Annotated in this window: 220 protein-coding genes, 1 tRNA gene and 4 pseudogenes (1 of these 225 cut by a window edge); 100 read left to right on the top strand and 125 right to left on the bottom strand. The window is 71.7% G+C overall.

Annotated features, from left to right (window positions below; translation table 11 throughout):
* The 6 genes from ACH4RG_RS33780 to ACH4RG_RS33755 form a co-directional block, all read left to right on the top strand.
* Positions 1-291: the 3' end of a phosphatidylglycerol lysyltransferase domain-containing protein gene (locus ACH4RG_RS33780; protein WP_397925150.1), read on the top strand. 1,542 nt of this gene lie to the left of the window's left edge; 291 of the gene's 1,833 nt are visible here — the last part of the coding sequence; its start codon lies off the left edge, out of view; it ends in the stop codon at positions 289-291.
* Between the two features lie 92 nt (positions 292-383).
* Positions 384-1,181, top strand: coding sequence for a dihydropteroate synthase (gene folP / locus ACH4RG_RS33775; protein WP_397925242.1), 798 nt, complete (start codon positions 384-386; stop codon positions 1,179-1,181).
* Complete coding sequence (locus ACH4RG_RS33770; RefSeq protein ID WP_397925148.1) at positions 1,178-1,651, top strand: nuclear transport factor 2 family protein; 474 nt, start codon at positions 1,178-1,180, stop codon at positions 1,649-1,651. The genes folP and ACH4RG_RS33770 overlap by 4 nt, the downstream gene beginning before the upstream one ends.
* Positions 1,652-1,839: 188 nt before the next feature.
* Positions 1,840-2,199, top strand: a complete 360-nt coding sequence (folB, locus tag ACH4RG_RS33765; RefSeq protein ID WP_018959729.1) for a dihydroneopterin aldolase — start codon at positions 1,840-1,842, stop codon at positions 2,197-2,199.
* Positions 2,196-2,807 (top strand): 2-amino-4-hydroxy-6-hydroxymethyldihydropteridine diphosphokinase, encoded by a 612-nt coding sequence (folK, locus tag ACH4RG_RS33760; RefSeq protein ID WP_398162415.1) that lies wholly within the window; start codon positions 2,196-2,198, stop codon positions 2,805-2,807. The genes folB and folK overlap by 4 nt, the downstream gene beginning before the upstream one ends.
* Positions 2,808-2,953: 146 nt before the next feature.
* Positions 2,954-3,442, top strand: a complete 489-nt coding sequence (locus ACH4RG_RS33755; protein WP_361331180.1) for a DUF3180 domain-containing protein — start codon at positions 2,954-2,956, stop codon at positions 3,440-3,442.
* Positions 3,443-3,507: 65 nt separating this feature from the next.
* Here the strand turns inward: ACH4RG_RS33755 and folE are convergent, their stop codons facing one another.
* From folE to dacB, 6 genes are all read right to left on the bottom strand, one after another.
* A complete protein-coding gene (gene folE, locus ACH4RG_RS33750) occupies positions 3,508-4,113 on the bottom strand; it encodes a GTP cyclohydrolase I FolE (RefSeq protein WP_018959732.1) in 606 nt (201 codons plus the stop codon).
* Positions 4,114-4,274: 161 nt separating this feature from the next.
* Positions 4,275-6,332, bottom strand: coding sequence for an ATP-dependent zinc metalloprotease FtsH (gene ftsH, locus ACH4RG_RS33745; RefSeq protein ID WP_397931307.1), 2,058 nt, complete (start codon positions 6,330-6,332; stop codon positions 4,275-4,277).
* 182 nt (positions 6,333-6,514) lie between these two features.
* Positions 6,515-7,054: a hypoxanthine phosphoribosyltransferase gene (gene hpt, locus ACH4RG_RS33740; protein WP_032752963.1), complete on the bottom strand. Its 540-nt coding sequence runs from the start codon at positions 7,052-7,054 to the stop codon at positions 6,515-6,517.
* A 97-nt stretch (positions 7,055-7,151) separates the two neighbouring features.
* Complete coding sequence (tilS, locus tag ACH4RG_RS33735; protein ID WP_397925142.1) at positions 7,152-8,264, bottom strand: tRNA lysidine(34) synthetase TilS; 1,113 nt, start codon at positions 8,262-8,264, stop codon at positions 7,152-7,154.
* 187 nt (positions 8,265-8,451) lie between these two features.
* The gene (locus ACH4RG_RS33730; protein ID WP_397925140.1) at positions 8,452-9,588 is read right to left on the bottom strand and encodes a zinc-dependent metalloprotease; all 1,137 of its coding nucleotides are present in this window, start codon (positions 9,586-9,588) and stop codon (positions 8,452-8,454) included.
* Positions 9,589-9,698: 110 nt separating this feature from the next.
* Positions 9,699-11,180 (bottom strand): D-alanyl-D-alanine carboxypeptidase/D-alanyl-D-alanine-endopeptidase, encoded by a 1,482-nt coding sequence (gene dacB / locus ACH4RG_RS33725; RefSeq protein ID WP_397931304.1) that lies wholly within the window; start codon positions 11,178-11,180, stop codon positions 9,699-9,701.
* 113 nt (positions 11,181-11,293) lie between these two features.
* Between dacB and ACH4RG_RS33720 the strand changes: the two genes are divergently transcribed.
* Both ACH4RG_RS33720 and ACH4RG_RS33715 read left to right on the top strand, forming a co-directional pair.
* The gene (locus ACH4RG_RS33720; RefSeq protein ID WP_018959738.1) at positions 11,294-11,788 is read left to right on the top strand and encodes an inorganic diphosphatase; all 495 of its coding nucleotides are present in this window, start codon (positions 11,294-11,296) and stop codon (positions 11,786-11,788) included.
* Positions 11,789-11,977: 189 nt separating this feature from the next.
* Positions 11,978-13,681, top strand: coding sequence for a threonine/serine exporter ThrE family protein (locus ACH4RG_RS33715; RefSeq protein ID WP_397925136.1), 1,704 nt, complete (start codon positions 11,978-11,980; stop codon positions 13,679-13,681).
* 146 nt (positions 13,682-13,827) lie between these two features.
* Here the strand turns inward: ACH4RG_RS33715 and ACH4RG_RS33710 are convergent, their stop codons facing one another.
* Complete coding sequence (locus ACH4RG_RS33710; RefSeq protein WP_397925135.1) at positions 13,828-14,553, bottom strand: DedA family protein; 726 nt, start codon at positions 14,551-14,553, stop codon at positions 13,828-13,830.
* A gap of 150 nt (positions 14,554-14,703) precedes the next feature.
* Here ACH4RG_RS33710 and ACH4RG_RS33705 point away from each other — a divergent pair, with 150 nt between their 5' ends.
* From ACH4RG_RS33705 to ACH4RG_RS33690, 4 genes and pseudogenes are all read left to right on the top strand, one after another.
* Positions 14,704-15,069, top strand: a complete 366-nt coding sequence (locus tag ACH4RG_RS33705) for a YbjQ family protein (RefSeq protein WP_012380348.1) — start codon at positions 14,704-14,706, stop codon at positions 15,067-15,069.
* Between the two features lie 20 nt (positions 15,070-15,089).
* Positions 15,090-15,547: pseudogene (locus ACH4RG_RS33700) on the top strand (ion channel protein); the annotation flags it as partial.
* Positions 15,548-15,682: 135 nt separating this feature from the next.
* Entirely contained in the window at positions 15,683-16,306 is a 624-nt protein-coding gene (gene wrbA / locus ACH4RG_RS33695; protein WP_397925133.1) for an NAD(P)H:quinone oxidoreductase, read from the top strand.
* Between the two features lie 60 nt (positions 16,307-16,366).
* Positions 16,367-17,794, top strand: coding sequence for a glutamate decarboxylase (locus ACH4RG_RS33690; protein ID WP_397931301.1), 1,428 nt, complete (start codon positions 16,367-16,369; stop codon positions 17,792-17,794).
* A 6-nt stretch (positions 17,795-17,800) separates the two neighbouring features.
* On the opposite strand, the gene ACH4RG_RS33685 is transcribed toward ACH4RG_RS33690, so the two are convergent.
* The 4 genes from ACH4RG_RS33685 to ACH4RG_RS33670 all read right to left on the bottom strand — a co-directional run bounded on the left by ACH4RG_RS33685 (position 17,801) and on the right by ACH4RG_RS33670 (position 21,674).
* On the bottom strand, positions 17,801-18,628 hold the full coding sequence (locus tag ACH4RG_RS33685) for an ABC transporter permease (RefSeq protein ID WP_397931298.1): 828 nt from the start codon (positions 18,626-18,628) through the stop codon (positions 17,801-17,803).
* A complete protein-coding gene (locus ACH4RG_RS33680) occupies positions 18,625-19,608 on the bottom strand; it encodes an ATP-binding cassette domain-containing protein (RefSeq protein WP_397925128.1) in 984 nt (327 codons plus the stop codon). The genes ACH4RG_RS33685 and ACH4RG_RS33680 overlap by 4 nt, the downstream gene beginning before the upstream one ends.
* A gap of 77 nt (positions 19,609-19,685) precedes the next feature.
* Positions 19,686-20,327, bottom strand: a complete 642-nt coding sequence (locus tag ACH4RG_RS33675) for a PadR family transcriptional regulator (RefSeq protein ID WP_397925126.1) — start codon at positions 20,325-20,327, stop codon at positions 19,686-19,688.
* A 24-nt stretch (positions 20,328-20,351) separates the two neighbouring features.
* The gene (locus ACH4RG_RS33670; RefSeq protein WP_397931295.1) at positions 20,352-21,674 is read right to left on the bottom strand and encodes an MFS transporter; all 1,323 of its coding nucleotides are present in this window, start codon (positions 21,672-21,674) and stop codon (positions 20,352-20,354) included.
* A 64-nt stretch (positions 21,675-21,738) separates the two neighbouring features.
* On the opposite strand from ACH4RG_RS33670, the gene ACH4RG_RS33665 reads away from it, so the two are divergent.
* Entirely contained in the window at positions 21,739-22,740 is a 1,002-nt protein-coding gene (locus ACH4RG_RS33665; protein WP_397925240.1) for a GlxA family transcriptional regulator, read from the top strand.
* Between the two features lie 58 nt (positions 22,741-22,798).
* Here ACH4RG_RS33665 and ACH4RG_RS33660 read toward each other — a convergent pair whose 3' ends face one another.
* Positions 22,799-24,256 carry an aldehyde dehydrogenase family protein gene (locus ACH4RG_RS33660; RefSeq protein ID WP_397925122.1) on the bottom strand — a complete coding sequence of 486 codons (1,458 nt, stop codon included), beginning with the start codon at positions 24,254-24,256 and terminating at the stop codon, positions 22,799-22,801.
* 58 nt (positions 24,257-24,314) lie between these two features.
* The gene (locus ACH4RG_RS33655; RefSeq protein ID WP_397925120.1) at positions 24,315-25,178 is read right to left on the bottom strand and encodes a helix-turn-helix domain-containing protein; all 864 of its coding nucleotides are present in this window, start codon (positions 25,176-25,178) and stop codon (positions 24,315-24,317) included.
* A 357-nt stretch (positions 25,179-25,535) separates the two neighbouring features.
* On the opposite strand from ACH4RG_RS33655, the gene ACH4RG_RS33650 reads away from it, so the two are divergent.
* Positions 25,536-26,042 (top strand): ATP-binding protein, encoded by a 507-nt coding sequence (locus ACH4RG_RS33650; protein ID WP_397925118.1) that lies wholly within the window; start codon positions 25,536-25,538, stop codon positions 26,040-26,042.
* 37 nt (positions 26,043-26,079) lie between these two features.
* Here ACH4RG_RS33650 and ACH4RG_RS33645 read toward each other — a convergent pair whose 3' ends face one another.
* Complete coding sequence (locus ACH4RG_RS33645) at positions 26,080-26,322, bottom strand: DUF397 domain-containing protein (protein WP_032789017.1); 243 nt, start codon at positions 26,320-26,322, stop codon at positions 26,080-26,082.
* Between the two features lie 255 nt (positions 26,323-26,577).
* On the opposite strand from ACH4RG_RS33645, the gene ACH4RG_RS33640 reads away from it, so the two are divergent.
* Positions 26,578-27,096 (top strand): hypothetical protein, encoded by a 519-nt coding sequence (locus ACH4RG_RS33640; RefSeq protein WP_397931292.1) that lies wholly within the window; start codon positions 26,578-26,580, stop codon positions 27,094-27,096.
* A gap of 32 nt (positions 27,097-27,128) precedes the next feature.
* Here ACH4RG_RS33640 and ACH4RG_RS33635 read toward each other — a convergent pair whose 3' ends face one another.
* Positions 27,129-29,255: an FUSC family protein gene (locus ACH4RG_RS33635; protein ID WP_397931289.1), complete on the bottom strand. Its 2,127-nt coding sequence runs from the start codon at positions 29,253-29,255 to the stop codon at positions 27,129-27,131.
* A 38-nt stretch (positions 29,256-29,293) separates the two neighbouring features.
* Entirely contained in the window at positions 29,294-30,466 is a 1,173-nt protein-coding gene (locus tag ACH4RG_RS33630; protein WP_398540705.1) for a DUF2786 domain-containing protein, read from the bottom strand.
* A gap of 204 nt (positions 30,467-30,670) precedes the next feature.
* On the opposite strand from ACH4RG_RS33630, the gene ACH4RG_RS33625 reads away from it, so the two are divergent.
* A complete protein-coding gene (locus tag ACH4RG_RS33625; protein WP_398162425.1) occupies positions 30,671-32,347 on the top strand; it encodes a bifunctional 3'-5' exonuclease/DNA polymerase in 1,677 nt (558 codons plus the stop codon).
* Positions 32,348-32,647: 300 nt separating this feature from the next.
* Here ACH4RG_RS33625 and ACH4RG_RS33620 read toward each other — a convergent pair whose 3' ends face one another.
* Positions 32,648-33,511 carry a carbohydrate-binding protein gene (locus tag ACH4RG_RS33620; protein WP_397925108.1) on the bottom strand — a complete coding sequence of 288 codons (864 nt, stop codon included), beginning with the start codon at positions 33,509-33,511 and terminating at the stop codon, positions 32,648-32,650.
* 135 nt (positions 33,512-33,646) lie between these two features.
* Complete coding sequence (locus tag ACH4RG_RS33615; RefSeq protein ID WP_397925106.1) at positions 33,647-35,026, bottom strand: alpha-lytic protease prodomain-containing protein; 1,380 nt, start codon at positions 35,024-35,026, stop codon at positions 33,647-33,649.
* A gap of 252 nt (positions 35,027-35,278) precedes the next feature.
* Between ACH4RG_RS33615 and ACH4RG_RS33610 the strand changes: the two genes are divergently transcribed.
* Entirely contained in the window at positions 35,279-35,959 is a 681-nt protein-coding gene (locus ACH4RG_RS33610) for a phosphotransferase (RefSeq protein WP_397925104.1), read from the top strand.
* 122 nt (positions 35,960-36,081) lie between these two features.
* On the opposite strand, the gene ACH4RG_RS33605 is transcribed toward ACH4RG_RS33610, so the two are convergent.
* A complete protein-coding gene (locus ACH4RG_RS33605) occupies positions 36,082-36,363 on the bottom strand; it encodes a DUF3263 domain-containing protein (RefSeq protein ID WP_397925102.1) in 282 nt (93 codons plus the stop codon).
* 44 nt (positions 36,364-36,407) lie between these two features.
* Entirely contained in the window at positions 36,408-37,685 is a 1,278-nt protein-coding gene (locus ACH4RG_RS33600) for an extracellular solute-binding protein (RefSeq protein ID WP_397925100.1), read from the bottom strand.
* A 433-nt stretch (positions 37,686-38,118) separates the two neighbouring features.
* On the opposite strand from ACH4RG_RS33600, the gene ACH4RG_RS33595 reads away from it, so the two are divergent.
* The 3 genes from ACH4RG_RS33595 to ACH4RG_RS33585 all read left to right on the top strand — a co-directional run bounded on the left by ACH4RG_RS33595 (position 38,119) and on the right by ACH4RG_RS33585 (position 41,241).
* A complete protein-coding gene (locus ACH4RG_RS33595) occupies positions 38,119-39,009 on the top strand; it encodes an ROK family protein (RefSeq protein ID WP_397925238.1) in 891 nt (296 codons plus the stop codon).
* On the top strand, positions 39,009-40,166 hold the full coding sequence (gene nagA, locus ACH4RG_RS33590) for an N-acetylglucosamine-6-phosphate deacetylase (protein WP_397925098.1): 1,158 nt from the start codon (positions 39,009-39,011) through the stop codon (positions 40,164-40,166). Before ACH4RG_RS33595 ends, nagA begins: the two co-directional genes overlap by 1 nt.
* Before the next feature lie 148 nt (positions 40,167-40,314).
* Positions 40,315-41,241 (top strand): 1-phosphofructokinase family hexose kinase, encoded by a 927-nt coding sequence (locus ACH4RG_RS33585; RefSeq protein ID WP_397925096.1) that lies wholly within the window; start codon positions 40,315-40,317, stop codon positions 41,239-41,241.
* A 34-nt stretch (positions 41,242-41,275) separates the two neighbouring features.
* On the opposite strand, the gene ACH4RG_RS33580 is transcribed toward ACH4RG_RS33585, so the two are convergent.
* Complete coding sequence (locus tag ACH4RG_RS33580; protein WP_398540704.1) at positions 41,276-42,289, bottom strand: carbohydrate-binding protein; 1,014 nt, start codon at positions 42,287-42,289, stop codon at positions 41,276-41,278.
* Positions 42,290-42,433: 144 nt separating this feature from the next.
* A complete protein-coding gene (gene cdgB / locus ACH4RG_RS33575) occupies positions 42,434-44,089 on the bottom strand; it encodes a diguanylate cyclase CdgB (RefSeq protein ID WP_398540703.1) in 1,656 nt (551 codons plus the stop codon).
* A 428-nt stretch (positions 44,090-44,517) separates the two neighbouring features.
* Between cdgB and ACH4RG_RS33570 the strand changes: the two genes are divergently transcribed.
* Positions 44,518-45,024: a flavin reductase family protein gene (locus ACH4RG_RS33570; protein ID WP_397925090.1), complete on the top strand. Its 507-nt coding sequence runs from the start codon at positions 44,518-44,520 to the stop codon at positions 45,022-45,024.
* Between the two features lie 53 nt (positions 45,025-45,077).
* Here the strand turns inward: ACH4RG_RS33570 and arfB are convergent, their stop codons facing one another.
* Positions 45,078-45,512, bottom strand: a complete 435-nt coding sequence (gene arfB / locus ACH4RG_RS33565; RefSeq protein WP_397931281.1) for an alternative ribosome rescue aminoacyl-tRNA hydrolase ArfB — start codon at positions 45,510-45,512, stop codon at positions 45,078-45,080.
* A gap of 238 nt (positions 45,513-45,750) precedes the next feature.
* On the opposite strand from arfB, the gene ACH4RG_RS33560 reads away from it, so the two are divergent.
* A complete protein-coding gene (locus tag ACH4RG_RS33560; protein ID WP_018959769.1) occupies positions 45,751-46,326 on the top strand; it encodes a TerD family protein in 576 nt (191 codons plus the stop codon).
* A gap of 273 nt (positions 46,327-46,599) precedes the next feature.
* Here ACH4RG_RS33560 and ACH4RG_RS33555 read toward each other — a convergent pair whose 3' ends face one another.
* From ACH4RG_RS33555 to ACH4RG_RS33540, 4 genes are all read right to left on the bottom strand, one after another.
* Complete coding sequence (locus ACH4RG_RS33555) at positions 46,600-48,015, bottom strand: M1 family metallopeptidase (protein WP_398540702.1); 1,416 nt, start codon at positions 48,013-48,015, stop codon at positions 46,600-46,602.
* Between the two features lie 137 nt (positions 48,016-48,152).
* Complete coding sequence (locus ACH4RG_RS33550; RefSeq protein ID WP_398540701.1) at positions 48,153-49,334, bottom strand: YncE family protein; 1,182 nt, start codon at positions 49,332-49,334, stop codon at positions 48,153-48,155.
* Positions 49,331-49,927, bottom strand: coding sequence for an ankyrin repeat domain-containing protein (locus ACH4RG_RS33545; RefSeq protein ID WP_397931274.1), 597 nt, complete (start codon positions 49,925-49,927; stop codon positions 49,331-49,333). The genes ACH4RG_RS33550 and ACH4RG_RS33545 overlap by 4 nt, the downstream gene beginning before the upstream one ends.
* A gap of 50 nt (positions 49,928-49,977) precedes the next feature.
* Positions 49,978-50,535: a heme-binding protein gene (locus tag ACH4RG_RS33540; RefSeq protein WP_397925080.1), complete on the bottom strand. Its 558-nt coding sequence runs from the start codon at positions 50,533-50,535 to the stop codon at positions 49,978-49,980.
* Positions 50,536-50,808: 273 nt separating this feature from the next.
* On the opposite strand from ACH4RG_RS33540, the gene ACH4RG_RS33535 reads away from it, so the two are divergent.
* The 4 genes from ACH4RG_RS33535 (at position 50,809) to ACH4RG_RS33520 (ending at position 55,069) form a co-directional block, all read left to right on the top strand.
* The gene (locus ACH4RG_RS33535; RefSeq protein WP_398540700.1) at positions 50,809-52,326 is read left to right on the top strand and encodes a sensor histidine kinase; all 1,518 of its coding nucleotides are present in this window, start codon (positions 50,809-50,811) and stop codon (positions 52,324-52,326) included.
* The gene (locus ACH4RG_RS33530; protein WP_397931270.1) at positions 52,323-52,967 is read left to right on the top strand and encodes a response regulator; all 645 of its coding nucleotides are present in this window, start codon (positions 52,323-52,325) and stop codon (positions 52,965-52,967) included. Before ACH4RG_RS33535 ends, ACH4RG_RS33530 begins: the two co-directional genes overlap by 4 nt.
* A 159-nt stretch (positions 52,968-53,126) precedes the next feature.
* On the top strand, positions 53,127-53,954 hold the full coding sequence (locus ACH4RG_RS33525) for a helix-turn-helix domain-containing protein (protein WP_398540699.1): 828 nt from the start codon (positions 53,127-53,129) through the stop codon (positions 53,952-53,954).
* 56 nt (positions 53,955-54,010) lie between these two features.
* Complete coding sequence (locus ACH4RG_RS33520) at positions 54,011-55,069, top strand: methyltransferase (RefSeq protein ID WP_397931266.1); 1,059 nt, start codon at positions 54,011-54,013, stop codon at positions 55,067-55,069.
* Positions 55,070-55,147: 78 nt separating this feature from the next.
* Here the strand turns inward: ACH4RG_RS33520 and ACH4RG_RS33515 are convergent, their stop codons facing one another.
* Positions 55,148-56,032: a hypothetical protein gene (locus ACH4RG_RS33515; protein ID WP_397925070.1), complete on the bottom strand. Its 885-nt coding sequence runs from the start codon at positions 56,030-56,032 to the stop codon at positions 55,148-55,150.
* Positions 56,033-56,134: 102 nt separating this feature from the next.
* Here ACH4RG_RS33515 and ACH4RG_RS33510 point away from each other — a divergent pair, with 102 nt between their 5' ends.
* On the top strand, positions 56,135-56,632 hold the full coding sequence (locus ACH4RG_RS33510) for a hypothetical protein (RefSeq protein ID WP_397925068.1): 498 nt from the start codon (positions 56,135-56,137) through the stop codon (positions 56,630-56,632).
* Between the two features lie 24 nt (positions 56,633-56,656).
* On the opposite strand, the gene ACH4RG_RS33505 is transcribed toward ACH4RG_RS33510, so the two are convergent.
* Positions 56,657-57,385, bottom strand: coding sequence for a pentapeptide repeat-containing protein (locus ACH4RG_RS33505; RefSeq protein ID WP_398162439.1), 729 nt, complete (start codon positions 57,383-57,385; stop codon positions 56,657-56,659).
* Between the two features lie 101 nt (positions 57,386-57,486).
* Here ACH4RG_RS33505 and ACH4RG_RS33500 point away from each other — a divergent pair, with 101 nt between their 5' ends.
* Both ACH4RG_RS33500 and ACH4RG_RS33495 read left to right on the top strand, forming a co-directional pair.
* Positions 57,487-58,689, top strand: coding sequence for an NAD(P)-binding protein (locus ACH4RG_RS33500; RefSeq protein WP_398540698.1), 1,203 nt, complete (start codon positions 57,487-57,489; stop codon positions 58,687-58,689).
* A gap of 156 nt (positions 58,690-58,845) precedes the next feature.
* Positions 58,846-59,091 (top strand): annotated as a pseudogene (locus ACH4RG_RS33495) (oxidoreductase); the annotation flags it as partial.
* On the opposite strand, the gene ACH4RG_RS33490 reads toward ACH4RG_RS33495, so the two are convergent.
* A complete protein-coding gene (locus tag ACH4RG_RS33490; protein ID WP_397925062.1) occupies positions 59,092-59,583 on the bottom strand; it encodes a GNAT family N-acetyltransferase in 492 nt (163 codons plus the stop codon).
* A 138-nt stretch (positions 59,584-59,721) separates the two neighbouring features.
* The gene (locus tag ACH4RG_RS33485; protein WP_397925060.1) at positions 59,722-60,687 is read right to left on the bottom strand and encodes an aminoglycoside phosphotransferase family protein; all 966 of its coding nucleotides are present in this window, start codon (positions 60,685-60,687) and stop codon (positions 59,722-59,724) included.
* An 84-nt stretch (positions 60,688-60,771) separates the two neighbouring features.
* Here ACH4RG_RS33485 and ACH4RG_RS33480 point away from each other — a divergent pair, with 84 nt between their 5' ends.
* Positions 60,772-62,172 carry an NAD(P)/FAD-dependent oxidoreductase gene (locus ACH4RG_RS33480; RefSeq protein ID WP_397925058.1) on the top strand — a complete coding sequence of 467 codons (1,401 nt, stop codon included), beginning with the start codon at positions 60,772-60,774 and terminating at the stop codon, positions 62,170-62,172.
* A 28-nt stretch (positions 62,173-62,200) separates the two neighbouring features.
* Here the strand turns inward: ACH4RG_RS33480 and ACH4RG_RS33475 are convergent, their stop codons facing one another.
* Positions 62,201-62,647 carry a MarR family transcriptional regulator gene (locus tag ACH4RG_RS33475; protein ID WP_217229009.1) on the bottom strand — a complete coding sequence of 149 codons (447 nt, stop codon included), beginning with the start codon at positions 62,645-62,647 and terminating at the stop codon, positions 62,201-62,203.
* Positions 62,648-62,869: 222 nt separating this feature from the next.
* On the opposite strand from ACH4RG_RS33475, the gene ACH4RG_RS33470 reads away from it, so the two are divergent.
* Entirely contained in the window at positions 62,870-64,339 is a 1,470-nt protein-coding gene (locus tag ACH4RG_RS33470; RefSeq protein WP_397925056.1) for an MFS transporter, read from the top strand.
* A 149-nt stretch (positions 64,340-64,488) separates the two neighbouring features.
* Here ACH4RG_RS33470 and ACH4RG_RS33465 read toward each other — a convergent pair whose 3' ends face one another.
* The 7 genes from ACH4RG_RS33465 to ACH4RG_RS33435 all read right to left on the bottom strand — a co-directional run bounded on the left by ACH4RG_RS33465 (position 64,489) and on the right by ACH4RG_RS33435 (position 72,319).
* Positions 64,489-66,165, bottom strand: a complete 1,677-nt coding sequence (locus ACH4RG_RS33465; protein ID WP_398162445.1) for an FAD-dependent oxidoreductase — start codon at positions 66,163-66,165, stop codon at positions 64,489-64,491.
* Positions 66,166-66,174: 9 nt separating this feature from the next.
* On the bottom strand, positions 66,175-67,089 hold the full coding sequence (locus ACH4RG_RS33460; RefSeq protein ID WP_397925052.1) for a diiron oxygenase: 915 nt from the start codon (positions 67,087-67,089) through the stop codon (positions 66,175-66,177).
* A gap of 300 nt (positions 67,090-67,389) precedes the next feature.
* The gene (locus ACH4RG_RS33455) at positions 67,390-68,721 is read right to left on the bottom strand and encodes a cytochrome P450 (RefSeq protein ID WP_398540697.1); all 1,332 of its coding nucleotides are present in this window, start codon (positions 68,719-68,721) and stop codon (positions 67,390-67,392) included.
* Between the two features lie 72 nt (positions 68,722-68,793).
* Positions 68,794-69,585: an ABC transporter permease gene (locus ACH4RG_RS33450; RefSeq protein WP_397931243.1), complete on the bottom strand. Its 792-nt coding sequence runs from the start codon at positions 69,583-69,585 to the stop codon at positions 68,794-68,796.
* Positions 69,582-70,592: an ATP-binding cassette domain-containing protein gene (locus tag ACH4RG_RS33445; protein WP_398540716.1), complete on the bottom strand. Its 1,011-nt coding sequence runs from the start codon at positions 70,590-70,592 to the stop codon at positions 69,582-69,584. Before ACH4RG_RS33445 ends, ACH4RG_RS33450 begins: the two co-directional genes overlap by 4 nt.
* A gap of 152 nt (positions 70,593-70,744) precedes the next feature.
* Entirely contained in the window at positions 70,745-71,635 is an 891-nt protein-coding gene (locus tag ACH4RG_RS33440; RefSeq protein WP_397931241.1) for a DUF4097 family beta strand repeat-containing protein, read from the bottom strand.
* A gap of 153 nt (positions 71,636-71,788) precedes the next feature.
* Entirely contained in the window at positions 71,789-72,319 is a 531-nt protein-coding gene (locus ACH4RG_RS33435) for a toxin-antitoxin system HicB family antitoxin (protein WP_397925044.1), read from the bottom strand.
* Positions 72,320-72,519: 200 nt separating this feature from the next.
* On the opposite strand from ACH4RG_RS33435, the pseudogene ACH4RG_RS33430 reads away from it, so the two are divergent.
* Positions 72,520-72,909: pseudogene (locus tag ACH4RG_RS33430) on the top strand (hypothetical protein); the annotation flags it as partial.
* Positions 72,910-72,961: 52 nt separating this feature from the next.
* On the opposite strand, the gene ACH4RG_RS33425 reads toward ACH4RG_RS33430, so the two are convergent.
* Together ACH4RG_RS33425 and ACH4RG_RS33420 are read right to left on the bottom strand one after the other, a co-directional pair.
* The gene (locus tag ACH4RG_RS33425) at positions 72,962-73,573 is read right to left on the bottom strand and encodes a hypothetical protein (RefSeq protein ID WP_397931364.1); all 612 of its coding nucleotides are present in this window, start codon (positions 73,571-73,573) and stop codon (positions 72,962-72,964) included.
* 141 nt (positions 73,574-73,714) lie between these two features.
* Positions 73,715-73,788, bottom strand: a tRNA-Thr gene (locus tag ACH4RG_RS33420).
* A gap of 178 nt (positions 73,789-73,966) precedes the next feature.
* On the opposite strand from ACH4RG_RS33420, the gene ACH4RG_RS33415 reads away from it, so the two are divergent.
* From ACH4RG_RS33415 to ACH4RG_RS33405, 3 genes are all read left to right on the top strand, one after another.
* Positions 73,967-75,103 (top strand): ABC transporter ATP-binding protein, encoded by a 1,137-nt coding sequence (locus ACH4RG_RS33415; RefSeq protein WP_018959798.1) that lies wholly within the window; start codon positions 73,967-73,969, stop codon positions 75,101-75,103.
* A gap of 226 nt (positions 75,104-75,329) precedes the next feature.
* Positions 75,330-75,743 (top strand): hypothetical protein, encoded by a 414-nt coding sequence (locus ACH4RG_RS33410; RefSeq protein ID WP_397925042.1) that lies wholly within the window; start codon positions 75,330-75,332, stop codon positions 75,741-75,743.
* Between the two features lie 73 nt (positions 75,744-75,816).
* Entirely contained in the window at positions 75,817-76,533 is a 717-nt protein-coding gene (locus ACH4RG_RS33405) for an NDP-sugar synthase (protein ID WP_397925040.1), read from the top strand.
* A gap of 85 nt (positions 76,534-76,618) precedes the next feature.
* Here the strand turns inward: ACH4RG_RS33405 and ACH4RG_RS33400 are convergent, their stop codons facing one another.
* The 11 genes from ACH4RG_RS33400 to ACH4RG_RS33350 form a co-directional block, all read right to left on the bottom strand.
* Entirely contained in the window at positions 76,619-78,250 is a 1,632-nt protein-coding gene (locus ACH4RG_RS33400) for a DoxX family membrane protein (RefSeq protein ID WP_398162451.1), read from the bottom strand.
* Positions 78,251-78,488: 238 nt separating this feature from the next.
* On the bottom strand, positions 78,489-79,445 hold the full coding sequence (rlmB, locus tag ACH4RG_RS33395) for a 23S rRNA (guanosine(2251)-2'-O)-methyltransferase RlmB (protein WP_097867448.1): 957 nt from the start codon (positions 79,443-79,445) through the stop codon (positions 78,489-78,491).
* 98 nt (positions 79,446-79,543) lie between these two features.
* Positions 79,544-80,944 carry a cysteine--tRNA ligase gene (gene cysS, locus ACH4RG_RS33390; RefSeq protein ID WP_397931230.1) on the bottom strand — a complete coding sequence of 467 codons (1,401 nt, stop codon included), beginning with the start codon at positions 80,942-80,944 and terminating at the stop codon, positions 79,544-79,546.
* A 131-nt stretch (positions 80,945-81,075) separates the two neighbouring features.
* Positions 81,076-81,480 carry a PPOX class F420-dependent oxidoreductase gene (locus ACH4RG_RS33385; protein ID WP_397925034.1) on the bottom strand — a complete coding sequence of 135 codons (405 nt, stop codon included), beginning with the start codon at positions 81,478-81,480 and terminating at the stop codon, positions 81,076-81,078.
* Positions 81,481-81,529: 49 nt separating this feature from the next.
* Entirely contained in the window at positions 81,530-83,005 is a 1,476-nt protein-coding gene (locus ACH4RG_RS33380) for an MFS transporter (protein WP_397931227.1), read from the bottom strand.
* Complete coding sequence (locus ACH4RG_RS33375) at positions 83,002-84,723, bottom strand: ABC transporter permease subunit (protein ID WP_397931224.1); 1,722 nt, start codon at positions 84,721-84,723, stop codon at positions 83,002-83,004. The genes ACH4RG_RS33380 and ACH4RG_RS33375 overlap by 4 nt, the downstream gene beginning before the upstream one ends.
* Positions 84,724-84,732: 9 nt before the next feature.
* The gene (locus tag ACH4RG_RS33370) at positions 84,733-86,265 is read right to left on the bottom strand and encodes an ABC transporter substrate-binding protein (protein ID WP_398162455.1); all 1,533 of its coding nucleotides are present in this window, start codon (positions 86,263-86,265) and stop codon (positions 84,733-84,735) included.
* Between the two features lie 31 nt (positions 86,266-86,296).
* Positions 86,297-86,950, bottom strand: coding sequence for a GNAT family N-acetyltransferase (locus ACH4RG_RS33365; protein ID WP_397925234.1), 654 nt, complete (start codon positions 86,948-86,950; stop codon positions 86,297-86,299).
* Positions 86,951-87,067: 117 nt separating this feature from the next.
* Entirely contained in the window at positions 87,068-87,658 is a 591-nt protein-coding gene (ispF, locus tag ACH4RG_RS33360) for a 2-C-methyl-D-erythritol 2,4-cyclodiphosphate synthase (protein WP_397925026.1), read from the bottom strand.
* Entirely contained in the window at positions 87,648-88,415 is a 768-nt protein-coding gene (gene ispD / locus ACH4RG_RS33355) for a 2-C-methyl-D-erythritol 4-phosphate cytidylyltransferase (RefSeq protein ID WP_397925024.1), read from the bottom strand. Before ispD ends, ispF begins: the two co-directional genes overlap by 11 nt.
* A 366-nt stretch (positions 88,416-88,781) precedes the next feature.
* Positions 88,782-89,264 (bottom strand): CarD family transcriptional regulator, encoded by a 483-nt coding sequence (locus ACH4RG_RS33350; protein ID WP_003953493.1) that lies wholly within the window; start codon positions 89,262-89,264, stop codon positions 88,782-88,784.
* Between the two features lie 786 nt (positions 89,265-90,050).
* Here ACH4RG_RS33350 and ACH4RG_RS33345 point away from each other — a divergent pair.
* Complete coding sequence (locus ACH4RG_RS33345; protein ID WP_397931218.1) at positions 90,051-90,779, top strand: DUF461 domain-containing protein; 729 nt, start codon at positions 90,051-90,053, stop codon at positions 90,777-90,779.
* A gap of 121 nt (positions 90,780-90,900) precedes the next feature.
* Here the strand turns inward: ACH4RG_RS33345 and ACH4RG_RS33340 are convergent, their stop codons facing one another.
* Both ACH4RG_RS33340 and ACH4RG_RS33335 read right to left on the bottom strand, forming a co-directional pair.
* Positions 90,901-91,581: a response regulator transcription factor gene (locus tag ACH4RG_RS33340; RefSeq protein ID WP_003968183.1), complete on the bottom strand. Its 681-nt coding sequence runs from the start codon at positions 91,579-91,581 to the stop codon at positions 90,901-90,903.
* Positions 91,578-92,840, bottom strand: a complete 1,263-nt coding sequence (locus tag ACH4RG_RS33335; RefSeq protein WP_397925021.1) for a sensor histidine kinase — start codon at positions 92,838-92,840, stop codon at positions 91,578-91,580. The genes ACH4RG_RS33340 and ACH4RG_RS33335 overlap by 4 nt, the downstream gene beginning before the upstream one ends.
* A 199-nt stretch (positions 92,841-93,039) precedes the next feature.
* Here ACH4RG_RS33335 and phoU point away from each other — a divergent pair, with 199 nt between their 5' ends.
* Complete coding sequence (phoU, locus tag ACH4RG_RS33330) at positions 93,040-93,717, top strand: phosphate signaling complex protein PhoU (RefSeq protein WP_018959812.1); 678 nt, start codon at positions 93,040-93,042, stop codon at positions 93,715-93,717.
* Positions 93,718-93,979: 262 nt separating this feature from the next.
* Positions 93,980-94,129: a hypothetical protein gene (locus tag ACH4RG_RS33325; protein WP_265600841.1), complete on the top strand. Its 150-nt coding sequence runs from the start codon at positions 93,980-93,982 to the stop codon at positions 94,127-94,129.
* Positions 94,130-94,208: 79 nt separating this feature from the next.
* On the opposite strand, the gene ACH4RG_RS33320 is transcribed toward ACH4RG_RS33325, so the two are convergent.
* Positions 94,209-95,537 carry an MDR family MFS transporter gene (locus tag ACH4RG_RS33320; RefSeq protein ID WP_397925232.1) on the bottom strand — a complete coding sequence of 443 codons (1,329 nt, stop codon included), beginning with the start codon at positions 95,535-95,537 and terminating at the stop codon, positions 94,209-94,211.
* Positions 95,538-95,743: 206 nt separating this feature from the next.
* On the opposite strand from ACH4RG_RS33320, the gene ACH4RG_RS33315 reads away from it, so the two are divergent.
* Positions 95,744-96,505, top strand: coding sequence for a phosphoglyceromutase (locus ACH4RG_RS33315; protein ID WP_050356805.1), 762 nt, complete (start codon positions 95,744-95,746; stop codon positions 96,503-96,505).
* 78 nt (positions 96,506-96,583) lie between these two features.
* On the opposite strand, the gene ACH4RG_RS33310 is transcribed toward ACH4RG_RS33315, so the two are convergent.
* From ACH4RG_RS33310 to ACH4RG_RS33245, 14 genes are all read right to left on the bottom strand, one after another.
* A complete protein-coding gene (locus tag ACH4RG_RS33310) occupies positions 96,584-97,822 on the bottom strand; it encodes a tyrosine-type recombinase/integrase (protein ID WP_398540696.1) in 1,239 nt (412 codons plus the stop codon).
* A gap of 75 nt (positions 97,823-97,897) precedes the next feature.
* Positions 97,898-98,143: a helix-turn-helix transcriptional regulator gene (locus ACH4RG_RS33305; protein WP_398540695.1), complete on the bottom strand. Its 246-nt coding sequence runs from the start codon at positions 98,141-98,143 to the stop codon at positions 97,898-97,900.
* 461 nt (positions 98,144-98,604) lie between these two features.
* Positions 98,605-100,077 carry an ATP-binding protein gene (locus tag ACH4RG_RS33300; RefSeq protein ID WP_398540694.1) on the bottom strand — a complete coding sequence of 491 codons (1,473 nt, stop codon included), beginning with the start codon at positions 100,075-100,077 and terminating at the stop codon, positions 98,605-98,607.
* A gap of 1 nt (position 100,078) precedes the next feature.
* On the bottom strand, positions 100,079-100,909 hold the full coding sequence (locus ACH4RG_RS33295; RefSeq protein WP_398540693.1) for a DNA primase: 831 nt from the start codon (positions 100,907-100,909) through the stop codon (positions 100,079-100,081).
* Entirely contained in the window at positions 100,906-101,097 is a 192-nt protein-coding gene (locus tag ACH4RG_RS33290) for a hypothetical protein (RefSeq protein WP_398540692.1), read from the bottom strand. The genes ACH4RG_RS33295 and ACH4RG_RS33290 overlap by 4 nt, the downstream gene beginning before the upstream one ends.
* A 297-nt stretch (positions 101,098-101,394) precedes the next feature.
* On the bottom strand, positions 101,395-103,551 hold the full coding sequence (locus ACH4RG_RS33285; protein WP_398540691.1) for an FtsK/SpoIIIE domain-containing protein: 2,157 nt from the start codon (positions 103,549-103,551) through the stop codon (positions 101,395-101,397).
* 86 nt (positions 103,552-103,637) lie between these two features.
* Positions 103,638-103,961, bottom strand: a complete 324-nt coding sequence (locus ACH4RG_RS33280) for a hypothetical protein (protein WP_398540690.1) — start codon at positions 103,959-103,961, stop codon at positions 103,638-103,640.
* 80 nt (positions 103,962-104,041) lie between these two features.
* The gene (locus tag ACH4RG_RS33275; RefSeq protein ID WP_398540689.1) at positions 104,042-104,230 is read right to left on the bottom strand and encodes a hypothetical protein; all 189 of its coding nucleotides are present in this window, start codon (positions 104,228-104,230) and stop codon (positions 104,042-104,044) included.
* Between the two features lie 17 nt (positions 104,231-104,247).
* Positions 104,248-104,607, bottom strand: coding sequence for a DUF6251 family protein (locus ACH4RG_RS33270; RefSeq protein WP_398540688.1), 360 nt, complete (start codon positions 104,605-104,607; stop codon positions 104,248-104,250).
* Positions 104,604-104,942, bottom strand: a complete 339-nt coding sequence (locus ACH4RG_RS33265) for an RRQRL motif-containing zinc-binding protein (RefSeq protein ID WP_398540687.1) — start codon at positions 104,940-104,942, stop codon at positions 104,604-104,606. The genes ACH4RG_RS33270 and ACH4RG_RS33265 overlap by 4 nt, the downstream gene beginning before the upstream one ends.
* Complete coding sequence (locus ACH4RG_RS33260) at positions 104,942-105,811, bottom strand: protein spdB (RefSeq protein WP_398540686.1); 870 nt, start codon at positions 105,809-105,811, stop codon at positions 104,942-104,944. The genes ACH4RG_RS33265 and ACH4RG_RS33260 overlap by 1 nt, the downstream gene beginning before the upstream one ends.
* Complete coding sequence (locus ACH4RG_RS33255) at positions 105,808-106,233, bottom strand: hypothetical protein (RefSeq protein ID WP_398540685.1); 426 nt, start codon at positions 106,231-106,233, stop codon at positions 105,808-105,810. Before ACH4RG_RS33255 ends, ACH4RG_RS33260 begins: the two co-directional genes overlap by 4 nt.
* Positions 106,233-106,502: a DUF6284 family protein gene (locus ACH4RG_RS33250; protein ID WP_398540684.1), complete on the bottom strand. Its 270-nt coding sequence runs from the start codon at positions 106,500-106,502 to the stop codon at positions 106,233-106,235. The genes ACH4RG_RS33255 and ACH4RG_RS33250 overlap by 1 nt, the downstream gene beginning before the upstream one ends.
* Positions 106,503-106,593: 91 nt before the next feature.
* Positions 106,594-107,040, bottom strand: coding sequence for a protein kilB (locus ACH4RG_RS33245; protein WP_398540683.1), 447 nt, complete (start codon positions 107,038-107,040; stop codon positions 106,594-106,596).
* A gap of 423 nt (positions 107,041-107,463) precedes the next feature.
* Between ACH4RG_RS33245 and ACH4RG_RS33240 the strand changes: the two genes are divergently transcribed.
* The 3 genes from ACH4RG_RS33240 (at position 107,464) to ACH4RG_RS33230 (ending at position 111,092) form a co-directional block, all read left to right on the top strand.
* Positions 107,464-108,246 (top strand): GntR family transcriptional regulator, encoded by a 783-nt coding sequence (locus ACH4RG_RS33240; RefSeq protein ID WP_398540682.1) that lies wholly within the window; start codon positions 107,464-107,466, stop codon positions 108,244-108,246.
* Positions 108,243-108,764 carry a GNAT family N-acetyltransferase gene (locus ACH4RG_RS33235; protein WP_398540681.1) on the top strand — a complete coding sequence of 174 codons (522 nt, stop codon included), beginning with the start codon at positions 108,243-108,245 and terminating at the stop codon, positions 108,762-108,764. Before ACH4RG_RS33240 ends, ACH4RG_RS33235 begins: the two co-directional genes overlap by 4 nt.
* Positions 108,765-109,316: 552 nt before the next feature.
* Positions 109,317-111,092: a DUF262 domain-containing protein gene (locus ACH4RG_RS33230; RefSeq protein ID WP_398540680.1), complete on the top strand. Its 1,776-nt coding sequence runs from the start codon at positions 109,317-109,319 to the stop codon at positions 111,090-111,092.
* Positions 111,093-111,417: 325 nt separating this feature from the next.
* Here the strand turns inward: ACH4RG_RS33230 and ACH4RG_RS33225 are convergent, their stop codons facing one another.
* On the bottom strand, positions 111,418-112,170 hold the full coding sequence (locus tag ACH4RG_RS33225) for a class I SAM-dependent DNA methyltransferase (RefSeq protein WP_397931215.1): 753 nt from the start codon (positions 112,168-112,170) through the stop codon (positions 111,418-111,420).
* Positions 112,171-112,481: 311 nt separating this feature from the next.
* On the opposite strand from ACH4RG_RS33225, the gene ACH4RG_RS33220 reads away from it, so the two are divergent.
* The 3 genes from ACH4RG_RS33220 to ACH4RG_RS33210 all read left to right on the top strand — a co-directional run bounded on the left by ACH4RG_RS33220 (position 112,482) and on the right by ACH4RG_RS33210 (position 113,555).
* On the top strand, positions 112,482-112,871 hold the full coding sequence (locus ACH4RG_RS33220) for a hypothetical protein (RefSeq protein WP_397925017.1): 390 nt from the start codon (positions 112,482-112,484) through the stop codon (positions 112,869-112,871).
* Positions 112,872-113,067: 196 nt separating this feature from the next.
* Positions 113,068-113,316 carry a hypothetical protein gene (locus ACH4RG_RS33215; RefSeq protein ID WP_003968171.1) on the top strand — a complete coding sequence of 83 codons (249 nt, stop codon included), beginning with the start codon at positions 113,068-113,070 and terminating at the stop codon, positions 113,314-113,316.
* Positions 113,313-113,555 carry a hypothetical protein gene (locus ACH4RG_RS33210; protein ID WP_018959818.1) on the top strand — a complete coding sequence of 81 codons (243 nt, stop codon included), beginning with the start codon at positions 113,313-113,315 and terminating at the stop codon, positions 113,553-113,555. Before ACH4RG_RS33215 ends, ACH4RG_RS33210 begins: the two co-directional genes overlap by 4 nt.
* Before the next feature lie 52 nt (positions 113,556-113,607).
* On the opposite strand, the gene ACH4RG_RS33205 is transcribed toward ACH4RG_RS33210, so the two are convergent.
* Positions 113,608-114,417, bottom strand: a complete 810-nt coding sequence (locus tag ACH4RG_RS33205) for a hypothetical protein (RefSeq protein WP_397925013.1) — start codon at positions 114,415-114,417, stop codon at positions 113,608-113,610.
* 239 nt (positions 114,418-114,656) lie between these two features.
* Between ACH4RG_RS33205 and ACH4RG_RS33200 the strand changes: the two are divergent.
* Positions 114,657-115,346: pseudogene (locus ACH4RG_RS33200) on the top strand (phosphotransferase family protein); the annotation flags it as partial.
* A 73-nt stretch (positions 115,347-115,419) separates the two neighbouring features.
* Here the strand turns inward: ACH4RG_RS33200 and ACH4RG_RS33195 are convergent.
* Positions 115,420-115,932 (bottom strand): YbjN domain-containing protein, encoded by a 513-nt coding sequence (locus ACH4RG_RS33195; protein ID WP_397925011.1) that lies wholly within the window; start codon positions 115,930-115,932, stop codon positions 115,420-115,422.
* A 42-nt stretch (positions 115,933-115,974) separates the two neighbouring features.
* Positions 115,975-117,327 (bottom strand): D-inositol-3-phosphate glycosyltransferase, encoded by a 1,353-nt coding sequence (mshA, locus tag ACH4RG_RS33190; RefSeq protein WP_397925009.1) that lies wholly within the window; start codon positions 117,325-117,327, stop codon positions 115,975-115,977.
* 190 nt (positions 117,328-117,517) lie between these two features.
* On the opposite strand from mshA, the gene ACH4RG_RS33185 reads away from it, so the two are divergent.
* From ACH4RG_RS33185 to ACH4RG_RS33175, 3 genes are all read left to right on the top strand, one after another.
* Positions 117,518-118,303 carry a class I SAM-dependent methyltransferase gene (locus ACH4RG_RS33185; protein ID WP_397925007.1) on the top strand — a complete coding sequence of 262 codons (786 nt, stop codon included), beginning with the start codon at positions 117,518-117,520 and terminating at the stop codon, positions 118,301-118,303.
* Between the two features lie 326 nt (positions 118,304-118,629).
* On the top strand, positions 118,630-119,712 hold the full coding sequence (locus ACH4RG_RS33180; RefSeq protein ID WP_397925005.1) for an NlpC/P60 family protein: 1,083 nt from the start codon (positions 118,630-118,632) through the stop codon (positions 119,710-119,712).
* Positions 119,713-120,026: 314 nt separating this feature from the next.
* Positions 120,027-121,454, top strand: a complete 1,428-nt coding sequence (locus tag ACH4RG_RS33175) for a PP2C family protein-serine/threonine phosphatase (protein WP_398540679.1) — start codon at positions 120,027-120,029, stop codon at positions 121,452-121,454.
* On the opposite strand, the gene ACH4RG_RS33170 is transcribed toward ACH4RG_RS33175, so the two are convergent.
* From ACH4RG_RS33170 to ACH4RG_RS33155, 4 genes are all read right to left on the bottom strand, one after another.
* The gene (locus ACH4RG_RS33170; RefSeq protein WP_018959825.1) at positions 121,436-121,774 is read right to left on the bottom strand and encodes a DUF2516 family protein; all 339 of its coding nucleotides are present in this window, start codon (positions 121,772-121,774) and stop codon (positions 121,436-121,438) included. The genes ACH4RG_RS33175 and ACH4RG_RS33170 overlap by 19 nt on opposite strands.
* Before the next feature lie 146 nt (positions 121,775-121,920).
* Positions 121,921-122,580, bottom strand: coding sequence for a hypothetical protein (locus tag ACH4RG_RS33165; RefSeq protein WP_397925001.1), 660 nt, complete (start codon positions 122,578-122,580; stop codon positions 121,921-121,923).
* Between the two features lie 35 nt (positions 122,581-122,615).
* Positions 122,616-123,113, bottom strand: a complete 498-nt coding sequence (locus ACH4RG_RS33160; protein ID WP_397924999.1) for a helix-turn-helix domain-containing protein — start codon at positions 123,111-123,113, stop codon at positions 122,616-122,618.
* 196 nt (positions 123,114-123,309) lie between these two features.
* On the bottom strand, positions 123,310-124,035 hold the full coding sequence (locus tag ACH4RG_RS33155; protein ID WP_397931356.1) for a class I SAM-dependent methyltransferase: 726 nt from the start codon (positions 124,033-124,035) through the stop codon (positions 123,310-123,312).
* Between the two features lie 409 nt (positions 124,036-124,444).
* Here ACH4RG_RS33155 and ACH4RG_RS33150 point away from each other — a divergent pair, with 409 nt between their 5' ends.
* The 5 genes from ACH4RG_RS33150 to ACH4RG_RS33130 all read left to right on the top strand — a co-directional run bounded on the left by ACH4RG_RS33150 (position 124,445) and on the right by ACH4RG_RS33130 (position 129,230).
* On the top strand, positions 124,445-125,242 hold the full coding sequence (locus ACH4RG_RS33150) for a hypothetical protein (RefSeq protein WP_397924997.1): 798 nt from the start codon (positions 124,445-124,447) through the stop codon (positions 125,240-125,242).
* Positions 125,243-125,390: 148 nt separating this feature from the next.
* Complete coding sequence (locus tag ACH4RG_RS33145) at positions 125,391-126,245, top strand: alpha/beta fold hydrolase (protein ID WP_397924995.1); 855 nt, start codon at positions 125,391-125,393, stop codon at positions 126,243-126,245.
* Positions 126,246-126,527: 282 nt separating this feature from the next.
* The gene (locus tag ACH4RG_RS33140) at positions 126,528-127,529 is read left to right on the top strand and encodes a peptidoglycan-binding protein (RefSeq protein WP_398540715.1); all 1,002 of its coding nucleotides are present in this window, start codon (positions 126,528-126,530) and stop codon (positions 127,527-127,529) included.
* A gap of 166 nt (positions 127,530-127,695) precedes the next feature.
* Positions 127,696-128,433 (top strand): HAD-IA family hydrolase, encoded by a 738-nt coding sequence (locus tag ACH4RG_RS33135; protein WP_398540678.1) that lies wholly within the window; start codon positions 127,696-127,698, stop codon positions 128,431-128,433.
* Positions 128,430-129,230: a phosphotransferase gene (locus ACH4RG_RS33130; RefSeq protein WP_397924991.1), complete on the top strand. Its 801-nt coding sequence runs from the start codon at positions 128,430-128,432 to the stop codon at positions 129,228-129,230. Before ACH4RG_RS33135 ends, ACH4RG_RS33130 begins: the two co-directional genes overlap by 4 nt.
* Positions 129,231-129,286: 56 nt before the next feature.
* On the opposite strand, the gene ACH4RG_RS33125 is transcribed toward ACH4RG_RS33130, so the two are convergent.
* Together ACH4RG_RS33125 and ACH4RG_RS33120 are read right to left on the bottom strand one after the other, a co-directional pair.
* Positions 129,287-129,994: a TetR family transcriptional regulator gene (locus ACH4RG_RS33125; RefSeq protein ID WP_397931198.1), complete on the bottom strand. Its 708-nt coding sequence runs from the start codon at positions 129,992-129,994 to the stop codon at positions 129,287-129,289.
* A gap of 19 nt (positions 129,995-130,013) precedes the next feature.
* The gene (locus ACH4RG_RS33120; RefSeq protein ID WP_398540677.1) at positions 130,014-130,856 is read right to left on the bottom strand and encodes a TetR/AcrR family transcriptional regulator; all 843 of its coding nucleotides are present in this window, start codon (positions 130,854-130,856) and stop codon (positions 130,014-130,016) included.
* 177 nt (positions 130,857-131,033) lie between these two features.
* Here ACH4RG_RS33120 and ACH4RG_RS33115 point away from each other — a divergent pair, with 177 nt between their 5' ends.
* Both ACH4RG_RS33115 and ACH4RG_RS33110 read left to right on the top strand, forming a co-directional pair.
* Positions 131,034-132,083 carry an ATP-binding cassette domain-containing protein gene (locus ACH4RG_RS33115; protein ID WP_398540676.1) on the top strand — a complete coding sequence of 350 codons (1,050 nt, stop codon included), beginning with the start codon at positions 131,034-131,036 and terminating at the stop codon, positions 132,081-132,083.
* Complete coding sequence (locus ACH4RG_RS33110; protein ID WP_397931191.1) at positions 132,076-132,918, top strand: ABC transporter permease; 843 nt, start codon at positions 132,076-132,078, stop codon at positions 132,916-132,918. The genes ACH4RG_RS33115 and ACH4RG_RS33110 overlap by 8 nt, the downstream gene beginning before the upstream one ends.
* A gap of 72 nt (positions 132,919-132,990) precedes the next feature.
* Here ACH4RG_RS33110 and ACH4RG_RS33105 read toward each other — a convergent pair whose 3' ends face one another.
* The 3 genes from ACH4RG_RS33105 to ACH4RG_RS33095 are packed head-to-tail and all read right to left on the bottom strand — an operon-like array spanning position 132,991 to position 135,962.
* Positions 132,991-134,244, bottom strand: coding sequence for a GNAT family N-acetyltransferase (locus ACH4RG_RS33105; protein WP_398540675.1), 1,254 nt, complete (start codon positions 134,242-134,244; stop codon positions 132,991-132,993).
* A gap of 24 nt (positions 134,245-134,268) precedes the next feature.
* A complete protein-coding gene (locus tag ACH4RG_RS33100; RefSeq protein WP_397924980.1) occupies positions 134,269-135,255 on the bottom strand; it encodes an asparaginase in 987 nt (328 codons plus the stop codon).
* A 50-nt stretch (positions 135,256-135,305) separates the two neighbouring features.
* Complete coding sequence (locus tag ACH4RG_RS33095; protein WP_397924978.1) at positions 135,306-135,962, bottom strand: ABC transporter substrate-binding protein; 657 nt, start codon at positions 135,960-135,962, stop codon at positions 135,306-135,308.
* Between the two features lie 115 nt (positions 135,963-136,077).
* Between ACH4RG_RS33095 and dtd the strand changes: the two genes are divergently transcribed.
* Positions 136,078-136,527, top strand: coding sequence for a D-aminoacyl-tRNA deacylase (gene dtd, locus ACH4RG_RS33090; protein ID WP_397924976.1), 450 nt, complete (start codon positions 136,078-136,080; stop codon positions 136,525-136,527).
* Positions 136,528-136,574: 47 nt separating this feature from the next.
* Here dtd and ACH4RG_RS33085 read toward each other — a convergent pair whose 3' ends face one another.
* The 6 genes from ACH4RG_RS33085 to ACH4RG_RS33060 all read right to left on the bottom strand — a co-directional run bounded on the left by ACH4RG_RS33085 (position 136,575) and on the right by ACH4RG_RS33060 (position 141,733).
* Positions 136,575-137,540 (bottom strand): YgfZ/GcvT domain-containing protein, encoded by a 966-nt coding sequence (locus tag ACH4RG_RS33085; RefSeq protein WP_397931181.1) that lies wholly within the window; start codon positions 137,538-137,540, stop codon positions 136,575-136,577.
* Positions 137,541-137,549: 9 nt separating this feature from the next.
* Positions 137,550-138,098 carry a Fur family transcriptional regulator gene (locus ACH4RG_RS33080; RefSeq protein WP_397924972.1) on the bottom strand — a complete coding sequence of 183 codons (549 nt, stop codon included), beginning with the start codon at positions 138,096-138,098 and terminating at the stop codon, positions 137,550-137,552.
* Between the two features lie 102 nt (positions 138,099-138,200).
* Positions 138,201-138,773 carry an FABP family protein gene (locus ACH4RG_RS33075; protein WP_007446360.1) on the bottom strand — a complete coding sequence of 191 codons (573 nt, stop codon included), beginning with the start codon at positions 138,771-138,773 and terminating at the stop codon, positions 138,201-138,203.
* 280 nt (positions 138,774-139,053) lie between these two features.
* Positions 139,054-139,926 (bottom strand): hypothetical protein, encoded by an 873-nt coding sequence (locus tag ACH4RG_RS33070; protein WP_398540674.1) that lies wholly within the window; start codon positions 139,924-139,926, stop codon positions 139,054-139,056.
* Complete coding sequence (locus ACH4RG_RS33065) at positions 139,923-140,882, bottom strand: hypothetical protein (protein ID WP_398540673.1); 960 nt, start codon at positions 140,880-140,882, stop codon at positions 139,923-139,925. The genes ACH4RG_RS33070 and ACH4RG_RS33065 overlap by 4 nt, the downstream gene beginning before the upstream one ends.
* Positions 140,879-141,733: a hypothetical protein gene (locus ACH4RG_RS33060; RefSeq protein WP_398540672.1), complete on the bottom strand. Its 855-nt coding sequence runs from the start codon at positions 141,731-141,733 to the stop codon at positions 140,879-140,881. The genes ACH4RG_RS33065 and ACH4RG_RS33060 overlap by 4 nt, the downstream gene beginning before the upstream one ends.
* A gap of 105 nt (positions 141,734-141,838) precedes the next feature.
* Here ACH4RG_RS33060 and ACH4RG_RS33055 point away from each other — a divergent pair, with 105 nt between their 5' ends.
* Positions 141,839-142,201 carry a DsrE family protein gene (locus ACH4RG_RS33055; protein WP_012380275.1) on the top strand — a complete coding sequence of 121 codons (363 nt, stop codon included), beginning with the start codon at positions 141,839-141,841 and terminating at the stop codon, positions 142,199-142,201.
* A gap of 70 nt (positions 142,202-142,271) precedes the next feature.
* Here the strand turns inward: ACH4RG_RS33055 and ACH4RG_RS33050 are convergent, their stop codons facing one another.
* The 8 genes from ACH4RG_RS33050 to ACH4RG_RS33015 form a co-directional block, all read right to left on the bottom strand.
* Positions 142,272-142,529 (bottom strand): DUF3099 domain-containing protein, encoded by a 258-nt coding sequence (locus ACH4RG_RS33050; RefSeq protein WP_397924965.1) that lies wholly within the window; start codon positions 142,527-142,529, stop codon positions 142,272-142,274.
* Between the two features lie 162 nt (positions 142,530-142,691).
* Complete coding sequence (locus ACH4RG_RS33045; protein ID WP_003968135.1) at positions 142,692-142,979, bottom strand: DUF1416 domain-containing protein; 288 nt, start codon at positions 142,977-142,979, stop codon at positions 142,692-142,694.
* Positions 142,980-143,030: 51 nt separating this feature from the next.
* Entirely contained in the window at positions 143,031-143,870 is an 840-nt protein-coding gene (locus ACH4RG_RS33040; RefSeq protein ID WP_215110756.1) for a sulfurtransferase, read from the bottom strand.
* A gap of 165 nt (positions 143,871-144,035) precedes the next feature.
* Positions 144,036-144,116 carry a putative leader peptide gene (locus tag ACH4RG_RS33035; protein WP_350310325.1) on the bottom strand — a complete coding sequence of 27 codons (81 nt, stop codon included), beginning with the start codon at positions 144,114-144,116 and terminating at the stop codon, positions 144,036-144,038.
* A 305-nt stretch (positions 144,117-144,421) separates the two neighbouring features.
* The gene (locus ACH4RG_RS33030) at positions 144,422-145,111 is read right to left on the bottom strand and encodes a DUF2993 domain-containing protein (protein ID WP_397931171.1); all 690 of its coding nucleotides are present in this window, start codon (positions 145,109-145,111) and stop codon (positions 144,422-144,424) included.
* A 144-nt stretch (positions 145,112-145,255) separates the two neighbouring features.
* A complete protein-coding gene (locus tag ACH4RG_RS33025; RefSeq protein WP_398540671.1) occupies positions 145,256-146,767 on the bottom strand; it encodes a hypothetical protein in 1,512 nt (503 codons plus the stop codon).
* A 10-nt stretch (positions 146,768-146,777) separates the two neighbouring features.
* A complete protein-coding gene (locus tag ACH4RG_RS33020; protein WP_397924959.1) occupies positions 146,778-147,032 on the bottom strand; it encodes a MoaD/ThiS family protein in 255 nt (84 codons plus the stop codon).
* 59 nt (positions 147,033-147,091) lie between these two features.
* Positions 147,092-148,009: an alpha/beta hydrolase gene (locus ACH4RG_RS33015; protein WP_398540670.1), complete on the bottom strand. Its 918-nt coding sequence runs from the start codon at positions 148,007-148,009 to the stop codon at positions 147,092-147,094.
* A gap of 283 nt (positions 148,010-148,292) precedes the next feature.
* Here ACH4RG_RS33015 and ACH4RG_RS33010 point away from each other — a divergent pair, with 283 nt between their 5' ends.
* From ACH4RG_RS33010 to ACH4RG_RS32990, 5 genes are all read left to right on the top strand, one after another.
* On the top strand, positions 148,293-149,099 hold the full coding sequence (locus ACH4RG_RS33010; protein ID WP_397924955.1) for a winged helix-turn-helix domain-containing protein: 807 nt from the start codon (positions 148,293-148,295) through the stop codon (positions 149,097-149,099).
* A 24-nt stretch (positions 149,100-149,123) separates the two neighbouring features.
* On the top strand, positions 149,124-150,164 hold the full coding sequence (locus ACH4RG_RS33005; RefSeq protein WP_215110868.1) for a LacI family DNA-binding transcriptional regulator: 1,041 nt from the start codon (positions 149,124-149,126) through the stop codon (positions 150,162-150,164).
* Positions 150,165-150,292: 128 nt separating this feature from the next.
* Positions 150,293-151,336, top strand: a complete 1,044-nt coding sequence (locus ACH4RG_RS33000; RefSeq protein WP_397924953.1) for a S1C family serine protease — start codon at positions 150,293-150,295, stop codon at positions 151,334-151,336.
* A 76-nt stretch (positions 151,337-151,412) separates the two neighbouring features.
* On the top strand, positions 151,413-152,147 hold the full coding sequence (locus ACH4RG_RS32995; protein ID WP_397924951.1) for a response regulator transcription factor: 735 nt from the start codon (positions 151,413-151,415) through the stop codon (positions 152,145-152,147).
* Between the two features lie 137 nt (positions 152,148-152,284).
* The gene (locus tag ACH4RG_RS32990) at positions 152,285-153,643 is read left to right on the top strand and encodes an ATP-binding protein (protein ID WP_397925224.1); all 1,359 of its coding nucleotides are present in this window, start codon (positions 152,285-152,287) and stop codon (positions 153,641-153,643) included.
* Positions 153,644-153,665: 22 nt separating this feature from the next.
* On the opposite strand, the gene ACH4RG_RS32985 is transcribed toward ACH4RG_RS32990, so the two are convergent.
* Positions 153,666-154,601 (bottom strand): phosphatidylinositol-specific phospholipase C domain-containing protein, encoded by a 936-nt coding sequence (locus tag ACH4RG_RS32985; RefSeq protein ID WP_397924949.1) that lies wholly within the window; start codon positions 154,599-154,601, stop codon positions 153,666-153,668.
* A gap of 176 nt (positions 154,602-154,777) precedes the next feature.
* Entirely contained in the window at positions 154,778-155,854 is a 1,077-nt protein-coding gene (locus tag ACH4RG_RS32980) for an alkene reductase (RefSeq protein ID WP_398540669.1), read from the bottom strand.
* A gap of 133 nt (positions 155,855-155,987) precedes the next feature.
* Between ACH4RG_RS32980 and ACH4RG_RS32975 the strand changes: the two genes are divergently transcribed.
* Together ACH4RG_RS32975 and ACH4RG_RS32970 are read left to right on the top strand one after the other, a co-directional pair.
* A complete protein-coding gene (locus tag ACH4RG_RS32975) occupies positions 155,988-156,398 on the top strand; it encodes a MerR family transcriptional regulator (RefSeq protein ID WP_398540668.1) in 411 nt (136 codons plus the stop codon).
* 220 nt (positions 156,399-156,618) lie between these two features.
* Positions 156,619-157,314 (top strand): fascin domain-containing protein, encoded by a 696-nt coding sequence (locus ACH4RG_RS32970; protein WP_398540667.1) that lies wholly within the window; start codon positions 156,619-156,621, stop codon positions 157,312-157,314.
* A 102-nt stretch (positions 157,315-157,416) separates the two neighbouring features.
* Here the strand turns inward: ACH4RG_RS32970 and ACH4RG_RS32965 are convergent, their stop codons facing one another.
* Complete coding sequence (locus ACH4RG_RS32965) at positions 157,417-158,055, bottom strand: maleylpyruvate isomerase family mycothiol-dependent enzyme (RefSeq protein ID WP_398540666.1); 639 nt, start codon at positions 158,053-158,055, stop codon at positions 157,417-157,419.
* A gap of 267 nt (positions 158,056-158,322) precedes the next feature.
* On the opposite strand from ACH4RG_RS32965, the gene ACH4RG_RS32960 reads away from it, so the two are divergent.
* Positions 158,323-158,802, top strand: a complete 480-nt coding sequence (locus tag ACH4RG_RS32960; RefSeq protein ID WP_398540665.1) for a spore-associated protein A — start codon at positions 158,323-158,325, stop codon at positions 158,800-158,802.
* An 81-nt stretch (positions 158,803-158,883) separates the two neighbouring features.
* Here ACH4RG_RS32960 and ACH4RG_RS32955 read toward each other — a convergent pair whose 3' ends face one another.
* The 3 genes from ACH4RG_RS32955 to ACH4RG_RS32945 all read right to left on the bottom strand — a co-directional run bounded on the left by ACH4RG_RS32955 (position 158,884) and on the right by ACH4RG_RS32945 (position 160,633).
* Positions 158,884-159,288 (bottom strand): hypothetical protein, encoded by a 405-nt coding sequence (locus ACH4RG_RS32955; RefSeq protein WP_397931162.1) that lies wholly within the window; start codon positions 159,286-159,288, stop codon positions 158,884-158,886.
* 285 nt (positions 159,289-159,573) lie between these two features.
* Positions 159,574-159,771: a DUF397 domain-containing protein gene (locus ACH4RG_RS32950; RefSeq protein WP_397746932.1), complete on the bottom strand. Its 198-nt coding sequence runs from the start codon at positions 159,769-159,771 to the stop codon at positions 159,574-159,576.
* Between the two features lie 10 nt (positions 159,772-159,781).
* Positions 159,782-160,633, bottom strand: a complete 852-nt coding sequence (locus ACH4RG_RS32945) for a helix-turn-helix domain-containing protein (protein ID WP_397924937.1) — start codon at positions 160,631-160,633, stop codon at positions 159,782-159,784.
* 247 nt (positions 160,634-160,880) lie between these two features.
* On the opposite strand from ACH4RG_RS32945, the gene ACH4RG_RS32940 reads away from it, so the two are divergent.
* Positions 160,881-161,333, top strand: a complete 453-nt coding sequence (locus ACH4RG_RS32940) for an ATP-binding protein (RefSeq protein ID WP_398540664.1) — start codon at positions 160,881-160,883, stop codon at positions 161,331-161,333.
* 586 nt (positions 161,334-161,919) lie between these two features.
* Here ACH4RG_RS32940 and ACH4RG_RS32935 read toward each other — a convergent pair.
* The 3 genes from ACH4RG_RS32935 to ACH4RG_RS32925 all read right to left on the bottom strand — a co-directional run bounded on the left by ACH4RG_RS32935 (position 161,920) and on the right by ACH4RG_RS32925 (position 164,476).
* Positions 161,920-162,498 carry a hypothetical protein gene (locus ACH4RG_RS32935; RefSeq protein ID WP_397931160.1) on the bottom strand — a complete coding sequence of 193 codons (579 nt, stop codon included), beginning with the start codon at positions 162,496-162,498 and terminating at the stop codon, positions 161,920-161,922.
* Positions 162,495-163,664, bottom strand: coding sequence for a hypothetical protein (locus ACH4RG_RS32930; protein WP_398540663.1), 1,170 nt, complete (start codon positions 163,662-163,664; stop codon positions 162,495-162,497). Before ACH4RG_RS32930 ends, ACH4RG_RS32935 begins: the two co-directional genes overlap by 4 nt.
* A gap of 62 nt (positions 163,665-163,726) precedes the next feature.
* On the bottom strand, positions 163,727-164,476 hold the full coding sequence (locus ACH4RG_RS32925; protein ID WP_397924929.1) for an ATP-binding cassette domain-containing protein: 750 nt from the start codon (positions 164,474-164,476) through the stop codon (positions 163,727-163,729).
* A gap of 873 nt (positions 164,477-165,349) precedes the next feature.
* On the opposite strand from ACH4RG_RS32925, the gene ACH4RG_RS32920 reads away from it, so the two are divergent.
* Positions 165,350-166,396 carry a hypothetical protein gene (locus tag ACH4RG_RS32920; RefSeq protein WP_398540662.1) on the top strand — a complete coding sequence of 349 codons (1,047 nt, stop codon included), beginning with the start codon at positions 165,350-165,352 and terminating at the stop codon, positions 166,394-166,396.
* A gap of 258 nt (positions 166,397-166,654) precedes the next feature.
* Positions 166,655-167,974, top strand: a complete 1,320-nt coding sequence (locus ACH4RG_RS32915; RefSeq protein WP_397924925.1) for an LPXTG cell wall anchor domain-containing protein — start codon at positions 166,655-166,657, stop codon at positions 167,972-167,974.
* 114 nt (positions 167,975-168,088) lie between these two features.
* On the opposite strand, the gene ACH4RG_RS32910 is transcribed toward ACH4RG_RS32915, so the two are convergent.
* Both ACH4RG_RS32910 and ACH4RG_RS32905 read right to left on the bottom strand, forming a co-directional pair.
* Entirely contained in the window at positions 168,089-168,811 is a 723-nt protein-coding gene (locus tag ACH4RG_RS32910; protein WP_397924923.1) for an ABC transporter ATP-binding protein, read from the bottom strand.
* Between the two features lie 2 nt (positions 168,812-168,813).
* Positions 168,814-170,238, bottom strand: a complete 1,425-nt coding sequence (locus ACH4RG_RS32905; RefSeq protein WP_398540661.1) for an ABC transporter permease — start codon at positions 170,236-170,238, stop codon at positions 168,814-168,816.
* A 295-nt stretch (positions 170,239-170,533) separates the two neighbouring features.
* Between ACH4RG_RS32905 and ACH4RG_RS32900 the strand changes: the two genes are divergently transcribed.
* Together ACH4RG_RS32900 and ACH4RG_RS32895 are read left to right on the top strand one after the other, a co-directional pair.
* A complete protein-coding gene (locus tag ACH4RG_RS32900) occupies positions 170,534-171,199 on the top strand; it encodes a response regulator transcription factor (protein WP_018959884.1) in 666 nt (221 codons plus the stop codon).
* Complete coding sequence (locus ACH4RG_RS32895) at positions 171,196-172,527, top strand: sensor histidine kinase (protein ID WP_397924919.1); 1,332 nt, start codon at positions 171,196-171,198, stop codon at positions 172,525-172,527. Before ACH4RG_RS32900 ends, ACH4RG_RS32895 begins: the two co-directional genes overlap by 4 nt.
* 78 nt (positions 172,528-172,605) lie before the next feature.
* On the opposite strand, the gene ACH4RG_RS32890 is transcribed toward ACH4RG_RS32895, so the two are convergent.
* Positions 172,606-173,601 carry a GlxA family transcriptional regulator gene (locus tag ACH4RG_RS32890; RefSeq protein WP_397924917.1) on the bottom strand — a complete coding sequence of 332 codons (996 nt, stop codon included), beginning with the start codon at positions 173,599-173,601 and terminating at the stop codon, positions 172,606-172,608.
* A gap of 239 nt (positions 173,602-173,840) precedes the next feature.
* Between ACH4RG_RS32890 and ACH4RG_RS32885 the strand changes: the two genes are divergently transcribed.
* The 5 genes from ACH4RG_RS32885 to ACH4RG_RS32865 all read left to right on the top strand — a co-directional run bounded on the left by ACH4RG_RS32885 (position 173,841) and on the right by ACH4RG_RS32865 (position 176,943).
* Positions 173,841-174,425, top strand: a complete 585-nt coding sequence (locus tag ACH4RG_RS32885; protein ID WP_397924915.1) for an isochorismatase family protein — start codon at positions 173,841-173,843, stop codon at positions 174,423-174,425.
* A 94-nt stretch (positions 174,426-174,519) separates the two neighbouring features.
* Complete coding sequence (locus tag ACH4RG_RS32880; RefSeq protein ID WP_398540660.1) at positions 174,520-175,023, top strand: GNAT family N-acetyltransferase; 504 nt, start codon at positions 174,520-174,522, stop codon at positions 175,021-175,023.
* 126 nt (positions 175,024-175,149) lie between these two features.
* Positions 175,150-175,668, top strand: coding sequence for a SigE family RNA polymerase sigma factor (locus tag ACH4RG_RS32875; protein ID WP_397924911.1), 519 nt, complete (start codon positions 175,150-175,152; stop codon positions 175,666-175,668).
* A complete protein-coding gene (locus ACH4RG_RS32870) occupies positions 175,661-176,257 on the top strand; it encodes a hypothetical protein (protein ID WP_398163626.1) in 597 nt (198 codons plus the stop codon). Before ACH4RG_RS32875 ends, ACH4RG_RS32870 begins: the two co-directional genes overlap by 8 nt.
* A 134-nt stretch (positions 176,258-176,391) precedes the next feature.
* Positions 176,392-176,943 (top strand): hypothetical protein, encoded by a 552-nt coding sequence (locus ACH4RG_RS32865; RefSeq protein ID WP_397924907.1) that lies wholly within the window; start codon positions 176,392-176,394, stop codon positions 176,941-176,943.
* Between the two features lie 616 nt (positions 176,944-177,559).
* Here the strand turns inward: ACH4RG_RS32865 and ACH4RG_RS32860 are convergent.
* Entirely contained in the window at positions 177,560-177,727 is a 168-nt protein-coding gene (locus tag ACH4RG_RS32860) for a hypothetical protein (protein WP_398540659.1), read from the bottom strand.
* Positions 177,728-177,944: 217 nt separating this feature from the next.
* Here ACH4RG_RS32860 and ACH4RG_RS32855 point away from each other — a divergent pair, with 217 nt between their 5' ends.
* Positions 177,945-178,286 carry a hypothetical protein gene (locus ACH4RG_RS32855; protein WP_397924903.1) on the top strand — a complete coding sequence of 114 codons (342 nt, stop codon included), beginning with the start codon at positions 177,945-177,947 and terminating at the stop codon, positions 178,284-178,286.
* A gap of 41 nt (positions 178,287-178,327) precedes the next feature.
* On the opposite strand, the gene ACH4RG_RS32850 is transcribed toward ACH4RG_RS32855, so the two are convergent.
* From ACH4RG_RS32850 to ACH4RG_RS32840, 3 genes are all read right to left on the bottom strand, one after another.
* Positions 178,328-178,945, bottom strand: coding sequence for a TetR/AcrR family transcriptional regulator (locus ACH4RG_RS32850; RefSeq protein ID WP_397924901.1), 618 nt, complete (start codon positions 178,943-178,945; stop codon positions 178,328-178,330).
* Between the two features lie 78 nt (positions 178,946-179,023).
* On the bottom strand, positions 179,024-180,703 hold the full coding sequence (locus ACH4RG_RS32845; protein ID WP_397931143.1) for an ATP-binding cassette domain-containing protein: 1,680 nt from the start codon (positions 180,701-180,703) through the stop codon (positions 179,024-179,026).
* 168 nt (positions 180,704-180,871) lie between these two features.
* The gene (locus tag ACH4RG_RS32840) at positions 180,872-182,677 is read right to left on the bottom strand and encodes a bifunctional metallophosphatase/5'-nucleotidase (protein WP_397924897.1); all 1,806 of its coding nucleotides are present in this window, start codon (positions 182,675-182,677) and stop codon (positions 180,872-180,874) included.
* Positions 182,678-182,956: 279 nt separating this feature from the next.
* Here ACH4RG_RS32840 and mshD point away from each other — a divergent pair, with 279 nt between their 5' ends.
* The 11 genes from mshD (at position 182,957) to pstB (ending at position 195,132) form a co-directional block, all read left to right on the top strand.
* The gene (gene mshD, locus ACH4RG_RS32835) at positions 182,957-183,880 is read left to right on the top strand and encodes a mycothiol synthase (RefSeq protein ID WP_397924895.1); all 924 of its coding nucleotides are present in this window, start codon (positions 182,957-182,959) and stop codon (positions 183,878-183,880) included.
* A 96-nt stretch (positions 183,881-183,976) separates the two neighbouring features.
* Positions 183,977-184,414 (top strand): GntR family transcriptional regulator, encoded by a 438-nt coding sequence (locus ACH4RG_RS32830; protein WP_397924893.1) that lies wholly within the window; start codon positions 183,977-183,979, stop codon positions 184,412-184,414.
* Positions 184,411-185,328 carry an ABC transporter ATP-binding protein gene (locus tag ACH4RG_RS32825; protein ID WP_398540658.1) on the top strand — a complete coding sequence of 306 codons (918 nt, stop codon included), beginning with the start codon at positions 184,411-184,413 and terminating at the stop codon, positions 185,326-185,328. Before ACH4RG_RS32830 ends, ACH4RG_RS32825 begins: the two co-directional genes overlap by 4 nt.
* A complete protein-coding gene (locus ACH4RG_RS32820; protein ID WP_397924890.1) occupies positions 185,325-186,335 on the top strand; it encodes an ABC transporter permease in 1,011 nt (336 codons plus the stop codon). Before ACH4RG_RS32825 ends, ACH4RG_RS32820 begins: the two co-directional genes overlap by 4 nt.
* A 392-nt stretch (positions 186,336-186,727) precedes the next feature.
* Positions 186,728-188,977, top strand: a complete 2,250-nt coding sequence (locus ACH4RG_RS32815; RefSeq protein WP_397924888.1) for an RNA degradosome polyphosphate kinase — start codon at positions 186,728-186,730, stop codon at positions 188,975-188,977.
* Positions 188,964-190,160 (top strand): CHAD domain-containing protein, encoded by a 1,197-nt coding sequence (locus ACH4RG_RS32810; protein WP_397924886.1) that lies wholly within the window; start codon positions 188,964-188,966, stop codon positions 190,158-190,160. The genes ACH4RG_RS32815 and ACH4RG_RS32810 overlap by 14 nt, the downstream gene beginning before the upstream one ends.
* Positions 190,157-190,606, top strand: coding sequence for an NUDIX hydrolase (locus ACH4RG_RS32805; protein ID WP_397924884.1), 450 nt, complete (start codon positions 190,157-190,159; stop codon positions 190,604-190,606). The genes ACH4RG_RS32810 and ACH4RG_RS32805 overlap by 4 nt, the downstream gene beginning before the upstream one ends.
* A 302-nt stretch (positions 190,607-190,908) precedes the next feature.
* A complete protein-coding gene (gene pstS, locus ACH4RG_RS32800) occupies positions 190,909-192,045 on the top strand; it encodes a phosphate ABC transporter substrate-binding protein PstS (protein WP_397924882.1) in 1,137 nt (378 codons plus the stop codon).
* A gap of 199 nt (positions 192,046-192,244) precedes the next feature.
* Positions 192,245-193,237 carry a phosphate ABC transporter permease subunit PstC gene (gene pstC / locus ACH4RG_RS32795; protein ID WP_397924880.1) on the top strand — a complete coding sequence of 331 codons (993 nt, stop codon included), beginning with the start codon at positions 192,245-192,247 and terminating at the stop codon, positions 193,235-193,237.
* On the top strand, positions 193,234-194,316 hold the full coding sequence (gene pstA, locus ACH4RG_RS32790) for a phosphate ABC transporter permease PstA (protein ID WP_397924878.1): 1,083 nt from the start codon (positions 193,234-193,236) through the stop codon (positions 194,314-194,316). The genes pstC and pstA overlap by 4 nt, the downstream gene beginning before the upstream one ends.
* Before the next feature lie 39 nt (positions 194,317-194,355).
* Positions 194,356-195,132 (top strand): phosphate ABC transporter ATP-binding protein PstB, encoded by a 777-nt coding sequence (gene pstB / locus ACH4RG_RS32785; protein ID WP_397924876.1) that lies wholly within the window; start codon positions 194,356-194,358, stop codon positions 195,130-195,132.
* A gap of 189 nt (positions 195,133-195,321) precedes the next feature.
* Here pstB and ACH4RG_RS32780 read toward each other — a convergent pair whose 3' ends face one another.
* Together ACH4RG_RS32780 and ACH4RG_RS32775 are read right to left on the bottom strand one after the other, a co-directional pair.
* On the bottom strand, positions 195,322-196,320 hold the full coding sequence (locus tag ACH4RG_RS32780; protein WP_397924874.1) for an anion permease: 999 nt from the start codon (positions 196,318-196,320) through the stop codon (positions 195,322-195,324).
* 5 nt (positions 196,321-196,325) lie between these two features.
* Positions 196,326-196,946, bottom strand: a complete 621-nt coding sequence (locus tag ACH4RG_RS32775) for a DUF47 domain-containing protein (protein WP_026290881.1) — start codon at positions 196,944-196,946, stop codon at positions 196,326-196,328.
* 321 nt (positions 196,947-197,267) lie between these two features.
* On the opposite strand from ACH4RG_RS32775, the gene ACH4RG_RS32770 reads away from it, so the two are divergent.
* The gene (locus ACH4RG_RS32770) at positions 197,268-197,651 is read left to right on the top strand and encodes a metal-sensitive transcriptional regulator (protein ID WP_274344578.1); all 384 of its coding nucleotides are present in this window, start codon (positions 197,268-197,270) and stop codon (positions 197,649-197,651) included.
* 42 nt (positions 197,652-197,693) lie between these two features.
* On the opposite strand, the gene ACH4RG_RS32765 is transcribed toward ACH4RG_RS32770, so the two are convergent.
* The 3 genes from ACH4RG_RS32765 to ACH4RG_RS32755 form a co-directional block, all read right to left on the bottom strand.
* The gene (locus ACH4RG_RS32765; protein ID WP_397924872.1) at positions 197,694-197,888 is read right to left on the bottom strand and encodes a hypothetical protein; all 195 of its coding nucleotides are present in this window, start codon (positions 197,886-197,888) and stop codon (positions 197,694-197,696) included.
* 217 nt (positions 197,889-198,105) lie between these two features.
* Positions 198,106-198,966: a hypothetical protein gene (locus tag ACH4RG_RS32760; protein WP_397924871.1), complete on the bottom strand. Its 861-nt coding sequence runs from the start codon at positions 198,964-198,966 to the stop codon at positions 198,106-198,108.
* Positions 198,967-199,041: 75 nt separating this feature from the next.
* Entirely contained in the window at positions 199,042-199,173 is a 132-nt protein-coding gene (locus ACH4RG_RS32755) for a hypothetical protein (protein ID WP_398540657.1), read from the bottom strand.
* An 87-nt stretch (positions 199,174-199,260) separates the two neighbouring features.
* Between ACH4RG_RS32755 and ACH4RG_RS32750 the strand changes: the two genes are divergently transcribed.
* Positions 199,261-199,458, top strand: coding sequence for a hypothetical protein (locus ACH4RG_RS32750; protein WP_397925222.1), 198 nt, complete (start codon positions 199,261-199,263; stop codon positions 199,456-199,458).
* Between the two features lie 232 nt (positions 199,459-199,690).
* Here ACH4RG_RS32750 and ACH4RG_RS32745 read toward each other — a convergent pair whose 3' ends face one another.
* The 7 genes from ACH4RG_RS32745 to ACH4RG_RS32715 form a co-directional block, all read right to left on the bottom strand.
* Positions 199,691-200,422: a phosphatase PAP2 family protein gene (locus tag ACH4RG_RS32745; RefSeq protein ID WP_397924868.1), complete on the bottom strand. Its 732-nt coding sequence runs from the start codon at positions 200,420-200,422 to the stop codon at positions 199,691-199,693.
* Between the two features lie 410 nt (positions 200,423-200,832).
* Entirely contained in the window at positions 200,833-201,828 is a 996-nt protein-coding gene (locus ACH4RG_RS32740) for an NlpC/P60 family protein (RefSeq protein ID WP_397925220.1), read from the bottom strand.
* A gap of 258 nt (positions 201,829-202,086) precedes the next feature.
* Positions 202,087-202,671: a hypothetical protein gene (locus ACH4RG_RS32735; RefSeq protein ID WP_397924866.1), complete on the bottom strand. Its 585-nt coding sequence runs from the start codon at positions 202,669-202,671 to the stop codon at positions 202,087-202,089.
* On the bottom strand, positions 202,668-205,064 hold the full coding sequence (locus ACH4RG_RS32730) for an alpha/beta hydrolase (protein WP_398540656.1): 2,397 nt from the start codon (positions 205,062-205,064) through the stop codon (positions 202,668-202,670). Before ACH4RG_RS32730 ends, ACH4RG_RS32735 begins: the two co-directional genes overlap by 4 nt.
* Before the next feature lie 230 nt (positions 205,065-205,294).
* Entirely contained in the window at positions 205,295-205,771 is a 477-nt protein-coding gene (locus ACH4RG_RS32725) for a hypothetical protein (protein WP_398540714.1), read from the bottom strand.
* An 80-nt stretch (positions 205,772-205,851) separates the two neighbouring features.
* Entirely contained in the window at positions 205,852-207,666 is a 1,815-nt protein-coding gene (locus ACH4RG_RS32720) for an alpha/beta hydrolase (protein WP_398540655.1), read from the bottom strand.
* Entirely contained in the window at positions 207,663-208,166 is a 504-nt protein-coding gene (locus tag ACH4RG_RS32715) for a hypothetical protein (RefSeq protein WP_398540654.1), read from the bottom strand. The genes ACH4RG_RS32720 and ACH4RG_RS32715 overlap by 4 nt, the downstream gene beginning before the upstream one ends.
* A gap of 683 nt (positions 208,167-208,849) precedes the next feature.
* On the opposite strand from ACH4RG_RS32715, the gene ACH4RG_RS32710 reads away from it, so the two are divergent.
* From ACH4RG_RS32710 to ACH4RG_RS32685, 6 genes are all read left to right on the top strand, one after another.
* Positions 208,850-209,158, top strand: coding sequence for a hypothetical protein (locus tag ACH4RG_RS32710; RefSeq protein WP_003968086.1), 309 nt, complete (start codon positions 208,850-208,852; stop codon positions 209,156-209,158).
* A gap of 196 nt (positions 209,159-209,354) precedes the next feature.
* Entirely contained in the window at positions 209,355-210,224 is an 870-nt protein-coding gene (locus ACH4RG_RS32705) for a hypothetical protein (RefSeq protein WP_397924860.1), read from the top strand.
* Positions 210,225-210,234: 10 nt separating this feature from the next.
* Positions 210,235-211,581 carry a hypothetical protein gene (locus ACH4RG_RS32700; RefSeq protein WP_397924858.1) on the top strand — a complete coding sequence of 449 codons (1,347 nt, stop codon included), beginning with the start codon at positions 210,235-210,237 and terminating at the stop codon, positions 211,579-211,581.
* Complete coding sequence (locus ACH4RG_RS32695) at positions 211,578-213,128, top strand: SCO6880 family protein (RefSeq protein ID WP_397924856.1); 1,551 nt, start codon at positions 211,578-211,580, stop codon at positions 213,126-213,128. Before ACH4RG_RS32700 ends, ACH4RG_RS32695 begins: the two co-directional genes overlap by 4 nt.
* Before the next feature lie 150 nt (positions 213,129-213,278).
* Positions 213,279-214,697 carry an ATP-binding protein gene (locus tag ACH4RG_RS32690; RefSeq protein WP_397924854.1) on the top strand — a complete coding sequence of 473 codons (1,419 nt, stop codon included), beginning with the start codon at positions 213,279-213,281 and terminating at the stop codon, positions 214,695-214,697.
* A 1-nt stretch (position 214,698) separates the two neighbouring features.
* Positions 214,699-216,372: a TraM recognition domain-containing protein gene (locus ACH4RG_RS32685; protein ID WP_398540653.1), complete on the top strand. Its 1,674-nt coding sequence runs from the start codon at positions 214,699-214,701 to the stop codon at positions 216,370-216,372.
* Positions 216,373-216,427: 55 nt separating this feature from the next.
* Here the strand turns inward: ACH4RG_RS32685 and ACH4RG_RS32680 are convergent, their stop codons facing one another.
* Positions 216,428-216,988, bottom strand: a complete 561-nt coding sequence (locus tag ACH4RG_RS32680; RefSeq protein ID WP_397924850.1) for a GNAT family N-acetyltransferase — start codon at positions 216,986-216,988, stop codon at positions 216,428-216,430.
* A gap of 216 nt (positions 216,989-217,204) precedes the next feature.
* On the opposite strand from ACH4RG_RS32680, the gene ACH4RG_RS32675 reads away from it, so the two are divergent.
* Genes ACH4RG_RS32675 through ACH4RG_RS32660 form a run of 4 tightly spaced genes read left to right on the top strand, consistent with a single transcriptional unit; the run spans position 217,205 to position 221,024 of the window.
* Positions 217,205-218,179 carry an ABC transporter ATP-binding protein gene (locus ACH4RG_RS32675; protein ID WP_398540652.1) on the top strand — a complete coding sequence of 325 codons (975 nt, stop codon included), beginning with the start codon at positions 217,205-217,207 and terminating at the stop codon, positions 218,177-218,179.
* On the top strand, positions 218,176-219,012 hold the full coding sequence (locus tag ACH4RG_RS32670; RefSeq protein WP_398540651.1) for an ABC transporter permease: 837 nt from the start codon (positions 218,176-218,178) through the stop codon (positions 219,010-219,012). Before ACH4RG_RS32675 ends, ACH4RG_RS32670 begins: the two co-directional genes overlap by 4 nt.
* An 18-nt stretch (positions 219,013-219,030) precedes the next feature.
* Positions 219,031-220,362 carry a sensor histidine kinase gene (locus ACH4RG_RS32665; RefSeq protein WP_397924844.1) on the top strand — a complete coding sequence of 444 codons (1,332 nt, stop codon included), beginning with the start codon at positions 219,031-219,033 and terminating at the stop codon, positions 220,360-220,362.
* Complete coding sequence (locus tag ACH4RG_RS32660) at positions 220,359-221,024, top strand: response regulator (protein WP_398540650.1); 666 nt, start codon at positions 220,359-220,361, stop codon at positions 221,022-221,024. Before ACH4RG_RS32665 ends, ACH4RG_RS32660 begins: the two co-directional genes overlap by 4 nt.
* The last annotated feature ends 140 nt before the right edge of the window (positions 221,025-221,164 follow it).

Here is a 221,164-nt window from a genome sequence, read left to right as displayed (position 1 = left end):
CTCGGCGCGGGACCGGTCCTGCGCTGCTGGCGGGGGCTGCTGATCTTCCTCTCCCGCTGGTTCCAGATCGAGTCGCTGTACAGGTTCAACGCCAAGTTCAAGCCCCGCTGGGAGCCCCGCTTCGTGGTCTTCCGCACCAGCCGCGACCTGCCCCGCATCGGGATCGCGGCAATGCGGGCGGAGGGCTTCGTGCACCTCTCGCTGCCCCGCCCGTTCCGCCCCCGCCGCCCACGCCCGTGCGGCCACGCCCGGCGCACGCCCCCGGAGCAGCACGAGGTGAGCGCGGCGTAGCGACGTCGTACGGGGCCTAGTCTGGTGGTATGAGTACGACACGCACGCGGGGCACGGTCCGAGGGCTGCCGGAGTGGGACCGCTGCGCGGTCATGGGCGTCGTCAACGTGACGCCCGACTCCTTCTCCGACGGCGGCCGCTGGTTCGACACCGCGGCCGCGGTCAAGCACGGCCTGCACCTGGTGTCCGAGGGCGCGGACCTGGTGGACGTGGGCGGTGAGTCGACCCGTCCCGGCGCCAGCCGGGTGGACGAGGCCGAGGAGCTGCGCCGGGTCGTGCCCGTGGTGCGGGGGCTGGCCTCCGAGGGCGTCCCCGTCTCCGTGGACACCATGCGCGCCCGCGTCGCCGAGCAGGCCGTCGCCGCCGGGGCCGCCCTGGTCAACGACGTCAGCGGCGGCCTCGCCGACCCGGACATGATCCCGGTCGTGGCGGCCGCCGACGTCCCGTTCGTCGTGATGCACTGGCGCGGCTTCAGCGAGTCGATGAACAGCCGCGCGGTGTACGAGGACGTGGTCGCCGAGGTCCTCGACGAGCTGCGGCAGCGGCTGGACGCGGTGATCGCGGGCGGCGTCGCCCCCGAGCGCGTCGTGATCGACCCCGGCCTCGGCTTCGCGAAGGACGCCGCCCACGACCTGTCGCTCGTCGCGCACCTGGCCGGCCTGCACACGCTGGGCCGCCCGCTGCTGGTGGCCGCCTCCCGCAAACGCTTCCTCGGACACGTCCTGGCCGGGCCCGGCTCGGCCCCGCCGCCCGCCCGCGAGCGCGACGCGGCGACCGCGGCCGTCTCCGCGCTGTCCGCGTCGGCCGGAGCCTGGGCGGTCCGGGTCCACGAGGTACGGGCCACCGCCGACGCCGTCCGCGTCGCCCGCGCGGTCGAGGGAGCCGCGTGAACGAGGAACACGCACGGGCCGCCGCCGACATCGCGGAGGTCGAGGCCGCCAACACGGCCTTCTACGAGGCGCTGGAACGCGGCGACCACGACGAGCTCTCCGCCCGGTGGCTGCCGGGCGAGGACCTCACCGTCTCGTGCGTCCACCCCGGCTGGCCGGTGCTCACGGGCCGCGGCGACGTACTGCGCAGCTACGCCCTGATCATGGCGAACACCGAGTACATCCAGTTCTTCCTCACCGACGTCAACATCGCGATGACCGAGGACACCGCCCTGGTGACCTGCACCGAGAACATCCTCAGCGGCGGCCCCGCCGAGGAGGGCAACGCGCTGGGCCCGCTCGTGGGCCAGCTGGTCGTCGCCACGAACGTGTTCCGGCGCACCGCCGACGGCTGGAAACTCTGGTCCCACCACGGGTCGCCGGTGCTGACCGAATCCGATGAGGACGACGACGAGGAAACACCCTCCTGAATGGGTACGGGGCCCGTAGGGGTTGGAACCGGTGACCACCGGGTATGGGCGGCTACCAGCCCGGAGGCGCTGTCCACGGCCCCCACGGGCGAGCACTGTCGGTGCTCGCAGGTAGATTCGAAAGAAGGCACCTCGTCGCCCGCACGCGGCCGGGTGCCTCTCGACCAACGACAGCAGGAGTGATTCGCGTGGATCGTGTCGCGCTGCGCGGCCTCAAGGCCCGTGGGCACCACGGTGTCTTCCCCCGGGAACGGGAAGAGGGCCAGACCTTCATCGTCGACCTGGTGCTCGGCCTCGACACCCGCCCCGCGGCAGCCACCGACGACCTGGCCCGCACCGTGCACTACGGCGTGGTGGCCGAGGAGGTCGTCGACGTGGTGACCGGCGAACCGGTCGATCTGATCGAGACGCTCGCCGAACGCATCGCCCAGCAGTGCCTGAAGCACGAAGGCGTCCAGGAGGTCGAGGTCGTGGTGCACAAGCCGGACGCACCGATCACCGTCCCCTTCGACGACGTGACCATCACCATCATCCGGAGCCGAGCATGACTGCATTTTCCACCGAAGGGCAGAGCGACCCGACCGTACAGCCGGTTCCGACCGCCGTCGTCCGGCAGGTGGACGCCGCCGACGTCACGCTCTCCAACCCCAAGATGGCCGTGATCTCCCTCGGCTCCAACCTGGGCAACCGGCTGGAGACCCTCCAGGGGGCCGTGGACGCCCTGGAGGACACCCCGGGCCTCCGGGTGAAGGCCGTCTCCCCGGTGTACGAGACGGAGCCCTGGGGCGTCGAGGCGGATTCCCAGCCCTCGTACTTCAACGCCGTCATCCTCGTGAAGACGACGCTGCCCCCCGCCTCCCTGCTGGAGCGCGGCCAGGCCGTCGAGGAGGCCTTCGACCGGGTCCGCGAGGAGCGCTGGGGTCCGCGCACCATCGACGTCGACATCGTGGCGTACGCCGACGTCCTCTCCGACGACCCGGTGCTCACGCTCCCCCACCCGCGCGCCCGCGAGCGGGCCTTCGTCCTCGCCCCCTGGCACGACATCGATCCCGAGGCCCAGCTGCCCGGTGCCGGCCCGGTGGCCCAGCTCCTCGCCGAGGTCGGCCGCGACAGCGTCCTGCCCCGCGCCGATCTGGAACTGCGCCTGCCGGAGTAATCGTTAGGGTCTGTCGTTCGGATCAGGCCGGACCCCGCGAGCCCGGCATGCCCGGCATGCTCCAAACGACAGGCCCTAAGCTCGACGGACGGTGGTCCGGCGCACGGCCGGACCCGACACAGGCGGCGCGAAAGGCGGCTCACTCGGTGAAGCAACTACGGCTCGGGGTACTGGCGGGCCTCTTCGCCGCCGCCGGCGTCCTCTCCTGGGGCGGGGCCCGCCTCTGGGACTCCCTCGGCACCCTGCCGAGCGTCCCGCTGGCCGCGTCGATCGTGCTCGCCGTGATCGCGGCGATCCTCCTCGCGACCGCCCTCTCCACCCGCACCCGCCTCCGCGCCCAGCGCGAGCGCCGCCCCGGCGCCAAGGGAGTCGAGCCCCTGTTCGCGGCCCGCGCGGTCGTCTTCGGCCAGGCGAGCGCCCTGGTCGCCGCCCTCGTCGCCGGAATGTACGGCGGCACCGGCGTCTTCCTCCTGAGCTACCTCGACATCCCGCCCCGCCGCGACCAGGCCATCTACGCGGGCGCGGCGGTGGTGGCCGGCATCGCGGTCATCGCGGCCGCGCTCTTCCTGGAACGCGTCTGCCGCCTCCCGGAGGACGGCAACGACCACGACGGCACGGGCGCGGCGGCCGCGTAGACGGATACGGGCGCGGCAGCCGCTCCACGCGGCTGCCGCGCCCGTGCCGCGCGTTCGGGAGGGCGTCAGCGCGCCATGATGAGGCTCATCGCCTCGGCTCGGGTCGCGGGGTCCCTGAGCTGGCCGCGGACCGCGGAGGTGAGGGTCTTCGCCCCGGGCTTGCGGATACCGCGCATGGACATGCACATGTGCTCGCACTCGATGACGACGATGACTCCGCGCGGCTCCAGGATCGACATGAGGGACTCGGCGATCTGCGTCGTCAGCCTCTCCTGGACCTGCGGGCGCCGGGCGTAGACGTCGACCAGCCGGGCCAGCTTCGACAGGCCGGTGATCTTGCCGGTGGAGGCGGGGATGTAGCCGACGTGCGCGACGCCCCTGAAGGGCACCAGATGATGTTCACAGGTGCTGAACACCTCGATGTCCTTGACCAGCACCATCTCGTCGTGGCCCAGGTCGAACGTGGTCGTCAGCACGTCCTCGGGCTGCTGGTACAGGCCCGCGAATATCTCCTTGTACGCCCGCGCCACCCTCCCCGGCGTCTCCCGCAGGCCCTCACGGTCCGGGTCCTCTCCGACGGCGATCAGCAGTTCGCGTACGGCCGCCTCGGCCCGCTTCTCGTCGAATTCGCCGATCGAACCCTGGCCGTCCAGCGTCACCGGGTCGGTCATCTGTGCCTCGTTCCTCTGTGCTGTCCCGCGCGGGTTCGCGCTCAGACCTCGCAGGCATACGGAAAGCCGCGCCCCCACAGGCTAAAACCTGGGGGACGCGGCATCCATTCCGGGACCGGGTCGGCCCCCGTGACGGGGGTCTCACCGGAGTCGGTCCGGGATCAGCTCTCGGGACGCTCCTCGGGGATCGCCTCGGTGGACGGGGCGATGTCCTTCGTCAGGTCCGTCGGGGCGATCTCCGGCGGGGTGGCCGAACCGTTGGCGACCGATGCGCCGTTGGTGAGGGCCAGCTCCTTGGGAGAGAGCACCGGGGGCCGCGTCGACGGGGTGCGTCGGGCGGATCCGGTCCATGCCGGTCGGGCGGGGCGCCGGACGAGCGGGGCGAAGATCTCCGCGATCTCGTCCTTGCCCAGCGTCTCCTTCTCCAGCAGTTCGAGCACCAGGGCATCGAGGATGTCGCGGTTCTCGACGAGGATCTCCCACGCGTCGTTGTGGGCGGTCTCGATGAGCTTCTTGACCTCCTCGTCGACCAGTGCCGCGACCTCTTCCGAGTAGTCGCGCTGGTGGCCCATCTCGCGGCCCAGGAAGGGCTCCGAGTTGTCGCCGCCGAACTTGATCGCGCCGAGGCGCTCCGTCATGCCGTACTGCGTGACCATCGCGCGGGCCGTCGCCGTGGCCTTCTCGATGTCGTTCGCGGCACCGGTCGTCGGGTCGTGGAAGACCAGCTCCTCGGCCGCACGTCCGCCCAGCATGTACGCCAGCTGGTCGAGCATCTCGTTGCGGGTCGTGGAGTACTTGTCCTCCTCCGGGAGCACCATCGTGTAACCGAGGGCGCGACCGCGGGAGAGGATCGTGATCTTGTGGACCGGGTCCGACTGGGGGGAGGCCGCCGCGACCAGGGCGTGTCCGCCCTCGTGGTACGCGGTGATCTTCTTCTCCTTCTCGGACATGATCCGGGTCCGCTTCTGCGGGCCCGCCACGACGCGGTCGATGGCCTCGTCGAGGCTCTCGTTGTCGATGAGCTTCTTGTTGCCGCGCGCCGTCAGGAGCGCGGCCTCGTTGAGCACGTTCGACAGGTCGGCGCCGGTGAAGCCGGGCGTGCGTCGCGCGACGGCGCCGAGGTCGACGCCCTCCGCCACGGGCTTGCCCTTCTGGTGCACCTTGAGGATCTCCAGGCGGCCCTGCATGTCCGGGCGGTCGACCGCGATCTGCCGGTCGAAGCGTCCGGGGCGCAGCAGCGCCGGGTCGAGGATGTCCGGGCGGTTCGTGGCGGCGATCAGGATGACGCCGCCCTTCACGTCGAACCCGTCCATCTCGACGAGCAGCTGGTTGAGCGTCTGCTCGCGCTCGTCGTGACCGCCGCCCATGCCGGCGCCGCGGTGGCGGCCGACGGCGTCGATCTCGTCGACGAAGACGATCGCCGGGGCGTTCGCCTTGGCCTGCTCGAAGAGGTCGCGCACCCGGGAGGCGCCGACGCCGACGAACATCTCGACGAAGTCGGACCCGGAGATCGAGTAGAACGGCACGCCCGCTTCGCCGGCGACGGCGCGTGCGAGCAGCGTCTTGCCCGTACCGGGCGGCCCGTAGAGCAGGACGCCCTTGGGGATCTTGGCGCCGACGGCCTGGAACTTGGCCGGCTCCTGGAGGAACTCCTTGATCTCGTGGAGTTCCTCGACCGCCTCGTCGGATCCCGCCACATCGGAGAAGGTCGTCTTGGGGGTGTCCTTGGTGATCAGCTTGGCCTTGGACTTGCCGAACTGCATGACCTTGGATCCGCCGCCCTGCATCTGATTCATCAGAAACAGGAAGACGACCACGATGAGGACGAAGGGCAGCAGCGAGAGGAGAATCGAGACGAACGGGGACTGCTTCGACGGCGAGACGGTGTAACCCTTCTCGATGTCACCGTCCTCGAACTTCTGCTGCAGCGTGTCGGCGAGCTCGACGCCCTGGTTGCCGATGTAGCTCGCCTGGAACTTGCTGCCGGACTCGCCTTCGAGCTTCTGGCCCTTCTTCAGCTCGATCTTGAGGATTTGTTCGTCACCGGTGGTCAGCTTGGCCTGCTCCACCTGGTTCTTGCTGATCGCCTGGACCACCTTGCCGGTGTCCACCGTCTTGTGGCCGCCGGACGAGCCGACGACCTGCATCAACACGACCACGGCGAGGACGGCCAGCACGATCCACATGACGGGCCCACGGAAGTATCGCTTCACGTCCATCCATACGGAGCGAAGATGCCCCGTCCCTCCTGCCCGTAGGTAAATGCTGCTGTTTGAAAAGACTGTTCTTCGGACGGTACCCCAGCATCGTCACCCGCGACTGCCGGGTACGACGGAGAAACCTGCTTTCGCAGCTTCAACGGCCCGAGGGCGGCGAGGGTTCCCCAGCGGGTCGGCCGGGGTCAGCCGCCGTAGACGTGCGGGGCGAGCGTGCCGACGAAGGGCAGGTTGCGGTACTTCTCCGCGTAGTCCAGCCCGTAGCCGACGACGAACTCGTTGGGGATGTCGAAACCGATCCACTTCACATCGATCGCGACCTTTGCGGCATCCGGCTTGCGCAGCAGGGTGCAGACCTCCAGCGAGGCCGGTTCCCGGGAGCCCAGGTTGGACAGCAGCCAGGACAGCGTCAGACCGGAGTCGATGATGTCCTCGACGATCAGGACGTGCTTGCCCTTGATGTCGGTGTCGAGGTCCTTGAGGATCCGGACGACGCCGGAGGACTGGGTGCCGGCCCCGTACGAGGAGACGGCCATCCAGTCCATCGTGACGGGGGTGGACAGCGCGCGCGCCAGGTCCGCCATGACCATCACCGCGCCCTTGAGGACGCCGACGATCAGCAGGTCCTTGCCCGCGTACTCCGCGTCGATCTCCGCGGCCAGCTCGACGAGCTTCGCGTCGATCTCTTCCTTGGTGAGGAGCACCGACTGAAGGTCGGTGCCCATGTCCTTCTCGTTCACCCACGTCTCTTTCTCTGCCTGCCGGCCCGGGAAAGCGCCCGGGCCGGGCCGGCTGTTCGCCTGCACTTCAGCCGCTCGCGCGTCAGCTCTGCCGAATGACCAGTCTGCCACCCTGCCGCATCGCCTCGACGCGGCCGGGCAGGTTGATGGCCCGCTGGCCGCGCCAGCCGGTGATCAGGCGGTCGACTTCTTCGAGGTGCCGGGCGAAGAGGGAGCCGGCGGGCGCCCCGGCCTCGATCAGCGCGCGGCGCAGCACCCGGCGGCGTACCGCGGGCGGCAGGACGTAGAGCTTGACGCACTCCAGGCGGCCGGTCTCGTCGCGTACGGACAGCTCGGCCTCGGCGGCCCAGGTGTCCAGGGCGTCGGCGTCGTCGCGGGAGAGCTGGGCGGTGCGGGCGAGGGCTTCGACGACGCCTTTGCCGAGCGCCTTCTCCAGCGCGGGCAGGCCTTCGTGGCGGAGCCGGGAGCGGGTGTAGGCGGGGTCGATGTTGTGCGGGTCGTCCCAGACGGGCAGGGACTGGACCATGCAGGCCTTGCGGACGGCCTGCCGGTCGAGCTGGAGGAAGGGGCGGCGGTAGCGGCCGGCGGGCCCGGAGGCGGCGGCCATGCCGGAGAGTGAGCGGATGCCGGAGCCGCGGGCGAGGCCGAGGAGGACCGTCTCGGCCTGGTCGTCGCGGGTGTGGCCGAGCAGGACGGCGGCGGCGCCGTGGCGTTCGGCGGCGGCGTCCAGCGCGGCGTAGCGGGCGTCGCGGGCGGCGGCCTCGGGGCCGCCCTCGCGTCCGACGTGCACGGCGACGGCCTCGACGGGGTCGAGGTCCATGGCGGTGAGCCGGGTGACGACCTCGGCGGCGCGGAGGCCGGACCCGGGCTGGAGGTTGTGGTCGACCGTGATGCCGCCGGCCCGGACGGCGAGTTTGCGGGCCTCGAACGCGAGGGCGGAGGCGAGCGCCATGGAGTCGGCGCCGCCGGAGCAGGCGACGAGGACGAGCGGGGTGTCGGGCCGGTCGGGGAGTGCTGTGCGGGGGGTGCCCGCGGCGCCGGCTTCGGCATAGCGGGAGCGGGCGGCGTGCGCGGGGCGCCTCGCCGCGTCGGCGGGCCGGTCGTGGTCGGCGTGCCGGTGGAATTCGGTGAGTACGTCGTGGAGTACGCGGCGGACCGCCAGGCGTATCGCCGCGACCGCAGGATGGGGACCCATGTCCGGTGCCCTTCGTGGAGATTCGGGAGGAGCGTCGAGCGCCGGAACGCGTGAGTCCCGTCACTCAGAGTGCGTCGATGGTGACAGAGGCAAGCTGTTCATCGAGCATTGCACGCCTTCCCATGCCCCTATGGTCCCTCGGATGGGTGATTGGAGGTCCAATTTGGGTCCGCAGGCTGCCTGATGGTCAGGATTCGGCCTTACGGTGCACCCGCGCCACCCAGTCGGCGGGCTTGGCGATCTCGGCCTTGGTCGGGAGGGTGTTCGGTGAGGTCCAGACGCGGTTGAAGCCGTCCATGCCGACCTCTTCGACGACCGATCGTACGAACTTCTCGCCGTCCTTGTACTGCCGGAGTTTGGCGTCGAGACCGAGGAGCTTGCGCAGGGCCTGGTCGAGGCGGCCGGCGCCCTGGGCGCGGCGCTGCTGGAACTTCTCGCGGATCTCGGAGACGGAGCCCACGACCTCGGGGCCCACGCCGTCCATCACGAAGTCCGCGTGCCCTTCGAGGAGGGACATGACGGCGGTGAGGCGGCCGAGCACTTCACGCTGGGCGGGGGTCTGGACGATGTCGACGAGGCTCCGGCCGTGGCTCTCGCCCTGTTCGCCCTCGGGGCGTCCGGCGCCGGAGAGGGACTGGGCGGCCTCGCGGAGGCGTTCCAGGAAGGTCATCGGGTCGACGTCGGTCTCGTCGAGGAACGTCTGGATCTCGCCCTGAAGGTGGTCGCGGAGCCAGGGCACGCCGGTGAACTGGGTGCGGTGGGTCTCCTCGTGGAGGGCGACCCAGAGCCGGAAGTCGTGCGGGTCGACGTCCAGCTCGCGTTCGACGTGGACGATGTTGGGGGCGACGAGGAGCAGCCGGCCGCCGCCGTCGGCGGAGGCGGGCAGGTCCCTGGTGGCCGGGGCGAACGTCTCGTACTGGCCGAGGACCCGGGAGGCGAGGAACGAGAGCAGCATGCCCAGCTCGACGCCGGTGACCTTGCCGCCGACCATGCCGACGACGGCGCCGCCGGGGCCGCCGGAGCGGCGGCTCTCCATCTTGGCGAGCAGAGGGCGCAGCAGTTCGCGGAAGCCGGCGACGTTGGCCTTGATCCAGCCGGCCCGGTCGACGACGAGGACGGGGGTGTCCTCGGGTTCGGTCCCCTCGGGGATCATCCGGGTGAAGAGCCGGACGTGTTCCTCCGAGGCCTGGGCATGCCGCCGCAGCTCCGCGACGACGGCGCGGGCCTCCTCGCGGCTGATGTCGGGGCCGGGCCGGACCAGTCGGGTCGCGGTCGCCACCGCGAGATTCCAGTCGACCATCTGGGCACCACCGATGCTCGTCATGCGTCAACCGTACGTGAGCCCGTCGCCCGGTGGTGGGGTCTTCGGGGCGTCCTGCCGGTCGGGCCGGGCTCGCGGGGTCCGGTGCCGCACCGCTCCTCGGGTGCTGCGGCCTACTCGGCCGCCGGGCGGGCGAGTGCGGTGGCCAGGGCGTCGAGGGCGGGTTCGGCCTCGGTCGCGGAGCGGCTGCCGGAGGCGAGGAAGGCGAAGGCGAGCAGACGGCCCCGGGGGTCGACGACGGTTCCGGCGAGGGAGTTGACGCCGCTGAGAGTGCCGGTCTTGGCGCGGATCAGGCCGGTGCCCTCGGAGCCGTCCCCGTAGCGGCCGCCGAGGGTGCCGCTGAATCCGGCGATCGGAAGGCCGGTGAGGACCGGGCGCAGTCCGGGGCGCTCGGGGTCGGCGGCGCGGGCGAGGAGGGCGGTGAGGAGGGCGGGGGTGACCCGGTCGTCGCGGTCGAGTCCGCTGCCGTCGGCGAGGTGGGCCCCGGTCACCGGGACTCCCAGCTTCCTCAGTTCGTTGGTGACGGCTCGGCGTGCTCCGGCGAAGTCGGCGCTCTCGCCCTTGGCGATGGCGGTCTGCCGGGCGAGTGCCTCGGCGATGTCGTTGTCGCTGTTGGTGAGAGTGCGCTCGACGAGTGCGGCGAGCGGGGCCGAGTGGTGGGTGGCGACGGTGCGTGCCCCGTCGGCGGGGCGGGCCTCGCGGGGGGCGCCGGTGACCTCGACGCCGGCCTTCGCCAGCTGTGCGGCGAAGGCGCGTGCGGCGTCGCCGGCGGGGTCGTCGGTGCGCTTGGCGGGGCCGCGGTCCGTGTCGTTCAGGCGGCCCTCGTTGACCATGAGGGCGGTGACGGGGGCGATGTTCTCGTTGGGGCTGATCGGGTGGAGCACGGGTCCGGTGTAGCGGGAGATGTCGTACGTGAGGCGCACCGGGCCCGCTGGGTCCTCGGCCTCGCCCCCGCCGTCCCCACCGCCCTCGCGGAGGGCCTTCGCGGCGTCGGCGGCCATCGAGCGCAGGGCCGCCTCGCTCAGCGTGGGGTCGCCGCCGCCGATGAGGGTGAGGGTGCGGGCGTCGCGCGAGAGCGCGGCGGTGGTGGCGATGCGGTGGTCGGGTCCCAGGACGGAGAGCGCGGCGGTGGTGGTGGCGATCTTGATGGTGGAGGCCGGGGTCATCGGGGCGGTGGCGCCGGTTCCGTACAGCTGCTCGCCGGTGGCGGTGTCGATGACGGACGCGGTGACCCTGTCGCCGAGTTCGGGCGCGCCGATGAGCGGGGCGAGGGTGTCGCGGAGCGCGGTGGCGTCCCTCGGGGCGTCGTGGGTGGTGGTGCCGAGGGCCGGGAGGACGGCCGGGGCGCTGGGGGCCGGGCGGGGGCCGTCGGGTGTCGGGCGGCCGTGATGTGCGCCACCTGTTCGGTCCGCGGTGACTGCCAGTGCCCGCTCGGCCTTACGCTGACCGTTGTCCCAGGGGCCGGCGGCGAGGACGGCGCCGGCGGCGACGACCAGGCCGAGCGTTGCGGAGCCTGCGATGACCTGCCAGGTGTACGACCCGTTGTGTCTGTTCTTCAGGACCTTCAGCCTGCCCCACGGGTCCGACGGGCGCATCGACGGTCTTTCCACCGGCTCGGCCACCGTTGACCAGCCCCTTTCGCGAGCACTCTTCTGCGTGGGGGACACTTAATCACCAGTCGTATGTGTTGATCATGGAGGAGCCACCCGTGGAGTTCGACGTCACCATCGAGATCCCGAAGGGTTCGCGGAACAAGTACGAGGTGGACCACGAGACCGGTCGGATCCGCCTGGACCGTCGACTCTTCACCTCGACCAGCTACCCGGCCGACTACGGCTTCGTCGAGAACACCCTCGGCGAGGACGGCGACCCGCTGGACGCGCTGGTCATTCTGGACGAGCCGACCTTCCCCGGTTGCCTCATCAAGTGCCGCGCCATCGGCATGTTCCGGATGACCGACGAGGCGGGCGGCGACGACAAGCTGCTCTGCGTCCCGGCGTCCGACCCGCGGGTGGAGCACCTGCGCGACATCCACCACGTGTCGGAGTTCGACCGCCTGGAGATCCAGCACTTCTTCGAGGTCTACAAGGACCTGGAGCCGGGCAAGTCCGTCGAGGGCGCCGACTGGGTCGGCCGTACCGAGGCGGAGGCCGAGATCGAGGCCTCGTACAAGCGTCTTGAGGCCCAGGGCGGCGCGCACTGACGTCCCTCTTCCGGTTCCGTTTGCGAGCCGGACGGCCGTCCCGGAACGGGCGGTACACCTTCACGGGTGTACCGCCCGTTTCGCTGTCCGCACTTCCGCGCGTGCGGGGCCCATGCCGGTGGCCATACTGGGCAGACGTGCGACGGGACAGACACCCAGGGATGTGCGGTCGAGGAGGAACGAGGTCGAGTGGTGGCGGAATCGGGCGGTCCTGAGGACCAGAAGCCCCAGTCCGACGAGGCGCGGAGCGCTTTCGCCCCGCCCGCGGGGACGAGTCATCCGGCGTCGCCGCCCGAGGAGGACCATCCGACGTCGGAGTTCGCGCTGCCGACCGGTGTGCACCAGGAACAGGGCGGTCCGGCCGGTTCGGGCGGCGGCTCCGGGAGCGGTACGAACTCCGACACGCTGAGTTCCGCTTTCACCCCGCCGAGCACGTACAAGGCCCAGCAGTCGCCGCCCGCGTTCACCCCGGCGCAGGGCATTCCGATGGTCAGGCTGACCAAGGAGGCGCCCTGGCAGGACCGGATGCGCACGATGCTGCGGATGCCGGTGACCGAGCGCCCGGCCGCCGAGTCCATCCAGCGCACGGACGACGACACGGGGCCCGCGGTGCCGCGCGTGCTCGACCTGACGCTGCGTATCGGGGAGCTGCTGCTGGCGGGCGGCGAGGGTGCCGAGGACGTCGAGGCGGCGATGTTCGCGGTGACCCGGTCCTACGGTCTCGACCGCAGCGAGCCGACGGTCACGTTCACGCTGCTGTCCATCTCGCACCAGCCGTCGCTGGTCGACGACCCGGTGACGGCGAGCCGTACGGTACGCCGCCGGGGCACCGACTACACCCGTCTGGCGGCCGTGTTCCGGCTGGTCGACGACATCACCAGCACGGACACCGAGATCTCGCTGGAGGAGGCCTACCGACGGCTCGCGGAGATCCGCCGTAACCGCCACCCGTATCCGGGCTGGGTGCTGACGGCGGCCGCCGGGCTGCTGGCCGGTTCGGCCTCCGTGCTGGTCGGCGGCGGGTTCCTGGTGTTCGTCGTGGCGGCGGCGGGCGCGATGCTCGGCGACCGTCTCGCGTGGCTGTGCGCCGGGCGCGGGCTGCCGGAGTTCTACCAGTTCACGGTGGCCGCGATGCCGCCCGCCGCGATGGGGGTGGCACTGACGCTGACCCATTCGACGGACATCCGGCCGTCCGCGGTGATCACCGGTGGGCTGTTCGCGCTGCTGCCGGGGCGGGCGCTGGTGGCGGGGGTGCAGGACGGGCTCACCGGCTACTACATCACCGCGTCGGCCCGCCTGCTGGAGGTCATGTACTTCTTCATCGGGATCGTCGCGGGCGTGCTGATCATCCTGTACCTGGGGGTGCAGCTGGGGGCCCAGCTCAACCCCGAGGCCGAGTTCATTCCCAACGACCGTCCGGCGCTTCAGATCCTGGTGTCGATGACGCTGAGCCTGGCCTTCGCGGTGCTGCTCCAGCAGGAGCGCTCCACCGTGCTGGCGGTCACCCTCAACGGGGGCGTGGCCTGGATCGTCTTCGGGGCCATGGCCCGGACCGGAGGCATCTCGCCGGTCGCGGCGACGGCGGTGGCCGCCGGTCTGGTGGGGCTGTTCGGCCAGTTGTTCTCGCGCTACCGGTTCACTTCCTCGCTGCCGTACATCACGGCGGCCATCGGGCCGCTGCTGCCCGGTTCGGCGACGTACTTCGGTCTGCTGGGCGTGGCGCAGAACGAGGTGAACCGGGGCCTGACCTCGCTGTCGACGGCGGTCGCGACGGCGCTGGCCATCGCGATCGGGGTGAACCTCGGAAGTGAGATCTCGCGGCTGTTCATGGGGGTGCCGGGCGCGGTCGGCGGGGCGAGCCGACGGGCGGCGAAGCGGACCCGGGGGTTCTGAGCGCGCGGACGCGCCCGGCCCGTGCGGCCCCCGACGCGGCCGCGCCACCCCTACCGCGCGGCCGTGTCCGTGCCCGTACGACGAAGGCGCCCCTCCCCGGACCTGCGGGGAGGGGCGCCTTCGGTGCGTGCGTACGCGGCGCGGGGTCAGCGCTTGGCGTGCCGACCGCGCTGGCCGGTGGAGGGGCCGTTGCCGCTCGCCGGGGGGAGGCCGGAGCCGTCGCCCGCCCGTGCCTCGGCCGCGGCCGCCTTCTTGCCCTGGCTGCGGGCCCGCAGCACCTCGACCACGATCGGCACCACGGAGATGAGCACGATCAGGATGAGGATCATCTCGATGTGCTCGTGCACGAAGTCGATCTTGCCGAGCATCGCGCCGAGCACGGTGACGCCGACGCCCCAGAGGATCGCGCCGACGATGTTGTACGTGATGAAGGAGCGGTAGTTCATCCGGCTGACGCCCGCGATGATCGGCGTGAAGGTGCGCACGATGGGCACGAAGCGCGCCAGGACCAGGGACTTCGGGCCGTGTTTCTCGAAGAACTCGTGGGCCTTCTCCACGTTCTCCTGCTTGAAGAGGCGGGAGTCGGGGCGCTTGAAGAGGGCGGGGCCGACCTTGCGGCCGAAGAGATAGCCCACCTGGTCGCCGACGATCGCGGCGACGGCGACCAGCGTGCAGACGAGCCAGAGCGGATACTTCAGCTGGCCCGTGGTCACCAGCAGCCCCGTGGTGAACAGCAGCGAGTCGCCGGGCAGGAAGAACCCGATCAGGAGGCCGGACTCGGCGAAGACGATGAGGAGCAGGCCGGGGAGCCCGAACGTGTTGAGCAGATAGTCCGGGTCCAGCCAGCTCGGTCCGAGCGCAAGCGTATTCAAGGGTCCGGGCTCCAGGATGGTGTGCGATGGCGGCTCTGTGGCTGCCCCAAGCTATCAACGCCCGACCGGTGCCCTTGGTTCCAGTGGCGCACAGCGGGAATACCCATCGTGCCGAGCGGCCCGAAGCTGATCACAGGAGGTGCCACAAACATGGGCATTGAGGAATTCGGCGGCGGTCAGGCCGCCCAGGCGGACGTACTGGTCGTCACCACGAACGACGTACCCGGATATCAGGTGACGCAGGTCATCGGCGAGGTCTTCGGACTGACCGTGCGGTCGCGCCATCTCGGCAGCCAGATCGGCGCCGGGCTGAAGTCGATGATCGGCGGCGAGCTGAAAGGGCTGACCAAGACGCTGGTCGAGACGCGCAACCAGGCGATGGAACGGCTCGTGGAGCAGGCCAGGGCCCGGGGCGCGAACGCGGTCCTGATGATGCGCTTCGACGTCACGGAGGCGGCGGACGTCGGCACGGAGGTCTGCGCGTACGGGACGGCGGCGGTGATCAGCAAGGTGTGACGGGTCCGGAGCGCGGGTGCGGGCCGGGCGCGGACCGGCTGTCCGCCCCGCTCGCGGCCGGTACGGCGCGGGGCGCTGCCCCTGTCGTTGATCACGCACCCCGGCATCGAGCCGTCCCTCCCGGCGTACGCGGGACCGCGCCGGGACGATCTGCTCTCCGCCCTGGCGATCGCTCAGCGGGCGCGTTCCTCGGCCTGCTCGCGGTGTACGCCTTCCCGGTGGCCCGCCGGGGAGGCGTTCACGGCACTGCGGCGCCCGGTGGCCGCCTGACGCTGGGCGGTCTGGTGCCCCGGGGCTGCCCGGCACGCCGGGCGGCCGCCTCGCCCCCTCCCAGGGGCTCGACGAGGTGATGGCGCTCGCCGGGGCCCCGGACGGCTGGTCGGCCGGGGAGTGCGCGGGGACGGCGGTGGTGAGGACGGCCCCCCTCGTGAGCGCGGCGGCCTGCGGCCTCCGGGGCGGCCGGATCTTCCCGGCGGTCTTGCGTCGAAGAGGCGGGGCCCGGGTCACGGAGAAGGCCCCGTCCGACGCGCCGGACGCGGGGAACCTCCGTATCGTCTGCTTCGTGAACTTTTGAGCCATCTTGTATCGATCCTGCTTCGACGGAGGTCCTCGCATGCCCACACCCGTCAACGTCGCCGTCGTCTACTACTCCTCCACCGGCACCGTCGCCGCGATCGCGAAGGCCATCGCCGGGGACGCGGAGCGGGCCGGGGCGCAGGTGCGGCTGCGCCGGGCGGCCGAGCTCGCCCCGCAGGCCGCCATCGACTCCAACCCGGCGTGGGCCGAGAACGTGCGGGCGACCACGGACGTCCCCGAGGTCTCGCAGGACGACATGGCGTGGGCGGACGCGGTGATCTTCGGTTCGCCGACCCGGTACGGGAACGTCACCGCCCAGCTGAAGCAGTTCATCGACACGCTCGGCGGGATGTGGCAGGCGGGGCAGCTCGCCGACAAGGTCTACAGCGGCTTCACCTCCAGCTCCACCACCCACGGCGGCCAGGAGTCCACGCTGCTCGCGCTCTACAACACGATCCACCACTTCGGCGGCATCCTCGTCGCCCCCGGGTACACCGACCCCTCGAAGTTCGTGGACGGCAACCCGTACGGCACCTCCCACGTCTCCGGGCAGGGCGACATCCCGGTCGGCGAGCAGACCCTGACCGCCGCCCGGGTGCAGGCCGAGCGGGTCGTGAAGTTCACCCGGGCGATCAAGGCGGGCCTGGCCGCCGAGAGCTGACCCCGTGCCGAGAGCCGACCCCGCGCCCCGACCGCCACGGCCGAGAGAAGGGCCTCCACCATGCCGCTCCACCGCGGTGCCCACCCGGAACGGGACGAGCCCTCCGAGGAGCGGCGCAGGCTCGCCCTGAACCCGTTCTTCGGCGAGGCCGACCCGACGGCCGCGATGAACACCGCGCCGCCCCGGCACCGGCTGCCCGACGGGCCGTTGCCGCCGTCGACGGCGTACCGGCTGGTCCACGACGAGCTGATGCTCGACGGCAACTCCCGGCTCAACCTGGCCACGTTCGTCACCACGTGGATGGAGCCGCAGGCCGGCGTCCTGATGGGTGAGTGCCGGGACAAGAACATGATCGACAAGGACGAGTACCCCCGCACCGCCGAGTTGGAGCGGCGCTGCGTGGCGATGCTCGCCGACCTGTGGAACGCGCCCGACGCGAGGGCGGCCGTGGGGTGTTCGACCACCGGGTCGAGCGAGGCGTGCATGCTCGCGGGGCTCGCCCTCAAGCGGCGCTGGGCGAAGCGGAACGCCGACCGCTATCCCGCGACGGCCCGGCCCAATCTGGTGATGGGCGTCAACGTGCAGGTCTGCTGGGAGAAGTTCTGCGATTTCTGGGAGGTGGAGGCCCGGCTCGTCCCGATGGAGGGCGAGCGGTTCCATCTCGCCCCGGGGGCCGCCGCCGAGCTGTGCGACGAGAACACCATCGGGGTCGTCTGCGTCCTCGGCTCCACCTTCGACGGGTCCTACGAGCCGATCGCCGAGCTGTGCGCGGCCCTGGACGCCCTCCAGGGGCGGACCGGCCTCGACGTCCCGGTCCATGTGGACGGGGCGTCCGGCGCGATGGTGGCGCCCTTCCTCGACCCGGACCTGGTGTGGGATTTCCGGCTGCCGAGGGTGGCGTCGATCAACACCTCGGGCCACAAGTACGGCCTCGTCTACCCGGGGGTCGGCTGGGCGCTGTGGCGGACGGCGGACGCGCTGCCCGAGGAGCTGGTCCTCCGGGTCAACTACCTCGGCGGCGACATGCCGACGTTCGCGCTGAACTTCTCCCGGCCCGGGGCGCAGGTGGTCGCGCAGTACTACACGTTCCTGCGCCTCGGGCACGAGGGCTACCGCGCGGTCCAGCAGGCCTCCCGGGACGTGGCGTGCGGGCTGGCCCGCGCGGTGGAGGAGCTGGGCGACTTCCGCCTCCTCACCCGGGGCGACGAGCTGCCGGTGTTCGCCTTCACGACCAACGCGGACGTCCACGCGTACGACGTGTTCGACGTGTCCCGCCGGCTGCGGGAGCGCGGCTGGCTGGTGCCCGCGTACGCCTTCCCCGCCAACCGGCAGGACCTCTCGGTGCTGCGGGTGGTGTGCCGCAACGGGTTCTCCTCGGACCTGGCCGCACTGCTGATCGAGGACCTGAAGCAACTGCTTCGCGAACTCCGGTCCCAGAAGCACCCGTTGAGCCATGACCGGGTGTCCGCGACGGCCTTCCACCACTGAACGCGGCTACCTGCCGAGGCGCGAGAACTTTGCCACCGCCAGCGGGAAGAACACGGCGATGATGGCCACCGGGCAGAGCACGGCCAGCAGTTGGGCGTGCTCGGCCGCCCAGGATCCGGTCGCGCCGCCCGGGTTGCCGAACAACTCCCGTACGGCGGTGGCCGTGGCGGACATCGGGTTCCACTCGACCACCGTGCCCAGCCAGCCCGGCATCGACTTGGGGGTGGCGAAGACGTTGGAGAGGAAGCCGACCGGCCAGATGAGGATCTGGACCGCCGCGACCATCTCCGGCCGCCCCGCCACCATGGCCAGCAGGATGCCGACCCAGAGCATCGCGAACCGCAGCAGGAGCAGCAGCCCGAACGCCGCGAGCGCGGCGGCGGCCCCGTGGTGCCAGCGCCAGCCGACGGCGTAACCGACCCCGGTCATCACCGCGAGCGCGGCCGTCGACTGGAGCATGTCCGCGGCGCTGCGGCCGACCAGGACGGCGCCGGGGACCATCGGCATCGAGCGGAAGCGGTCGATGACGCCCTTGCCGAGGTCCTGGGTGACCGCGAGCATCGTGCTCTCCAGGCCGAAGGCCATGGTCAGCGCGAGCATTCCGGGGACCAGGAACTCCGTGGGGTCGCCGTCCACGCCCCGGCCGCCGCCGACCAGATAGGTGAACATCAGCAGCAGCATCACCGGGAAGACCAGGTTGACCAGGACCGCGACGGGCTGGCGGGCCCAGTGCGCCAGTTCGCGGCGGGTCATCGTCCAGGAGTCGGCCAGCGCCCAGCCGAGCCGGGAGCTCACCCCTCCCGGTCCTGGCGCCGTCGTCGTCGCCGCGCTCATGCCGCCACCTCCGCCTTCTCGGTCTTCTCCGCCTTCTCGTCACGCCGTTCGCCTGCGGGCTGTCCGGTCAGTGACAGGAACACCTCGTCCAGGGTGGGGCGGCGCACCGCGATGTCCTCCGCCTCGATACCCGCCTCCTCCAGCACCCGCACCGTCCGGGCCAGGGCCGCCATCCGGTCCGGGGCGGGCGCGCCGATGCGCCGCCGGTCGGCGTCCAGCACCAGGTCCGCGCCGCCGAGCAGGGCGCCCGCCTCCACCAGCCGGGACGCGTCGCGCAGGACGATGTCGATCCGGTCGCCGCCGACGAGGGCCTTCAGCTCGTCGGGGGTGCCCTCGGCGACCGCCCGGCCGCCGTCGATCAGCGAGATCCGGTCGGCCAGTTGGTCCGCCTCCTCCAGATACTGCGTGGTCAGCAGCACCGTGGTGCCGCCGCCGACCAGGGACCGCACCGCGTCCCACACCTCGGCCCGGCCGCGCGGGTCGAGTCCGGTCGTCGGCTCGTCCAGGAACAACACGTCCGGGTCGGTGATGAGCGACGCGGCCAGGTCGAGGCGCCTGCGCATGCCGCCGCTGTACTGCATGACGGCCTTGCGCCCGGTGTCCGCGAGGCCGAACCGCTCCAGCAGCTCGTCCGCCCGGCTGCCCGCCCGGCGTGCGCCCAGGTGGTACAGCCGTCCGAACATCTCCAGGTTCTGCCGTCCGCCGAGCTGCTCGTCCACCGCCGCGTGCTGGCCGAGCAGCCCGATCCTGCGCCGCACCTCGCCCGCCCGTTCGGTGACGTCGAGGCCGGCCACGGTCACCCGGCCCGCGTCGTGGCGCAGCAGCGTGGACATGATCCGTACGGCGGTGGTCTTGCCCGCCCCGTTGGGGCCGAGCACTCCGTGCACGGTGCCGCTGCCGACGGCCAGGTCCAGTCCGCCCAGGGCGCTCTTCTCCCCGTACCGCTTGTGCACACCGTCCATGACGATCGCTTCGGTCACGTTTCCCGCACCCTTCTGTAGTCAAATTTGACTAGGGGGTCGAAGGTAAACCCGGATTCCTCATTCGTCAAACTTGATTAGTCGTGGTCCCCGGGGTGGGGAACCCCGGTGGCGTAGGGGTTGTCCTCGTCATCGGCGAGCAGACCGACGAACGGGTCGCCCTCCCCGGCGAAGGTGTAGGCGCCGCCCTCGATGCGGGCGATCAGGCCCCGGGTCCACTCCGCGCCGGTGTCGGCCGAGTGCACCCAGAGGTTCATGATCTCGCCGATGTGGCCGAGGGATTCGGGGCCCTCCTCGGGGGTGTAGTACTCGGTGACCGACCTGCGCCACTCCTCGATGCCCTCGATCCGCTCCTTGAGCAGCGCGACCGCCTCCGCCCGGGGCAGGTCGACGATGAAACCGATGGCCGCCGAGAGGACGTCCATGTTCTGGTCGTAGGAGCGGATGGCGTCACGCAGCAGTCGGCGGCACTCCGCCAGCCCCTCGTCCGTGAGCTCGTACTCGGTGCGCGGCGGGCCGCCCGCGGTGGACGGGGCCGTCTCGTGCGCGAGGAGCAGTCCCTGCTTCGCCATCTGCTTCAGGGCGTGGTAGATCGACCCGGGCTTGGCGTTGGACCACTCGTGCGCGCCCCAGTACTCCAGGTCGTTGCGGACCTGATAGCCGTGTGCGCGGCCGTGCATACGGACGGCGCCGAGGACCAGCAGTCGGATCGCGGACATGACACCCAACACCCATCTTCCTATTCAACTTTGACTAGGGTAGCCCGCCCGCTTGCGTTCGTCCGGTCGGTGTGCCCTCACGCGTACGGCCGGGGCCAGCAGCGCGGCCACGAGGCAGCAGGCCGCCAGCGCGGCCCACACCACGTCGTACGTGCCGAAGACGTCCCGTGCGGTGGCTCCGAGGAACGCCGAGGCGCCCGCCCCCAGCTGGTGGACTGCGTTCGTCCAGCCGAAGACCACGGGGCCGTCGTCCCCGTACACCCGGCGGGCCAGCTCGATGACGGGCGGCACGGTCGCGACGTCGACGAGTCCGTAGACCGCCACGAACAGGAGCATCGGGACCGTGACCGTCGAGGTGAACACCAGGGGCAGCACGAGCAGGGTGAGCGCGCGGACGGCGAAGCAGACGGTCAGCAGCCGGCGCGGGTCGAACCGGTCGGTCAGCCAGCCGGCCGTCAGCGCGCCGAGGGCGGAGAAGACCCCGACGAGGGACAGCAGCGAGGCCGCCGCCGTGGCCCGCATGCCGTGATCGTGCGCGGCGGGCGCCCAGTTGGACCACATGATGCCGTTGGTGGAGGCCCCGCAGAGGGCGAACATCCCGGCCAGCAACCAGAACGGGCCGGTGCGCGCCGCACGCAGCAAGACCCTCAGGGCCCGCCCGGCCGCTCCGGGAACCGGGGGCGGGCGGGGGACGAACTCCGTCGCCCCGTACGGCTTGACGCCCGCGTCCGCCGGGTGGTCGCGCAGCAGCGGGAACACCAGGGCGGCGACCGCCAGGGCCACCAGTGCCAGCGTCACCACCGGCGGACGCCAGCCGAAGCGGCCGACGGACCAGGCCAGCAGGGGCAGGAAGAGCAGCTGGCCCAGGTGGCTGGAGGAGCTGAGCGCACCGGTCACCAGGCCGCGCCGCCGGTCGAACCAGCGGGCGGTGAGCCCGGCGGCGAACGTCATGGTCAGGCAGCCGCTGCCGAGGCCGATCAGCACGCCCCAGTACGCGACCAGCTGCCACGGCCGCGTCATGACGCCGGTGAGCAGCGCCCCCGCCGAGACCAGCAGCAGCGCGCCCATGACCACGCGGCGGGCCCCGAAGCGGTCCATCAGCGCCGCCGCGAACGGGGCGGTGAGGCCGAACAGCACCATGTTCACCGAGGCGGCGAGCGCGATCTGCACGCGCTCCCAGGCGTACTCCTCGTGCAGGGGCGTCATCAGCAGGCCCGGCACGGTGGTGAACGCCCCGGCCGTGACGATGGCCGCGCCCGCGACGGCGGCCATCAGCCAGGCGCGGTGGATCCGGGAGGGCCGGCGGGAGGGCGGGGGGTACGGGGATACCGAGGTCGGAGGGGCCATGGCTCCAGCGTCGCGAGCGGGGCCCGCCCTCACGAGTGTCCAGATGGACCGGGTGCGCAAGGATATGGCCATGACGGTCTTCACCCACCCCGGGCGGCACCGCGTCGCCGTGCTCGCCCGCGAGGTCCTGCTCCCCATCGAGCTGGGCATCGTCCACCAGCTCTTCGGCCAGGCCAGACAGGGGGCCTCGGCGGACGGTGAGCCGCTGTACGAGGTCGCCACCTGCTCCCTGTCGCCCGGGGACGTGCGCACGGACGGCGACTTCACCGTGGCCGTCCCGCACGGCCCCGAGGCGCTGGCCGAGGCCGACACGGTGATCGTCCTGTCCTCGTACGAGGACTACGTCCAGGAGACGCCGGCACTCCCGGCCCCACTGGCGGAGGCCTTCGCGCTAATCCGGCCCGGCGTCCGGGTGGCCTCGATCTGCACCGGAGCCTTCGTGCTGGCCTCGGCCGGACTGCTCGACGGGCACCGGGCGACGACCCACTGGCGGTACACGGAGCTGTTCGCCCGGCTCTTCCCCCGGGTCGCGCTGGACCCGGACGTGCTCTACACCGACGGGGGGACCGTGCTGACCTCGGCGGGCTGCGCCTCGGGGATCGACCTGTGCCTGCACATGATCCGACGCGACCACGGGAGCGCCGTCGCGAACGACGTGGCCCGGCGCACGGTCGTGCCGCCCCACCGCGAGGGCGGGCAGGTCCAGTACATCCGCCGGCCGGTGCCCGGGCGGTCGGCTCCGGGGACCTCGGACGCCCGTGCGTGGGCGCTGCGCCGGCTCCAGGACCCGATCACGCTGGGGCAGCTGGCGGCCAGGGAGTCGATGAGCGTCCGGCACTTCACCCGGCGGTTCCGGGACGAGGTCGGCCTGACGCCCATGAACTGGCTGACCCGGCAACGTATCGAACTGGCCCGGGAGTTGCTGGAGGAGTCGGACGTGCCCGTCGAGCAGGTGGCCGCCCGCGCCGGGCTCGGCACCGCGGCCAACCTGCGCCACCACTTCCACGCGGCGCTCGGCGTCTCGCCGAGCTCCTACCGCACCACGTTCCGGGGGCCGGGGAACTGAGGGAGGCGGCAGCCTCCGTCAGTAAGCGGCAGCCCCCGTCAGAAGGCGGCAGCCCCCGTCAGAACGGGAAGACCGAGCGGCCGTGCTGGATCGACATCCACCGCTGGGTGGTGAACGCCTCGACCACCGCCTCGCCGTTCAGCCGGCCCACCCCGGACGTCTTCTCGCCGCCGAACGCGACCAGCGGATCGTCCTGCACCGTGGAGTCGTTGACGTGGAACATCCCGCTGGCGATCCGCTGCGCGAACTTCACCCCGCGCTCCGCGTCCCGGGTGTGCACCGCGCCGCTGAGCCCGTACGGGCTCTCGTTGACGATCCGCACGGCCTCCTCCTCGCCGTCGAACGTCATCAGCAGAGCCACCGGGCCGAGGATCTCCTGCCGAAGCAACGGGGAGCCCTCCGCGAGGTCGGTCAGGACGGTCGGGCCGACGACGTTGCCGACGGTCCGGCCGCGCACGAGCGCCGTCGCGCCGTCCGCGACCGCCCGGGCCACCAGGGCGTCCAGCGCGTCGGCCTGGAAGGCGTTGATGACGGGCCCGATCCGGGTCTCCGGGTCCCTCGGGTCCCCGGTCTTCAGGGCGGCCACCTCGGCGGTGAACCGTTCGGTGAACTCCGCCGCCACCGACCGGTCCACCAGGATCCGGTTGGCCGCCATGCTGACCTGCCCCTGGTGCAGGAAACGGCTGAAGACGGCCGCCCGGACCGCGTAGTCGACGTCGGCGTCCTCCAGCACCACCAGGGCGCTGTTCCCGCTCAGTTCGAGGATGGTTCGCTTGAAGGCGCCCGCCGCGGTGGCGGCGATGTGCCGGCCGACCCGGTCCGATCCGGTGAACGAGATCACCTTGGGCACGGGGTGCTCGATGAACGCGTCGCCGATCTCGGCGCTGTCGGTGATCACCACGTTGAGCAGCCCGGCCGGCAGCCCGGCGTCCTCGAAGATCCTCGCTATCAGACCGCCGCCCACGACGGGCGCGTTCTGATGGGGCTTCACGACGACCGCGTTGCCGAGCGCCAGGGCGGGGGCCACGGACTTCATCGTCACCAGGAAGGGGAAGTTGAAGGCGCTGATGACGCCCACGACGCCGACGGGCAGCCGGTAGAGCCGGTTCTCCCTGCCGTCCCCCACGGCGGGCAGCAGCCGCCCGGTGGGCCGCAGCGCCTGGCGGATCGCCTCGCGCAGGAACTCGGTCGCACCCCGGACCTCGTACTCAGCCCGCAGCCGGGTGCCGCCCAGTTCGTCGATGATCGCCTCGACGATCTCGTCCGCGCGCTCACCGGTGACGCGGAGCGCGCGTTCGAGGACGGCGCGGCGCTCGTAGGGATTGACGGCGGCCCATTCCCGCTGGGCGCGCTCGGCGGCCCGGTAGGCCCGGTCGACCTCCAGCGCGGTGGCCACGGTGACGGCGGCGAGTTTCTCACCGTTGTAGGGATTGAAATCGATGATGTCCCACGAGCCGCTACCGGTCAGCCACTCGCCGTCGATGTACTGGTGGGCCAGTTCATGGAAGAAGGACATGCAATCCCTTACTGCAGGCGTTCGCAGACTCCTGATGCGACGTCATCGTACTGAGAAATTACGCCAGTTGGAGTAGACCGCGCAGAAGATCCCGGCTGTCTTCCGGCGTGGGGCTGTCCTGGGCGAGACCCGCCATGGCCTTTTCGTACTGCGCGACTTCCTCGGGCTTGTCCAGATAGAGCGCGCTCGTCAGCTGCTCCAAATAGACAATGTCCGACAGATCGGATTCCGGGAAGCGCAGCATCGTGAACGATCCGCTCTCACCGGCATGACCGCCGTGACTGAAGGGCATGACTTGCAGCGTGATGTTCGACTGCTCCGACATATCGACCAGATGCCGCAATTGGGCGCGCATGACGTCGCGTTCGCCGTAAGGACGGCGCAGCGCCGCCTCGTCGAGAACGGCGTGGAACGTCGGGGCGCGCTCCGACACGAGGGCCTTCTGGCGCTCCAGCCGCAGGGCCACCCGGCGGTCGACCTCGGCGGGCGATGCTCCGCGCATTCCGCGCGAGACGACGGCGTGGGCATACGCCTCGGTCTGCAACAGCCCGTGCACGAACTGCACTTCATAGACACGGATGAGGGAGGCGGCGCCCTCCAGGCCGATGTACGTCTGGAACCAGCCGGGCAGCACGTCTCCGTAACTGTGCCACCAACCGGCCACGTTGGCCTCACGGGCCAGACCGAGGAGGGAGTCGCGCTCCGCCTCGTCCGCGACTCCGTAGAGCGTGAGCAGGTCCTCGACGTCCCTGGCCTTGAAGCTCACCCGTCCCAACTCCATGCGGCTGATCTTCGATTCGGAGGCCCGGATCGAGTAGCCGGCCGCCTCACGGGTGATTCCGCGCGACTCCCGCAGTCTCCTGAGCTGAGAGCCCAGGAGGATGCGCCGCACCACCGATCCACTCGACTCGCCTGCCGACACTGGCCCGACCCTCCCCATCGCTTCCCCTGGCATCCGGAGCCCCCCAACCCCGACTGCCGGATTCTGCCACCAAAACGCTTCAGCCCGTACTCATTCGATTACGGAAATGGGAAGACGTTTAGGAAGCACCCGAAACTGACCCCGGGAAGAAATACCCCGGAACCACCACGGTATCGGGCAGGTCCGGCGCGTGCACGTGCATCTGCCCTTGCATCTGCCCTGCGCATTCGGAACCATGGTCCTCGCGCACCTGCGTGCTCGTGTTGTGCCGCTGTACCCCCCGCAGTACCGCTACAGGCAGTGCCGCTACAGCCGCGAATCCCGGGAGTGCCTCGTATGGGGACGAATGGATCGACGATGCTCGAGCCGTTACGGCAGGGGCTTCCCCCCACCGACCCCTCAGGGGTTGCCGGATCGGCGTCCTGTGCTCTGCCCGCGCGTTACGAAGCGGTCGGCGGGGCACGGAAGTTCACCCGGTCGACGCTGGAGCGATGGGAGCTGGGCGACCGTTTCGACGACGTCGCCCTGGTGGTGTCCGAACTCGTCACCAACGCCCTGCGCCACGCGCTGCCCGGCGATCCGCCCCGGGAATTCCAGGACCCTCCGGTGCGACTGCATCTGATGCGCTGGACCTCGCGGCTGGTGTGCGCCGTGCGCGACCCCAGCCGGGAGAGCCCGGTGGCGGGCGAGGCGGCGGATTCGGCCGAATCCGGCCGCGGACTCTTCCTGGTGGAATGCGTCAGCGACAGCTGGGGCTGGCACCCCTCTCCCGTACAGCTCGGAGAGCTGCCTTCGGGCCCGCTGTACGGCAAGGTCGTCTGGGCCCTTTTCCGGCTTCAGGAGAACGCGCAGCCGGGTTCGTGACTACCCCGGTCCGGCCCGTCACGGGCCGGGCCGGGCGTCAGGCGCCGGCGGCGAGGTGGTCGAACTCGCCGTCCTTGACGCCGAGCAGCAGCGCCTCGATCTCCGCGGGCGTATAGACGAGGGCGGGCCCGTCGGGATGGCGGGAGTTCCGCATCGCCACATTCCCTCCGGGCAGCCGCGCGAACTCCACGCAGGATCCCTGGGAGTTGCTGTGCCTGCTCTTCTGCCAGACGACTCCGCGAAGCTCTGTGGCCGCCATGCCGTTGTACACGTCGTGCACAGGACGCTCCCCGAGTTGCAAGGTGCAAGTGTCAACTAGCTCGGATCATAGCTCTGTTCATTTGCCAATGCATGAGCAGATGCACGTGCACGCGGGGTGTTCCTTTGATTACAGGCCTTTCCGCCCCGGCCGCGCCCTCCGGGAAGAGAGACGAACGGCACGCCTAATTCGCTCCCGTTCACGGGAGTTGATCGCTGCGGACCTTGGTAACGTGGCGCGGTCTTTCGACCGGAGAACAGCAAGGGGGAACTCCACGTGATCAGGTCTCTACGCACCGGCGCCGTCGCGGTCGCCGCGCTGGCCGCCGCACTGACGCTGACCGCTTGCGGCGGCGACGGGGCGAGCAAGGATGCCGACGCGGACTCCGCGGCGAGCGCGACGCCCGGGAACGGCGACGGCAACGGCTCCGGGGAGTCCGCCGGCAGCGGCGCCGTGGACGTGGCGGCGCTGGAGGGCACCTGGGTGGGGCTGACGGACGCGAAGAACGTCACGGTGTCCATCAGCGCCCGCAAGGTCGCCCTGGTCGCCGATCAGTCCGTGTGCCAGGGCGATGTGAAGGACATGGGCGGCGAACCCATGCTGGCGCTGAAGTGCACCGGCGGCTCCACCGACCGCACGATGGGCGCGATCGACTCCGTGGACGGCACGAAGCTGGTCCTCTCGTGGGACGGCGGCGTCAAGGACACCCTCGCCAAGGCCGACCCGGGCAAGCTGCCGAGCGGCATGCCCTCGCTCCCCGGCCTCGGCGACCTGCCCGAGATCCCCACGCCGTGACATCCCCCGCGACCTGACGCCGGCCGGGCCGCTCAGCCCTCGGCCAGCGTGCTGCTGACCCGGGTGGAGCCGCCCCGCTCCTCCAGGGCCCGGGTGAACTCCTCCAGCGCGTCCAGGAGCAGCGCCGCGCCCCGGCGCACGACCGGGTCGCCGATCGGGGTCGTCCCGTCGTCCGTCGGGGTGGGCATGTCCCAGTGGGCCACCGCGTCCACCACCGGCTGCCAGTCGGGCAGCCGCCGCTCCCGTACCGCCTTGGCGCCCTTGTCGGTGGCCCGGCGCAACGCCTCGGCCAGCTGGGCGGCGCCCGGCACCGGGTCGGCCGACCGGGTCGGCAGATGGGCCTCCAGCACCATCGCGGACCGGCCGAGCTGGGCCAGCGCGTGCTGGGCGTCGGTCGCGGCGGCCCGGGAGATGCCCCGGTGGCGTACGGGTTCGTGCTGGGCGGTCGCCAGCGCCTCCTGCCACGCCACACGCGCCTCCCGGGTGGCGATCAGGGCCTCCCGGACGTCCTCGGCGTCCCGGGAGGCGGGGTCCGCGTACCGGTCGACGACCGTGGCCGCGTACCGTCCGTCCGCCACCAGCCACTCGGCCAGCCGGTCGCGCAGCCGCGGGGTCTCCCAGGCCGGGTAGACGGCGTACGAGATCATCGCCAGGAGTCCGCCGACGAGCGTCAGGACGATGCGCTCGGTGACGGTCTGGGACCAGTCGTCGCCGGCCAAGCCGAGCAGGAAGACGACGTACGCGGCGACGCAGACCTGGCCGACCGCGTAGCCGGTGCGCATCAGCAGGTACATCAGCCAGGCGCAGACCACCGCGAGGAGCGCGGAGAGCCGGGCGTCGGGACTGGTGGTCTGCACGACGGCGGTGGCGAGCCCGACGCCGACCAGGGTGCCGCCGAAGCGTCCCGCCGCGCGGGCGTACGTCTGCGAGAACTCCGGCCGCATCACCATGACGGCGGTCATCGGGGCCCAGTAGCCGTGGCCGAGCGGCACGGCCTCGCCGACGAAGTACCCGGAGACGGCGACCACCGCGACCCGGATGGCGTGACGCATGATCGGCGAGCCGTGGTGCAGCTCGCGGCGCATCGAGACCAGCACCACCGGGACCAGCTCCAGCAGCGTGGGCCGGCGCCGGGTGTCCGGGGCGAGGCCGGAGGGGACCCCGCTGTCGGTCCCCGTGCCCTCCGCGATCTCCAGGACGTCGTCGAGCAGGGCCGCGAGCCGGTCGGCGGCGCGGCGGGCGGGGCCGACGAGGATCACCTCGTTGTCGGGGGTCTTCAGGACGCCCAGATCCGTGGCGGAGAGATGGACGGGCTCGCCGTGCCGGACGGCCCGCGCGGCGGCGTCCAGGACCGATCCCGCCGCGCCCAGCAGCTCGTTCACCCAGAGTCGCTCGAGACCGTCGCCGGGCACCCCCATCGCCGGGTCCGCGAGCGAGGCGAGCACCGGGCGCAGCCGCTCGGCGACCCCCCGGGCCCCGTGCAGTTCGGCGGGGCGGCGGCGGGCCTCCCGCGGGGTGACGGCGGCGGCGCTGCGGGCGGTCATCAGGGGCAGCGGGTCGAAGGCGGCGACCGGGTCGAGCCGCAGGCGGCGGGCGTAGTCGGCCTCGGCGGCCAGGGCGTCGGCGAGCGCGTCGCGCTGGGCGCCCCATCTGCGGACCGGGAAGAGGACGATGAGGGCCGCCTGCACGACCCCGCCGACGGCGATCATCCCGGCGTGGGCTGCGGCGTCCACGACCGAGGTGGGCAGGGTGATCGTCACCAGCATGATCGCGACGTTGGACGCGGCGATGATGCCGCCCGTGGGGCCCGCCGCCCAGGCCAGTCCGGCGAGGAAGGTCCAGGCGCCGAGGAGGCACAGGAAGAGCACGACGTGCGCGCCGCTGACGTAGCCGACGAACGTCGACACGGCGAGGCTGGCACCGGAGACGAGGGCGAGGACGGGACGGGGCCGCCAACTGCGCTGGAAGGTGGCGAGGGCCGCCTGGAACGCGCCGAACGCCGAGCTCGCCGCGATCTCCGGCCCGAACAGCACCAGGCTGACCCCGACGACGAGGGCGAGACCGGCCGCACCGCGCAGGGCGATGAGGGGTTCCAGCCTCTGCCGCTCGATCTCCAGCCCCGAGCGGGCGGTCTCCTTAAGCGCCCGGAGCCAGCTCATGGGCCGAGCCTAGCCGCGTAATCCAGGACAAGCTCGACTTAGGACATGATTTCGCCATCGGGTCGGTGGGGCGCACCGCCCGTGTGGGCCCGGTCGGCGGCCTCGGTGCCGTGCGTCCAGCCGTCCAGGTCGGTGACGCCGCGGACCCGGGATGTCGTGGTCCTCGGGAACATCCGCCCGGCGGTTTCGGTGACCGCGACGTCCCGGGCGGCCAGCACCGGCAGCAGCTCGTCGGCCAGGACCGCGTCGGCGCCGTCCGCCGCCGCGGTGACGCGCTCCGCGCCGTCGGCGAGCCGGCGGCCGAGCCGCTGGGCGTACCCCATCAGGAACGCCTGCCGGAAGGTCTTGGTCCGCTTGCGTCCCCCGGCGCGCTGTCCGGCCTCCGCCCGGGTCATCGCGGCCGTCCCCTGGACCAGCAGGGAGGTGAACAGCAGCTCGACGGCCTCCAGGTCCGGCTCGAAGCCGACGACCGTGGTGAAGCCGAGATCGTCGTTCCACACGGCCCGGCAGCGGTTCGCGGAGGCGACGGCGTCGAGCAGGATCGCCTTGGCGCTCTCGTACGGGGGCTCCACCCCGATCCGGCAGGCGCCCGGCGTCTCGCGGCTGTGCGTCCGGGCGGCGAGGAGGGCCTCGTCGATGCTGTGCCGGGCCATCAGCTCCTGCGCCTTGGTGGTCAGCGCCTCGGCCTCCTCCGGGAAGCCGGTCGCCTCCGCCTTCGCCAGCAGCGCCCGGATCCGGGTGAGCATGCGGGGCTCGTCGGCGGCGGGCGGCCGGTGCAGGTGACCGGCGGCGGCGCCGGGCGCGGGGCCCACGGGCTCGATGGCGGGCAGCCGCAGCAGCAGCCGGTACAGCTCCAGCAGGTCACCCGCGTAACGGAACCGGTCGGGGCGGTTGCGCGGTACGGGGGCGGGCAGCTCGTCGAGCTGCTGCCGCCAGCGGGGCGGCAGCTCCGCGTACCGGGCGGTCTCGGCGGCGATCAGGGTCGCGGCCAGCGCCGCCCGCCGCTCGTCCAGCCCGTGGCGGACGAACCGGACCAGGTCGGCCGGGTGCCAGCCCCGGTCCCACGCCCGGCGCACGAACTCCTCGCCGCGCCGGTGCGCCTCCGCGTCGGCCTCCGGGGCGGCGGCGAGCAGGGAGGCCCCGGTGTCGAGGGCGGCGTCGCCCTCCGCGTAGAGGGCCGCCGCGCACGCCCGGTCGATCACCGATTCCATCCGGCCAAGGGTAGGCGTACGGCCCGCACGGCCGTACGCCTGACCCGGCAGGCGGCCGCCTCCGCCCCCGCCGCCCGCTGCCTGTTACGGCCCCCGCACGGCCCTGTTACGGAAGCAACGGAAGCGGGAGCCGTCCCGCCCCCCGGCGGCCCGGCGCGCCCCGCCTCCGGGGCACTGTCAGTGGCGGGTGCCAGACTCGCGCCCATGACCGAACGGTGGGCGGTGGCGGCTGCGGACGGGGGCGGGGCGCTGCTCGCGCCGCTGGCCCGGGACGGCACGCCCGCCGGGCCGGTCCTCGCCGAGCCCGACCTCGTCGCGGCGGTCCGCTCCCGGCCCGACGTGGTGCGCTGGGTGTGGCGGTCGACCGCCGGGATCTACCCCCGCCTGCTGGCCGCCGGGGTCCGGGTCGAGCGGTGCTACGACATCGAGTGCGCCGAGCTGCTGTTGCTCGGGCACGCCGGGCGGCTCGGCGAGCCGCGTTCCGCCGCCGCCGCGCTGGCCAGGCTGGACAACGCGCCGGTGCCGCCGGACCCGCCCGCCCGGTCCGCCGAGCCGGGCGCGCAGTCCTCCCTCTTCGAGCCGCCGTCGGGCCCCGGGGTGCCGTTCGAGGGGCTGCTGCGGGTCTACGCGGACCAGCTGCGCCGTCACGACGCGGCGGAGCACCCGGACCGGATGCGCCTGCTGACCGCGTCGGAGTCGGCGGGGATGCTCGTGGCCGCCGAGATGCGCCGGGCCGGGCTGCCCTGGCGCGCCGACGTCCACCGGGAGCTGCTGAACGGGCTGCTGGGCGAGCGGTACGCGGGCGGCGGCGAGCCCCGCAGGCTCGCCGAGCTGGCGGACGAGGTGTCGGCGGCGTTCGGGCGGCGGGTCCGCCCCGACCTGCCGGCCGATGTGGTGAAGGCGTTCGCGCGGGCGGGCATCCCGGTGAAGTCGACCCGGCGGTGGGAGCTGGAGGAGCTGGACCATCCGGCGGTCGAGCCGCTGATCGCGTACAAGAAGCTGTACCGGATCTGGACGGCGCACGGCTGGTCCTGGCTCCAGGACTGGGTGCGCGAGGGCCGCTTCCGCCCGGAGTACCAACCGGGCGGCACGGTCAGCGGCCGCTGGACGACGAACGGCGGCGGGGCCCTCCAGATCCCCAAGGTGATCCGGCAGGCCGTCGTCGCCGACGAGGGGTGGCGGCTCGTCGTCGCGGACGCCGACCAGATGGAGCCCCGGGTGCTGGCGGCGATCTCCCGCGACCCGGGCCTGATGGAGGTGGCCGGTCATGACGGCGACCTCTACAAGGCCCTGTCCGACCGGGCGTTCTCCGGCGACCGCGACCACGCCAAGCTGGCACTGCTCGGCGCGATCTACGGCCAGACGTCCGGGGACGGACTGAAGAACCTGGCCGCCCTGCGCCGCCGCTTCCCGCTCGCCGTCGCCTATGTCGACGACGCGGCGCGGGCGGGCGAGGAGGGGCGGGTGGTACGGACCTGGCTGGGCCGGACCAGCCCGCCGGTCGCGCCGGCGGGGCAGGACGAGGAGGCGGGCCTTCCCCAGGAGGGCCCCGAGGGCCACGGGGCCGCGCCGGACGGCGGTCCGGCGCGGGCCCGGGGGCGCTTCACCCGTAATTTCGTGGTGCAGGGCAGCGCGGCCGACTGGGCGCTGCTGCTGCTGGCCGCGCTCCGCCGGACGCTCCATGAGCAGGGGCTGCGGGCGCAGTTGGTGTTCTTCCAGCACGACGAGGTGATCGTGCACTGCCCGGCCGGGGAGAGCGCCGCCGTCGCGGAGGCGATCCGCGCGGCGGGCGAGCTGGCCGGGCGGACCGCCTTCGGTCGGACGCCGGTGCGGTTCCCCTTCACGACGGCGGTGGTGGAGCGGTATGCGGACGCCAATTGACGCCCCGTGGCGTGACCGGGGCGTGCCCCGCGTCGCGGACCCGGTCACGATACGCCGGACACCCCTGACCGGCGTCGGCGACGTCCCGCATGTCGCGCTGCACATGGAACGCTGCACATTGGTCTGCACGAGGGACCGGCCGACGCGGCGGGGGCGGGCAAAGGTTTCGGACGATCCGCGAAAAGCCCTCCGGGCCCGGGGGCCGGGCCGGACTGCGCGGGAGAACGCGAGAAGCGCCCCGCTCACGCGCCGGACGGCGTGAACGGGGCGCGGGCGGTGGTGCGCTCGCTGTGTCCTCGTCTACCCGCGTTCCCACAACGCGGGGACGTTCGGCGGCTCCCAGCCCGACATGGCCTGGTGCGCCTGCAGACAGCGGTAGGCGACCCCGCCGTACGTCACGCGGTCACCCGCGCGGTAGGAGGTGCCGGACGACCAGGTGCCGCCCGGCGGATCGGTGGGCGGATCGGTGGGCGGATCGGTCGGGCCGGGCGTCTGGGCGACGTCCAGCACGAAGTCGAAGGTGCCCTGCCGCCCGTTCCCGACAGTGCGGACGTTCATCAGCAGCTCGGGATCGAACAGCGCGTCGGTGTTGTTGCGCGGCTCGTTCGGGAAGTACAGCTGGGTGGTGAGGATGCGCCCGCCGGGCGCCTGCGCCTTCACGTGGATGTGCCGGGTACGGCCCGGGTAGAGGCCCGCCACGATGGTGGTGAGGCTGAACGACCCGTCCGCGCCGGTGAACTGATGCCCTCGGAAGGCGAACCGGGCCATGTCGTAGGACCCGTTGGTGTCGGCCTGCCAGAAGTCGAGCAGCGCCCCGGCGATGGGACGGCAGGCCCGGCCGAAGACGTAGCCGCTCACGGTGAGCGGTACGCCGGGGGTGCTCGGGGTCACCAGGCTGGTGCGGCGCGGCGAGTTGGGCTTGAAGTACGGCCCCTCCATCTGCGGAGGCGTCGTGTCGTCGCCGTCGTCGCACTCCGGGGTCGGGGCCAGCGGCCCGTTCCCGGACGATGCGGCGTCCCGGGCGAGCGCGACGCCCCCTCCGGCGAGCAGGGGCGCGGCGCTCGCGACGAACGCGGCCTTCAGGAGACCTTTGCGGCTGATCCGCCGCCGGCCCCCGGACGTCTCGTCGGACGCGTTGGGCTCATGGGGGGTTGTGTTGTCCATTTGTGGGGTCATGACGGTTTCCTCGGAGTCCTCGGGGTTCCTCGGCGCGGGGAGGCGGGAGGCGGGAGGTTCAGGAGGTTCGGTGGTGCCGGACCGGTCCCGGGGTGGTCGGACCCGGGACCGGTTCCGGGGTGGTCAGACCCGCTGCCAGAGCGCCGGGACGGCCGCGGGGGTCCAGCCGGGCTGGGCCGTGTGTCCCTGGAGGCAGCGGTAGGTGGCTCCGCCGTACGTCACCGTGGCGCCGGCGGCGTACGCGGTGCCGGCCGCCCAGGTGCCGCCCGGCGGGTCGGTGGGCGGGTCGGTCGGCGGGTCGGTCGGCGGGTCCGTCGGCCCGCCGCTGGTGACCAGGGTCAGCCCGTACGTCTGGAGCAGCGGGTTGATGGGCTGGAAGTACGTCGTACCGCCGGAGGAGCAGTTGCCCGAGCCGCCGGAGGTGACGCCCTGCGCCTGGCTGCCGGAGATGTAGGAGCCGCCGGAGTCGCCCGGTTCGGCGCAGACGCTGGTGCGGGTCACCCCGGAGATGGTGCCCTCCGGGTAGGTGACGCTGGTGTTCAGCTGCTGGATGGTGCCGCAGTGCCAGCCCGTGGTGGAGCCGGAGCGGCAGACCGAGGCGCCGACGACGGACGCGGTGGAGCCGGCGACGGTGACGTCGCCCCGCCCGTAGCCGTTCACCAGCGGACGCGGCGTCCAGTTGGCGTTGGTGGCGACCCAGGCCATGTCCCGGCCCGGGAAGGTCGACCCCTGGAAGGAACCCTGGGCCTGCTGGTTGACGCCGTTGGTGGTGGTGCCGACGCGGCCGCAGTGGCCGGCGGTGGCGAAGCCGTTCTGGGTGCCGCGCTTCACCGAGAAGCCGACGGAACAGCGGCCGGAGCCGTTCATGTAGTACGCGTCGCCACCCCGGATGTCGGCGAGGGCGCGGGGCTGTTCGGCGGACCTGGCGACGGTGACGAGGCCGCTGTCGACCCCGGCCGCCTTGAGGAACGCCTGTCCTGCGGCGGTGCTGGCGGCGTTGACGACGACCCGGTTGGTCTCGACGTCGACGTACCAGACCGGCACGTTCTTGGGCGCCTTGTTCAGCGCGGCCTTGTCGAGGGTCTTCTTGACGGCTTCGAGCCGGTCCAGGCTGTGGCCGACGACCTCGGCGCGCGCTCCGGCGTCGGTGATCCGGGCGGCCTCGGAGGCGTCGGTGGTGGCGACGGTCAGGGTCGCCTTCGCCCCGCTGACCCGGGCTCCGGCGAAGCTGGCGCCGAGGGAGTTCTCCAGCCCGGCGGCGACGGCGGCGGCGCGGTACTCGTTGGCTATCCGGCTGCGGGCGGCGTCCGCGTCGAGGCCGAGGTCGCGCTCCAGGGCGGCCAGCATGCCGGGTGACAGGCTGTCGGCGGAGACCGGCGGGGCGGCGGTGGCCGCGGGGTCGGCGGACGCCACGCCGGTCAGTCCGGCGAGGGCGAGCGCACCCACGGCCACCGTGGCGGTGCCGGCGGCGAGGGCGCGTCTGCGGAGCGTGGTTCTCTCCACGTCACTCTCCTTGGTTCTGGGGGTGTCCGGATCCGGTGGGGGTTGGTCCGGACCAGGGAATTGCCGAAACCGTAGCGGCGGCGACACCCGGCGCAGGAGATCCCGTTCACCCCCCTCCCTCCGCGTTATGGGGCCACGCGGCGCGCGCTTCGGCCCACCCGGCGGGCGGGTACGGCGCCGATTTCGCGGCCCTGCCGGGCGAAGCCGGATCGCGTCTCCCTTTCGGCGGGGCGCCCGGGTAGGTTCGGCCCCATGCACACAGGCCAACTTCTGGGCTCGGGACGCACCGCCGACGTGTACGCACTCGACGGCTCCTGGGTCCTTCTCCGTTACCGGGACCGCACCGACATCACGGAGCAGCTGGCCGTGATGAGTTACGTCGGCGCCTTCGGCTTCCCGGTGCCGCGCATCGGTCCGCCCGCCGAAGGGGCCCGCCCCACGGACCTGGTGCTCCAGCGGCTGACCGGCCCGACCCTGGCCGAGGCCCTGCGGGCGGGGCGATTGGGGGCGGCCGAGGCGGGGGCGCTGCTCGCCCGGCTGCTGCGCGAGCTCCACGCCATACCGCCCCGGGTCTCGGCCGACCCGGAGGACTGCGTGCTCCACCTGGATCTGCGTCCGGAGAACGTGATGCTGACGGAGGGGGGCGCGGTGGTGATCGACTGGTCCACAGCGGCGGAGGGCCCGCCCGGCCTCGACCGGGCGATGTCGGCGCTGGCCCTGGCCCGGATCGCCGTCGACCCGGAGTTCCCCGGCGGGGCGGCCGTCCGGCCCGTGCTGACGGCGCTCCTGGCGGAACTCTCCGACGACGGCGGCGCGTCGGCCGCCGATCTGTCCCTCGCCCGCGCCCGCCAGCGGGCGAACCCGCATCTGACCAACCCCGAACGGGCCCGCCTGGACCGGGCGGTGGACCTGGTGCTGGGCTGCGCCCCGTAAGGTCCGGGCGCCCCCGGCGGAATCCGGCGCCTGCGGAGGGATGCAAGCGCCTCCGGGGGATTCCAGCCCTTCCGGCGCTTGAGGATCGGGGGCCGGGGGCCGGGCCCCCGATCAGCCCGGGGTCAGCGCCGCCCGCGCTTCGCGTCGCGCACGCGCCGCAGCCGGTTCACCGTGACCGGGTCCTCGCGCAGCGCCCGCGCGTCGTCGATCAGCGCGTTCAGCAGCTGGTAGTAACGGACCGGCGAGATTCCGAGCTCTTCACGGATCGCCCGCTCCTTCGCCCCGGGCCCCGCCCAGGGCCGCCGCTCCAGGGCCAGGAGCGCCCGGTCCCGTGCGGACAGTCCGCCGGCGTCGGGGGCGGGCTCGGCCCGGGGGGCGCGGTGCTCGTGGTCGGGGGCGGTCATGTCGACCAACCTAACGCCCACCCCCGACACCGCGGCCGCGGCCGCTACTCGGCGGCCTCCGCCTGTGACGCCTCGGTGGCGAGCTCACCGAGGATGCTCTCGGGGTTACTGCCCGGCGCGACCGCACTGCCGATCTTCTTCTTGATCCCGTCGCTGACCGTGGCCCAGGACGTCTTGCTGTAGGGGATGAGCGTCGAGTTCGGCAGGGCCGCCAGGAACGGGCGCAGTTTCTTGTGCTTCTTGTCGGTCTCCATCGCGGCGGAGGCGCTGCCGGTCACCGGGAGCAGGTCGTAACTCTCGGCGAACTCCAGCACGTTCTCGTCGGAGTAGGCGTAGTCGAGGAACTTGCCTATCTCCTGGCGGTGGCCGTTCTCCTTGAAGCCCATCATCCAGTCGGCCACGCCCATGGAGCCCTTGGTCGGGCCGTCGAAGCCGGGCAGCGGCACCATGCCGACCTTGATGCCCTTGGCCTCGGCCTTGTCCATCAGGGTGGGGTGGCCGTTGAGCATGCCGACATCGCCGTCGGCGAACGCCTCGAAGGCCTTCGCCCGGTCCAGCTTGCTCGGCTCGACCGGTCCGGTGAGGCCCTCGCCGACGAGGTTGTCCCGCAGCCAGCGGAACGTGGCGACGTTCTGGGCCGAGTCGAGGTCGTACGCGCCGACGTCGTCCGTGTAGCCGCCGCCACCGCTGAGAAGCCACATCAGGGTCTCGGCCTGGGCCTCCTCCTGGCCGAGCGGCAGAGCGAAGGGGTAGTCCACGCCCTTCGCCTTGAGCGCGGCGGCGTCGCTCCGGATGTCGTCCCAGGTCTCGGGGGCGCCCAGATCCGCCTGGTCGAAGAGCTTCTCGTTGTAGAAGAGCAGCCGGGTACTGGCGACGAAGGGCAGGCCGTACAGCGTGCCGTCGATCTTGCCCGCGTCGGCGAGCCGCGGCAGGAAGTTCGCCGTGGTGCGGATCGCGAGCGTCTCGTCGGCGGTGTAGAGCTTGCCCGCCTTGGCGTAGTCCGCGTACGCGCCGATCTGAGCGATGTCCGGGGCGTTGCCGGCCTTGACCATCGCGGCGACCTCGCGGTCGACGTCCTTCCAGTGGAGAACGGTGACGTCGACCTTGATGCCGGGGTGCTCCTTCTCGAAGCCCGCCGCGACTCCGCTCCAGTACTTCTCGGAGCTGTTCTCCGGGCTGGTGCCGTAGTCGGCGGCGACCAGCTTGAGCGTGACGTCGCCCTTGCCGCCGTCACCGCCGCAGCCCGCCAACGTCGCCGTCATTGCCAACGCGGCCACCGCCGCGGTCAGACCCACAAAGCGCCGCTGCACTGCCTCGCCCATCCTCGTTGATCACCTGGCTCACGGACGGCGCGCACGGCACCGGCCCCCGGCCTCCGTTCGGCCGCGGCAGCGCCGCCCCTGTCCTGGGCGCCGTCCGGATGAACTGCGATTTTCCCCCATTGGCGACGCGGAGGTCTACACCACCGGCGTATCGCTTCGGCAACGTATACGGGGCTCGGCGGCCACAACTGGCGTACGCGTACTGGCAGTCGGGGGCCTTGGCCCGTATCTTGGTCCAGACCTTTGGGCCGATTCCCCCCGGTCCGGGTTGCCCATGAGTGACTTTCCGGTAGAAAAAGACCGGTCTTCACTCCTTCATCATTTTGTATGGGTGCGCAACAAACCTCGCTAGTGGACTAGACCTTTTGGGGGTCGACGGGCGAAACTGTCTCCCGTGAGACATGTCATCGCCCTCGATGTGGGCGGCACCGGAATGAAGGCCGCACTGGTCGGGACCGACGGCACCCTCCTCCACGAGGCGCGGCGAGCCACCGGCCGGGAGCGCGGCGCCGACGCGGTCGTCGAGACCATCCTCGGGTTCGCGGCGGACCTGCGGGCCCACGGCGAGGAGCACCTCGGCGAGAGCGCCGTCGCCGCCGGGGTCGCCGTGCCCGGCATCGTCGACGCCGAGAAGGGCATCGCGGTGTACTCCGCGAACCTGGGCTGGCGCGACGTACCGCTGCGCGCCCTCCTGGGCGAGCGCCTCGGCGTCCCCGTCGCCCTCGGCCACGACGTCCGCACCGGCGGGCTCGCCGAGGGCCGGATCGGGGCCGGGCGGGGCGCGGACCGCTTCCTCTTCGTCCCGCTGGGCACCGGGATCGCCGGGGCCATCGGCATCGCGGGGACCATCGAGGCGGGCGCCCACGGGGACGCGGGCGAGATCGGCCACATCGTGGTCCGCCCGGACGGCCCCGACTGCAGCTGCGGCCAGCGCGGCTGTCTGGAGACGCTGGCCTCGGCCGCCGCCGTGACCCGGGCCTGGGCCGCCGCCTCCGGGGACCCCGGGGCGGACGCCGCGGACTGCGCGAAGGCCGTCGAGGCCGGCGACCCCGCGGCGGTCCGGGTCTGGCAGAACGCGGTCGACGCGCTCGCCGCCGGCCTCGTCACCGCGCTCACCCTCCTCGACCCGGGCACCCTCATCATCGGTGGCGGACTCGCCGAAGCCGGGGAAACCTTGTTCACACCACTGCGTGCGGCCGTCGAGGAACGCGTCACGTTCCAGAGACTGCCCCACATCGTCCCGGCGGCCCTCGGGGACACCGCCGGATGCCTGGGCGCGGGGCTGCTCGCCTGGGATCTACTCTCCACGGAGGTTTCCGCCTGATGGCCGGACGCGCAGCAGACAGCACCGTTCTCGCCGGCGCCCGGGTGGTGCTCCCCACCGGCACCGTCGAGGACGGCCGGGTGACCGTCGAGGGCTCCCGGATCTCCGGTTCCGCACCGGAGGGCGCCCGGACCATCGACCTCAGCGGCCACTGGGTGGTCCCCGGTTTCGTGGACATGCACAACCACGGCGGCGGCGGGGCCTCCTTCACCTCCGGCACCGTCGACGAGGTCCTCACCGGCATCCGTACGCACCGTGAGCACGGCACCACCACGATGGTCGCCTCCACGGTCACCGGCGAGATGGACTTCCTCTCCCGGCGCGCGGGCGTCCTGTCCGAGCTGGTCGAGCAGGGCGACCTGGCCGGGATCCACTTCGAGGGCCCCTTCATCTCCCCGTGCCGCAAGGGCGCCCACAGCGAGGAGCTGCTGCGCGACCCGGACCCGGCCGACGTCCGCAAACTGCTGGACGCCGCGCGCGGCACCGCCCGGATGTTCACCCTCGCCACCGAGCTGCCCGGCGGCATCGACTCCGTACGGCTGCTCGCCGAGCACGGGGTCATCGCCGCGATCGGCCACACGGACGCGACGTACGAACAGACCGTCGAGGCCATCGAGGCGGGCGCGACCGTCGCCACGCACCTGTTCAACGCGATGCCGCCGCTCGCCCACCGCGACCCCGGTCCGATCGCCGCCCTCCTGGAGGACGACCGGATCACCGTCGAGCTGATCAACGACGGCACGCATCTGCACCCGGCCGTCCTGGAGCTGGCCTACCGCCACAAGGGCGCGGGCCGCGTCGCGCTGATCACCGACGCGATGGACGCCGCCGGCTTCGGCGACGGGGAGTACCAGCTCGGCCCGCTCGCGGTCGAGGTCACCGACGGGGTGGCCCGGCTGGTGGACGGCGGCTCGATCGCCGGCTCCACGCTCACCCTGGACACCGCGTTCCGGCGGGCCGTCACCCTCGACGCCATCCCCGTCGAGGACGTCGTCCGGTCCATCTCCGCCAACCCCGCCCGGCTGCTCGGCATCCACGACCGGGTCGGCTCGCTGGAGGCGGGCAAGGACGCCGACCTGGTCGTCCTCGACGAGGACTTCGTCCTCAAGGGCGTCATGCGCCGGGGCGAGTGGATCATCGAGCCGAAGACCGCGTAGCCCACGCGGTGAGCACGTAACGAAGCGATGGCGGTCGGACCGCGGGACTGGGCCGACCGCCATCGCTTTGACATGATCACCAGATGAGCACGCCGCGGACGAACGCGCGCGCCGTTGGGTCCATGCACCGAAGGAGGGGCCGGCCGAGGTGATCCTGACCGTCACTCTGAACACCGCGCTCGACGTGACGTACACCGTCGACGCGCTCGTCCCGCACCGCAGCCACCGGGTCGGCGAGGTCACCGAACGCCCCGGCGGCAAGGGCCTCAACGTCGCCCGGGTCCTCGGCGCGCTGGGCCACGACTGCGTCGTCACCGGTTTCGTCGGAGGCCCGACCGGGGACGTCCTGCGCTCCCTGCTGGCCCCGCTCCCGCCGCGCGACGCCCTCGTGCCCGTCGCCGGGAACACCCGCCGCACCCTGGCGGTCACCGACCGCTCGACCGGCGACACCACCCAGCTCAACGAACCCGGACCGCAGGTGAGCCCCGCCGAATGGGCCGCCTTCCTGCGGACGTACGAGGAGCTGCTCGCCGGAGCCGACGCCGTCGCGCTCTGCGGCAGCCTGCCGCCCGGCATCCATGTCGGGGCCTACGCGGAGCTGGTCCGGACCGCCCGCGCCGCCGCCGTGCCCGTGCTCCTGGACACCAGCGGAGAACCGCTGCGCCGGGGCATCGCCGCCCGCCCCGACCTGGTCAAGCCGAACGCCGAGGAGCTGGCCCGGCTGACCGGCTCCCGCGAACCGTTGCGCGCCGCCCGCGACGCCCGCCGCCGCGGGGCCCAGTCCGTGATCGCGTCCCTGGGCCCGGAGGGCGTGCTCGCCCTCACCCCGGACGGCGTCTGGCGGGCCGCCCCGCCCGCCCCCGTGCGCGGCAACCCGACCGGGGCGGGCGACTCCGCGGTGGCCGGACTGCTGTCCGCCCTGACCGAGGGCCTCGACTGGCCGGATCGCCTCGCCCGGGCGGTGGCCCTGTCGACGGCGACCGTGCTGGCCCCGACGGCCGGCGAGTTCGACGCGGCGGCCTACGCGGAGCTGCTGCCCCGCGTCACGGTGGAGCCGCACACGCCGACGCCCTGACCACCTCGGGGGCGGTCAGGGCGTCGGCCGTGCGTCAGCCGTTCTTCTTGATGTGGCCCGACTTCAGCTCCAGCTGGTCGAGATTGGCGTCGCACTGATCGCCCGTCTCGCACGACAGCTTGAGGGTGTTGGAGCCCTTGTCGAGCTGGACGTACGCGTACGTGTTCGTCCAGCCCTTCTCCAGATCGCCCTCGGGGGCCTGCGCGAAGTTCTCCATGTTGATGGAGCGGGGCTCCTGCGCGTTGACCGTCAGGGTCGTCTTCGCGTCCTTGCCGGGCACGCCGTACGTCACGTACAGGGTGTACGCGCCGGCCTCGGGAACCTCGACCGTCCAGGTGGCCGACCGGCCGACCTCGTTCAGGTTGATGTAGTTGCCGTTGGCGCCCTTGGCGCCCTTGACCGTGGAGTCCAGGGCCGCCGTGCCGCCCAGCGTCAGCGTCGCCGCGTCCTGCTTCGGCAGCTCGACCGGCTTCGGCTTCTCCTTGGGCTTCTTCTCCGGCTTCTTCGACTCCTCGACCTCGCCGGCGGGGCCCTGCGAGGTGGACGCCTCGTCCTTCTTGTCGTCCTTGTCGCCGTCGTCGCCCGTGAGCAGGGCGGCGCCGATGCCGATGACGACGACCGCGACCACGGCGACGGCCCCGATCAGGAGCGCCTTGGTGTTCGGGCCGCCCCGGCCCGGACCACCGCCACGGCCTCCCTGCGCCGGAGGCTGCCCGCCCGGCCCGCCGCCCGGGTAGGTCTCGGGGGCCGCGTACTGCGGGTTCGGCCGGTTGTACTGCTGCGGGGGCTGCTGGCCGTAGCTCTGCTGGGGCGGGTAGCCGTACCCGCCCTGCTGCTGGGGCGCCTGCTGCTGGCCGTACTGGCGCTCGCCGACGGCCCGCACCTGGTTGTAGGACGTTCTGGGCACGCCCGGCTGCGCGGCCGGCCCCGGGTAGCCGTAGCCGCCCTGGCCGGGCGGCTGGGCGCCTGCCGCCTGTCCGTCCGCGTACAGATAGCCGAACGGATCGTCGTCCTCGGGCTTGCTCGCGCCGTTGTTTCCGGCCGTCATCCCTGGGTCACTCCTCACCATGTCGCCAGCCGTCGCCGACCGGCCGAGCCTACCTCGAACGGAGCAGGCCCCGAATTGTGCTCAGTGACCCGGACGGCCGCCGGGGAACGGGTACGGGGTAGGGGGAGAAACGGGCCGTGAACGTCATCCGGCCCTGCGGTGAACCTTCGACCGGGACCGCTTTTCCACGTACATCCGCTGGTCGGCGGAGCGCAGGACCTCTTCTACGGTCATGCCGCACTCGGCCCACCCGATGCCGAAACTCGCCCCGACCCGGACCGCGCGACCGTCGACCCTTATGGGCGGAATGATGGCATTTCTCAGGCGAACGGCCAGGTCAGCGGCGTCCGCCGCTCCGAGCCCGTCGGCGAGAACGACGAATTCGTCACCCCCGAGCCGGGCGACGGTGTCACCGTCCCGCACACAGGTGCTCAGCCGCCGGGAGACCTCGATGAGCACGGCGTCGCCGGTGTGGTGTCCGAAGCGGTCGTTGATGGACTTGAAGCCGTCGAGGTCGCAGAAGAGGACCGCGAGGCCCTTCGTCCCGTCGTCGTGCTCCGGATCGGGGGCCACGGTGTGCACATGGTGGTCGAAGGGGCCGCCGTCGGGAACCGCCTCGCCCTCGTAGCCGTCGGCCTGGTAGCCGTGGGTCAGGGACGACTCGACGTCCCCGTACGCCGCGTCCAGCGCCTCGATCGCGGTCGCGGCCGGGGAGTGCGGCCGCTCGCAGATCCGGGCGCTGAGCCGCGACTTCAGCTCGGCGCTGTTGGGCAGCCCGGTCAGCGCGTCGTGCGAGGCGCGGTGGGCGAGGTTCAGCTCGTGCCGCTTGCGCTCCTCTATGTCCTCGACATGGGTGAGCAGGAAGCGCGGCCCGTCGGCGGTGTCGGCGACGACCGAATTGCGCAGCGAGACCCAGAGATAGGTGCCGTCCCGGCGGCTCAGCCGCAGCTCGGCCCGGCCGCCCTCGGCGGAGGTGCGCAGCAGGGTGCCGATGTCCTCGGGATGGACCAGATCGGCGAAGGAGTAGCGGCGCATGACGGAGGCCGGGCGGCCGAGCAGCCGGCACAGGGCGTCGTTGGTGCGCAGCAGCCTGCCCTGCTGGTCGCCGCCCATCTCCGCGATGGCCATGCCGCTGGGCGCGTACTCGAAGGCCTGCCGGAAGGACTCCTCGCTGGCCCGCAGCGCCTGCTGCTCCCGCTCCAGGCGGACCAGGGCGCGCTGCATGTTGGCCCGCAGGCGGGCGTTGCTGATCGCGATGGCGGCCTGGGAGGCGTACATCTGGAGCGCCTCGCGCCCCCAGGCTCCGGGGCGTCGCCCGTTGCGCGGCCGGTCGACGGATATGACCCCGAGGAGGTCACGGCCGCCCGCGGCGGCGTACATCGGGGCGTAGAGCCGGTCCAGCGGGTGCCACTCGTCCTCGAACCGGGGTTCGGGCCCCTCGGTGTGCCACTGGGGTACGTCGTCGTCGAGGAGGACCCAGCCCTCGGTGTGCGGGATGAAGCGGAGGCTGTCCCAGGCCTCGCCCATGGAGAGCCGGCGTTCCCAGGAGGCGCGGGAGCCGACGCGCCCGGTGATCAGGGCCTCGGCCGCGGCGTTGCCCGCGAAGGCGGCGATGACGAGGTCGCCGTCCGGCCGGACCAGGTTCACGCAGCCCAGCTCGTAGCCGAGGCCCGCGACGATTCCGTCGGCCACGGTCTGCAGCGTGTCCGCCAGACTCCGTGCCGTATTGAGATCAGCGACGGCCTGATGCAGCTGCCGCATGGTCGCAAGGCGGACGTACGGTTCCGACTCGGCCTCCATCGCTCGCACTCCCCGAGACCTCGACAGCAACTCCAGGTTTCATATCGACGTACTTGTTGCAGTGTCACGGCCACTGAATCACAGTGAGCTGTGCAGCCGGTACACAGGGTCAGCAGAAAATGGACTCTGTGACTCAAGTCACAACAGATGACCGGGTGGAGACGGTGACGCACCGTGGCCTTCCTCGTTCGGAGCGAAGCCGGAAGAGCCGGCTCCTGCCGCGTGTGGGGCCGGAGGGGCCGGTTCCCGTCGTGTGCGCCCGTGGGTCGCACCGCTCGTGCGCCCGCACACGGGACGCTTCCGGGGTCCTAGGACCGACCTGGTCCCCTGGCCCGATGCGACCGCCGGGCTCCCCCGGTTAGCGTCGGGGTGTGCTCCAGACGAAGCCCCCCACCCCGCGCCCCGAGACCGTCCCCCATGCTGAGGGAGTGAGCAACGACGAGTTCCGTGCCGCCCTCGCGCGGCTGGCCGCCGGGGTGGTGCTGGTCACCGCCCAGGAGCCGCCCCTCGACGAGGACGGCCGGGGCGAGGACGTGGGCATGACGGCGACCGCCTTCATGTCCGTGTCCCTGGACCCGCCCCTGGTGATGGTGAGCCTGCGCAACGGCTCCCGGATGGACGACCTGCTGGACGAGCAGCCCCTGTGGGCGGTCTCCGTCCTCGCCGCGAGCCAGCGGCACGTCGCGGGGCGGTTCGCCATGAAGGGCCGGATCAGCGACCGGCTGCTGTTCGAGGACGTCCCGTACGTACGGGGCGAGGTCACGCACGCGCCGCTGATCGGCGGGGCGCTGGCGACGCTGGAGTGCCGCACCGAGCAGCGCGTGGTGGCCGGGGACCACACCCTGGTGATCGGACGGGTGCTCACGGCGGTGCTGCCGAGCCCGGAGGGCGACCCGCTGGCGTACTTCAAGGGCCGCTACCGCCAGTTGGGCTGACGGGACAGGGCCCCGCCCCGGATTCGCGTCGGAGTCACCCGTTCACGTCGCGGTCACCAGTCGCGGCCCGAGCGCCCGCGCTTGGTGTCGCCGCGCTGCTTCTTCTCCCGCAGCCTGCGCTCGTTGATCCCGCGCGGGACCTTCCGCTTGATCCGGGGCTTGGGCGGCGGCGCCGTGGCCTCCGCGAGGAGTGCGGCGAGCCGGGCGCCGGCCGTCTCGCGGTTGCGCCACTGGGAGCGGTGCTCGGAGGCCCGTACGGAGATCACCCCGTCCACCAGCCTGCTCGCGAGCCGCTCCAGCGCCCGCGCCTTCCACACCTCGGGGAGCGCGTCGGTCGCCGCCAGGTCGAAGCGCAGCTCCACCTGGGAGTCGCTGGTGTTGACGTGCTGTCCTCCGGGCCCGGAGGACCGCGAGAAACGCCACATGAGCTCGGCCTCCGGGAGGGAGACCGAGCCGCGGATGACATAGGGCCCGGACATGACACCCATGGTCCCTTCCCCGCGCCCTGTTCGTCACCTTCTTTTGCCCACGGGGTCGCGCACCGGGGCCGCCCGGGATCGGGCACCGGGCCGCACGGTGTCCCCTGACCGGCTCCACTTCGGGACGAAGTTCGGCAAAGAAAGTAAAGCGACCAGGAACCTCGTGGTCTGCTGCTTGCGTTATGACGGGTGACGGTAGCTTTCGTGATGGCACGAAGCCCGCACACGACGAGGAAAGGGACTTCCCATGGCAGTAAGCCTGTCCAAGGGCGGCAACGTCTCGCTCACCAAGGAGGCACCGGGCCTTACCGCCGTCACGGTCGGCCTCGGCTGGGACGTCCGCACCACCACCGGCACCGACTTCGACCTCGACGCCTCGGCGATCGCGGTCAACCCGGCGGGGAAGGTCGTCTCGGACGGCCACTTCGTCTTCTTCAACAACAAGTCGACGCCGGACCAGACCATCGTGCACACCGGTGACAACGTCACGGGTGAGGGCGAGGGCGACGACGAGCAGATCAACGTCAACCTGGCGGGTCTGCCGGCCGACGTGGACAAGATCGTCTTCCCGGTCTCCATCTACGACGCCGAGAACCGCAGCCAGAACTTCGGCCAGGTCCGGAACGCGTTCATCCGCATCCTCAACCAGGCCGGCGGCGCCGAGATCGCCCGCTACGACCTGAGCGAGGACGCCGCCACCGAGACCGCCATGGTCTTCGGCGAGCTCTACCGCAACGGCGCCGAGTGGAAGTTCCGCGCGGTCGGCCAGGGGTACGCCTCCGGCCTGCGCGGCATCGCGCAGGACTTCGGCGTCAACCTCTGACCCGAGCGCACAACCGCTTCACCCGCTTCACCGGAGCCCCCGGCCCGCCTCCGCGGCCCGGGGGCTCCGGCGCGTGTGAGGGGCCGCCACACCGCCTGCCCCGTACGGCGGAGAGCCACCACTTCCCTGAATACCGGACAGCGCTGCTCCCCAGGCGTACAGCACGGACGGGTGCCTGTTCGGCGCGGACAGCGAGGAGCTGAAGGCGGTCTCGGCCACCTGGACCCGGGTCGACGTCACGTAGCGCGTCACGTCAGCGACCAGGGGAGCCGGTCAGCCCTCCACGGGCGGCCGGCTCCTGCCGTACAGCCAGGCGTCCCACAGTTCGGTGAGGTCACGCCCCGTCTCCTCCTCCACGTACGCGGTGAAGTCGTCGGTCGAGGCGTTGGCGTGCCGGTGCGCCTTCGTCCACCCCTTGACCAGGGCGAAGAACGCCCGGTCGTCGTCCAGGACGAGCCGGACGCGGTGCACGGCCATCGCTCCCCGCCCGTAGACCGGCGGCTCGGACAGCTCGGCGGCGGTCGGCGGATCGGCGGGCGGGAACGCCCAGTTCGCGTCGGACTCGTACGCCGCCTCGAAGCTCTCGGCGACCGGTACGTCCTCGTGGTCGGCGGCCCAGAGCCACTCCGCGTAGGTCGCGAAGCCCTCGTTCAGCCACATGTCCCGCCAGGTCGCGGGGGTGACGGAGTTCCCGAACCACTGGTGGGCCAGTTCGTGGACGAGGAGCGCGGTGTCCGGCGGCCCGGGGTAGACGGGACGGTTCTGGGTCTCCAGGGCGTAGGCAGAGTCGCCCGTCCGCTCGACGATCGCCCCGGCGGAGGCGAAGGGGTACGGGCCGAACTTCTCTGCCGACCACTTCAGCACGGCCGGAATCCGCGCCAGCACGTCCTCGCTCGCCGCCGCCGACTCCGGGTCCACGGCGGTGAACAGCCGGATGCCGTCGGGCGTCACCGACTCCTCGGTGACGAACCGCCCCACGGCGACGGTCGCCAGATAGCTCGCCATCGGTTCGGCGGTCCGCCAGCGGTAGGCGGTGCGCCCGTTCGCCGTACGCCGGGACACCGGCTCCCCGTTGGAGATCCCCGCGAGCCCTTCGGGGACGGTGATCGCGATGTCGTACGCGGCCTTGTCGCTCGGGTGGTGGTTGCCGGGGAACCAGGCCATGGAACCGGCCGGTTCACCGAGGGCGACCGCGCCGTCGGCCGTCCGCAGCCAGCCCTCCTTCGACCCGTCCGGGTCGGTGATCGTCTCCGGGGAGCCCGAGTAGCGCACCACGGCGGTGAACGTACGCCCCTTGCGCAGCCGGTCCTCGACGTCGGCCGCCGGACGCAGCGTCAGCTCCCTGCCCGCCCGGTTCACGGCGGCCGGGCGGCCCTCGACCGCGGCGCCGTCCACGTCGAGCCCGGCGAGGTCGAGGTGGAAGGCGCTCAGGTCCTGGGTGGCGCGGGCGGTGATCGTGGCGGTGCCGCGCAGACGGCCCCGGGCCGGGTCGACGTCGAGCTCCAGGCCGTAGTGGGTGACGTCGTAGCCGCCGTTGCCGAGCCCCGGGAAGTACGGGTCGCGCAGCCCGGCCGCGCCCGGGGTTCCCCGCACCCCGCCCGTACAGCCTCCGCCGAGGAGGACGAGGGCCAGGGCGAGCGGCGGGAGAAGGTGCGCGGTGCGCCGCCGGGCCGGGTGGGGGTGGTTCACCCGGTCGATCCTAGGTCTCGGGGCACCGGTTCCCGCGACCGGAAGGAGCCGCCCGTTCCGGGGGAGCCGGAGGAGTTGCCCACCTCGGGGAACCGGAAGGAGCCGCCCGCCTCGGGGGAAGAACGGGCGGCTCCGGTTCAGAGGATGACGATTCCGAGCGGCCGGTTGCCTGCCTCCAGGCGGACCGGCTCGTCGTTCCCGTCGTCCAGGTCGACGACCGTGACGCCGTTCCAGTACCCGTCGCGGGTGAAGCCGCCGGTCACGTACGCCGTGCGGCCGTCCTCCGACACCGCCACGTCCTCGTGCGGCCCGTCCAGCGGGACGACCCGTTCCTCGCCGTCGGGGGACCGGACGGTGAGCGAGGGGTCCCCGTCGTCCGACCCGATCGGGCCGGTGCCCACCACCAGGAGGGTGCCGTCGGGGGCGAGGACCGCGCCGTGCTGGTGGGTGTCGGCGGTCATCGGCTCGATGGTCACCCTTCCGGTGCGCGGGTCAAGGACCGCGAGCCGCTCCCCCTCGAACGGCAGCAGCAGCTTGCCGTCCTCGGGGCGCACGACGGCGTAGTGCGGCTTCAGCCAGGAGCCGAGCCCGCCCTCCGTGCCGTACGGGGCGACCTCCATGCGCCGGGTCTCCAGCGAGTCGGCGTCCACCGCCGTCACGTCGAAGGAGTCGTGACCGGTGGCGTACACCTCGCGGCCGTCCGGGGACACGTCCACGTCAAAGGGGCGCATGCCGACGGGCGCGGTGCCGGTGACCTCGCGGGTCGCGGTGTCGATGACCTCGACCGCGCCGTCGCCGCCGGGCACGTTGACGCCGACGTAGACGTGCTTCCCGTCCGGGGCCAGGGCGATGCCCATGCCGCCGCCCCGGTACTCACCGGTGGTGACCGGGCCGGACTCCGTCTCGTACGGGACGAGCGCGAGCCGGGTCCGCTCCCGGGTGTCGACGACCGCGACGCCCTCGGCGGTGGCGACCCAGGCCCGCCCGTCCTCGCCGACGACGAGGCCGTAGGGCGCGGTGCCGACCTTCACCGAGGCGATGGGGGCCCCGCCCTTCCCGGACCCGTCCTTCCCGGGGTCGACGAAGGTCACGGTGTCGCCGCCGAAGTCGGCGACGAGGAGGGTGCCGTCGGGGGTGCGGCCGGTGGGGGCGCGGGAGGGCTCGGGGGTCGCCGCGGTGCCGGCCGCGGCGGACGGGCTCCGGGTGCCCGGGGTGTCCGGGGCCGCCTCCGTCGGGCCGGCCGAGCACCCGGCGAGCAGGGCGGCCGCGACGAGCCCGGGGGCGAGGCGACGGGCGCGGGGGCCGGGCGCCCCGGTCACGCGGCGTCCCGCAGCAGGGCGGCCAGCTCGGCGAAACCGCGCCGCTCGGCGTGGGCGAGGGGCGTCACCCCGTCGCCGTCGGGCAGGTCCCGCGTCGCCCCGGCCGCGAGAAGCAGCTCCACGACCTGCTGGTGGGCGAGACCGCCGTCGCCGAGGATCACCGCCTCCAGCAGGGCGGTCCAGCCGAGCCGGTTGACGTGGTCGACGTCGATGTCGGTGACCCGCAGGACCTCCCGTACGTACGGGACATGGCCGCGTTCGCTCGCCGGGATGAGGGAGATGCCGCCGAACCGGTTGCGCAGGGTCGGATCCGGTCCGGCCGGGAGCAGTACGTGCAGCATCGCGACGCTGCCGGTGACGCCGGTGGCCAGCCACGGGCTCTCCTCGCGCCGGTCCTGGGCGTTCGGGTCCGCCCCGGCGGCCACGAGCAGCCGGGCCGCCTCGACGTGGTCGCCGTGGACGGCGAGGAGGAGGGGGGTGCGCACCTCCTCGTCGCGGACGTCGATCCGGGCGCCGCCCTCGATCGCGGTGCGCACACCTTCGGTGTCGCCGGTGCGTGCGGCGGTGAGCAGGTCGTGATCGAGGGCGTTCATGGGTGCTCCGTTCCCGGCTGTGCCTGTGCGTGTGCCTGTGCGGGTCGTGACTACCGGGCGAGGGCCGCGACGCCCGCCTGGGCGAACTTCTCGTCGAGGTCGCCGCTGGGCGCGCCGGCCACGCCGATGCCGGCCACCGGGGCACCCTTGACCTGCACCGGGGCACCGCCCCCGAGGAACAGGGTGCCAGGGATGTCCTTCAGGTTCGGTGCCTGCTCCAGACGCTTGACCAAGTCGGAGGTGGGGGCGTTCCAGGAGACGGCGGTGTACGCCTTCTTCACCGCGGACTCGGGGGACTGCGGGCCCGCGCCGTCGCCGCGCAGGGAGACGATGGTGTTGCCGTTGCGGTCGACGACCGCGACGGAGATGCGCTGGTTCTCCTTCTTCGCCGCGTCCAGCGTGGCCTGCGCGGCCTTGGTGGCGGCGGCCACGGTCAGGTGCGTCGTCTGCTGGAGGTTCCGGTTGCTCGTGTCGGCCTTGACCGCGGCGGTGGGGGCGGCGGCCGGGGAGGAGGCGCTCGCGGACATCGCGCCGAACGTGCCGGCCCCGAGGGCGGCGACGACGACGGCGCCGGTGACGACACGGGTGCGCGGCGACAGCTTCTTCATGGTGGCTCCTTGGTGGTCCGGGGCGGCCCGGTGGTTCGGTGTGCGGGGCTGCCCGGAAGTGGTCCGGGCGTTTCGCTCTGGTATCGATCCTCGCGGCGGATCCGGCCCCGTACGGTCGACGTACCGGCTGGATGCGGCGCGCGGGTCGGCCGACGCCCCCGTCGGCCGATCGGTTGATGCGGGGGTGGGCGGATCGGGTCACCATGGAAGATCCGCGCAGGTCAGCAGGGTCTCAGCGGGCGGGTTCGGGCGAGACGGAACACGAGGTACGAGGTGAAGCACCGGAGCGATCCGCAGGCCCCGGTGGGGGCCGGATCCGCCGACGCCGACGCCGACGTCGGCTCCGGCTCCGGCTCCGGCTCCGCTCCCGGCCCGGGCCGGGAGCGGGGGCGGGGGCGGGGCCAGGGCCGGAGGCGGGGCCAGGGCTTGGGCGCTGCCTCTGGCTCGGATTCCGGCTGGGATTCCGGCGCTGCCCCCGTGCCGGGCTCCGGACCGGGCTCCGGCTCGGGCTCCGGCTCGGGCTCCGGCTCGGGCACGAGCCCCGGCCCCGGTCCGGGGCCCGGGGCCGACCCCGACGCCCGCTGGCTCGCGCTGCTCATGCACGCCGCGTTCTTCCTGCTGCTCGGCGCCTCGCTGACCCGGTTCCTGATGCGGCACCCCGGGGAGGCCCGTACCCCGTGGATCATCGCCCTGTCGGTCACCCTGGCGGTGCTGTACCTCCTGGGACCCGTCCTGGGTTCGCGCCCCACGCCGCGGCGGCTCGCCTGGCTCGGCGTGCTCGTCCTCGTCTGGATGGTGTTGGTCGTCCTCGCGCCGAGCTTCGCGTGGTGCGCGGTGCCGTTGTTCTACACCGGGTTGCGCATCCTGCCGCCGCGCGCGGCCCTCGCCCTGGTCGCTCTGCTCACCGCGTTCGTCGTGGCCGCGCAACTGCGGCTGGCCGAGGGGTTCGACCCGAATCTGGTCCTCGCCCCGCCCGCGGTCGCCGCCGTGGCGACCGCCGTCTTCGTCCATATGCAGCGCCAGGCGGTACGTCAGCGGGAACTGGCCGGACGCCAGCGCGAGCTGATCGACGACCTGCTGCGCACCCGGCGCGAACTGGCCGCCACCGAGCGGCGCGAGGGGACCCTCGCCGAGCGCCAGCGGCTCTCCATGGAGATCCACGACACCCTGGCGCAGGGCCTGTCCAGTCAGCAGATGCTGCTCCAGGCGGCCGACCGCACCTGGAGCGCCGACCCGGACGCGGCCCGCCGCCACGTCCGCACGGCCACCGGCATCGCGGAACGCAACCTCATCGAGGCCCGCCGCTTCGTCCACGACCTGGCCCCGGCCGACCTGGCGCAGGGCGGCGGCCTGGAGGCGGCCCTGCACACGCTGGCGGCGCGCGAGAGCGCCCAGGCGGAGGGCGCGATCACCGTCCACTGCCATGTGGAGGGCGCCCCGGGCGCCCCGCTGCCGGACCGGGTGCAGTCGGCCCTGCTCCGCATCGCCCAAGGGGCCCTGGCCAATGTGCGGGAGCACTCCGGGGCCACCGCCGCCGGGCTGACGCTGACCCACCTCGACGACCGGGTGGTCCTCGACATCGGCGACAACGGCCGCGGCTTCACCGTGGGGCCCGGGCCCGTCCGCGACCCCGCCACCGTGCGCGGCCACGGGCTCCCCGCCATCCGGGCCCGCGTGCACCAGCTCGGCGGAACGCTCACCATCGAGTCGGCCCCGGGCGAGGGCACGGTCCTCTCGGCCGCGATCCCGCTCGCGCCCGTCCCCCTCACCGCCCCGGAGGACCCCGCATGACCGGCCAAGGCCCGCAGACACCCCCCGTACGCATCCTGCTCTGCGACGACCACGTGGTCGTCCGCGCCGGACTGCTCGCCCTCCTGGGGAGCGAACCGGACATCGAGGTCGTCGGCGAGGCCGGCAGCGGCGAGGAGGCCGTGGTGCTCGCTGCCCGGCTCACCCCGGACGTCGTCCTCATGGACCTCCAGCTCGGCGAGGGCATCGACGGCGTCGAGGCGACCCGCCGCATCTCGGCCGACGGCACGGTCCACGTCCTCGTGCTGACCACGTACGACACGGACGCCGACATCACCCGGGCCATCGAGGCGGGGGCGACCGGCTATCTGCTGAAGGCGGAGCGCCCCGAGGAGCTGTTCGCCGCGATCCGGTCCGCCGCCCAGGGCCGCACCACGCTCTCGGCCCCCGTCGCCAGCCGGGTCATGGCCCGGATGCGCAGCCCCCGCCCGGGCCTGACCGACCGTGAACGCGACATCCTGGCCCAGCTCTCCCAGGGCCTCGGCAACCGCGACATCGCCCGCGCCCTGTTCATCAGCGAGGCCACGGTCAAGACCCATCTGGGCCGGATCTACGACAAGCTCGGCGTCGACACGCGTGCGGGCGCGGTGTCGGTGGCGAAGGAGCAGCGCCTGCTGCCGTGAGCCGCGGCGCGAAGAGGCACGAAGCCCGCGTGATCCGCCCGATCCGCCTGATCCGCCTGATCCGCCTGATCCGCTGGACGGTAGCGCGGCACAGCGGGACCGGGTGGCTCAGGAACTTTCGTCCAAGACAAGCGCGCCGGAGTCGGCAACGGTAGGGGCATGCACAGAAACCACGTGGGTCCCGCGCCTCGGGAGCACGGTTCCGAGCAGGGCTGGGAGGTCGCCCCCTTCCTCGGCAGCACGGCGCTCGACGGGGTCCGGCTGGCCGGTTTCCGTGACCGTGCCTCCATCGGGCTGGACATGCAGGTGCTCCCCCAGCCCGTCGTGGTCGTCGTCATCGGGGTCGGGGACGCCTCCCTCACGGTGGAGAGTGCCGCGGCGCGTCGGCCGCTGAGGAGCTTCGTCGCCTCGCTGTCGCCCGGCCCGGCCCGGGTCCGGGGCGAGCACGTCGAGTGCGTCGAGGTCTGTCTGCCGCCCCTGGCCGCCCATGCGGTACTGGGCGTCTCGCCGCGCGAGCTGGACGGGTCGGTCAGCGGTCTGGAAGACCTGTGGGGGCGGCACGCCCGCTACCTCCGCGAGCAGTTGACCGACGCCACGACGTGGCAGGAACGCCTGGCGCTGACGGACGCGTTCCTCGCGAGGCGTGCTGCCGGCACACCGCCGGTGTCACCCGAGGTCGCCGCCGCCTGGGACACCATCGTGGCCCGCCGGGGCCGGGTACGGGTCGCCGGCCTCGCCGCGTCCTTCGGATGGAGCCGCAAGCGGCTGTGGTCCCGGTTCACCGACCAGATCGGGCTCACCCCCAAACGCGCCGCCATGCTGGTCCGCTTCGACCACGCCGCCCGGGCCCTCTGCGCGGGGGAAAGCGCCGACGCCGTGGCCGTCGCGTGCGGATACGCCGACCAGTCCCACCTTCACCGCGACGTCACGGCCCTGGCCGGGTGCACGCCGCGTGCCCTGGCCGGCAGGTCCACGTCCGCCGGCTGACCGTCGCGCCCAAGCCCACCACACTGCTCACCGCACACAGTCGAGAGGAAACACCCATGACGAACACCGATGTCACGGCAGCGGAGACGGCCGACCGCGATCTGGTCGTCCGACTCGCGTTCGGGAGCATGGCGGCGCAGGCCCTGCGCGCGGCGGCCCGGCTGAGGGTGGTGGAACTGCTGGGCGACGCGCCACGCCGGGCCGTCGAGGTGGCCGCAGACGCCGGAGCCGAACCCCGGCCCATGGAGCGGCTGCTGCGCGCCCTGACCGGGCTCGGCCTGCTGCGGGAGCCCGCCCCGGGAACCTTCTCGGTGACCCCCGCGGGGGCGCTGCTGCACCCCGGCCGCCCCGACTCGCTCGCCTCGTTCGTCAGGATGTTCACCGAGCCGACGATCGTCCGTGCCTGGGAGCACCTGGACGACAGCGTCCGCACCGGCGAGGTCGCGTTCGACGGCGTGTTCGGCACCGACTTCTTCAGCCACCTCGCCCAGCACCCCGAGCTGTCCGCCGAGTTCAACGCGGCGATGGGTCAAGCCTCCTCGGAGACCGCCGCCGCCCTGCCGGGCGCCTTCGACTTCGGCCGGTTCGCCTCGGTCACGGACGTCGGCGGGGGCGACGGGACCCTCCTGGCCGGTGTGCTGGCCGCCCACCCCGGCCTCACCGGTGTCGTCCTCGACACGGCGGAGGGCCTGGCCGGAACACCGGACACGATGGCGCGGCACGGACTGGAGGACCGGTGCTCCCTGATCGCCGGAGACTTCTTCCACTCGGTACCCAAAGGCTCGGATCTCTACCTGCTGAAGAGCGTCCTGCACGACTGGACGGACGACCAGGCGGTCACGATCCTGAGCCACTGCCGTCAGGTGCTGCCGCCCGGCGGCCTCGTCCTGATCGTGGAGCCCGTGCTTCCCGATGCGGTCGACGTCCGGGCCGACGTCAACGACGGCGGGGTCACCTACCTCAGCGACCTCAACATGCTGGTGAATGTGGGCGGCCGGGAACGCACCCGCGACGACTTCACGGAGGTGTGCCGCCGCGCGGGTCTGACCCTCACGTCGGTCACCCCGCTCGCGGAGGCCGCGCCGTTCGCCGTCATCGAGGCCGTGGCCGACTGACCTGCACCGAACAGCCCCCGGACACCGGACGTTGTCGACGTGTGCGCGGAGAGGGCATCTCCGGGACGAACCCGGCGATCAGATCTCCGCGAGCACCGCGTCGGCGGTCGTCGCCGTGACGGCGCGCTCGAACCACACATCGAGCACCGCGAGGTCCTTGCAGCCGGTGATCCGCTGCCGTGCTTCCTCCGGCACCGTGACACCGCGCACCGCGAGAATCCGCAGAATGTCCTCGGCCCTGCCTTCGACGCGGCCTTCCACGCGGCCTTCGTCGCGGAAGCTCTCGGCGACGAAGCCGCGGAAGTGACTGAGACCAGTGCCCATCAGGTTCCTCCAGATCTCACGGGCCGGGGTGGCTCCCAGACCCGCCTCGGTGAATTCGGCGAAGACCGCCGCGGCATCGGCGTCCGTGGCCCGGAGCGCCTCGGCAAGAGCTTCCAGTATGGCAGCGATGTCGTGATCGTTACTATGCGTGATCGCCGAGAAGACGGCCATCGGGATGTCGTCGGCCGCCCTGACGGCGTCCGTGACCACGGGAACGTTGTGCGGCCCGAGAACCAGGGGATGAGCGACCAGGCTGGGGTGCTTGTCCAGGCCGATAAGGATCGGCTCGGCTGCCCACTCCGCCGTCCCCTTGTCCCGGCAGACGACCAGGAGCACGCACGGGTAGCGGAACTTCGCGTAGAGGTGGGCGAGGTAGTACGCCCAGCTACTGCGCTTGTCCGGGTCCTTCTTGCCCTGGGCCTCGATCGCCAGCAACAGGGAGCCCCCGTCGGCCACATCAATGCGCAGCAGCGTGTCCACGTGCCGTTCGAGCGGTCTGAGCTCCGTGAGATCGGTGTCCATGAGCGACACCGCGACAGGTTCCGGAAAGGGGATGCCCAAGGTACGGAAGGCACTCGCGAACAAACCCGGATTCTCCTGGAAGATCCGATGATGAGCCTCATGAGGCGAACTGACCATATGCCGGAGACTAGAAAGCGATCGGCATATGCGTCCGGCATATCTGATCCGCTTCACCCGATCGTGTCGGTCCACCCCGGACGGGCATGACACCATCGATCCGTGCTCGACATCGGCTACTCCCTCTCCCGCCGCTTTCCCGACCCCCCGCAGACCGACTACCGCCGCGCGGACGTCCGCGCGCTGCGGCACGATCTGTTCTCCGGCGACGTCTACCTCGCGGACACCAAGGCCGACCGCGAGGTGTCCACAGCCTGGGGATGGGTTCCGGTGCTGGACTTCGCGTGGGCGCTGTGCGACATCGTCGAGCAGATCGACCAGGATCCGCGCGGCAACCGCTCGCACCGGCAGCAGTACGCGGAGCTGGACTTCACCGAGTCGTCGGACCGGATGATGTTCGAGCGGCGCTTCGGCTGGGTCGACGTCGAGGCGGACTGGATGCCCGGCGACGAGCCCCCGCTCACCTTCAGCCACTCCCTCCTGCGCCGCGAGGCCCGTGACTTCCTGCACGACCTGATCGCCGACCTGGCCGACCTGCACGAGGGCCTCGCCGACAACCCCGTGGTCTGGGACCTCCAGGCCCGCTTCCCCCGCATGTGAGGCCCGCGCCGCCGCCCGAGGGCCTTACGCCTCCACCCGCACCCCGATCTGCGCCGCGAACGCCGGAGCCAGCTCCATCAGCTGCAACGGGCTGATCACCGCGCCCGCCAGCCGGTCCACGCCCCGTGCGATGTCCAGCTCGGCCACCGCGCGCAAATCCACCGACTCCATCCGGGCCCCGCTGAAGTCCGCACGCTTGAGCACGCAGTCCCGGAACTCGACGCGGACCAGGTGCGCTTCCCCGAAGTCCGGCTCGGAGAGCACGCAGCCCTCGAAGACGACGTCCTTGAGCCGGGCCTTGCGAAGATTCAGGTAGTCGATCTTGCCGCCGCGCACCACCACCCGCTCCAGCACCGCACCATGCAGCTGCACCCCGCCCAGGCGAGCGTCCACCACCTCCACGTCCCGCAGCGACGCCTCCGCGAGATCGGTGCCCACACCCCGTACGCCCGTCAGCACCGCGTCGATGAAGCGGGACCGCGCCAGCTCCGCGCGGTCCAGTGCGCAGCCGTCCAGGGCACAGTCCATGAACCGGGCCCCGCGGCCCGACGCGTCCGTCAGGTCCACCCCGTCGAACCGCACGCCGTCGTAGTCCCCGTCCGGCTCCAGGCCCGCGCCGTCGTAGGGAACGAGCGGCGGCAGCCGCACCTCCGGACGCCGCGCCGCCGCGACGGTGTCCTTCTTGCCCTTGACCGCCCTGACCCCCCTGGTCGCCCCGGTCGCTCTGGTCGTCCTGCCCTCGCTCGCTGCCATGCCCCCATCGTGACGCACCCCACTGACAACCCCCGGCGACCGTGTCACGAGCCGCCGCCCCCGATCCGTCGCATCATCAAAGACGCGAAGGAGATCCAGCCATGGAACACATCCACGTCATCGGCGGCGGCCTCGCCGGCCTCACCGCCGCCATCACCGCGGCCGAGTCCGGTGCGCGCGTCACCCTGCACGAGGGCCACCGGGCCCTCGGCGGGCGGGCCAGGACCGCGGACGGGCCGTACCGCGCCAACGAAGGCCCGCACGCCCTGTACCGGCGCGGGCCTCACTGGGCCTGGCTGACCCGGCGCGGTCTTCTCGGCGCCGTCGTCTCCGTACCGCCCCTCGAAGGCCTCCGCTTCCGTTTCCGCCGCGCGGGAGCGGCCCGCCGGACCCCGCCCGTGGCCCTGCTGCGGCTCGCCCGCCGGGCCCCCCGCACCGCCCCGGTGGACGACGCCTTCCTGGAGTGGGCCACCGGACAGGTCGGCGAGGAGGGCGCCCGCGCCGCCGCGAACTTCGCCGCCACCGCGCTGTTCCACCACGACCCCGGGTCGCTCTCCGCCCGGTTCGTCCAGGAGCGCCTGCACCGCCTGGCCTCGTTCCCGCCCGAGGCCCACTACCCGGTCGGCGGCTGGGCTCCGCTCGTCGAGCGGCTGGCCGGCCACGCCCGGGGCCTCGGGGTCGGCATCGAGACCGCCGCCCGCGTCGACGCCCGGACCCTCGGCGAGCTGGCCCGTACCGGACCGGTCGTCGTCGCCACCTCCCTCGACTCCGCCCGTGTCCTCCTCGACGACGCGTCCCTGACCTGGGACAGCGGCCGCACCGTCCTGCTGGACCTGGCGGTGCGTACCCGGCGCGGCGACGCGTTCGTCGTGTCGGACCTGGACGCGCCCGGCTGGCTGGAGCGGTTCACCGCCCAGGATCCCGGCCTCGCCCCGGCCGGCGAACAGCTGCTCCAGGGCCAGTTCCCGATCGGCCCCGACGCCCGCAGGGCGGAAGGGACCGCACGGGCCGAGGAACTCCTCGACCTCGGCTTCCCCGGCTGGCGGGAGCGCACCACCTGGCGCGTCGAGGCCCTCGCCGACGGCCGCACCGGGGCCGTCGACCGCCCGGGCTCCACGTGGCGGGACCGGCCCTCCGTCGTCCGGGGCGACGGGATCTTCCTGGCGGGCGACCAGGTCGCCGCCCCGGGACTCCTCAGCGAGGTGTCCTTCACCAGCGGCATCGAAGCCGCCCTGCTCGCCGTGAAGGCCGCCGGGCCGCGCTCCCGGGCGGGGATCCGGGACGGGGATCCGGGACGGGGTTGACGGGGTTGGCGGGGTTGACGGGGGTGACGGATTGACCTCAAGGTGACTTGGCGTTCGAGGGTGGTGGCACAGCCCGCGGCGGGCACGGCCCGCGGCGCCACCCCAGGGAGCCCTTCATGCACGCCGTACGCCTTCACGCCTTCGGCCCCGCCGAGAACCGTCGGCGGGACCACCGCCCGCGCCGCCGTGGACCTGCCCGGCCCCGGCGGGCAGCACGTGGTCTACGGCTGGTCGGGCATGGGCCTCCTCGACGGGGGGCCGCTCACCTTCTCCGACGACGAACTGGCCGAACGCGGCACACGTCCGGGTCCCGTCCTCGGGCCGGGGGTGATCGATAACGGCGGCGGTCTTTGCGCGCTGGAGACGCGGGGCACGATGGGCAAGGTGGTCCTGGAGCCGTAGTCAGCCCCTGCGCCCGTCGGCCCCCAGACGGGTCAGCGCCCCGTCCGTCAGCCGGTACACCGTCCACTCGTCCTGCGGGCGCGCGCCCAGCGACTCGTAGAACGCGATGGACGGGGTGTTCCAGTTGAGCACGGACCACTCCAGCCGCTGGTAGCCGCGCTCCACGCAGATCCGTGCCAGCTCCGTCAGCAGCGCCCTGCCGTGGCCGCCGCCGCGCCGGTCGGGGCGGACGTACAGGTCCTCCAGGTAGATGCCGTGCACTCCGCGCCAGGTGGAGAAGTTCAGGAACCAGAGGGCGAAGCCGATCACCTCGCCGCTGTCGTCGTCGGCCGTCGCCATGTGCGCGTAGGCGGCGGGCCGGTCGCCGAACAGCGCCTCGTGCAGTTGGTCCTCGGTGACGACGACCTCGTCGAGGGACTTCTCGTACGCGGCGAGATCCCGCACCAGGGAGTGCAGGGCGGGGACGTCTTCAGGTGTGGCGGTACGAATCATGGGCGCAGCGTAAGCAACCCGGGGTCCCGGCCACACCTGCTCTGCATTTCGCGACTTCCGGCCAGGCGCCGCGGACTCGACTCCGCCTTGAGTCCCCCCTGCCCCCCGGCCCCGACCGGCGCGCGGGAGGAGGGCCCCTCACCGCCCCAGCAGTCGCCGCGCGATCTCCGCGTGGTCGGGGGCGATCCGGCCCTCCCCGTTCTCCGCGGCCCACAGCCCGTTCTGGAGCACCCGCCCCAGCGTCCAGGCCCGCGCCCGCTCGCGGTCCCGCTCCAGGCCCAGCGCCTCCGTCAACGCGTCGAACCGCCACATCACCTCGTCGGCGTCGAAGAGGTTGTCCAACGCCGGGAACAGCTCGAATCCCGGGTCGCCCGCGAGCGGCTTCGGATCGAGCGCCACCCACTCCCCGGCCCGCCCCGCGTCCGCGCGCCCGGCCAGGATGTTGTCGTAGTGCAGGTCCCAGTGGAGCAGCCGGTCCCCCGGCTCCCCCGCGACCTCCCGCACCGCCGCCGCGCAGTCCGCGATCAGCCGCCGGTCCTCGGCGTCGGCCAGCAGGCCCACCCGCTCCGGGACCGCCGCGAGCATCCGCTCCACCGCCCCGCCCAACGTGCGCAGCCCCTCCGGCGCGGGCACCGCCACCAGCCGGGCCAACACCGCGCCGAGAACCGTCACCGCCTTCCGCACGTCGGCCTCGCCGGACAACGGCCGCCGCTCGTCGAGCCGTTCCAGCAGCATCGCACCGGACTCCGGATCATGGCCGAGCAGCTCCACCGCCCCGGCCCCCGCGTCGGTCCACGCCCGCAGCGCGACCGGTTCGCCCGCCGTCTCCTCGTCCACCGACTGGAGTTTCAGGGCCGCGGGCCGCCCGTCCGCCTCCCGCACCACCGGCAGGACCAGCGCGCACACCCCGTACATCGACGGGCCGTCCGGCCGCAGCCCCCACCGCTCCAGGCACCGCTCGGCGAGTCCCGGCAGGGCGGCGACGAAGGCCAGGCCCGCCGCTCCGTTGTACCGGGACTGCGTGGCGATCAGTTCGTCAGGAATGTCGAGCACCTGACCGATCCTAGGGACACCGATCCTGGGGACCGGCGTCGACCGGACCATGACGGAACGCCCCCACGCGCAGTAACGTCCCGCCACACGTACGCTCGGCATCTCACCGGACCGGGCAGGGACACCAGGGGCATCATGAGCACCGTCAGTACCGTCGTCGGCGGCATATCGTTCTGGTACGCGCGGGAGGGCACCCCCGCCCCGCGCGAACCCCTCCCCGGCGACACGGGCGTCGACGTCTGCATCGTCGGAGGCGGCTACACCGGGCTCTGGACGGCGTACTACCTGAAGAAGGCCGTCCCCTTCCTCAACATCACCGTCCTGGAAGCCAAGTTCTGCGGTTACGGGGCCTCCGGCCGTAACGGCGGCTGGCTGTACAACGGCATCGCCGGCCGTGACCGGTACGCCAAGCTGCACGGCCACGACGCCGCCGTACGGCTCCAGAAGGCGATGAACGACACCGTCGGCGAGGTCGTCAGGACCGCCGCCGAGGAGAAGATCGACGCCGACATCCATCAGGGCGGCGTCCTGGAAGTGGCCCACACCCCCTCCCAGCTCGCCCGGCTCAAGGACTTCCACAGCGTCGAGATCGCCTTCGGGGAGAGCGACCGGGTCCTGCGCGGCGCCCGCGAGACCGCCGAGCGCGTCCATGTGACGGGGGCCGTCGGCTCGTCCTGGACCCCGCACGGCGCCCGGCTGCACCCGGCCAAGCTGGTCAAGGGCCTCGCGGACGTGGTGGAGGCGCTCGGCGTGACCATCCACGAGTCGACGCCGGTCACCGAGATCAAGCCCAAGCACGCCGTGACGCCGTACGGCACGGTCCGCGCCCCGTACGTCCTGCGCTGCACCGAGGGCTTCACCGCGAGCCTCAAGGGGCAGAAGCGCACCTGGCTCCCGATGAACTCCTCCATGATCGTCACCGAGCCGCTGCCCGCCCGGATCTGGGACACGATCGGGTGGGCGGGCCGCGAGACCCTCGGTGACCTGGCCCACGCCTACTTCTACGCCCAGCGCACCGCCGACGACCGCATCGCGCTCGGCGGCCGGGGCTACCCGTACCGCTTCGGCTCGGCCACCGACAACGACGGCCGCACCCGGCCCGAGACGGTCGCGGCCCTGCGCGAGCTGATGGTCCGGCTCTTCCCCACCACGGCGGGCGTCCACATCGACCACGCCTGGTCCGGCGTCCTCGGCGTCCCGCGCGACTGGTGCGCCACGGTCACCCTGGACCGCTCGACGGGCCTGGGCTGGGCGGGCGGTTACGTCGGCTCCGGCGTCGCCACCGCCAACCTCGCCGCCCGCACCCTGCGCGACCTGATCCAGCAGGACTCCGGGCAGGCGGGCCCGACGGAGCTGACCACCCTGCCGTGGGTGAACCACAAGGTCCGCCGCTGGGAGCCGGAGCCCTTCCGCTGGCTCGGCGTCCACGGCATGTACGCGGCGTACCGCGCGGCCGACCGCCGCGAGAGCACCTCGCCGCGCCCCGGCACGGACCCGGTCGCCAAGGTGGCGGACCGCATCGCGGGTCGCCACTGAGCCGCCGGGCTCGCAGGCCCGGGCTCGCTCAGTCGCGCGGCCAGGGCCGTCCGTCGAGACGTTCGATGGAGAGGTTCAGGCGGCTGAGGGAGTCGGCGAGCTGCTGCGCCTCCTCGGGGGTCCAGTCCGTGAGGACCTTCGCGAGGCCCGCCAGATTCCGGCTCCGGTCGTAGTCGAGGCGGCGTTCGCCCTCCTCGGTGATGGCGAACTTGCGGGCGATGCCGCCGTCGGGGTCCGGGATGCGCTCGACGACCCCGGCCCGCAGCATCGCGGCGGTCTGCCGGTTGAGCGTGGAGGCGTCCAGACGGAAGGCGTCGCCCAGCTGGCCGATGGACATGGGGCCCTCCACCTGGATCCGGCTGAGCAGGATGTAGGCGGACCGGTCGAGCTGCCAGTCCACGCGCGGGGTGACCATGTGCATGTACCGGCCGAGCAGCATCGTCTCGCGTTCGATCCGGTCGATGGGCTTGTCCACGCGGTGCTTCCTTCGTCGAACAGGTCTCTCACGATAAATGTGCATGAGGCACACGTTATGCATGATGCACGTACTATGCATGATGCACAATCCGTGTATCTTGCATAGTCGAACGCCGGGAGCGCGACCCGAGAGCGCGTCCTGAATACGTGAGAGCGCGTACGCGAGAGCGAACGGCCCGCACGACCGACCGGCCCGGAAGGGCAAGAGGGAGCAGTACCCGTGGAGAGTTCACCCCCCGCAGCCCGCCCGGGAGGCGTGGTCGGCATCCTGGCCTTCGCCGGAATCGTGGCGGCACTCACCCAGACCCTGGTGGTGCCGCTGATCGCGGAGCTGCCGAAGATGTTCGACACCTCCGCGTCGAACGCCTCCTGGGTGATCACCGCCACCCTGCTGGCCGCCGCCGTGGCCACGCCCGTCGCCGGCCGGCTCGGCGACATGTACGGCAAGCGGCGCATGCTGCTCGTCTCGCTCGTCCCGCTGATCCTCGGCTCGGTGGTCTGCGCCCTGTCCTCGTCGGTGGTCCCGATGATCGCCGGGCGCGGGCTCCAGGGCCTGGGCATGGGAGTGGTCCCGCTCGGCATCAGCCTGCTGCGCGACGTGGTGCCGGCCGAGAAGCTCGGCCCGTCCATCGCGATCATGAGCGCCTCGATGGGCGTGGGCGGCGCGCTGGGCCTGCCGTTCGCCGCCGCCATCGCGGAGAACACCAGCTGGCGGGTGCTGTTCTGGGTGGTCGCCGTGCTGGCCCTCGCGGTCGGCGCGCTGATCCTGGCCCTGGTCCCCGGGGACCGCCCGGCCACCGGGTCCACCGGCTTCGACGTGCTCGGGGCCGTCGGCCTCGGCACCGCCCTGATCTGCCTGCTGCTCGCCGTCTCCAAGGGCGCCGACTGGGGTTGGGGCAGCGCCACCACGCTCGCCCTCTTCGCCGCCGTGCTGGTGCTGCTGCCCGCCTGGGGCTGGTGGGAACTGCGCCTCAGCGAACCGCTGGTCGACCTGCGCGTCACCGCCCGCCCCCAGGTCCTGATGACGAACACGGCCTCGATCCTGGTCGGCTTCGCGATGTACGCGCAGTCCCTCGTCGTGCCGCAACTGCTTCAGCTGCCCGAGGCCACCGGCTACGGCCTGGGCCAGTCGATGCTGGCGATGGGCCTCTGGATGGCCCCGGCGGGCCTGATGATGATGGCGATGTCCCCGGTCGGCGCGAAGCTGTCCGCCGCCAAGGGCCCGAAGGTCACCCTGGCCGTCGGCAGCCTCCTCATCGCCGCCGGCTACGGCCTGTCCGTCCCGCTGATCGGCGCGGACTCCCCGTGGAGCCTGCTGGTCGTCACCCTCGTCTGCAACTCGGGCGTCGGTTTCGCGTACGGGGCGATGCCCGCGCTCATCATGAGTGCGGTGCCCCAGTCCGAGACCGCGTCGGCGAACAGCTTCAACGCCCTCATGCGCTCGATCGGCACGTCCTTCGCGGCGGCGGTGATCGGCGTCGTCCTGGCCCGGATGACCACGGACTTCGGCGGCTTCCCGCTGGCCTCCCAGAACGGCTTCCGCGTCGCGATGCTCATCGGCTGCGGCGTGGGCCTCGCGGCGGCGGTCGTCGCCGCTCTCATCCCCGTACGGCCGGCGACCGCGCCGCTGCGGCCGGCCGCGGCGAGCGGTCCCGCGGGGGTTCCGGAGGCCTCGGAGTCCAAGGCCTGACCGTCGCCTGTACGGAGCACGGCCCGTGGCCCGACGGCTGAACCGCCGGTCCACGGGCAGGACTTGGTCCGACCACCCGGCCCAGCGGTCACGAGGCCGCGTCAGCGCCTCAGCGCCTCAGCGCGTCAACGCGTCAACGCGTCAACGCGTCAACGCGTCAGTCTCAGCAGCCGCCCGGCTCTCGCCGTCGCGACCAGCTCCTCGACAGTGGCGAGCTTCACCCGGGGCCGCCCGTCGCGCCTGCCCCGGTCCCGTTCGGCACGGTCGATCGCGGCCAGGCCCCGGGCGTCCACGACCCGACGGTTGCGCCGCCGGGCCAGTCGCCGGAACGCCTTGGCGTCACCCGTCGGGGCGGGCAGGGTCCCGGCGACCGCGTCGGCCAGGAGCGTGCCGACGGTCTCGGCCGCGCAGGTGCGGTTCGCGCCGATCCCGCCGGATGGCCCCCGCTTGATCCAGCCGACCACATAGCCGCCGGGCAGCCCGGCAATCCGTCCGCCCTCGTGCGGGACGGTGCCCGAGGCCTCGTCGAACGGCAGCCCGGGGACCGGCAGCCCCCGGTAACCGATGGCCCGCAGCAACATCCCGGCGGCCAGATCCACCGCGCCCTCGCCGTCGCCGTCGCCGTCGGTGACCCGTACGGTGCGCATGTCCCCGTCGACCAGGATCTCCACCGGCTCGGAGTGGAAGCGGAGCACGATGCGCCGGTCCGCCCCTCGACCGGGCCCGGGGGACGCGGCGCCCGTACGCACCCGGGCGAGGCCCCGGAGCAGCCCGGCCCGGTCGCCCGCCCCGGCCGCGTCGATCGCCTCCCCCGTGCGCGGATCGTGGTCGTCCACCACCAGCTCCACGCCCGGCAGATGCTTCAGCGCGAGCAGTTCGGAGCGGGTGTACGCGGCGTCCCCGGGCCCCCGCCGCCCCAGCACCACCACCTCGCGGACCCGGCTCGCCCGCAGCGCCTCCAGCGCGTGGGCGGCGATGTCGGTGCCCGCGAGCGCCTCCGGGTCGGCGACCAGGACCCGGGCGACGTCGAGCGCCACGTTGCCGTTGCCCACCACGACGACCCGCTCGGCGGACAGGTCGACGCCCTGCGCGACGGCCTCCGGGTGGGCGTTGTACCAGGCGACGAACGAGGTCGCCGACAGACACCCGGGACCGTCCTCGCCGGAGATCCCGAGCCGCCGGTCCGTGGAGGCGCCGACCGCGTAGATCACCGCGTCGTGGTGGGCGGCCAGCTCCTCGGCGGTGACGTCCCGGCCCACCTCGATGCCCAGGTGCATCCGGACCCGGGGGTGCGAGTGGAAGCGGGAGAAGGTGTCGCCGACCTTCTTCGTTGCGGGGTGGTCGGGGGCCACCCCGTACCGGACGAGCCCGCCGGCCACCGGCAGCCGGTCGATCAGGGTCACCTCGGCGGCGGTGTGCAGCAGCAGGTCCTGCGCCGCGTACATCCCGGCGGGCCCGGTGCCGACGACGGCCACCCGCAGCGGCCCGAAGTCGGACGGCAGGCTGCGCCCGAAGACCGGCTCCCCCCAGACGTGGAAGTTCGGCCCGTCCGTCGTGTCGGGGTCCGGCTCCCCGCCCTCGTAGTAGGCGGCGTTGATGTCGGCGTACTCCCGCTGCGCGGCGGACAGCGAGTCCACCGGGAAGATCGCGTCCACCGGGCAGGCGTCCGCGCAGGCCCCGCAGTCGATGCACGCCCGGGGGTCGATGTGGAGCATCTCCGTACTGCCGAAGGCGCGTTCCTCCGGCGTCGGGTGGATGCAGTTGACCGGGCAGACGGCCACGCAGGTGGCGTCGTTGCAGCAGGTCTGGGTGATGGCGTAGGTCATGGCCCCGGCTCAGATCAGGTTCGCGCGCTTGTAGAACGCGAGGGCGGGCTTGGTGAGGAGGCGGGCGGAGGCCAGGAAGTCCATCAGCCCCGAACAGCTGGACCGCATCATGGACTTGTGGTGCTCGTTGCGCCGGGCGGCGGCCAGCGCACGCTGCTTGTCCAGCCCGGCCCTCCGGTAGACCTCCGGGTTCACCATGCTGGTCACGATGAAGTACGAGGCGACGGCGACGACGAACGCGTTGAGCTGCCGCCGCGCCCACCCGGCGCCCGCCAGCCGCTTGAGCGTCTCGTCCCGGGCGAACTTCATGTGCCGGGACTCCTCCACCACATGGATGTTGTTGATGGTGCGGACGAACGGCACCACCCGCTCGTCGCGCATCCAGTCCCGCTGCATCACGTCGAGCACTTCCTCGGCGACCAGGATCGCCGCGTACGCCGCCTCGCCGAACGCCAGCGTCTTGAAGGCCCTGCCCAGCTCCATCACCGCACGGCGGGGCCGGTAGTGGGGCGCCCCGAGCTTCTGCGCACCGCGCGCGAACATGATCGAGTGGCGGCACTCCTCGGCTATCTCGGTGAGCGCCCACTGGAACTCCGCGCCCGCCGGGTTCTTCATGTAGATGTCGCGCAGCACCATCTGCTGGAGGATCATCTCGAACCAGATCCCGGTGCTGGCGACCGAGGCCGCCTCCTGCCGGGTGAGCTCCTTGCGCTGCTCCTCGGTCAACTCGCCCCAGTACGCGGTCCCGTAGAGACTGCACCACTCCGGGCTCGCGCCGTGGAACTCCTTGTCCAGCGGTGTCTCCCAGTCCACCTCGGTGGCCGGGTCGTACGCCAGCTGCGCGGCCGAGTCGAGCAGCCGCCGCGCGACGTCGTCGCCCTCGGGGCTCTCCTGGACCTTCGACGGAACGGTGCTGCCGGCCATGCTGCGGCTCCTTGGGTCGAGTGCGGTGATCCTCGATCGTGGTGATGCGTACGTCGGCCGACCGCCGCGACGGATCCGACTCGCGCTGTACGGGGTCGGGTCGTGCTGCACGGGTCGGGTCGTGCTGTGTGCTGTACGGGATCACCGGGGCCGGGGCGGCGGCCCGTGCCGGACCGGACACCGGCCGACCCGGGATCCTTGTTAGACGCAAGGTATAACAAGGATCCCGGGTCGCCTACCCCCCGGTAGAAATCGGTACGGACGCTCACCGCGTCTCCATGCCCTGCGGGCGGTTCGGCGCTATTCCTCTTCCCAGGTGACCGGCAGGGAGACCACTCCGTAGATGCTGGAGCGTTCACGCAGCGGCACTTCCCCCGGCGGGACCGCAAGGCGCAGGGAGGGAAAACGGGCGAGGAGCGCCGGGAGCGCGACGGTCATCTCGACGCGCGCGAGCTGCTGACCGAGGCACTGGTGGGCGCCGTGACCGAAGGAGAGATGCCCGGTGGCCCGGCGACGGATGTCGAGCCGGTCGGGCTCGGGGAACCTGCGCGGGTCACGGTTGGCCGCCTGTACGGAGACGGTCACCGTCTCCCCCGCCCTGATCAGCTCGCCCGCCACCTCGACGTCCTCCAACGCGGACCGCAGCAGCGGGTCGGCCACGCTGAGGTAGCGCAGCAGCTCCTCCGCGGCCGGTCCGGCGAGGTCCGGGTCGCCGCGCAGGGCTTCCAGCTGGCCGGGGTTGGCCAGCAGGGCGAAGACGCCGAGAGCGAGCATGTTCGCGGTGGTGTCGAGCCCGGCGGCGAGGAGGAGCCCGCCGATCCCGGCCAGCTCCTCGTCGCTGAGACCGGAGGCTCCGAGGTCTCCGGACCCGCGGTCGGGGGCGGAGCCGGATGCGGAGCCAGGTGCGGAGCCGGATGCGGCGAGGTCGCTGAGCAGGTCGTCGGTGGGCTCGGCCCGCTTGGCGAGGACGAGTTCACCGACGTACCGGAGCAGCCCCGCGTAAGCCTCGTCCTTGGCCCCGGCGTCGGCCGCCTGGTCGAAGATGACCTCGACCAGCCCCAGAAAGCGCCCCCGGTCGGCGTAGGGCACGCCGAGCAGCTCGCAGATCACCAGCGTGGGCACGGGCCGGGCGAGGGCCTCCACCAGATCGGCCGTGGGTCCGGCCTGCTCCATGGCGTCCAGGCAGTCGGCGGTGAACCGCTCGATACGACCGGCCAGTTGACGCATCCGGCGCACGGTGAACCGGCCGGCGAGCAGTCTGCGGTAGCGGGTGTGCTCCGGGGCGTCGAGACCGATGATGTCCCCGACGGGCGCCGGCGGCAGCTCTCCCGGCGCGCCCTCCATCGCCATCGGCAGGTGCAGGAGCTCGTAGCGGGAGCTGAAGCGCGGATCGGCCAGCACCGCGCGGGCCGCGGCATGCCCGGTGACCAGCCGACCCACGTGCCCGTCGGCACAGCGGAGGCGGCGGACCGGCCGGTCGCTCAACGCGGTGAGCGCGGCGGGCGGATCGAAGGGGCAGCCGGCGTGCCGGTCGGTGGGCAGGACGGGCGGCTCATCAGCGGTCGCGGAGCCGGTGGGCAGGACGGGCGGCTCATCGGCGGTCGCGGAGCCGGTGGCCGGGTCGTACGCCATCGGGTTCTCCTCAGGTCGTGGGATCGGGACACCGGAGACGAAGCCATCGGGGGCCACGTCGTCGGGGGGTACTCACCGGGGGTCCTGGCCGAACTTCGAGGTCGCCCAGAAGTAGCCGAGCACCACGAGCCCGAGGCTCCAGCCCACGGCCAGCCAGCCGTTGTGGCCGATCCCGGTGCCGAGGAGCAGGCCGCGCAGGGTCTCGATGACGGGGGTGAAGGGCTGGTACTCGGCGATCGGCCGGAACCAGCCCGGCATCGTCTCCACCGGGATGAACGCGCTGGACAGCATCGGGAGCAGCACCATCGGCAGGGCGTTGTTGCTGGCCGCCTCGGCGTTCGGGCTGATGAGGCCCATGCCGACCGCGACCCAGGTGAGGGCGGCGGAGAAGAGCACGAGCAGCCCGAACGCGGCCAGCCACTCCACGAGCGTGGCGTCCGTGGAGCGGAAGCCGATGGCCACGGCGACCGCACCCACCAGGACCACGCTCAGCACGCTCTGCAGCACGCTGCCGACGACGTGCCCGGTGATCACCGAGCCGCGGTGGATCGCCATGGTGCGGAAGCGGGCGATGATGCCCTCGGACATGTCCGTGGAGACGGACACCGCGGTCCCGACCACGGTGGCTCCGACGGTCAGCAGCAGGATGCCCGGGACGATGTAGGCGATGTAGGCGGCGCGGCCGCCCTCTCCGCCGCCGATGCCCGCGCTCATCACGTCGCCGAAGATGTAGACGAAAAGCAGCAGGAGCATGACAGGCGTGAGGAGCAGATTCAGCGTGAGGGACGGGTAGCGCCGGGCGTGCAGCAGATTGCGGCGCAGCATGGTGTTGGTGTCCCGGACGGCGAGGGCGAGGGTGCTCATCGGAGGTTCTCCTTCGGCTGGTCGGCCTGGGCGGGCACGGTGGCGGAGGCGGTGAGGGCGAAGAACACGTCGTCGAGGTCGGGCGTGTGCACGGTCAGCTCGTCGGCCTCGATACCGGCCGAGTCCAGCCAGTCGAGGATGGAGCGCAGTTCGCGCTGTGTGCCGTCGCTGGGGATGGACAGCGACAGGGACTCGTCGTCGGGGGCGGCCCCGGTCAGGGCGGAGGCGGCGGACCGGTAGGCGTCCGGGTCGGTGAAGCGGAGCTTGACGTGGCCGCCCGGGACGAGCCGTTTGAGCTGCTCGGCGGTGCCCTCGGCGGCGATTGTCCCGTTGTTCAGTACGGCGATGCGGTCGGCGAGTTCGTCGGCCTCCTCCAGGTACTGGGTGGTGAGGAAGACGGTGACGCCGTCGGCTACCAGGCCGCGGATGATGCCCCACATGGTGTGGCGGGAACGTGGGTCGAGGCCGGTGGTCGGCTCGTCGAGGAAGATGATCCGCGGGGAGCCGACGAGCGTCATGGCGATGTCGAGGCGTCGCTTCATGCCGCCGGAGTAGGTGGACGCCGGCTTCTTCGCGGCTTCCACCAGGTCGAAGCGCTCCAGGAGTTCGGCGGCGACCCGCCGCCCCTCGCGCCGGGGCAGGTGATGGAGGTCCGCCATCAGCAGCATGTTCTCCTCGCCGGTGATCAGCCCGTCCACGGCGGAGAACTGCCCGGTGACACCGATCGTGGCGCGGATCGCCTGGGCGTCGGTGGCGAGGTCGTGTCCGCCGACGCGGATCTCGCCGGAGCCGGGGCCGGGGGAGATGAGGGTGGAGAGGATCTTGACGACGGTGGTCTTGCCCGCGCCGTTGGGGCCGAGCAGAGCGAAGACGGTGCCCTGGGGCACCGACAGGTCGATGCCGTCGAGCACGATCTTGTCGCCGTAGGACTTGCGCAGTCCGGTGGCGGTGATCGCCTGCGGCGCGACCTGGGCGGCGAGCGGCGCGGAGGCCCGGGTGACAGACACGCTGGTTCCCTTCATGCTGATTCCCTTTCGCGAGCGGTGAGTCGGGAGTGGCCGGGACGAGAAGCGGGCACGGCGAAGTCGGGCTCGGCAGAGAGCCGGGCGCCGTGGAGGGGGTGGGCCGAAGCCAGGCGCGACCACCTCAGACGCGGGAGTCAGGCACGGCGGACGATGATGTCGCCGGCCCCGCTCCGGGCGTGCACCTCGACGGTCTCGTCGGAGTCCTCGGGCCCGGCGGCGGCGCCGAGCGAGTTGCGTACGGTGCCGAACTTGGGGTTCAGGTCGAGCCAGGCGGCGGTGCCCTCGTGGATGCCCACTTCGAGGTCGCCGACGGACGTGCGCAGAGCGATACGGCCGCGGGTCACGTCGCCGACGCGGATGCGCCCGTTGGAGGAGGTCGCGTCGACCCCGGCTCGGGCGACACCGATCTCGATGCGCCCGTTGGCGGACTTGGCGACGACGTCGCCGTGCGCGACGCCCACGGAGACGTCGCCGTTGGCCGCGTTGACCTTCAGCACACCGCCGACCTCGTCGATCACGGTCGCGCCGTTGCCGTTCTTCACGACCGCCGCCCCGGCGACGACGCCGACCTCGACCCGGCCCGAGCCGATGACCTCGGCGTCCCCGCTGGAGCGGACCAGCCGGATGTCGCCGTGGTCGGTCCTGAGCTCGGCGCGGACCGCCTCCTCCACCTGGAGGTCGCCGAGCGAGGTCCTGAGCCGCACCTCGCCGAGCGGCCCTTCACCGAAGAAGCCGCCCAGCGCGGAGGCGCCGCGCACATCGGAGCCCGCGGGCAGTTCGATGCTCACCTCGACGGCGCCCGGCTTGCCGAACAGGGAGCGCTTCTTGGGGGTCCTGACGGTGAGACGGCCACCCGAGCAGGAGACCCGGGTCTGCTGCACGGCGCGTACGTCGTCCTCGTCCGCCCCGTTGCCCGGCAGCACCTCGACGACCGTGTCGGTGCGCTTGCCGGCGGTGATGCGGGCGGTGCCGGCGTCCAGCTCGATGACGGCGGAGATCGGCTCGGGAGTATCGAAAGAAGGCATGGCTGTCCCGTCCTCTTGGCTCGGTGAGTGATGAGTGATCAGTGACGTCGGCCGGATCGGCGATCCGCCGGTGAGGTGGCGCCGGCTACGAACAGGCGGCCGGCGGACGTAGCGGGCCCGGCGGACCCGGCGGAACCAGTGCGCCCAGCGGAGCTAGCGGACCCAGCCGGTGAAGCCGCGGCCGCCCGAGTCCTTGCCCCGGCCCGGTGCGCCCGCGCGCCCCCCGCCGTCGAGGGACACGGACACGGCCCGCACGAGCCAGGCGTTGACCGACAGCCCCTCCGCCGCGGCCGCGCTCTCGGCGCGGCCCTTGAGGTGGGCGGGGAGACGGAGGTTGATCCGCACCATGGTGCCGTCGTCGGCCTCCCCGGCCGAAGGCGCCGCCACCACGGGAGCCACGACCGCCTCCCGCTCCTCCCGCACCGGCTCCGGCTCGGGCACCGGCGGCGGCGTCACCACGAACTCGGGATCGAGCCCGCGCAGCCGTACGTCGACCGAACCGGGAGCCAGCTCCCGGGTGACGTCTCCCATCGCCGCGGAGAGCACGTTGAGCAGGGTCAGCCGGACGGCGGACTCCAGCGGAGCACTGAGCCGCTCGGCCAGGGCGCGGGCTTCGTCACCGCTGGCATCCGCGGCGACGGCGAGCTCCCGCCGGAGATTGTCGACGTAGGGGGTGAGATCCATGACGCCATCATGGCACACGAATGGCACCACGTCGAGCCACCCTGGCTCACCTCACCCACAGACGCCCGTGACCTGCACCATCACCACCAGGGAAGCCAATACAACACCACAGAGACAGCCGAGGCAGCCTCGACTGGCACCACAGCAACACCACTTGGCACCACTTGGCACCACCAGATGCGCCGCCTGGAGGGAAGCGCATGAAGACCCGCCGACACACCGTCACCGTCCCGAACGGCTACCGCATCGGGGAGTGGCACGTCCACGAACCCCTCGCCTCGGGCGCCTTCACCACCGTGTACGCGGCACACCGCGCCCACGGCACACCCCGAACCGCCGCCCCGAAATTCTGGCCGACCAGCACCCGCACCAGCCACCGGCCAGACCCCCTGCGCGGCCTGGTCCAACGGGAAGTCGAACTCCTCGGCCGCCTGCGGTCACCACGACTCATCCGCATGTACGACACCCTCGTCGTCCACGACCCCCACCACCCGGAGCTCGACGGCGCCACCGTCCTGGTCCTGGAACAGGCCGTCTCCTGCCTGGAGGCCACCCCGACACCGGCCGACCCCGGCAGAGCCCTGCCGCAGATCTGCGAGGGCCTGACCCACCTCCACCACGCGGGCTGGATCCACGGAGACCTCAAACCGGGCGGTCCTCCGTCTGCCGGGGATACGCGACCTCCAGGACGGGCGCACGCCAGCGCAGCATGGGCCCGAGCCCGGCGAGCATCCCCTCCACCCCACCGTGCAGAAGACCACGGCCACGCACCGCCCGCTCGGCCTCGATACGAGCCTGGATACGCTCCTGCTGGGGCACGACGGCGGCGGCGTAGTACGCGCGCAGTACCCCGACGAACTCCTGACGCGCTCCGCGCTCGGCCAGTCGCCCCGCCCACGCGGGCGCCCCGATGAGCCGGTCGAAGAGGGCGATCTCCTCCTCGACCCGCCGCGCGGGCGTGGCCAGGAGCGTCTCGAGCCCCGCTTCCAGCCCGTCCGCCCCGGTGGCCGGCGTGAGGAAGTCCGGGAAGTACGCGGCCCTGGGATACAGGGGCACCAGGACGCCACGCAGAGCCCGCTCCAACCCCTGCTCCCGCAGCTCCCGCCGTGCCGTGCGGTACCACCCGGCATACGCCCAGCGGCCCCGGCTGGACTGCAGCCGATGCATGCTCGCGGCGATCTCGAAGAGGGGGTCGGGCGCGGGGGCGAGCCGGGTCCTGGCCAGATCCACGTCGTTGAAGTGGATGCGGAGCATGTGGTCCCCCAGGGGTTCGGCTCCTTGCGAGCCTGGGGAAACGCGATAAAGGCCCGATAAACAGGGACTGAACGGTCATGTGCGCCGCCCGGAAACGGAAGAAGCCCGGGTCGGAGGAGATCCGACCCGGGCTTCCCGCTGAGCCCCCTGTCGGATTCGAACCGACGACCTACGCATTACAAGTGCGTTGCTCTGGCCAGCTGAGCTAAGGAGGCGCGCCGGGAGCAGTCTAACCAACCGCGCGCCCCGCCCGTCCGCGTTTTCCGTGTGCTCCGGACTACTGACAGATCGAGAAACGCCAGGTAGCGTCACGGCAGGTTCGCGTCTGTGGACCAGACCACTCCCTACTCGGATCGTCCGGCACGTTCCTGCCGGTTGAGGAGAAGATTCAGCATGGCCAGTGTCACGTTCGACAAGGCGTCCCGCGTCTACCCCGGCTCCACGAAGCCGGCCGTGGACCAGCTCGAGATCGACATCGCGGACGGTGAGTTCCTCGTCCTCGTCGGTCCCTCCGGTTGTGGCAAGTCGACCTCCCTGCGCATGCTCGCGGGTCTTGAGGACGTCAACGGCGGTGCGATCCGCATCGGTGACCGTGACGTCACGCACCTGCCGCCGAAGGACCGGGACATCGCCATGGTGTTCCAGAACTACGCGCTCTACCCGCACATGTCCGTCGCGGACAACATGGGCTTCGCGCTGAAGATCGCCGGTATCAACAAGACCGAGATCCGGGCGAAGGTCGAAGAGGCCGCCAAGATGCTGGACCTCACCGACTACCTGGACCGCAAGCCGAAGGCGCTCTCCGGTGGTCAGCGTCAGCGTGTGGCGATGGGCCGCGCCATCGTGCGTGAGCCGCAGGTCTTCCTCATGGACGAGCCGCTGTCGAACCTCGACGCCAAGCTCCGTGTCTCCACCCGTACGCAGATCGCCTCGCTGCAGCGCCGCCTCGGCATCACCACCGTGTACGTCACCCACGACCAGGTCGAGGCCCTCACCATGGGCGACCGGGTCGCGGTGCTGAAGGACGGGCTGCTCCAGCAGGTCGACTCGCCGCGCAACATGTACGACCGCCCCGCCAACCTCTTCGTCGCCGGCTTCATCGGCTCCCCCGCGATGAACCTCGTCGAGGTCCCGATCACCGACGGCGGCGTGAAGTTCGGCAACAGCGTCGTCCCGGTCTCCCGCGAGGCGCTCACCGCCGCCGCGGACCGCGGTGACACCACCGTGACGGTCGGCATCCGCCCCGAGCACTTCGACATCGTCGAGCACGGTGGCGCCGCCGCGAAGTCGCTGACCAAGGACTCCTCGGACGCGCCGGCCGGTCTCGCCGTCTCCGTCAACGTCGTCGAGGAGCTCGGCGCCGACGGCTTCGTCTACGGCGGCGCGCAGGTGGCCGGCGAGCACAAGGACCTGGTCGTCCGCGTCGGCGGCCGTGCCGTCCCGGAGAAGGGCACGGAGCTGCACGTCGTCCCGCGCCCGGACGAGCTGCACGTCTTCGCGACCTCCACCGGCGAGCGTCTCACCAACTGACGCTCCACCCGCCGTACGCACGGCCCCGCGCCCCCGCAAGGGGGTGCGGGGCCGTTTGCGTGGTCCCGGCGGGTTTGGGTTTCGGTGCCGGGCGGCAGCAAATACCCCGGCACACAGGGCATTTCACCCTGGTTCGTCAAGCCCGCATTCGAAAGGGCGCGTCGAACCATCCCCCGGAAGGGTGACGAATTGTCGCCACGTCATCACTGGCCGCTACGCTCGCTGCGTGACCCACACCGCGCGCCGCATCGGCCGATCCCTCGCTCTCGTCCTGCCCGTCGTCATGGTTCTGTCCGGGACCCTCGCGGTCACCAGCGTCCAGTGGGCGGAGTCGGACAACGACTCCCAGCTGCTGGCCGCCTCGTCGGAGACCGTGTCCAAGCCCGCGAAGCCGCACGCCCCGCAGGACGTCCTGCGGGAGAAGCTGCTCGTGGAGCTGGAGGAGAAGGACCCGGGCGCCGCGCTCACCGGCCTCCAGCGCGCCGTCGAGCAGCGCCCCTCGCTCGCCCGCCACTGCGTGTCGATCGCGAGGGCCCTCGGCAAGGCGGCCGTCGAGCAGTACGGCCCGACCCGGGCGCACCGCTTCTCCCGGCCCGTCTGCGACACCTCGTTCGCCTCCGGCGTCGCGCAGTTCAGCTAGGAGCACCCACGCCGGGTGGCGGTCACGCGGAGCGTCGCCACTCCGTCGGCGGGCACCGCCTATCGTGCCTGCCATGCATACGTATCCGACGCAGGCCGTGATCCTTGCCGGTGGCCAGGGGTCGCGGCTGCGGCCGTACACCGACGACCGCCCCAAGCCGATGGTGGAGATCCCCGGGACCGGGACTCCGATCATCGGGCATCAGTTGTCCTGGCTGGCCGCCGAAGGAGTCACCGACGCCGTGGTCTCCTGCGGGCACCTCGCCGAGGTGCTCCAGGAGTGGCTGGACGCCGCCGTACTGCCGCTCCGGGTCACCACCGTCGTGGAGACCGAGCCGCTGGGTCGCGGCGGCGGCCTGAAGTACGCGGCCGGGCGGCTGCCCGATCCGGAGCAGCCCTGGTACGCCACCAACGGCGACATCTGGACCCGCTTCTCCCTGCGGGAGATGGCCGCCTTCCACGCGGAGCGGGACGCCACCGCCACCCTGGCCCTCGCCCGGCCCCGGATCCCGTGGGGCGCCGTGGAGACGGACGCGTTCGGGCACATCACCGACTTCATCGAGTCGCCGCCCTCCCCGTATCTGATCAACGCCGGGGTGTACGTGTTCTCGCCCGCGTTCACGAAGCTGCTGCCGGACCGGGGCGACCATGAGCGGACCACGTTCCCGCGTCTCGCCCGCGAGCGCCGGCTGGCCGGGTATCCGTTGCCGAACGGGGCGTACTGGCGGGCCATCGACACGGCGAAGGACCTGACCGAGGCGGCCCGCGAGCTCGGCTCCCACGAGGGCTGACAGGCTTCGCCTGCGCACGGAGGGGCGGCCCCCACCCGGTTCTTCCGTCCGGGTGGGGGCCGCCCCTCGCTGTTGTCGTACGGGGTCAGCCGAGGAGGCCGCCGATCGGGTTCCGGCCGCCGCCCGTGGTCGATCCCTCGCCGCCGGAGGAGGTCGAGCCGCCGGTGGGCGCCGGTTCGCCGCCGCCTCCGGACGAGCCGTCGCCGGTGGAGCCGGAGGAGGTGGGTCCGGCGCTGGTGGCGGCCGGGGGCTCCTGCGGGGTGGGCTGCCGCGGGGGCGCCTGGTCGGTGCCCTGGGTCTGGCTGGGCCGGGTGTCCGAACCGGTGCTCTGGCCACCGGAGTCGCGCGTCGCGCCCGGTGTGGCCCGGCCGTCGGCGGGGGTGGTGGCCGGGCCGGTGCGGCTGGGCTCCGGCTGTCGCCGCTGGTCCGGCGTACGGGAGGCCTGGCGTTCGCCGGTGGACTCCTGGGGCAGCGGCATGCCGGGGAGGCGGTTGGTGGGGTTGTCGTTGCGGCCGGGGACGGTGACGACCTCGCTGGAGCGGACCGCGCCGCCGAGGATGGAGCCGATGAGCAGGGTGCAGCCGACGACGACCGTCGCGACGACGGTGCCCCGGCGCAGGACCCGGCGGCGCAGGTCCCAGATCTCCGAGCGCGGGCCGAGCTTGCGCCACGCCTCTCCGGCCAGTCGGCCGTCCACGGAGTAGACCGGCGCGCCCGCGATGATCAGCGGGCTCCAGGCGGCCAGCAGGATGATGTCGGGTGCTTCGTACACGGCGACCGAGCGCCAGCTCACGGTCACCAGCAGGGCGGCGGAGAGCAGCGCGCCGAACGCGGCGGCGACCCGCTGCCAGAGGCCGAGGACGGTGAGTACCCCGACCACGACCTGGAGGAAGGCGACGGTCAGGCCGGCGCCGACCGGGTGGGAGAGCGCGAAGTCGCGCAGCGGTTCGGCCATCGCCCACGGGTGCAGGGAGGTCAGCCAGGTGACCATCGAGCCGCGCTCGCCGCCGTCGAAGTAGACGGGGTCGCTCAGCTTGCCCATGCCGGCGTAGATGGAGATGAAGCCGAGGAGCACCCGCATGGGGAGCAGGACGACGCCCAGGTTCATCCGGTGGCCGGGGTAGTAGGCGTGCCGGACGGGGTCGCCCAGGCCCCGCCGGTCGCGGGACTCGGCGGCTCCGTCGGCCTCGTCGCAGTCGTCGTCGGGGGCGCCGGTCCTGCCGAGGTCGTCGGGCCCCTCGACCGGGTCGTAGGCGCCGACGGCCTGTCGCATGGGCGGCAGGAGCGGACCGGTGTGTCCCGGCCGGTGGGGGGCGGTCAGTACCGGGTTGGGCTGCGTCTCCTCCAGGAGCGGGATGACCTGCGTGGCGCCCGCCCCGTGCCCGCCCCCGGAGGTCCCGCCGAGTCCGGCGTCGAGGTGGCCCGCGGTGGAGTTGCGCACGGCCTGGAGGAGGCCTGTCGCGCCGGGATCGCCGGGAGCGGACTTCCCGCTCCAGACGACGGGGGCCCGCCTGCGGCCCCCGCCGGCACCGCTCATGGCAGGGATGCGGGCCGTTTCCGCGGGGGCACCGCGCAGCCGTGTGCGCTGGCCCGGGGCGAGCTGCACCCGGAAGCTGGCGTGGTTGACGATGACCTGCGCGGGGTCGCTGTCCACCTTGGTCATGCTCAGGGCGGCGGGTTGCTCGTCGAACCGAGGCGTTCTGGTGTCCACACTCATCTAACCGAGTGATGTGTGTTTAGGACACTGCCTTGACCGCACCGGATGTGTCCGAGACCCGTCAAGATCAGGCCAAACTCGGGCAACCTGGAACTGTGTTCGGCGTTCGCGCGTCAACTCGCCGGGCTGGCGAGCCGCTCGCGGCGCGCGTGCCGCGGGCGTCGCGAGCCGGTCGCCGCGCGAGCGCGGTGGCACCGGCGGGCCGGCGGGCCGAGCCGGCCCGCGGCCCGACGGACGGCTATCCGCGGCGGCGCGCCACCTCGTACAGCACGATGCCCGCCGCGACACCGGCGTTGAGCGACTCCGCGCCGCCCGGCATCGAGATCCGCACCCGGTAGTCGCAGGTCTCGCCGACGAGACGGCCGAGGCCCTTGCCCTCGCTGCCGATCACGATGACGACCGGGCCCGCCAGCTGCTCCAGGTCCTCGACCGTGTGCTCACCGTCGGCGGCCAGGCCGACGACCGTGAGGCCCGCCTTCTGGTAGCCCTCCAGGGCGCGGGTGAGGTTGGTGACCCTGGAGACGGGCGTACGGGCCGCCGTGCCGGCGGAGGACTTCCACGCACCGGCGGTCATGCCGGCGGCGCGGCGCTCGGGGACGACCACGCCGTGGCCGCCGAACGCGGAGACCGAGCGGACGATGGCGCCGAGGTTGCGCGGATCGGTCACCCCGTCGAGGGCGACGATCAGCGGGTCCTCGTTGTTGTCGTACGCGGCGGCGGTGAGGTCCTCCGGGTGCGCGTACTCGTACGGCGGGACCTGGAGGACGAGGCCCTGGTGGTTCAGGCCGTTCGTCATCCGGTCCAGCTCGGGGCGCGGGGCCTCCATCAGGTTGATGTTGCCGCGCTCGCTCGCGAGCTTGAGGGCGTCGCGGACGCGCTCGTCGTTGTCGATGTACTGCTGGACGTAGAGGGTGACGGCGGGCACGCCGTCACGCAGGGCCTCGTAGACCGGGTTGCGGCCGACGACCATCTCCGAGGTGCCCTTGACGCCGCCGCGCCGGGGCGCGGGGCGGCGGGCGGCGGCCTGCTTGGCCTGGGCGCCGGCGATCCGGTTCTTCTTGTGCCCCTTGCGGGCGGAGGCCGGCGGCGTCGGTCCCTTGCCTTCGAGACCACGGCGTCGCTGGCCACCGCTGCCGACCTGCATGCCCTTCTTGTTGGACGTGCGGCGGTTCCTGCGCTGGCTGTTCCCGGCCATGATCTACCTGTTTCGTTGCTTTCAGACGTACGTACGTATAAGGAAAGTGTGCCGCCCGGATCGCCGGGCGGCACCATCTCACTGCTCGGAGCGGGTGCTCAGCGCGGTCCCAGCGTCCACCGGGGGCCGGTGGGGCTGTCCTCGATGACGAGGCCGGACTGGTTGAGCTGGTCGCGGATGGCGTCGGCGGCGGCCCAGTCCTTGCGGGCGCGGGCCGACTGCCGCTGGTCGAGGACGAGGCGGACGAGGGTGTCGACGACGCCGTGCAGGTCCTCGCCCCGGTCGCCCTCGCCCGCCCAGTGCGGGTCGAGCGGGTCCAGGCCGAGGACGCCGAGCATGGCCCGTACCTCGGCGAGGCGGTCGACCGCGGCTTCCTTGTCGTCGGCGGCCAGTGCGCTGTTGCCCTGGCGGACGGTGGTGTGGATGATCGCGAGCGCCTGCGGTACGCCGAGGTCCTCGTCCATCGCCTCGGCGAAGGCGGGCGGGACCTCGGCGGCGGGGGGAACGGTCTCCCCGGCCTTCTCGGTGACGCGCTGGACGAAGCCCTCGATCCGGGCGAACGCGGACTCGGCCTCGCGCAGGGCCTCATCGCTGTACTCGATCATCGACCGGTAGTGCGGGGTGCCGAGGTAGTAGCGCAGGACGATCGGGCGCCACTGCTTGACCATCTCGCTGACGAGGACGGAGTTGCCCAGCGACTTGGACATCTTCTCGCCGGACAGGGTGACCCAGCCGTTGTGCACCCAGTACCTCGCGAACTCGTCGCCGTAGGCCTTGGCCTGGGCGATCTCGTTCTCGTGGTGGGGGAAGATCAGGTCGATGCCGCCGCCGTGGATGTCGAAGGCGGAGCCCAGGTACTTGTGGGCCATCGCGGAGCACTCCAGGTGCCAGCCGGGACGGCCGCGGCCCCAGGGCGTCTCCCAGCTGGGCTCGCCCGGCTTGGTGGCCTTCCACATGGCGAAGTCACGCTGGTCTCGCTTGCCGGTCTCGCCGTCGCCGGAGGGCTGGCGCAGATCGTCCAACTCCTGGTTGGAGAGCTCCAGATAGCTGGGCAGCGAGCGCACGTCGAAGTAGACGTTGCCGTCGGCCTCGTAGGCGTGACCGCTCTCGATGAGGCCGCGCATCATCTCGATCATCTCGGGAACGTGGCCGGTGGCGCGGGGCTCGTACGTGGGCGGCAGGCATCCCAGGGCGTCGTAGCCGTCGTTGAACGCGCGCTCGTTCTCGTAGCCGATCGACCACCAGGGGCGGCCCTGGTCGGCGGACTTCGCGATGATCTTGTCGTCGATGTCGGTGACGTTCCGGATGAACGTGACGTCGTAGCCGCGGTAGGTGAACCAGCGGCGCATGATGTCGAAGTTCAGGCCCGAGCGGATGTGGCCGATGTGCGGTGCTGCCTGGACAGTGGCGCCACAGAGGTAGATCGAGACGCAGCCCGCTGTGAGCGGGACGAAGTCACGGATCTGCCGGGCGTTGGTGTCGTGCAGGCGAATAGTCACGTCTCAAGGGTAGTAGGCCCGCACCAGTGCCCCGCGACCCTTGGGGATCGCGGGGACAACTTTCTGGTACCGGGATGCCCCGAAACGGCCTTGGAGGGGCCCGGAGAGCGTTCTCACACCCTCCGGGGCGCCTACAGGCGGCCGACGATCTTGCGCGGGGAGACGCGGACGACGACGCGGGGGTCGTCGGCGGCGGAGTCCGGGTTGAACTCCGCGTACGGCTTGCCGGTGTACTTCACGGACAGTTCGTCGATCAGTTCCTGCCCGCCGTCCGTCGTCAGCGTCGCCTCGCCGCGGATCTCGGCGTAGGTGTACGGGTTGTCGAAGGGCTGGACGACCACGGTGACGCGCGGGTCGCGGCGGAGGTTCTTCTCCTTGCGGCGGCCGACGGTGGTGGAGATCAGAAGGTCGTCGCCGTCGCGCTTGACCCAGACCGGGGAGACCTGGGGGCTGCCGTCGGGCTGGATGGTGGCGATGTTGACGAACACGGGGCTGTCGAGCAGGTTCTTGAGCTCGGCGGAGAGTGCGGCGGTCATGCGTACGGCCTCCTGTGCGCTGCGGTCGGTCCTTCGTCCAGTGCTGCTCCTACCCCGCAACCGCGCGCGTTCGCCGATCCTTCCCGCCGGGGCCCGCCGGAAGGGTGAACGCCAGCGCCGCCCCTGCCAGCGGGATCGCCGCGAGCACCGCCCACCGCAGGGGCGCGGGCGCGTCGAGCAGGGCGCCGGTCGCCGCGCTCCCCGCGAGGACGGCGATCCCGGAGACGGAGGACAGCGCCCCGGTGGCCAGCCCGAGCTGCCGGTCCTCGACCAGGTCGGGCACCAGGCCCCGGGCGGCGGGGACCAGCAGCATCTGGCCCAGGGTCAGCAGGACGACGAGCGCCGCGCCGGGCAGCAGACCGCCGGGGCCGGCCGGGGCGAGCGGTACGGCGGCGAACCCGGCGGCGACGATGGCGAGGCCGGTGACGAGTGCGGTACGCGGGGCGATCCGGTGGGCGGACCAGCGGGTCAGCGGCACCTGGGCGACGACGACGAGCAGCGAGGACAGGGCGAAGAGCCAGCCGAGCGCGGCCCCCGATCCGGTGGCCCGCTCCACCTCGGCGGGCAGCGAGAGATAGAGCTGGTTGTAGGCGACGAGGTAGCTGCTGTACGCGAGGCAGAGCAGCAGGAACGCCCGGTTGGTGAAGACCGCCCGCCACGGCGACCGTCCCGGTGGGGCCGTACGGATGATGGCGTCCGGCGCCTGTGCCTCCCCCCGTTCTCGTACGGGGTCGGCTGCGGGTTCCCGTACGGGGGCGGCGCGCGGCATCAGGCGGGCGTGCCCGGCCAGTACGGCGACGAAGACGGCGGCCCCGGCGAGGCAGGCGGCCCGGAAGCCGCCGCCGAGCAGCAGGAGCAGGGAGCCGAGCAGCGGCCCGATGAACGCCCCGGCCTGCCCGGCGGCGGAGAACAGGGCGAGGACGTGGGCGCGCGGGGCGCCGGTGGCCCGTTCGTGCCGGACGGCCTCGCGGGCGGCCTCGGACTCGACGGCCGGGGAGAAGAGCGCGGCGGCGAAGCCGATGAGGAGCACGGCGGCGATGACGGTGGCCGTGGATCCGGCGAGGGCGAGCCAGCCGAACCCGGCGATCCGCAGGGCGCAGCCCGCCAGCACGACGGGGCGCGGGCCGTAGCGGTCGGTGAGGGCGCCGCCGACGACGAACAGGCCCTGCTGGCTGAAGGTGCGCAGCCCCAGGACGAGGCCGACGAGCCAGCCCGCCATGCCGAGGCCGCTGCCGAGGTGGGTGGCCAGGTAGGGCAGGACGGCGTAGAAGCCGACGTTGAAGGCGAACTGGGTGGCGGTGAGGAGCCGGAGGTAGGGGGTGGGCGCGCTCGCGAGCCGGGGCCTGCGGCTCTTCTCCTCGGCGAGGACCCCTGCGGGCGCGCTGGCGTGCGCGGGTTCGGGTTCGGGGTCGTCGGTGCGTGTGGGTTCGGGTTCGGGGTCGTCGGCGCGTGTGGGCGCGGGCTCGGGAACGTCGGTGCGTGTGGGCGCGGGTTCGTCGGCGGGCTCCGGCTCGTATCGGTTCACTTCAGGCCCGCCGGGGTGCGCCCGCGTACCGCGGCCGAGGTGAGGACGGCCAGTGCGCCGAGGACGGCGAGCGCGGCGGCGGGGGCGAGGACGGCCCACGGGGCGCGTTCGGCGTACGGCATGTTCTCCGACAGCATCCGCCCCCACTCCGGCGCCGGGGCCTGTGTGCCGAGGCCGAGGAAGCCGAGCGAGGCGAGGGCCAGCGCGATGGCCGGGACGCGGAGCAGGGCGTGGCGCACCACCGGTGGCAGGACCCCGGGCAGGACGTGGCGGCGCAGCAGGTGGGCCCGGTCCGCGCCGAGGGCGACGGCGGCGGCGAGGTGCGGGGCCGCCTTCTCCTGGGCGTACAGGGCGGCGGTGTGGGCGGCGAGCGGGGCCCAGGCGACGGCGGCCACGGCCGCGGCGGCGCCCCAGGGGCCCGGCCCGGCGATGCCCGCGACGAGGAGGCCGGCGAGGACGGCGGGGAGCGCGTTCGCCGTCTCGGTGAGGGCTCCGGCGCGTACGGACCCGAGGAGCAGGCCGAGCACCAGGGTGACGGCTCCGACCGCGACGGCGGCCAGCCCGGTGCGGGCCGCCCCGTGGCCGAGGCGGGCGAGGACGTCGCGGCCGAGGTTGTCGGTGCCGAAGGGGTGTGCGGCGGAGGGGCCGGCGAGGCGGGCGGCGGTGTCGACGTGGAGCGGGTCGCGCAGGAGTCCCGCGACGGTGACGGCGAGCAGGAGGCCGCCGAGGACGAGGGCGGCGGCGGCGAGCGTGCGGCGGCCGGGCAGCCGGGGCGTGACGAGTGCGGGGAGCGCGCGGTCGGTCAGGGCGGTGCCGAGCAGCACGCGGACGGCGAGGCGGGAGAGCAGGCCCGCGGCGACTCCGAGGAGCAGCAGGACCAGTGCGGTCGCCTGGAGGACGGGCAGGTCCTGGGCGAGGGCGGCGGCCAGGGCCGTACCGCCGAGGCCGGGGATGGCGTACAGCGTCTCGACGGCGACCGCCCCACCGGTCAGCCCGACCGCGACCAGGCCGAGCTGGGGCAGCAGGCCCGGCAGCGCCCGGCGCAGGGCGTGCCGGGCGACGACGCGGCCGGGCAGGCCGTTCGCGGCGGCGGCCCGGGCCCAGGGTTCGGCGAACGCGCCGGGCAGGGCGTCGTCCAGCAGTCGGCCGAGCAGCGCCCCGGCGGGGACGCCCATGGCGAGCGCGGGCAGCACGAGCTGGTCGGGGGCGCCCCAGCCGAGCGCCGGGAACCACCCGAGGTGGACGGCGAACACCGTGGCCAGTACGGCGGCGAGCAGGAACTCCGGCAGTGCGGCGAGCACTGCCGCGCCCGCTCCGGCGCGCACCCGGACGATCCGGCGCGCGGCCCCGCGCCGGAGGGTGGCGGCGCTCAGCGCGAGGGCGAGGAGCACGGCGACGGCGAGCGAGGCGGCCATCAGGGTGAGGGAGTTGCCCAGCGCGGTGGCCACGTCGGGTCCGACGGGTTGCCCGGAGACCCAGGACTCTCCCGGGTCGCCCCGGAGCAGCCCGCCGAGCCAGCCGCCCAGGACGTGCCACGGCCCGCCGTCGAGCCCGGTCTCGGCGCGGATCGCGGCGAGGGTCTCGGGCGTCGGGGCCCGGTCGGCGTACCGGGCGCGCAGGATGGTGCGGGCCGGGTCGGTCCGGGTCAGCCAGGGCAGCAGCCCGATCACCGCGACGACGGCGAGCAGCGCGCCGAGCCGTCCGGCGAGGTACTTCACGCGGTCACCTCACCCGATGCGGGTGTCGGCGGTGATGAGGGTGCGTTCCATCGGGTCGAGGGCGACGCCCCGGACGCGGGTGTCGTCGTAGCCCTGCACGAAGCGTTCGTGGACGAGCGGGACGAGGGCGTCGGAACCGAGGATCGCGGCCTCGGCGGTCATCTCGGCCCGGTGGCGGGCGTCGGTGTCGGCGAGGGCGGCGGCCTTGTCGACGGCGGCGTCGACGGGCTCCGCGCAGAGCTGGGTGATGTTGAAGCTGCCGTCGCAGGTGAAGTCGGAGGCGAGGTAGGAGACCGGGTCGGCGGTGTCCAGGAGGGTGTTGCGGGCCTGGATGAACGCGTCGTACTTCCCGGCGAGCGCGTCGGCCTCCAGTTGCGCGTAGTCGCGGACGACCTGCTTGACGGTGAAGCCGCGCTTCTCCAGCTGCTGCTGGACGACGGTGGCGGCCTCGGGCAGCTCGGGCCGGTTGGTGTAGGTGGCCAGCACGATCGCGGACGTCTTCGCCACCTCGGCCGGGGCGGCGGCCTTCGCGCGGCCGGTGGGGGCGGTGCGCAGGTCGGCGGCCCACGGGACGCCGGGACCCAGCAGCCCCTGGGCGGCGTCGGCGCGCCCCTCGTAGACGCCGTCGACCAGTGCCTCGGGGTCGATGGCCTCCCGGGCGGCGGCGCGCATCGCCGGGTCGGCGAAGACGCCGCGTCCGGTGTTGAGGGAGAGGCCGTTGGTGCGGGCGGAGGGGAACTCGTGGACCAGGCCGTCGCCGAGCAGCGACGCCTGCGAGATCGGTACGTACTCGGCGACGTCGACGTCCTTGGTCCGCAGCGCGTTGGCGCGGGCGGTGCCGTCGGCGACGAACTTCACGTCGACGCCGGGGGCCTTCGCCCGGTCGCCCCAGTAGGTGTCGTTGCGCTCCAGGGTGGCGCTGACCGCGCCGTTGACCTCGGCGAGGGTGAAGGGGCCGGTGGCGTGCCCGGCGGGGTTCACCTTGGAGCCGTCCTTGTACGCGGCGGCGGACAGGATGCTCAGGGAGGGGTTGGCGAGCCGCTGGGGCAGCAGCGGGTCGGCGTCCTTGGTGGTGATCCGTACGGTGTCCGCGCCCGTGGCCGTGGGGGTGAGGGTGGTGTCGGACAGCACTCGGGGCTTGGGAGACGCCTTCTGCGCGGCGGTCAGCGAACGGACCACGGCGGCGGCGTCCAGCTTCGTCCCGTCCTGGAAGACGGCGCCCTCGCGGACCGTGAACTCCCAGGCCTTCTCGCCGTCGCGCTTCCACGTGGCGGCGAGCGCGGGCCGGGCCTCCCCGTTCCGGTCGAGCCGGGTGAGCCCCTCGACGACGGCGAGCCGGCTCAGGGTGACGGCGTCATCGCCGTACGGGGACATGGCCTGGGCGGGCGGGAAGGCCATGGCCACCTTCAGCCGCCGGTCCCCGCCGGAGCCGCCGGAATCCGTGGACGAGGTGCAGGCGGTGGCGACGGGCACGAGGAACGTGGCGGCGGCCAGGGGCAGCGCGACGCGGCGGCGGGGAAGGCGGGGACGGGAGGTGGACATGGCGACGACCTTATATGAAAACGATTGTCATCTAATGGGTGGGGTTGGTCCGCCGTGAGCCGTCGGCGGCCACGGGGACGGCCCCGGGCATCGGCAGCTCGAAGTGGACGATCCCCTGCCCGCCCCCGGGCAGCGCCCGCTCGTCGCACACCTCGCGGGCCAGCGAACGCCAGAAGGGCTCGGCGCCCGGCACGGCGGGGTCGGTGTGCAGGTACAGCGCCTCGTAGCCCCCGGCCCGGGCGGCGAACTCCGCCAGCTCGCGCACCAGTCGCCGGGCCAGTCCGTGCCTGCGGTGCTCGGGGCGCACGTAGATCCGGCAGAGCTGCGCGGTGGTCCCGGAGGGGAAGCGCTCGGCGACCCACGGAGGATTGGGCGGCGCCTGCGGCCCCCGGTCGCGCACGGCCCCGGTGGCGACGATCTCACCGCGGTGCTCGACGACGAGCAGGGTGCAGCGCTCCGGGCGCAGATAGGCGGCCCGGGGGTCGATGATGTCGGCGTGCCAGCGGGGTACGTAGCCGGACTTCAGGTCGTGGTAGACGGTGTCGAGCATCACGGCCCGGGCTCCGCCGAGGTCGTCGGCGGTGGCGGTGCGCAGGACGTACCCGGCGTCCCGGTGGCCGTCGTGGGCGGTTCGGCCGCCGGTCCGGTCGGCCGCCGTCCCCGCCGTCCCCGCCGTCCCCGCCATCACCGTGGTCGCGCTGGTCACCGGTACCACCTCCGCCTCCTCCCGCACTTCGCTCGCATCTTCAGCGTACGTGCAAGTGATGTGCAGGAGGAGGGGGGCCCGGGTGCCGTCCGGGCGTCAGGCGGTCCGGTAGACCAGGGCGGTCGCGATGCCGGCGATGCCCTCGCCGCGGCCGGTGAAGCCGAGCCCGTCGGAGGTGGCGGCGGAGAGCGAGACCGGGGCGCCCACGGCGTCGGACAGCACCTTCTGCGCCTCCTCGCGCCGCTTTCCGATCTTCGGGCGGACGCCGACGACCTGGACGGCGACGTTCCCGATCTCGAAGCCCCCGGCGCGGACGATCCGGGCGGCTTCGGTGAGCAGCGTGACGCCCGCGGCGCCGGACCACTCGGGGCGGCCGGTGCCGAAGTGCTGCCCGAGGTCGCCGAGGCCGGCGGCCGAGAAGAGCGCGTTGCAGGCGGCGTGCGCGACGACGTCGGCGTCCGAGTGACCGGCCAGGCCGGGCCCCTCGCCCTCCCACTTCAGGCCCGCGCACCACAGTTCGCGGCCCTCCTCGAAGGCGTGGATGTCGGTGCCGATGCCGACGAGCGGGATGACGGGGGCGGAGGCTCCCGCCCCCGAGCTTTCCGCCGCGGACCTTTCCGCCCCAGAGCTTTCCGCGCCGGAGCTTTCCGCGCCGGGGCTTCCCGCGCCGGGGTTCTCAGAAACCATCGTTGGCCCTCCTGCGAGCGAGTACCGCCTCGGCCAGCACCAGATCGAGCGGCCGGGTCACCTTGAACGCCTCCTCGTGGCCGGGGACGACGACCACGGGCGCGCCGAGCCGTTCCACCATGCCCGCGTCGTCCGTGGCGCCCTCGCCGTCGACCGCGACCTCGGCGTGGGCCCGGACCAGCGTGTCCCGGTCGAAGCCCTGCGGCGTCTGCACCGCGCGCAGCCTGGCCCGTACGGGGGTGGTGAGCACCGGCTCCGGCTCCCCGGGCGTCCCGGCGGGCTCCACCTCCTTGACGGTGTCCGCGAGGGGCAGCGCGGGAACGACGGCGGGCGCCCCGTCCCGTACGGCCGAGGCGACGGCGTCGACCGTGTCGACCGGCACGAGGGGGCGGGCGGCGTCATGGACCAGGACGACGGAGACGTCCTCGGGCAGCGCGTCGAGGCCCAGCCGGACGGACTCCTGGCGGGTCTCACCGCCCGGCACCACCAGATAGTCGGTGCGCTCGGGCAGCGCGTGCTCGTCGAGGAGGTGCTTCACCTCGGGCGCGCCGTCCGGCGGGGCGACGACCACGACGAGGGAGACGGCCCGGGACGCGGCCATGGCGCGAATCGCGTGGATCAGCATGGGCGTCCCGCCGAGCGCCCGAAGGGCCTTGGGCGCGCCCGGCCCGAGCCGCACGCCCCGTCCGGCCGCGGGGATCACCGCGGCGGTACGGGGAGGGCGCGGCCGGTCGGTCGGGGGTGGCGTCGATGACATCGGTTGCACTCCGAAGGTCCGAGAAGGTCCGAAGGTTCGGCAGGTTTGTTTCCACGACCGACATGGGTAGGGGCCCAGCGAGCCGGGCGTGACGCCCTGGGCTCGCACCGGGCCCCTTCCGTGACACCCGGTCGAGCACGGGTCGCGTCGGGGGCTCACGCAGCACGGGGCCGTCCTTCACCGACGGCCGCCGCACACGCGGATCACACCGCGGGCACGGGGCTACCCGGCAGTCGGGCACCGGATGTAGGTCCGAACATGCCGCAGCGCCCGACGACACAGCGTGAAAAAGGCTGGTCAGCGGGCACCGCGGCACATTCATACAACCGGTGCGCTCCGGCAGCACAAGCCGGAGTAATCCAGTTTTCAGGACGCGAGGACCTCGTCGAGCAGAGCCTCGGCCTTGTCCTCGTTCGTGTTCTCCGCGAGAGCGAGCTCGCTCACCAGGATCTGGCGGGCCTTGGCGAGCATGCGCTTCTCTCCGGCGGAGAGACCGCGCTCGCGCTCCCGACGCCACAGGTCACGCACTACTTCAGCGACCTTGATGACATCGCCGGAGGCGAGCTTTTCGAGATTCGCCTTGTAGCGCCGGGACCAGTTCGTCGGCTCTTCGGCATACGGTGCGCGCAGCACCTCGAAGACCCGGTCCAGCCCGTCCTGCCCGACCACGTCGCGCACGCCCACGAACTCCGCATTGTCCGCCGGCACACGAACCGTCAAGTCGCCCTGGGCGACCTTGAGCACCAAGTAGGTCTTGTCCACGCCTTTGATCTGGCGAGTTTCGATAGCCTCGATCAGCGCGGCCCCGTGATGGGGATAGACCACGGTGTCGCCAACCTTGAACGTCATGTGACAGGTACCCCTTCCGTGGCTATCCAGAGTAACACGAGAACCGCATCTCCTGAATGGCGTTTTCGCAGGTCAGGGCATATCTCGGGGCTTGACAACAGCAACACGGACGTGCTGCGGAAGGCTTCCGGAAGACGGTATTCGCAGGTCGGAGCCACTGTGCGCCCGGAGCGAAACGGCCACGTCACTCAGCCCCGAAGTCCGACAGAAGAGGACGAAAGTCCCGTTTTGTCGGTTTCGAGATGCCCATCATTCCGTACTCCGTTCGATGATCGCTCACCCGTACGGGCGTAACTGTCCGGCCGCAATGAAATTGATCAAGCCACATGAGGTCCGGCCCCTTTCCCCCGCGAAGCCGGGAATGGCGAAGAAACGACCACCACGCCACGACGCGGGCAGAAGAATTGATCACGCGGATTATGTGAACGACACATGGCGTACCCGCCGGTAGAACACCTCGCGGCCCCTAGGAGGGCGTACCTCCGAAGCCTCCCGACCCCTCCCCCGCCATGCCCGGAGAACCTCCCTCACGATCCCGGAGAACATCTCTCGCCCTCCCTCCGGGGGAACGACCCCCACCACCCCGGGGCACGCCCCTCGCCGCCCGCCCGGGGAAGAGCCGGAGCGCGTAGGGGCGGGTCGGGTGCAGGGCGGGCGCGGCGGCTCGGTAGCCTAAGGCCGCTGACACACCCTTAGGGCGGCTTTACACCACCGCTCGACACACCACCGCTCGACGACTGACGTCCGAAGTCCGCAGTCCGACTCGTTCAAGGAGTTGCCGCCGCCGTGAGCCGCAGCCTTCGACACGGCGCCCTCGCCGCCGCCGCCACCGTGATCTCGATCGTCTCCCTGTCCGCCTGCGCGGCGGGCAACAACGCGGAGACGCTCAAGATCAGGCCGGACAACCCGGCCACCACGGTGGGCGACATCAAGATCCAGAACGTGAACGTGCTCACGCAGCCCGAGGGCGGCGCGGACGGCCCCGCCGTCGTCGCCGCGACGCTGTTCAACGAAGGCACCGAGCGCGAGGTGCTGGAGTCGGTCACGCTGCCCGGCAGCGACGTCGAGGTGAAGCTCCAGGCAGCCGAGGGCGACGGCCCCATCGTGGTCCCGGCCGGCGGCCAGGTCACGATCGGCGGCAAGGGCAACGCCGCCGCCGTGATCGAGAACAGCGGCGAGGCGGCACGCAACGGCGACGTCCAGCAGGTCGTCTTCAAGCTCAGCCGGACCGGCGACGTCGGCCTCGGCGCCAGCGTCTTCCCGGCCGAGGGCTTCTTCAAGGACTTCGGCCCCAGCCCGAAGGCGGAGGCGCCCGCGCCGAAGCCGACGCCGTCGGACAGCGCGTCCGGCGACGCGTCCGGCGAGGGGGAGACCCCCGGCGCGGCCGAGGGCGAGACGTCCGGCACACCGGAGAACGGCGCGGCCACCGAGGGCGCCCGGGGCGAGACCGGCACCCAGGGCGAGACGGGCACCCAGGGCACGGGCGACGCCGCCTCGGTGCCCGCGGCCGACTGACGCGGAACAACTCTGCCCCGTGACGCGGACACGAGCGCACAGAACGCCGAAGGGGCGCTTCCCGGCCGGGAAGCGCCCCTTCGGCGTACCGCGGGCGGCTCCGGCCACCGCGTCCCTCGGTTTACGGCTCGAACTTGTACCCCAGGCCCCGCACGGTGACGAGGTAGCGCGGGGCGCCCGGGTCGGGCTCGATCTTGGCGCGCAGGCGCTTCACGTGGACGTCGAGGGTCTTGGTGTCACCGACGTAGTCCGCGCCCCAGACCCGGTCGATGAGCTGCATCCGGGTCAGCACCCGGCCCGCGTTGCGCAGGAGCATCTCCAGCAGGTCGAACTCCTTGAGCGGCAGGTCGACCTTGCCGCCGGAGACGGTGACCACGTGTCGGTCCACGTCCATCCGCACCGGTCCCGCCTCCAGGGCGGCCGGGGTGACCTCCTCCGGCTCTCCTCGGCGGCGCAGGACGGCCCGGATGCGGGCGACGAGCTCCCGGGAGGAGAAGGGCTTGGTGACGTAGTCGTCGGCTCCTATTTCCAGCCCGACGACCTTGTCGATCTCGCTGTCCTTGGCGGTGACCATGATCACCGGAACGTTGGAGCGGCTGCGGAGCTGGCGGCACACCTCGGTGCCGGGCAGGCCGGGCAGCATCAGGTCGAGCAGGACCAGGTCGGCGCCGTTGCGCTCGAACTCGTCCAGCCCGTCGGGGCCGGTCGCCGCGATGGCGACCTCGAAACCTTCCTTGCGCAGCATGTAGGACAGGGCGTCGCTGAAGGATTCCTCATCCTCGACGACAAGCACTCGGGTCACGGAAGAGCCTCCGGGGCAGGGAAGGGGTCAAAGGTGTCGGTCTCGTACGGCCCCTCGTCGTCGCCGTTGACGATAAGCGGTCCGCCGGTGGTGCGCTCCCTCGCGGCGCCCGATTCGGGCAGTCGGAGGGTGAAGGTGGAGCCCTGTCCCTCGGAGCTCCAGACGGTGACCTCCCCGCCGTGCGAGGCGGCCACGTGTTTGACGATGGCGAGGCCGAGACCGGTGCCACCGGTGGCCCGTGAGCGGGCCGGGTCGACGCGGTAGAACCGCTCGAAGACCCGTTCGCGGTCCTTCTCGGAGATGCCGATCCCCTGGTCGGTGACGGCTATCTCGATGAGGTCCCCGCCGGGTGAGGCCATGCGGCGTGCGGCGATGCCGACGCGGGTGTGGGCGGGGCTGTAGTTGACGGCGTTCTCGACGAGGTTGCCGAGCGCGCCGACGAGCTGGCCTCGGTTGCCCCAGACCGTGAGGCCCTCGGCTCCCGCGGAGGCCATGGTGATCTGCTTCGAACCCGCCTGCTGGCGGCAGCGGTCGATCGCCTCGGCGACCAGCGTCTCCACCTTGACCGGCTCGGCGTCCTCCAGCGGGTCGTCGTTCTGCACCCGGGAGAGGTCGATGAGCTCCTGGACGAGGTTGGTCAGCCGGGTCGCCTCGATCTGCATCCGCCCGGCGAACCGCTCCACCGCCTCCGGGTCGTCGGAGGCGTCCATGACCGCTTCGGAGAGGAGGGAGAGCGCTCCGGTCGGCGTCTTCAGCTCGTGGCTGACGTTGGCGACGAAGTCGCGCCGCACCGCTTCTATCCGACGGGCCTCGGTGAGGTCCTCGACCAGCAGCAGCACCAGCCGCGAGCCCAGCGGGGCGACCCGGGCGGAGACCGCGAGGGTGTCCCCCCGGCCCGTGCCGCGCCGGGGCAGGTCCAGCTCGCCCTGTCGTATCTCTCCGTCCCGCCGGGTGTCCCTGGCCATGTTGAGCATGGGCTCGACGGCCAGTCGGCCGCCTCTGACCAGGCCCAGGGCGTACGCCGCCGAGCTGGCCTTCACCACGCCGTCGCTCTCGTCGAGGACGACGGCGGAGGAGCTGAGAACGGAGAGGACGGTGTCCACCCCGGGGGGCAGGGCCGCGTTGTTGTCCGGCCGCAGCGACGTACGCGTGGGCCGTTTCAGGTCGCGTTCGCTCCAGCGGAACGCCAGCATGGCGATCACACCGGTCAACAGCCCGGCGATCGCTGCAGCTGCGGCGACCGCCGCGTTCACGTCCATGCTTCAAGGTTATGCGGGTGCGACGACTCCCTCCCAGCCGTCCGAGTGCCATCTCGAACACTCGTCGCCCAGAGTTCACCGAGGGGTAGGAGCCGGTTCACTTAGGGGGACGGATACGGACGCGTTCCGGCCCCACCGTGTAACCGTGGGGGTCGGTCCGTGACCCCGGCCTCAGTCTGGAACTGGAGAGGGACTTCCCATGCGCGACGCTTACCACGAGGAACTCGATTCGATCGGAGAGGGCCTGGTCGAGATGGCCCGGCTGGTCGGCTCGGCGATCGGGCGGGCGACCACGTCCATGCTCGACGCCGATCTGGCGCTGGCGGAGACCGTGATCGCCGGCGACCAGAAGGTCGACGACCTCCAGCACGACCTGGAGGCCCGCGCCATCGCGCTCCTCGCCCGCCAGCAGCCGGTGGCGACCGACCTGCGGATCGTGGTCACCTCGCTGCGGATGAGCGCCGACCTGGAGCGCTCGGGCGACCTCGCCCAGCACGTGGCGAAGCTGGCCCGGCTGCGCTTTCCGCAGGCGGCGGTCCCGAACGACCTGCACGCCACCATTCTGGAGATGGGCCAGCTCGCCCAGCGCCTGATGGCCAAGGCGGCCGAGGTCATCATCACCAAGGACGTCGATCTGGCGCTCCAGCTGGAGCAGGACGACGACGAGATGGACCTGCTGCACCGCACGCTGTTCCAGCACCTGATGGACGACCGCTGGAAGCACGGCATCGAGACGGCCGTCGATGTGACGTTGCTGGGCCGCTACTACGAGCGCTTCGCCGACCACGCGGTGTCGGTCGCCAAGCGCGTCGTCTACCTGGTGACGGGCGAGCACGCGGACGAGATCCAGGCGGCGGCCCCGGTCGAAGGCGCGTAACGGCAGCCCGGGCCGCCGGTGACTCCGGCAGCTCCGGTAACTCCGCCAGCTCCGGCAGCCACTGTCGTACCGGAGAAACGACGGCGCACGCGGGTCGCACTTATGTTCCTGCGCGCGTGCGCCGTTGATGCGCCCGCGGGGATGGGCATGCAATGGGGCGGGGACGGACGACGCCATGGCCGTGAGCGGTGGGTCGGGCCGTACGTTCCCGGCGGCGGCGCAGCGGCGTCCGCCGCCCAGCCATACGCCCTGAGGAGGAACCATGGCCGATTCCCCCACGACCGGACCCCAGCAGGAGACCCCGACCGAAGTGGTGCGCCGACCCGTGCTCGGCGCCTGCGGCTGCGGGTCGGGCTGCGGGTGCGGCTGCCAGTCCGGTGCCCCGTGCCAGTGCGGCGGCTGCTCCGGCTGAGCCGCGCCGCGTACGAACGCACGGTGCCCGCCCGGCTTCTGCTCCGGGCGGGCACCGTGCGCGTCACCGGTCGCCCGGATCAGCCCGCCCGCTCCACCGCGGCGGCGGGCGCGGCCTCCGGCTCGGCCAGGTCCGGCCGGGCCTCGGCCGGTACGGGCGCGGGCTCGGGCAGGGCGTCCGCCACCGTGTGCTCCTCGCGCGGCAGGTTGCGCATCAGCAGCCAGTAGCCGAGGCCGGCGACCGTGCCGATCACGGCGCAGGCGGCCCAGAGCCAGGCGGCGCCGTAGTTGTCGATCACGAAGCCGGACATCAGCGGTGCGACGAGCGCGGCCACCGACCAGGACATCGTGTACATGCCCTGGTAGCGGCCCCGGCCCTTGGCGGGCGACAACTGCACGACCAGGCCCGTCTGCGTGGGCGCGTTCACGATCTCGGCCAGGGTCCAGACGCACACCGTCAGGGCGTACGCGGCGACCGACCCGGCGAAGGCCGTCAGCCCGAAGCCGTACCCGGCGAGCAGCGAGGAGATGATCAGCAGCCGCCGAGGGTCACGGTCCTGGATGAACCGGGTGACGGGGATCTGGAGCACCACGATCAGCACGCCGTTGACGAAGATGGCGGTACCGAAGTCGGAGCTGGACAGCCCGTCCTTCACCATGGCCACCGGCAGTCCCACGTACCCCTGCTGGAAGATCAGCGACACCAGGAACGACAGCCCCACTACCCCCATGTAGCGCCCGTCGCGCAGGACGGTGGTCAGCCGCACCTCGTCCTTGGGCCGCTTGCCGCCGACGGTCCTCACGACCGCTTCCTCGGGCCGCGACTCCGGCACCTTCATGAAGACGAGCACGGCGCACACGAGCGTCATCAGGGCCTCGCCGATGAAGCAGGCGAGGTAGCTGTACTCGGCGATGAACCCGGCGCCGGCGGAGGAGATCGCGAAGCCGAGGTTGACGGCCCAGTAGTTGAGCGAGAAGGCCCGGACCCGGTCCTTCGGAGGCACGATGTCCGCCATCATCGCCTGGACGGCGGGGCGCGAGGCGTTGCTCGCCATGCCGACGAAGAACGCCACGGCGGCGATGGCGAACGGGTGCACCATGAAGCCGAGCACCAGAACGGACACCGCGGTCGAGAGCTGGGCGATCAGCATGGTGGGCCGCCGCCCGAGCCGGTCGGTCATCACTCCGGCGCCGAGCGACGAGACGACCCCGCCGAGCCCGTGGAGGGCGGCGACGAGCCCGGCGTACGAGGCGGAGTAGCCCCGGTCCAGGGTCAGATACAGGGCCATGAAGGTCGCGACGAACGCCCCGAGGCGGTTGACCAGGGTGCTGGTCCACAGCCACCAGAACTCGCGGGGCAGCCCGGAAACGGTCTCGCGGGCGGCTGTGCGCAGACCGGCGACGGACATAAGGATTCCCCCCACGGGACGTACGGAACGAGGCCTCGGGTAACACCCCCGACAACGTCCGAGACATTACGAAGCCCCGGTCCCCGACCGCCACCGGATTGACGGCCCCCGTCAATCGTCCGCCCGTCGGGCCCTCCCGGCCCGCGCCCTGTCCGCGTTACGGGCGGGCGCGCGGAGCCCGCACGGGTTCGATTACGCTCGGACTCATGGCCGACGCACCGTACAAGCTGATCCTCCTCCGCCACGGCGAGAGCGAATGGAACGCGAAGAACCTGTTCACCGGTTGGGTGGACGTCAACCTCACCGAAAAGGGCGAGAAGGAAGCAGTCCGCGGCGGTGAGCTGCTCAAGGACGCCGGTCTGCTCCCCGACGTCCTGCACACCTCCCTCCAGCGCCGCGCGATCCGGACCGCCCAGCTGGCCCTGGAGTCCGCCGACCGCCTCTGGATCCCGGTCCGCCGCTCCTGGCGCCTGAACGAGCGCCACTACGGCGCGCTCCAGGGCAAGGACAAGGCGCAGACGCTCGCCGAGTTCGGCGAGGAGCAGTTCATGCTGTGGCGCCGCTCGTACGACACCCCGCCGCCGCCGCTGGCCCGTGACGCCGAGTACAGCCAGTTCGACGACCCGCGCTACGCGACGCTCCCCCCGGAGCTGCGCCCGGACACGGAGTGCCTGAAGGACGTCGTCGTCCGCATGCTCCCGTACTGGTTCGACAGCATCGTCCCGGACCTCCTCACGGGCCGCACAGTCCTGGTCGCCGCCCACGGCAACAGCCTCCGCGGCCTGGTGAAGCACCTGGACGGCATCTCGGACGAGGAGATCTCGGGCCTCAACATCCCGACGGGCATCCCGCTCTCCTACGAGCTCGACGCCGACTTCAAGCCGCTGAAGCCGGGCGGCACGTACCTCGACCCGGACGCGGCGAAGGCCGCCATCGAGGCCGTGAAGAACCAGGGCAAGAAGAAGTAGGTTCCCTGATCATGCCCCCGACCTGCGCATACGGCGCGGGGCGGGGGCATTTTCACGGCCTGGGCCCACTGTGGGACCTTAGCGGGGCGAATCCTCCGGCGGCCGGAGTGCCTCCCCGAGCGCCTTCCGGGCCCGGTCCCGGCTGCTCGGCATGAGGTGTGCGTACACCTTCAGCGTCAGGCCGGGGTCGGAGTGCCCGAGGTACTCGCTGACGGCCTTGATGCTCTCCCCCGCGTCCAGCAGAACCGACGCGTAGAAGTGCCTCAGCGCGTGCATGCCGTGCTCCCGGGCAGCCGTGTGCTCCCGACTCTTGGCCTTCGGGATGACACCGACGGCGGCCAGGGCAGGCTTCCAGTGGTCCTCATTGAGCGAGGTGCGCCAGACGTGCCCGCCGTTGGGCCCGGTGAAGATCAGACGCTTGGTCACCCGCCGGCCGTTCGCGCGCATCCACGGCAGCGTGATCTCAACGGGCGGGAAGCGCTTGACGTGCTCCTTGAGGGCTTCGGCTACGGGCTCGGGAAGCGGGACATCGCGGAGCTTGCCGCCCTTCGGCGGTGCGAACACGGGCTTACTCAGACTGAGTTTGAGCTGCTGCACCACGTGCAGGATGCCGCTGTCGAGGTCCAGCTCGTCCACGGACAGTCCGAGGATCTCGCCCTGCCGGAGGCCGCACCCGGCACCCATGTCGACCATGGGTCGGAAGCGCTCGGCCAGGGCACCTCGCATCGCGTAAACGCGGTCCGGCTGCCACGGGACAACTCGGCGGGTCCCCATTTCCGGGAGTGTCACCGTTCGCGAGTGGCAGGGGTTCCGGCGAAGGTAGCCGTCTTCGACAGCGGCGGAGAGGATGGCGCGGACGTTGGAGAAGATCACACGCGCGTAAGCGCCGGACATGCCGGACTCTTCGAGCTGCGTCACGAACTCCCGCATGTGGCTGGGCTGGAAGGAACCCAAGGGGCGGGTCCCAATGCGCGGGAAGGCGTGCAACTTGAGCTGAGACTGCATCGATGCCCGGGTGTTCGGGTCCCCGCTCTGACTCGCAAGCCAGCCTTCAGCAAACTCCTGGAACGACTTCCGGGACGCGTTCGGGTCGATGTAGTCGCCGCGGACCACGTCCGCCGTGACCTTGCTGAGCCACTGCTCGGCGAGCCGCTTCTGTCCGTCGGGGAAGGACTTTCCCTTGCGCTTTCCGTCGGGCGCAAAGTAGCGGGCCCGGTAGCGCAGGCCGGACCCGTAGCGCTCGGTCTTAACGCGGACGGTCTTGCCGTCGGCGTTGGTCTCGGTCTTGAACCAGCGGTCTTGGATGCTACCTGCCATCGGAGGCGAGTCCCTTCTCGACATGGATCAGGGGTGGCCGGTGACCGGCCACCCCTGACGGTGCGTATGGCTGCGTCAGGCCGCGACGCGGCCGATGTTCTTGAGCTGAATGACGTAGGCCTGCACTTCGGCAGGGTCGTAGCGCACGTGCTTGCCGATGCGGAAGCCGGGAGGCCCGGTGCGCTTCCTGCGCCACTGGTAGACGGTTTCGAGGGGCACACCGAATGTCTCGGCGATGTCGCCCGGGGTGAGGTAGCGGTCGGGGAGGCCGCCCCGGAGGGTGGCTCGGGGGTCGGTCTCGGGGGTGCGCTTGGGTGCCACGGGGACTCCTCGGGGCAGCGGTGTTGGCGAATGTGTCCGAGGCTGTGATTTCTGCGTCACCACGTCATCCGCGTCACTCATGGCCCCTGACCTGCGGTTATGTGATGACGCAGACGGTTGGGAGTGCGTCATTGGTGACGCAGGCGTGCGTCATGGGGTGGTGCGGGGTGACGCAGGTGACGCGGGATGACGCAGCCGAAGCCGTTCTGCGTCACCCGGATCGCCGCAGCTCAGGGGCGGTATTGGGTCTCGTGGTGACGCGGGTGACGCAGCTTTCTCTTTCTTAAGAAAAAAGAGAGGGGGTGTCTGTTGTGGTGTGGTGCTGCTCCGGGCGTGAAGTGGGGAGCCGCTTCGCGGCGCGACCTTCGAGCGGCGTTCCGCCGAACAGACAAGAGGAGCACGCCCCCCGTTTGGGCGGGGTGCTCCTCTTGCTTGTCCGTACCCCCGGGCGGCGGTGCGGGTCAGAACGACTGCTGCTCGTGGGGCGGCAGGGCCGGGCGGCGGGTCATTTCGACGTACCGGCCTTCCTTGGTGCGGCCCCAGTCGACGAGTACGCCCCGGGCGGCGAGGGTGGGCTGAAGGCGCTTGAGGCGGTCGGAGAGGACTTTCCCGGTGGTGGGCCAACCTTTGGGCAGGGGACGGCAGTCGTCGCCGCTGTAGAGGCCGCTGAGGAGGTGCAGCCACTCCGAGGACGTCATCCGCGCCTCGGTGCCGGGGTTGAGGGTGGCGGCGTGCTTGAGGACGGTCTGCGCGAGGAGGTCGCCTTCGATGACGTCGTCGTTCAGCTCGTCGAGGCTGCCGCGGTAGGCGGGGAGGGTGCCGAAGCCGGTGGCGGCGTCGATCTGCGCGCACAGGTGCGCGAAGTCCGCCATCCGCAGATCACTCGGGATGTCCGCCTCGGTCGCCCGGACCTTGACCGTCAGGTCGAGGAGCGAGCCGAGGATGACCGGCAGGGCCGCTTCGAACTCCCGCCACAGCTCCGCCTCGGTCCGCCGCACCTTCGGGCGTTCCAGCCGCAGCGGCAGGAGCCGTTCGGCGAGGTCGGGGCGGATGACGCCGACGTCGATCCCAGTCAGCAGGAGCGGTCGGCGGTAGCGGGAGCGGACGACATCCCCGTCGCTGAACAGGGCCCGCTTGATGCTCTCGGCCCCAGTGACGATGCAGCACATCAGGTCGGACAGGTCCGGGGCCAGGTGCGAGAGGTTGTCCAGGGCGGTGACCCACCCAGCGGCGACGGCCGTGATCAGGTTCTCTTCGTCCTTCGGGGCCCGGCGCAGGTCTCCGGTCATGCCCTCGATGATCCGCACCAGCATCCGGCCGGCCGTCGACTTCCCCGCGCCCTGCGGCCCGGTGAGGAACGGGGCCGGGACGGGCACGGAAGGGCCGAGGCACCCGACGAGCCAGGCCAGAGCCAGGCTCTCGGTTTCCGCGGTGGCGAAGTTCGTGAGCCGCAATAGGCTGTCGATGCCCTTGCCCTCGGTGTCCTGGGCGGGCATCGGGAGTTCGCCAGTAAGCTGGGTGCGCCGCCAGCACACCTCCCGCGGGTCCGGCACGAGGACGTCCCACCCGTTGGGGTGGATGCGGACGGACTGCCCGTCATCCCGCCCCAGGTCCAGCCACGTCGCCCCGTCGAACCCCGGGGCCACCCGGATATGGGTCGGCTGCACGTCCTGGCTCAGTGCGAGTGCTTCGATCAAGTCCAACGCCTCCTTGAGGGAAGTCCCGTTGAAGACGCCGACCCCGTCGTTGAAGAGGTCGACCATGAGTTCCTGCCGGTGGCTCCCGGTCGTGCCCTGGGAGCGGATCGGGCGGGCCACCGGGTGGCCGATCCGCTGGGCGTAGACGGTGCCCTCCGTCGTGCGGAAGTACCGGAAGTGCGACTGCGCGTACTCGGTGATGACCTCACGCGCCGGAGTCTTCTCGTCCTCGGACATGTCACATCCCCAAAGCAGTAAGGGCGTTGGACCACGCGTCCGCGCAGTGCCGGGCGGTCTCGCCCTTGGACTGCGCCGCGGCGAACAACCGGGCGGCGTGAGCGTCGGTCAGGCAGCCGCACCGACCGTGGGCGGACAGGACGGCGAGGAACGTGCGGTACACGGTCGCGTGCACGGCGCTCGCCGCCTCGGAGATGCGCTCCTCAGCCATGGCGATGCCGCGCTCCAGATAGGCGGGCGTGCGGTGACGGCACTCCGCGCCTCCCGTCGGCACGGCCACGGTGACGGGCCGGACCGGCAACGGCTTCGCGACGATCAGGGCGCGTACGGCGTCGGGCAGGGTGGTCATGGTGCCGCTGCCGGGGCCGAGCCACCGGGCGTAGACCATAGTCGACTTGATGTCGACGCCGTCCCGCACCGCGTTCGCGGAGGGCATGGCACCCCGGTAGATCCAGTGCTCGCCCCGCGTCGTGGGCACGGTCCGCGTGGCGGGCAGCGTCCGACGGGCCCATGCGACCGCGGCGGCGTGGTCGAGGTCGACGACGGTGAGCCCGATGCCGCCGGGGTGGTAGGCCACGGCCGCGGCCTGCTTCCACAGCGGCGCCCATGCGGGCCCGGTGATGACGGCGGGATCGGTGGTGGCGGCGGCCCATGCGTGGCACGGCCGCGGGCAGGTGCAGGGGCCGGGAGTCTTCATGTTCGGCCGGCCGCCGCACGCGTTGTCCCGGCACGCGGGGCAGTTCCCGAACGGGACCTTCCCCGCCCGTAACGGCAGGACAGGAACCCTGCGGTCAGCGAGGTCCAGGGCGGCGGCGAGGTGGGGGGTGTTCATGCCGCGGCTCCAGTGCACTCGTCGTGCGCGGCGACGATCTCCATCAGCAGGGTCTCGGCGGCCATGAGGTGACCGACCAGGACACCCGGGTTGGTGAGGTCGATGGGGCGGATGTTGGCAACGTAGGCGCGGGCGGCCTCGATCGCGACGACGCGTGCGGCCTCCCGCACGGGGGTGAGGTGCGTCATGATGGATGTCTCCAGTTCTGAGAGGTTCTGGCAGACGAGAGCGGCCCCAGGCTTTGGCGAGACGGGGGCCGCTTTCGGCTTGCCGGGCGGTATCCGGAATCCCTGCCGCTGATGCGGCAGGGAGGCTTGGGCACCCCCCGTGGGAGTGCGTGTGGAGGGGGTTTCGGGGGTCTGACCTGCGGTGCCTCCCTGACTCCCTGACAGATCATTTGTGCTGGTCAGAGCCAGGGAGGCGGGTCAGGGAGGGGAGCAGGGACTTCTCCCTGCCTCCCTGCCCCTGCGGGGGTCGCCTCCCTGCTACTCGGCAGCGGAAACGGAACCCTCCGTGTCGCGGTTGGCGAGGACCCGGGCAAGACGTTCGCGGCCGACGACCATCCGCCCGTCGGACTTGTAGGGCTCGGCCCCGGTGCCGTCCAGGACCCGCTTCAGGTCGAGGTGCGACCACTCGCCGTAGGCGTCCTCGCTCAGCACGGTGAGGCGCTTGAGGATGTCGGTGGTGAGGACACGGGAGGCGTCTCCCAGGACGGTCATCACGTCCATAAGCGGGTCACGGTCCGGGCCGTTGTCGACGGTGTGGAGGGTGGTGACTCCGTCGCGCAGGGCCTTCGCCCGGTCCGCAATCAGGGCGGCGTCGTCGGTGCTGATGTAGTGCGTGCGCACCGTGAGCGCGGCCTGCCCGGCGGGAATCTTGATCCCGTCCGACGCGACCACGACCGTGCCCTTGTCCAGCCCGGGGCGCAGGAGGTTCGGGGCGGCCCCGCCGTCGACGGCCTTGTCCCCCAGCGCCATGCGGGCCTGGGACTCGGTACCGAGGGCGAGGGAAGCGCGGGTGTGGGCTCCTTCGCGAACCAGCTTGGGGAGGTTCTGGTCGGTGGGGTCCTGGGTGCCCTGGTAGAGCAGCACGTCCACCGCCCTGCCCTGGTTGTGGATCTTCCGGGCGGCCATGAAGTAGCGGGCGGTGGCCTTGGACCCGCCGTAGGGTCGCTTCTCCTTGTCGACGACCGGGCACATGAACGCGACCTGCGCTTCGTCCACGATGCCGATCAGCGGCGTGAAGACAGTGCCCGGGGGTGCCTGGATGCGACGCTCCATCTCCTTGACCAGGTCTTCCAGCATCTCCGTTGCCTCGATGACGTGGTCATCGGTCGGCCCCTGGATCAGCACGGTGGCGAGGCCGTCGAACATGCCCCAGTCCCCGACACCCTTGAGGTCCGCAACCCGGAACTCCACCCGGGGGTCCAGGGCGAGCCACAGGGCGAGGGCGCGCAGGGCGGCGGTCTTGCCCTGGTTGGACAGGCCGGTGATGAGCATGTGCCGCTGGTAGAGGCTGATCAGGGCGGCATCGCCACGCAGGTCCTGGCCCCAGGGAGCGCGGCCCTTGGCGTAGTCGGCGGTCAACGTGGTGTCGGTCAGGAGCGGGGACGGGCCGATCGGCTCGTCCAGCGCGCCACTGTCGGCGATCCACAGCCGCACGGTGCGGGCGGCCTGCGGGATCGTGATGAACACCTCGTGCTCGTGCCGGGACAGGTTCTCCGCGAGCTTCCGCCGGCGCTTCTGCACTTCGTCGGTGGCGACGCCGGAGGGGAGGGTGACGTCGACTTCGACGCCGCATCCGGCGATCCGGATCGGCCCGAGCATCGCCGCCCCCGCGTCCCCCATCTCCTTCACCGCCTGCCGGAGTGGGGCGATGCCCAGGTCCCGCAGGGCGGTGACGACGACGGATGGCGTGATCGGCGCACCCACGTCCGCCGGACGGACAGGCAATACCCACTGTGGTGCGGCCTGCTGGTGGCGGCCCACGCCCCACAAGGCGAGTAAGGCGGCCCACGGTCCGAGGGCGACCAGCGGCCCCCACACGACGGTGATGATGACGACGATCCACCGGATCAGCTCGATCAGGGCGAGGGTGGGAGTGGCGAGGTCGGCGAAGTTCTCGTTGGCGACGGCGAGGATGATCCCGAGCAGGAGCAGGCCACCGGCGGTGATGCCGAGCCCGGCCGCCGCCCCCTTGGCCGCCTTCACCGGCGCCGACAACAGGTCCATTCGCCGCTGGTGACGGGCCGCGCGGAACCGCTGCCCGCGCTCCTCCCACTCCGTGGCGAGGTCGAGGTTCCCCGCGGCTTCCGCCGCCCGCAACATCCGCTCGTACCGGGCCGCGGTACGGCCCTCCCACGCACGCCGGGCCACGATCCGCCCACCGCCCACCACGTACATGCCGTGCCGGACGGTGAACCGGGCGGCGGAACGGGTCCGCTTGTGCGTGGCGACCCTGCGCACCGCACGGCCGGTACGGACGATCCGCGACCCCTGCGGGACGGCCTTGGGCTGCGGGCTGGCCGGTTCGGGAGCCGGGTCCTTGACCAGGGCCACGGGTTCGGCCGGCGGGGTGGGGCGGTGGTCGTCGAGGTGGTGCACGGTCCCCATTCCGGGGACCTGCGCGGCGGGTTCGGTCATGATGAACGTGCCTCTCCTGCTCAGTGGAACGGGTTGGGGTGTGATGGGGGCGGCCGGTTTCCTTGGCCGGGTCCGGCCGCCCCCGCTCAGCTCTGCTCGGCCTTGTGGACGGCCCGCTCGGCGAGCTTCACTCGCTGCTCGGCCTGCTTGCGGGCCTCACGGGCGGCGGGCCTGTCGGCGCGGGGCGCGGTGCGCTCAACGGCCCTTGCGGTGGCGAGGTCCTGGCGGGCGTCGGCCTGCACCTTGTGCAGCGCGGCCAGCTCCTGCCGTCCGCGTTCGGCGGCGGACTGGTCGATGCGCTCGATCTTCCGGCGGATCTCCGGGTCGACGCAGTCCGCGAGCGCCTGCCGGAACCCCTGGCGGAACAGCTTGCTGCGCTCGCGGGACTCGGCTCGGGTGTAGCTGTGCACGGTGACCTCCTGTGGGGTGGGGCCGGACTGTCCGACTCCCCTTGCCGCCCCGACCACGGTCGGGGCGACGCGGGCAGCCGTCAGGCGGGCCGCAGTTCGGAGGTGTGGCACAGGGCGGGGCCGATCAGCAGCCCGATCCTGTTGACGGTCCAACGGCCCTCGGTGAGGGGGCCGGGCGGTACTTCGTCGACGATCCGGCCGGTCCTGCCGGCCGCGCGCGGGTCGTCCTCACACGAGACGATCAGCACCTCTTGCCCTGCCTGGAACATGGCTTCTCCCTTCCGGGTCAGCGGTGCTTGCGGCCGGTCTTGCCGCTGGTGCCGCCGACCGACTTCACGACCGTCACCACGCCCCAGACACCGACGGCGACGAGGAGGACGAGGACGACGAGGTTGGCGGCGATGGCGGTGAGGACGCCGACGAGCAGCGGGCCGAAGTAGACCCCGGCGGCCACGGCCCCGGCGCCCACGCCGGAGCCGAGCGCGAGACGCTGCACCGTCCGGTCCGGCGGGGCCTGATGGACGTGCACCACCTGCGGCACGACGTTGGCGGGCTGGTAGGTGGCGGGGAGGTGGTCGGTGTAGGCGGGGGTGCCGTCCGGGAGGTGCACGACGGACGGGGGCCGGGAGGCGGGCAGGTGGTTCATGGCGAGTCCTTCCGGGGCGGCAGGGTGTCGTGGCAGGGGACGCACATGCCGAGCGAGCGCGGGATGCAGTACCCGGCGTCCGTGCGGCAGTTGGGGCAGGTGCGGCGGGCCCGCATCGCCGCAGCGAGTGCGACGGCGCGGGCGGGGGTCATGGGGCGTACGGGCTTGGCCCGGTCGACGCGGTAGAGGTAGGCGACCAGCGGGGCGCGTCGGCGGCGGGGGCGGTGGAGTTCGGCGACGACGTCCTGACCACCCGGCCGCAGCCCCAGCGCGCGGAGCTGACGGCGAGTCGCCAGACCATCGGGGGCCAGACGCCACCGGTAGACGTCGGCCATCAGGCGACCGCGACGCGCTTCCACGCGCCCCGCAGGCGGACCTCGGATGCGGAGTGGCCGGCGGCGCGGAAGCGGGTGGACATCTCCCGGTAGGACAGGGCCGGGGTCTCGCTGTGCCGGATCTCATCCACCAGCCGGTCCAGCTCCGCATCGGTGAGCGCGGGTGCGGCTTCCAGTGCGGGGACGGGGTTGGTGGGGCCCCAGACGGGGAGTTCCCAGGTGGGTGTGACGCCGGGTGTGACGCGGGTCGTCACGCTGGTCAGGGCCCTGCCGGTGTCCTTTCCGGACCGGGTGCTTTCCAGCGTCGACCAGGCCCGGGAGAGGGTGGTGGCGGTCTGTGCCTGGACGCGTGCGACGCGCGCCCCGGCCTGCGTCACGGCCGTCAGCCGCGTCTCCTCCGTGCCCGCCTCGGCCCGCAGTCGGGCACGGGCGACGGCGGCTTCGTCGCGGGCTTCCTGCTGGATTCCCTGGATCGCCTCAAGGGCGGACCCGGTCAGCGCGGTCCGCTCCCACATTCCGTGGACCAGCCACAGGGCTTTCGCGGCCAGGGGCAGCCAGGCGACCGCGAGCCACGCGCCGGCGCTGCCGTCGGCGGTGACGGCGTGGGCGACCAGGACGCCGGTGGCGACCAGGCCGAAGCCCCAGCCCACGGCCGTGACCGGGGTGGAGTGGTCTCCCTGCGCGGCGAGGCGGCGTTCGTAGGCGAGGGTGGCGAGCCACCCTCCGTCGATGCCGAGACCGACCACCAGGGCGATCAGCCAGGGCATCGAGGTGCCGAGCCACATCACGACCACGGCCAGCGTCAGGACCATGGACACCGCCGTCATCGCGACCGCAGGAAGAACCGTCTTCGCGCCCTTGGCACTCATGACTGCTCCCCCCGCCACGGGAAGGGGTGGGTGTGGTGGGCGGTGCGGAAGATCCGCGCGGCCATCCCGGCGGGTGCGTCGGGCTTGGCGACCGGGCGGGCGCCGTTGATCGAGGCGAGCATGCGGGCGGCGTGGTGCTCGCACCCGTCGGCACCCGCGTTCTCCGCGTCGACGACGGTCACGACGACCGGGCCCCCGCACGGCGTCGAGTCCTCCGGGTGTGCGGCCGGGCACCGCACCGGGGTGCTGGCGGGCGGCGCGTCGACCATCTCGACCAGCTGTGCCACGGTCACCTCAAGGCGGCCGATCATCCGGGCCATGGCGGACACATCCAGCAGGCTCATGGACTGCGCATCCGCCAGGGCCTGCCGGGCAGCGAGAATCCGGCTGCGGTCGTACGCGGTGAGATCGAAGCGGTTCATCAGGCGGCACCCCCCGACAGGCTCACGAGGGCCGAGCGGTTGGCCAGCTCCCGGCGGGCGGCCAGCACCCGTCGGCGGGCCCGGCGGATACGCCGTTCGTCCAGCTCGGTCCGCATGCGGTCGATGGTCATGATCTGCGCGTCCAGCAGGACGACGTCCGCCAGGATGGCGGGCATCTCCGTCTCGATTGCGTCCAGCTCGGCGTTCGACGGCTCACCGTCGAACGGGGTGGCCGTAACAACGGCCTGAAGTGCTGCGATGCTCTTCATGAGTCGTTCTCTCCCTTGAAGGATGTGCGGCTCGACAGCGGCCCCGGTGTTCGAGCACCGGGGCCGCACTGCGTCGTGAAAGGCGTTGGGGTCAGGCGGTGGCGGCGGCGCGGACGAGGTCGTCGGCGGCCTCAATCGCGGCCTCGCGGTAGAAGTCGAGGAGTTCGCGGTTCTCGGTGTTCCGCAGCGCGTACGTCGCGCCGGCCGCGTCCTGGGCGACCCCGGCGAGGTCGGGGGCGAGGATCGCCAGCGTGGTGAGCGGAGCGGTCAGGGCGGAGCGGGTGTTGTGACTGGCCGCGCGGGCGGCCTGGTAGTCGGCGTCCGAAGCGCCGGACAGCCGCAGGTCCTCACGGACCCACATCGACCGGCGGTGATCGGCCAGCGCCACCGTGAGCGCGGTGACGGCCGCGATCCGGTCCCGCCGCGCCTCGTGCCGGCGGACGTCGGCGCGGTCGGTGCGGGCGGTGCGCTGCTGGAGCATGTAGGCGGTGACCGAACCCAGCAGGGTTCCGAGTACCGCGATGACGCTTCCCCACATGGCGAGTCCCTTTCGTTGGATGAAACCGGGTGTCCGGCTCCCCTCAGCCCCGCCCGTACAGCACCGCGTGAAGCGGACTGGACGGGCGGGGGAGGCAACCGGCCGCAGTGGTCATGGGCACTGCGGTTGGTCTGGACGTGCGGGTGTCTCCTTCGGGAACACGAGCTCCCGGGTAGGCGTACGGAGACGTGACCTTTCGGTCTAAGCCCTCCGGTTGACCAGGGGTCCGGGTCCCTCGGCCCGCTCTGTCCCGGGCCCCTACGCCCCGAGCAACCCTGAAGAAGCACAGGAATGCCCGAGTCGCTGTAGCCATTGTCCGTACAATGGCTACAGACAGGATGTTGGCAGAGCGGCCAGCGCACCGCAAGGGCATTGGCCACATTGACTAGACAATGAAGCCGACAAGCGGCTTCCATGGGAGGCATGACAGTGACTCGTCTCGGGCGGAACCCGATGTATCAGCAGATCGCGGACGCGCTGCGGGAGCAGATCACGTCCGGGACACTCGAACCAGATGCGAAGCTTCCGACTGAAGCAGAGCTGCGCGATCAGTACGGCGTGTCACGAGAGACCGTGCGCAAGTCGCTCGCTCTGCTCGTGAACGAGGGGCTCGTCGTATCGGCGCGTCCGCAAGGCCACTTCGTCCGTCGCCGTCGGCCGATGGTGTTCCGCCCCCAAGCGGAGTTCCGGAAGCGGCCGTACTCGCCGGAGATGGACGCTTTCACGACCGAGTACGCGGCTGAGGGACGCGAGCCACGGCAGGAGATCGAGGTGGCCATCGTGGAGCCACCGGAGGAAGTAGCCAAGAGGCTCCGGCTAGAACCGGGCGAGCTGGTCGCAGTGCGGAAGCGCGTGCGCTATCTCGATGGGGAGCCGTTCAACATCAACGACAGCTACTTCCCGCTCGCACTCGTACGAGACTCGGAGATCATGCGCCCGGAGGACATCACTCGCGGCGCCAACCAGGTTCTGGCGGAGCTCGGGTACCGGCAGGAGCGAGCCCTGGACGAGTTGTACGTCCGGATGCCCACCCCTGAACAGGTGCATCGGCTTGACTTGGGTCCCGGAACCCCGGTCGGGATTCATGTCGTCACCGGCCACACGGCCGAGGGGAAGCCCGTGAGAGTCGCAGTGACTGTGCTCCCCGGCGACAGGCACGTGATCTCGTATGAGCGACAGCGCGAAGAGCGGAACGAGGACGCATGAAAGACCTACTCGTCCGCGCCGGCCGTCCTGACGAATTGGACGTGGTGGAAGCTCTGCTGCGCGAGGCATCCGCCTGGCTTGCCTCGCGCAGCATCGACCAATGGCAATACCCGCCGCACCGTGACCGCATCACGGAGGCCCTTGAGCGGGGAGTGTGCTTCCTCGCGTTCGAGGACGGTAAGCCGATCGCGACCATCCAGGTTGACAGCTTTGCGGACCCTGAGTTCTGGACCCCGGAGGATCGGCCAGATGCGGCCCTCTACGTTCACCGCATGGCCGTAACACGCGCGGCTTCCGGCGCGGGCATCGGCAGCCTGCTGCTCGACTGGGCGTCGGAGCGCGCCTCAGCCCAGGGCAAGCGCTGGTTGCGGTTGGACGCTTGGAAGGACAACAGAGGGTTGCACCGGTTCTACACGGGCGCGGGCTTCACGCTCCTCCGCATCGTAAATCTCCCGCACCGCAGATCAGGTGCCCTGTTCCAGCGGTCGACCGAGTTGGTGGCTGACAACAGCATCTGAGCGGGGCCAGTTACAGGATTCTCTACCTCATCGAGCGCGCCCGGCGCCCGGGCATGCGCTCCTGTCTCCGTCCCGCTCCAGCCCGCCGGCTGCGCGCCAGACGGCACGGGTTTGTTGGTGGGAGACACGCGGTACGGTCGACGCGCCCGAGCCCACGAGGCAAGCCCTGCCCACCAAGCATCCGCCCCGTGCGAAGCCACGACGCCGCCCAGCACCACCAACCCAATCCCCCAACGGAGCGCGCCGAGCCACCACGGCCCAAGCACGGGGCCCGAGATCCGACATCACCAGCCGCTCAAAGACATGCCTCTGGCGGGGGCCCTCAGGCTTTGGGATGACTGGGGCCCGAGGGCGGCTGCGGGCCGGTTTGTGGTGGGGGGGAACTGTCATCCCGTCAGCCGTCGCCCCAGGCAGGCCATAGCGGGGCAGGACTGCAGAAGCAGGTTGCTTCCTCAACCCAACAGCAGCCATCGGGATGACCACCTGCCACTGAAGGCAGGGTCTTTACGCAAGGTTCCGTCCCTGGAGCCGTCCCGCTGGCATGATGTCGACATGGCCGAACTGGACTCAAAGCCGAAGTCGATCCAATCTCTCTATGGGTGGTACAGCGAAAACAAGCTATGGGTGAATCGGCGATACCAGCGGAAGCTGGTGTGGACGCTCGAAGAGAAGCAGAAGTTGATCGAATCTGTTCTGAAGGGTTACCCAATTCCGGCCATCTTGTTGGCGGAACAAGATGGCGGCGACTATGAGGTTATCGACGGCCTGCAGCGCCTCCATACCATCATGTCGTTCATTGAAACGGCATTCACGACCATCGATGGCAAGTACTTCGACGTGGAGCGATTCGTCACAGCTAAAACGAGGGCGAGCGAGGAAAACGTCTTTGAGGTATCCCCTGGCGAGGTAATCGCCGCCCGCGAGGTTGGAACAATCCTGGACTATTCGGTTGCCGTTTCAGTGATGCGCGGTGCGACGGACGCAGAGATTGACGACGTCTTCTCTAGGATCAACACGTACGGTCATAGGCTGAGCGATCAGGAGAGGAGGCAGGCAGGCGTAAGAGACACAGTCTCTACATTGGTGCGTGAACTTTCCTGTGAAGTGCGGGGAGATTCGTCCAGTGAAATTCTGAGCCTAGACAAAATGCCCTCCATTAGTATCGACCTCCCGAAAACAAAGCACGGCTACGAGGTGGAAGCCGATACCGTATTTTGGGTGGCACAAGGAATTCTAAGGTCAACAGACCTTCGGGATTCGATGGATGAGCAATGCATTGCAGATATTGCGGCATCTATCATCGGCGGGACCCTACTTGAACGGTCAAAGGCGGCGCTCGACGCGCTCTACGAGAAGGGGACTCCCGAGAACGAGCGGATGATCGATGCGCTCGACAGCTACGGGGCCGAGAAATTCTCCGCAGAGTTTAAATACTGCCTGGACGAGATTCGGGCTGTGTGTGCGGTAGGAGGAGGGCAGCGCAAGCTTCGGGCGATCATCTTCTCGAAAACCACCACAAACGCTTTCCCGGCCGTATTCGCAGTACTCTGCGTCGCATTGCATGAGCTATTCTTTTCGGAGGGCCTGACGATTTCAGACTACGGCGGCACTCAATCGGCGATCGTCGATCTCGACAAAAGAATAGTTACGGGCAAATCTTCGACCTCTACCACCGAGCGTCGAAAAAATGTCGATGCAATCAAGAGCCTCATTCGCCCGCACATGGTCGCCAGCGCGCCGAGAGATATCTACGGAGAGCACACTGCAATCGACGTAGATAATGCGATCAGGCGATCGCAGATCGAAGCGCCTCACTACGAACTAAAGCAAGGGCTTCTCCGTCTCGATCATAAGCGCAACATTGACCCGGACATCTTTGCCAAGATCATCAAAACGATCTGCGCAATTGCCAACAACGGAAAGAATCGCGCAGGGACGATTTTGATCGGCGTCGCCGACAAAGAAGCGGACGCGGAGAGGGTTCGCAAGCTCGATAGCATTGTCCCGCGGAGGGTGCGTGAAGGCCGCTTCGCCGTCGGCGTTCGCAGAGAGGCTGAAGCTCTAGGTGAGACCCAGGAACGCTACTTTGCGCGCTGGAAGGGTGCAATTAGGACGTCGGGCTTGCCACAGGGTCTGAAGGATTCAGTTCTGTCCAGTATCGCTTATGCGGACTACTTTGGACTCGGCGTTGTCGTGATCCGCGTTCCGGAGCAGACTGAGGTTTCCCTCTTGGATGGAAAGATGTACATTCGAGAGGGAGATGAAACGATCGAAGTCGATTCGTCCGATATGGCGCGGGCGCTAGAAGTTGGAAAGCGCTTCATGTGACGGCCATGCCGGCCGAACGGTGCCGTCGGTGGCTCGGCAGTGACTGCTCCTCTTCGCGGCTCGGCAGCCGGGTCACCCTCGCCCGGGCCCTCTCTGGGCCCTCCGAGGGTGACAAGCAACGCCCAACAACGACCAACGACGCCCGCCCGACCGCAGGTCAGGTACGGCGGGCACCCTGCTGACCAGGGCCGGAAAACGGGCCCGCCAGACCCAGGGCAAGAAGAAGTAGCCCACTCTTCTCCGGCTCACCGAGCCCCCTGCTCCGCGGATCATCCGCGAGGCATGGGGCTCGTCGGCGTTCCGGGGTCGACCGGGCGGGCGGACCTCAGGTCGCCGGGGCCGCCGGCTTGCGCCAGACCGAGATGTGCTGGTCCGCGTCCTCGGTGAACGGTGCTCCGTGCCAGTCCGCCACGCGCCGTTCCAGCTCCAGCCCGGCGATGCGGGCCATCAGGTCGAGCTCCGCCGGCCAGGCGTAGCGGTGCCGGGAGTGGGCGCGACGGTAGCGGCCGTCCTCGCCGTCGCGGGTGAAGTGGTGCGAGACGAGGACCTGCTCGACCAGGTCGAAGGTGTCGAAACCGAGATGCCGGTCGGACACGTCGAACGGCACCGCGACCTGGCCCGGTGGCAGGAACCGCAGAGGCGGAACGCCCAGTTCGATGACGAACCGGCCGCCGGGCGCGAGGTGGCGGGCCGCGTTGCGGAAGCACTCGACCTGCTCGTCCTGGGTGAGGAGGTTCGAGATGGTGTTGTAGACCAGGTAGACCAGAGCGAACTCGCCGGGGACGACCGTGGTGGCCATGTCCCCGATGGTCACCGGGAGGGTGTCCGCGTCGGCCTTGCGGCGGAGTACCGCCGCCATCGGTTCGGACAGTTCGATACCCGCCACCGGCACGCCGCGCTCCCGGAGCGGCACGCCCACGCGCCCGGTCCCGATGGCGAACTCCAGGGCCCGGCCGCCTCCGGCGAGTTCGGCGAGGAAGGCGAGGGTCGGTTCGAGGGCGGCGGCCGAGGAGTTCTCGGCCTCCTCGTCGTCGTAGCGGTCGGCGGTCTCTCGGCTCCACAGTTCGCTGCTCGTCACGGGCGACCACTCTGCCGGGAGGCCGGGGGCACTGTCGACGCAATTGCCCGCGGCCCGGCCCGGCGCCCGCGCGCGCTCGGCCGCCTCCCCGGGGGGGGCGCGGGCCAGGAGTGGGACGGCGGCGAGCTCCGAAACGAGCCCTGTGGCAGGGCGTTGCCCGGGATCTCCGCCGCCGCTGCCGCGCTGCCGCACCTCGGTCTTCTGCCGCTCGTGCGGCGTCGCGACCGCCGCTCGGCCGCTGCCGCCGCCGACCCCTGACGCACGCGGTCGGCGAGGCACCGTTGTCAGTACCCCCTGCCACCATGGTCATCATGGCGACCTACCTGCTCTCCGACATCGAACAGGCCCTCCGCAGCAGTTGGAGCGCCGAGACCTGCACCCCGGAGTACCGGGACCGCTGGACCCCGGACAATCCGGCACGGGACCAGTGCGGGGTGACCGCCATGGTGCTCAACGACCTGCTCGGCGGGGAGCTGATCCGGGGCGAGGTCCATGTCGACGGGGTGCGCACCGACTTCCACTGGTGGAACCGCCTGGGCATGGGCGTCGACATCGATCTGACCCGGGAGCAGTTCGGGCCGGAGGAGGTCGTCGTGGGCGGTGACGTCATAGTCAGGCCGCCGGTCAGCGAGTGGCGGCGGCTTCAGGAGGAGTACGCGATCCTCCGCGACCGGGTCGCGGAGAGGCTCGGGCGGGGCTGAGGGCGCCGGCGCCGGCGGCGGCCCGTTCCGCGCCGGTGGCGGACAGCGCGGGCCGCACCACCGTGTACCTGGGGCGCACCCCGATCAGTGCCCGTTCCGTGACCCCGCCGGACCGGCCGAAGTGCCCCTCGTACGCACTACGGTGGGCCCATGCCGTCCGTGTGCTTCCAGGGCAAGGAGATCGAGGAGAGCGATCATGGGTGAGTCTCTGAAGACCTTCGTCGGCGGTGCCGAGGTCGAGGTGCCCAACAGCATCCCGGACATCCGGGCCGCGCTGCCCGACGAGAGACGCGAGGAGTTCGATCTCGCGATCAACGAGGCCGGGGTGCACGAGATTCAGGCCGTCATGCGGCACTGGATGCTGGAGGCCGTCCCCGATCCCGAGGCCGAGAAGATCCTGGACCGGCTGGCGCAGGACGAGGCCGAGAGGCGGAGCGTCGCTTGAGCTTCCGTATCTCCTACGCGCCGCCCGCCGACGACACCCTGGCCAAGATGCGCGGCGGCGAGGCCTTCCGGGACGAGATGGCCCGCACCCTCGGCGAGGAGCCGTACGGCCACGCCTCCTCCGCCGTCAAGAGCGAACGGGACCGGCGTGAGGCGACCGTCTCCGGGGCCATCGTCCTCTACTACGTCTCCCGCTCCGTCCTGACCGTCACCGTGGTCCGCCTCGTTCCCCTGCCCTGATCACCCGAAGGGGCGCGCGGGAAGGGCAGGGGAACGGCGCGGGGCCCGTGCGTCAGGCGAGCTTCTTGTCCTGTGCCGCCACGACCTCCGCCGGCACCTCGAACTTCACGTCACCGCCCGCCGCGGCCAGGTTGAAGGAGAAGAACGTCGCCACGGTGGCTTCCTTGCGCAGCGCCACCAGCTTGAACGGAGCGGTGTCGCCCTCGTCCTCGGAGGTGACCGTCCAGGCCGCGGCCTCGTCGCCGCCGGTGACCTTCTCCTCGGTGATCGAGGCGACCTTCGTCGGCGTGCCCGCGACCGTGGCGGTGAAGCCGCCCGCACAGTCCGCGGCGGCCTTCTTCAGGGCGGCGAACGCGTCCGGACCCGCCGTTCCCTCGTACGAGTGCAGCGCGACGAAGGTGGACGTCAGGTCGAAGGCGTCCTTGAACGCCTCCCCGGCTTCGCCCTCCGCCATGTCCTCCAGCGACTTCTTCTTGCCGTCGGTCTTCGGCTCGTCGATCACCTTGCGCTTCGTGGTGGCCACCGCACCCTTCTGCGCCACACCGAACATGGCGTGGGCGACCGGCAGGCAGCCTTCCTTGTCGACCGTGACGCCGTCCGCCGGAACCTCGTCGGCCGGGCCTGCCTTGGTGACCTTGCGGCCCTGCACGTCGCCCTGGGCGAGGGCGGCCTTCTCCAGCTCGGCGGCGGTCAGCGCCTTGGCCGGGGTCTTCGGGGCCGAACTGCTGCCGCCACCGGCGCCCTTGTCGTCCTTCCCGTCCTTCTTGTCGGAGTCCGACGTGCCACCGCAGGCGGTGGCCAGCAGGGTGAGGGCGGCCGCGGAGGCGACGAGGGCGGTACGGCGTACGGCAGTGGCGCGCATGGTTCTACTTCCTGCAATCTCCGGCTCGGAAGCAACCGCCCTGTTCCCGTAGGGCACTTCGGCTCCGTCTGGGACGGGCCGTCGCAGTGATCCACACTTTACGATCGAACCTGCGAGCGATGACCGGTCCCGTGGCACCCTCCCGTGATCGTGATTCCGCTGTGATCATCCTGTGAACACACTGCATGGCGCCTCCGTACAACCCCGCCGTACCGCCCCACGCACACCCCCCGCCGTACCACGCCCGCCCCGGCCGCCCCTGGCACGAGGTCAGCGGTGCGGCGAGCGCCGACGACGAGCCCCGGCTGCGCGCCGAACTCGGCGACGCCGTCGGCCGGTTGCACTCCGTGACCGGACCCGCCGGGTTCGGCTGCCCCGCGGAGCCGTTCGGGCCGCGCGCCCCCACCTGGCGTACCGCGTTCACCGCGATGACCGAGGCCGTGCTCGCCGACGCCGAGACCTACCGGGCGCGGCTGCCGTACCCCGTCGGCCACATCCGCACGGCGCTGGCGGGCGGGGCCCGCGTGCTGGACGACGTCACCCGGCCGGCCCTCGTCCACTTCGACCTGTGGCCGGGAAACCTGCTGGTCACCGGGGATCCCGGCTCGCGCACCATCGGTGGGATCATCGACGGGGAGCGGATGTTCTGGGGCGACCCGGTGGCCGACTTCGTCTCCCTCGCGCTCTTCGGGGACATCGAGGAGGACCGGGACTTCCTCGACGGGTACGCGCGGTCCACCGGCGGGGCGGTGGAGTTCACGGACGCGCTGCGGGCCCGCTACGCGCTGTACCGGAGCTACCTCTACCTGATCATGCTGGTCGAGACCGTACCCCGCGCGGTCGGGCCGGAAGCCGCGGAGGAGACCTGGGAGTTGGTCGCGCCCCATCTCGTCCACGCCCTGGCCGCCGTCCGTGACGGCGGCGGCTGACAGGCGCGTCCGTCGCGGCGGCGGCCGACCGGCCTCGAGGTGCCGGAAAGAGGGAAGGCGAGGGATGCGCCCGTCAGCTGCCGGACGGACGCCGGGTCAGATGGCTGAACGCGTCCAGATTCCTGGTGGACTCGCCGCGCGACACCCGCCACGCGTACTCCTTGCGGATCGAGCTCGCGAAACCGAGTTCCAGGAGGGTGTTGAACGCCCCGTCCGCCGCTTCGAGCACCACGCCGAGCAGCCGGTCCAACTCCTCGGGGGTGACCACCGACAGCGGCAGTTTGCCGACCAGGTAGACGTCGCCGAGCGAGTCGATCGCGTAACTCACCCCGAACAGGCGGAGGTTGTGCTCCAGCAGCCAGCGATGCACCTCGGCGTCGTTCTCGTCGGGGTGCCGGACGACGAACGCGTTGAGGGAGAGGGCGTGCTTGCCGACGATCAGCGAGCAGGTCGTCGACAGCTTGCGGGTGCCGGGCAGCGTCACGACGTAGTTGCCGCGCCCCGGGCTCTCCCATACGAGCCCGGCGTCGTTCAGCGTCGCCTCGATGACCTGGGCCGCTGCGGTTTCGTCCGGTACGTCAGCCATGCTGCGAGCCTACGACAGGGCGCCGGAACGCACGGGACGGGCTCAGCCGTGGTGGACCTGGGCCCGGCGGCGGTGGTCGCAGAGGGCTGCCGTGTACACGTCGGCGGTCGCCGAGGCCGCCGTGTCCCAGCCGAACGACTGGGCGTGCGCCGCGGCGGCCGCCCCCATCCGCTCGACCAGCGCCGGCGCGTCCGCGAACCGCCCCAGCGCGCGGGCGTACGCCTCCGGCTCGTGCCCCTGCACCAGGAAGCCCCCGACCCCGTCGCGCACCGCCACCGGCAGCCCGCCCACGGCCGCGGCGACCACGGGTGTGCCGGTCGCCTGCGCCTCTATCGCGACCAGTCCGAAGGACTCGCTGTACGACGGCATGACCAGCACCGACGCGGCGCGGAACCAGTCGGCGAGCCGGTCCTGGCCCACCGGCGGGTGGAACCGTACGACGTCGGCGATGCCGAGGCGGGCGGCCAGCTTCTGGAGCCCCTCGGGCTTGGCGAGTCCGCTGCCGCTCGGGCCGCCGACCACCGGCACGAGGATGCGGGACCGCAGGGACGGGTCCCGGTCCAGGAGCACCGCCACGGCACGCAGCAGCACGTCCGGGGCCTTCAGCGGCTGGATGCGGCCGGCGAAGAGCGGGATCAGTGCGTCCTGCGGCAGCCCGAGCCGGGCCCGCGCGGCGGCGCGGCCGTCGGCCGGGCGGAAGCGGTCCAGGTTGACGCCGGGGTGCACGACGGCGACCGCGGCCGGGTCCGCGTCGTAGAAGCGGACGAGCTCGTCGGCCTCCTCTGCGGTGTTGGCGATCAGCCGGTCGGAGGCGTTCACGATCTGGGTCTCGCCGATGACCCGGGCGGTCGGCTCGGGGGTGTCCCCCGCGGCGAGCGCGGCGTTCTTGACCTTGGCCATGGTGTGCATGGCGTGCACGAGCGGGACGCCCCAGCGCTGGGCGGCGAGCCAGCCGACCTGGCCGGAGAGCCAGTAGTGGGAGTGCACGAGATCGTAGTAGCCGGGGCGCTGACCGGCCCAGGCCTGCATGACGCCGTGCGTGAAGGCGCAGAGCTGGGCGGGCAGCTCCTCCTTGGCGAGACCCTCGTACGGGCCGGCGTCGACGTGCCGGACCAGGACGCCGGGTGCCAGCTCGACCGCGGGGGCCAGCGAGCCGGTGGTGGCCCGGGTGAATATCTCGACCTCGATGTTGATCGCGGCCAGGCGCTTGGCCAGTTCGACGATGTAGACGTTCATCCCGCCCGCGTCGCCCGTGCCGGGCTGGTGGAGCGGGGAGGTGTGCACGGAGAGCATCGCGATGCGGCGGGGCTTGCGGGAGGCCCCGGAGAAGCCTCCGGGAAACCTGAGGCGCGCGGCCGTGCGGGTGGAGCCGAGCCGGGAGACGTACTGGCTCACCTCGTCGGTCCTCCTCGATCGGGGCATGCTGACCGGAGGGCACGGGGGTCCTCCGAAGGTCGAGAACAGTGGAATCCCGCCTTTCATTTCCACTTTGCCAAATCATTACGTTGCCGGACGGCGCGTCACGCGGCGACGGCGGGACGCCGGGGCAGCCACCGCGCCCCGCCCCGTCGCCTACGCTCGTCCCATGCGCCAGCGCCCCATCGGCACCGCCACCCGCGGGACCACCAACCCGAACCGGCTGCGCCGCATGGACCGCTGGATCGCCGACGCCCACGGCCCCGCCCTGCGCCGCGCCGGGACGCCGGTCGCCGTCGACCTCGGTTACGGGGCGGCCCCCTGGACCGCGGTCGAGCTGCTGGACCGGCTGCGCACCGCCGAGCCGCGCACCGTGGTGGCGGGCATCGAGATCGACCCGGAGCGGGTCGCCGCCGCGCAGCCGTACGCCCGCGAGGGCCTCACCTTCGTGCACGGCGGCTTCGAGGTCCCGCTGGACGCCCGGCCGCTGCTCATCCGGGCGGCGAACGTGCTGCGCCAGTACGACGAGGACCAGGTCGCCGAGGTCTGGGAGCGGCTGTGCTCCCGCCTCGCCCCGGACGGGCTCCTGGTGGAGGGGACCTGTGACGAGATCGGGCGCCGGCACGTCTGGGTGGCGCTGGGGCCCGAGGGGCCGCGCACGGTCACCTTCGCGACCCGGCTCGGCTCGCTGGAGCGCCCCTCGGACCTGGCGGAACGCCTGCCGAAGGCGTTGATCCACCGCAACGTCCCGGGTGAGCCGGTCCACGCGTTCCTGCGCGACTTCGACCGGGCCTGGGCGACGGCCTCCCCGTACGCCTCGCTCGGCGCGCGGCAGCGCTGGATCGCGGCGGTGCGGGCGGTGTCGGCCGACTGGCCGGCTACGGACGGGGTACGACGGTGGCGGCAGGGCGAGATCACCGTGCGGTGGGACGCCCTGCGCCCCAACAGCCACTGAGGCCTTGCCCGGAAGGGCAGAAATCCTCCGCTCCGGGAACGCCGCGGGGGCACCGTTCGTCCCAGTGAGGGGAGAGGGAACGGGTCAGGTCGCAGGTCACAGCAGGGCGTGTGGCCGGGTGGGCCGGGCGAGCCGGGGGAGAATCGTGACGAAGTAGCCCTGCGGGGGCGGTAGGTGACGCGTCAGGTACCGTCGGCCCCTGTTGCTTTACGGGACGCCATGGCACGATCGCGACGTTGCCGAGACATTACTGACGGTAAATCAGATTGCCTGTTGTCGCCTTCGTCCGGAGGCGGGCCCGGAGTGACAACCCGGAGGGGGAGCTCGTGAACCGACGCCACCGCGCCACTGCCGCCATCACGCTGGTCTGTGCGCTGGCCCTGCTGACGTCCACGGGCCAGGCCGTGGCCGCCCCGGTTCCGGAGCCCTCGCCCTCCCCGTCCGCCGCCGCCGGCTCGCCGCCCCGCTACTCCAACGCGGACCTCGAGAAGGTCCGCGAGCAGATCGACACGCTGTACCGGAAGGCGGGCGCGGCGACGGACGCGTACAACCTCGCCGAGGAGCAGACGAAGAAGCAGTCCGGCGAGATCGTGAAGCTGGCCAAGGCGATCGTCGACGGCCAGGCGCGCATCGCCGCCCTGAAGGACCGGGCCGGGGCCCAGGCCCGCGAGCAGTACCGCAACGGCGGCCTGCCGCCCGGCGCGCAGCTGGCCCTGAGCAACGACCCCAAGCTGTTCCTGGACGGGCTCAACCAGGTCCGCCAGAGCCAGCAGGCGTCCAGGTCGCTCCTGGCCGATCTGACCCGAACGCAGCAGGACCTGGAGACGTACACCCAGGACGCCAGCACCAACTGGGAGAAGCTGGAGACGATCCGGGTCGAGCAGGCCAAGGCCAAGAAGAAGATCAACGCCCGGATCAAGGCGGCGGAGAAGCTCGAATCGCGGCTGGAGAAGAAGGAGCGCGACCGGCTCCGCCAGCTGGAGCGGGACGCCGCGGACAGGGCACAGACCGCCTGGCTCTCCTCCGGCCCCGTCAAGGACGTCAGCGGCGAGGCGAGCGAGGGCGGAGCGGCTGCGGTGGCCTTCGCGACGGCGCAGATAGGCAAGCCGTACGTCTGGGGAGCCGAGGGCCCCGGTTCGTACGACTGCTCGGGGCTGACGTCACAGGCGTGGCTGGCGGCGAAGCGCACCATCCCGCGCACCTCGCAGGAACAGTGGCGGCTGCTGCCGCGTATCGACATCCAGGACATGCGCCCCGGCGACCTGATCATCTACCACGCCGACGCCAGCCACGTCGGGATGTACGTCGGCGACGGCGCGATCGTCCACGCCCCGCGCCCCGGCCGCGACGTCACGCTGGCCGGCGCCGGCTCGATGAAGATCCTCGGCGTGGTCCGCCCGGACAAGTAGGACCGGCCCCGACGCGGGACCGGGGCGGCCCGATCGGGGACACGGCCCTCCCGAGGCCGTGAGCGGGACCGCGTGAGCGGGGCCACACCGCCGCCCGTGGGCGCGTGATGTTTGTCATGCGCGCTTCTGCGCCGTTACGGGCGTCCGTCGCGCCGGATCCGTGGGGGGACGCGGCTTATGGCGGTGCGTGCGGCGGGAGCCGGCCCCGGTGCGCCATTCCGTTCCCCCACCGCGGACCGCTATCGTCCCCGTCTGGCGGATCGTCGATCGTCGACCCGCCGCGCCCTCGGGGGGAGGGAAGGAAACTCGAACCGATGCCCGTACCCGTACCGCAGCAGCGATCCGTTCCCGCTGCGGAGACCTCGCACGGCGACCTCACCCTGCTGGTGATCGAGGACGACCCGGCGGGCACCGCCATCACCGTCCCCGAACTCTCGGCGGCGGCCGGGACCCGGGTCCGTATCCGTACCGCCCGCAACCTCACCGAGGCCGCGCGGTTGCTCACCGACGACGTCGACTGCGTCCTGCTGGACCTGGCGCTGCCCCTCACGGGCGGCGGATCCGGCCCCGGCTCGCCCACCACGGACGCCGGGACGGCAGGCGCCGGCACGTCCGGCCGATCGCTGCCCGAGCTGCCCGAGCCCGTCTCCGCGCGGGCCGACGAGCTGGCGGCCCTCACCCACGTACTGCGCATCGCGCCGCTGCACGCGGTCCTCGCGCTGACCGCGCAGGACGACACGGAGCTGGCGGCCGAGGCGGTCCGGGTCGGGGCGCAGGACTACCTCTTCCGGGGCGAGCTGGACGCGCGCGTCCTGAGCCGCGCCATCCGGTACGCCGTGGAGCGCAAGCGCGCCGACATCGCCCAGCACCAGCTGACCGAGTCCCGGCTGCGCGCCCAGGAGAACGCCCGCCTGGAACGCGGCCTGCTCCCCACCCCGCTGCTGGACGGCTCCGGCCTGAGCTTCGCCGCCCGCTACCGCCCCGGCCGCAGCCGCGCCCTGCTCGGCGGCGACTTCTACGACGTCGTCCGCACCCCGGACGGCACGGTGCACGCGATGATCGGCGACGTCTGCGGACACGGCCCGGACGAGGCGGCGCTCGGCGTCGAGCTCCGGATCGCCTGGCGGGCGCTGACCCTGGCCGGGCTGTGCGGGGACGAGCTGCTCTCCACGCTCCAGCAGGTGCTGGAGCACGAGCGGCAGAGCGAGGAGATCTTCGCGACGCTCTGCACCGTGGACATCGCACCCGACGGGCGACGGGCCGGACTCTGCCTGGCGGGGCATCCCGCACCGCTGCTCGCCCGCCACGGCCTGCCCGCCCGACTGCTCCCGTACGAGGACGGCGGCCCGGCCCTGGGGCTGCTGCCGCGGGCCCGTTGGCCGCGCCGTCAGGTCGAGCTGGGCGGCGCCTGGAGCCTGATGATGTACACGGACGGGCTCATCGAGGGACGCGTGGGCAACGGCGGCAGCGAGCGGCTCGGCCAGGACGGCATGGTCGCGATGGTCAACAGCCGACTGGAACAGGGGCTGGCGGGCGAGGAGCTGCTGGAGGCGGCGGTCGCCGAGGTGCGGGAGATGAACGGCGGCGAGCTGACCGACGACGTGGCGGTCCTGCTGCTGGGCCGCGATCCGGAGCGGATACGACGATGGGGCGGCAGCGCACCGCGCTCCCACCCCGCCTCCGTCGACCGGCCGCCGACCCCGTCCGTGAGGGCGGCGAGGGCTCAGCGCCCGCCGTTGTAGGGACCGTACGGACCGTCACTGCTGGAGCCGCCGCTGCGGCCACCGCCGCCGCCCGAGACCGCCTTGAGCGCGGGACGCACGTCGACCATGAACACGATCGACGCGACCACACCCGCGAGCTGCAGGAAGAGCATCGGGATCAGCAGGTTCACGGCGACGGCGACACCCAGGATCACCAGCCAGAAGGATTTCTTCTTCTTGTCGGCGGCACGGTAGGCGTCCTCACGGGCGGTCGCCGCGAAGACGAACGCGACCACGGCCAGCACCAGCATCGCCAGGTAGAGCAGCTGGAGGAGCGAGCCGAACGCTGAGAGCAACATGGTGTGTACCGCCTAGTGAGTGGATGAGCGCCCTGCGGCCGGAAAGGCCAAGGTACCGGGACAACGAGCCGGCCACCCGTAAAGGTGCCCGCCCCGCGCCCCGGTCACGCGTCCCGCGAACCGCGTACCGGAAGGACCCGTGGGGGTCACTTGCCGGCGGGCGGCGGGGTCTTCCTGGCCGCGGGCTTGCGCGGCGCGGGCGCCTTCTTGGCGGGCGCGGCCTTGGCCTCGGCGGACTCCGCCGGAGCGGCGGGCTTGGTCGCGGTGGGCGCGGCCTTCGTCGCGGCGGGCTTGGCGGGCTTCGCGGCGGGCGCGGCGGGCTTCGCGGCGGGCGCGGCCTTCGGCTTGGGCTCCGCCTCGACGACGGCGGCGATCTCGACGATCTCCTCGGCCGTCTCCCCGCGCCAGGTCCGTACCGTCTGCTCGCCGTGCTCGGCGACCTTCTCGTACGTCTCCCGGGCCTTGATCGCGTACTCGGCGGCCACGCCCACACTGCGGAGCGCCAGGTCCTGAGCGCTCTCGCCCAGCTTCTTCAGGTCGGCGGCGTCGAGCGAACCGAACACCTCGGTGACCTTCGCCTGCACGGTGGCCTGCGCCTCCTTGGCCTGCGTGGTCACCTTCTCCTGCACGGCCTTGGGGTCGGTGTTGCGCACCGCGTCGATCCGCTCGGGCGCCTCGGCCCGCAGCTGCTCGATCAACGCCGGAACCTTGCGCGCCTGCTGCACGGCCAGGTCGGCCGTGCCGGCGGCGAAGTAGAGGGGGGTGGGGTCGGTGAGGGTCTTGCGCAGGTCATCGGTGATGGCCATGACTGTGGTCCTCCCGGATCATCAGAACCAGCTGTTCAGCTGTGAGGGTCTTGGTCTTCGGTGGCGTCCGCACCGGCACCGTCGCCGTTACGGGGCCCGGCATCCTTACGGAGCCCGGCATCGCCGTCCGCGTCGGCGTCCGCGGCGGGGTCGGCGTCCGCTTTCCCGTCCGCACCGGGCCCGGGGACGAATCCGTTCTCGCGGCGGAAGGAGTCGTAGATCTGCAGCAGCACGTTCTTCTGCCGCTCGTTGATCGACGGATCGGCCAGAATGACCGCCCGCGTCTCCAGCTCCTCCCGCTCCCGCTCGTCGAGGATCCCCGCACGTACGTACAGGGTCTCGGCCGAGATCCGCAGCGCCTTGGCGACCTGCTGGAGCACGTCCGCGCTGGGCTTGCGCAGACCGCGCTCGATCTGGCTGAGATACGGGTTCGACACCCCGGTCGCGTCGGCGAGCTGCCGCAGCGAGAGCTGCGCCGCACGGCGCTGCTCCCGCAGGTACTCCCCGAGATTGCCGACGTTGAGTGATGCCATGACCCGATACTGCAACACCCCTGCTAACTTTTGCAAGCACATGCTTGCAAAAGTGTCGCGTGCCACTGCGATGGGCGCCTGTGACGCGCAGCGAGACCTGTCCGTTCCCAGTGCTGGTGAGGGCTCCCGCTGGATCTGCTCGGCGAAGTGATCGCATCACGATCAATCGGCGCGACGAGGTCTCTCGTGGGCTGAGCTACGGACGTCGCGCGACGAAGACGAACTCCTTGCCCGGCCTGTCGGGCGCGTCGCGTACCTCCTCCACCACGTACCCCTGCGCGATCAGCTCCGTCTCGACCTCCTGCCGCTCGCGGAAGCGCAGGGTGGAGTCCGACGTCATTACCTTCCCGTCGGCGACGAACACGTAGGTCCAGCGGAACGTCACCAGCGGCTCGCTCACCTCGATCACTTGGACCCAGCTTTCGACTGGTCCGACATCCGGGATCTCCGTCACCCGATACGAGGCTTCGCGGTTCCACTCCTCCCAGGCGCGTCTGGCTGGGTCCCGGGTCTCGAACACCAGACGGCCACCAGGCTGTAGTGCTTCGTACGCGCCGCGCAGGGTCGCGCGCCATGCCGGCGGATCAAGGATCTGCTGGGCTGCGTTCGCGGTCATGGTCGCCAGGTCGACCCGCATCGGCGGAAGTGTCGTGGCATCGCCACAGATCCAGCGCACTCGCTCGCCGCCCCGCTTGGCTCGGGCCACGTCGACGGACGCTCGAGCGGGATCGACACCCACGACTGCGATCCCGCGTTCAGCCAGCAGGAGCGCGAACACGCCTGTTCCACAGCCGATGTCCAGCACTTGACGTGCCCCGAACTCCTCCGCCATCTGGACGTACGCGTCGAGATCGCCGCGATCGGGGTCGAGTGGGTCATAGATCGCGGCGAGCCGTGGATGTCCAAAACACTCGTCTGTCATGCGGCCAAACGTAGAACCGCTGAGCTCGGACATCCCCTTCCTTCTGCTCGTTCCCGCCGATTCCGCACAGTGGTTCACATGGGGCCCAAGCAGCACTGCGCCAGCCACCTCTGACAGCGTGCGGTCGGCGAACCCGTCGCGGGCGAGCATGAGGACGTCGTTCACGCCGCGGTTCCTGATCTCGGTGAGGGTGCGCATCCAGTGCCCGGCGCCCTCGCCGGTCAGCTACGGGCCCCTGGTCCGGGCCCTGGACGCCAGGAAGTCACGGTGTCCCACTCAGACCGCCGGCTGCTGGTCAGACCCCCAGCGCCTCCGCCATATCTTCTGGGACCGGAGAGCGGGTCCGGGGCCGGCCGGGACGGGACTTCGGGCGGGAGCCGTGTCAGACCCGGGTGGGACACTTCGGCCCATGTCTCTTGCTGATCTCACTCTCGACCAGTGGCGGTCCTTCGAGCTGCCTGCCGCACGTCGCATCGCCCAGGAGGCCGCGCACCGGGTGGATGGCCGGGTGACCGTCGTGGAGACCGTTGAGCATCTCGGTGCTCCGCTGCACCGGGTTCGGATCGAGCGGGACGGGCAGGAGTTCGCCCTGATACCCGGCGGCACGGTGACCCTCGGATTCGATCTCGACAGCTGGCGGCCCACGCCCGGGGAAGCCGCCGACTATGCGGAGAGTCTGGAGCAGGGCTACGGCTGCGGCCCCGATCTGCGAGCCCACCTCGCACAGGTGCTCAGCCCCCGCCGGAGCGTCACCTTGGCCACGGTGCTCATGGCCGTGAAGGACGAGAATCTGACCGAGCTGCCGGCCGCCGTGCCGGCCGCCCTCGCGGCTCGCGGCCTGCGGATGCCGAGCTCCGACGAGTGGGAGCACGGCTGCGGAGCCGGAGCGGACACACTGTTCCGGTGGGGGAACGACTGCCCCCTCGACAGCATCCCCTACGACAACGACACCGGTCCGCATCAGCGACTGAGCGGCTTCGGCCTGCGCATCGCCTACGACACCTACAGCACCGAGCTGACGAGCGACGTCACCGCGGCCCATGGTGGTGACGGTGGCGAGTCGGTGTGCGGAGGGTACGGCTGGGTGCTGGCGTGGCTGCCCCTGGCTACGGCCAACCGCAACCCCTCCATGGCCGAGTTCGCGTACGGCCCGGACGGCGAAGGGCTCTACGAGGACTTCTCCACCCGGCCCGTGCTCACGCTCTGAACCACCTGGGACCGGCCCAAGGTCCACGGCGCGCGCCTTCCCGCCGGCGGACCGGGTGACCGGGGTGCCCCTGGGGCACGCTGGGCAGCGGCCCCGTCGTCTCGCCCCCGGATCTTGCCCCGAAGATCGTTCTGTTGGAGGCTGAAACATGCATACTCAACCGACGTACATTCTTGTCCACGGGGCCTTCGCGAACTCGTTCTCGTTCGCGCCCCTCCAGGCCGAACTCGCCCTGCTCGGGCACCGCTCGGTCGCGGTCGACCTTCCGGGGCACGGGTTCGAGGCGACGTCGCCGGCCTCCTACCAGGCTCCCCAGGACCTGGACGCGCTGGCCACGGAGCCGGGAGGCATCAAGGGAGTCACGCTCGCGGAGAACGCCGCCCGCGTGATCGACGTCCTCGAACGGGCCAAGCGGAACGGCCCCACCGTCCTCGTCGCCCACAGCAGGGGCGGCATCACGACCACCGCCGTCGCCAACGCCCGGCCCGACCTGATCGACCGGATCGTCTACGTCTCCGCCTGGTGCCCCGTCGAGCTGGAGGTGGGCGGCTACTACGCCCAGCCGGAGATGGCCGACGTCGACGCGGGAGCCCTCACCGCCGCACTCGTCGGGAACCCGGCCGAACTCGGGCTGCTGCGCTTCAACTTCCGCACGGCCGACCCGGCAACGCTCACCGCGCTCAAGCAGGCCTTCGCCGCCGACCTCACCGATGACGAGTTCCGGACCTTCCTCAGCACCTTCCAGTGCGACGAGAACCTCGACGCCGGTACGGCCGCCGACCGGGCACAGGCCGCGACCTGGGGCCGGATACCCAGGACCTACGTCCGTCTGGCCGCCGACGCCAGCGTCCCGCCCGCCATGCAGGACCGCATGATCCGCGAGGCCGACGCGCTCACACCCGACAACCCCTTCGACGTCCGGACGCTCGCCGGCAGTCATCTGCGCTGGCTCGTCCACCCGAAGCCCGCCGCCGAGCTGCTCGCCGGCCTCGCAGCCCTCTGACCGCCCGCCCGGCCGAGGAGTGCGGACGCCCCGGACCCCCGGCCGGGCGCGGGAGCCGCCGAGGCCGGGCGGCAGGCGGGGCCCGACCGGAAATGGGCTCACCCATACGCGTGTTGGGCCCCCCTGTGGGCCCGTGGGCCCCTGACCGGGCAGCCGCCCGGCCCTATCGTCTATGCGCATAGATCCTCCTACCCACTGAGGCCGCTGCCCCGGAAACCCACGCGCCCACGCCCCCACGCGCCCTGACGTCCCACGTGCTCGACCCGCTTCGAGGGAGACATGATGTGCCGATCCTGTGCCACCCCCACCGCGCCTACGGAGACACCGGCGGAAGCACCGGTGGACAGAGAGCGCCCGGACCACGGTCTGTCCCGTCGGCGGCTGCTGGCGGGCCTGGGGCTGGGCGCGCTCGCCGTGAACCTGTCGGCCGGGGCCTCCACCGCCGCGGCGGCGACGGCCGCGGCGGCGAAGGACGGAGCGTGGGCCAATCCCGCACTGGGCCGGTTCCCGGCCGGGGGCCACTACGGCGCGCCCCGGGGCGGCGCGTCCCACGCCGGCCAGGACGTCAGCAACTCCACGGGCACCGCCGTCCACGCGGCGGCCGGGGGCACGGTCGTCCGCCGGTCGTGGGGAGGGGGACTGCCGGGCCGGACCGGTAACGCCCTGGTGATCGCGCACGGCAACAACCAGTACACGTACTACGGTCACCTCAGCGCCTACCGGGTCGCGCTCAACGCCAAGGTCTCGGCCGGACAGCGCATCGCCGACATGGGGGCCACCGGCAACGTGACCGGGCCCCACCTGCACTTCGAGACCCACTCGGGACGCCTCGGCACCACGGTGAACCCGGTCGCCTTCCTGGCCGCCCGGGGCGTGGACCTGGCCGGCGGCTGGTCGAGGATCGACCCGGGCGCGCGCGGCGCCACGGTCGTGGTGATCCAGCACCTGATGAACCACCGCGGCCACAAGCTGGCCGCCGACGGGCAGTACGGCTCCGTTTCCGTCGAGGCGGTCAAGCGGTTCCAGCGCTCCAAGGGGCTGGCGGCCGACGGCCAGGTCGGACCGGCCACCTGGCCCGTACTCGTGTACACGCTGCGGCAGGGGGCGAACGGGTCCCACGTCCGCGCCCTGCAGACCGCGCTGAACAGACGCGGTGCCCGACTGGCGGTCGACGGCGGGTTCGGTTCCGTCACCACGAGCGCCGTACGCGCCTACCAGAGCGGCAACCGCCTGGTGGCCGACGGCGAGGCGGGCCCGGTGACCTGGCGGGCGCTGACCGGCTGACCGCCGCCGAGTGTGGGACACACGGTGACGCGTGATGTCCCGCGGGCCGCTCGCGAGGGCGGCAGTGGTCGGCCATGAACGGTCCGGCGGCCGTTTATGGTCGACCACGTCCCTCCGCACCCGGCGCACCCCCACCACAACCCACCGCAGGAGTCCGGTACCAGGCATGTGTACGCGATCCGCCCCCGTCGACAACGGCACGCCGGCAGCGCCTCCCCCGGCCCCTCCATCCTCCGCGGGGCTCGCCTTCGACGCGGTGCTCTGCGATCTCGACAACGTCGTCCGCTTCTACGACACCGCCCCGCTCACCGCCCTGGAGCGGGCCGCCGGACTTCCGGAGGGCACCACGGCCGACATCGCCTACGCACCTGAGGTCGACCTCCCGCTGCTCCTGGGCTGGATCACCCCGGACGCCTGGGTGGCGGCCATCGCCGCCGGGCTCGTGGAACGGGTGGGCGCGGACCGGGCCCACGCGCTGGCCCGGGCACTCGCGGACGCGCCGTTCCGGGCCGACGAGGAGGTGGTGGCGTTGCTGCGCCGGGCCAGAACCCACGTCCCCCTGGTGCTCGTCACCAACGCGACCCTCCAACTGGACGCTGACCTAGCCCTGTTGGGACTTTCCGATCTGGCCGACGCGGTCGTGAGCAGCGCGGTGGAGCAGGTGGCCAAGCCCGACCCTGCCATTTACCGCATCGCGGCCGCGCGGGCGGGCGTACCGCCGGCCCGGTGCCTGTTCGTGGACGACCGGCAGGAGAACGTCGACGCGGCCACGGCCCTCGGCATGACCGGCGCCCTCTACCGCGAACCGGCGGACCTGCGACGGGCGTTGGGACCGTGCGCCGAGGACGCGGGGAGCACGGAGGCGGCGGGAGAGGCGCAGCAGCTCGCCGCGCGGGCGCGTTGAGCCCGGTGGACGGGGAGCCGGAGGTGCTGTCCGGCGGACTGGTCAACGCCGGAGCCGTCCTCCGTCACGGCGATGCCGTCGAACGCCCCGCCCCACCCCATGCCGCCCTCCTGCACGCCCATCTCCGGGCCCTCCGGGGACAGGGGTTCGACGGCGTTCCGGTCCCTCTGGGGGTCTCCGCCTCCGGGCGCCGCGAGCGGCTCTCGTACGTCCCCGGCGAGGTCGCCGTCGCCCCGCACCCGCCGTGGGCCTGGACGGACGGGTCCCTGCGCTCCGTGGGCGCGCTGCTCCGGCGCATGCATGACGCGGCGACGGCCGTTCCGTCCGGTGGGGCGTCCGGCTGGCCCGGCGACCTGGCCGACCCGGAGGGGGCGACGTCTACCGGAGCGTTGGTCTGCCACAACGACGTGTGCCTGGAGAACGTGGTGTTCCGGGACGGCCACGCCGCCGCGCTCATCGACTTCGACCTGGCCGCGCCGGGCCGCCCGGTGTGGGACGTGGCCATGGCGGCGCGCTACTGGGCGCCGATGCGGGGCCGCGCCGGCCTCGACCCGCCGCACCGTCTGCGCGTCCTGGCCGACGGTTACGGACTCGGGCGCGCGGACCGGGCGGCCCTGCCCCGGGTGATCGAGCAGGCCACCGCGGTGTGCCGGGCGTTCGTCGAGCTGCGGGTGGAACGGGGGGACGCGGCGTACGCGGCGGCGTACCTGGAGAGCGGCCGCGCGGTGTGGGACCGGCACCAGACCTGGCTGGCGGACCATCGCCGCGCGCTGACCGCGGCTCTGCTCACCGACTGACCACCGCGAAACCGCCCACTCCCCCGATCCCTCGACCCGCAGCCCCCGGCTCCGGTTCAGTCCCGCTCCAAGCCGGTCCGCAACTGGACGAACGCCTGCTCGGCCGCCCGCACCGCCGACGCGTGGACCCGGTCCGCGCTCTCCCCCGCGTCGATCCGCCGCCAGTTCTCCAGGGCCAGGATGCGCAGGACCGCGATGATCTGCCCGGCCGCGAGCCGTTCGGACAGCCCGTCGCCGAGGGCGCGGGCGAGTGCCGCCTCGGAGCGGCCCTGGTAGGCGTGCATGCGGGCGACCAGCGACGGCGTCCCATACAACAAGCGGTGGAATTTCAGCACTTCGGGTACGTCGCAGAGGCCGGTCACCGGGTCGCGGCGGTCGAGGCCGTCGAGGAAGTGGCGACGCAGGGCGTCCAGTGGGCCCTCGCCGGGGGGCCGTTCGGCGACCACCCGGGCGGACTCGTCCTCGTGGTCGGCGAACCGGTGCAGGACCAGGTCCTCCTTGGCGGGGAAGTACCGGAAGAGCGTCGGCTTGGAGATGTCCGCCGCGGCCGCCACCTCCGCCACGGACACCTTGTCGAAGCCGCGCTCCAGGAACATGGTGATGGCCGCGTCGGAGACCGCCTGATAGGTCAGCCGCTTCTTGCGCTCCCGCAGACCGACCGGTGCCGGGGGACGCTCCGGCGCCCGGCCCGGGGCCCTGACCGCGTCCCCGCTCCCGGACTCGCCCCCGGACTCGCCCCCGGCTCTCTCTCCGCTCATGACCATGAAGCGTACGCCCCTGCCCTCAAGCCGACTTGGCGTCGCCACCGGAGCCACCGGAAGCGCCCGGAGCGCCCGGAGCATCATGGGCGCCATCCGCGTCGGCCGCCCTGCGGATCAGGGCCTCCACCCCGTCCAGCAGCACGCCCATGCCGAAGGTGAACTCGTAGTCCGCCTCGTCCGGCTCGCTCATGACCCCGGTCTCCAGCTGCCGGGTGATCCCGGGGTGCCGCTCGGGGTCGACGAGCCGCTTGAGGGTGCGCTCGTGGGAGGCCGCCAGCTCCTCGGGCGTGATCCCGCGGGCGGTGACGGCGGCCTTCAGGTCGCTCATCATCAGTGCCTCGCTGCGCACGAAGTTGGAGACCAGCAGGATCACCGAGGTCTTGTCGCCCTCGCCGAGACCACTGCCCGTCAGCGCCTGGAGCCCCTGCTCCCACCACGCGATCGAGTTCGGGGTCGCGGGCGGGCCGCCGATGGGGATCCGGAGCGCCCAGAGGTGGCCGTGGTAGCGCTCGCGCTGCGCGGCCGCCCATTCGGTGAGCGCGGCCCGCCAGCCCGCACCGGTCTCCAGGGCGGACAGAGGCTCCGGCGGGCCGACGGCCGCCTCCTGCATCAGGACGTACAGCTCGTCCTTGGCGGAGACGTACCGGTACAGGGACATCGTGGACGCGCCGAGCTCCTGGGCGACCCGGCCCATCGACACGGCCGCGAGCCCGTCGGCCGCCGCGACGGCCACCGCCGCGGCCACGATCCGCTCCAGGCTCAGGCCGGGCTTCGGCCCCTTGGCCGGGCGGTCCCGCAGCCCCCAGGCCGCCTCCAGGCTGGCCGGCAGATCGCCGCCGCCCGAGCCACCGTTCTTCTCCGTCACCGCATCCCCTTCGCCCGCCGTCCCGGACATGCCGTCGTCCGGAACATTCCGCCGCCCCGGACACGCCGTCGTCCTGGCGCCCTCGCACTCCGCGCCCCCGTGCGCCTTGACCCCATCCTAGAGATGCGTAATGCTTACGCAGTAACGCGTATGTCATACGCAGAAGGAGATTCGACCATGTCCGGCCCGACCGGAACCACCGACAGCGACAGCGACAGCGGCGACGCTGCCGACGGCACCCACGCCATCGAGGCGTACGGCCTCACCAAGTCCTACGGAAAACCCGCCGTCCGGGTCCTCGACGGCATCGACCTCCAGGTCGGGCCCGGCACCGTCTTCGCCCTCCTCGGACCGAACGGGGCCGGCAAGACCACCACCGTGCGGATCCTCGCGACGCTGACCGAGGCCGATTCCGGCTCCGCCCGCGTCGCGGGGTACGACGTCGTCGCCGAGCGGAGCGCGGTGCGCAGGTCGATCAGCCTCACCGGCCAGTTCGCCGCCGTCGACGAGACGCAGACAGGCGAGGAGAACCTGCGGATGATGGCCCGGCTCACCGGGCTCTCCCGGGCCGGCGCCCGGCGCCGCGCCGGTGAGCTGCTGGAACGCTTCGACCTCACCGCGGCGGCCCGCCGCCCCGCCCGGACCTACTCCGGAGGCATGCGCCGCCGCCTCGACCTGGCGGCCGGGCTCGTCGGCTCACCGGAGCCCGGGGTGTTCTTCCTGGACGAGCCGACCACCGGCCTCGACCCGCGCAGCCGCCAGGAACTCTGGGGGGTCGTCCGAGAGCTGGCCGCGGGCGGGGCGACCGTCCTGCTCACCACCCAGTACCTGGAGGAGGCCGATCGCCTCGCCGACCGGATCGCCCTGCTGAACCGGGGCCGGATCGTCGCCGAGGGCACCGCCGCCGACCTCAAGTCCCGCGTCGGCGGGCACCGTCTCGACCTGGTCCTCACCAGCAGCGAGGCCTACCTCCGGCTGGCCGGCCGGGCCGTCCACCACTCCCCCGAGACCCTGACGCTCGGTCTTCCCACCGACGGCTCGGCGGCCCAGGTGCGCGCCCTGCTCGACGAGATCGACCCGACGGGCCACGAGATCGAACGCTTCAGCCTGCACAGCGCGACCCTCGACGACGTCTTCCTGGACCTGACCTCGAAGGCCTCGGAGGTCTCCAAGGCCTCCAAGGCCTCGAAGGCGCCCACGACTCCGGAGGCATCCGCCCATGTCTGACACCGCCGTTCGGCGCGCAGCCCCGGCCCGGCACACCGACGGCTCCGCACGGCGCACCGCCCCCGGCCCCGGGCCCGGTCCGCTCACCCACACCGCCGTCATGGCCGCACGCGCCCTGCGCATCAGCAGCCGCAACACCGATGCGCTGATCACCTCCCTGGCCCTGCCGATCATGCTGATGCTGATCTTCGTCTACTTCTTCGGCGGCGCGATCGACACCGGGACGGAGTACGACTCGTACGTCATGTACGTCGTCCCGGGCGTCCTGCTCCTGTCCGCGGGGTTCGGCGCCGCGACCACCGCCACCGCCGTCAGCGAGGACATGAAGGGCGGCATCATCGACCGGTTCCGCTCCCTGGACGTGGGCGGTACACCGGTACTGGCCGGGCACGTGGCGGCGAGCACCGTCCGCAACCTCTGCGCCACCGCCCTGGTCTTCGGCGTCGCGCTGCTGATCGGCTTCCGCCCCGCCGCCTCCTGGAGCGGCTGGCTCCTGGTGGCCGTCGTGCTGGTGGCCTACATCGTGGCCCTGTCCTGGATCTCGGCGGCGATCGGCCTGCTGGCCCGTACCCCGGAGGCGGCGAGCGGCTTCACGTTCTTCATGTCGTTCCTGCCCTACCCGAGCAGCGCGTTCGTCCCGACCGAGAACATGCCGGACTGGCTGCACGGCTTCGCCGACCACCAGCCGATCACCCCGGCGATCGAGTCCCTGCGCGGGCTGCTGCTCGGCCAGGAGGTGGGCAACACCCCCTGGATCGCGCTCGCCTGGGCCGCCGGGATGCTCGCCGTGGCGGTCGGCGCCTCGGGGACGCTGTTCCGGATCCGGGCCCGCTGACCGCCGGTTCCAGGACCGCGGTCCCGGGCCCGGCGGCGGGCCGATGCGGAACCCGTCCACCGCCGGGCGGACTCAGAACACGTCCGGGCACCACGGCCGTCGGCCCGTACGGAACACGGCGTCCGCCGTCGTCGCCGCCCCCGCCCGCAGCTCCTCGGCCCGGCCCAGGTCCACCAGCCGCCGCACGGACTCGTCACCCAGATACAGCGTGGCCAACTCCGCCACGTCCAGCGCCAGATCGGCGCTCCGGGTGGTAGGCACGCAGCGCGCGCCGTCGTCCGAAGCGTCCAGCAGGAAGCGGCCGCCGGCCAGCCCCGCGCCGTCCCGGACGTCCAGGACGAGCGACGCCTCGGTGCCGTAGGTCCGGGCCTCCAGGGCGCGCGGCACGTCCAGCATCCGCAGCCACAGCCAGTCCGCGTTCGTGACCAGCCGGGCCGCGCGCGGGTCGGGCAGCAGCAGCGGAAGCAGGTCGTCGGGCGCGCGGTAGCCGGAGCGGACCGTGGTGATCCAGTCGATCGAGCAGAGGAAGTGCCACAGGGCCCGCTCGGCCGCCGGGTTCAGCGCGATCATGTCCCGTACGGAGGCGGTGTTCAGCGGCTGCTTGGCGTCGCCCCACGTGTCGTCCGTGCCGTACACCAGCAGGCCGTCGACCGTGCCGTCGGCGGCCCGGTGCACCACGTAGAAGGGCTCGGTCCACTTCTCGTGGTCCGGGCGGGGCCCGACCCCCGTGTGCCGCCGCCACCAGCGCTCCCCGCGGGTGACGGCCCCGGGCTGCCGGGCCGCCAGCGCTCCGTGCACCTCGGGGCCGATCTTGCGGGTGTCGGCGCCGTCCACCATTTCGATCCGGCCGCCGCCCGCCGGCTGGCCGGAGCGGCGCGGGTCGAGGCCCGTCCGGTGCACGGAGACCTCCCACACGGCGCTCCAGGCCGCGGGGCCGAAACCGTACCGCCCGTAGATCGGGTACTCGGCGGCGATCAGCGAGGCGACCAGGTCGCCGCGCTCCTTGGCCGCCGCCAGGTCCGTCGCCATCATCCGGTTGAGCAGTCCGCGCCGGCGGTGCGTGGGCGTCACCGTGACCGCGGTGACCGCGTCGGCCGCCACGGTGGCGCCGCCGACGACGGTCAGTCGCTGGGTGAACGAGCGGAACGTCGCCACGCAGCGCCCGGCGTCGAAGACGCCCTGCACGCGGGAGAGGTCGACATCGGCGAGCCGGTCCGCGACGAGCTCCTCGTCCGGCCCCTTGCCGGCGGTCAGGAAACCGGTGCCCACCGCCCTCATCCACTCGGGGAACTCGGACGCGGTGACGGTACGGACATCGAGGCTCATCCCTCCACGCTAAGCATCCGCGCCTCAGAATGTCGCGCGAATTTCCCCGACCTCCGCCGCCCCGCCCAGCAGCGGCGCACGTCCGATCCGGGCGACCACCGGGGCGTCCACACCCAGCAGCTCCAGGGCGCGGGCCAGCACCGGGCCGAGCGCCCGGGTGGCCCCGTCGTCGATCTTGAAGGCGAGGGCCCGGCCGTCGGCCAGCGCCACCGCCTGGACCGCCTCGGCGCCCATCTTGGAGAGCGTCCCCGGTACCTCGCGCATCAGCCAGGTGTCCGGACGCCGGGTGCCCGCGACGTACTCCGGATGGGCGCGCATCGCGTCCGCGACCCGGCGCTCGGCGCTCCCGGGCTCCGCCAGCACGAAGGACCGGAACGCGCGCGCCAGGCCGGTCAGCCCGATCGCCATCAGCGGGGCCCCGCAGCCGTCCGTGCCGAGCGCCGCGACCGGCTCGCCCGCCGCCTCGGCGACGACCCGGCCGACGAGCTGCTGGAGCGGGTGGGCGGGGTCGAGGTAGGTGGCGGGGTCCCAGCCGTTGCGGACGCAGACGGCGAGCATGGCCGCGTGCTTGCCGGAGCAGTTCATCGTGAGCCGCTCGCGCACGTTCCCGCTCGCGAGGTAGGCCTCCGCCTCCACCGGGTCCAGCGGCAGGTCCGGCGGGGTCCGGAGGTCGGCGGTGCTCAGCCCGTGCTCGGCGAGCATCTTCCGTACGAGGTCGAGGTGGAAGGGCTCCCCGGAGTGACTCGCGGCGGCCAGCGCCAGCCGTTCGCCCGAGAGGTCCAGGCCGGCCCGCAGGATCGCGGCGGCCTGCATCGGCTTGTTGGAGGACCGGGGGAAGACCGGCGCCGCCGGGTCCCCGATCGCCCGCTCCACGCTGCCGTCGGCGGCCAGCAGGACCAGCGAGCCCCGGTGGCGCCCCTCCGTGAACCCGGAGCGCACGACCTCGGCCAGGACGGGCGGGGCGGGGACCGGGGCGGAGGATATGGCGGACGGGGCGTCGATGGACGTCATGGTGGCCTTCCGGGGACGGGGGTGCGGGACCCGCGCCCGGAAGGGTCGCTTCAGGCGAGCAGGTCGTCTACTTGTGCTTCCCCGTCACGGTACCTGCGGGCGATCTCCGCGCCGCAATCGTCGGCGGTGCGCTGGAGCTCGTGACGGCGGCGGGAGACCTGCTGTTCGTAGCGGACGAGCCGCCCCATCGCCGTGTGCAGTTCCTCGTCCGTCCGGGCTTCCAGGTCGGACAGCTCCACCTCGGCGAGGTTCTCGGCGGCGAGCTGCCGGAACTCGTCGCCGCGCGGCGTCGTCAGCGTGACGTGCCGGGCGGAGGTGCGGTGCCGGGACGGAGCGTCGGCCAGGATCTCGGAGAGCCGGCTCACCACCGCCGCGTCCTCCACGGGGGCCGCGGGGTCCCGGCGGCGGGCCAGTTCGGCGCGGAGGATGTCGATCCGGCCCTGCACCAGTCGGCGTACGTAACTGAGATCGGTCTCGTCGCGCTGGGCGTCCCGGCGCAGCGTCCGCAGCTCCGGCAGGCGCAGCCCGCCGAAACCCGCGTCGCCGCCGGCCTGCTCGGGCACGGTGGCGGCTGCCGCGGGCGTCGCGGGCGGCGGTACGGGACCCTGCCCCGGCAGACTGCGCTGTACGGGTGACCGCAGGGTGCTGGTGCGGTGACGTGCGCCCGGTACGGCACCGGGAGATTGTCCGGCTCCATAGGTACTCATGCTGTTCCGTCCCCTCGACCGGTGCGTCGGCACACCGACATCGTGCATCGTGCCACTCCGCACGGTGCCGATGCAGGTGCTCTGTACCCGTTCAGCCCAAGATAGGTTGGTCTGTATGCGTGCAGTGGTACAGAGAGTGGACGGCGCGAGCGTCTCCGTCGCCGGTGCGACGGACGACCCCCCGGCCCCCGGAGTCGTCGGGGAGATCGTCGGCGAGGGCCTGTGTGTGCTGGTCGGCGTCGCTCATGACGACACCCCGGAGAAGGCGGCGCAGCTGGCCCGCAAGCTCTGGTCGGTGCGCGTCCTGGAGGGCGAGAAGTCCTGTTCGGATGTGAATGCACCGCTCCTGGTGATTTCTCAGTTCACTCTCTACGGGGACGCCCGGAAGGGCCGCCGGCCCACCTGGAACGCCGCCGCGCCCGGCGAGGTGGCCGAACCGCTGGTGGACGAGGTGGTGGCGCGGCTGCGGGCGCTGGGGGCGCACGTGGAGACGGGCCGGTTCGGAGCGGACATGCGGGTCTCGCTCACGAATCACGGCCCGTTCACGTTGATCATCGAGGTGTAGCCGTACGCGGAGTGCTCCGTACGCGGAGTGCTCCGTAAACGGAGTGCCTACGGCTCGACCACCGTCTCCTGTGCGGCGGCCGTGTCGCCGGCGAGCAGCTCCGCGTCGACGGCCACGTTCCGCTTGACCAGGGCGAGGGCGATCGGGCCAAGCTCGTGGTGGCGGGCCGAGGTGGTGATGAAGCCGAGCTGACGGCCTTCCTGGCCGTCGGCGGCCAGCCGCACCGGCGTCCCGTGGCCGGGGAGGTGCACCTCGCTGCCGTCCAGGTGCAGGAAGACGAGCCGGCGCGGCGGCTTCCCCAGGTTGTGGACGCGGGCGACGGTCTCCTGGCCCCGGTAGCAGCCCTTCTGGAGGTGGACGGCGCCGCCGATCCAGCCCAGCTCGTGCGGGATGGTGCGGTGGTCGGTCTCGAAGCCGACGCGCGGCCGGTGGCCCTCCACGCGCAGCGCCTCGTACGCCAGGATCCCGGCGGCGGGGCCGTGGGCGGCGGCGTACGCCTCCAGGTCGGCGCGGGGCAGGAACAGATCCCGGCCCTGCGGGGTCTCCCGTACGGCCGCCCCGTCCGGGACCTCGGCGATGGAGCCGGCCGGGAGGTGGACGACCGCGATGTCGCCGGTGCGGTCGGCGACCTCGACCCGGTAGAAGAACTTCATCGACTCCAGGTAGGCGATCAGCTCGCCCTGGGTGTCCGGCTCGACGTGCATCCACACCGTCGTGCCGTCGTCCACCAGATACATCGCGTGCTCGATGTGCCCGTTGGCGGACAGGATGAGCGCCTCGGTGGCCTGGTGCGGGGCGAGATCGCTGACGTGCTGGGTGATCAGCAGGTGCAGCCAGCCCAGCCGGTCGTCGCCGGTGACGGTGACGACGCCCCGGTGGGAGAGGTCGACGAAGCCGTTGCCGTCGGCCAGCGCGCGTTGCTCGCGGAACAGGTCGCCGTAGTGCGCGGCGACGCCTTCGTCGCGGCCTTCGGCGGGAACGGCACCGGGCAGGGACAGCAAGGGGCTCTTCATGCGCCCAGCCTACGACTTGGCGGACGCGTCCTTCGCTGGCGTGTTCGCACCCGCGTCGGCGGACCCGGCGGAGGCCTCGCCGGAGCTCCCGTCAGAGGTCCCGCCGGAGGCCCTGTCCACGGCCCCGTCCGCCGCCGCTTTCGCTGCCGCGCACCCGGCGCAGCGGCCGAAGATGGCGAAGTGCTTCATGTCCGTCTCGAAGCCGAAATCGGCGCGCAGCCTCTCGGTGAAGTCGGCGACGACGGCGAGATCCGCCTCGATGACGTCCGCGCAGTCCCGGCAGACCAGGTGGATGTGGTGGTGCCGGTCGGCCAGGTGGTACGTCGGGGCGCCGTGTCCCAGATGGGCGTGGCTGACCAGACCCAGCTCCTCCAGGAGCTCCAGGGTCCGGTACACCGTGGAGATGTTCACGCCGGAGGCGGTTCTGCGCACCTCGCACAGGATGTCGTCCGGCGTCGCGTGCTCCAGGGCGTCGACCGCCTCCAGGACGAGCTGACGCTGGGGCGTCAGCCGGTAGCCGCGCTGCCGAAGATCGGTCTTCCAGTCGGTGCTCACCACACGCCCAGTGTAGGGCGGGATGAGCACCGGGCAGCCGTCCCGGCTCCGGGCGGGCTCCCCGCGGGGAGAATCCTTGCCGAGGAGCCCCTGCCCGAGGAATCCCTACTTGAAGAACGCGATGCCGTCGTCGGGCATGTCCTCGAGGTTCCGCGCCATCTCGGCGACCTCCTCGGGGGTGACGACCTTCTTCAGGTGCGCCGACATGTACGGACGCAGCTCGACCTCGGGGGTGGCCTTCTCGCCGACCCACATGAGGTCGCTCTTGACGTACCCGTAGAGCCGCTTTCCGCCGCTGTACGGGCCGGAGGCCGCCGTGCGGGCCACCGCGTCGGTGACCAGGTCGATCTGCGGCTTCTGGTGGGCCAGCTCGCCGTACCAGATCTCGATGACGCCCTGGTCGCGGGCCATGACGACCTCGACCTTGCGGTCCTTGTCGATGCGCCAGTAGCCGGTCTCGGTCTCCAGCGGCCGGACCTGCTTGCCCTCGTCGTCCAGGACCCAGGTGTGGGAGACGTACTCCAGGAAGTCACGGCCGTCGTGGCTGAAGGTGACCTCCTGGCCGAAGTTGCACTTCTCGGCGCCGGGGAAGTCGGACACGCCCGCGCCCGCCCAGTTGCCGAGGAGGAAGGCCAGCGGGACGAGGTCCGGGTGGAGGTCGGACGGAATCTCGATCATGAGCGGCTCAGACGATCTGTGAGGGTGCGAGGGGTGGGCGGGAAACCGTGGGAACGGCGAAGGTCAGCGCTGGCCCTGGTACAGCTTCTTCACGGTGATCGCCGCGAAGGCGGTGACGCCCACGCAGACCAGGATCAGCAGGGCGGAGAAGAATGCCTCAAGCACAGGGGGCTCCTCGTGACGAGCGGGTGGCGGCGGTGACGGGACCGGGCCCCCAGCCTAATGGGTGGGGGCCCGGCCTTCTCGTCCAGGTGTCGGCCGCGGGTCGCCGCGGCGGCCCTCAGGCGAGCAGCTGGTTCTGGAGGATCAGCGTCTGCTGGAAGGGAACGCGGGCCGTCTCCCGCTTCCCGGCGCGCTCGTGCACGACGAGGGCCATCGTGTCCCCCGCCAGGGTGTACGCCTGCCGGACGTGCTCGGCCCCGAAGGGCGCCTGCTCGGCGAAGACGAACGATGAGAGGTTCTCGATGTCGTGGTCCGAGCCCCAGGTGTCGTCGAACTCCGTGGTGTCCGTGCGGTCCAGCGGCGTACCGGCCGATGAGCCCACGCGCAGGTCGTCGAGCATGCGGCTCGCGAACGCCGTCGAGTTGAACCGCACCAGGTAGATCCGGGACGTCGTGCCGTCCGGCATGGTCCAGCCGCGTGCCGCGATATGGCGCGGGGCGGCGTCCTTCAGGAGCTGGGACACCGACGGCCGGTCCTGCTGCCGGTAGGCGTCGAGGAACGTCTCCGTGGAGATCCAGCCGCCTGGCAGCTTCTTGTCCGGCACCGCGCCGGCGGGGGCCGGCAGCAGCAGGTCGCGCAGGTCGGCGTGGTGGATCTCGGCCGGGTTGCCGGCCCCGAACGGCCGGGGCGAACCGGCCGGGAGCGCGGGCAGGGCCAGCTTCGGGTAGTCCCAGCGGCCGTCGTCCTCGGTGGCGAGCCCGGGGACGTCGGTCCGCTCCAGGGAAGCGATCCCGAAGGCCGTACCGGTGCCGAGCACTCCGAACGCCAGCGCGGCGGCCGTCCACCGTGCGACGGCGCGCAGGACCCGCCGGGGCGGCTTCGGCGCCGCCTCGGGGACCTCGCGCGCCTCGGGCGGAAGGACGGGTGGCGGTGCTTCGGGCATCACGGGCGTCCCGGTGGTGGTCCCAGGGACCACCGTCTGCTCGCTCATATGTACTCCCCCGGGGACGCGATGTGGTCGAGCTGGTCCTTCACCAGGTCCGCGACGTCCGACGGGCTGAACGGCTTGCTGCCGCTCGCGTCGACGGTGACCGAGACCTCTCCCTCGTACGCGATGCAGGTCATGCCGTCGAGGGTGTGGAGGGTGTCCTTGTCGCCCTTGGGCAGCCGGTAGCAGGTGGCCTTCTTGTGGCCGTCGATCGACGGCCCCTTGCGGAAGACGTCGAAGGAGTCCATCAGCTCCTTGCGGTTCACGTACGACGTGCGGACCGCCCGCTTGTCCCGCATCTTCATGACGTGGACGTTGACGACGAGGTCGTGGGCGTCCGAGGTGTACGAGCGCTGCGCGATGCCCCGGATACGGAGCTTCTCGACGGACTTGTTCAGCTCGCGGCGGTCCTTCCCGGCCAGGCCGCGCCCCATCTCCTTCATCGTGGCGGCGGCCTTGGCCCCGCTCGTCTCGCTGTCGTTGCCGAGTTCGCCGATGTCCGGGCCGAGCCGGTAGCCCTGGGGCACCGGCAGCAGGAGCTTGGTCAGCTCGGTGTCGTGGCGGCCCGCAGGCGCCCCGCCCGCCGGGTCCTTGCCGGCGGGAGCGTGGTCCTCGTCCCAGACGGTCGTGGCGACCGTCCGGTCCGCGGTGTCCACGGTGGCGTTGACGTACCCGGCCGCGCCGCCGATCGCCGCGAGCACCAGACCGACAGGCAGCGCGGTCAGCACCACCCGGCGCACCCGGCGGCCGGGAACCGGCATGGAGGTGGTCGTGGTCGTGGGCGTCGGCGTCGGCGTCGGCGTCGGCGTGGCAGCGAGTTCGGCCGACCCGGTCGGCTCGGGAGGCTCAGTCGCCTTGGCCGGCTCAGTCGCCTTGGTCGGTTCAGTCGCCTTGGTCGGCTCGGTCGCCTTGGTCGGCTCGGCCGGCTCGGTGACGGGCTTCGTGTCGTCGTCGTTCACAGCCGCTCCAGCTGTCGCTCGGCCAGCGTCCGGATGTCCTTCTTGCTGATCGGTACGGTGTCGAAGATGTTGATGTCGAGCACGATGTCACCGCGCACGGCCAGAGCCCTGGCCCGGTAGGACGGGAGGTATCCCGCCTTCCGCTCGACCGGGTAGAGGAAGTAGCGGCCCTCGCGGCTTCCCTTGATCGCGTCCCCCGAATTGCCCGCGCCTTCCTTGTCCTGCGGCATGTACATCAGCTGGCCATCGAGGTGCTCCGCCGCGCCGTGCAGGTCGCCGGACCGGAACTGAAGCAGCTGCACACCGGTTTCCCGGTACTTCCCCTGCCTCCACGAGGCCGAGGCGACCCGGCGCAGTCCTCCCTCGGCCAGCGCCTCGAACATGTAGTGCGGGTCCTCGTAGTACGCCTCGGCGTACTGGTCGATCGGCAGCCAGCCGTTGTCGAGGCCCAGCTCGTCGGTGAGCGACTTCTTCGCCCCCTTGGGCCGGTCGACGAGCAGCTTGCGCAGGTCGCCGTCCGTCCTGACCCGCTGGTCCTGGGCCGCGGGCAGCGGGGCCGGAACCCGGTCGGCGGACAGCGGCTTCGCCGGGTGGCCGAGGCCGGGCTGCGACAGGGCGGCCAGTGGCGTCGGCGCCCGCTCGGCCTGGATGCCATAGCCCACGGCAGCCCCGCCCGAGATCCCGAGCAGCGCCGCCGCCGCGATGATCAGCGTCGTACGGCCGCGCGGCCGACGGCGTACGGACTCGTCGGCCGCGGCGGCCTGCTCCGTCGGCACGGCCGGCGCGGGCGGCACGGCCGGCGCGGGCACGGGCCCTTCCGGCGCGGCAGGAATGGTGTCGTTCGGTTCCAAAAGGGTTCCCCCAAGAGACCTGAAGCGCGGGTTCCCTTACCTGCGCGCACAAGTGACCCCCAGGTCAGCGAGGAGGTTGCGTCCTGGACGATTACAGTTCGGCATATGCCGAAGAAGCTTGTGATCAAGGTGACCGCCGGGCCCGAGGCCGCCGAGCGCTGCTCCCAGGCCTTCACCGTGGCGGCGGTGGGCGTCGCCAGCGGTGTGGAGGTCTCGCTCTGGCTGACCGGCGAGTCCTCGTGGTTCGCCCTGCCGGGCCGGGCCGCCGAGTTCGAACTGCCGCACGCGGCCCCGCTGCCGGACCTGCTGGACTCGATCCTGGCGGGCGGCCGGATCACCCTGTGCACCCAGTGCGCGGCCCGGCGCGACATCGGCGAGAAGGACGTGCTGGAGGGCGTGCGGATCGCGGGCGCGCAGGTCTTCGTGCAGGAGGCCATGGCGGACGGCGCCCAGGCGCTCGTCTACTGACGGACGACCGGACGAGGGGACGACCGGACGAGGGGACGACCGGACGACCGGGCGAGGGGCTCCCCCCGGTTCAGTGGCGCTTCCTGCCGTCCAGTTCGTCCCACCACGCGTCGGACTCCGGGTCGCCGGACGGGTCGTCCCACCAACGGTCCTCCGGGCCCCGCCGGTTGGCCACCACCGCGGCGACGGGCGGGATCACCATGGCGACCACGCACATGCCGACGGCGACCGGCACGGACCACAGGCGCACCACGGCCCAGGCGGACACGAAGAGCGCGACGCATCCGCCCATCATGAGGAAGTAGTTCCGCCTGCGTCGGGCGTACATGCCTCCAGCGTAGGACTCCTCCGGCCGCCCGCCCACCCGATGGACCCCCGGACGGCACGAAGGGCCGCACCCCGCGTCAGGTGGCGTCCAACCCCCTGGGGTGCGGCCCTTCGGCCGTTCTTCGCGCCGTACGGAACGGCGTACCGTCCCGATCGCCGCGGATCAGACGGCGATGGCGACCTCGGAGAGCCCGCCGGTCTGCGCGACGACCGTGCGGTCGGCGCTGCCGCCGGGAACCAGGGCGCGGAGCGTCCAGGTGCCTTCGGCGGCGTAGAACCGGAACTGTCCGGTCGCCGAGGTCGGGACCTCGGCGGTGAACTCGCCGGTCGAGTCCAGCAGCCGCACGTAGCCGGTGACGGGCTCGCCGTCGCGGGTCACGCTGCCCTGGATGGTGGTCTCACCGGGCTTGATCGTCGAAGCGTCGGGGCCACCGGCCTGTGCTCCACACATGGTTCTGTCCTTCTGGTCGGGTCGTGCGGGTCGGTCGGACGGTCGGTCGGACTACTTCGCGGGGCCGAGCTCGATCGGCACACCGACGAGGGAGCCGTACTCGGTCCAGGAACCGTCGTAGTTCTTGACGTTCTCCTGGCCGAGCAGCTCGTGGAGCACGAACCAGGTGAGCGCGGAGCGCTCACCGATGCGGCAGTAGGCGATGGTGTCCTTCGCCAGGTCGACCTGCTCGTTCTCGTAGAGCGCCTTGAGCTCGTCGTCCGACTTGAAGGTGCCGTCGTCGTTGGCGTTCTTCGACCACGGGATGTTGCGGGCGCTCGGCACGTGGCCGGGGCGCTGCGACTGCTCCTGCGGGAGGTGGGCCGGGGCGAGCAGCTTGCCGCTGAACTCGTCGGGCGAGCGCACGTCGACCAGGTTCTGGCTGCCGATGGCCTTGACGACGTCGTCGCGGTAGGCACGGATCGACTCGTCCTGCGGCTTGGCCGTGTACTGGGTGGCCGGACGCGTCGGGACGGCGTCGGTCAGGTCGCGGGAGTCGAGCTCCCACTTCTTGCGGCCGCCGTCGAGGAGCTTCACGTTCTCGTGGCCGTAGAGCTTGAAGTACCAGTAGGCGTAGGAGGCGAACCAGTTGTTGTTGCCGCCGTAGAGGACGACCAGGGTGTCGTTGCCGATGCCCTTCTCGCTGAGCAGCTTCTCGAAGCCGGCCTGGTCGACGAAGTCCCTGCGGACCGGGTCCTGGAGGTCTTTGGTCCAGTCGATCCGGATCGCGTTCTTGATGTGGTTCTTCTCGTACGCCGAGGTGTCCTCGTCCACCTCGACGATGGCGACCTGCGGGTCGTCGATGTGGGCCTCGACCCAGTCGGCGTCTACCAGGACGTCGCTGCGGCTCATGTTGTTCTCCTCCGGGGCAGTCTGCGGCGGGGTGGTGCGAGATGCGGAGTTGCTGGGTGCGGGTGTAGGCGCGAGGGCACGGAACGTGGCGCGTACGGGGCACGGGGCCGACCCTGACGGCGGTCGAAGGGCCGGGGAGAGACGGGGACGGTGCGAACGCCCCGCTCAGAAGGTGCGACAGAGCATGGCGGCGACGCGGCACAGGTCTACTGCCCGCCGCTTCGTGAGATCCGCCTGTCGCTTCATGGGTCCGATCGTAGGGAGGTACGGACGAAGATGTCACCGTCGTATCGCATGATGAGACACGATCATCCGTGATGTGAGACAGGGGAGGGGCGTACGGGCACGGGAATCAGTGCGGGGCTCCCCCGAGCCTGCCCCGCATCTGCGGACCGGACACGGGCGTCTCACTATCCGGATCCGGGTGCCGTCAGGGCACGGGAGAGGGCGGGAGCGGGCGGAGGGTCGGCGGGACGGGGCGGAGGGCCGGCGGGAGGGGCCGGCGGGAGAGGGCGGCGGGAGAGGGCGGTCGGGGAGCCTGGGGCGGTCGGTCAGCCGGTCAGGGAGACGTCCGAGCCGGTCACCGAGATCTCCAGGCCCTTCTCGGTCACCTTGACCTCCCGGAGCTCCAGGCCCTTCGGCAGCCCGTCGATGTCGCCCTGGAAGTCGGTCTTCTCGCGGACCAGTCGCTCGACGCCGGGGAGCCCCTCGCCCGGCACCGTGTCCGCGCGCACCTTGATCGTGTGGCCGTCGACGCGGGTCACGGTGGACAGCACGCTGCGCGAGATCGGCCGGCCGAGGAGCTCGACGGTGCCGGTGACCTTCGCCTTGCCGTTGCCGCCGTACTCCACGACGACGCCGTCGCTGGCCGCCGCCGTCAGGTCCGCGTAGCTGACGAGCGCGGTGCCGGTGGCGCGGGCGGCCGTGGCGCTCCGGTAGCCGGAGCCGAGCTTCACGTCGTGCAGTTGGGCCCGGACCTCGCTGACCCGGATCGCGCGGCCGGCGGCGCTGGTCTCCATGCCGGTGAGGTCGACGTCGACCCGGTCGAGCCGCGAGGCGGCGAGCTGGGTGAGGAAGGGGAAACCCTTGATCGAGATCTCCGTCGTGGCGGGCCCGCCCCCGCTGATCGTGACCCGGTCCTCGGCCTCGGACTCGGCGAAATAGACAGCCGCGCGGTCGACGGCGAGGAAGAGGCCGCCGAGCACCACCACCAGGACCAGCAGTATTCGCAGTGCGCGCATCTGTCGTTTCCCCCACCTGAGCCGATCGGTCCCCCTGGCGCCCGTGAGCCTACTGCCGCAGGAGAGGGACGCCCCGGATGATCGACGACCGACGGCCCCCGATCGGTTCCCGGGGGCCGGTCGGCGACGGTGGCCGTGCGGCGGTCAGAGGATGGCGCGGCCGACCAGGTAGACGGCCGGGGCCGCCACGGTCAGCGGCAGCGCCACTCCGGCGGTCATGTGCACGAACCGGGACGGGTAGTCGTAGCTCGCCACCCGCAGCCCGATGAGCGCGCACCCGCCGACCGCGAGACCGAGCAGCACGCCCTTCGCCCCGAAGTCGGTCGTATTGCCGAAGGTGAGGCCCGCACCCGCACCCGCGAGCAGGGCCACCCCGATGGAGGCGATCGCTGGCAGCGGAAGGGCACGGACGAGCGCGGCCGCCGCGACGGCCGCCCCGCCGACCGTCACCGCGTCCGGGACCGCCGCGAGGAACCCGCCCGCGAGCACCGCGAGCGACGCCGAGACGACCGTGGCCATCAGGCCGTACATCCGCTCGTCGGCCCCCGCGTGGCTGCGGAGCTGGAGGACCACGGTGAGCAGCACCCAGACGCCCAGGGTGCCCAGCAGCGCGGCGGGGCCGTGCTCCCGGCCCGCGGCGAGCAGCACGACGTCGGCGACCAGTCCCCCCGCGAAGGCGAGCGCGATGCCCTGGCGGGCGGGCCACATGCCGTTGAGCCGGAACCAGCCGGCGGCCGTCACCGCCTGGAGGAGCACCACCGGGACGAGCAGCGCGTACGGCCCGATCGCCGCGCCCCCCGCGAGCAGCAGGCCGAGCACGGCGGTGAGCGCGGCGGGCTGCATCCCCGGCGCGATGATCGGCGAACGCCCTTCCGCGCGGGCCCGCTGGGCGTCGGTGATCCGGGCGTTGCCCAGCGTCGTGGGCGCGCTGTAACCCGTGTCGCCGGCCTCCGGCCGCGCGGTCATGGGTGCGGGGGCGGGCACGGGGGCCACGGGCGCGGCGGGCGCGGCCGGGACCTCCGGCGGCAGCGGGTAGGAGCCCGAGGCCCCCTGGGGCGGCAGATAGGCGGTGTCGGCCGCCGAAGCCGCCGAAGCCGCCGAAGGCCGGTACGGCTGCTGCGGTTGTCCCTGCGCCTGCCCCTGATGCCGCGGTTCCCGGAACTGGCGCTGGTGCTGCTGGTGCTGCTGGTGCTGCTGGTGCTGCTGGTGCTGCTGGTGCTGCTGCGGATCCTGGTACTGCTGCTCGTACGGAGGGTGCGGCTCCGGCGTCCCGTACGGGCCGGGCTGCTGCTGTCCGTACGGATCCGACTGAGGCGTCCCGTACGGACCCGGCTGCTGCGTCCCGTACGGATCCGGCTGCTTCGGCTGCCCGTAACCCTGCCCCGGCCCCATCCCCTGCCCGTGCCCCTGCCCCTGCCCCTGCCCCTGCCCCGGATCCCCCGCCCGGTGCTGAGCCCCGTCCGGGCGGATCGTCGGCTGGTACTGGGTGTCCCAGGTCGGCGCCTGCCACGTCTGCGTCCCGCCCTGGTCGAAGGCGGCCGGGTCCTGGGGCGCGGCGGACTGCCCGGCCGTACCGTCGGGCCAGTGCGGCGACGCCGGCTGCTGCTGCCGCTCGGGGTCGTACGGATACGGGTACTGCTGATCGCTGCTGCTCATGGCCTGCGGTTCACCCTCCTGCGAACGGCGGGAGCACCTCGACCGTGCCGCCCTCGGCAAGGCGTACGGTCTCATGCCCACGGGCCCCGACGGGGTTGCCGTCGATGAGGAACGAGCACCGCCGGAGCACCTGGCTCAGTTCGCCGGGGTGCCTCTCGCGGACCGCGTCGAGCGCCTCGGCGAGGGTCTCCGCCGCGTACGGTTCCTCCGCGGTGCCCGCCGCGGCCTTGGCCGCGGCCCAGTAGCGGATCGTCCCCGCTGCCATGGCGCCACTCCTTCGGGTCGGTTCGTCGGACGCCTCGTGCGTCAGCTCTCCATGATGGGTCACGCGCGCGGTGCGGCCGTCGCCCAGTCGGCGATACGGGCCAGCAGGGCGTCGTCCGCCGCGTTCTCGGCGTGGCCCATCCCCCGCTCCAGCCACAGCTCCGCGCCACCGGGCCCGGCCGCCTCGGCCAGCATCCTCGGGTGGTCCAGCGGGAAGTAGGGGTCCCGGTCGCCGTGCACGAGCAGCAGCGGGGCCGGGGTGATGAGCGGGACCGCGGCGACCGGGGAGAGCGGGACGGGGTCCCAGTCCGTGGTCGCGATCCGGGTGCGGAATCCGTAGCGCCCGACGAGGCGGCCCGAGGGACGGGTGACCACCCAGTGCAGGCGGCGCATGGGGGCCGTTCCCCGGTAGTACCAGCGGGCCGGCGCGCTGACGGAGACCACGGCGTCCGCATGCGCCCCCGCACTCCCCGTGCGCCCCGCGTGCGCCGGTACACGAACGGGCGCCTGCCCCGCCACGGAATCCGCCGCACAGAGAGCGCCGTGCCGGAGCACCACCGAGCCGCCCATCGAGAACCCGACCGTCACCACCCGGGAGTGCCCCAGCTCCCGCGCCCAGGCCACCGCGGCGGCCAGGTCCAGCACCTCGCGGTCGCCCACCGTGGAGCGCCCGCCGGACCGCCCGTGGCCCCGGAACGAGAACGTGACCACGGCCGCACGCCGGGCGAAGACCCGTGCGGCCCGCCGCACGGCGGGGCGGTCGGCCGAGCCGGTGAACACGTGCGCGACGACGATCACGGGAGCCTCCGCCGGCCCCTCGAACGCTGCGCCCCCCGGCGTCCCGGCACCCGCCGTACACGGTTCGTACACCGCCTCGACCGGTACGCCGTCATCCGTCAGCAACGTGGCGCATCGTGGGGGGCGCGTGAGCAAGGGAACAGAGGAACCCGGGAATCGCCCCTCGGACACGGAAGTCATGTGGGCTATTCTGCTGCGAAGAGGATCCGGGCAAAGCAGCCCCCGGGTCCTTTTGTGCTTTACCCGCGTTGTTACGACGACGTTTCCACAAGCTCAGCGGTCCCAGGGCGCGGGACCGCACCGTGAGACCCGCATGACGCATGACGCATGACGTACGAAGCAGTGCCGCATACTCCCCCGGGCCCGACCCGGGAGTGCCCCTCTCGCAGGGAACGAGGAGGACCGACGTAATGGGCGAGCGAACCGTGCACCATGATCGACCGAACCAGGCAGGTGGCCGGCGATGAGTTCACTGCTGCTTCTGACGAACGCACTCCAGCCGTCGACGGAGGTGCTCCCCGCCCTCGGGCTCCTGCTCCACAGCGTGCGGGTGGCCCCCGCCGAGGGCCCGGCCCTCGTGGACACCCCGGGCGCCGACGTGATCCTCGTCGACGGGCGGCGCGACCTTCCGCAGGTCCGCTCGCTCTGTCAGCTGCTGCGGTCCACGGGACCCGGCTGTCCGCTGATCCTGGTCGTCACCGAGGGCGGGCTCGCGGCCGTCACCGCCGACTGGGGCATCGACGACGTCCTGCTGGACACGGCGGGCCCGGCCGAGGTCGAGGCCCGGCTGCGGCTGGCCATGGGCCGCCGGCAGATCACCTCCGACGACTCCCCGATGGAGATCCGCAACGGTGACCTCTCCGTCGACGAGGCGACGTACAGCGCGAAACTCAAGGGCCGGGTCCTGGACCTGACCTTCAAGGAGTTCGAACTGCTGAAATACCTCGCCCAGCACCCGGGCCGGGTCTTCACCCGCGCCCAGCTCCTCCAGGAGGTCTGGGGCTACGACTACTTCGGCGGTACGCGGACGGTCGACGTCCACGTACGGCGACTGCGCGCCAAGCTCGGCCCCGAGCACGAGTCGCTGATCGGCACCGTGCGCAACGTCGGCTACCGCTTCGTCACGCCGGAGAAGGTCGAGCGCGCGGCGGAGGAGGCGAAGGACCGGGCCGCCGCCCGGCAGAGGGCGGCCGACCCCGTCACCCGATCGGAGCAGTCCTCTTCGGCCACGGTGCCGGAAGAAGCCCCGGTAGAGGCTGCCACCCCCTAGGTCCATCCGCGTAGACTGCGGCGCGTGGCCAAGGTGACGCGGGACGATGTGGCGAGACTGGCGGGGACGTCGACCGCGGTCGTCAGCTACGTCATCAACAACGGACCCCGGCCGGTCGCCCCGGCCACGCGCGAGCGGGTGCTCGCCGCGATCAAGCAGTTGGGCTACCGGCCCGACCGGGTCGCCCAGGCCATGGCCTCGCGCCGCACGGACCTCATAGGAATGATCGTGCCGGACGCCCGGCAGCCGTTCTTCGCGGAGATGGCGCACGCGGTCGAACAGGCCGCCGCCGAGCGCGGGAAGATGGTGCTCGTCGGCAACTCCGACTACCGCGACGAGCGCGAGGTCCACTATCTGCGGGCCTTCCTCGGTATGCGCGTCTCCGGGCTGATCCTGGTCAGCCAGGGCCCCAGCGAGCGCGCCGCCGCCGAGATCGAGGCCTGGGACGCCCGGGTCGTCCTGCTGCACGAGCGCCCCGAGGCGATCGACGACGTCGCCGTCGTCACCGACGACGTGGGCGGCGCCCAGCTCGCCACCCGGCATCTGCTGGAGCACGGCAACGCGTACGTGGCCTGCCTCGGCGGCACGGAGGAGACCCCGGCGGTCGGCGACCCGGTCGCCGACCACGTCGAGGGCTGGCGGCGGGCGATGCACGAGTCGGGCCGCTCCACGGAGGGCCGGCTCTTCCAGGCCCCGTACAACCGCTACGACGCCTATCAGGTGGCCCTCGGGCTGCTGGCGGGCCCGGACCGGCCCCCGGCGATCTTCTGCGCCACGGACGACCAGGCCTTCGGCGTGCTGCGGGCCGCCCGTGAGCTGCGCATCGACGTACCGGGCGAGCTGGCGGTGGCGGGCTTCGACGACGTGAAGGAAGCCGGCCTCACCGACCCGCCGCTGACCACGGTCCACTCCGACCGCCCGGCGATGGCGCGGGCGGCGGTGGACCTGGTACTGGACGACTCGCTCCGGGTCTCGGGGTCGCGGCGCGAGCGGCTGAAGCAGTTCCCCTCCGCGCTGGTGGTCCGGCGCTCGTGCGGCTGCGGGGAGCCCCCCGCGTCCGCCTGACCGCCCGCTCTCCGGATCTGCGGTCCTCCCTCGGAATCTCCGGCCCTTACAGCGGGCATACGCGGTTCTTCCGGGCTTCTCAGGACGTACTCAGGCGCTTCTCATCTTCGCTGACCAGCCTGGTGGACATGACGGAGAACCTTCGCCCCAGCGGCGCGTACACGGACCAGGACCCGACCCCGTACGGCTACGGCACGGCGTACGACGGCGCCGCGGGCGGCTACCCGCCGCCGCCCCCGTACGCCCCCACCGCCCCCACCGCCAGGCACCGGGCGAAGCGGCCGGTCGCGCTGCTGGCGGCGGTGGCGATCGCGGCGGGCGTCATCGGCGGCGGCACCGCCACCCTCGTCGGCCAGCTGAACGGCGGTGGCTCCGGAGCCACCGGCTCGGGCGGCGCGGTCAACGGCACCACCGTCTCGACGAGCAGCAAGGGCACCGTCCCGGGTGTCGCGGAGGCGGTCTCGCCCACGATCGTGGAGATCGGCGCGGCCTCGTCGGCGGGCAACTCCACCGGGTCGGGCGTGGTGATCACCGAGGACGGCGAGATCGTCACCAACAACCACGTCATCTCGGGCGCGCGGCAGATCCAGGTCACCCTCTCCACCGGCAGGACCTATACGGCCGACGTCGTGGGCACCGACCCCGGCAAGGACCTCGCGCTCATCAAGCTCCGGGGCGCGAGCGGCCTGAAGACGGCGACGCTCGGCGACTCCTCGCGGGTCAAGGTCGGCGACCAGGTCGTGGCGATCGGCTCGCCCGAGGGCCTGACCGGCACCGTCACCAGCGGCATCGTCTCCGCGCTCGACCGCGACGTCACCGTCGCCAAGGACGACTCCGGCAGCTCCGGACAGGGGCAGGGCCAGGGCCGGCAGGGCGGCGGTCAGCAGTGGCCGTTCGAGTTCGGGGGACAGCAGTTCAACGGCGACACGGGCGAGGAGACGACCACCTACAAGGCGCTCCAGACCGACGCCTCACTCAACCCCGGCAACTCCGGCGGTGCGCTGATCAACATGGACGGCGAGATCATCGGCATCAACTCCGCTATGTACGCCCCGAGTTCCTCGGCGGCGGGCAGCGGTTCCGCGGCGGGCAGCGTCGGCCTCGGCTTCGCGATCCCGGTGGACACCCTCAAGGCCGACCTGGGCGCCCTGCGCGCGGGCGAAGGCTCCTGATCCCGCACAGCACCCCGGCCGTGCGAGGCTGAGCACCCCCGCAGACGGGTCGACACGAGAAGAGGACGAGACAGCGATGAGCCCCGCCGAAGACGATCCCCAGCGCATCCTGATCGTCGACGACGAGCCGGCCGTGCGCGAGGCGCTCCAGCGCAGCCTCGCCTTCGAGGGATACGGGACACAGGTCGCGGTCGACGGGTACGACGCCCTGGCGATGGCCGAGGCCTACGCCCCCGACCTCATCGTCCTGGACATCCAGATGCCCCGGATGGACGGTCTCACCGCCGCCCGTCGTATCCGGGCCACCGGTTCCACCACGCCCATCCTCATGCTCACCGCCCGCGACACCGTCGGGGACCGGGTCACCGGCCTCGACGCGGGCGCGGACGACTACCTGGTCAAACCGTTCGAGCTGGACGAGCTGTTCGCCCGCATCCGGGCCCTGCTGCGCCGCAGCTCCTACGCCTCGGCGGCGGGTGCGGACACCCCCGACGACGACGTCCTCTCCTTCGCCGACCTGCGGATGCACCTGGCTACCCGCGAGGTCACCCGGGGCGAGCGGCGGGTCGAGCTGACCCGTACCGAGTTCACGCTGCTGGAGATGTTCCTGTCCCACCCGCGCCAGGTGCTGACCCGGGAACAGATCCTCAAGGCCGTCTGGGGCTTCGACTTCGAGCCGAGCTCCAACTCCCTGGACGTGTACGTGATGTACCTGCGCCGCAAGACGGAGGCGGGTGGCGAGCCGCGCCTCGTCCACACCGTGCGCGGGGTGGGCTACGCGCTGCGCACCGGCGGGAGCGGCGAGGCGTGAGCGGTCCGGCGCCCGCAGCGGGTGGGCGGGAGCGGGGAGGCGTGAGCGGTCCGGCGCCCGCAGCGGGTGGGCGGGAGCGGGGAGGCGTGAGCCCGGTGCGCCGGTTCCGGGCGCTGCCGCTGCGCTCCCGGCTCGCGATGCTGGTCGCGACGGCGGTCGCGGTGGCGGTCGCCGCGGTGGCCGCCGCCTGCTGGCTGACCACCCGGGACCGGCTGACCGAGCAGCTCGACACGACGCTGTCCCAGGTCAAGCCGAACGAGAACGCGATCAGACTGCTGACGGCGTCCTGCACCAGCGGACTGCCCGGTGACCTCCAGGTCGTGACCGGCCCGTACACGATCCAGCTGGTGCCGGCCGTGGGTGCGAAGCCGTGCACGGTGCCGGGCAGGTCTGCCATCCCGATCGACACCACCGACCGGGCCGTCGCCGCGGGACTGCGCGAGGACGCGACGCACACCACGAAGGCCGAGGACGGTGCGGAGATGCGGGTCCACACCTCGCCCGCCGGCCCGGACCGGCCGGGTCTCGCGGTCTCCGTGGCCGTCCCCATGGCACAGGTCACCGATCCGCTGAACCAACTGGCCTGGGTGCTGCTCGCCGTCTCCGGCATCGGTGTGTTCGGGGCGGGCGCGGCCGGGCTGTGGATCGCGCGCGCCGGGCTCCGGCCGGTCGACGAACTCACCGAGGCCGTCGAGCACGTGGCCCGCACCGAGGACCTGACCGTACGCATCCCGGTGGACGGCGAGGACGAGATCGCCCGGCTCTCCAGCTCGTTCAACTCGATGACGGCCCAGCTCGCCTCCTCCCGCGACCGCCAGGCCCAGCTGATCGCGGACGCGGGCCACGAGCTGCGCACCCCGCTGACCTCGCTCCGGACGAACGTGGAGCTGCTGGCCCGCAGCGACGAGACGGGCCGGGTGATCCCGCCGGAGGACCGCAAGGCGCTGATGACCTCGGTGAAGGCCCAGATGACGGAGCTGGCCGCGCTGATCGGCGACCTCCAGGAGCTGGCCCGCCCCGACGCGGCCGAGCCCGGCCCGCTCCAGGTGGTGGCCCTGCACGAGACCACCCGCACCGCCCTGCGCCGCGCCCGCCTGCGCGGACCGGAGCTCACGATCACGGAGGACCTGGCCCCCTGGTACGTACGCGCGGAGCCGGCCGCCCTGGAACGGGCGATCGTCAACGTCCTGGACAACGCCGTGAAGTTCAGCCCGCCGGGCGGCACGGTCGACGTGCGGCTGCACCGGGGCGAGCTGACCGTCCGGGACCGGGGCCCCGGCATCCCCGCCGAGGACCTCCCGCACGTCTTCGAACGCTTCTGGCGCTCCCCGACCGCCCGTCAGCTCCCCGGCTCGGGCCTGGGCCTGTCCATCGTCGCCCGTACGGTGCACCAGGCGGGCGGCTCGATCGCCCTGCGCCCGGCCCCGGACGCCGGCCCCGGCACCGTGGCGGCGCTCACCCTGCCGGGGGCGCCGACGCCGCCGCCGGGGATGTGAGGCCGGGGACGGCGGGTGCCGCTCACCCCGTCGGGTTGTGCCGGATCAGCGACTCGACCAGGCCGGAGCGCTGGTTCGGGTAGTCCAGCGGGACGATGCCGAGCCCCGTCCAGCCGGCGGTCTCCGCGCGCTCCAGGAAGGAGTGCACCTGCGGGTTGAGCCGGTCGGCGTTCCAGCGGGGCGGCATCAGGGCGGCGGTGGACACGTAGTTCATGAAGAACTTGCCCGGCTGCTGGGCCGCCCTGCGGAACTGCGCCTCGATCTTGGGGTACTTGGCGAACGGCTCCGCCATGTAGTCGTCCTGGATGTCGAAGAGGGCCTGGTCCCCGTACCGCACCCCGGGCAGCCCGCCGTTGTCCGCGAGGAGCACCACCTTGCCCCGGGCCCCGCCGAGGTCGGGCAGGGTGGCGTCGAGGCGGAACAGCGACCGCCAGCCGCGTACGTCCAGGTAGTCGTCGAAGACCGCCCGGAACGCCGCGTCGCTCGCGGAGGAGTGCTCCTGCTTGACCCGCATCAGCACGGTCTCGGTCGGCCGCGTGGCGAGGAAGTCCCGGCAGGCGACGAGGACGTCCCCGAACATCATGTTCTGGAACGAGGCCCCGTGGTGGATCGCGAACGAGCCGTCGATGAGCCGGCACCGTACGTCGAGGAAGCGGATGCCGCCGGCCAACTGCTGGGCGATCGTCGTGTTCTGGCACTCCGACCAGGGACCGCCGAAGCGGGCCCCCGAGTCGTGCGTGCCCGGGATCGTGAGCTGCCGGAGCGCGGTGCCGTCGGGCAGGGCGGCCATCCAGTCGTGCGTCCCCCGGACCGCCCGGCCGGCCTCCCGCGTGGCGGCGACGGCGGGCGCCGCGCCGACGATCGCGGTGGCGGAGACGGCGAGAGCGCCGGCCAGGAAGCTCCTGCGGGAGGGTCGGGACGGGGGACCGGGCGTGCGCGTGGGGCTGGGGCTGGACATGGGCGGGTGCCTCCAAGGGCCGTGGGGGGGGGTGAGGGGGGTGGTGCCTGGCCTCCCGAGCCCTTGGATTCTGACGGGCACACGTCATCTCCGGAAGAGGGCGGGCCCCGTCCTCCTCCGGAGGTGGACCGGGCCCCCTCTTCTTCCGGAGATGCCCCCCGGCCGCGCTCGCCGGTTCAGCCCGCGTGCTGGTACGAGGGGTAGGTGACGTACCCCGTGTCACCTCCCTGGAAGTACGTCGCCTCGTCCTCCGGGGCGATCGGCAGCCCGGCGCGCATCCGCTCGATCAGGTCCGGGTTGGCGATGAAGGCCCGGCCGAAGCTGATGAGATCGGCGCCAAGACCGAGCCAGCGGTCCGCGTCCGAACGCCCGGCCCGCTTCGCCCCCATCGGCAGCACCGGGTTCATGATCAGCGCGCCGGGCCACGCGCGGCGCAGGGCGACCAGCACCTCCTCGTCGGCCGTCGCCTCCAGGTGCACGTAGGCCGGCTCCAGACGAGCCAGCTCCGCCAGCAGTACGGCGTAGAGCTCGGGAACGTCCCGCTCCTCGACGCCCCAGAACGCCCCGCCCGGCGAGAGCCGGATACCGGTCCTGGCCGCGCCCACGGCGTCGACCGTCGCCGCCATCGCTTCGACGGCGAACCGCACCCGGTTGGCGAGGGGCCCGCCGTAGCGGTCGGTGCGGAGGTTGGCGTTCGAGGAGAGGAACTGGGAGATCAAGTAGCCGTTGGCACCGTGGAGTTCCACGCCGTCGAACCCGGCGTCGACGGCCCGGCGGGCAGCGGACGCGTAGGACTCGGCGTGCTCGGGCACCTCCGCCGTCTCCAGGGCGCGCGGCACCGGCACGGGCTGCGGGCCGGTCGGGGTGAACACCTCGCCGGCCGCCGCGACGGCGGAGGGCCCGACCGGCCGCAGCCCGTTGGTGTCCGGGTGCGAGACCCGGCCGCCGTGCATGATCTGGGCGAAGATCCGGCCGCCGTTGGCGTGCACCGCGGCGGTCACCGGCCGCCACGAGGCGACTTGCTCGTCGGTGTGGAGTCCCGGCGTACCGGGGTTGGACTGCCCGACCAGGCTCGGCTGCACCCCCTCGCTCACGATGAGCCCAGCGGACGCCCGCTGCGCGTAGTACGTGGCCATCGACGGTGTCGCCAGCCCTCCGGCGGCCGCCCGGACGCGGCTCATCGGCGCCATGACCACCCGGTTGGGCAGCCGCAGGTCACCGAGGCGGTAGCTGTCGAAAAGGCTCTGGTTCATGGCGCGAATCTCCTGGCTCCATCAGCTCCGAAGCACCCGTGAACCGGGTACGGCGCTACGCTAAAACCTGACATCAATGTGAGGGGCAAGCCCGTACGGCGATCCTCTCGGCGGGGAGCGGAGGGGCCACACCATGCGCATCGGAGAACTCGCGGCCGTCACGGGGGCCAGCGTCCGGTCCCTGCGCTACTACGAGGAGCAGCGGCTCCTGACGAGCAGCCGCAGCCCGAGCGGCCAGCGGCACTACACGCCCGCCGAGATCGAGCGGGTCCACTTCATCCAGCGGCTCTACGCCGCCGGCCTGTCCAGCCGCACCATCATGGAGCTGCTGCCCTGCGTCGACGCCCCCAGCGAGGAGACCTCCGACGCGGCGATGGAGCGCATGGAACAGGAACGGGAGCGGCTCTCCGCGCACATCGACGACCTCCGCTCCACCCGGGACGCGCTGGATGTCCTGATGGCCGTGAACCGGGCCCACCGCAGCACGCTGCGCCCGGGGGCGCGAAGTGTCCGCGACAAAGACGGAGCAGGTCGCCTTCCTTAACGGAAAACAGCGGAAGAATATATTCAGCGCGGCCGTTTCCGGAATTTCCGAGCCGCCCTGAAAACCTTTACCGGAGATCTCGAACTGGCCTTATTCTGAAACCACTTCGGGACCTCCGGCGCGCGATCGAGCGACGCCCGGACCCCTTTCTCTCCACCCTCCGCGCATTCCGGATCCCGGAATGCGCGGCAATGAGAAGCGAGGAAGACCTGTGCGACGCATGACCTCCGCCCTCCTTTCCCTGAGCGCCCTGCTGACCGCCTCCGTCCTGGCGGCCCCGGCGGCCGGAGCCACCTCGCACGAAGGCCGCCCGGCCGGCAGCGCCACGCGCGAGGCTTCCGCAGGTGGCGCCCCCGCAGGCTGGGAGAAGGTGAACGGCGACGACCCGGCACGCATCGCCGAGTCGACCGACAGACAGCCGTCCCTGTCCGCCTCCGGCAGAAGCGCCGCCGCCCCGGCAGACGAGTCCGGCCCCATGGCCATCAAGTCGATGCGCAACGGCAAGTTCGCAGTCACCGAAATCAATTACGCCGCGCCCAACACCGGTGCGGTGCGCGCCCGTTCCACCCACGTCTTCGGCGCCTGGGAGAGCTTCGCGTTCGAGTGGGACGAGGCCAGCCAGACCATCGCTCTCAAGTCCCTCGCGAACAACCGCTACGTGGCGGTCGAGAAGAACTTCACCGGCCAGGCGCAGAACGTGCTGCGGGCCCGTTCGACGACCGCGGGCGGCTGGGAGCGGTTCGTGCTCTATTACAACGAGGACCTGGACCTCTACGCGCTCCAGTCCACCCTGAACAACCTCTTCGTCGCGATGGAGAACAGCTACACGGGTTCGCTCCAGTACACGTTGCGCGCCCGCTCCGCCGATGTCACCGGCTCCTGGGAGCAGTTCGACCTGTACGACATCGTCGGCTGACCCCGCCCGCCCGTGGCCCGGCCTCCCTCAGCACCCGGACGGAGGCCGGGTCGCGGCGCGCGCCCGGACCACACCGCGAGGGAACGGGCCCCCTCGTCGCCCTCAGCCGGTAGCCGTGAGCGCGGAGACCCCCGGCCCGCTCAGCTCCTCGACCGCCTGCCGCCGGCCGGACACCGCCAGGAGCAGGGACAGCGCGGGCCCCGTCACCTGCGGCCCCTCCCCGATCGACAGGTCGGCGTCGGTCGCCGTCAGCCGTACGGACTCCACCGTCTCCTTCGCCCCGCCGAAGGCCGCCGGCGTACGCGTCTGAAGGCGCAGCGCGCGGACCACGGCCTCCTGCGGATACGAGCGGACCAGGCCCACCGCACGGCGGATGTCCTCGCCGTGGACGACCTCCTCGACCAGCCGGGTGTCGAGCGGGGCCGGAGGAGTCGTCGTCCGCGACACCACCCGCCGCAGCCGCTCCAGCGTCTCCTGCGGCGACGCCCCGCGTTCGCGCTCCACGCCGCGCGCGTTCTGGCGGTCGAAGTCGAACCCCGCCCGCACGAGGCCCGCCACGAAGCCGATCCGCGTCGTACGGGCGGTGTCCACCAGGTGCGCGGCCACATCGTGCACCGTCCATCCCTCGCAGAGCGACGGCGCGTCCCACTGCCCGGCGTCCAGCCGCGCGAGGTCGTCGGCCAGCGCGGCGCGCTCGGCGTGCACCATCCGCCAGATCCCGCGCTTCGTGTCGCTCTCCACGGCTGCCTCCACTCGAACCGGTGACCACATCTGCCGTAGGAGACCGGGGGCGCCACCGAAACTCATCGCATCCCGGACCACCGGAAATGGATCAAGAAAGGTGATCTTGTCCAACTGTGTCATGACTTCGTAACAGCGCACGGACAGCACAACTCCACCGCGTCACGGTCTATCCAACAGGACGTGACCCACGCCACTTCAAGGAGTGGGGATCCGGGTGCCGGACCAGGCGTCCCGCCATGACCGTTCGAGAAACCGGGGAACGACATGACCAACATCCGACGCGCGTCGGCCATCGGGGCCGCCGTCACCGCCACCGCCTGCGCCGCGATCGCCCTCGCCCCTGCCGCCGTGGCGGCGGAGCCGACGGCCCAGCGGGCAACCGCCGCACCCAAGGCCGCCGCGGCCGCGAAGTACAACGGTGCCTGCGGCGGGGGCTACTCCGTGGTGAACTCGGCGCAGATCGGCACCAAGGGCACCGTTTTCCTCACCTACGGCTCCGCCACCGGCAAGAACTGTGTGGTGACCGTCCGCACCACGCCCGGAAAGGCCGTGCACATGACGGCCTCGCTCGGGTTCGCCTCGCCCACCACGACCGTCTCGGACACGGGCTACTACACGACGTACGCGGGCCCGGTCTATCTTGACGCACGCGGTCTCTGCGTGACGTGGCGCGGCGAGATCTCCGGTGAGGTCGCCGGCAAGAACGGCACCAACTGCGGCTCCCTGGCCGCGAACCGGGGCTGATCCCACGCCGAACGGATTCGGCCCGGGGGGCGGTGTGCGCACACCACCCCCGGGCCGAATCCGTTCGGCATCCGGTCGGCCCTAGCGTGACGCCCCGCACAGGCAGCATCCCGGGGGCAGGACGGGCAGCAGGTGTCGGGCCGCCACGGAGAACGCGAGGTACGGGCGTACGGTCCACTCCGTCCACCGATCGCCATGCCCGAGCGAGAACCCGCAGGTCCGCCCCCGATGCAGGGCGGCGATCGCGCGCACGCGGCCACCCTCGTCGATCCGCTCCCGGGCCTCGCGACGCGCGTCGGGAGCCAGATTCGCCACGAGAGCCCGCGCCTCCACCTGGAACAGCCGGATCGCCTCGGTCGCGGTGGGCACGGAGTACCGGACGAAGGTGTCGGGGGCGCTGCCGCGTAACAAGGGGTACGTGGAGCGCTCGCACCAGTAGGCGTGCAGGGCGGAGCCTTCGGGCCGCGTCGGGTCGGGGTCGCACATGGCACAGCCTCCAGACGTAGCACCGGAAGCGCCCCCAGGCCACGGCCGGCGTGACGAGCTGCGGCGAGAGGGCGCCCCGGATCGACGCTCCCCCAACGGGCGCAGACGGCAGGGGAGTTGGCCGCCGACAAGTACGGCGGCACAGCAGGAAGCTAGCGCGTGAAGCCGAACCGTTTCAAGTGTTTGACGTCTAACGGGTGAGGTGCAAATCTGTGCGGCGCGACAGAAACACGGGCGGCCCCCACCTGCGCCGGTGGAGGCCGCCCGCTGCCGGAGCACGGAAGCTCAGGCCAAGTCGTCGAACTCGCCTTCCTTCGCACCGCCCAGGAACGCCCGGAGCTTGGCGCGCGTGGTACGGACGATCACGTCGGGGTTGTCGCTCTCGCGGAGCAGGATCTCACCGCCGTGCTCAGCGAGTTCCAGACAGTCGGAGCCCTCCGCATTCGAGGACTTCGATGACTTGCGCCACTGGATTTCCACCATTCTCACGCCTTCATACTTGTTTTGCGATTCCGCGAATGAAGTCTCGCGAGCTCTCCGGGTCGAGAGATCTCTCCTCAGTTCGGTCCAGCGCGACTCGCCAGTTCTCCAGACTCGTCTCCGAATCCAGAAAACCCGACCCGGTCGAGGTATCCGTCTGGACGGTGTCGAGCTGCGGAACGACACCGTAGACGTAGTGTGCCGAACTGCTGGCGTACGGGAAACCGCCCGCCGCGAAGGGGATCGCGCGGATGACGACGTTCTCCCGGTCCGACTGACGCAGCAGGTGGTCCAGTTGACTGCGGGCGACCGACGTACCGCCGTAGGTCATCCGCAGCGCCGCCTCGTGGATCAGGAACGTACAAGAGGTCAGTCCGACCCGGTCGAGTACGTCACGACGCCTCAGCCGATGCGACAGCTGGCGCCTCTGGCGGGCCGGGGTGGGCGGCGGCACACTCTCCGCGAAGACGGCGCGTGCGTAATCCTCGGTCTGGAGCAGGCCGGGCATATACATGATCTGCACTGACCTGATGCCGACCGCGTGATATTCCAGCTCGGCCAGATCGAGGGCATCGCTGGCGAGGTGCCCCCGATAGTCCTCCCACCAGCCGTTTATGCGCTCCGTGGCCATTTCGGCGAGCGCCTCGATATAGGCGTGGTCGGGACATCCGTAGTGGCCGGCCCAGGCACGGACGCGTTCGGCGCTCACACCGAACCTTCCGGATTCGATGTTGCTGATGGTGGTGCGGTCCGTACCGAGCATCGCCGCCGCTGCGGTGAGCGACAGCCCAGTGTGCTCACGAACCCGACGCAGCTCGGTACCCAGTCGACGCTGACGCGCCGTGGGCGCCTTCCTCGATGGCATCGGCCCTCCTCTTGTCGGGTCCCAGTGTGGACCCCCGCTCTCCAGGTATCCAATCGGTCGAATCTTTTACGAGGCATCGTCTAACGCGTTAGACAATGCGCTACGGTTCGTCACAGCACCGCGCTTCACATCGCACCCCGAAGTGCAGCCGCTTCGCCGCGCGTTGACATGTGCGGCGATGCGGCCATCGCCACGGGCCGTGCACAGCGCACCCGTTCACCGAACCGGACCGCATAGGGAGACCGACATGAACGCCGCAACGCCAACTCCCCTACAGCCGAACCCGATCGAAGGCGAGTTCTACCGCCTCACCCTCCCGAACACCGCGAGCGCACCGCGCCTCGCGCGGGACTTCGTCACCTCGCTGCTGGAGGTCAGCCGGCACCTCGGGCTGGTCGACGACGCCCGGATCTGCGTGACCGAGCTGGTCACCAACGCCCACCGCCACACCGGTACACCGCTGATCCGGGTCCACGCGGCCGTCAACCGGAAGCGGGTCACCGTCACCGTCACGGATGAGGGCAGCCCGCTCGCCGAATCGCTCGGCGCACCGGGCGCAGGCCCGGAGGCGGAGGGCGGGCGGGGGCTCGTCCTGGTGGAGAGCCTGGCGCTGGCCTGGGGGACACGCGGCGGCGATCGCCGACACCCCGGGCGCAAGGCCGTCTGGTTCACACTCGGGCGGCCGGAACCGACCCGGTGAACGTCACTCCGTGGGGCTTCGCGGTGGCGGCCGTCGTTCTCGGCGTGCTCGCCGCCGGGATCGCCCTCGCGCCGGGACCCACCGCGAGGGAAACCCGGGGCAGACGGCTCCTTGACCTTCTTCGCCATGCCGACCCGACCGGTACGGCGCGGCCGCCTTCGACGCCCATGGCGACGCGGATATGGGCGAAGCCGTTGGCGTGTGACGACTCGGCCGTGGATCGTGAATGACGGCTTGTGGGCGCTGATCGATCCGCTGCCGCCGCCCTGGCCGGAGCCGTCGCCAGGCCCGAAGCCGGTGAATGATAGGCGGTGCCTGCGGGGCCCCCTGTTCGTCCCGCACCAGGGCATCGCTTGGCAACTCTTCCCGATGGACCCGGGGTTCGGCTCCGGTCAGACCTGATGACGGTGCCTGGTGCGGTGGCAGCGTGCTGGTGTCTTCGACCGGCTGCATCGCTTGTTGCTCGGCAGGCCAGGAACTGCAGCTGGGCCCGGAGCGGGTGGAGGCCGAGCTGCCGTCCATCTGTCCGAGTCGGCGGCCCAGCTTCCTTCAGTCCATACCTGGTGTTTCGAATGCTGGCCGCGAGTCAGCTATGCGCTGCTGATCGACGCCGGCTTGATGCCAGCAGCCCCAAACCGAACAGGACGAGTGCCGCAGTCCACGCGGGCAGGCTCTCGGATGGATAGAGCGTGAGAGCCCACCACTCAGCTGCCGGCTTCCCGGAAGCGTGGAACGCGCGGCCGAGACTGGCGCTGACCAACAGGAGCAGCAGGCAGACCGCGCCGGCTGCTGCCTCGTTGCTCACCCGTCGTACGACCAGAGCCACAGCGAGGAGCAGCATCAGGTTGCGTGGGATGTCCATGCCCAGGATGAAGCCCAGGAGATGAGACAACGTCACGGCAGCCGTGACGGCCACGAGGTCCCAGCGGTCCACGCGCACGACTGCTGTCCTCTCGGGAGCGTCCAGGCGACGCTCAAGGCAGTAGAGGACAGCCCCGATAACGAGGAGCGGCGTGAAGTACTGGACACGGGTACTGACCATGCCGCCCAGAAATGCCGGTACGGGAATTTCCGTCCCGCCGAGTATCCAGCAGATCACTGCCAGCAGCAGGAGGGCCAGCGGCACGGCCCACCAGCGTCGTACGACGGAAAAGTAGAGCTTCACGTCGTCCCCCCTACACAGTGGGTTTGGTCTTGGGCGGCCTCGGTGAACCACTGGGTCTGCTGCTCGGCCGGAAGCTGACGGATGCGCTGAACCTGCTTCCAGTCCTGCTCAGGAACGCTCGCCCGCACGTCTTCTTCGTCTATGCCTACGACCAGCAGCGCCCATGTGTCGGCCAGGTACGGCTGGCGGCAGTCACGTACTCCGTGGAGTGCGGCGACGCCGGCGACGGCCGATCGTGCGAGATCGACGCGGAGTTGCTCGGTGCTGTTCTCCGGAGACCAGTACAGGGGCCAGGTACCCGGTTCGAGGTCGAGCTCATCGGAGGCCAGTCGCAGCGTCCGGGGCGAGGGCACTCCAGAGGCTCGCAGCTTTTCCAGTGCAGTAAGGGAGCTGTTGCGCAGGCTGGGTGCCTTCTCCTCGTACTCTTCGGGCAGGCAGAGCGTCGGGGACTTGCCGACGCATACGGTGTGGCCGACACGTGCGTTCGCGAGCGGGCTGTGTCCCCAGTCCGATACAAGACTTCTGCCTGTGAGAATCGTTGCTGCCAGAACGGCCACGCTCACCACGGCCAGCCAAGGCCTGCGGCGGACACCCACCAGGAGCACGACAGCCGCAGTGACTCCTGCGGTGACCAGCCAGGGAACAAGATAGACGAGTGGGTCCAGAGTGTCGGTGAGGGTCGAGTGCTCGGTGATGAAGCCATTCAGATGCCGCCATGCCGGGGCACTCATGGACTGCGGTACGGCCAGGCATACCCAGCTGCCGACCGCAGCGATCAACGCGGCAACAGCGCGTGGACACAGCAGCCCCACCACCCAGCCGATGACTATCCAGGCGCACGGGAGTACCAACAGGTGCCCAACGGCGAGCAGGCCGTAAGCGCTCGGCCAGACCCCGACGGCCATCCTGGTCATGATCAGGGCGCCGATGACAAGGCCGAGGTGCAGCGCGAAGACGGGTCGCGACGCCCACAACCACTGGCGCACAGGACCTCGGGAGCTGACGCTCCGCAGGTCCTGCACGTGCCGCTGGCGGCCGGCTTCCCAGGCGGCAGCCCCGGCCAGGGCCGGAGCGATCGCTGTGATGCCCCACGAGGCGAACTCGCCCGATGCCAGGCCGTAGCCGTGAACTCCCCAGAAGTTTCCCTCCGTCACGAAACTGTTCAAGTAGAGAAGCGCCGGGAGGATCATCCAGGGCGCGGAGGACGCACGCAGGTTTCCGAGAGAGATCACTGTTCCACCGATCCCAGCAGAGCCGAATAGGCGCTCTCCAGGCGTCGTCCTGGAACACTCTGCGGATCGGCGTGGTCCGCGAATTCGGCTACTCCGCCCTGAAATCGCGGGGCCCCGTTTTCCAGGACGACAACCTCGTCGAAGGCTTGATCCAGGTCGGCAATGTCATGTGTGGAAACGATGACGTGCACGCTTCCTCGCAGTTCGACAAGCAGATCGTGGAACCGGCGTCGCTGGGCAGGGTCCAGGCCTGCCGTGGGTTCATCGAGGAGTAAGAGTTCCGCGTCATGCACCAAGGCCTGGGCAATGGCCAGCCGTTGCTGTTGCCCTCCCGAGAGGGTCCCAACCTTGTCCTTGATCTTCGCCGTCAGCCCGACACGCTCGATCGCTGCGGGAGCGGCTCGCCATGCGTCTCGTTCCCGCATTCCCTTGAGCCAGCCGACGTAGGCAACGTGCTCCTGGCAAGTCATTCTCGGAAGGAAGCCAGCACGCTGGGGCAACCAGGAGACCTTGCGCCGGTAGGACTGCAGAGTCCTGCTGTTGGTGGACCGCAACTCGCCGAAACAGATGTTTCCTTCCCCTGGGGTGTGCGCGCTCGCTCCCAGCGCAAGAAGCGTGCTCTTACCCGCTCCGTTCGGACCAAGAAGGACGGTATTGCCCGGCGAGAAACTCAGGTCGAGTCTGTCGATGACAGGATTGGTCCTGCGGCTGTAGCGGAACGTGCAGGACTGGTAGTGCAACGGCATGGGTCAACCTCACCGACGGGACTCGCCCCCGCCCCCGCGGCGTACGCGAGGGCGGGGGACAGCGTGATTAGTAGGAAACGATCAGATACCTGACCGGAACGCATGAACCGCCGCCGTCATTGACGACGAAGTAGTAGTCCCCGGCTCCATGGTCGTTCCGGTTTTCCGTGGAGGTCGACGTGGGGCTCTGGAAGCACTTCGTGAATGCTGCTGGCAGCAGCTGCCTTCGACGGCGTTCGGCCCGTCCGGCGCGACCGCCCACCGGCCATTCTCGGAGTGGTCGAAGACCGGGGTGTGGGCCAAGTTCCACCGCCTGGACCTCGGCGAGCGCGGCGCCCGCGGTGAGTTGGACGGGTCACGGCTTCACCCGCCGCATCGCGTTTCGAATCCGGCCAGCCTCGTCCCACCTTGAATCATGCCACCAGAGCCCGTTTACAGGGGTGTTGGGACAGCACGTGACCAAACATCAAGCACGTGAGGATCTTGCTCCTGTCCGGTACACGTGAATCGCCATCATCGCCGTGCGTTCAAACGCCGCCAGCAAGGGCTGCTCCGACCGGGTCGTGCGCCGCCGCGACCCGGTGCGTGCCGGTCGACCCCCGACCGGATCGTTCGCCACCGCGACCTGGTGAAGCGCGGCGCCAACTACTTAAAGAAACAAGAGAAAGAACCCCACCCCCACCCACCCCGGCGACCACCTGAAGCCCCCAGGGGCTCGTCACCCACACGGGTGAGGTTTGCCAACTCGGCTCGCTTTCGGACCCGTTGTCCGGCATATGCTCACGCCAGACCACACCGGACATACGTCGGCCCCCGACCGGGACTGCAATCCCAACCGAGGGCCTGACCACCAAGGAAGTCGAGACCTTCCCGATGGATACCCAGCAGAATACTGCGCTCACGCGCGCCCTGGCAGAGATTCCCGGGCCCCTCCCGGCCCGAGGCGTGATCCACATCGCGATCCCGCACACCGACCGCTTCACCGTCGTCGGCAACCACCTCGCCCAACACCCCGACCTCAGCTGCACCGCGATCGGCATCGCCGTACGCATCCAGTCACTGCCCCAAGGCGCAGAGGTCAGCATCAAAGCGCTCGCCGCCCACTGCCCAGAAGGCGAGAAGCGCATCGCGACCGCCCTGCGCGAACTGGAAGCCCTCGGCTACCTGCAACGCGTCCGGGAACGGCTCCCCAGCGGCCGGGTCATCACCCGCACGGTGTTCTGCAACCAGCCCGCAGCGCTGTTACGCCCCCGTCCGACGGCGAGCCCCCTACGACCCGCCGTAACAGCCACACCCCAGGCACCGCCACCGGCACCGGCACCGGCACCGGCACCGGCGCCCTCGCCCTCGCCCTCGCAGGACATGCCTGAGCCCCCGCCCGTACCGCCGCCGCCCTCCCTCGCAACGCCCCCGCCCCCGTCCCCGCCGCCCCCACTCTTCGTACCGCTGGTCCCGAACCCGACCGCGCCCAAGCCCCCACCCCCGCCTCTCCCCCAGCCCGACGAACCGACCCCGGAACTCGACCGCGCCGCCACCGCGCTTTTGAGCGACCTACGCCGTCACACACCGGAGTTGACCCTCTCCGAGGCCGACGTCCGTCAGCTGGCCCCCGGCGTAGCGGCCTGGCTCGAACGGGCCGCCCACCCCGATGCCATCCGCCGCACCCTCACCACCGACCTGCCCCACCCCCTCAGGCGTCCCGCCCTGCTCCTCAAGCACCGGCTCACCGCCCTCCTGCCCCCGCCACTCCCCGGCGTCCGCGACCTCGCCGCCCCCATCCGCCCCCGCATCACCATCACCCCCTTCCAGACCTGCGACGACTGCGACCGAGCCTTCCGCTCCCCCACCCCCGGCCACTGCCGCGACTGCCGCGAACACCCCACGCACCGGAGCGACGACACACGAACCGCCGCCGCCTGAACGGGCGGAGCGCACCGGCACGGACGGCACGTACGCATGGCTTTCGTCACAGCGAAAAGACGGAATCCGAGAGCAACTGCGCACTTTGGTGACGTCTGTCCGCTCCCGGGGCCGCCGTTCCGCCCCCGGGCCCGGAATAATGCCCCGGCCCCCTCACAGGATCCCCATACGATCGGCACAGGTCGCCCGCGTGATCCTTCCGCCGTGGCAGCCGCCCACAACGTTCTCCGCCGTTCGGACCCGACACCAAGGGATCATGTGAAGATTCGCCGCGCTCTCGCCACCGCCGTCGCCGCCGCCGTGACCGCCCCCGTCGTCCTGCTCTCCGTCACCCCCGCGTTCGCCGACACCAAGCCGGTGACGCAGACGCAGAACAAGCAGAACAAGCCGACCATCAAGGAACTGGAGGCGGCCGCCGCCGAGGCGCAGAAGGCGTACGAAGCGGCCGTCAAGGCTCGCGACGAGGCCCAGATCACGGTGCGGCAGGCCCTCGATGAGCTGTCCCAGGACAGTCACCCCCTCGTGGCCGCAGCCAACGCCGCCAAGCAGGCCGCGAAGGACGCCGGCACCGCGAAGGACGCCGCCGACAAGGCCGTGACCGACGCGAAGGCCGCCCTCGACGCCCTGCCTGCGGAGTCCACCGAGGAGCAGAAGAAGGCCGCCGAGACGGCTCTCGCCGAGGCCGAGGCGACCGCGACGACGGCTGCCACCGCCAAGACAGCCGCCGAAACCAAGGCCGCCGAGGCCGGAAAGGCCGTCCAGGACGCACGGGTCGCGGCTGTTCGCACGGCCGGCGTGGCCGACAAGGCCAAGGACGACGCCCTCGCCGCGAAGATCGCCGCCGACGCGGCGCTGGCCCAGGCCAAGAAGGAGGCTGAGGAGGAGGGCGAGGACTGCGAGCCCGAGAACGACCTCACCGCCAAGGTGACCGGCCTGCCGACCAAGCTCGTCGCCGGGACGACCACCGCCTTCTCGCTCCGGGTGACCAACGGCTCCGACCGGCACATGGACGAGATCATCACGTACGTCGGAGTCCACGCGACCGACAAGAGCGGTCTCAAGGACACGGGCAAGTTCTTCAGCCTTCAGTGGTCCTCCGAGTCGTCCCCGAAGTGGAAGAACGTCAAGGACGACTACATCGACGCCGTCGGCGCGCTGAAGCCCGGCGCCCGGACCGACCTGAAGATGCGCCTCACCCTCGACAAGGCCACCCCGGCCGGCAACGGTGTCGCCTTCATCGCGGCCGACTTCTACAACGAGGACGGCTCCTGCGGCGGGACGCCCGGCGCGGACATGTACGAGTTCGACGTCAAGGCCGCGGGCAGCAAGCCCGGCAAGACCGAGGACGCCAAGCCCAAGCCCGCCGGCACCACGAAGCCCGGCGACAAGGGCTCCGGCCACCAGCCGCAGGGCTCGGCGTCGGGCACCCCGGCGAAGACGGGCACGGACGGCAGCCTCGCCGCCACCGGTTCGTCCTCCGCCACCACCTCGATCGCTCTCGCGGGCGGCGCGGCCGTGGTGCTCGGCGCGGCGGCGGTGTTCGTCGTCCGTCGTCGGAAGGCCGGTTCCGACGCCTGACGGCGCGGCGGAAGTCGCTGAGGCACTTCAAAGCGCTGAGGCGGTGAAGCGGTGAGAGGGCGGAGACCTGTACGGGTCTCCGCCCTCTCCCGTCGTTTCAGGGCATCCTCACGCTCAACTCCGTGACAACTTCCCCCGCTTGAGTTGCAGCACCTCGTCCGCCGCGTCCGCCACCTTCGCGGAGTGGGTCACCACGACGACGCACTTCCCGTCGTCGTGGGCCAGCTTGCGCAGCACCTCGACGATGCCGGCCGCGGTGTCCTGGTCGAGGCTCCCGGTGGGTTCGTCGGCGAAGAGGATGTCCACCTCGCAGGCCAGCGCGCGGGCGATCGCCACCCGCTGCTGCTGCCCGCCGGAGAGCTGCCGGATCCTGCGGTGGCGGTCCTCCTCCTCGATGCCGAGAAGGCCGAGGAGCTCGTTCGCGCGGTCCTTGCGGCCACGCCGGGCCGCGCCGGTGATCTCCATGGCCGAGGTGACGTTCTGCACGGCGGTCAGGTAGCCGAGCAGGTTGAAGGACTGGAACACCGTGGCCGCGTGCCGTCGGCGATAGGTGTCCAGCCCCAGCCGGTCCAGCTCCCGGCCCCGGAAGCGCACCGTGCCCCCGCTGGGCGCGTCGAGGCCGCTGGCCAGCGAGAGGAGGGTGGTCTTGCCGCTCCCGGAGGGGCCGACGACCGCGTACATGCGGCCCTGCTCGAAGTCCTGGCTGACGCCCTTGAGGACCGTACGCTCCCGGGCGCGGTTGCCGACGGGATAGCTCTTCCGGACATCGACGAGCTGGAGGACCGGGCTCCGGCCGTCGTCCGTCGGTCCGGGGTGCGGCAGGGTCGGGTGCGGCATGGTCAGTCGCCCTTCGTGAGGATCTGGCGGGGCTTCAGGCGCAGGACGCGGTAGCCGGGTACGAGGGTGGCCGCGGCGGCGATACCGAGGCCGGCCGCGCCGACCTGCCCGATGGCTCCCGCGGTGAGGCGGACGTCCAGCTCGTCCAGGGGCTCGGCCGCCGGCTGTTCCTCCTCGGGTGCCGCGCCCATGGAGTTGGCGTAGTCGTTCCGTTTCCCGGCGTCGGCGTCCTTCGCCGCCTCGGACACCTCACCGGCCAGCAGTACGCTTCCCGCCGTGCCAGCCAGCGCCTGGCTGACGGGCACGGCGAGGCCGATCGCGATCAGCGCGCAGGCGGCGATCTCCACCAGGTGCTGGCCGAGCAGCCGCGGCTTGCGCTCACCCATGGCCAGCAGGATGCCGAGCTCCTGGCGGCGCTCGCGCAGCGAACCGGCCACGACCAGCGACACGACCGCCAGACCGGCCAGCGAGACCAGCCACACCGTGAGCGTCGCGAAACCGGCGGTCCTGGCGATGGGTCCGACGAGCTGCTGGTACTGCTTGTCGTTCACCGCGAGCGGATAGATCTCCGGATCGAGGCCGAGCGCCTTCGCCTCCGCACGCAGCTTCGGCAGATCGCCCGGACCGCGCAGGGTGAAGGTGGCCTCCTGGATGTCCGGGCCCTCGCCGGTCGGCGCGACGGCCGACAGCGAACCGGCCGCGTCCGGCGAGGCGTAGACCAGGTTGGCCGGGTCGGCGAGCGCGGGCACGTACTGGCTGCTGGAGGCGGTGGCGGAGGCGTAGACGCCGCCGACGGTGAACTCCTTCGGCGGCTGCGTGCTGCCGTCGCCGAGGAAGGGACGCACGGTGACCTTGTCGCCGACCTTCAGCTTGTTGGCCTCCGCGAGGCGTTTCTCCAGGACGAGGACGCCTCCCCGGGTCTCCGGCCCGATGCCCTTGCCGGCGAGGACCTTCGAGGTGCCGTTACGGAAGGCGGGCGTCGCGAGGAGGTCCCGTACGCCCTCGACCTTGAAGAAGTCGCCGGACTCCGTGTCGGTGGCGGGCGGCGGCGGTACGGCGCGGTAGAGCTTCAGCCGGTCCGTGGGCTGTCCCGCCGCCTCCACCTTGTAGCTGAACCCGGTGACGACCGGTGACGCGCCGAGGCGGTCGGCCTGCCCGCTGCGCAGCCGGTCGGAATCGTCGATCCGGACGCCGCTCGCGCCGCCGTTCTCCGCCTTCCCCGACGCCATGAGCGCGTTGATGTCCAGGGACAGCGTGGCCACGGCGCCCACCGTGCGCTTCGCCTCCGTCGCGGCTCGGTCGGCCGCCGACCGGATGAGGAAGCCGGAGAGGACCAGGGCGCAGATGACGAAGAACAGGCCGGTCAGCATCAAGGCCTTGCCGGGGGTGGCGGTCAGCCGCCACCAGGCCCGTTTGAACAGGTTCATGGAATCTTTTCTCTTCGCGGTCGACTACGGGCGGACGGACGGCTCACGCTAGGAAGCGGGCGTTATCGGCGGCGTTCGGCGGCGGGCCGGGCCGGGCGGACTCTCATACGTCGTCCACATGCGGGCTCTGATAGTCATGGGGCGCGCCCATAGTCATGGGGCCGCCCCTGGTCATGGGGCGCGCCCACCCCGGGACGTATTCACGTATGCACGCGTATGCACGTACGCAGAGAAGTGGTGCCGTCCGCCCCTACGGGCGGGCGGCCACCCCACGCGAGAAGAGGCGACACCGGCGATGCGTGTGCTGATCGTCGAGGACGAGGAGTTCATGGCCGAGGTCATCGGGCTCGGCCTGCGCCGCGAGGGCATCTCGTCCGACGCCGTCCACGACGGCGGGGCGGCGCTGGAGAAGCTGTCGGTCAACGACTACGACATCGTGGTCCTCGACCGCGATCTGCCGGGCGTCCACGGTGACGAGGTCTGCCGCCGTACGGTCGCGGAGCACCCCGGCTGCCGGATCCTGATGCTGACCGCCGCGGGCCGCCTCGGCGACAAGGTGGCCGGCCTCGGACTCGGGGCCGACGACTACCTCCCCAAGCCCTTCGACTTCCCGGAGCTGGTCGCTCGCCTCCGCGCCCTCTACCGCCGGGCCGCCCCCGCGCACGCCCCGACGCTGTCCCTCGGGGACCTCACGCTGGACACCCACCGGCGGCGGGCAGAGCGGGCGGGCCGGGAGATCCGGCTGACGCCGAAGGAACTGGCCGTCCTGGAGCTCCTGATGCGGGCGGAGGGCGGGGTGCTCGGCGCGGAGTACCTGCTGGAGAAGGCGTGGGACGAGGCGGCCGACCCGTTCACCAACGCGGTGCGTCTGGTCATCCACACCCTGCGGCGCAAGCTGGGCACGCCGCCGCTGCTGCACACCTCGGTCGGCGCCGGCTACTACCTGGCGGAGCAGCCGTGACCGCACGGCTCCGGGTCAGCATCCACACCCGGCTCTTCCTCGGCTTCGCGGCCGTCCTGGTGGTCTCCGGGGCCCTGATGGTGGCCGCGGTCTACCTCGGTACGCGGTTCCTGCCCTCCTACGACCTGGGCAGCACGCCCGCCCACACCGACTTCGTGCCGGGCGGCCCGGCGGACAGCCTCCCCGCGCCGTTCCGCACCGTCGACCCGCCGCCCTCGTACGCCGACACGCAGGTGATCCGTTCCAAGGAAGACGTGTGGGACACCGTGCTCACCGTGTCCGTCGCGGGCGCGTCGCTGGTGGCCGCGCTGGGCCTGGCCGCCGGGTGGCTGCTCTCCCGCCGCCTGCTGGCCCCGCTGCACACCATCAACCGGGCGGCGGCCCGTGCGGGCACGGGCGATCTGTCGTACCGGATCCACGCCGACGGGCCGAACGACGAGCTCCGCCAGCTCGCCGACACCTTCGACGACACCCTGGACCGGCTGGAACGCTCCTTCGAGGCCCATCAGCGCTTCGCCGCCAACGCCTCCCACGAGCTCCTCACCCCGCTGGCCACCACTCGTACCGCGCTGCAACTCGCGCAGACGGACGCGTCGGGCCGCGAACTGAGCCGGCTCGCCCCCAAACTGGCCGCCGTCAACGAGCGCAGCATCGAGATCGTGCACGGCCTGCTGCAACTCGCCGGCGCCGAGCACGCCCGGCCCGACACGGAACCGGTCGACCTGGCGGAGATCACCGCGGAGGTCTGCGAGGAGCTGGCCCCCCGCGCCCGGGCCGCCGGGATCACCCTGGAGACCGACCTCAGGACCGTCGCCGGGGGCCGTACGGAGACCGCTGCCGGGGCCCGCACGAAGACCGTTGCCGGGGGCCGTACGCGGACCACTACCGGGGTCGGTACGCAGACCACTACCGGGGCCGGCGCGGAAGCCGGTCGGACGCTGGCGGGAAACACCGCCCTGCTGCGCCGGCTGGTGCACAACCTGATCGACAACGCGCTCACGCACAACGTCCCGGGCACGGACGGCTGGGTGCACGTGTCCGTCCGCACCGGCCGCACAGGCCACGGCGACCCCGGCGGTCCGGGCCCGGCCCATCCGGTCTCCCTGGAGGTCTCCAACTCCGGCCCCGTGCTGGACCCCGAGCACACCGACCGTCTCTTCGAGCCGTTCCACCGCGCCGCCCCCCGCGTGCGCAGCGACCGGACCGGACACGGACTGGGTCTCGCCATCGCCGACGCGGTGGTCCGCGCCCACCACGGCACGATCACCGCGACGGCCGGACCCGGCGGGGGCCTGACCGTACGGGCGGACTTCCCCGGGGCCGCCTGAGCCGGGCGTCGCCCACCGGCCCCGGCCGCCGACGCTACCCGGCCCCGGCCCCGGCCCTCGACGCTCCCGCCCCCGGCATCAGCCGGTGCGGGCGGTCCGGAACCTGCGCCGGTACTCCGTCGGCGTCGCGTTCAGCCGCCGCCGGAAGGCGCGTACCAGGGTGTCCACCGTGCCGAACCCGCAGACGGACGCGATGCGTTCGAGGGTGGCGTCGGAGGACTCCAGTTCGTTGCGCGCCTTCTCGACCCGGACGGACTCGATGTACGCGTGCGGGGTCGTGTTCAGCTCGGTCCTGAAGATCCGGGTGAGGTGACGGTCGCTGACGTGCGCGTGGGCGGCGAGGTCCACGACGGTGAGCCGACGGCCGAGGTTGCGCAGGATGTGGTGGCGGAGGTCCTCGATGCGCCTGGTCGGCGAGATCTGCTCCAGTGGAACGCTGAACTGGCTCTGGCCGCTCGGCCGCTTCAGATACATCACGAGCTGGCGGGCGACCCGCAGGGCGACGGCCTCGCCGAGATCGTCGGCGACGAGGGCGAGGGACAGGTCGAGGCAGGCGCTGATCCCGGCCCCGGTCCAGACGTCGCCCTCGCGGATGAAGATCGGGTCGGCGTCGACCTCGATCTCCGGGTGCGCCGCGGCGAGTTGGGGTGCGGTCGACCAGTGGGTGGTGGCGCGCCTGCCGTCGAGCAGCCCGGCGGCGGCCAGCAGATGCGCCCCGACGCAGACGGAGGCGGTCCGCCGGCTCCGCCCGGCGAGTTCCTTCACCCGCTCCACCAGCGCGGGGTCGACGAGGGCGCGCACCCGGCGCTCGCCGTCGATCTCCACCGAGCCGGGGACGATGAGGGTGTCGATACTCCGCCCGGCCACCTCGTCGAAGGTGAGATCGGGGAGGACGCGGACCCCGGCCCCGGTGGTGACGGGGTCCATGGACGCGGCGGCCAGGACGACCTCGTAGCCGTCCGCGTCCTCGGCTTCGCGCCGGGCGAGCGAGAACACCTCCGGCGGACCGGTGACGTCGAGCAGGTCGACGCCCTCGAAGAGAACGATGACGACGAGTCGTCCGACGGTGTCCATGCCCGGTCTCCCTGTCCAGCCGTACGTCCGGTGGCGGCGGCCACCCGCCTTGAGTGGCTGCGGCCACCAAAGGTGCATGTCGGTATCTGCATGTTAGACGTCATTGCAGACATTACTGCCCGGGTCCTAGCGTGGGAAGCGGCTCACCGACCGAGCCCATCCGTCCCCGATCCGTCCCCGATCCCTCCCCGGCTCTCCCCGGCTCTCCCCGACGTACGACACCCCGAGGCGGTACACCCATGTCCCGAACCACCCTGCGCGAACTCAACGGCTTCGACGCGACCCCGGCCACGCTCGCCGACTCCACGCTGATCCTGGTCGACTACCAGAACACCTACACCCGCGGAGTGATGGAACTCGACGGCTGGCAGGACGCGCTGGACGCCGCCGCTCGCCTGCTGGCCCGGGCCCGCGAGGCGGGGACCAAGGTCGTCCACGTCATCAACGACGGCGGCGAGGGAACTCCGTACGACATCCGGGCCGAGATCGGGCAGATCTGCCCGGCCGTCGCCCCGGCCGACGGCGAGACCGTCGTCGTCAAGGAGGCCCCGGACTCCTTCCACGGCACCGACCTGGGCGAGCACGTCCCGGCGGGCGGGGACGTGATCATCGCGGGCTGGATGACCCATATGTGCGTGGCGTTCACGGCCCAGGGCGCGTTCCTGCGCGGCAACCGCCCCACGGTCGTCGCCGACGCCTGTGCGACCCGGTCCCTGCCGGTCGCCGGGACCGACCTCGACGCCCAGCAGGTGCACCACGCCGCGCTGGCCACCATCGGCGACCTGTACGGGGTGGTCGTCCCGACGCAGGAGTCCCTGAGGTAGCCCGGGAGGGGGTGGCCCGGGCCGGAAATTCCCGCGCGCCCCCTCCGTACCGCGTGATACACCTCCCTGCCATGACCGACCTGATGGCGCCGCCATGACCGACCTGGTGACCGAGCGGCTCGTCCTGTACCCGATATCCGTGGCCGAGGCCGAACAGATGGTGGCGGGCCGGCCGGCCGCCGGCACGGCCTGGGAACCCGGATTCCCGACCGAGGGCGACGTGTCCGTGGCCAAGCGCTTCCTGGCACGCTGCTCGGCCACGGGCGATCCCCGGCCGTTCGGCCCGTACGCGATCCGTCGCCGCTCGGACCACCGGGTGATCGGCGGCGTGGACTTCCACAGTCCCCCGGACGAACACGGCCACGTCACGATCGGTTACGGCGTCGTACCGTCGGCCCAGGGGAAGGGCTACGCCTCCGAAGCTCTCCGCGCCCTCCTGTCGTTCGCCCGGGCCGGCGGCGTCGTCTCGGTGAAGGGGGACGCCGACCACGACAACGTCGCGTCCCAGCGCGTGATGACGACGGCGGGAATGCTTCCGGTCGGGGAGGACGAACGCGTCGCGTACTTCGCCGTCACCTGGGACTCCGCCGCGATGTGAACCACCACGGCCCGGGCTCCGGGCGGGTGCACATTCTTCTCCGCCGATCCTTGCGCCGCGCGACGGCCGGGTGGCAGTGTGCGCACGTCCGAACAGGTAGGCGATCTTCCAAAAGACCAGGTGGGGATGGACGAGCAGGCGTTCGACGCCTTTTACGCCGGGAGCGTGGGCCGACTCATCGGTCAGCTGTACGCCATGATCGGTGACCGCGCCGAGGCGCAGGACGTGGTCCAGGAAGCCTTCGTGCGGGCCTGGGAGCGCCGGGCCGTGCTGGACAAGGACGGGGCGCCGGAGGCGTGGGTGCGCACCGTGGCCTACCGGCTGGCGGTCAGCCGGTGGCGGCGGGTGCGTACCTCCCTCACCTTCGCGAAACGGCAGGGTCCGCCTCCGAACGTACCGCCGCCGGACGATCACCACGTGCTGCTCGTCGCGGCGTTGAAGCAGATCCCCGCGGCGCAGCGGCGGGTCATCGTGCTCCACCACCTGTGTGACCTGGAAGTGAAGCAGGTCGCCGAGGAGACCGACTCCCCCGTGGGCACGGTCAAGGCGCAGCTGAGCCGGGGGCGGGCTGCGCTGGCGAGGATTCTCGCCGATACTGAGCTGGATCCGCGGGCGGACCGGGTGTCGGAGGTGGAACGTGGTTGACGAGACCAGCCTGGACGAGCGGCTCGCCGACCTTGCCACCGGCGGCCGCCAGGGGGCCGTGCCCATGGCCGCCGAGCTGATCCGGGCGCGCGGGGACCGGCGTCGGCGACGCAAGCGGGCCGCCCGGGCGTCGGGCGGTGTGCTGTTGGCCGCCGCGGTGATCGTGGGGGGTCTGTCGTTGGTCCGGCCCGGGTCGGAGCCGGCTCCGACCGCCGCGGATCCGAGCCCGTCCGCGAGCGCTCCCCGGTTCGTGGCCCCGACGCCCGCGCCGGGCGAGGAGTACGCCAGCGAACTCGGCTATGTGTACGGCGCGGTGGACCTGGGCGGGGGCAGGGTCCGGGTCACCGTCCAGCAGCTCCGTGACGAGAAGGGAAGGGCCGTGCCCACCGGCGTGGTGCACGATCTGACCCTGCCGGCGGTGACCCCGGTCGAGGTGGAGCGCCTGGCCGGAGGGGAACCGGCGGACCAGCGGCTGGAGGACGTCGTGGGCAGGCTGCGGTCCGGGCCGCAGTGGGTGTTCGCCCTGGACTACGACGGCGAGGGCCGGGTCCAGTCGCTGCGGGAAGCCCACTGGCTGACCGTGGAGTGACGGCCGGGAGGGCCGGCCGGTACGGCGTCCGGACCCGCTCGGAAAATGGGCTGGCCCGGATGCAACCCGGCGGGCGGTGTGGGGCGTAGAGACCGTGCAACCCGTCCACCCCGGCTTCCAGGAGTACGTTGATCATGCACGCCGCACGCCGCCGGGCCACGTCGCGCCTGCTCACCGTCGTCGCCTCCGGCGCCCTTGTCCTGACCGGCTGCGGCGGGACGACCGAGGACACCGCGGCCCCCTCCCCCGCCGGGACGACGGCCGCCGCACCGGCCGCCGGGGCCACCGCACCAGCCGCCGAGGCCACCGCCGGCGTCCCCTTCGCCGGTACCAAGCAGTTCGTGACGATCGACAAGGCCTGGGCCGAGGGCGGACTGACCAGACTGTCGGTGCGGCCCGCCGAGAAGAAGGTGAACACCCAGTTCGACACCTGGGAGATCGCCCCCGGCACGGGGAAGTACACCACCGTGACCCTGGCGGAGGACGCCCGGGTGCTGCTGACCGTGCCGGTGCGCGGCGATGACGCCCCTGGGTCGGGGGGCGGGGAGCCCCTGCCGGCCTCACAGGCCGAGTTCGTCACCACGCTGACGCAGTTGGACCCCCGGATCCGCGAAGGCGCCGGATTCGACGTGAGCTTCGACGGTGAGGGCCGGGCCACCAAGGTCCAGTCCCTGTACAAGCCGTGAGCCAAGCGCGCCTCTCCGTTCGTGGCCCCGACGCCCGCACCGGGAGGAATACGCCAGTGAACTCGCTTTTGTTTACGACGCGGTGCCAGGGGAGGGGAATACGGTTCGGGTGACTGTGGCGCGGGCTCGCACCGGAAAGGGCGTCGTCACACGCACCGGAGTGGTGCACAGAATGACGCTGCGTCCGGAAACTCCGGTCGAAGTGAAACATGTGACCGACGGAGAAGCGGGGGACTTGCGGATAAACGCGTTGGTGGGTCGGCTGAGCGCCGGACCCCAGTGGGTATTCGCCCTCGACTATGACAGTGAGGGGCGCGTGCAGTCGCTTCGGGAAGCCTACTGGCTGACCGTGAGATGAGCTTCTGACCTGGCAGGGCGGGCTTCCCACCGAACGTCGGCGACACCGTTCCGACGCGCCGGCCAGCGCTGTTCGCCGAGATCCCATCAGCCTTCGCGGCGGTGGGATCTCTCTGGTTTCCGAGGCAGCGAAGCCGTGCGCATCGAAAGAAAAATAATCCGGACCGGATGCAACCCGGTGGAGGAGCTGAGGCGTAGAGAGTGTGTAACCCAAACACACCGAAAAATAGGAGCAGTTGACCATGAAAGCTTTCCTCCGTCACTCCGCCAAGGGCTGGATCACCGCTATCGCTCTCAGCACCCTCGTCCTGACCGGCTGCGGCCAGAAACCCTCGGAAGACCGGGGGTCCGCCACGGCCGCCGAGTCCTCCTCGTCCCCCTCGTCCTCCTCGTCCTCCTCGTCCTCCTCGTCCCCCGAGCCGGCCATGGTCTCTCCTTCTGCGCGGGATGGCCGGGCCGGCTTCCGGACGGACACCGACGGGACCGCCAGCACCCCCGCCCCGTCGTCCACCCCGTCTCTCGCGCCGACCCGCAGGCCGGCCGCCCCGGCAGGCCCCAAGGGCACTGCGGCGCCAAGCGCCAACGCCCCCAGGGACACTGCGGCACCGACCTCCAACGCCCTCTTCGCCGGCACCGAGCAGTTCGTGACCATCAGCAAGGCCTGGAGCAGCAACGGCCGCACCCACCTGTCCGTGCGGTCCGCCCAGAAGAAGATCAACACCCGGTTCGACACGTGGGAGATCACTCCGGGCACGGGCTCCTTCACGACGGTGCCCATGGCCGAGAACGGCCAGGTACTGCTGGCGGTCCCGGTGCGCGGCGAGGTTCCCGGCACCAGCCGCGCCGAGCTGCTCGGGCATTCCCCGGCCCAGCTCGTCACCCTGATCAACCGGCTGGACCCCGCGCTCTCCGACGGCATCGGGTACGACCTGGTCTTCGACGGCACGGGCCAGGTGACCGGCCTGACGTCGCTGTACCGACCCTGAACCACCTCGCGCACCAGGCGGAGGCCTGACAGCGCGTGAGGTCAGGTCACCGGGCGTCCGCCGCGTCCGGTCACCAGCACCGAGCGCAGATGAGCCCGCAGCGTCCCGCGCACACGTTCGGCGCCGAGTGACCCGTGCGGTGTCACCGCGTCGAGGATCAGACCGCCCAGCAGCGCGACGAGCCGCTCCGCCTCTTCGGCCGGCTCGGGCACGTCGAGAACGTCCAGGGCCCGCGTGATCACCTGCCGCATGTCGGCGGCCATCCGCTCGGTCACGGGGCGGAAGACCGGATTCACCCGTGCCGCGACGATGAACTCCACCAGCACGATCGACTCGACGCGCCGTTCGTCGTCGAGCGGCAGCAACTCCTCGACGAGGGCCTGCAACGCGTCCACGGCAGGCTCGCCGTCGAGTCCGGCCAGGGTGTCGGTCGAACAGCGGGTGAGCCTCTTCCCCATACGGTCGCCGACTTCGGTCACGGCCGCGACGAGGAGATTGCGATGATCGTCGAAGTAATGCCGCACCGACCCGATGTTCAACCTCGACTCGGCAGCGACCTTCCGCAGCGAAAGACCGGTGATGCCTTCAGAGACCAAGAGGCGGAAAGCCGCCTCGATAACGTCCTTGCGACGCTGTTCGAGATCGATCCGAGCTGGCATTTCCCTAAAATATCACGGCCGTGACAACACCGAGCGGCCTCGCCACGCTCCCGCTTGGGGGCGGGCGGAGGCCAGCGCTCAGCCGCGTCGCCGCACGACGCGCTTCTCGTCCCACACCGGATCGGGCGACTCGCGGACGGTGCCGTCGGAGCCGAAGACCAGGAACCGGCCGAAGTCCCGGGCGAACCACCGGTCGTGCGTCACCGCTAGCACCGTGCCCTCGAAGCCGCGGAGCCCGTGCTGCAACGCCTCGGCGGAGACGAGGTCGAGGTTGTCGGTGGGTTCGTCCAGCAGGAGCAGCGTCGTACCGCCGAGTTCGAGCAGGAGGATCTGGAAGCGGGCCTGCTGCCCGCCGGACAGCGAGTCGAACGCCTGCTCCGCCGCACCCGCCAGTTCGTAACGCGCCAGTACCCGTGATGCCTCCTCGCGCGGCAGCCCCTCCCGCCGCTCGTCCCCGCGGTGCAGGATGGACACGAGCGTGCGGCCGGCGAGATCGGGCCGCCCGTGGACCTGCGCGAACCAGCCGGGACGCACCCGTGCGCCCAGCCGCGCCACGCCTTGGTGCGACACGGGCTCGACCGGCAGGTCGCCCACCGGCTCGTGCTCGGCCTCGGGGGCGCTGCCGCCGGCGGCGAGCAGGCGCAGGAAGTGCGACTTGCCCGAACCGTTGGAACCGAGCACGGCGACCCGGTCACCGAACCGGACCTCCAGGTCGAACGGCTTCATCAGCCCGGTCAGTTCCAGGCCGGCACAGATCACGGCCCGCTTTCCCGTACGCCCTCCGCGCAGCCGCATCGCCAGATGTTGCTCGCGCGGACGCGCGGGCGGCGGACCCGCGCTCTCGAACCGGTCGAGACGAGTCTGCGCGGAACGGTGACGCGAGGCCATGTCCGAGTTGTAGGAGGCCTTCTGCCGGTACATCTGCACGAGCGCCTTCAGCTTGGCGCGTTCCTCGTCCCAGCGGTTGCGCAGCTCGTCGAACCGCTCGAACCGGTCGGTCCGCGCCCGGTGGTAGCTGTCGAAACCGCCCGGGTGGACCCAGGCGGTGTTCCCCGCCGCGCCGAGCTCGACCGTGACGATGCTCTGCGCCGTGCGCGCCAGCAGCTCGCGGTCGTGACTGACGTACAGGACGGTCTTCGGGGTCTCCAGGAGACGGTCCTCCAGCCAGCGCTTTCCGGGAACGTCCAGGTAGTTGTCGGGCTCGTCGAGCATCAGCACCTGGTAGGGGCCGCGCAGCAGCGCTTCCAGGACGAGCCGCTTCTGCTCGCCGCCCGACAGCGAGTCCACCGCGCGCCGCCCGCACCGGTCGAAGGGGACGCCGAGGGCCTCGGTGGCGCATACGTCCCACAGCACTTCGGCCTCGTAGCCGCCGGCATCGCCCCAGTCGGCCAGCGCGGCCGCGTAGGCCAGCTGCGCCTTGGTGTCCCCGCTCGACTCCAGGGCCGCTTCCGCCGCGTCCACGGCGGCGGCGGCCCGGCGGATCCGGGGATCCGCCACCGACAGCAGCAGGTCGCGCACCCGGTCGCCGTCACGGGCGATGAACTGCCGCATGACGCCCAGGCTTCCGCCCCGGCTCACCGCACCACTGTGCGCCGCGAGGTCCCCGGCGATGATCCGCAGCAACGTGGTCTTGCCGGACCCGTTGGCCCCGATCAACGCGGCCTTGGCCCCCGCCCCGACCCGGAACGTGATCTCGTCCAGCAATACCCTGCCGTCCGGCAGCCCGTAGGAAACAGAGTTGACATCGATATAGCCCACAGCCGCGACATTATCACGGGCGTGATAAATGAGACTCTGCAATTTCGTGCCGCCGTCGCGACCGGAGGGCGGCACGAAATCCCCGACGCTCTTCCCGCCGCATGGTCGACAGGACGCGAAAAGGGGCGGTGGGCCCGCAGGCCCACCGCCCCTTCGTCCACGGACGCGCTACTGAATGACCGTGATCCGGTCCGTCGCCGGCGGGGCCAGCGGGGCGGTGGCCGTGGAGTGGGCCGCCAGGTAGGCGTTGAACAGGTCCAGGTCGGAGGCGCCGACCAGCTTGTTCGTGCCCTGGCCGAGGGCCGCGAAGCCGTCGCCGCCGCCCGCGAGGAACTCGTTCATCGCGACGCGGTAGGTGCGCGCCGGGTCGATCGCGGCACCGTTCAGCTTGATGGTGCCGGCGACCACGCGGTCCGCGCCGCTCTTCGTCAGGTCGAGGGTGTAGGTGAGGCCCTCGGAGATCTGGAGGATCTTCGGGCTGGCCGCGTTGGAGCCGCTGACCTGCTGCTGGAGCGCGGTGACCAGCTGGGCGCCGGTCAGGTCGACGACGTTCATCATGTTGGTGAACGGCTGCACGGTGAACGCCTCGCCGTAGGTGACGACCCCGTCGCCCTCACCGCCCGACGCCTTGTGCACCAGGTCCGCGCGGATGCCGCCCGGGTTCATGAACGCGACTTCCGCGCCGCCCTTGTCGGCCGGGGCGAGGCCTTCGAGCTGGGCGTCGGCGATGACGTTGCCGAGCGGCTTCTCGGGGGCCGTGGAGCCGCGGCCGTTGATGTCGGCGCTGATCCAGCCCTGCGGCTTGCTCGCGATCGGGGCGGCGAGCTTGTTCCAGCGGTCGATCAGGCGCGTCATGTCGGTGGCCCTGGCCTGGTCGCGGGTGACGACGTGGTTCGCGGACTTCACCGACGTACGGACGATGTCCTTCGTGCGGCGGTCGTAGGTGAGCGTGGTGTCCGTGTACACCTTGCCGAACGACGAGGCCGAGGTGACCATGCGCGGCTTGCCCGACGGGTCCGGGACGGTGCACACGTACGCCTGGTGGGTGTGGCCCGTGACCAGGGCGTCCACCTTCGGCGTGATGCCCTTCGCGATGTCGACGATCGGGCCGGAGATGCCGTCGCCCGCGCCGGGGCTGTCACAGTCGTAGTTGTACGAGGTGGAGGCCGGGGCCCCGCCCTCGTGGATCAGCGCGACGATGGACTTGACGCCCTTGCGGTCCAGCTCGCGGGCGTACTTGTTGATCGTCTCGACCTCGTCGTGGAACTTGAGGCCCTTGACGCCGTTCGCGGTGACGATGTCCGGGGTGCCCTCCAGCGTCACACCGATGAAGCCGATCCTGACGCCGTTCTTCTTCCAGACGGTGTACGGCTTCAGCAGCGGCTTGCCGGTCTTCTCCTTGGTCACGTTGGCCGCGAGGTAGGGGAAGTCCGCCCCCTCGAACTCCTTGCCCTTCTCGTAGCAGCCCTCGACCGGGTGGCAGCCGCCGTTCTGGAGGCGGGCCAGCTCGGCCGCGCCCTCGTCGAACTCGTGGTTGCCGACCGCCGTGACGTCCAGGTCGAGGCCGTTCAGCGCCTCGATCGTCGGCTCGTCGTGGAAGAGGCCCGACAGCAGCGGGCTCGCGCCGACCATGTCGCCGCCGGCTGCCGTGACGGAGTACGGGTTGCCCTTGCGCGCGGTGCGCAGCGAGGTCGCCAGGTACTCGACGCCACCGGCCGGGATCGCCTTCACCGTGCCGTCGGGCTGCGTCTCGGAGACGTTGCCCGCCGAACCGGCCGGCGGCTCCAGGTTGCCGTGCAGATCGTTGAACGACAGCAACTGCACGTCGACGGTACGGGGCTGGTGGCCGTGCCCGTGGCCCCGGTCCTGGGCGCCGGCCGGCATCGCGGCGACGAGCGCGCCCAAGGTGGCCAGACCGGCCGTGGCGGCGAGCACCCGCCGTGCCGCACGGTTCTTCTGCGGAGTCGCTGACATCGGTCCCCTTGTGTGTCGGTTGTGTCAGTTGTGTCATTGGTGCAGTTGCGTCAGTCGTTCGCTGGTGTCACGTCTGGGATCCTGCGTGCCGCAGCCTAGAGTCAACGCGCGTAGCGCAACAGGTGTGCGGGGTTACGGACTGGTTGCCATCCGGCCAAATGGCTCGTCAGGAACGCCCCTCATCCGAGGCCGCACACCGCGCCGGCTCCCCCACGGTCCGCAGCACCGCCACCCCGCCGCGCCCCCGCCGGGCGCGTCCGTCGCCGTACGCTCGGAGGCATGACGACTGACGCACCCCTCCCCGCTCCCGGACGCGAGGTCCACACCCTCGACGCACTCGACTCCGCGCAGGCCGACGCCGTCCTCGCCCTGCTCGCCGAGGCCGCCCGCTCGGACGGCCGACAGGCGGTCTCCGAGCAGGGCAGGCTACGGATCCGGGGCGGCCACCGCGACGGCGTACGGCACTTCCTCCTCACCGTCGACGGGACGCTCGCCGGGTACGCCCAGCTGGAGGACACCGACCCCGTCGAGGCCCCGGCCGCCGAGCTGGTCGTCCACCCCGACCGGCGCGGCAGCGGGCACGGCCGGGCGCTGGGCGCGGCCCTCCTCGCCGCGACCGGCAAGCGGCTGCGGGTCTGGGCGCACGGCGGCAGCTCCGCCGCCCGCCACCTGGCCCAGGTCCTCGGCCTCTCCCTCTTCCGCGAACTGCGCCAGCTCCGACGGAGCCTGGTCCCGCTCGACCTCGCGGAGCCCGTCCTGCCCGAGGGCATCACCGTACGGACCTTCGAGCCGGGCCGTGACGACGCCGCCTGGCTCGCCGTGAACCGGGCCGCGTTCGCCCACCACCCCGAGCAGGGGTCCCTGACGCAGCAGGATCTGGACGACCGCAAGGCGGAGCCCTGGTTCGACCCGAAGGGCTTCTTCCTGGCCGAGCGGGACGGGGAGCTCGTCGGCTTCCACTGGACGAAGGTCCACGCCGAGGAGCAGCTCGGCGAGGTCTACGTGGTCGGCGTCCTGCCCGAGGCCCAGGGCGGCGGCCTCGGCAAGGCGCTGACCTCGATCGGGCTGCGCCACCTGGCCGCCGAGGCGCTGCCCACCGCGATGCTCTACGTGGACGCGGACAACACGGCGGCCGTGACGGTGTACGAGCGCATCGGCTTCACGACGCACGAGGTGGACCTGATGTACCGCACGGAGTCCTGACACCCCGGCAGACGGGCGAGGGGCGGCGTCACTTGACGCCGCCCCTTCTTTGCACCACCCTTTCACTACTCAATTAGTGAAAGGGTGGTGCAGCGCATGACAGCCGAATCCGCAGCGGTCGAGTTCCGCATCGACCGGCGCAGCGGCGTCGCCACCTACCTCCAGATCGTCCAGCAGACGAAGCAGGCCCTGCGCCTGGGCGTGCTCGAACCGGGCGATCGGCTGCCGACCGCCCGCGAGGTCGTGGAAGCCACCGCGATCAACCCGAACACGGTCCTCAAGGCCTACCGCGAGCTGGAGCGCGAAGGCCTCGTCGAGGCCCGCCGCGGGCTCGGCACCTTCGTCCGCAGGACGCTCGGAACGCTGGGCACGCTGGGCAGCGCGGCCGACACGACCGCCGCCGACGCACCGCTGCGCACCGAACTCGCCGACTGGGCCCGCCGGGCCCGGGCGGCCGGCCTGGAGAAGGACGACGTCGGCGCGCTCTTCACCGCCGTACTGGACACCACGTACAAGGGGGACGAGGAACGATGACCGGCGTCGCGATCGAGGCACACGGCCTCGGAAGGACCTATGGGCGCGGGGGCGGCCGCCACCGCGCCCTGCACGACTGCTCGTTCCGGCTGCCCGCCGGCCGCGTCTGCGCCCTCGTCGGGCCCAACGGCGCGGGCAAGTCGACCCTGCTGAACCTGGCGGCCGGACTGGACCGCCCCAGCGCCGGGTCCCTCACCGTCCTCGGCTCCCCCACCCCCGGCGACGTTCGCGACCGCATGGCCTTCGTCTCCCAGGACAAGCCCCTGTACCCGCAGCTCACCGTCGCCGACACCCTGTGGGCCGGGGCCGAGCTGAACCCGGGGACCTGGGACCGCGCCACCGCCGACCGGATCGCCGGACCGCTGCCGCGCAAGGCCCGCGTCCGCACCCTCTCCGGCGGGCAGCGGACCCGGCTCGCGCTGGCCCTCGCACTCGGCAAGCGGCCCGAACTGATGCTGCTGGACGAGCCGATGGCCGACCTCGACCCGCTCGCCCGGCACGAGCTGATGGGCGTCCTGATGGCGGAGACCGCCGAGCACGGCACCAGCATCGTGATGTCCTCGCATATCCTCACCGAGCTGGAGGGCGCCTGCGACTACCTCCTGTTCGTCGACGGCGGGCGCGTCCGGCTCGGCGGCGAGGCCGAGGACATCGTCTCCGCCCACGCCCTCCTCACCGGCCGGACGCAGGACCTCTCCCCGCACACCGTCGTCGAATCCCGCACGACGGGACGTCAGCTCACCGCGCTCGTCAGGAAGGAGGGCCCCGTGGACACCGCCGCCTGGGCCGTCACGGAACCGTCCCTGGAGGAGCTGCTGCTCGCCCACCTCCGCTCCCCGGACGCCTCGCCGCTGCTGACGCCGAGCGCGAACGTCATCGCGGGCGCGGCCGATGCGGAGGTGGCCGCAGCATGAGCACGCTCACGCCCCCGAAGCCCGACACGGCCACCGCCCCCGCGCCCGCCCGCGCCACCCTGCGGGGGCCTGTGCGGGTGGTGCTGCGGGTGCACCGCAAGGCCCTCTGGGCGGGAGCCGCCCTGCTGGTCCTCGGCATCGGCTTCGTCATCGCGCTCCGCGTCTGGATGGCCTCCTCGAAGGTGCTGTGCGCCGACGGCGACATCACCGCGTGCGGCGACGACATCTACGTCCCCAGCTACGCCCACACGTCCACCGAAGCCTTCCTGGTCAACGGCGGCACGGTGCTGGTCCTCCTGGCCGCGCTCATCGGCGTCTTCGTGGCGGGCCCGCTGATCGCCCGCGAACTGGAGAGCGGCACGTTCCGGCTGGCCTGGGCACAATCGGTCTCCCCCGCCCACTGGCTGGCCGCCCGGCTGGCCGTGCCCGCCGCGCTGACGGTCACCGGTCTGACGGTCCTGATCGTCGTCCTCCGCTGGGGGCTGTGGGCCCTGCGGGCGGGCCCGGACACCCCGGGGCTCAGGTGGTACGCCAACGGCGTGTTCCCCGGCACCGGGCCCGCGATCCTCGGCTACGCGCTGCTGTCCGTGGCGGTCGGGGCGTTGTGCGCGGTGCTCGTCCGCCGCACCCTGCTGTCCATGGCCCTGAGCGCGCTCGTGCTCGCGGCGGTGGGCATCGGCCTCGGCACGCGGCGGTACCTGCTGTGGCCCGCCGTCCTCCGTCAGGGCGAGGGACCCGGGCTGCTGCGTGACAGCGACTGGCACCTGGAAGGCGGCAAGCTGACCGCGTCGGGCAGCAAGGTGTACTGGCGGGACTGCTACCACGCCGGCTCGGTGGACGGCTACGAAGCCTGTATGCGCGACCGGGGCGGGGTGACCCCGTTCGCCGAGGTGCACCCCGCCTCCCACTACTGGCCCCTCCAGCTCGTCGAGACCGGCATCCTGCTCGCCCTCGCCGCCCTCGCCGTGTTCGCCGCCTTCCGGGTCCTGCGCCGCCTGCACGGCTGACCGCCCCCGCCCTCCGCAGGACCGCCGTCCGGGCCCCACGAGGGGTGGGCCCGGACGGCGGACGCGTACGGCCGACCCTGAGGAGCCCAGCGTGCCGAACACGCGCGCCCGCCCCGCTCGGCAACCCGGCGCGCCGAACACGTACAGTGACGGCGAGGCCCACCCGCAGGCACACCGCTTCCTGGACGTCATGTCGCCGTTACCGGCCATTCAGACGTCCTTGCGACCCTCACGGGATGCAGCCAGCTGTGCCCGCCCCCCGCCGCAACGGGAGAGCCCGGGGAAACGCCACTCAGGGCTCCCCCGGCCGTGACCCGGGGTTTCCCGGGCCTTCCGCGATCTTTCCGGGCTCCGACGCGCCTGAGGAGCGCTCAGCGCGGAACAATAGGTCCATGAGCCAGCAGCCCAGCTCCGAGGTCCCGGTCCAGCCCGCCGCCCAGCCGTCCGTCGGCTCACTCGCCGCGCACCGGCCGCACGCCACCCCCGCGTCCAACGGGGTCGGCTTCTCCACCGCCGCCGATCTGGATCCCGATCTGGACGCCGACGCGGACGCCTACGAGCCCGACCGGGACGGCGACGAGCTGCCCCAGGGCCGCTTCCTGGATCGCGAACGCAGCTGGCTCGCGTTCAACGAACGGGTCCTGGAGCTGGCCGAGGACCCGAACACGCCCATCCTGGAGCGGGCCAACTTCCTCGCCATCTTCGCGTCGAACCTGGACGAGTTCTTCATGGTCCGGGTGGCCGGCCTCAAGCGCCGCATCGCCACCGGCGTCGCCACCCGCTCCGCCTCCGGCCTCCAGCCCCGCGAGGTCCTGGACCTCATCTGGACCCGCTCGCGCGAACTCATGGCCCGGCACGCCGCCTGCTACCAGCAGGACATCGCCCCGGACCTGTCCGACGAGGGCATCCAGCTGATCCGCTGGCCGGACCTGACCGAGAAGGAGCAGGCCCGCCTGTTCACCTTCTTCCGGCAGCGCGTCTTCCCGGTCCTGACCCCGCTGGCCGTCGACCCCGCGCACCCCTTCCCGTACATCTCCGGGCTCTCCCTCAACCTCGCCGTCGTCGTCCGCAACCCGGTCAGCGGCCACCGCCACTTCGCCCGGGTCAAGGTCCCGCCGCTGCTGACCCGCTTCCTGGAGGCCTCGCCCCAGCGGTACGTCCCCATCGAGGACGTCATCGCGGCGCACCTGGAGGAGCTGTTCCCGGGCATGGAGGTGCTGGCGCACCACATGTTCCGGGTCACCAGGAACGAGGACCTGGAGGTCGAGGAGGACGACACGGAGAACCTCCTCCAGGCCCTGGAGAAGGAGCTCATGCGCCGCCGGTTCGGCCCGCCGGTGCGCCTGGAGGTCGAGGAGTCCATCGACCCGTACGTCCTGGACCTGCTGGTCCGCGAGCTGAAGGTGTCCGACGCGGAGGTCTACCCGCTGCCCGGACCGCTCGACCTGACCGGGCTGTTCGCCATCGCCTCGCTGGACCGGCCGGAGCTGAAGTTCCCCAAGTTCATCGCGGGCACCCACCGGGACCTGGCCGAGGTGGAGTCCGCCTCCGCTCCCGACATCTTCGCCGCCCTGCGCGAACGCGACGTGCTGCTCCACCACCCGTACGACTCGTTCTCCACCTCCGTCCAGGCGTTCCTGGAGCAGGCGGCGGGCGACCCGGACGTGCTGGCCATCAAGCAGACGCTGTACCGCACCTCCGGCGACTCCCCGATAGTGGACGCCCTCATCGACGCCGCCGAGTCCGGCAAGCAGGTCCTCGTCCTCGTCGAGATCAAGGCCCGCTTCGACGAGCAGGCCAACATCAAGTGGGCCCGCAAGCTGGAGGAGTCCGGCTGCCACGTCGTGTACGGCCTCGTCGGGCTGAAGACCCACTGCAAGCTCTCCCTCGTCGTCCGCCAGGAGGGCGACACGCTGCGCCGCTACTCCCACGTCGGCACCGGCAACTACCACCCCAAGACGGCCCGGCTGTACGAGGACCTCGGCCTGCTCACGGCCGACCCGCAGGTCGGGGCGGACCTCTCCGACCTGTTCAACCGGCTCTCCGGCTACTCCCGCCGCGAGACCTACCGCCGCCTCCTGGTCGCCCCGAAGTCCCTGCGCGACGGGCTGATCGCCCGGATCAACAAGGAGATCGCCCACCACCGCGCGGGCCGCCCCGCCTACGTGCGGATCAAGGTCAACTCGATGGTCGACGAAGCGATCATCGACGCCTGCTACCGGGCCGCCCAGGCGGGCGTCCCCGTCGACATCTGGGTGCGCGGGATCTGCGCGATCCGCCCCGGCGTCGCCGGGCTCTCCGAGAACATCCGGGTCCGCTCCATACTCGGCCGCTTCCTCGAACACTCCCGGGTCTTCTCCTTCGGCAACGGCGGCGAGCCCGAGGTGTGGTTCGGCAGCGCCGACATGATGCACCGCAACCTCGACCGCCGGATCGAAGCCCTGGTCCGGGTCACCGACCCCGCCCACCGCGCCGCACTCAGCCGACTCCTGGAGACCGGTATGGCCGACACCACCGCCTCCTGGCACCTGGGCCCCGACGGGAACTGGACCCGGCACGCCACGGATGCGGACGGCCAGCCGCTGCGGCACGTCCAGGAAATGCTCATCGACGCCCGGAGGCGCAGGCGTGCGACGCCCTGACCAGCAGACGACGACCCGGCCGACGCCGGACGCGGCCCCCGGCACCCCACCGGACGCGCCGCCCGCCCACACCACCGCGGGACCGGGAGCACCGGGGGCACAGCCCCTCACCGACACCCCAGGACCGGGACTACAGCGCCTCACCGACACCACGGCGGCGGTTCGCCCCCCGGACCCCGGCGGCTCCCGCCCCACCGGCTCCCGACCCGCCGGGGACCTGACCACGGAGGCGGTCCTCGCGCCCTACCTCCGGGGGCAGGCCGCCGACTTCCTGCGGAGCCTGCGCCTGCACCACGAGCACAGCGCTCCCGCGGAGTCCGGCGGCCACGACGCCGCGGCCGCCACCCGCGCCCTGCGCCGCTCGGCCCGCCGGATCAGCGGCTGCCTGCACACCTTCCGGGCCGCGCTCGACCCGCTCTGGGCCGACCAGCTCCGCGCCGAACTGACCTGGCTCTCCGGCGTCCTCGCCCGCGAACACGCCTACGCGGGCCGCCTCACCCGGCTCGTCGCGGCCCTGCACCAGCTCTCCGGCCCCGTTCTCCCCGCCGCCCGGGGCGTCCGGGCCGCCGGGGACGGCGCCGCCTCCGACGCCCAGGGCCGCGCCGCCCTCGGGGTCGGGGCCGCACGGGCGGGGGCGCTGCTGGAACGCCGCCTCACCCTCGCCCGGACCCGGTCCCACTCCGCGGCCCTCCAGGCACTCGGCTCCTCCCGCTTCCACGCGGTCGCCGACGCCGTGGCGCTCCTGGCCTCCGACGTGCCCCTGGCCCCGGGCCCCGCGGGCCGGACCGCCGAGGCCCTCCTGGAGCCCGCCGAACACGCCGAGCAACGCCTCCTCACCGCCGTGGCCGCCCTTCCGCCCGACGACTCGGAGCCGTACAACGAGGCGCAGGACGCGGCGTGGCACCAGACCCGCCTGCTGCTGCGGCTGCACCGGTACGCCCACGAGGTCGTCCTCGGCGCCACCGACCCGGCCCTGACCGGCGCGGGCCGCGCCCTCGACCTGCACCGGGACGCCGTGGAGGCGGCCGGGGCGGCGGCCGCGGCGGCCCGCACCCCCCGGATCGCCCCGGCCACGGCGTACGCGCTGGGCGTGCTCCACGCGGACCAGCGCCACGAGGTGGAGGCGGCACGTGCCGTCTTCCGGGAGACCTGGCCGTACGCCGCGGCCCTGAGCACCCCATGAGCGGGGGCCCGGGGGCCACCGGGCCCGAGAAGAACCGCACCGGCACCGTCCGGGCCGCGGGCTGCGTGCTGTGGCGCCGCGCCCCGGACGGGGGCGGGGTCGAGGTCTGCCTGGTCCACCGGCCCCGTTACGACGACTGGTCCTTCCCCAAGGGCAAGCTGAAGCGCGGCGAGGACCCGCTGGCCGCCGCCGTACGGGAAGTGCTGGAGGAGACCGGCCACCACTGCGCCCCCGGAGATCGGCTGCCGACCTCCCGCTACCCGGTGGACGGCCGGCCCAAGGAGGTCGCCTACTGGGCGGCCGAGGCGACCGGGGGCTCCTTCACCGCCAACGACGAGGTGGACCGCATCCTGTGGCTGGCCCCCGACGCCGCCCGGATCCGGCTCACCCAGCCCCGCGACGTCCGGCAGCTGACCGCCCTGCTGGACACCCTCGCCGCGCCCTGACCCGCGCCCTGAACCGCACCCTGACCTGCGCTCCGACCTGCGCTGCGACCCGCCCCGATCCGCGTTCCGAACCGGCCCGGATCCGCGTTCCGAACCGCGCCCCGGCCAACCGTCCCGGACCGGCCGCACCCACCTGCCCGACACGGTTCACCTGCCGTTCACTCTCCCCCGTCGGCGGCTTCACCTGTTCTGCCTAATTTCGGACGTACACGGTGCGCGGCGGCAAGCCACAGCACCGCTCCTCATCGCACGCCGTCGTAGAACGAAATGACCACGGCGGCTCCTGGAAGGAACACCCGAAAGTGAAGCTTCAGCGCAAGAACCGGCTTCGTGCCACCGCGCTCGGTGCCCTCGCCGTCTCCGGCGCCCTGGTCCTCACGGCGTGCGGTTCGGACGACAACACCGGTGGCGGTACGGCCGGCGCGGGCGAGAAGACGACCGCCGCGTCGAACGTCGACTGCGGCAAGGCCAAGGGCCAGCTGCGCGCCTCCGGCTCCAGCGCCCAGAAGAACGCCATGGACCTCTGGGTCAAGAACTACATGGCCGCCTGTTCCGGCGTGGAGATCAACTACAACTCCTCCTCCTCCGGCGAGGGCATCGTCGCCTTCAACCAGGGCACCGTCGGCTTCGCCGGCTCCGACTCGGCGCTGAAGCCCGAGGAGGTCGCCGACTCCAAGAAGATGTGCAAGACCGGCCAGGGCATCAACCTGCCGATGGTCGGCGGCCCGGTCGCGATCGGCTTCAAGCTGGAGGGCGTCGACAGCCTCACGCTGGACGCCCCGACCCTCGCCAAGATCTTCGACAGCAAGATCAAGAAGTGGAACGACCCGGCGATCGCCAAGCTGAACGACGGCGTCGAGCTGCCGGACAAGGCGATCCAGGCCTTCCACCGCTCCGAGGACTCCGGCACCACGCAGAACCTCGGCAAGTACCTCGGCGCCGCGGCCCCGAACGAGTGGAAGTACGAGGCCGAGAAGAAGTGGCCGGCCCCCGGTGGCCAGGCCGCGTCCGGCTCCTCCGGCGTCGCCGCCCAGGTCAAGCAGGTCGACGGTGCGATCGGCTACTTCGAGCTCTCCTACGCCAAGTCCCAGTCCATCCCGACCGTGGACATCAACACCGGTGGCGCCGCCCCGGTGAAGGCCACCTCGGAGAACGCCTCCAAGGCCATCGCCGCCGCCAAGGTCAAGGGCACCGGCAAGGACCTGGCGCTCGACCTCGACTACACCACCAAGGCCGAGGGCGCCTACCCGCTGGTCCTGGTGACGTACGAGGTCGTCTGCGACAGCGGCAACAAGCCCGAGACGCTCGACACCGTCAAGTCCTTCCTCTCCTACGCCGCCTCCGACGACGGCCAGAAGATCCTGACCGACGCCGGCTACGCCCCGATCCCGGCCGAGATCAACGCCAAGGTCCGCGAGACCATCGGCTCCCTCTCGTAACACCCGGGGCGGCCGGGCCCACCCGGCCCGGCCGCCCACCGGCGTAACCGTCACCGGCGCCCCGCGCCACGGACGCGACACGTCACCGGCAGGCCGGCCCGGCGCACCCCTCCGGACCGGCCCGCCTCCCGCCCCACTCTCCATCCGGTGCACCGCCGCCAGGGGAGCACACCGCTCCCCCACACAGACCGGAAAGACCATGGCTTCCACCACACCGATAGACATGCCACCGGCGCCGCCGGTCACGCGGCCCAGCCCCCGGTCCACCGGGCGCATGGGCGACAAGATCTTCCTGGGCCTCTCCCGCGGCTCGGGCATCCTGCTGCTCGTGATCATGGCGTCGATCGCCGTGTTCCTCACCTACCGCTCCGTCATCGCCATCTCGGAGAACGAGGGCAACTTCCTCACCACCTTCGACTGGAACCCGGCCGGCGACCCGCCGGTCTTCGGCATCGCGGTCCTGCTCTTCGGCACCGTCGTCAGCTCGATCATCGCGATGGTCATCGCGGTTCCGATCGCTGTCGGCATCGCCCTGTTCATCTCGCACTACGCGCCGCGCAAGCTGGCCGCCCCCATCGCGTACGTGGTCGACCTGCTGGCCGCCGTGCCGAGCATCGTCTACGGCATCTGGGGCGCCCTCGTCCTGGTGCCGTACCTGGAGGGCCTGAACCTCTGGCTCGACCAGTTCTTCGGCTGGACGTACATCTTCGAGAAGACCGAGGTCGGCGTCGCCCGCTCGCTCTTCACCGTCGGCATCCTGCTCGCGATCATGATTCTGCCGATCGTGACGAGCGTGAGCCGCGAGGTCTTCCTCCAGGTCCCGAAGATGAACGAGGAGGCCGCGCTCGCGCTCGGCGCCACCCGCTGGGAGGTCATCCGCCTCTCGGTGCTGCCCTTCGGCCGCTCCGGCATCATCTCCGCCTCAATGCTCGGCCTCGGCCGCGCGCTCGGCGAGACGATGGCCGTCGCCACGGTCCTCTCCCCGAGCTTCCTCATCTCGCTGCACGTGCTCAACCCGGGCGGCGGGACGTTCGCCCAGAACATCGCGGCGAAGTTCGGCGAGGCGGACGCGTTCGGGCGGGACGCCCTGATCGCCTCCGGCCTCGTCCTCTTCGTCCTCACCCTGCTGGTCAACGGCGCGGCCCGGCTCATCATCGCCCGCCGCAAGGAGTACTCGGGGGCCAACGCATGAGCCACGCACCCACCGGCGTCATCGAGCGCCCGAAGCCCGCATCACCCGGTCCCCAGGGCAGCCTCGGCAGCCGCTCCCTGCCCCGCCTCGCGCCGCTCGGCTTCGCCGTCGTCTCGGTCGCGCTCGGCGTCGGCGTCTCGCTGGCCGCCGGCTGGGAGAGCCGCATCCAGTGGGGCATGATCTCGGCCCTGCTCTTCCTGGCCGTCTCCTACGTCACCACGACGATCGTCGAGAACCAGCGCCAGGCCAAGGACCGCCTCGCCACCAGCGTGATGTGGGTCTGCTTCCTGGTCGCCGTGGTCCCGCTGGCCTCGCTGCTGTGGACGACGGCCGTCCGCGGCGCGGAGCGCCTGGACGGCTACTTCCTCACCCACTCGATGGCCGGCGTGCTCGGCTCCGAGGCCAGCGGCGGCGTCTACCACGCGCTGATCGGCACCCTGCAGCAGGTCGGGATCGCCACGGTGATCTCCGCCCCGCTCGGCCTGCTGACCGCCGTGTACCTCGTCGAGTACGGCAAGGGCGCGCTGGCCAAGGCCGTCACGTTCTTCGTCGACGTGATGACGGGCATCCCGTCCATCGTGGCCGGTCTCTTCATCCTGTCGATCATGCTGATCGCCAACCTGGAGCCCTCCGGCCTGATGGGCGCGCTGGCCCTGACGATCCTGATGATCCCCGTCGTGGTCCGCTCCACCGAGGAGATGCTCAAACTCGTCCCGAACGAGCTGCGCGAGGCCTCCCTCGCCCTCGGCATCCCGAAGTGGCGCACCATCCTGAAGGTGGTCCTGCCCACCGCGATCGGCGGCATCACCACGGGCGTCATGCTCGCCATCGCCCGTATCGCCGGTGAGACCGCGCCGATCATCCTGCTGGTCTTCGGCAGCCAGCTGATCAACACGAACCCCTTCGAGGGCGCCCAGTCCTCGCTGCCGTTCTACATCTACGAGCAGTACAAGGTCGGCGAGGCCGCGTCCTACGACCGTGCCTGGGCCGCCGCCCTGGTGCTGATCGCCTTCGTCATGATCCTGAATCTGGTGGCCCGCGGCATCGCCCGCTGGAAGGCCCCGAAGACCGGTCGCTGACGCGGCCACAGCGACCCCCCGAAAGAAGCAGTGATTTCCATGGCCAAGCGCATCGACATCAGCGGCCTCAACGCCTTCTACGGCAGCCACAAGGCCATCGAGGACATCTCGATGACCGTGGAGCCCCGCTCCGTGACCGCCTTCATCGGCCCGTCCGGCTGCGGCAAGTCCACCTTTCTCCGCACCCTGAACCGGATGCACGAGGTCACCCCCGGCGGCCGCGTCGAGGGCAAGGTGCTGCTGGACGACGAGAACCTCTACGACGCCGCCGTCGACCCGGTCACCGTGCGCCGCACGGTCGGCATGGTCTTCCAGCGCCCCAACCCCTTCCCCACCATGTCGATCTTCGACAACGTGGCGGCGGGACTGCGGCTGAACGGCAGCTACCGCAAGAGCGAGCTCAACGACGTCGTGGAGAGGTCCCTGCGCGGCGCGAACCTCTGGAACGAGGTCAAGGACCGCCTCAACAAGCCCGGCTCCGGACTCTCCGGCGGCCAGCAGCAGCGCCTGTGCATCGCCCGCGCCATCGCGGTCGAGCCGCAGGTCCTGCTGATGGACGAGCCGTGCTCGGCGCTGGACCCGATCTCGACGCTCGCCATCGAGGACCTGATCGGCGAGCTGAAGGAGCGCTTCACGATCGTCATCGTGACGCACAACATGCAGCAGGCGGCCCGCGTCTCGGACCGCACCGCGTTCTTCAACCTCGCGGCGGTCGGCAAGCCCGGCCGTCTCATCGAGATCGACGAGACGGAGCGGATCTTCTCCAACCCGTCGGTCCAGGCCACGGAGGACTACATCTCCGGCCGCTTCGGCTGAGCCACCCCGGGACGGCCCGTCCCGGCCATCCCGGCCGGCCACGCCCCTCCGTCCCGCCCCACAGACGGCCTTGCGGTGCTGCATGGCGGTGCCACCACAAGGCGAAAGGGTCCGCCCCCGTTCTCGTACGAGAACGGGGGCGGACCCACACGTGTAACCAGACCGGTCGGATCACCGCGCACCGGCGGCTCAGCCGAAGAGCAGGAGAACCGCTCCGTAGCTCAGCGCCGCGACCAGCGCCGCGGCCGGCATGGTGATGAACCAGCCCAGGATGATGTTCTTCGCGACGCCCCAGCGCACCGCGTTCACCCGCTTGGTGGCCCCGACGCCCATGATCGCGGAGGTGATGACGTGCGTCGTCGAGATCGGCGCGTGGAACAGGTACGCCGAACCGAACATGATCGTGGCGCCGGTCGTCTCCGCCGCGAAGCCCTGCGGCGGGTCCAGCTCGATGATCTTGCGGCCGAGGGTCCGCATGATGCGCCAGCCGCCCGCGTACGTACCCAGCGAGAGCATCAGCGCACAGGCGATCTTGACCCAGACGGGGATCTCGTCGTTGGGGCCCTCGATGTCCGCGATGACCAGGGCCATCACGACGATGCCCATCGTCTTCTGCGCGTCCTGGAGGCCGTGGCCGAGCGCCATGCCCGCCGCCGAGACCGTCTGCGCGATCCGGAAGCCGCGCTTGGCCTTGTGCGGGTTGGCGTTCCGGAAGATCCACATGATGCCGACCATCACCAGATAGCCGACGATCAGGCCGACGAACGGGGAGATGAACATCGGGATGACGACCTTCTCCAGCACCCCGGACCAGATGACGTCCGTGCCGCCGGCCAGCGCCGCCCCGACCATGCCGCCGAACAGGGCGTGCGAGGACGAGGAGGGGAGGCCGTAGTACCAGGTGATGAGGTTCCAGATGATCGCGCCGACCAGCGCCGCGAACAGGATCCCCATCCCCTTCTGCCCCACGGGCGTCGCGATCAGGCCCTCGCTGACGGTCTTGGCGACCCCCTGGCCCAGGAAGGCGCCCGCGAGGTTCATCACCGCCGCCATCGCCAGAGCGGCACGCGGGGTCAGCGCCCGCGTGGAGACCGAAGTGGCGATGGCGTTCGCGGAGTCGTGGAAGCCGTTCGTATACGTGAAGCCGAGCGCGACACCGATGGTCACGATCAGCGCAAAGGTGTCCACGAGGTTCAGGACTCCTTGACCGCGATGGTCTCCACGGTGTTCGCGACGTGCTCGAACGCGTCAGCCGCCTCTTCCAGCACATCCACGATCTGCTTGAGCTTCAGCACCTCCATGGCGTCGTACTTGCCGTTGAAGAGCTGGGCCAGCAGTTTGCGGTGGACCTGGTCGGCCTGGTTCTCCAGGCGGTTGATCTCGATCCAGTACTCGGTGAGGTTGTCCATGGTCCGCAGCCCCGGCATGGCCTCGGCGGTCAGTTCCGCCGCCCTGGCCAGCACCTCGATCTGCTTCTCGACGCCCTTGGGGAGCTCCTGGACCTGGTAGAGGACGACCAGGTCGACGGCCTCCTCCATGAAGTCCATGATGTCGTCGAGCGAGGACGCCAGCTTGTAGATGTCCTCACGGTCGAACGGCGTGATGAAGGAGGAGTTCAGCTGGTGGAAGATCGCGTGGGTGGCATCGTCCCCCGCGTGCTCCGCTGCCCGCATACGCTCCGCGATCTCGACCCGGGAGGCAGAATCCGCCCCGAGCAGTTCCATCAGGAGTTTCGAGCCCGTGACAATGTTGTCCGCGGACGCGGAGAACATGTCGTAGAAGCTCGTCTCCCTGGGGGTCAGACGAAAGCGCACGTGGGGTCCTCGGGGTGCTCTGGATTCGGTCAGGCTGATGCTAGGCGCATCATCCGGCCACGGCTAACCGGCGTTCTTCAGTGTCGCCCATCGGACACGTCGATCAGCACGGACCCCCGGTCACGGTTCGGCGGGATTCGCTACCATATACCCGGCAGGGGTATCAACTCGGCACGGTGCGGCGCGGGCGGGGCGGGGCGGCGGAACCGGCCGGCACGGCCCCCACGGCACAACAGCGGGCCCGAGGGTTCCGCATTTCCACCTTCCGGCAGGGACACTTACCGGCAGGGACACTCAGAGGACAGCAACGGGAGGACGCAGATGACCACGACCGGGACCACGGGGACGGAATCAACGGGCGTGGCGGCCCCGGACGCGGGGGCGGCCGCCCCTGTGGACATCGTCACCGACCACGACCGCGGCATTCACGGCTACCACCACCAGAAGGACGAGCACCTCAAGCGGCTCCGCCGCATCGAGGGCCAGATCCGCGGCCTCCAGCGCATGGTCGACGAGGACGTCTACTGCATCGACATACTCACCCAGGTGTCGGCGTCCACCAAGGCGCTCCAGTCCTTCGCCCTCCAACTGCTGGAGGAGCACCTGCGCCACTGTGTCGCCGACGCCGCCGTCAAGGGCGGCGAGGAGGTCGACGCGAAGGTCGAGGAGGCCACGAAGGCCATCGCCCGCCTGCTCCGCACCTGAGGCGCGACCCCGTGAGCGGTGGCGGTGCGGAGGAAGCGGGCGTCACCCCCGGCGAGCGGCCTGCCGGGGGACCGTCGCCCACGACTCCGCACCGCGTACGTCGAGCACTTCGTCGATCCGGTCGGGACTGAGGCGTTCCTCGCCCGCCGCCGACGCGGCGATCATCAGCTCGCCACACAGCTCGATCTCGGCGAGGGCCACACAGTCCTGAGCGCTGAGCGTCACCACCTGCGTCACCTCTCTCTGCCGTCTCCCGGCCGTCACCGGCCCCCCTGGCACCCCGGCTTCCCAGCCTAGAGAGCGCGATCCGCACCGCGCATGGCACGGACGGACCATTTTGCGCCCCTCCCAACCGGCCCCACCACCCGGCCCGTCCCGGCCGCCCCCGCCGCTGACACCGACGCCGCCCCGCCCCGTCGCCCGGCCGTCCCGTCGCCCCATCGTCCCGCCACCCTCACCCCTGCCGGATCTCACCGGTGTAGATGGCGTCCTCGTCCGGCAGGTTCACCGTGACCGGCAACCCGAACCCGTACAGCAGCAGCGTCGAGACCACCGACACCTCCGGGCCCTCGGCGGAGAACGTGAACCGGTGCCGCACCTTCCGCAGCCGACCGTCCTCGTCCAGGTAGGCGTCGAACGGAACGGCGTCCTTGCTGAACCCTTTCGCCGCCGCGCTCAGCGCCCCGCGCGACTGCGGCGACGCGGCCCGGGCCGCCCGGCCCAGATCCGCGACCCCCCGGTAGTGATGCACCGTCACCCCGGCCAGCTCGGACTTCCCCGCATAGCTCACATCGGCCGCGCCGCGCAGCAGTTCGGCCGCCGCCATCGGGTCGGTGACCCCGCCGGTGAGGAGGTTGCCGTCCTTCAGCGTGGTCGTGTCGATCCTGACCCACTTGTCGTCGGGCACCCCGGCACCGCGGTTCTTCATGTACAGCGTCCCCGGGGCCAGCAGCTCGGTGATCGGCCGGTGCCCGTCCGCACCCGCGGCTTCCTCGGGCAGCACCACCCTGAGCCGCCCCAGCTGCCGGCGGAAGTCGTACGCGCCCTGCCCCCGGATCGTCACCCGCGTCCCGCCGGCCGCCGTCTCCATCGACGTACGGGTCTCCGCGCCGCCCGCCTCGACGAGGACGTCCGCCGCCTGCCCGAGCAGATCGAGCGGACGATCGGCGGCCACGGAGCGCCGCCCGGAACCGTCGCCCGCGCCGCTCCCCGCGTCCCCGCCGAAACACCCGGCGCTGACCGCGATCACTCCGGCAGCGGCGAGGGCGCGAACAGCACGGGCCCTGCCTCCGTCCCTGTACTGCTGCACCACCATCGCCTGCCAACCCCCAACGACTACCGCCCGGCCGAGCCCTCACCCGCCCCGCATAACGACCGCCGACGTCCCCCGTCACGCGCCCCCGGCGCGTTGCGGCTCGGTGAGGGAGCGTGGGGCCCCTCTCCGGATGCGGTGCCCGGTGGGCAGCAGCCCGTACGCGGCCCCCCGTTCGCCGACCGTGGTCAGTACCGTGGTCGGGTGCATGAGGATCTCCCCACCCCGGCCCGCACCACCGTCCCCCGCACCCGCGCCCGGACAGCCCCGGCTCCCTCGGCGGCCCCCGTCGTGGTCCTGGCCCCCACCACCCCGGGGCCCCCGTCCGACTCCGCCTCCGCTCCCCCGCCCGGCCCGCCGGCCGGGCACAGCGCCACGACGGTCGAACGCGGCTCGTTCTGCCTGGCCCGCTGCTCCTGCGGCTGGTCGGGACCGGCACGCAGGTCCCGGGACCTGGCCCGTACCGACGCCGCGAAACACCTCGCCACTCCCTGACCCGCCCGCCCGCGAGACCTGGTCGAAGCACGATCCCCCGGACGCTCAGAGGCGTCCGGGGGATCGGGAGAACCGCTCGATCAGCTGGAGAGAAGGGCGGGGAGAGGAGGGAGACGGACGGAGACAGGACCGAGGCCGTCGAGGTGGTGACCCGAGGTGGTGACCGAGGTCGCCGGGGCTGACGGGGACTGCCAGAGTCTGACGGGGAACTGACAGAGTCTGACGGAGACCGTCAGGCGGCCAGGTCCTTCTCCCCGGGATCGCCCCGTCCGGAACCGGGCCGCGGCTCGGGGATGCCCATCGCCTCGCCGTGCTCGTCCGCGTCCCCGAGGGCCGCGCTCTTCGAGCGGACGAACCAGCCCACCCGCGGCGAGCGGGCGATCGCCGCCATCAACGGGGTCAGCAGCGCCATGGCGAGCGGAGCCAGCAGCAGAGCGACCGCCGTGCCGAGGGCGAACCCGCCGATCACGTCGGTCGGGTAGTGGACGCCCATGTAGACCCGGCTGAAACCGGCGAAGAGCGCGAGGCCGATCGCGACGAAGCCGAACTTCCGGTTCGCCACGAAGATGCCGACGGCGATGCCCATCGCCAGGGTGGAGTGGTCGCTGACGAACGAGAAGTCCGTCTTGCCGTGGATCAGGACCTCAAGGCCTTCGTGGTCGTTGAACGGGCGCGGCCGTTCGACGAAACCGCGGATCGGGACGTTGATGAGGATCGCGATGGCGGCGGCGAGCGGCGCCCAGACGATGGCGGCGGCAGCCGTCACCGAGTCCTCGGCCGTCCCGCGCTTGCGCATGCTCCACCAGCACCACAGGCCCACGAGCACCAGGCCGAACATGATCCCGTACTCGCCGACGAACTCCATGACCCGGTCGAACCAGGTCGGAGCGGCCTTCGCAAGGCCGTTGATGTCGTAGAGCAGACTGACGTCCGGGTTCGACCCGTCGAGTTCGAGTCCAGCCATCTGCTGCGGCCCCTTGCCTTGTCTGCTTCTTCTGCTGCGACGCGCGTCCTTGCACGCCGCCGTGGTCGAACCCCCGTGTCCGGTGCTGTCCGCTACCGCACCGCACAGCATCGCCGTACTGCATCACTGCGACGCATGGTCGGTGCGCTTGCCGTTCCCGTCCCCTGTCCAGGGAACGGCCCGGCCGTCGTGTGCGTTCCGCTCTCCACCGAATGATCACCATGACGTTATCGAAGAGTGACTCGTCATCGCAGCTCAGGGCCCAGGCTTCACAGAGAGTTCCGGCCATGGCCGACTGCCCGTCAGCACCCCTCGCCGCTCCGTAAGCCCCGGCCGGTACGCCCGTACGGGAACCGCCGGGAACCGCCGGGAACCACCGATAGCCGCCGATAGCCGCCGGGAGACATCCGTCACCCTGTGGGCAGATCCGTCGGAAGGGCGGCGGCGCCGTCCTTGGTGACCCGTGTCGCACCGAAGTAGTCCGGCGTATCGATCTTGTCGAACCGGATGACCGACCCGGTGAACGGCGCGTTGATCATATAGCCGCCCCCGACGTACAACCCGACGTGCCGGATCGCACGCGAGTTGGTGAGGTCGTCGGAGAAGAACACCAGATCCCCCGGGAGCAACTCGTCCCGCGAGGGATGCGGGCCCGCGTTGTACTGGTCATTGGCGACGCGCGGCAGCTCGATGCCGACGGTCCGGTACGCCGCCTGGGTCAGCCCCGAACAGTCGAACCGGCCCTGCTGCTCCGGCGTCCCGTTGCCGCCCCACAGATACGGCGTGCCGAGCTTCTTCTGCGCGAAGTAGATGGCCCCGGCGGCCTGCCGGGAAGGGGCGACCCGGCCGACGGGCCGGGCAAAGCTCTTCTCCAGCGAGCGGATGATCCTGACGTAGTTCTGCGTCTCCTTGTACGGCGGGACGCCGCCGTACTTGATCACCGCGTAGGCGCCGGCGTTGTACGCGGCGAGCATGTTGCTCGTCGGGTCGCCCGGCACCTTCTTCACGTACCCGGCGAGCTCGCAGTCGTACGAGGCGGCCGAGGGGATCGCGTCGGCGGGATCCCACACGTCCCGCTTGCCGTCGCCGTTGCCGTCGATCCCGTGCGTGGCCCACGTACCGGGGATGAACTGGGCGATGCCCTGCGCGGCGGCGTGGCTCTGCGCCTGCGGGTTCCAGCCGCTCTCCTGGTACAACTGCGCGGCCAGGAGAGCCGGGTTGATGGCGGGGCAGAGGTTGCCCCACTTCTGCACCAGCGGCTGGAACCGCGCCGGGACCGCCCCCTTGGCCAGCGCGACGGCACCGCCGCCCCCCGACCCGGCGAGCCCGGCGGCGGCGGAGTACGTACCGACGACGAGCAGCGCCAGGAAGCACATGACCATGCCGACGCCGATGCCACCGAACACCCAGAATTTCCGCACCCCTCAACCATCCCCCATCGGGGCGCGCTTCAGAGCCGTTTTCGACGGTGTGTACGAGTCATCCGCGGCACACCACCGGCGCACCCGAAGCACACAGGGGCGCCGACGGCTCACCGGCACCAGGGGTGACGCGGCCTCAGCCACACCCATGGTGACGGGGCCTCAGAGAGTGCGCATGGTGACGCGGCCTCAACGAACCACATGGTGACGCGGCCTCAGCGCAACCCTGGGGGACGCCGCGCCTCAGCCACCCGCCCCCGACCAGAAGTCGGAGCGCACGTTGGGGCGGGGCAGCGGATAGACGTCCTTGTACGCCGGACCGTTCGGCTCGGCGGTGGGAGCGGCGACCTCGGACTCCCGCACGCACGGGCTGTCGGCCTCCAGGAAGGCCTGTCCCTTCCCCCGGAAGGAGACACTGACACCGAATCCGCTCTTCGTGACCGCGTAGACCGCCGGGAACTTCTCGTCCTTGTTGACCGCCTTGATCCGGTAGTCGTTCTTCCGCCAGAACGTCTCCGCACGGTCCAGGAACGTCTGACGGAGTTCGGGGGAGACGACGGTCATGACGGCCCGCCGACGGGTCACCCCGCAGGCACGGGTGGTGGTCGGCCCGTGCGCCCACCGCACATCGGGGTCGATGCCCTTCAGGACGGCGTCCAGCATCGCGTCGGACTGCTCGGCGGCCTCCTGCATGTCCATCCCGCGCTCCTTTCCGGTGCTCACACCGCCGTCACGCGCGCTTCCGTCCTCACTCCCGCACCCGGACAGCACGACCCCCAGGGCAAGGACCACCGCGCCGAGGGACAGAGCCCGCTTCGCTCGACTCACTTCGGTTCCTCCATCTTGAGCCGGTCGGCGTTGCCCGACACGATCAGGGCGATACTGTCCGCGGACACGGCGTCGCGTTCCGGGCTGAAGTAGTTCGAGTGCGAGTCCAGACTGATACCGCTCCCGCTCACCAGCGGCGGACCGTCGGCCACCGGGAAGCGCCGCGCCCCGAACGCCTTGCTCGCCGGATCCTTCCCGAACCACAGGTCGTCGTCACCCGGATCGGCCAGATCGCCGGCCAGATAGGCCCCGCCCGGGCCACCCAGGGCCAGCCCGATGCCGCCCACCACCACCTGGGTCTTCGAGGGCAGCTTGGTCACCGGGTCGTTGGCGGCGGCGCCCACGAAGACGTGCTCGCTGCCCACGCCGAGGTCCACGGCGTGGTCGACGCCGACCCCCGGACTGCCGACCAGGATGATGTCGTCGACCCCGGGTATCCCGCCGGGCCGGGCCGCCGCGGCACCCACGGTCCGGGACCCGTAGGAGTGCCCGATGGCCGTCATGTGCGGGTCCTTGTTCTGGTTGGTCACGGAGATCCCGCCCATGAAGTCGCGGTAGGCCGCCCCGCCCTTCTCGGCGCGCCCCGTGCCCATGACGGCGAAGTAGCCCGCCGCCCCGTCCTTGTCCGGCAGCTGCGGCGCGTCGTACCCGAGCCAGACGATGGACGCCGTGGAGTCGTCGTACCCCTGCGCCCCGATCGCGGTGTCCCGGGCCCGCCCGAGGTCGTTCTTGGCGAACTCCTCGTCGAGCGAGGTGTTGAGCCCCGGTACGTACGCCGACACGTTCCGGGAGGCGTCCGGATTGCCGAACGAGACGATGGCCCGCCCGTTGCCCTCGTCCCCGATCCCGATGAGGTACATGGGCGGCTTCCCGTCCTCCTTGAGCTGCCGCTCGATCTCCCGCAGCCCGGCCAGCTGGTCACGGGCCTTGTCGGTGTCGACGCCCTCCAGCCTGTCGATCAGCGCGGGGAGGTTCCTGCGGTTGGCGGCGTCGCGCGCGAGGACCGGGATGCCGTCGAGATTGCCGATCCGCTCCGGGACCAGCTCGATGTACCGGTCGCGCTCCTCCGGCGAGAGCCCGTCCCACCACGCCTTGTTCCCGGCGGGCGTGGCGTTCTGCGGGATCCGCCCGCTCAGGTGCGCGCGCTCGGCGTCCCGCACCTCGGCGTCGACCCGCGCCCCCGAGCCGGGTATCGCCAGCCCGGCGCCGGCGCCGCCGACCGCCTTGTTCCAGTCCCAGGCGGCGCCGACATAGTCGCCCCGCTCCCATTTCTCACCCGCGCCCTGGGTGCCGCGCCCCCACTGGTCGACGATGCGCTGACCGCTCTCGCCCGGCCGGCGGACCGCGTCGACGACCCCTTGGACGTCACCGCCCAGCCCGTCTCCGAGGAACCCGTCGAGGAACCCGCCGCCGTTGGGGCCCGCGGGTCTACCCGCGTCGACCGGCACGATGGCATCGCTCGGGGGGAAGGCGCCACCGCCTTGGTCGCCGCCTCGGTCGCCGCCTTGGGTTCCTGAAGTGTCACCGGAGCCGACGGTGTCACCGGGGCCGCTGCCGCCGCTCCCGGTGCCGCCGCTGTCTCCGCCGACGCCGTCAGTGCTTCCGGTGGTCGCGGTGCCCCCGGAGCTGCCGGTACCGCCGGTACCGCCGGTAAAACTGGACTCGTCACCACCCTCGCCGCCGCCGGCTCCAGCACCGCCGTCCGTACCGGCACCCGGAGCATCATCGTGACCGCCGCTGTCCCCGGCGCTGTTGCCGCTGCCACTGCCACTGCCACTGCCGTCGGCGCTTCCTCCGCCGGCCACGTCGTCATGCCCCGGTGCCGGGCACGAGCCACCGGTGAGTTCACAGATCGCGCTACGGATCTCCGCCGTGAGCTGCCTGCCTGTTCCGGTGGCCGTCAGCCCGCCGACGAGCGCGACGACCACGAGGACGAGGCCCAGATACTCCAGCGCGGTCTGCCCGGCGTCACGGCGGAGCTTCATCATCCGGGCGAAACTGAACAACCGCTGAGCCGCCCGCTGCTCCAGACCGCTCCGGAACCATCGACGGCTCCCCGGCCGGCACAGCAGCACGATGGCGGCCGTCGGCATCACCAGCCGGGCGACCCCACCCGCCTCGGCCCCGCCGCTCAGCTCCGCGAGTGCGCCGAGGACGATCCACGTCTGAACGGCGAGCAGCCCGTACCAGACCCGAACGCCGCCCTTACGGACGTACAGCGACAGCACGAAGGCGCCGATGCCGGGTAACGACGCGTAGAGCAACAGCCCGAGGAGGTACCCGTCCACCGCGTCCACCGAGGACGCCGTCGACAGGGCCCTGATCGCCCCCACCAGGGTGGCCACGAAGAGAACGTGGAGGAGGATCAGCACCGCCTGCAAAGGCCGGGGCATCAACCGCCCCGAACTCGCTACGGCAGCGCTTACATCGGCGCCAACAGGGACCGCGCTTCTTCGTATGCCGGACAAGAGCAGTCCCCTACCTCGTGAGTGGGCGGAACGGGCGACAGATCAGTCACTCCGCGTATGCGACCACACGGGCAGGGGACACGACATGGGCCCCAGGACCCAATACAGGGCTCAAAGCCCGTACACACCAGCCCAGTTGAGCCGACTTGGCCCGATCACGACCCTGCGGGAGCCGCCCCGGGGGCTCCTGCCGACCAGAAGTCGGAGTGGATGTTGGGGCGGGGGATGAACTCGGCACCCTCGTACAGGGGGGCCGTCGCCTGACTGGTGGAATCGGCCACTTCCGACTCCTGGACACAGGGTGTATCCACCTGGAAGAACGCTTGTCCTTTTCCGCCGATACGCAGACTCATACGGAACCCGTCCCTAGTCCGTGCGTAAATGGCGGGAAACTCCGCATTGTTGTTCACTGCGGTCATCCGGTATCCACTCTTTCGCCAGAACCGCTCGACTACCCCTAAAAAACTACCCCTCCGCTCTGCGGAGATATCAGTCATGACGACACGCCTTCGCGTCACCTCACACGCACCCACCGAAGTGAAGCCGTGAGTCCAACGGACCTCGGGTCGAATCTCCTGAAGAACCGCATCGAGAATCGCGTCAGAACGCACCGCGGCAGCCTGCATATCCACTCCACTCTCACTCCTACTGACGCACCCAGTCGACACCACGCCGACAATGAGGAATAGCAGCATCGCCCGCACTGACAGCTTCACCGAGCCTGCTCCTGATTAACCATATGTCCACGCCCTGCGGCAATCAGGGCGATACTGCCGGCAGACGAGGAGTCCAACTCTGGATCGAAATACTGTGAATGCGCATCAGCAGAAATCCCCCCGAGGCTGATCAGTGACGGCCCGTCACCTACACCAAAGCGTCGAGCGCCGAACCCTTCGCTCGCCGGGTCCCTTCCGAACCACAGATCCGAATCACCTCTGTTCGCCATATCTACTGCAAGCGAACCGACTGGCCCAAGCGCGTGACCAATCCCCGTGATCACTCCATGCTCGTTCGCCGGGAGCTTGGTCACTACGTCATTCTCAGCTGCGCCCACGTACACATGCTCCCTGCCCACCCCCATGTCGTCAGCGCGGTCCACGCCCACGCCAGGGCTGCCGACCAGAACGATGTCAGTCACGCCAGGGATTCCACCCTCCTGTTGCGTTGCCGCCCCGACCGTTCGCGACCCGTAGGAGTGTCCGATAGCAGTAAGGTGTGGATCAGTATGATCGTTCGATGCCGCGAGCCCGGCCATGAACCCGTTTAACGCACGCCCGCCCTCCTCCGCTCGCGCCGTCCCAGCAACGGCCAAGCTGCTCAGACCATCCGGGCTCTGCGGCGCGTCATATCCCAACCAGGTAATGACCGACGTCGATTGGTCGATTTCTCGCGCAGCAGAAGCTGTGTCACGCGCCCGCTTAAGATCTCCCTTGGCAAACTCCTCATCCAACGAGGTATTCAACCCCGGAACATAAGCCGCCACATTCCGCGCCGTATCAGGATTGCCGTACGAGACGATCGCCCGGCCGTTTCCCTGGTCCCCGATCCCAAGCAAATACATCGGCGGCTCCCCCGCCCGCGGCACCGCCCTCAACTGCCGGTCGATCTCCCGCAGCGCCGCGAGCTTGGTCGCCGCGTCCTCGTCGCTCCGCCCCTCCAGCTTCCCCATCAGCAGCTGAAGGTTGTCCCGGTTCGCCGCGTCCCGGACGAGAGCCGGGATCCCGTCCAGATTGCCGATCTGGTCCGGGTACACCGCGAGGTACTCCTCCCGCTGTTCGTCCGTCAGACCGGACCACCACGCCTTGCGTTCCGCCGGGCTCGCATCGTGCGGGATCGCGTTCCTGAGGTAGCTGCCCGCTGCCTGCCGCACCGCAGCCGCATCGGCCGCGGCGTCCTTCCACGTCGCGGCCGGGACGCCCAGGCCCTCCTGCGCCTTCAGCGACCGCAGGATCCTGGTGTACCGCCAGTCCGCGTCGGCCGCCGTCCGTACGGCCTGGGCAACCCGGTCCGCGATGTCCTGGGCCTTGCCGGCGTTCGGGTTGGGCGCGACGAGACCCGAAGGAGTGACCATGCCCGGGTTCGGAACCCCGGACGCCGTCCCACCCGCCAACGGCTTCCCGTCGACCAGGCCCTCGCCCGCCGCCGGATACGTCACCGAACCGTCCACGTGCACCGTGAACCTCAGCGCCGCCGCATCGTCCAGCGCCCCCTGCAACACCCGCTGCTGGGCCCTGATCTCATGGGCCAGGCTGTTCAGCGTGGTCCGCAGCAGCCCGCACTCGGTGTAGATGTACTGGAAATTCGTCCCCAGCCTGCGCAACCGCCCCACGGCCGCGCCCACCGCCTCCCCCTTCTGCGTGTGGTGCAGGCCGGGCAGGAGTTGGCCCTCGATACGGTCCCGGGCCGCGTCGGCACGGTTGCTCACCCGTCCCCAACCGTCCGCCGCCTGCTCCAGTTCGGCGCACTTCACCTCACGTAACGCGGTCCAGGTCAGGGCGGACCCGGCGCCACCGCTCCGTCCGCTCACCACGCGCCGCCACCGCCCGGCGTCTTCACCCCGTCGAAGCCGCTCTTCACCGCCTCGTTGGCCTGCGCCTGGCCCCGGACGACCGCCCGCAGTTGCCCGGCGAGGCTCCCGCACTCGCCTCGCGCACCCTCGATCCGGCGTTCCCACGAGTCACGCACGGAGTTCAGTTCTGCCAGTGCGTCCAGAGCTCCGGCCCCGGCGATCAAGCCCCGGTGCGCCGCCTCCAGCTCACCCTTCACCGGACAGAGGTGCGTGACCAACTGGTCGGCTCCACCAGCGGCCCGCAGCCACGGGCCGCCGCTGTGCAGAAGATCCCCGCCCCCGGCCACTCCCGCCGATCCGCCCGGCGCCCCGATCCGCTCCCCACCATCGTTCGGTTGCCGGACCACGGTCACTCCGCCCACACCGCTCACCCCGTTCCTCTTGATCGTGGAGCGGCACTGTGCCAAATCGGCGGTAAGAGACATGCCGTACGCGAACCCGTCGAGTCCCGGCGCCATGCGCCCCGAGCCCCGTGGGTCCCGGCCGGGCGGCGCGGGGCACCGTGCCCCCCGGAGCCGCCCGGTTCACCCGAACGAAGGGGGAGCCGAGCGCCGAACCCCTCGCCGGCACTCGGCCGCACGGCTGCGCAAGACCGGCTCCACGTACACCGCCGACCGGCTCCACGTACACCGCCGCACGGCTGCACATGTCCCGCCGACCGGCTCCGCTCCCCCCGCCTACCGGCTCCGAGCACCCGGCCGACCGCGCGGACTCACCGGCCCACCCCGCCCACGCCCTGGCCCCCCACCCCGGCCCCCACGCCCTGGGCCCCCTCGCCCCCAGCGCGCGCTTCCCCCACCGCACCTGACGAAGCATCGAACAGGCAGCCGACCGGCGCACCGACGGCTCTCGAACGGCGCATACGAACACGCCGTGCCCCGCGAACGCTGCAACCGCGTCAGGAACCCATGGCCATCGTCGTTGCTCCTGGTCACACCCCGTGATACACAGAGTAACCAGGCGTGTGCGCGAAGAGCCGAACGAGCCGCAGGTCAGAGCGACCGCCCCGGTCAAACGTGCGAGATCAGGGTAAAGAGACCCGGGAAGGCGTCGTGCGAACGCGGTTTCATCAGCGAAGATAGAAGGCGACCCGTGTCGGACGGCACGGGCAGCGAACTACCCAACAGGGGCGGTGACTTACATGATCCTGGCAGCAGAGAAGGGCGACATCACCACCATCATCGGCGGAATCGCTCCGGACTGGGGGCCGTTCGGGACGCTGGGCAACGAGGCGCGCATCATGATCGAGGTGGTGATGGCCATTGCCATTCTGCTCTGCCTCGGCATCGCGATCTGGGGCGCGGCGAAGCAGCGCATCGGGGCGACGGCACTCCGCGACACGTTCAGCGCGGAGCAGGGCAAGGGCCTGATCGTGGCAGGACTGACAGGGGTCTTCATCATCGGTTCCCTGGGCACCCTGTTCACCATCGTCTACGGAATGGCCGTCTGACCCTCCACCGGCCATGCCCTCCGTCGGCCATGCTCTCCGGGCCGTCCCAGCCCGCTCCCCACCATCCGCCCGTCGCGCCCACCGGCTGAGGTTGCGTTTCCCTGATGTCGAGTCATCACACCGCGCTCAAGCGGCAACCAGCACAGCTACCGTCGTCCTGCGCGGATCCGCACACGACCGAGGGAGCGAACGCGGCATGAGTCCCGGTGACGAGCACGACTACCGCGGCAAGGACCAGGGGGGTCGCCCGGACGACCCGTACAGCACCCTCGGCGGCACCCGTCAGACCCGCACCCGTCTCCCCGACGGTGACGCGGGGCTCCCTCACGCGCGCCGCCCGGTCCGCAACTCCCGCTCCCTCGTGACGATCGCCGGTGTCGTGGTCCTCCTCGTCGCTGCCATCGCCTTCGCCAACCGCGGCGGTGGCAGCGGCGAGGACGCCGCCCCGGGCGCCAAGAAGCCCGGGACCGCGGGAAGCACCCCCACCGCGGCCACCGGCACCAAGCCCGTCCAGGGCAAGAACGGCACGATCGCCTCCGGCTTCGCCCACGACGAACAGGGGGCGCAGAGCGCCGCGGCGAACTATGCGGTGGCGCTGGGGTCTGTGGAGATGTTCACGAAGGAGAGCCGCCACCAGATCCTCGACACGGTCTACTCACCCGCGGCGGCGGACAAACTCAGAGCACCCCAGGACCTGGCCTACTCGGCCGAGTTCCTCGCGCGCCTCGGTCTCGGCCCCGACGGCAGTGCCCCGCAGGGCAGCACCTTCATCTCGAGAACCGTTCCCGTGGGCACGAAGGTGCTCGCGTTCGACGACGACACCGCAAAGGTAGCTGTCTGGTACACGGGGCTCATCGGCATGTCCGGTCAGGACTCCACCAAGCCCGTGAGCACCACCTGGAAGACGTGGACGGCCGAGTTGGCGTGGTTGGACGGTGACTGGAAGGTGACGGGAGCATCCGAGAGCGACGGCCCAGCGCCGGTTCCCGGTGATGTCGCGGCTTCCAAGTCGGACGCGATCAGCAAGGCCGTCGAGGAGTACGGAGGCTTCACTTATGCCAGGTAGCCCCAAACTTATGCCAGGTGGCCCCAAGCACCGCTTCCGTTCGGTGGCCACCACGCTGATCGGGCTGCAAGCCGTCGCGCTGACGTTCGCCGGGCGCGCGGCCGCGGAGCCGACCCCCACCCCGACGCCTTCACCGAGCCCCAGCAACGACTGCAGTCTGCTGTTCGGCGAGGTCAAGAAGTTCTGCGAGGAAGGCGACGGCGACAGCGCTCCCAGCAGCGTGCCGGGGTCTCCCGACCCGACGGAGTCCCTCGACCCCCTCTCCTCCCTGGCCCGAGGCTGCGCCGACGCCGCCTCCTGGATCGTCGGCAAGCTCAGCGAGGCCGTCGAGTCCACGGCCAACGTCGACTTCACCAACCCCAAGTTCCTCCAGCAGTACGCCGTCATCTTCGCGGCCTCCACCATCCTCACCCTCGTCCTCTGGCTCCTGGCCGTGGCCAAGCGGGCCATCCGCGGCGTCCCCCTCACCACCGCCATCTCCGAGGCCGTCGGCTTCCTCTGGCTCACCGTCCTCGCCTCGGCCTTCACCCCGCTGATCCTCTACACGATCGTCTCCGCCACCGACGGCGTCACCGAGGTCATCTCCTCCGCCACCGGCGGCCAGACCGACGTCTTCTTCGGCTCGTTCGCCGAAGCCCTCAAGAAGGGCGAGGACATCGGCGGCGGGCCGATCATGCTGATCGTCGTCTCGCTCGTCTCGATCCTCGCCGCCGGCATCCTGTGGCTGGAGCTCGTCATCCGCGCCGCCCTGCTCTACGTCGGCGCGCTCCTCGGGATCGTCGTCTACGCCGGTCTCGTCGACAAGAACATGTGGGGCCACGTCCGCCGCTGGGCCGGCATCATGATCGCGGTGATCATGGTCAAGCCGGTCATCGTCATCGTCCTCGGCCTCGCCGGAGCACTTTCCACGGGCGACGGCCCCGACGCCTTCTCCGCCGTCGTCTCCGGCCTCTCCATCATCCTGCTGGCCATCTTCGCCTCCGCCATGATCTACCGCTTCGTCCCCGGCTTCGGCGACGAGATCCAGGGCGCCCGCACCAACCGCAAGCAGGCCACCGACGGCTCCCAGGCCGCCGCCATGATCAGCTCCCCGGCCGCCCTCGTCTCCCAGGGCATCAAGACCCACAGCGGCCGCAACGACCAGAACAGCGGCGGAGGCGCAGGCGCCCGCCCCGCCAACCCGGCCAGCGGCGGCGTCGCCGCCCACAGCTCCCGCACCACCGGGGGAGGCGGCGCCGCCCCCTCGCCCCGCAGCGGGTCCGCCCCCACCTCCGGAACCCCCCACGGCAGCCGCTCCTCCCGAGGCGGCGGCTTCGGCACCACAGGTAACTCGAACACAGGAGGTGGAGGGCGTTGACCACCCAGTCCCACACGATGACGCCCCGCCGCACGTACCTCATCGGCCGCGCCCGGCCGAACGCGATCGTCGGCAAGAACCGCGAGACCGGGGAGATCGCCCTCATCATCGCCGGAGCGTTCCTCGGCATGATGAGCGGACTTCTCGTCCCCGTCCTCTCCCTCCGCATCGTCTGCCTCGTGGGCTTCCCGATGCTGGCCCTCGCCGTCGTGTACGTCCCGTACAAGGGCCGCACCTTCTACAAGTGGTTCGAGATCAACCGCAGCTTCAAACGCTCCCTGCGCCGCGGCACCGCCTACCGCTCCACCGCCATGGAAGCCGGCATCAGCTCCGACGGCCGCGAGGTCGAGATCGGCCCGCCCCCCGGCATCGGCCGGATCAGCTGGCTCGCCGCCCCCTTCGGCCCCGACGAGATCGCCGTGCTCCTCCACGCCGACCGCCGCACCGTCACCGCGGCCATCGAGATCGAGGGTCCCGGCGTCGGCCTCCGCGACAGCGAGGACCAAGAAGCCCTCGTCGACCGCTTCGGCACCCTCCTCAAGCACGTGGCCAACGGCGACGGCTTCGTCACCCGCCTCCAGATGCTCGCCCGCACCCTCCCCGCCGACCCCGACGCCCACGCCAAGGACGTCGCCCAGCGCGGCGACAAGGCGTCCCCGGGCTGGCTCCAGGAGTCCTACGACCAACTCCAGTCCATGGTCTCCACCTCCAGCGAGCAGCACCGCGCCTACCTCGTCGCCTGTATGCACTACAGCCGCGAACTGGCCGCCGAGGCCAACGCCATGGCCCGGGCCGCCCGCCCCCACGGCGGCCGCAAGCTCGACCGCGACGCGGGCCTCGCCGTCGTCATGGCCCGCGAGCTCACCGACATCTGCGCCCGCCTCGCCGAGGCCGACATCCGGGTACGCCAGCCGCTCGGCCAGAGCCGCCTGGCCTCCCTCGTGCACTCCATGTACGACCCCGACCACCCCATCGACCACATCCAGGCCATGACCAAGCGCAACGCCTGGCCCGCCGAACTGGACGCGGTGGAGCCGACGTTCCTCCAGGCCAAGACCCGCGAGTCCACCACCCGCGCGCCCTGGTGCCACGCCACGGCCTGGGTGAAGGAATGGCCCATGACCCCCGTCGGCGTCAACTTCCTCGCCCCGCTCCTCGTCCACACCCCCGACGTCATCCGTACGGTCGCCGTCTGCATGGACCTGGAACCCACCGAGGTGGCCATCGAACGCATGCTGACCGAGAAGACCAACGACGACGCCGAGGCCAGCCGCCAGGCCAAGATGAACCGCACGATCGACCCCCGCGACATCGCCGCCCACGGCCGGCTCGACCAGCGGGGTGAAGATCTCGCCAGCGGTGCGGCCGGAGTGAACCTGGTGGGGTACATCACGGTGTCGTCCCGCTCGCCCGAGGCCCTCGCCCGCGACAAGCGCACCATCCGCGCCTCGGCGGGCAAGTCGTACCTCAAGCTGGAGTGGTGCGACCGCGAGCACCACCGGGCCTTCGTGAACACGCTCCCGTTCGCCACCGGCATCCGCCGCTGACGTACGGGGCCGCCACGGCGCGCCGCTGACGCGCGGCCCCGCCGCGACGACCGAGAACAACGGCCCCACCCGGCCGCATGTCCCGAACCGCACATCCCGAACCGCACACTCCGAACCGCACACCCCGCAACAAGAGAGGGCACCCCCACCATGCGAGACCCCCTGTCCGCATTGTCGGATGCCTTCACCTCCTTCCTCTTCGGCAAGGTGGAGACGACCCGCCTCCCCGTCCGTACGTCGACGGGCCAGGCCCAGGCCGTCTACCTCCCCACCGCCGCCCCCGGCCTCGGCGACTCCGGCGTGATCATCGGCCGCGAGGTCTACAGCGGCAAGGGCTACATCTACGACCCCTTCCAGCTGTACGGACAACAGCTCCCCGCCCCCCACTGGCTCGTCCTCGGCGAGTCCGGCAACGGCAAGTCGGCGCTGGAGAAGACCTACGTCCTCCGCCAGCTCCGCTTCCGTGACCGCCAGGTCGTCGTCCTCGACGCGCAGGGCGAGGACGGCGTCGGCGAATGGAACCTCATCGCCCAGGAACTGGGCATAACCCCCATCCGCCTGGACCCGACCGCAGCCCTCAACGGCGGCATCCGGCTCAACCCCCTCGACCCCTCCATCACCACCACCGGCCAGCTCGCCCTGCTCCGTACGATCATCGAAGTAGCGATGGGCCACGGCCTCGACGAGCGTTCCGGCTTCGCCCTGAAGGTCGCCCACGCCTACGTCACCGCGACCATCACCGACCGCCAACCGGTCCTGATGGACATCGTGGAGCAGCTGCGCCACCCGGAGCCCGAGTCCGCCGAGGCGATGAACGTCGACATAGACGATGTACGGGCCTGGGGCCTGGACGTCGCCCTCGTCCTGGACCGCCTGGTCGACGGTGACCTGCGCGGTATGTTCGACGGCCCCACGACCGTCGGCATCGACCTCGACGCGCCCCTCATCGTCTTCGACCTCTCGCACATCGACCGCAACTCGATCGCGATGCCGATCCTGATGGCGATCGTCGGCGTCTGGCTGGAGCACACCTGGATCAGGCCCGACCGCAAGAAGCGCATCTTCCTGGTCGAGGAGGCGTGGCACATCATCAACTCCCCCTTCGTCGCACAGCTCTTCCAGCGCCTCCTGAAGTTCGGGCGCCGCCTCGGCCTCTCCTTCGTCGCCGTCGTCCACCACCTCAGCGACGTGGTGGACGGAGCCGCCGCGAAGGAAGCGGCGGCCATCCTCAAGATGGCCTCCACCCGCACGATCTACGCCCAGAAATCCGATGAGGCCCGAGCGACCGGCCGGGTCATCGGCCTGCCCCGCTGGGCCGTCGAGATCATCCCGACCCTCACCCCCGGCATCGCCGTCTGGGACGTCAACGGCAACGTCCAGGTCGTCAAACACCTGATCACCGAAGCCGAACGGCCCCTGGTCTTCACCGACCGCGCCATGACCGAGGGATCGACGGACGACCTGCTTCCCGAGGACATCCGCGCCGCCGAGCTGGAGGCGGAACAACGGGCGGCCCGCATCGAGCACCAAGCACGGATGAACGAGTCGTCAGAGTCAACGGTGGCATGACATGGCACGTCAGCCGGCACGCGGCCGGGGCCCGGCCCATCACGACGGACACGACCGGCCCCAGGGCGGCGGCATCCCGGACGGTCTGCTGATCGGCCTTCTGGGCCTCCTCTTCGCCGCCACCCTGGTCGGCTGGACCGCCACCGGCCTCGCCGGGCTCTTCGCCCACGGGGCCTGGCCGGACGGCGTGACGTTCACCCGGTCCCCGCTCGCCCTGCGCGAACTGGCCACCGCACCCCAGGACCTCGCCGCGGCCTGGCCGGGGACACCCCCGGCCCAACTCTCCGGCTACGGCCTGTTCTGGGGCCTGTTCATCGGCGAACTGATGGTGTTGCTGGTCCTCGTGGTGTTCACGCTCGGAGTCGTGACCCGTGGCCGTGCCGTACGGGAGCGGCGCCGCGAGGAGCGAGCCTTCGGAACGCACGAGAAGCAGCCCCCCGCCGTAGGGGCGACACCGGCCACATCGCCGCCACCGGCACCCGCCCACACCGCTGAGAGCACCCCCGCGGCCGAACACACGCCCCTTCCCGCCAGGGGAGACACAGCACACCCCGCCCCCGAGGCACCGGTAGCACCGGGAGTAACAGGAGTAACAGGAGCACCGGCGGCCCCCAGGCCCCCTGAGGCACTCGGAACCCCAGGAATGCCAGGACCCCCAAGGACACCCGAGGCTCCGAGGCCCTCCGAGGAAGCTTCCGAGATCACCCCCTCCGCCCTCCTCCTCCCGTCCCCCCGCGCCCCCCTCCTCGTCTACGCCCCCGCCCCCGCCCGGCGCCCCACCGTCGTCCGCGCCGTACACGACGCCGAAGGTCCCGCCCTCGTCGTCACCTCGGACCCCACCGTCTGGGCCGAGACGAAGGACGCCCGCGCCAAACTCGGCCCGGTCCTCGTCTACGACCCGGGCCACCTCTGCGACACCCCGGCCCGCATCCACTGGTCGCCCACCGCGGGCTGCGAGCTGCCCGACATCGCCGCCGCACGCGCCGCCGCCCTGCTCGCCCCGGTACGCCCGCAGGCCCGGATCGACGCGGCGGTGGCCGACACCGCGCAGACGCTCCTCCAGTGCTGGCTGCACGCCGCCGCGGTGGACGGCCGCCCCTTCCGCCAGGTCCTCCGGTGGGCCTCCGGATCCGGCGCCCACGAACCGGTACGCCTCCTCCGTACGCACCCCAAGGCCGCGTCCGGACTCGCCGGGCTCCTGGAGTCCGCCCTCACCGCCTACCCCGAACGCCGCGAAGTGGCCCAGGAACTGACGGTACGGGCGTTCGCCGCACTGTCCACGGTGCACATCCGCGAGGCCTGCACGGCGAACCGAGCGGATTCCCTCGCTCTGGAATCTTTTGCGGACGAGGGGGGAACGCTCTATCTGGTGGGCGAATCCATCGAGGATCCCCGCTCCCGCCCCGGCGCGATGCCCCTCCTCACCGCGCTCGCCGCAGACGTGGTCGAGCACGGCCGCCGCATGGCCGCACGGTCATCCGACGGTCGGCTCGACCCACCAATGACGCTCGTCCTCGACGACATCGCGGCCGTGGCGCCCCTCCCCCAGCTCCCGGAGCTGCTCGCGACCGGCCAGAACCGGGGCATGCCCGCCCTCGTGCTGCTCCGCTCCCGGGAACAGGGACGGGCCCGCTGGCAGGACCGCCTGCACGCCTCGGCCCCGGGCGCCGGCTAGAAGAAGACCCCCGGGAGCCTGCCGGGCGAAACGGACCGCAGGCCCCGGAGCGCCGCTACCCCTCGCGCCCGAGGACGTACTCCATCTCCAGCTCGCCCCGGTCGCCCGGGGCCGGAATCCGCCGCCCGGAAGGGACGAACCCGAACCGCCGGTAGAACGCGGCGGCCCGCGGATTCCTCTCGTGCACGTAGAGGCGCACCCGCTCCAGCCGGGGCGACGACAGCGACCACGCCCACGCGACGGCCTCCCGGAACAGCTCGTCCGTCACCCCGGTCCCCCGCACCTCGGGCCGGACGAACACACCGACCAGGTGCGCCTGGTCCACCTCGGCGGCCTCCCCGAAGCGCACTTCGTCCGCCGGGCTCTCGACGAGCACGGTGACCGAACCCACCCACGCCCCCTCGGGCGACTCCGCGACGAACTGCCGGACACGACCGCCCCCGCCCTCGGCGGCAGCAGCCGCACGCTCCTGCCAGAAGGCGTCCGGTTTCGCCACGGCCTCCTCGTACGACTCCAGGAACGCCACCGGGGCCGCCGGGTCCTTCAGGGCGTCCAGCCGCAACTGCCTGACCTGCGGCCATTCCTCAACCCGTACCGCACGCATCACATAATCCATCCCCCGATCCTCACCCCCGCCCGCCCGACGTTCAACCGACTAACCCCACCGCCCCCACCGGGTACGTGACCACCGCCACGACCACCCACAAAGCGACCGCACCGTAACCACCCTCGCCCCACCCCCACCCCCCGTCGTACCCCGGTACTACGCCCGGGCCCACGTCCAACCCCCGGTCGGACGACCGTGCCACGCCGTCTCCGTAGCGTCGACCGCATGATCAAGGCACACGGACTCACCAAGCGGTACGGCGACAGAACCGTCGTCCGGGACCTCGACTTCACCGTCCGCCCCGGCACGGTCACCGGCTTCCTCGGCCCCAACGGCGCCGGGAAATCCACGACGATGCGCATGCTCCTCGGCCTCCACTCCCCGACGCACGGCCACTCCACCGTCAACGGGCGCTCCTACGCCACCCACCCCGCACCCCTCACCCAGGTCGGCGCCCTGCTGGAGGCCCGGTCCGTCCACCCGGGCCGGTCCGCCCTCAACCACCTGATGGCCCTCGCCCACACCCACGGCATCCCGCGCCGCCGGGTCGAGGAGGTCATCGACCTCGCCGGGCTGACCGAAGCCGCCCACCGGAGAGTCAAGGGCTTCTCCCTCGGCATGGGCCAGCGGCTCGGCATCGCCTCCGCACTCCTCGGCGACCCCGCCACCGTCATCCTGGACGAACCGGTCAACGGGCTCGACCCCGAAGGCGTCCTGTGGATCCGCACCCTCCTCACTTCCCTCGCCGCCGAAGGCCGTACGGTCCTCGTCTCCTCCCACCTGATGAGCGAGATGGCCCTCACCGCCGACCACCTGATCGTCATCGGCCGCGGCAGGCTCCTCGCCGACACCACGGTGGCCGAACTGATCCGCTCGGCGGGCGGGGCGTCCGTCAAGGTCGTCACCCCGCAGCCGGCCGAACTGGGCGCCCACCTGACGGGCCCGGGCGTGACCATCACCCCCACCCGTGCCCCCACCACCGACGCCCCGGCCCACGAACTCCGGATCCGAGGAGTGGACGCCGCGCACATCGGGGGCGTGGCCGCCGCCCACGCGATCACGCTGTACGAACTCACCCCGCAGACCGTGTCGCTGGAGCAGGCGTTCATGGACCTCACCCAGGAATCGGTGGACCACCGGCCGCAGCAGCGGACACCGGCGACTCCCGCGCCCTCCCCTCTCACCGGAGCAGCAGCATGAACACGACCCACCCCACCCTTCACTCCCCAGGCTCGACCACACCGCCATCCCCACCCCGAGCGTCACCGCGGTACCGGATCACCGCCCCCCGGATCCTGCGCTCGGAATGGCACAAGCTGCACTCCCTGCGGTCCACCTGGATCACCATCGCCTCGGCGGTCGTCATGGTCCTGGGCGTCGGCCTGATCATGGGCGGGACCTACACCTCCGGCGGCGGGGACTCCGACGTCGACACGATCGTCCTGACCCTGTACGGCAGCATGCTCGGCCAGTTGTGCCTGATCGTCCTGGGCATCCTGATGACCGCCGGCGAGTACGCGACCGGAATGATCCGTTCCTCGCTCACCGCCGTACCCGGCCGGCTCCCCGTCCTGGGGGCCAAGGCCGCGGTGTTCGCCACCACCGTCTTCACGGTCATGTTCGCGACGGCCCTGGTCACGTTCGCGGCGGCGCAGGCCTTCCTCCACGACACCGACCAGGCCGCCTCGCTCACCGACCCGGGCATCGTGCGCGCACTGGCGGGGAACGCGGCGGCGCTCACCCTGCTGGGCCTGCTCGCGCTCGGCCTCGGCGCGCTGCTGCGCTCGGTACCGGGCGCGATCGGCACGTTCATCGGCGCGGTCATGATCCTGCCGGAGATCCTCGGGATGCTCCCGTACGACGCCGTGGAGCGCGCCATCATGTACTTTCCCACCCAGGCCGCCGGCGCCCTGGGCTCCGCCACTCCCATTCCGGGCACCATCTCCCCCGGCCCCGCCCTGCTCGCCCTGTCCCTGTGGGCGGGCGCGACACTGTCCGCGGCAGCGCTGACGCTCAACCGCCGCGACGTCTGACCCGAGGAGAGCGACGAGGTGACGGACCACCCCCGGGCCGCCGGTACGCACCCGGCCCCCGAAGCCACCGCGGCACCGCCCCCGCCGCCGCCCGCCCACATCACCGGCACCGGCGACACGGCTCCCCTCACCCGGGTCATCCGCGATGCCCTGGACCGGCTCCGCACCTTCGACCGGCACCGGCCACGGGTCTGGGACGCGGCGGTGACCGGGTTCTGGGCCGTGGCGGCGGTGCTCGACTACACCTCCGGCGGCTGGCGGACCGTCGCCCGCCCCGACGTGACGGCGTCCGAACCGCTGGTGCTCCTGATGAGCCTCTGTTTCTCGCTGCCACTGCTGTGGCGCCGGACGCACCCCATGGCCGTCCTGCTGCTGATGGCACCGGCGTCCCTGGTGAACATCTGGACGGGAGCCGTGGTCCAGGCCGCACTCCTCCAGCTGATCCCGGTGTTCCAGATCGTCCTGCGCTCCTCCTTCCGCACGGTCGGGGCCGCGGCAGCGTTGTTCGTCGCCCCGGTCCTGGCCATCGGCGTCCGCATCCCCTCCGCCTGGGGCCAGCAAGTGGTCTCGTACGTCTGGGGACTCGTCTTCGTCGTCCTGCTGGGGATAGCGGTCCGCACCCGTCGCGAGTACACGGAGGCCCTGGTCGAGCGGGCCCACCGGCTGGAACACGAACGCGACCAGCAGGCCCGGCTCGCCGCCGCCGCCGAACGCACCCGCATCGCACGGGAGATGCACGACATCATCGGCCACAACCTGTCGGTCGTCACGGGCCTGGCGGACGGCGGCGCGTACGCGGCCCGGAAGAACCCGGAACGCGCCGGCCAGGCGCTGGAGGCCATCGGCGCCACCAGCAGGCAGGCCCTGTCCGAGCTGCGCCGTCTCCTGGGCGTCCTGCGCGACGACCACCCCGAGGCCGAACGCACCCCGCAGCCGACGCTCGACGAACTGGCCCCCCTCATCGAACGCGTACGCCGGGCAGGCCTGCCCGTCCACCTGGAGCTCCACGGCGAACCCCGCGCGCCGTCGCTCACCCCGGGCCGCCAACTCACCGTGTACCGGGTGGTCCAGGAAGCACTGACCAACACCCTCAAGCACGCCACCCGGCCCACGTCCGCGACGGTCACGCTCACCTACTCGCACACCCACCTCGACGCCCGCATCACCGACACGGGCACCGCAGCCGGCCCGAATCCGGACGCGGAGGAAGCCGCACTGCCGGCCCAGGGCATCATGGGCATGCGGGAACGCGCCGCGCTGTACGACGGCACCGTCGAGGCCGGCCCGCTGCCGAACCACGGCGGATGGCAGATCCGGCTCCGCCTTCCCCTGGAGGACACGCACCCGTGACGACCGTAATCATCGCCGACGACCAGCCGATGCAGCGCTTCGGGTTCCGCATGCTGCTGGAGAGCCAGGACGACATGACGGTCGTCGGCGAGGCGGGCAACGGCACCGAGGCCGTCGGCCTGGTCGCCCGCCACCACCCGGACGTCGTGCTGATGGACATCCGTATGCCTGGCCTGGACGGCATCGAGGCGACCCGGCGCGTCATCGCGTCGGGAGCCAGGACCCGCATCCTCATCGTCACGACGTTCGACCTGGACGAGTACGCCTACGACGGTCTGCGCGCCGGCGCCAGCGGCTTCCTGGTCAAGGACGCCCTGCCCGAGGAACTCCTCGCCGGCATCCGTGCGGTGGCCGTCGGCGACGCGGTGGTCGCCCCGACCCTGACGCGCCGACTCCTCGACGCCTACGTCCACCACCTCCCGGCAACCCCCGGTGCGCCGGCCGCGGCGGACCCGCGCATCACCGCGCTGACGGAACGGGAACGGGAGATCCTCACCGTGATCGGTCAGGGCTGGTCCAACACGGAGATCGCCGCCCGCCTCCACCTCGCCGAGTCCACGGTGAAGACGCACGTGACCCGCATCCTCGCCAAAACCGGCGCGAGGGACCGCGTCCAGGCGGTCATCCTGGCCTACGACACCCGCCTCGTCACCCCGATGTAGGCGGGCGGTGTGCGGACGGTGCACAGCCATCCACTCAAAGGTCCTGGAACGCAGAAAAGCCCCGCACCAAAAGGTGCGGGGCTTTCCCGGAAAAATTGTTCGGCGGCGTCCTACTCTCCCACAGGGTCCCCCCTGCAGTA

Source organism: Streptomyces sp. NPDC021019 (assembly GCF_044333295.1).
In the GTDB taxonomy this organism is placed as follows: Bacteria; Actinomycetota; Actinomycetes; order Streptomycetales; family Streptomycetaceae; genus Streptomyces.
The sequence above is the reverse complement of the archived record's forward strand: the minus strand, read 5'-3'. Positions and strand labels throughout refer to the sequence as shown.

Excerpts from the sequence above, each read along its gene's own strand:
- folP (WP_397925242.1), top strand. The coding sequence starts at position 384 with ATGGGCGTCGTCAACGTGACGCCCGACTCCTTCTCCGACGGCGGCCGC.
- folK (WP_398162415.1), top strand. The coding sequence starts at position 2,196 with ATGACTGCATTTTCCACCGAAGGGCAGAGCGACCCGACCGTACAGCCG.
- folE (WP_018959732.1), bottom strand. The coding sequence starts at position 4,113 with ATGACCGACCCGGTGACGCTGGACGGCCAGGGTTCGATCGGCGAATTC.
- ftsH (WP_397931307.1), bottom strand. The coding sequence starts at position 6,332 with ATGGACGTGAAGCGATACTTCCGTGGGCCCGTCATGTGGATCGTGCTG.
- hpt (WP_032752963.1), bottom strand. The coding sequence starts at position 7,054 with ATGGGCACCGACCTTCAGTCGGTGCTCCTCACCAAGGAAGAGATCGAC.
- tilS (WP_397925142.1), bottom strand. The coding sequence starts at position 8,264 with ATGGGTCCCCATCCTGCGGTCGCGGCGATACGCCTGGCGGTCCGCCGC.
- ACH4RG_RS33730 (WP_397925140.1), bottom strand. The coding sequence starts at position 9,588 with ATGACGAGCATCGGTGGTGCCCAGATGGTCGACTGGAATCTCGCGGTG.
- dacB (WP_397931304.1), bottom strand. The coding sequence starts at position 11,180 with ATGCGCCCGTCGGACCCGTGGGGCAGGCTGAAGGTCCTGAAGAACAGA.
- ACH4RG_RS33705 (WP_012380348.1), top strand. The coding sequence starts at position 14,704 with ATGGGCATTGAGGAATTCGGCGGCGGTCAGGCCGCCCAGGCGGACGTA.
- wrbA (WP_397925133.1), top strand. The coding sequence starts at position 15,683 with ATGCCCACACCCGTCAACGTCGCCGTCGTCTACTACTCCTCCACCGGC.
- ACH4RG_RS33690 (WP_397931301.1), top strand. The coding sequence starts at position 16,367 with ATGCCGCTCCACCGCGGTGCCCACCCGGAACGGGACGAGCCCTCCGAG.
- ACH4RG_RS33685 (WP_397931298.1), bottom strand. The coding sequence starts at position 18,628 with ATGAGCGCGGCGACGACGACGGCGCCAGGACCGGGAGGGGTGAGCTCC.
- ACH4RG_RS33675 (WP_397925126.1), bottom strand. The coding sequence starts at position 20,327 with ATGTCCGCGATCCGACTGCTGGTCCTCGGCGCCGTCCGTATGCACGGC.
- ACH4RG_RS33670 (WP_397931295.1), bottom strand. The coding sequence starts at position 21,674 with ATGGCCCCTCCGACCTCGGTATCCCCGTACCCCCCGCCCTCCCGCCGG.
- ACH4RG_RS33665 (WP_397925240.1), top strand. The coding sequence starts at position 21,739 with ATGGCCATGACGGTCTTCACCCACCCCGGGCGGCACCGCGTCGCCGTG.
- ACH4RG_RS33660 (WP_397925122.1), bottom strand. The coding sequence starts at position 24,256 with ATGTCCTTCTTCCATGAACTGGCCCACCAGTACATCGACGGCGAGTGG.
- ACH4RG_RS33650 (WP_397925118.1), top strand. The coding sequence starts at position 25,536 with ATGCTCGAGCCGTTACGGCAGGGGCTTCCCCCCACCGACCCCTCAGGG.
- ACH4RG_RS33635 (WP_397931289.1), bottom strand. The coding sequence starts at position 29,255 with ATGAGCTGGCTCCGGGCGCTTAAGGAGACCGCCCGCTCGGGGCTGGAG.
- ACH4RG_RS33630 (WP_398540705.1), bottom strand. The coding sequence starts at position 30,466 with ATGGAATCGGTGATCGACCGGGCGTGCGCGGCGGCCCTCTACGCGGAG.
- ACH4RG_RS33625 (WP_398162425.1), top strand. The coding sequence starts at position 30,671 with ATGACCGAACGGTGGGCGGTGGCGGCTGCGGACGGGGGCGGGGCGCTG.
- ACH4RG_RS33620 (WP_397925108.1), bottom strand. The coding sequence starts at position 33,511 with ATGGACAACACAACCCCCCATGAGCCCAACGCGTCCGACGAGACGTCC.
- ACH4RG_RS33610 (WP_397925104.1), top strand. The coding sequence starts at position 35,279 with ATGCACACAGGCCAACTTCTGGGCTCGGGACGCACCGCCGACGTGTAC.
- ACH4RG_RS33605 (WP_397925102.1), bottom strand. The coding sequence starts at position 36,363 with ATGACCGCCCCCGACCACGAGCACCGCGCCCCCCGGGCCGAGCCCGCC.
- ACH4RG_RS33600 (WP_397925100.1), bottom strand. The coding sequence starts at position 37,685 with ATGGGCGAGGCAGTGCAGCGGCGCTTTGTGGGTCTGACCGCGGCGGTG.
- ACH4RG_RS33595 (WP_397925238.1), top strand. The coding sequence starts at position 38,119 with ATGAAGGCCGCACTGGTCGGGACCGACGGCACCCTCCTCCACGAGGCG.
- nagA (WP_397925098.1), top strand. The coding sequence starts at position 39,009 with ATGGCCGGACGCGCAGCAGACAGCACCGTTCTCGCCGGCGCCCGGGTG.
- ACH4RG_RS33580 (WP_398540704.1), bottom strand. The coding sequence starts at position 42,289 with ATGACGGCCGGAAACAACGGCGCGAGCAAGCCCGAGGACGACGATCCG.
- cdgB (WP_398540703.1), bottom strand. The coding sequence starts at position 44,089 with ATGGAGGCCGAGTCGGAACCGTACGTCCGCCTTGCGACCATGCGGCAG.
- arfB (WP_397931281.1), bottom strand. The coding sequence starts at position 45,512 with ATGGGTGTCATGTCCGGGCCCTATGTCATCCGCGGCTCGGTCTCCCTC.
- ACH4RG_RS33560 (WP_018959769.1), top strand. The coding sequence starts at position 45,751 with ATGGCAGTAAGCCTGTCCAAGGGCGGCAACGTCTCGCTCACCAAGGAG.
- ACH4RG_RS33545 (WP_397931274.1), bottom strand. The coding sequence starts at position 49,927 with ATGAACGCCCTCGATCACGACCTGCTCACCGCCGCACGCACCGGCGAC.
- ACH4RG_RS33540 (WP_397925080.1), bottom strand. The coding sequence starts at position 50,535 with ATGAAGAAGCTGTCGCCGCGCACCCGTGTCGTCACCGGCGCCGTCGTC.
- ACH4RG_RS33530 (WP_397931270.1), top strand. The coding sequence starts at position 52,323 with ATGACCGGCCAAGGCCCGCAGACACCCCCCGTACGCATCCTGCTCTGC.
- ACH4RG_RS33525 (WP_398540699.1), top strand. The coding sequence starts at position 53,127 with ATGCACAGAAACCACGTGGGTCCCGCGCCTCGGGAGCACGGTTCCGAG.
- ACH4RG_RS33520 (WP_397931266.1), top strand. The coding sequence starts at position 54,011 with ATGACGAACACCGATGTCACGGCAGCGGAGACGGCCGACCGCGATCTG.
- ACH4RG_RS33515 (WP_397925070.1), bottom strand. The coding sequence starts at position 56,032 with ATGGTCAGTTCGCCTCATGAGGCTCATCATCGGATCTTCCAGGAGAAT.
- ACH4RG_RS33505 (WP_398162439.1), bottom strand. The coding sequence starts at position 57,385 with ATGGCAGCGAGCGAGGGCAGGACGACCAGAGCGACCGGGGCGACCAGG.
- ACH4RG_RS33500 (WP_398540698.1), top strand. The coding sequence starts at position 57,487 with ATGGAACACATCCACGTCATCGGCGGCGGCCTCGCCGGCCTCACCGCC.
- ACH4RG_RS33490 (WP_397925062.1), bottom strand. The coding sequence starts at position 59,583 with ATGATTCGTACCGCCACACCTGAAGACGTCCCCGCCCTGCACTCCCTG.
- ACH4RG_RS33485 (WP_397925060.1), bottom strand. The coding sequence starts at position 60,687 with ATGGTCCGGTCGACGCCGGTCCCCAGGATCGGTGTCCCTAGGATCGGT.
- ACH4RG_RS33480 (WP_397925058.1), top strand. The coding sequence starts at position 60,772 with ATGAGCACCGTCAGTACCGTCGTCGGCGGCATATCGTTCTGGTACGCG.
- ACH4RG_RS33465 (WP_398162445.1), bottom strand. The coding sequence starts at position 66,165 with ATGACCTACGCCATCACCCAGACCTGCTGCAACGACGCCACCTGCGTG.
- ACH4RG_RS33460 (WP_397925052.1), bottom strand. The coding sequence starts at position 67,089 with ATGGCCGGCAGCACCGTTCCGTCGAAGGTCCAGGAGAGCCCCGAGGGC.
- ACH4RG_RS33455 (WP_398540697.1), bottom strand. The coding sequence starts at position 68,721 with ATGGCGTACGACCCGGCCACCGGCTCCGCGACCGCCGATGAGCCGCCC.
- ACH4RG_RS33450 (WP_397931243.1), bottom strand. The coding sequence starts at position 69,585 with ATGAGCACCCTCGCCCTCGCCGTCCGGGACACCAACACCATGCTGCGC.
- ACH4RG_RS33440 (WP_397931241.1), bottom strand. The coding sequence starts at position 71,635 with ATGCCTTCTTTCGATACTCCCGAGCCGATCTCCGCCGTCATCGAGCTG.
- ACH4RG_RS33435 (WP_397925044.1), bottom strand. The coding sequence starts at position 72,319 with ATGGATCTCACCCCCTACGTCGACAATCTCCGGCGGGAGCTCGCCGTC.
- ACH4RG_RS33425 (WP_397931364.1), bottom strand. The coding sequence starts at position 73,573 with ATGCTCCGCATCCACTTCAACGACGTGGATCTGGCCAGGACCCGGCTC.
- ACH4RG_RS33415 (WP_018959798.1), top strand. The coding sequence starts at position 73,967 with ATGGCCAGTGTCACGTTCGACAAGGCGTCCCGCGTCTACCCCGGCTCC.
- ACH4RG_RS33405 (WP_397925040.1), top strand. The coding sequence starts at position 75,817 with ATGCATACGTATCCGACGCAGGCCGTGATCCTTGCCGGTGGCCAGGGG.
- ACH4RG_RS33400 (WP_398162451.1), bottom strand. The coding sequence starts at position 78,250 with ATGAGTGTGGACACCAGAACGCCTCGGTTCGACGAGCAACCCGCCGCC.
- rlmB (WP_097867448.1), bottom strand. The coding sequence starts at position 79,445 with ATGGCCGGGAACAGCCAGCGCAGGAACCGCCGCACGTCCAACAAGAAG.
- ACH4RG_RS33385 (WP_397925034.1), bottom strand. The coding sequence starts at position 81,480 with ATGACCGCCGCACTCTCCGCCGAGCTCAAGAACCTGCTCGACAGCCCC.
- ACH4RG_RS33370 (WP_398162455.1), bottom strand. The coding sequence starts at position 86,265 with ATGTCCACCTCCCGTCCCCGCCTTCCCCGCCGCCGCGTCGCGCTGCCC.
- ACH4RG_RS33365 (WP_397925234.1), bottom strand. The coding sequence starts at position 86,950 with ATGGCGGGGACGGCGGGGACGGCGGGGACGGCGGCCGACCGGACCGGC.
- ispF (WP_397925026.1), bottom strand. The coding sequence starts at position 87,658 with ATGGTTTCTGAGAACCCCGGCGCGGGAAGCCCCGGCGCGGAAAGCTCC.
- ispD (WP_397925024.1), bottom strand. The coding sequence starts at position 88,415 with ATGTCATCGACGCCACCCCCGACCGACCGGCCGCGCCCTCCCCGTACC.
- ACH4RG_RS33350 (WP_003953493.1), bottom strand. The coding sequence starts at position 89,264 with ATGACGTTCAAGGTTGGCGACACCGTGGTCTATCCCCATCACGGGGCC.
- ACH4RG_RS33335 (WP_397925021.1), bottom strand. The coding sequence starts at position 92,840 with ATGGACGTGAACGCGGCGGTCGCCGCAGCTGCAGCGATCGCCGGGCTG.
- phoU (WP_018959812.1), top strand. The coding sequence starts at position 93,040 with ATGCGCGACGCTTACCACGAGGAACTCGATTCGATCGGAGAGGGCCTG.
- ACH4RG_RS33325 (WP_265600841.1), top strand. The coding sequence starts at position 93,980 with ATGGCCGATTCCCCCACGACCGGACCCCAGCAGGAGACCCCGACCGAA.
- ACH4RG_RS33320 (WP_397925232.1), bottom strand. The coding sequence starts at position 95,537 with ATGTCCGTCGCCGGTCTGCGCACAGCCGCCCGCGAGACCGTTTCCGGG.
- ACH4RG_RS33315 (WP_050356805.1), top strand. The coding sequence starts at position 95,744 with ATGGCCGACGCACCGTACAAGCTGATCCTCCTCCGCCACGGCGAGAGC.
- ACH4RG_RS33310 (WP_398540696.1), bottom strand. The coding sequence starts at position 97,822 with ATGGCAGGTAGCATCCAAGACCGCTGGTTCAAGACCGAGACCAACGCC.
- ACH4RG_RS33300 (WP_398540694.1), bottom strand. The coding sequence starts at position 100,077 with ATGTCCGAGGACGAGAAGACTCCGGCGCGTGAGGTCATCACCGAGTAC.
- ACH4RG_RS33295 (WP_398540693.1), bottom strand. The coding sequence starts at position 100,909 with ATGAACACCCCCCACCTCGCCGCCGCCCTGGACCTCGCTGACCGCAGG.
- ACH4RG_RS33290 (WP_398540692.1), bottom strand. The coding sequence starts at position 101,097 with ATGACGCACCTCACCCCCGTGCGGGAGGCCGCACGCGTCGTCGCGATC.
- ACH4RG_RS33285 (WP_398540691.1), bottom strand. The coding sequence starts at position 103,551 with ATGACCGAACCCGCCGCGCAGGTCCCCGGAATGGGGACCGTGCACCAC.
- ACH4RG_RS33275 (WP_398540689.1), bottom strand. The coding sequence starts at position 104,230 with ATGTTCCAGGCAGGGCAAGAGGTGCTGATCGTCTCGTGTGAGGACGAC.
- ACH4RG_RS33270 (WP_398540688.1), bottom strand. The coding sequence starts at position 104,607 with ATGAACCACCTGCCCGCCTCCCGGCCCCCGTCCGTCGTGCACCTCCCG.
- ACH4RG_RS33265 (WP_398540687.1), bottom strand. The coding sequence starts at position 104,942 with ATGGCCGACGTCTACCGGTGGCGTCTGGCCCCCGATGGTCTGGCGACT.
- ACH4RG_RS33260 (WP_398540686.1), bottom strand. The coding sequence starts at position 105,811 with ATGAGTGCCAAGGGCGCGAAGACGGTTCTTCCTGCGGTCGCGATGACG.
- ACH4RG_RS33255 (WP_398540685.1), bottom strand. The coding sequence starts at position 106,233 with ATGAACCGCTTCGATCTCACCGCGTACGACCGCAGCCGGATTCTCGCT.
- ACH4RG_RS33250 (WP_398540684.1), bottom strand. The coding sequence starts at position 106,502 with ATGAAGAGCATCGCAGCACTTCAGGCCGTTGTTACGGCCACCCCGTTC.
- ACH4RG_RS33245 (WP_398540683.1), bottom strand. The coding sequence starts at position 107,040 with ATGTGGGGAAGCGTCATCGCGGTACTCGGAACCCTGCTGGGTTCGGTC.
- ACH4RG_RS33240 (WP_398540682.1), top strand. The coding sequence starts at position 107,464 with ATGACAGTGACTCGTCTCGGGCGGAACCCGATGTATCAGCAGATCGCG.
- ACH4RG_RS33235 (WP_398540681.1), top strand. The coding sequence starts at position 108,243 with ATGAAAGACCTACTCGTCCGCGCCGGCCGTCCTGACGAATTGGACGTG.
- ACH4RG_RS33230 (WP_398540680.1), top strand. The coding sequence starts at position 109,317 with ATGGCCGAACTGGACTCAAAGCCGAAGTCGATCCAATCTCTCTATGGG.
- ACH4RG_RS33220 (WP_397925017.1), top strand. The coding sequence starts at position 112,482 with ATGGCGACCTACCTGCTCTCCGACATCGAACAGGCCCTCCGCAGCAGT.
- ACH4RG_RS33215 (WP_003968171.1), top strand. The coding sequence starts at position 113,068 with ATGGGTGAGTCTCTGAAGACCTTCGTCGGCGGTGCCGAGGTCGAGGTG.
- ACH4RG_RS33205 (WP_397925013.1), bottom strand. The coding sequence starts at position 114,417 with ATGCGCGCCACTGCCGTACGCCGTACCGCCCTCGTCGCCTCCGCGGCC.
- ACH4RG_RS33195 (WP_397925011.1), bottom strand. The coding sequence starts at position 115,932 with ATGGCTGACGTACCGGACGAAACCGCAGCGGCCCAGGTCATCGAGGCG.
- ACH4RG_RS33185 (WP_397925007.1), top strand. The coding sequence starts at position 117,518 with ATGCGCCAGCGCCCCATCGGCACCGCCACCCGCGGGACCACCAACCCG.
- ACH4RG_RS33175 (WP_398540679.1), top strand. The coding sequence starts at position 120,027 with ATGCCCGTACCCGTACCGCAGCAGCGATCCGTTCCCGCTGCGGAGACC.
- ACH4RG_RS33170 (WP_018959825.1), bottom strand. The coding sequence starts at position 121,774 with ATGTTGCTCTCAGCGTTCGGCTCGCTCCTCCAGCTGCTCTACCTGGCG.
- ACH4RG_RS33165 (WP_397925001.1), bottom strand. The coding sequence starts at position 122,580 with ATGGCCATCACCGATGACCTGCGCAAGACCCTCACCGACCCCACCCCC.
- ACH4RG_RS33160 (WP_397924999.1), bottom strand. The coding sequence starts at position 123,113 with ATGGCATCACTCAACGTCGGCAATCTCGGGGAGTACCTGCGGGAGCAG.
- ACH4RG_RS33155 (WP_397931356.1), bottom strand. The coding sequence starts at position 124,035 with ATGACAGACGAGTGTTTTGGACATCCACGGCTCGCCGCGATCTATGAC.
- ACH4RG_RS33150 (WP_397924997.1), top strand. The coding sequence starts at position 124,445 with ATGTCTCTTGCTGATCTCACTCTCGACCAGTGGCGGTCCTTCGAGCTG.
- ACH4RG_RS33145 (WP_397924995.1), top strand. The coding sequence starts at position 125,391 with ATGCATACTCAACCGACGTACATTCTTGTCCACGGGGCCTTCGCGAAC.
- ACH4RG_RS33140 (WP_398540715.1), top strand. The coding sequence starts at position 126,528 with ATGTGCCGATCCTGTGCCACCCCCACCGCGCCTACGGAGACACCGGCG.
- ACH4RG_RS33135 (WP_398540678.1), top strand. The coding sequence starts at position 127,696 with ATGTGTACGCGATCCGCCCCCGTCGACAACGGCACGCCGGCAGCGCCT.
- ACH4RG_RS33125 (WP_397931198.1), bottom strand. The coding sequence starts at position 129,994 with ATGGTCATGAGCGGAGAGAGAGCCGGGGGCGAGTCCGGGGGCGAGTCC.
- ACH4RG_RS33115 (WP_398540676.1), top strand. The coding sequence starts at position 131,034 with ATGTCCGGCCCGACCGGAACCACCGACAGCGACAGCGACAGCGGCGAC.
- ACH4RG_RS33110 (WP_397931191.1), top strand. The coding sequence starts at position 132,076 with ATGTCTGACACCGCCGTTCGGCGCGCAGCCCCGGCCCGGCACACCGAC.
- ACH4RG_RS33105 (WP_398540675.1), bottom strand. The coding sequence starts at position 134,244 with ATGAGCCTCGATGTCCGTACCGTCACCGCGTCCGAGTTCCCCGAGTGG.
- ACH4RG_RS33100 (WP_397924980.1), bottom strand. The coding sequence starts at position 135,255 with ATGACGTCCATCGACGCCCCGTCCGCCATATCCTCCGCCCCGGTCCCC.
- ACH4RG_RS33095 (WP_397924978.1), bottom strand. The coding sequence starts at position 135,962 with ATGAGTACCTATGGAGCCGGACAATCTCCCGGTGCCGTACCGGGCGCA.
- dtd (WP_397924976.1), top strand. The coding sequence starts at position 136,078 with ATGCGTGCAGTGGTACAGAGAGTGGACGGCGCGAGCGTCTCCGTCGCC.
- ACH4RG_RS33085 (WP_397931181.1), bottom strand. The coding sequence starts at position 137,540 with ATGAAGAGCCCCTTGCTGTCCCTGCCCGGTGCCGTTCCCGCCGAAGGC.
- ACH4RG_RS33075 (WP_007446360.1), bottom strand. The coding sequence starts at position 138,773 with ATGATCGAGATTCCGTCCGACCTCCACCCGGACCTCGTCCCGCTGGCC.
- ACH4RG_RS33070 (WP_398540674.1), bottom strand. The coding sequence starts at position 139,926 with ATGAGCGAGCAGACGGTGGTCCCTGGGACCACCACCGGGACGCCCGTG.
- ACH4RG_RS33055 (WP_012380275.1), top strand. The coding sequence starts at position 141,839 with ATGCCGAAGAAGCTTGTGATCAAGGTGACCGCCGGGCCCGAGGCCGCC.
- ACH4RG_RS33050 (WP_397924965.1), bottom strand. The coding sequence starts at position 142,529 with ATGTACGCCCGACGCAGGCGGAACTACTTCCTCATGATGGGCGGATGC.
- ACH4RG_RS33045 (WP_003968135.1), bottom strand. The coding sequence starts at position 142,979 with ATGTGTGGAGCACAGGCCGGTGGCCCCGACGCTTCGACGATCAAGCCC.
- ACH4RG_RS33040 (WP_215110756.1), bottom strand. The coding sequence starts at position 143,870 with ATGAGCCGCAGCGACGTCCTGGTAGACGCCGACTGGGTCGAGGCCCAC.
- ACH4RG_RS33035 (WP_350310325.1), bottom strand. The coding sequence starts at position 144,116 with ATGAAGCGACAGGCGGATCTCACGAAGCGGCGGGCAGTAGACCTGTGC.
- ACH4RG_RS33030 (WP_397931171.1), bottom strand. The coding sequence starts at position 145,111 with ATGCGCGCACTGCGAATACTGCTGGTCCTGGTGGTGGTGCTCGGCGGC.
- ACH4RG_RS33025 (WP_398540671.1), bottom strand. The coding sequence starts at position 146,767 with ATGAGCAGCAGCGATCAGCAGTACCCGTATCCGTACGACCCCGAGCGG.
- ACH4RG_RS33020 (WP_397924959.1), bottom strand. The coding sequence starts at position 147,032 with ATGGCAGCGGGGACGATCCGCTACTGGGCCGCGGCCAAGGCCGCGGCG.
- ACH4RG_RS33015 (WP_398540670.1), bottom strand. The coding sequence starts at position 148,009 with ATGACTTCCGTGTCCGAGGGGCGATTCCCGGGTTCCTCTGTTCCCTTG.
- ACH4RG_RS33010 (WP_397924955.1), top strand. The coding sequence starts at position 148,293 with ATGAGTTCACTGCTGCTTCTGACGAACGCACTCCAGCCGTCGACGGAG.
- ACH4RG_RS33000 (WP_397924953.1), top strand. The coding sequence starts at position 150,293 with ATGACGGAGAACCTTCGCCCCAGCGGCGCGTACACGGACCAGGACCCG.
- ACH4RG_RS32995 (WP_397924951.1), top strand. The coding sequence starts at position 151,413 with ATGAGCCCCGCCGAAGACGATCCCCAGCGCATCCTGATCGTCGACGAC.
- ACH4RG_RS32990 (WP_397925224.1), top strand. The coding sequence starts at position 152,285 with ATGCTGGTCGCGACGGCGGTCGCGGTGGCGGTCGCCGCGGTGGCCGCC.
- ACH4RG_RS32985 (WP_397924949.1), bottom strand. The coding sequence starts at position 154,601 with ATGTCCAGCCCCAGCCCCACGCGCACGCCCGGTCCCCCGTCCCGACCC.
- ACH4RG_RS32980 (WP_398540669.1), bottom strand. The coding sequence starts at position 155,854 with ATGAACCAGAGCCTTTTCGACAGCTACCGCCTCGGTGACCTGCGGCTG.
- ACH4RG_RS32975 (WP_398540668.1), top strand. The coding sequence starts at position 155,988 with ATGCGCATCGGAGAACTCGCGGCCGTCACGGGGGCCAGCGTCCGGTCC.
- ACH4RG_RS32970 (WP_398540667.1), top strand. The coding sequence starts at position 156,619 with ATGACCTCCGCCCTCCTTTCCCTGAGCGCCCTGCTGACCGCCTCCGTC.
- ACH4RG_RS32960 (WP_398540665.1), top strand. The coding sequence starts at position 158,323 with ATGACCAACATCCGACGCGCGTCGGCCATCGGGGCCGCCGTCACCGCC.
- ACH4RG_RS32955 (WP_397931162.1), bottom strand. The coding sequence starts at position 159,288 with ATGTGCGACCCCGACCCGACGCGGCCCGAAGGCTCCGCCCTGCACGCC.
- ACH4RG_RS32950 (WP_397746932.1), bottom strand. The coding sequence starts at position 159,771 with ATGGTGGAAATCCAGTGGCGCAAGTCATCGAAGTCCTCGAATGCGGAG.
- ACH4RG_RS32945 (WP_397924937.1), bottom strand. The coding sequence starts at position 160,633 with ATGCCATCGAGGAAGGCGCCCACGGCGCGTCAGCGTCGACTGGGTACC.
- ACH4RG_RS32940 (WP_398540664.1), top strand. The coding sequence starts at position 160,881 with ATGAACGCCGCAACGCCAACTCCCCTACAGCCGAACCCGATCGAAGGC.
- ACH4RG_RS32925 (WP_397924929.1), bottom strand. The coding sequence starts at position 164,476 with ATGCCGTTGCACTACCAGTCCTGCACGTTCCGCTACAGCCGCAGGACC.
- ACH4RG_RS32920 (WP_398540662.1), top strand. The coding sequence starts at position 165,350 with ATGGATACCCAGCAGAATACTGCGCTCACGCGCGCCCTGGCAGAGATT.
- ACH4RG_RS32910 (WP_397924923.1), bottom strand. The coding sequence starts at position 168,811 with ATGCCGCACCCGACCCTGCCGCACCCCGGACCGACGGACGACGGCCGG.
- ACH4RG_RS32905 (WP_398540661.1), bottom strand. The coding sequence starts at position 170,238 with ATGAACCTGTTCAAACGGGCCTGGTGGCGGCTGACCGCCACCCCCGGC.
- ACH4RG_RS32900 (WP_018959884.1), top strand. The coding sequence starts at position 170,534 with ATGCGTGTGCTGATCGTCGAGGACGAGGAGTTCATGGCCGAGGTCATC.
- ACH4RG_RS32890 (WP_397924917.1), bottom strand. The coding sequence starts at position 173,601 with ATGGACACCGTCGGACGACTCGTCGTCATCGTTCTCTTCGAGGGCGTC.
- ACH4RG_RS32885 (WP_397924915.1), top strand. The coding sequence starts at position 173,841 with ATGTCCCGAACCACCCTGCGCGAACTCAACGGCTTCGACGCGACCCCG.
- ACH4RG_RS32880 (WP_398540660.1), top strand. The coding sequence starts at position 174,520 with ATGACCGACCTGGTGACCGAGCGGCTCGTCCTGTACCCGATATCCGTG.
- ACH4RG_RS32875 (WP_397924911.1), top strand. The coding sequence starts at position 175,150 with ATGGACGAGCAGGCGTTCGACGCCTTTTACGCCGGGAGCGTGGGCCGA.
- ACH4RG_RS32865 (WP_397924907.1), top strand. The coding sequence starts at position 176,392 with ATGCACGCCGCACGCCGCCGGGCCACGTCGCGCCTGCTCACCGTCGTC.
- ACH4RG_RS32860 (WP_398540659.1), bottom strand. The coding sequence starts at position 177,727 with ATGGCCGGCTCGGGGGACGAGGAGGACGAGGAGGACGAGGAGGACGAG.
- ACH4RG_RS32850 (WP_397924901.1), bottom strand. The coding sequence starts at position 178,945 with ATGCCAGCTCGGATCGATCTCGAACAGCGTCGCAAGGACGTTATCGAG.
- ACH4RG_RS32840 (WP_397924897.1), bottom strand. The coding sequence starts at position 182,677 with ATGTCAGCGACTCCGCAGAAGAACCGTGCGGCACGGCGGGTGCTCGCC.
- mshD (WP_397924895.1), top strand. The coding sequence starts at position 182,957 with ATGACGACTGACGCACCCCTCCCCGCTCCCGGACGCGAGGTCCACACC.
- ACH4RG_RS32830 (WP_397924893.1), top strand. The coding sequence starts at position 183,977 with ATGACAGCCGAATCCGCAGCGGTCGAGTTCCGCATCGACCGGCGCAGC.
- ACH4RG_RS32825 (WP_398540658.1), top strand. The coding sequence starts at position 184,411 with ATGACCGGCGTCGCGATCGAGGCACACGGCCTCGGAAGGACCTATGGG.
- ACH4RG_RS32820 (WP_397924890.1), top strand. The coding sequence starts at position 185,325 with ATGAGCACGCTCACGCCCCCGAAGCCCGACACGGCCACCGCCCCCGCG.
- ACH4RG_RS32815 (WP_397924888.1), top strand. The coding sequence starts at position 186,728 with ATGAGCCAGCAGCCCAGCTCCGAGGTCCCGGTCCAGCCCGCCGCCCAG.
- ACH4RG_RS32805 (WP_397924884.1), top strand. The coding sequence starts at position 190,157 with ATGAGCGGGGGCCCGGGGGCCACCGGGCCCGAGAAGAACCGCACCGGC.
- pstC (WP_397924880.1), top strand. The coding sequence starts at position 192,245 with ATGGCTTCCACCACACCGATAGACATGCCACCGGCGCCGCCGGTCACG.
- pstA (WP_397924878.1), top strand. The coding sequence starts at position 193,234 with ATGAGCCACGCACCCACCGGCGTCATCGAGCGCCCGAAGCCCGCATCA.
- pstB (WP_397924876.1), top strand. The coding sequence starts at position 194,356 with ATGGCCAAGCGCATCGACATCAGCGGCCTCAACGCCTTCTACGGCAGC.
- ACH4RG_RS32770 (WP_274344578.1), top strand. The coding sequence starts at position 197,268 with ATGACCACGACCGGGACCACGGGGACGGAATCAACGGGCGTGGCGGCC.
- ACH4RG_RS32760 (WP_397924871.1), bottom strand. The coding sequence starts at position 198,966 with ATGGTGGTGCAGCAGTACAGGGACGGAGGCAGGGCCCGTGCTGTTCGC.
- ACH4RG_RS32755 (WP_398540657.1), bottom strand. The coding sequence starts at position 199,173 with ATGCACCCGACCACGGTACTGACCACGGTCGGCGAACGGGGGGCCGCG.
- ACH4RG_RS32745 (WP_397924868.1), bottom strand. The coding sequence starts at position 200,422 with ATGGCTGGACTCGAACTCGACGGGTCGAACCCGGACGTCAGTCTGCTC.
- ACH4RG_RS32730 (WP_398540656.1), bottom strand. The coding sequence starts at position 205,064 with ATGCCCCGGCCTTTGCAGGCGGTGCTGATCCTCCTCCACGTTCTCTTC.
- ACH4RG_RS32715 (WP_398540654.1), bottom strand. The coding sequence starts at position 208,166 with ATGGCGCCGGGACTCGACGGGTTCGCGTACGGCATGTCTCTTACCGCC.
- ACH4RG_RS32710 (WP_003968086.1), top strand. The coding sequence starts at position 208,850 with ATGATCCTGGCAGCAGAGAAGGGCGACATCACCACCATCATCGGCGGA.
- ACH4RG_RS32705 (WP_397924860.1), top strand. The coding sequence starts at position 209,355 with ATGAGTCCCGGTGACGAGCACGACTACCGCGGCAAGGACCAGGGGGGT.
- ACH4RG_RS32700 (WP_397924858.1), top strand. The coding sequence starts at position 210,235 with ATGCCAGGTGGCCCCAAGCACCGCTTCCGTTCGGTGGCCACCACGCTG.
- ACH4RG_RS32690 (WP_397924854.1), top strand. The coding sequence starts at position 213,279 with ATGCGAGACCCCCTGTCCGCATTGTCGGATGCCTTCACCTCCTTCCTC.
- ACH4RG_RS32685 (WP_398540653.1), top strand. The coding sequence starts at position 214,699 with ATGGCACGTCAGCCGGCACGCGGCCGGGGCCCGGCCCATCACGACGGA.
- ACH4RG_RS32680 (WP_397924850.1), bottom strand. The coding sequence starts at position 216,988 with ATGGATTATGTGATGCGTGCGGTACGGGTTGAGGAATGGCCGCAGGTC.
- ACH4RG_RS32675 (WP_398540652.1), top strand. The coding sequence starts at position 217,205 with ATGATCAAGGCACACGGACTCACCAAGCGGTACGGCGACAGAACCGTC.
- ACH4RG_RS32670 (WP_398540651.1), top strand. The coding sequence starts at position 218,176 with ATGAACACGACCCACCCCACCCTTCACTCCCCAGGCTCGACCACACCG.